We start from the raw sequence: 227,421 nt of genomic DNA on the forward strand, positions 1-227,421 counted from the left end.
GCGGAAGCGGGAACCCAGCGACGTTTGCAGCGACAGCAAAGACACTGGATTCCCGCTTCCGCGGGAATGACGGCAAACACTCCCACGCACAAAACTCCATGGCCACCATCGACCTGCGCAACGTGCGCAAATCCTACGACCAGCACGAAGTCATCCACGGTGTGGACGTGCGCATCGCCGACGGCGAGTTCATCGTCATCGTCGGCCCGTCCGGCTGCGGCAAGTCCACGCTGCTGCGCATGGTGGCGGGGCTGGAGGAGATCAGCGCCGGCGAGATCGCCATCGACGGCCGCGTGGTGAACGACATCGAGCCCGCGCATCGCGACATTGCCATGGTGTTCCAGAACTACGCGCTGTATCCGCACATGAGCGTGTTCGACAACATGGCCTACGGCCTGAAGATCCGCGGCACGCCGAAGGACGAGATCCGCCGCCGCGTGGACGAGGCCGCGGCGATGCTGGAACTTGGCCACCTGCTGGAACGCCGCCCGCGCCAGCTCTCCGGCGGACAGCGTCAGCGCGTGGCGATGGGCCGCGCGCTGGTGCGTGCGCCCAAGGCCTTCCTGTTCGACGAGCCGCTGTCCAACCTCGACGCCAAGCTGCGCGTGCAGATGCGCCTGGAGATCCAGAAGCTGCATCGCCGCCTGTCCACCACCAGCCTGTTCGTCACCCACGACCAGGTGGAGGCGATGACCCTGGCGCAGCGCATGATCGTCATGAACGCCGGCCGCGTGGAGCAGGTGGGCACGCCGCACGAGGTGTACCAGCGCCCGGCCACGACCTTCGTCGCCGGTTTCATCGGCTCGCCACCGATGAACCTCGTGGAAGGTAGGCTGGAGGCGGACGGCCTGCGCTTCCGTTCGACTGCTGGCGAGTTCATCGAGCTGCCCCAGCCGCGTGTGGATCTCGCAGGCCGCGCGCTGGTGCTGGGCATCCGCCCCGAACACCTGCTGCCGGCCGACGACGGGCTGGTGCTGACGGTGCAACTCGTCGAATCGCTGGGTGCGGAATCCCTCATCCACGCCCGCCTGGGCGAGGCCGGCCCGGAGTTCATCGTGCGTGCCGGCGGCCTGGCCGCACTGTCCTTCGGCGAACTGGTGAGCTACCGCATGCCGGCGGATGCGTTGCACTGGTTCGATGCCGCCAGCGGCTTGCGGGTCGACTGAGGGATCGACCCAGACATCGACCGAGGCATCGCCGGAAGCGCCGAGCAGGCGCGCCGCACCTCCGTACGCGTGGTCGCCCGTGTCGCCGCAGCCCATAATGCGGTGAGGAGACATCGACGGGAAAAACCATGGCCACCACAGGCAACACGGGCAAGGCAGTCTTGATCGCGGGCGCCAGTCGCGGCCTCGGCCTAGAACTGGCGGTGCAGTACGCCGCCGACGGTTGGGAGGTGCTGGCTGCCTGCCGCGACCCGGAAGAGGCGCACAAGTGGCTGCCGCCCAGCGTCACGGTGCTGAAGCTGGACCTGACCTCCGCCACCTCCATCGGCGCGCTGGCCTGGGAACTGGACGAAGCACCGCTGGACCTGCTGATCTGCTGCGGTGGCGTGTACGGCGCCGACACCGAGTCCTTCCTCGCGCCCGGTGATGAAGAGTTTGACCGCGTGATGCACACCAATGTGCTGGGCCATGCTCGCGTCATCCAGGCGTTCGCGCCCTGCGTCGTCGCGGCGCGCGGCATGATCGTCACGCTGACCTCGAAGATGGGCTCGATCAGCGAAACTACCGGCAGCGGTGCGCTGGCCTACCGCGCCTCCAAGGCCGCGCTCAACATCATCGCCAAGGCGGCCGCCAACGAGTTCGGCCCGCAGGGTGCCACCATCGTCACCATGCACCCCGGCTGGGTGCGCACCGACATGGGCGGCACCGAGGCGCCGCTGACGGTGACCGATGCGGTGGAGCAGATCCGCGGCACGCTGGCCGGTCTGGGTCACGGCGACAACGGGCGCTTCATCGATTTTTCGGGGCGCAGCATCGACTGGTAGCGAGCAGATGGGCACCGAGCTGACGGGTTGGGAAATGGAGCTCTATCGCCGTGTTGATGAGGTGCTGCATTACATATGGGATCCCGCCGGCATTGCCGGCATCCCACAGGCTCGCAACGAGTACTACGGCTACCTTCCCACCGTGTATGGGCTCGTCAAGGCCGGTGCGGCGGCCGAGGACATTGCGCGTCATCTCGAGGAAGTAGCTGACGACCGGATGGGGGTTCGATCGCCCGCGGGGCGCTGCGCCGAGATAGCGCACATGCTTCTCGAATGGCGTGAGGTGCTTCGCAATCCCGATTGATCGATGCAAAAAAAGCCCGTCAGCTGACGGGCTTTTTTTGCTGGAGCGATCAGACGCCGTTCGCCTTCAACCACGCCAGCAGACGCTTCCAGCCGTCGTCCGCCGGCTCCTTGCGATAGCTGGGGCGGTAGTCGGCGTGGAAGGCGTGCGGCGCTTCCTTGTAGGTGACGATCTCCGATTTCGTGTTGCCGGCGGTCTTCAGCACCTCACGGGCGGCCTCCACGTCCTTCATGGGGATGCCGCTGTCGGCCTCGCCGTACAGGCCCAGCACCGGCACCTTCAGCTCCGGCAGCACGTCGACGACGCGCTTGGGCTGGTTGGCCGAGGGGTTGCCCATGAAGTTGCCGTACCACGCGACGCCAGCCTTCAGGTTCGGGTTGTGGGCGGCGTACAGCCAGGTGATGCGGCCGCCCCAGCAGAAGCCGGTGATGGCGGCGCGCTGCGTGTTGCCCTTGTTCTTGCCGGCCCAGGCCAGCGTGTGGTCGAGGTCGCGCAGCACTTGCGTGTCGCTCACCTTGGAGACGATCTCGCTGAGGATCTGCTGCACGTTGGCGATCTGCGAGGCGTCGCCCTGGCGTGCGTGCAGCGCCGGCGCGACAGCCAGGTAACCCTGCTTGGCCAGGCGACGACAGACGTCCTGGATGTAGGCGTGCACGCCGAAGATCTCCTGGATCACCAGCACCACCGGGAAGTTCTCGCCGGTCTTCGGGCGCGCGAAGTAGGCGGGCAGCTTGAAGCCGTCGGACTCGATCTCGACGATGCCGGTGTCCAGCCCTTCGCTGTCGGTGGTGATCGTCGTCTGCGCGACCACCGGGTGGGTGGCCAGCGCAAAGCCGCCGGCCACCATGCTGGCAATGAAGCTGCGACGGTCGAAGGTGATGGGCGGGAGCAGGCTGTCGAATTCGGCGCGGTGATTCATCGGGTCTCTCCTGGGGTTATGGGCGTGAGGCATCACGCGGGGGGCGTCGCACGGTCGCGCGACCTTGCTCTGACCCTAGCGCATCGCGGGCGGTTTCAGTCTCCGTACGACTACTGAGAATCGACGTCCGAAGCGGAATCGGGAGGGCTCCCCGGTCGCTGCGCCGCGGGGCTGCCGTACGTATGCGGATGGACCGCTGACATTGCACCAAGATGCATCGGGGAAGTCCGTGGCTGGGTTGCCTGCACCACGGGCGGGCACATCCGGCACCTCCTGGCGAGGCGTGAAAACGGTTGTTTTCGTAGTCATATCAACGAGATGACTAAGGGCGTGCAAGCGCCCATGCCGTGGCACGACGCTTGCGTATGCAATCTTGTATACAACAAGCCGCCGACAGCCATGAATGCCGTTTCCCAGTCCGCCTGTCCCGACCTCGCCATCGACCGCCTGCGCGAAGCCTATGCGCAGGGGAAGTCGTCCCCCGTGGCGACGGTGGAGGCGGTCTACGCGCGCATTGCGGCGCTGGGCGAAACCCACGCCTGGATCGCCCTGCTGCCACGCGAGCAGGCACTGGCCCGCGCCGCTGCCCTGCAGGCGGAAGGCTCCGCCGGCAAACCGCTGTGGGGCATCCCTTTCGCGGTGAAGGACAACATCGACGTCGCGGGCATGCCGACCACCGCGGCCTGTCCGGCCTTCGCCTACACGCCGCAGACAACCGCCACCGTCGTGCAGCGCCTGCTGGATGCCGGTGCGATCCTCATCGGCAAGACCAATCTCGACCAGTTCGCCACCGGGCTTGTCGGCACCCGTTCGCCCTATGGTGCGCCGAGCTCGGTGTTCAGCGACGCCCACGTCTCCGGCGGCTCCAGTTCCGGTTCGGCAGTGGTGGTCGCCAACGGCTCGGTGAGCTTCGCGCTGGGCACGGACACCGCCGGCTCCGGCCGCGTGCCGGCGATGTTCAACAACATCGTCGGCCACAAGCCCACCAAGGGCTGGCTGCCCACCACCGGCGTGGTGCCGGCCTGTCGTTCCATCGACTGCGTGTCGGTGCTGGCCCTGTCATCCACCGAGTGCTGGCAGGTGCTCAGTGTCGCCGGTGGCGTGGATGCCGCCGACCCTTGGTCGCGCGCGCCGGAACCGGCAGGTCTGCCGGCGCGTCCGCGTATCGGCGTACTGCGCGCGGACCAGCGTGAGTTCTACGGCGATGCGCAGTCTGCCGCCGCCTATGACAAGGCAATCCTGGCGCTGGCCGAGTTCGGAGACATCGTCGAGTTCGATTTCGCACCACTGCGCGAAGCCGCGCTGATGCTCTACGAGGGCGCCCCCGTTGCCGAGCGGCTGGAGGCGGCGGGCGACATGCTGGCAAACAACCCCGGGGCCATGGACCCGACGGTCGCGGCCGTCGTCGCCAAGGGCAAGCAGTTCAGCGCGCAGGACGCGTGGGCGGCGCGCAGCCGGCTGGAAGCGCTGCGCAAGCAGGCGATCGGGATCTTCGAGGCTGCCGACGTGCTGGCCCTGCCGACTTCGCCGACGCACAACACGCATGCCGCCGTGAAGGCCGATCCGGTGGCGCGCAACAGCCAGCACGGCCACTACACCAACTTCGCCAACCTGCTGGACATGGCCTGCATCGCCATTCCCACCGGCTTCAAGCCGGACGGCCTGCCGGTGGGCATCACGCTGTTCGGCCCCGCCTGGAGCGACGCCGCGCTGGCGGCGCTGGGCGAGCGCCTGCATCGCGCCTCCGGCCTCACCGGCGGCGCCACCGGGCACGCACCGGTCGCACCGACCACGCGCTTCGACTGGCCGGCGCAGGCCGACGAAGTGCACGTCGTGGTGGTCGGCGCCCACCTCAGCGGCATGCCGCTGAACCGCGAGCTGACCGAACGCGCCGCCCGCTTCGTGTGCGCCACCCACACCGCGCCCCACTACCGCCTGTACGCCTTGCCCAACACCACGCCGCCCAAACCGGGGCTCGTGCGTGTCGCGGACGGCGGCACCGGCATCGCCGTGGAGGTGTGGGCGATGAGTCGTGCCGCCTATGGCGACTTCGTGTCGCGCATCCCGCCGCCGATGGGCATCGGCAACGTGGTGCTGGCCGATGGCAGCACCGTGCAGGGCTTCTGGTGCGAGCCCATCGCCCTGCAGGGTGCGCAGGACATCTCGGAATTCGGCGGCTGGCGCGCCTACATCGCCAGCCTGAAGAAATAGCAGCAAGAGCCCCAACGCATTCAACGCAAACCCGTGCAGACAACCGCGCTCGCCAGACACCTCATGGACGGACGCGAATCAAGGAGAAGAGTCATGTCGATGTGGAAGCACGCCCTGCTCGGCGCCCTCGCGGCGCTGGGCATCGTCACTGCGCAGGCGCAGGACGCCCGCAAGGAAACCCTGCTGGTGGTGAACGAAACCGGCCCCAACAGCCTGGACATCCATGCGGTGGGCGCCAACCGTCCGTCATACGGCGTGGCCTGGCTGGCCTACGACCGCCTGATGAGCTTCGGCCGCAAGACGGTGAACGGCGTGGCCTACTACGACTACACCAGGCTCACCCCGGAGCTGGCCGAGAGCTGGGAGATCGCCAAGGACGGCATGTCCGTCACCTTCAAGCTGCGCCGCGACGCGAAGTTCCACGACGGTACGCCGGTGACGGCTGCCGACGTGAAGTGGAGCTACGACCGCGCGCTGGCCATGGGCGGCTTCCCGCAGTTCCAGATGATGGCCGGCTCGCTGGAGAAGCCCGAGCAGTTCGAGGCGGTCGACACCCATACCTTCCGCGTCAAGTTCCTGAAGAAGGACAAGCTGTCCATGCCCGACATGGCGGTGCCGGTGCCCAGCATCTACAACGCCACGCTCGCCAAGAAGAACGCCACCGCGCAGGACCCCTGGGCCGCGGCCTGGCTGAAGAACAACACCGCTGGCGGTGGCGCCTTCAAGGTGGCGAGCTGGAAGCCGGGCCAGGAGATCGTCTACGAGCGCTTCGACGACTGGAAGAGCGGCCCGCTGCCCAAGCTCAAGCGCGTGATCCAGCGTGAAGTGCCGTCTGCCGGCACGCGTCGCGCGCTGATCGAGCGGGGCGATGCCGACATGAGCTTCGAGATGCCGCCCAAGGACTTCGCCCTGCTGTCGCAGGAGAAGACCGGCAACCTGCTGGTGAAGAGCACGCCGGTGGAGAACGCGCTCTGGTACATCGGCATGAATGTGAACAACCCGCCGTTCAACAACGTGAAGGTGCGCCAGGCCATCGCCTACGCGGTGCCCTACGAGAAGATGTTCACCCGTGCCTTCTACGGCCGTGCCATCAAGCTGTGGGGTGGCAAGCCCGGCCCGGTGGCGACCGCCGCCTGGCCAGCCACGCATGGCTACAGCACCGACATGGCCAAGGCCAAGGCACTGCTCGCCGAGGCCGGCTATCCCAACGGCTTCGAAACCACGCTGTCCTTCGACCTCGGCCAGGGCACCGTGTCCGAGCCGATGGCCGTGCTGCTGCAGGAGTCGCTCGCCGAGCTGGGCATCAAGGCCACCATCAACAAGGTGCCCGGCGCCAACTGGCGCGCGCAGATGCTCAAGAAGGACATGCCGATCTTCATCAACCGCTTCGGCGGCTGGCTGAACTACCCCGAGTATTTCTTCTTCTGGAACTTCCACAGTTCCGACCCGGTGTTCAACACCAGCAGTTACAAGAACCCGAAGATGGACGCGCTGATCGAGAAGGCCCGCTACGAGACCGACCCGAAGAAGTACGAGGCCGAGGTGAAGGGCTTCATCGACCTGCTGCACGCCGACCTGCCGCGCATCCCGGTGGCGCAGCCGGTGATGGACGTGGTGATGGGCAAGCACATCAGTGGCTACCAGTACTGGTTCCACATTCAACCGGACTACCGTCTGATCGAGAAGCAGTGATGTGGCATAGGCCTGCTGCGGAACCCGATCTTGCAGCTGTGGTGCTCGCCGTACTCACGTACGACTCCGCTCCGCGCTTCAACCTCGGGCTCCTCGCTACGGCCTCTGCCACATCACTACGCGCAGTGAGATGAATCTGCGAGGAAGGGCTCGCCATGTCCTTCCAGCCCACACACAAAAGAGGCTGCGATGAAACTCATCCTGAAACGCCTGCTGCTCGCCTTGCCCAACCTCGTCGGCGTCATCGTCGTCACCTTCGTGCTGACGCGCGCGCTGCCGGGCGACCCGGCAGCGTATTTCGCCGGCGCGGCGGCGACGCCGGAGGCGGTGGCGCAGGTGCGCACGCAACTCGGGCTGGACCGGCCGATGATCGAGCAGTTCGTCAGCTACGTCAGCGATCTGGCGAAGGGCGACTGGGGCGTGTCGCTGGCGACCGGGCAGTCGGTGATCAGCGAGTTGAAAGGTCGCCTGCCGGCCTCGCTGGAGCTCACGCTGTTCGGCCTGGTGCTGGCGGTTAGTGTCGCGGTGCCGCTCGGGGTGCTGGCGGCAACGAAGCCCAACTCGGCCTGGGACCACGCGGTGCGTGCCATCACCACCGCCGGCGTGTCGCTGCCCACCTTCTTCACCGGCCTGCTGCTGGTGTACGTCTTCTACTACAAGCTGGGCTGGGCGCCGTCGCCGAGCGGGCGCATCGACGCCTTCGTGTCTTCGCCGCCAACGGTCACCGGTTTCTACATCATCGATAGTCTGATCGCCAGGGACTTCACCGCGCTGTGGGCCAGCATCACGCAGCTCATCCTGCCGGCCGGCACGCTGGCGCTGTTCGTGCTGGCACCGCTGGCGCGCATGACGCGGGCGTCGATGCTGGGCGTGCTGTCGTCGGATTTCATCCGCACCGCGCGCGCCTCCGGCCTCACGCCGGTGACGGTGCTCTACACCTACGCGCTGCGCAATGCGCTGCTGCCGGTGCTCACTACGCTGGGCATGGTGTTCTCCTTCCTGCTCGGTTCCAACGTGCTGGTGGAGAAGGTGTTCGCCTGGCCGGGTATCGGCTCCTTCGCCATCGAGTCGCTGGTCGCTTCCGACTACGCGCCGGTGCAGGGCTTCGTGTTGTCGATGGCGCTGCTCTACGTGCTGCTCAACCTGCTGATCGACCTGGCCTACACCTGGCTCGATCCGCGCATCGCGCTGGAGGGCTGAGATGAACCTGAAGCACTTCAAGTACGTGCTGAAGGAGAACCCGGTCACCGGCTTCGCCTTCGTGCTGTTCGGCCTCTTCGTGCTGCTGGCGATCTTCGGCCCGCTGATTGCTCCCTTCGATCCGCTGGACTCCAACGCCGGCGAGCCGCTGACGCCGCCCTCGGCGCAGAACTGGTTCGGCACCGACTCCTTCGGCCGCGACATCTTCTCGCGCGTCATCATCGCCACGCGGCTGGACTTCGGCATCGCGCTGTCGGCGGTGCTCATCTCCTTCATCATCGGCTCCAGCATCGGTTGCGCCGCGGGCTTCTGGGGCGGCTGGCTGGACCGGGTGTCCAGCCGCGTGGCCGACACCATCATGGCCTTTCCGCTCTTCGTGCTGGCGATGGGCATCGTCGCCGCGCTGGGCAACACCGTCGGCAACGTCATCTACGCCACCGCCATCATCAACCTGCCGTTCTACATGCGGGTGGCGCGGGCCGAGGCCAACGTGCGGCGCAATGCCGGCTTCATCGAGGCCGCGCGCCTGGCCGGCAATGCCGACGTGCGCATCCTGGCGGTGCACATCTTCCCCAACATCCTGCCGCCGATGATGGTGCAGGTCTCGCTCAACATGGGCTGGGCCATCCTCAACGCGGCCGGCCTGTCCTTCATCGGCCTCGGCGTGCGGCCGCCGGAAGCGGAGTGGGGAATCATGGTCGCGGAGGGCGCGACCTACATCATCTCCGGCGAGTGGTGGGTCGCGCTGTTTCCCGGCGCGGTGCTGATGCTGGCGGTGTTCTGCTTCAACCTGATGGGCGACGGTCTGCGCGACCTCATCGACCCGCGGAGGCGCACATGAGTCCCGAGACCATCATCCACACCGATCCCCGCGCGGCGGCCAACGTTCCGCCGCCCTTGCTGGGGGTCGATGGCCTGTCGCTGGAGTTCCGCACCCGCAGCGGCGTGGTGCGCGCGCTGGAGGACGTGTCGCTCAGCCTGCAGAAAGGCGAGCTGCTCGGCGTGGTGGGCGAGAGCGGTTCCGGCAAATCGGTGTTTGCCTACGCGATGCTGGGCATCTCGGATGCGGCGGCGAAGATCACCCGGGGCACCGCGGTGTTCGACGGCATGGACCTGCTGGGCGCCACCGAGCGCGAGCTGCGCGAGATCCGCGGCCGCGAGGTCTCGATGATCTTCCAGAGCCCGCGCACCTCGCTGAACCCGATCCGCAAGGTCGGCCACCAGATCGAGGACGTGTTGCGTCGTCACGCCGCCGTGCGTGGGCAGGACCTGCGCGAGCGCGCCATCGACTGCCTCAAGCGGGTGCGCATCCCCGACCCGGCGCGTCGCTACGAGGCCTATCCCTTCGAGCTGTCCGGCGGCATGTGCCAGCGCATCCTCATCGCCTTGGCGCTGGCCTGCCAGCCCTCGCTGCTGATCGCCGACGAACCGACGACGGGGCTCGACGTGACCACGCAGGCGGCGATCATGGATCTCATCGTGGAGCTGGCGCACGAGCGCCAGATGGCCACCTTGCTGATCACCCACGACCTCGCGATGGCCGCACAGTACTGCGACCGCATCGCGGTGATGCACGCCGGCCACGTGGTGGAAGTGGGGTCCGCGCAGGTCGTGCTGCATCAGCCGCAGCATCCCTACACGGCGCGGCTCATCGCCTCCACGCCGCATACCGCCGACAGCATTGCCGCCATGCAGCCCATCCCCGGCTCGCTGCCGGACCTGCGTGCGGCCAGGCTGCCGCCCTGTCGCTACAGCGCGCGCTGCGAATACCGCACCGAACGCTGCGACACCGAAGCGCTGCCGGCGGTGCCGATCGACGCCACGCACAGCGTGCGCTGCTGGAGGGCCGCAGCATGAATGCGCCGGACCGCAACATCCCGCTGCTGCGCGTGCAACGCCTGCAGAAGCACTTCAAGGTGGGTCGCAACGCGATGCTGCACGCGGTCGACGACATCAGCTTCGACATCGCGCCGGGCGAGAGCGTCGGCCTGGTGGGCGAGTCCGGCTGCGGCAAGAGCACGCTGTCGCGGGTCATCGCAAGACTGGCGGACCCCACGGGCGGTGCGCTGCAGTTCGAGGACGTGGACCTCGCTGCGCACCCTGCCGCGAAATTCGCCCGCGACGCACGCCGCGGCGTCATCCAGATGGTGTTCCAGGACGCCAACGACAGCCTGAACCCGCGCTACACCGCCTTCGACACCATCGCCGAATCATTGCGCCTGTTGGTGGGAATGAAGGATGCCGCGCAGATCAAGGCACGCGTCGAGGAACTGGCGACCTGGGTGGGCCTGCCGGTGGACCTGCTGTCGCGCTATCCGCACCAGCTTTCCGGCGGGCAGAAGGCGCGCGTCGGCATCGCCCGCGCGCTGGCGCCGTCGCCGCGCCTGCTGATCCTCGACGAGCCGACCGCCGCGCTGGACGTGTCGGTTCAGGCCACCGTGTTGCAGTTGCTGGCGGAGTTGCGCGACAGGCTGGGCGTGGCCTACCTGTTCGTGTCGCACGACCTCAACGTGGTGCGCCTGCTGTGCGACCGCGTGGTGGTGATGTATCTCGGCAAGGTCGTGGAGGAGGGGCCGGCGGCAGAGGTCTTCCGTGCGCCGCGCCACCCTTACACGCAGGCGCTGGTGGCCGCGATTCCGGACCCGGATGCGCGTGGCCGCAAGAGCGCCCGCGCCGAAGGCGAACCGCGCAGCCCGATCAACCCGGACCCGCGCGCCTGCCGCTTCCACGGCCGTTGCCCCAGGGGCGAGCCGAAGTGCGAGCTGACCCTGCTGGACCTGAAAGAAGTCGCGCCGGCGCACCGGGTGGCCTGCCACTTCGCCTGAACGCGAGCGTTCGTCAAAGGGCAGGCGCCGATGGCCGGCGCGCAGTGATGCGTGCCTGCGGCTGCGGTGCGGTTCAGGCGGCGTCGCTGCTGGTGTCGCTGCCGTGGCTGCGCTTCTCCAGCCATTGCGCGACCTGGTGGCGGTAGTTCATACCGACCACCACCGCGCCGACGCCGACGGCGAAACCGATGAGAATCCAGTTGGTGACTTCTGCCATGTTGACCATGATGCGTTCCTCTTGTCGGGTGGGTTCAGGGTGTGTTCCGGCTACGGCTGCATTACATTGCAGCGCCACAAACGCGGCAATCCGGCGGGCTACCGATTTCGACGTAAGAATGGTGCTGACTCGGGTTGACCCGAGTGTGCCGTGAGCCGCTTGCCAGAAGGGTTCACGGCAGGTGTCTGCCGGCAAGTGAGGTGTCGCCCGCGGGCGAACGTGACGGAATGCCGGGCAGGCTTGCGCAGCGCGGACTACGCATGAGGGGCTGGCTGGGGAGCTGGGGAGCTGGGGAGCTGAAGTGGGGCGCTCAGTCGCGCAGGCTCATCAACGAGGCGTTGCCGCCGCTGGCGGCGAGGTTGCGGGTCACCGCGCGTTCGCGGGGGAAGGGGTTGGCAGCGGCGTCGGTCGCGTCGCGTGGCGTGAAGTACAGCCTGTTGTCCTCGCCGGCCGGGCCGGGCAGTGACCACTGGTCCGGCGCCAGTGCTTCCGCGCCCACCACTGCGGGCAGATCGCTGGGGCCATTGCGCAGGCGGTGCAGGATCAGCGGCCCGCCCGCCTTCGGCCCGGTGCCGGAACGGCCCTCGCCACCGAAGGGTTGCACGCCCACCACCGCGCCGATCATGTTGCGGTTGACGTAGAGGTTGCCGACCTGCGCGCGGCGACGCACGTATTCCACCGTCTCGTCGATGCGGCTGTGCACGCCCATGGTCAGGCCGTAGCCGGTGGCGTTGATGTCGCCGATCAGCGCGGCGAGGCTGCCGCGCTGCCAGCGCAGTACGTGCAGCACCGGGCCGAACACCTCGCCTGGCAACTGGCGGATGCGCTCGATCTCGATCACCGTGGGCGGGAAGAATGTGCCCTGTGCGCAATGCGCCGGCAGGGGCAGCTGGGTCATCGGGTAACCCGCCGCGCGCATGCTTTCCGCATACGCATGGAGTTTCCGCCGCGCCCGCTCGTCGATCACCGGGCCCACGTCCGTGGCCAGCCGGGCCGGGTTGCCGATGGACAGCTCGCGCAAGGCGCCCAGCAGCAGCGGCAACATGCGCGGTGCGATGTCTTCCTGCAGGCACAGCACGCGCAGGGCGCTGCAGCGCTGGCCGGCGCTGTCGAAGGCCGAGCTCAAGGCATCCGCCACGGCCTGTTCCGGCAGGGCGGAGCTGTCGACGATCATGGCGTTCACGCCGCCGGTCTCGGCGATCAGCATGCGCGTGCCGGGCAATTTCTTCTGCGCGCGGCGGATGCTGTCGGCGACCTCGCTGGAGCCGGTGAACATCACGCCGGCCACCCGCTCGTCGCCCACCAGGGTCGCACCCACCACGTCGCCTTCGCCGGGCAGCAGGGCCAGCACCGCCTGCGGTACGCCGGCGTCATGCAGCAGGCTGACCATACGCGCGGCCACCAGCGGCGTCTGCTCGGCGGGCTTGGCGATCACCACGTTGCCGGCCGCCAGCGCGGCGGCCACCTGGCCGGTGAAGATGGCGAGCGGGAAGTTCCATGGACTGATGCAGGCGATGAGCCCGCGTGGCGTACCGCGCAGGGACATGCGCCGCACCTGCGCGGCGTAGTAGCGCAGGAAGTCCACCGCCTCGCGGATCTCGCCCTGGGCGTTGGGCAGCGTCTTGCCGGCCTCGCGTACCAGCAGGGCGATGAACTCGGCGTGGGCGGCCTCCAGGCGGTCGGCGGCGCGCTCCAGCAGATCCGCCCGCAAGGCCGACGGCACCCGGGCCCAATCGGCCATCGCGGCAGTGGTCTGGCGCAGGGCGGTTTCCACCGCAGCCGGCGTGGCGGGGCAGACCTCGCCGACCAGGTCGCCGTGATCGGCCGGGTTCACCACGAAGGCCGGCTTGCCGGCGAGGCCGACGCTGGGCGCGGCGAACCACTGGCGGGAGCCGGAGGGCCGCAGGGCTTCGTGGAGCTGGCGCAGGCTGTCCTCGTCGGCGAAATCCAGGCCCTGGCTGTTCCGCCGCAGCGGCGCGTACAGGTCGGCCGGCGGCGGGATGCGCGGATGCGGGATGCCGAGCTGGCGGCGGATCTGCACGGCCGGCTGTTCCAGCAGGCTGTCGACGGGCGTCGCGCTGTCGACCAGGCGGTTCACGAAGGAACTGTTGGCGCCGTTCTCCAGCAGGCGGCGCACCAGGTAGGCGAGCAGGCTGTCGTGCGGGCCGACGGGGTCATAGACCCGGCAGGGGTGGCGGGTGCCGTGGTCGCCGGGCGCGGTTTCCACGATCTGGTCGTACAGGCCTTCACCCATGCCGTGCAGGCACTGGAACTCCCAGGCCGGCGTGCCGTTTGCCGGGTGCGGGGCCAGGGCGCTGCCCATCTCGATAAGGGTGGCGACGGTCAGCGCGTTGTGGGTGGCGAACTGCGGGTACAGCCGCCCATCCCCGGCGGCGTGGCCGAAGAGGCGCGCTGCGCAGGCGAGGTAGGACAGGTCGGTGTGCGGCTTGCGGGTGAACACCGGGTAGCTCGCCAGGCCGGCCGCCTGCGCGCGGTGGATCTCGCTGTCCCAGTAGGCCCCCTTCACCAGCCGCACCATCAGGCGGCGACGATTCCGCCGCGCCAGGTCGGCCAGCCAGTTCACCACGCGGGTGGCGCGGCGCTGGTAGGCCTGCACCACGAAGCCGAGGCCGGTGTAGCCGCTGGTGCTGCCGTCCTGCGCCAGCGCTTCGAACAGGTCCAGCGACAGCTCCAGGCGGTCGGCCTCCTCGGCATCGATGTTGAGCCCGATGTCGTGCTGCGCGGCTTTCTGCACCAGTTGCTGCAGGCGTGGCAGCAGCTCGGCCATGACGCGACCGCGCTGGCTGCGCGAGAAGCGCGGATGCAGCGCGGACAGCTTGATCGACACGCCGGGGCCGGCTTCCACGCCGCGGCCGGCGCTGGCCCTGCCCACCGCGTCGATGGCATCGGCATAGGCACGGAAGTAACGCTCGGCATCCTCCGCGCACAGCGCCGCCTCTCCCAGCATGTCGTAGGAGTGGCGGTAGCCGCGCGACTCGCTGGCCTGCGCACGCAGCAGCGCCTCGTCGATGCTGCGGCCGGCGATGAACTGCTCGCCCAGCATGCGCATCGCCAGGTCCATGCCGCGACGGATCAGGCCCTCGCCACTGCGCAGCACCGCGCCGCGCAGGGCGGACGCGAGGCCGTGCTCGCCCACCGGGCTTATCAGCTTGCCGGTGATGACCAGGCCCCAGGCGGCGGCGTTCACGAAGGTGGAAGGACTGTGGCCGAGGTGCGCCTGCCAGTCGCCGTGGCCCAGCTTGTCGCGGATCAGCGCGTCGCGGGTGGCGGTGTCGGGAATGCGCAGCAGGGCTTCGGCCAGGCACATCAGCGCCACGCCTTCCTGCGAATCGAGGGAGAACTCGTGCATCAGCGCGTCCACGCCGGCGGCGTGCTGGCGTTGCTCGCGCAGGGTGTGGATCAGCCCGCGGGCGCGGGCCTCGATGCGGCGCTCGGCAGGGGCATCGAGCGCTACGGCGGCCAGCAGTTCGGCCACGCAGGCCGCCTCGTCGCGCAGCGTCGCCGCCGTGATGGCCGCGCGCAATGCCGCAGCCGGGAGCAGCACCTCGGCATGCAGCGATGCAAATGGATCGTGTGCCAGAGGCGCCGGCATTCATCCCCCGTCGGGAGCGGTTATGCGATCAGTTCCTGTTATCAGTATGGTTGCAACATAAATGGTTGCAAAGGCCGGTCAGGCGGCGCCTGCCGGCGAACGGACGGCAGCCGGCGGCCTGCCTGCCGGTCGTCGTCACGACCCGGTGCGGCCGGACGGGCGAGACGACCGGGCCTAGCCGGCCGCGATGGTCTGGCGCGCGGCCTGCAGGCGGTGGATGGTGATCTTGCGCACCTCCGCCTTGCTTTCCTCGATGTGGGTCTTCAGCAGCAGGCAGGCCTGGTCGGCGCGATGGCGCAGCACCGCCTGCAGGATCTTGCCGTGCTCGGCGTAGGTGCGTTCCACCCGGTAGTTCTGCGTGAAGTCCAGGCGCCGGATGATGCGGATGCGCTCGATCACGTCGCCGTGCACCCGCGCCACCTCCGGGTTGTCGGCGGCGTCCACCAGCGCGGTGTGGAAGGCCTCGTCCAGCTGGGCCACGCTCTGGCCGTCCATCTCGCGCGACTCCTCCGGCCCCAGCCAGATCTGGCGCAGCGGCTCCAGGCTTTCCAGCTCGGTCTTGTGCTCGCACAGGCTGCGCACGGCGGCGGCTTCGAGGATGTAGCGCAGCTCGTAGAGGTTCTCGAACATCTCGAAATCGAAGGGCCGCACGCTCCAGCCGTTGCGGAAATGCACGTACAGGTAGCCCTCCCGCTCCAGCCGGTACAGCGCCTCGCGCACCGGCGTGCGCGACACGCCCAGGCGGTCGGCGATCTGCGTCTCGGTGAAGCGGTCGCCCGGCAGCAGGCGGAAGTCGAAGATGTCCTCCTTCACGCGGCGGTAGACGTGGTCGACGCGGGAGCCGGCGATGTCGGGGGTGGCCGCTTCGGGCGATGAGCGTTCAGGCATGGTGCGGATGCAGGGTGGGTTTTCCGGCCGAGGGGATGATCACCGGCCGAACATGACAAAAGTCAGCCTTTGGCGCGAGTGTGCCGCAGCGGTCCGGCGCGTGCTGCCTATACTCGCGCGCCGGCGGGAGGAGCCGGCGTGTTTCAAGTCTCTCAACTTTGCACGTCAAGGAGCTGTAATGCAAAACAACATGCGCCCGGCAAAGGGCGCCCTGCTGTGGATCGGGGCCATCGCACTGGGTTTGCTGTCCGGTTGTGCCATCAACATGAAGGTGCCGCTGAAGGATCCGGCGCCCACCACCGCGCCGTACGCGAAGCAGGCGCCGGTGGCGCCGACCAGCCTGTCCTTCAAGGACGAGCGTCCCGCCACCGAGCGCGGCAAGCTGATGACCGGCTTCGTGCCGATGCAGCTGATGTACAAGGACCAGCCTTTCGATCCGATTCCCTACGTCGCCGACAACACCGTCAAGGAACTGGCCGCGCGCGGCATTCCGGTCCAGCTGGCTGCCGATGGCAAGGGTGCGCAGACCGTCGGCGTGAAGTACATGCACATCGAGTTGCACCGCGCCAGCGGCTTCTCGCCCTTCGTGACCTTCACCAGCCTGCGTGCCGACGTGGACACGCCTCAGGGCCCGCAGCGCGTGACGGCCTACGTCAAGCGCGGCAAGGTGCCGGTGTGGACCTTCGAGGAGATCATCGACCCGACCTTCAACGAGCCGATGTCCATCCTCACCAAGGAGCTGGCGGCCAAGATCAACCAGCGCGTGTATGGCCAGAAGGCAACGGACGAGCAGGTCGACGCGTGGATCGCCAACATCGGCAAGAACGGTGCGACGCAGGAGGCGGCGTACCACGACGTCTACCAGCTGGGCTTCAGCAACAACCCGAAGGCCGTGCCGGAACTGGTGAAGCTGACCAGGCACTCCGCCGAGTACATCCGCCTGGCGGCGATCTCGTCCCTGGGCATCCTGCGTGCCAACGACCAGTTCGGCCTGCTGAAGGGCCTGTTCGAGGACAAGACGGTGATCTGGCAGGACCGCGCGATGGCGCTCAAGGCCATCGGCGATCTGGGTTCGGCCGAATCGCGCGACTACCTGCAGAAGGAGTGGAAGCGCGTCGAGAACCTGAGCGACAAGGAGTCCGCCTGGAACAAGGAAATCATCGGCCTGTACCTCTGAGCCGGATGACGCCGGTGTCGCGCCACTGAACGGGCGCGCCCGTTCCTGCAGCCCCGCCCGGTACGCGCAGTACCCGGCGGGGCTTTTTCTTTGTTGGGGCGTCCGGCTATGCATGGCGCTCAGCCGTGCCTGAAGCACAGCCCCGTGTTTTCCAGCACGCCGGCAGCGGCCAGCGCGAGGTCTTCGCGGCCCGGCGCGGCGATGATCTGCACGGCGATCGGCAGGCCTTCCGGGGTGGGCATCGGCACCGCCACCACCGGCAGGCCGACGCTGGAGATTGGCTGGGTCAGCAGGCCGATGGAGGGACGGGCGGGCACGCGGCCGGTGGGCAGGTTGAGCCATTCCGCACCGACGCGGGTGGCGACGCAGGGCGTGGCGGGGGCGATCAGCAGGTCGGCCTGCTCGAAGAGCTTCAGCGCGGCTTCGCGGGCCACGCGGCGGGCGCGTTGGGCGTGCGCCAGCCAGGCGGCGGGCAGCAGGCTGCCGGCGAGCAGGCGGTCACGGTTGGCGGGTTCCATCTGCGCGTAGTGCTCGCGCAATTCGTCGCGGTACAGCTCGCCGGCCGTGCTGGCGGTGATGATGAAGGCGACGGCGCGGGCGAGTGCGGCCTCCTTGAACTCGACTTCACGGGTCCCACCCAGGGCCTGCGTGGCAGCGGTGGCGACGGCGCGCGCCTCGGGCATCGCCCAGTCGTCGAACCAGCCGGTGAGGCGCGCCACGCGCAGGCCGCCCAGGCCTTCGGTCTGCGCGTGCAGCAGGGCCGCTTCGGTGGGCTGTGCCGGGGCGGGACGGCAGGCGGCGTCCAGCGGATCGCGGCCGGCCAGCGCGTCGAAGATGCGGGCGAGGTCGCGCGCGCTGCGTGCGAAGGGGCCGACATGGTCGATGTCGTGCACGAAGGGTCGCGAGCCGCCGCGCGACAGTCCGCCGAAGGTCGGCTTCAGGCCGAAGGTGCCGCAGAAGGAAGACGGCACCCGGATGGAGCCATTGGTGTCGCTGCCCAGCGAATACGCGCACAGGCCGGCAGCCACCGCCGCCGCGCTGCCGCCGGACGAACCGCCGGCCACGCGGCTGTCGTCCAGCGGGTTGCGGGTGGTGCCGTGGAAGCTGTTCTCGGTGGTGAAGCCGTAGGCGTAGGCGTCCATGTTCAGCGCGCCCAGCAGCACGCTGCCGGCGGCGGCGCAGCGCTGCACCAGGGTGGCATCGGCCTGCGCGGGCGGGCCGGCACGGTCGCGGTGGCCGCCTGCCAGCGTGGGCATGCCGGCGATGTCGAACAGGTTCTTCACCGCGTAGGGCACGCCGGCGAGTGGCGGCAGCGTCTCGCCGTTCCTGCGGCGGATGTCGATGGCATCGGCCTCGGCAAGAGCGCGTTCGCTGGTGAGATCGGTGTAGGCGCGCAACTGGACGTCGCGGGAGGCGATGGCCTGCAGGGAGGCTTCGGCGAGTGCGCGGGCGGTCACTTCGCCGTTGGCGATGGCATCGGCCTGACGCCAGGCGGGCAGGTTGAGGTAGCTGCTGCTCATGGCGACCTCAGGCGCGGTAGACCGAGGCGGGTTCGATCCGGTCGGACAGGTCGGCGGCCATCAGCGGGGCCGCATTGCGGGCGATCAGCACGAGTTGCTGGGCTACCCGGCCGACCTGTTCGGCGTCCAGTGCATAGCCCTGCAGGGCGGCGGTCTGGCGCACGTAGGCGGCCCAGTCGAAGTCATCCGGCAGCGAAGTCAAACGAAGCTCCTCGTCATTGAGTGTTGCTTGCATACATGCGTGTGGACAAGCAAGGAGCGTTCCCCGGAGAGCCGTGCATCCATCGTCGAATGCCCTTGCCGGATGGCTGCGGCAGGCGGGCGGGCGCGGGTGCCGATGGTGGCCCGCGGCGACGCAGAGGCAGGCGCTGCCGCGTCGCTCCCCGCCATGGTGCGGGGATGCACGGCCGCGGTGCCGCGGGCCGCGGCGTGCAACGCCAGCGCGTGGGCGCGGCGGGCGGGGGCGGCCCTGCAGCATCGCTACGCGCCTCGCGGCACAAGGCTTGCAGCGCATCCGGGCGGGCAGGGCGGCCCTGTGGCGGAGGCGTGGCACAGGCGTTGCTTATCTTGTATGCAAGATCGTGCACAAAACTGGCCGGGCGTGCCGATCAGGTTTCCGGGCGTCCGCGCACGCGGCACATCGCAGTCCGTACAACTTTCATCCAGGGGTGGGGAACACATGAGCAACAGCCGTTTCGACCGTCGCAATTTCCTCAAGGCCGGCGCCGCCGCCGGCAGCGTCTTCGTGCTGCCGGGCATCGTCTCGGCGCAAGGCAAGCCGATCACCGTGGGCGTCATCTACGTCGGCCCGCGTGACGACTTCGGCTACAACCAGGCGCAGGCGCAAGCCGCCGCCGCAGCCAAGAAGATGGCCGGCGTGAAGGTGCTGGAAGAGGAGAAGGTGCCCGAGACGGTGGCGGTGCAGAAGAGCATGGAAGCGATGATCGAGCAGGACGGCGCCAGCCTGATCTTCGCCACCTCCTTCGGCTACTTCGACCCGCACATGCTGAAGGTGGCCGCGAAGTATCCCAAGGTGTTCTTCGCCCACTGCGGTGGCATGTGGACCCAGGGCAAGCACCCGGCCAACACCGGCAGTTACTTCGGCTACATCGACGAATGCCAGTACCTGTCCGGCGTGGTCGCCGCGCACGTGTCGAAGAGCAAGAAGCTGGGCTTCGTCGCCGCCAAGCCGATCCCGCAGGTGCTGCGCAACATCAACGCCTTCACGATGGGCGCCAAGTCGGTGGACCCGGCCTTCACCACCCGCGTGATCTTCACCGGTGACTGGAGCCAGCCGGTGAAGGAGGCGGAAGCCACCAACAGCCTGCTCGACCAGGGCTGCGATGTGTTCACCTGTCACGTCGACGGCCCCAAGGTCGTGGTGGAGACCGCCGAGAAGCGCGGTGCCTTCACCTGCGGCTATCACGCCAGCCAGGCCGCGCTGGCGCCCAAGGGCTACCTCACCGGTGCGGAGTGGGACTGGTCGACGCCGTACGCGACGTTGATCGACGCGGTGAAGGCCGGCAAGCAGCCGCCCAACTTCCTGCGCGGTGGCCTCAAGGAAGGCTTCGTGAAGATGTCCGCCTACGGCCCGGCGGTGCCGGACAAGGCGAAGAAGGCGGCGGACGACATCAAGGCGAAGATGGTCAAGGGCGAGTTCCAGATCTTCAAGGGCCCGCTGAAGGACAACAAGGGTGCGGTGGTGATTCCCGCGGGCACCACGCTGAGCCAGCAGGACCCGAAGCTGGAAGCGATGAACTACCTGGTCGAAGGCGTCATCGGTCAGATCTGACCGGACGAGTGACCAGATCCGGGCACCGGCGCGGGAGCTTGCCTTGCGGCGCATGCGCTGCACGCAGCTCCCGCCCCGGCGCACCAGGCAAGGCAGGGCGTCCCGGTGTGGGCTGGACAATGGGAGGCCCGCTGCTGCCGCAGAGCAGTGTCCGTACGCATGGACCCGTGAAACAGGGACGGGGCACGTCTTGGGTCCGGCGGCTGGGCGAGCGGATGGCGGGAACATGGTGTTCAACCCACACCGGGGCGCCTTGCAGTTCCCGTCGGCGCATGGCGCGTCGGCGGCTGCCGGTCTCGTGCCTTCCGGCGTGACCCTGCGCCGATGACCGTGTTTTCCTGATCGTGATGAGATGAGCACACCACGTACCTTCGAATGGCTTGAACGCATCCTCATCCCGGTCGGCGCCGTGCTGGCCGCGATGCTGCTCTTCGCACTCTTCGTCGGCCTCGCCGGCTACCCGCCGCTGGAAGTCTTCGAGCTGCTCTACAAGGGTGGCTTCGGCAGCAGCTTCTCGTGGAACAACACCCTGCAGCGCGCGGCCCCGCTGATCCTCACCGGGTTGGCCGTCGCCATTCCCGCGCGGGCTGGCCTGGTCATCATCGGCGGCGAAGGCGCCCTGGTGCTGGGTGGGCTCGCCGCGGCAGTAGTGGGCGCGTGGGGCATGGGCGGCGCGGCGCTGCCGGTGCAACTCATGATGCTGCTCGCCGCCACCGCCACCGGCGCGCTGTGGATCGGCCTGTGCGGCTGGCTGCGCCACGCGCGTGGCGTCAACGAGACGATCAGCAGCCTGCTGCTGGCCTACATCGGCATCGCTTTGCTGAACCACTTCGTCGAAGGCCCGCTGAAGGACCCGGCGAGCCTCAACAAACCCTCCACCGCACCGATCGGCGACGCGCTGATGCTGGGCATGACGCCGGGCTTCGACGTGCATCTGGGGCTGGGCATCGGCGTGGTCGTCGCGCTGCTGGCCTGGGTGGTCACGCGTTTCACCACCATCGGCTTCGCGCTACAGGTGGTGGGCGGCAATCCGCGCGCCGCACAGCTCGCTGGCCTGCGCACCGGCGCCTGGCTGATCGGCGCCTGTGCGGCCGGTGGCGCGGCGGCCGGCCTTGCTGGCGGCATCGAGGTGGCGGCGGTGCACGGCGCCGCCAATGCCTCGCTGATCGTCGGCTATGGCTATGCCGGCATCCTGGTGGCTTTCATGGCGCGCCACAACCCGCTGGCGGTCATTCCGGTGGCGATCCTCATCGGCGGCATCAACGCGGCCGGCGGCATGCTGCAGCGTCGCCTCGACATGCCCGACGCTGCGGTGCTGGTGCTGCAGGGCCTGGCCTTCGTGCTGATCCTCGCCAGCGAGACGCTGTACGGGCGCATCAGGTTCAAGCGCGCGGCGAAGGCCGCGCCGGCCGCCGCGACGGCGCCCATCGTCGTGGCCGCCACCGGAGAGAAAGCATGAACGAAACCGCGCAGACCCTCGGCCTGTGGAGCATCCCGCTGGCCGTCATCGGCGGCGCCATCCGCGTGTCCACACCCTTCCTGCTGGTGAGCCTCGGCGAGTGCATCACCGAGAAATCCGGCCGCATCAACCTCGGGCTGGAAGGCATCCTCGTCATGGGCGCGATGTCGGCCTACGGCACCTCGCTGGCCACCGGCTCGCCGTGGATCGGCCTGTGGGTGGCGGCGCTCGTCGGTGCCGCCTTCGGCCTGCTGCACGCCGGCCTGTGCAGCCTCAAGAAGGTCAATGACATCGCCATCGGCATCGCCATCATGATGTTCGGCACCGGTCTGGCCTTCTTCCTCGGCAAACCCTACATCCAGCCCAAGGCGCCCAACCTGCCGGCCATCGAGTTGGGCGCGTGGAGCGATTCGCCGCCGGTGCAGGCGGCGCTCGCCATCAACCCGCTGTTCCCCGCCGGCATCGCGCTCGCCATCTTCCTGCACTGGGCGTTCCGCAACACCGCCTGGGGGCTGAAGCTGCGCGTGGTGGGCGACAGCGGCGACGCTGCGCTGGCGCTGGGCATCCGCGTGCTGCGCATGCGCGTGGTGGCCACCATGCTGGGCGGCGCGCTGTCCGGCCTCGGCGGTGCCTTCCTGTCGCTGTACTACCCCGGCAGCTGGAACGAGGCGCTGTCCTCCGGGCAGGGCCTGATGGCGGTGGCGCTGGTGATCTTCGCGCGCTGGGAGCCGATCCGCTGCCTGTGGGCCGCGCTGCTGTTCGGCGGTGCCGGCGCACTCGGCCCGGCGCTGCAGGCGGCCGGCATCTCCAGCGGCTATCACCTCTTCAACGCGGCACCGTACGTGTTGACGCTGGTGATCCTCATCGCCAGTTGCTCGCCGAAACGCAGCCTGCAGGGCGCGCCGGGTGAACTCTCTCTGACACGTTGAATGGAAGCAGCATGAGCGGACTGGGTGGACTCAACAAATCGCCGCACGGCATCGTCGTCGGCCTGGTGCAGATCCAGAACCCCTGGATCGTCACGCCGGACGACGTGACGCGGCAGGCCGCGCGCATCGTCGAGCTGGTCGGCAAGGCACGTCGCAACAACCCCGGCATGGACCTCGTGGTGTTTCCCGAGTACAGCCTGCATGGCCTGTCGATGGACATCAACCCCGCCATCCTGTGCACGCTGGACGGCCCCGAGATCGCGGCCTTCAAGGCCGCCTGCGTCGAGCACCGCATCTGGGGCTGCTTCTCCATCATGGAGCTGAACCCCGGCGGCAATCCCTACAACAGCGGGATCATCATCGACGACAGCGGCGAGATCCGCCTGTACTACCGCAAGCTGCACCCCTGGGTGCCGGTCGAGCCCTGGGAGCCGGGCAACCTCGGCATCCCGGTGTGCGACGGGCCGAAGGGCAGCAAGCTGTCGCTGATCATCTGCCACGACGGCATGTTCCCCGAGATGGCGCGCGAGGCCGCCTACAAGGGTGCGGAGATCATCCTCCGCACCGCTGGCTACACCGCACCCATCCGGCATACCTGGAAGATCACCAACCAGACCAACGCCTTCCACAACCTCGCGCAGACCGCCAGCGTGTGCCTATGCGGCAGCAACGGCACGTTCGACTCGATGGGCGAGGGCATGTTCTGCAACTTCGACGGCACCGTGATGGTGGAAGGCAGCCACCGGCCGGACGAGATCATCACCTGCGAGCTGCGCCCGGACCTCGTGCGCGAGGCGCGCCTGCACTGGGGCGTGGAGAACAACATCTACCAGCTTGGCCATCGCGGCTACGTCGCGGTGAAGGGCGGCGCCCAGGACTGCCCCTACACCTTCATGCACGACATGGTGGCCGGCCAGTACAAGCTGCCCTGGGAGGCGGAGGTCGTGCACAAGGACGGCAGCTCCTGCGGCTTCGACGTGCCGGAACGCCGCTACAAAGGCCCGGGGGCCTGACCCCCGCATCCACAGAGCCATCATCATGAGCACACTGAACTCCACGCCCTACGCCTGGCCCTTCGACGGTGACCTGCGCCCGGACAACACCGCGCTGGTCATCATCGACATGCAGACCGACTTCTGCGGCATCGGCGGCTACGTCGACCGCATGGGCTACGACATCTCGCTGACCCGCGCGCCCATAGGCCCCATCGGCCGCCTGCTCGCCACCATGCGCGACAAGGGCTACTGGATCATCCACACCCGCGAAGGCCATCGGCCGGACCTCTCCGACCTGCCCGCCAACAAGCTGTGGCGTTCGCGCCAGATCGGCGAGGGCGGCGTCGGCATCGGTGACGACGGCCCCTGCGGCCGCATCCTTGTGCGCGGCGAACCGGGTTGGGAAATCATCCCGGAACTCGCGCCGCTGCCGAATGAAATCATCATCGACAAGCCGGGCAAGGGCAGCTTCTGCGCCACCGATCTTGAACTCATCCTGCGCGCGCGCGGCATCCGCAACATCATCCTCACCGGCATCACTACCGACGTGTGCGTGCACACCACCATGCGCGAAGCCAACGACCGCGGCTTCGAATGCCTGCTGGTGGAAGACGGCTGCGCCGCGACCGACGCTGGCAACCATGCAGCGGCGATCAAGATGGTGCACATGCAGGGCGGCGTATTCGGCGCCACCGCGTCGAGCGATGCGGTGATCGAGGGCTTGGCGTGACGGCCAACCCCTACCTTCGTCATTCCCGCGGAAGCGGGAATCCAGTGACTCTGGGGTGCGTTCAACCACGCTGGACTCCCGCCGCCGCGGGAATGACGGTACCGAGAGTGTTCATGAGGGACCACGCATGCTGAACATCGAAGCCGTCCAACCCAAAACCGGCGCCATGGCGCTGGAGGCCAGCGGCATGTGCAAGCGCTTCGGCCAGCTCGCCGCGCTGGACCAAGTGTCGGTGAACATTCCGGCGGGCAGTTTCCACGCGCTGCTCGGCGAGAACGGTGCCGGCAAAAGCACGCTGGTGAAATGCCTGGTCGGCTTCTACAAGCAGGATGCAGGTGTCATCCAGGTGGATGGTCGCGAGACGGAAATTCCGTCGCCGGTGATCGCCTCGCAACTGGGCATCGGCATGGTGTACCAGCACTTCACGCTGGTGCCGTCGATGACGGTGGCGGAGAACCTCGTCACCGCGCGCGGCAGGCTGCCCTGGCGCATCGACTGGAAGCGCGAGCGCGAAGAACTCGCCGCCTTCATGGACACCATGCCGTTCAAGGTGGCGCTCGACAAGACGGCGGCCTCGCTGGCGGCGGGCGAGAAGCAGAAGGTGGAGATCGTGAAGCAGCTCTACCTGAAGCGCCGTTTCCTGATCCTCGACGAGCCCACGTCGGTACTGACGCCGGACGAGGCCGACGAGGTGCTGGGCCTGGTGCGACAGCTCACCCGCGACGGCACGCTCACCGCGATGATGATCACCCACAAGTTCCGCGAGGTGACGGCGTTCGCCGATGCGGTCACCGTGTTGCGCCGTGGCCGGCTGGCAGGCGGCGGGATGGTCGCCGACCTCGATGCCGAGCGCATGGCGGCGATGATGGTCGGTAGCGATGCGGGAGCGTCCCATGCCGTACGCGAGAAGCGCGCCCCGCGCGTGGCGGTGCCCGAAGCTGCGCCGCGGCTGCGCATCGAAGCGCTGGAGGCGCTCAACGACACCGGCCTGCCGGCCGTGCAGCAACTGAGCCTGTCGATCCGCCCCGGCGAGATCCTCGGCATCGCCGGCGTGTCCGGCAATGGCCAGAAGGAACTGGCTGAAGTGCTCAACGGCCAGCGCGAGCGCGAGGCCGGCAGTGTGTTCATCGGTGATGCCGCGTTCACCGGCAGCCGACCGCAGCGTGCGGCGCTGAAGGTGTTCAGCCTGCCGGAAGAACCGCTGAAGAATGGCTGCGTCGGCACGCTGTCGGTGGCCGACAACATGGCCCTCCGCAACTTCGACCAGGTGCCGCTGGCACGGGGCGGCTTCGTCAACCGCCGTGCCTTGCGCGCGCAGGCCGCCGGCTACGTGGAGAAATTCCGCGTCAAGACCGAGGGCGTGGACGCCCCCATCGCGTCGCTGTCCGGCGGTAACGTGCAACGCGCGGTGCTGGCGCGCGAGCTGTCGCGGCCGGTGGATGTGCTGATCGTCGCCAACCCGGTGTTCGGCCTGGACTTCGCGGCGGTGGCGGAGACGCATGCACGCCTGCTTGCCGCGCGCGAGGCCGGCGCGGCGATCCTGCTGATCTCGGAAGACCTCGACGAATTGCTGGCGCTCGCCGACCGCATCGCGGTGATGAGCGAAGGCCGCCTCGTCTACGAAACGCCAGCGGAATCCGCCGACGTGCGCACCCTCGGCCACTACATGGGCGGCGGTGCACACTGACCATGACGTTGTCTAGCTTCATCGCCGGGCAGGCATGAAAATCATGCCGTGCGCGCCGCGTCCGCGGCGGGCCTGACCTGCATCAATGCCGCTGCCTGCGGCAGCCCCGACACTTCGACTCCGTACTTTCAATGTGGCAGGGAGAAGCAGGTCATGGCAACGGTGCAGTGGAGCGAGACGCTCAGCGTGGGCAACGCACAGATCGACGATGACCACCGGCAGCTGTTCAGGCTGCTGGACCGCCTGCAACTCGCCATGAAGCAGGGCAAGGCCAACACGGTGATGGGCGGCATCCTCGACGAGCTGGTGGGATACACGGTGACGCACTTCCAGCGCGAGGAGCAGTTCATGCGCCGCATCGGCTACGCCGATTTCGCCGCCCACAAGTCCGAGCACGACAAGCTGATCGCCCAGGTGCAGGACCTGCAGGCCCGCTTCAAGAGCGGCGCCATCACCCTGTCGATCAGCACCCACCAGTTCCTGGGCGACTGGCTCAACAGCCACATCATGCAGAGCGACATGAAGCTGGCGCGGGCCCTGGCCTCCGCAGCCTGAGGTCTGCCGGTGAGGCCGTGGCGGACGGCGCCGCCTCAGGCGTCCTTCGCCAGTGCCTGCGTCACGATCTCCATCAGCGTGTCCCACTCCACCGGCTTGGTGAGGTGGCGGGCGAAGCCGGCCGCAAAGGCGCGTTCCTGGTCGGTGCGCTGGCCGTAGCCGGTCAATGCCACCAGCACGCAGCCGCGGGCGCGCGGATGCGCCTTGATGGCGCCGGCGAGCTGGTAGCCATCCATGTCGGGCAGGCCGATGTCGAGGATCGCCAGGTCCGGCTGGAACTCGTCCAGCAGGCTGATGGCGGAGCCCGCATCGTAGGCCGTGCGCACTGCGTGCCCGTTCATGCCGAGCGCGGTGGCCAGCGTGTCGGCGGCATCCACGTTGTCGTCCACCACCAGGATGTTGCCGACCGGGCCGTCGGCCTGGGCGCGCTCTTCCTCGGCGATCTGCTGCGCGATGTCGGACACCAGCGGCAGGGTGACGGTGAAGGTGCTGCCCATGCCCGGCCCGGCACTGCTGGCCGAGACCGTTCCGCGATGCATCTCCACCAGGTTCTTCACGATGGCCAGCCCGAGACCCAGGCCGCCGGAGCGCCGCGCGAGCTGCTGGTCGCCCTGGGAGAACAGCTCGAACACCCTGGGCAGCAGGTCGGACGCGATGCCCGAACCGCCGTCCTCGACCAGGATGCGCACGCTGTCCTCGCGACGCTCCACGCTGACGTCCAGCGGCTGGTCGGGCGGGGTGAACTTCAGTGCATTGGTCAGCAGGTTGGTGACGACCTGCACCAGCCGCTCGCCGTCGCCGATCACCCAGGTGGGCTCGCCGGCCAGGCGCACGCCGATCTTGCGGCTGCGCTTGTCGGCCAGCGGCGATACGGCCTCCAGCGCGCGCTCCACCACCTTGTCGATGTCCACCGGTTCCGCGTTCAGCTCCAGGCGGCCGGCGGTGATGCGTGACACGTCGAGCAGGTCCTCGACCAGCCGCGTCATGTGCGACACCTGGCGGCGGATGACCTGCAGCTGCGGCTCCAGGCTGCGCTCGCCGCGCAGGCGCAATACTTCCAGCGTGGTGATGATGGGCGCCAGCGGGTTGCGTAGTTCGTGGCCGAGCATGGCGAGGAATTCGTCCTTGGCGCGCGAGGCCTGCTGGGCCTGCGTCAGAGCCTCGTGCTCGGCTGCGCGCAATTCCTCGCGCTCGTGGTTGGCGCGTCGCCGTTCCCGCGACGCGACGCTCAGCGCGAGGCCCAGGTCGTCCAGTTCGCGGATGCCGGAGCTCAAGGGCATGACGCGCTCGTCGCGGCCCAGCGCCATGGCGGATTCGCGCAGTTGCTCGATGGGCCGGCTGATGCGCCGCGCGGCCAGCAGCATCAACCCCGCGCACAGCAGGAACGAGGTGGCGATGCCGAAACCGAAGGCCGTGAGCGACCGCCAGGTGCTGCGCTGTACTTCGTTGGACGGTATGCCGACGGCAACCCGCCAGCCGGTGCCGGCCAGGCGCGTCATGCCGATGATGACCGACTGGCCCTCCAGCGTCAGCGTCACGTCGACGCCTTCCTCGGGATAGCGCTCCAGCAACTGGTACAGCTCGGTATGCGGTCGCGTGCCGATGTACCGTTCGTTGCTGCGGCTGCGGGCGACGATGTTCTTCTCGTCGTCGAGGACGCTGACCACCCAGCTTTCCGGCACGCGCTGCGCCGACAGGATGTGGCGGATGACATCCGGGTCGAGGAAGGCGGTGAGGGTGTAGCGCAACTTGCCGTCGCGGATGACCGGCATGCGCACCGGTACCGAGCTCACCTTCGGCGCGGTCCTGACGATGTGGCCCACCACCGGCGCGGCGGTGGCGAGCACCTGCCGGAGGCTGGACGGGTCGGCCATGGGGGCGCCACGGCTCTCCGGCCCCAGGTCGGTCTGGAACAGCGTGGTGCCGGCCGCGTCGGTCAGCGCGAGGCTGCGCCAGCCGGCGCGGGCATTCGTACTGCGCAGCGCGGTGCGGAAGAATTCGGTGACGCTGTCGTTGTCCAGCTTCTCGGACAGGCTCAGCGTCTCCAGTGCGGCCTGGGTGCTGCGCAGCTCGGCATCCACCGCGCTGGCCAGCGCGCGCGACAGTTCCAGGGCGGCCCGTTCGGCCTCGCTGCGGCGATCGGCAGCCAGGTTGACCATGGCCAGCGCGGCCAGGATGGCCAGCGGAAAGATGCCGGTGGCGGCCAGCAGGAAAAGGCGGTACCCCAGCGGTCGTTTGACGCGGGCCCCATCCATGTGAGAAACCATGTAAGAACGTCGTCCCGTACGGTAGCGGCGCGGGCAAGATAACACGCCGATGATCATGCCCGTCGGCACGCCCGCCAACGCGCGCCCGTGAGCAGGGCGCCGGGTCGTGGCAGAGACAGGACGGTGGCCGATCCGCGATACTTGCCGCCTTGCCCCATCCGACAATCCTTCACCCGGAGCCCGCACATGACCACCACCCTGGATGCCATCGAGCTGGAGAGTGCTGCCGATCCGCGCTTCGCCGTCATATGGCTGCACGGCCTGGGCGCCGACGGCAGCGACTTCGTGCCGGTGGTGCCGGAGCTGGGCCTGCCGCCGTCGCCGGGCGTGCGCTTCGTCTTTCCGCATGCCCCCGCCATTCCGGTGACCTGCAACGGCGGCTACGTGATGCGCGCCTGGTACGACATCCTCAGCCTGGGCGGCCTCAGCCGCGAGGTGGACGAATTCGGCGTGGTACGCAGTTGCGACGCGGTGCGCGCGCTGATCGCCCGTGAGAATGCGCGTGGCATTCCCTGCGAGCGCATCGTGCTGGCCGGTTTTTCGCAGGGTGGGGCGATTGCCTACACCACCGGCCTGACCCACCCGGAGAAGCTGGCCGGCATCATCGCGCTGTCCACCTACATCCCTTCGCTGAAGCTGCTCGACGACAGCTTCAGCGAGGCCAACCGCAGCACCCCGGTGTTCGCCGCCCACGGCAACTTCGACGACGTGGTGGCGCCGCAGCTCGGCCTGCGTGCCCGCGACGCACTGGTCGAGCGGCAGGTGCCGGTGGCCTGGCACAGCTACGACATGCTGCATTCCGTATGCATGGAAGAGATCGGCCACATCGGCACCTGGCTGCGTGCCCGCATGTCGGCCTGAACTGCCATGCTGAGCACGCTGGCGGTTGCCAACTACCGTTCGCTGCGCGACCTGGTGTTGCCGCTGAGGCAGCTGAATGTCGTGACCGGCGCCAACGGCAGCGGCAAGTCCAGCGTCTACCGCTCGCTGCGCCTGCTGGCCGAGACGGCGCAGGGCGGCCTGATTGCCTCACTGGCGCGCGAGGGCGGGCTGGACTCCACGCTGTGGGCCGGGCCGGAGAACCACTCCCGCGCCATGCAGCGTGGCGAGCAGCCGGTACAGGGCACGCGGCGCAACGAGCCGGTGCACCTCAAGCTGGGCTTCGCCGGCGAGGACTTCGGCTACTCGGTGGAGCTGGGCCTGCCGGTGCCCGTGCCGGGCTCGGTGTTCGGTGGCGACCCGGAGATCAAGCGCGAATGCGTGTGGGCTGGCGCGGTGATGCGCCCGGCCGCGGCGCTGGTGGATCGCCGCGGCCCGCTGGTACTGGTGCGCGAGGGGCGTGGCGACTGGCGCAACCTGCAGCCGGCGGTCGCCACCTTCGACAGCATGATGACCCAGTGCGCCAGCGCCGACACGCCGGAGCTGCTGGGCCTGCGCGAGACCATCCGCGGCTGGCGCTTCTACGACCACTTCCGCACCGACGCCGCTGCGCCCGCGCGCCTGCCGCAGATCGGCACGCGCACCACGGTGCTGGGTCACGACGGGGCGGACCTGGCCGCAGCGCTGCAGACCATCCGCGAGATCGGCGACGAGGCGGGGCTGGATGAAGCCGTCGACGACGCCTTTCCCGGCGCGCGCGTGGAGATCAGGGTGGAGGGCGGCCGCTTCGAGGTGGCGATGTACCAGCATGGCCTGCTGCGCCCGCTCAGCGCCGCGGAGCTGTCGGACGGCACCCTGCGATACCTGTTGTGGATTGCCGCGCTGCTGACGCCGCGCCCGCCACCGCTGCTGGTGCTGAACGAACCCGAGACCAGCCTGCACCCCGACCTGCTGCCCGCGCTGGGCCGGCTGATCGCGCGCGCCGCGTCGCACACCCAGGTCATCGTGGTGTCGCACGCCTCGCGCCTGATCGCCACGCTGGAAGGCGAGCGCGACTGCAATTCACTGCACCTGGAGAAGGAGCTGGGCGCCACCGGCGTGCAGGGCATGGGCCGGCTGGAGCGGCCGGCCTGGCACTGGCCGGCACGCTGAACACGTAAAGGCGCCCGCCTCGACAGGAAAAGGTGGCACAACCCGGGCCGTCGCCGAACGCGGAAGCCAATTCAACGCTGCGCCAACAGCAACGCCCCCCGGATGACGACCTGCGGCCTTATCCAGGCTGCGCGCTCGAGGAGCCACGGTGCGCCCCCCGCTCCGGATAGGTTGGGTTGAGCGCAGCGAAGCCCAACATCAAGGTCCGCAGCCGGCACACCGGCGCACAATTTCGGATGTGGTCGTGTTGGGCTTCGCTGTGCTCAACCCAACCTACGCCATAGCGCCAGATGACCCGCTGCGTTACTCGGTTGCTCAGCCCGCCCCCGGCAAACTGATCGCCGTGCCGAACTTCGCCCGCTTCACCGAGAAGAAGCTGCGCACCGTGCGGACGTTGGCGTCGCTGTTCAGCACCTCGTTGGCGAAGCGGTGATAGGCCTCCATGTCGCGCACCTGCACCACCAGCACGAAATCCGGCCCGCCGCTGACGCGGTAGCACTGCTGCACGGCCGGCACGCTGCTGGCACGTGCCTCGAACTTCGCCAGCATCTCGGCCGCCTGGTGGTCCAGCGTCACCTCCACGATGGCGGTGAGGCCGGCACCGAGCGCGTCGGGGGACAGGATGGCGACCCGTCGTTCGATGATGCCTGCCTCTTCCAGCCGCTTGACCCGGCGCAGGCAGGTGGCCGGCGACACATGCACCCGCTCGGCGAGGCTCTGGTTGGACAGGGATGCGTCGTCCTGCAGCAGCTCCAGGATGCGCAGGTCGGTGGCGTCCGGCGTCTGCTCGCCCGGAAGGCTGGGGGAAACTGGTAGATCGGCAGGCATGATGATTTCACGTTAGACGACGTAAAGAAATAATATTGCATGTCGGGGTTGGCGTGAAATTACATTGCGAATCGGCGGAAATTTTGCACGCCTCGTTCGCGGTCGCCGGACTACCATCGCCGGCATCTCATCCTTTCCGGGAGTCCGGTCATGTGTGGCATCGTCGGCGCCGTCGCCCAACGCAACATCGTCCCCATCCTCGTCGAGGGCCTGAAGCGCCTCGAATACCGTGGCTATGACTCCTGCGGCGTGGCCGTGCACCAGGACGGCGCCCTGCGCCGCGCCCGCAGCGTGTCGCGCGTGGTGGAACTGGATGCCCAGGTGCGCGACGAGACGATCACCGGCTTCACCGGCATCGCCCACACCCGCTGGGCCACCCACGGCGTACCCGCGGTGCATAACGCTCACCCGCATTTCTCGCGCGACAGCATCGCCCTGGTGCACAACGGCATCATCGAGAACCACGACGAGCTGCGCGCCGAACTGAAAGGCCGTGGCTACGAATTCCTCAGCCAGACCGACACCGAAGTCATCGCCCACCTCGTGCATCACTACTACGAGGGCGACCTCTTCGCTGCCGTGAAGCGCGCCGTGCTGCGCCTCAAGGGCGCCTACGCCATCGCCGTGTTCTGCCGCGACGAGCCGCACCGCGTGGTGGGCGCGCGCGAAGGCTCGCCGCTGATCATGGGCGTCGGCCAGGGCGAGAACTTCATCGCCTCCGACGCCATGGCGCTGGCCGGCGTCACCGACCAGATCATCTACCTGGAAGAGGGCGACGTCGTCGACCTGCAACTCGGCAAGTACTGGATCGAGGCACGCGTCAGTGCCGGCGACGCGCAGGGCTTCGAGCGCGTGCAGCGCCCGGTGCGCACCGTGCATGCCCACACCGGCGCGGCCGAGCTGGGCCCGTACCGTCACTTCATGCAGAAGGAGATCTTCGAGCAGCCGCGCGCCATCGCCGACACCCTGGAAGGTGTGGAAGGCATCAGCGCCAGCCTGTTCGGCGACCAGGCCGAGCAGGTCTTCAACAGCATCGACTCGGTGCTGATCCTCGCCTGCGGCACCAGCTCCTATGCCGGCATGACGGCCAAGTACTGGCTGGAGTCCATCGCGCGCATCCCGTGCAACGTCGAGATCGCCAGCGAGTACCGCTACCGCGACAGCGTGCCCAACCCGCGCCAGCTCATCGTCACCATCTCGCAGAGCGGCGAGACGGCGGACACCATGTCAGCACTGAAGCACGCGCGCAGCCTGGGCATGGAGCAGACGCTGACCATCTGCAACGTCGCCACCAGTGCCATGGTGCGCGAGTGCAAGCTGGCCTACATCACCCGCGCCGGCGTCGAGATCGGCGTCGCCTCCACCAAGGCCTTCACCACCCAGCTCGCCGGCCTGTTCCTGCTGACGTTGACGCTGGCCAAGCTGCGCGGTCATCTCGATGCCGGACAGGAAGCGCAGCACCTCAAGGCCATGCGCCATCTGCCGGTCGCCCTGCAGGCCGTGCTCGCGCTGGAGCCGCAGATCATCGCCTGGAGCGAAGACTTCGCCCGCAAGCAGAACGCTCTCTTCCTCGGCCGCGGCCTGCACTACCCCATCGCCCTGGAGGGCGCGCTGAAGCTCAAGGAGATCAGCTACATCCACGCCGAGGCCTACCCCGCCGGCGAACTGAAGCACGGCCCGCTGGCGCTGGTGGATGCCAGCATGCCGGTCGTCACCGTCGCGCCCAACGATACGCTGGTCGACAAGCTCAAGAGCAACATGCAGGAAGTGCGCGCCCGCGGCGGCGAGCTGTACGTGTTCGCGGATGCCGACAGCCGCATCGAAAGCGACGCCGGCCTGCACGTCATCCGCCTGCCAGAACACTACGGCCCGCTGTCCCCCATCCTCCACGTCGTGCCGCTGCAACTGCTGGCGTACCACACGGCGTGCTCGCGCGGGACGGACGTGGACAAGCCGCGCAACCTGGCGAAGTCGGTGACGGTGGAGTGAGGACGGAGCGGTCTTCGGGACTACTGCTGCGCCAGGCCTGAATCTCGCCCCCGGCTGACTGCCAGTGTCCAGCCTTGTCGAGGCGGCGCACGGCTATGACGTGCCACGCCTCGCAGGCCGCAGCCGTGCCTTCGCCAGTTCGATGAACTCGCGCGTCTTCGTCGGTGGTTCGCCACGCCCGGGCCACGCGGCGTAGAGCCATACCTGCGGCAGCTTCACGCCGGGCAGCAGGCGGACGAGCCGGCCTGCAGCCACTTCCGGCTCGAGTGTGAATTCCGGTGCGGCGAAGATGCCGGCGTCGGCCAGGGCGAGTGCCCGTCCGCCGGCGGTGCTGGAGGTGCTTACGCTGCGCCGCAAGCGCACCGACTGACTGCCGTCGCGCGTGCGCAAGGTCCAGGGGTGCGAGATCGGCGTGAACGCGATCCAGCCGTGCGCGGCGAGATCCGCCAGCCGGCGCGGCGTGCCACGCTCGGCGAGATACTGCGGCGAGGCCACGCACCAGATGTCGAACTGCGCGAGATTCGCGGCGCGCAGTGCCGAATCCCGCCTGCCCGTGGTGCGCAGGCTCAGGTCGATCCCTTCGGCCGCGAGATCGAGCAGGTGATCGCTCGGTCGGTAGTCCACCTGCATGTCGGGGTGGCGGCGCAGGTATTCGGCGATCAGCGGCGCTGCCCAGCTGGCCGTGTCTTCCGCCGACGTGAGACGCAGCACACCGGTGAGCTGCGCCGCCTGCCCGCGCGTGCGCTCGACCAGGCGCTGCGCTTCCTGCAGCAGCGCCTGTCCCTCCACGAGCAGGCCGTTTCCCGCATCGGTCAGCGTGAGCCGGCGGGTGCTGCGATGTAGCAGCTGCACCCCCAGCTCCCGCTCCAGCGTGGCCACGTGCTGGCTCACGGCGGACTTCGTCATGGCCAGGCCTTCGGCCGCGCGCGTGAAACTGCCGGTGTTGCACACCGCCACGAAGACTTCGAGTCGAACCAGGTTCATCTGTGCAGAATTACTGAACAACGGATTCCAGGAAGGATACTTTTTCTGGACAGCATGCGGGGCCACCATGCACTCACATCAACCGTGTGTGAAAGGCGTTCATCATGTATGTCCTTCTCGGATCCAGCGGGCAGATCACCTCGCAACTCGCCCGCATCCTGCTCGACGGCGGCCACCCGGTACGCGTGATCGGCCGCAACAGGGAGGCCCTAGCCGGCCTCGAAGCCGCCGGCGCCCGTATCGCCGTGGGCGACCCGGCGGATGCTGCATTCCTCGCCAGCGCCTTCGCGGATGCGACCGCTGTCTACACCATGCTGCCCCCGTGCTACCAGGAGCCGGACATGCGCGTGGCGCAGCACCGCATCGGCGAGGCGATCGCGGAAGCGCTGCGCCGGGCGACGGGCCGCCGCCTCGTGAATCTCTCCAGCGTCGGGGCGGAGCTGCCGCACGGCACCGGCCCCATCGAAGCCCTGCACGCCCAGGAGCAGCGGCTAGACGCGATCGGCACCGTCGATCTGCTGCACCTGCGCGCCGGGTACTTCATGGAGAACCTGCTTGCCGCGATCCCCGAAATCGCAGCGGCCGGCGTGATCTCCGGCATGGAATCGCCCGATGCCCCCATCCCGATGGTGGCGACCGCAGACATCGCGCAAACCGTCGCACACGAACTCGTCACGCCACGGCATCGCGGCGTGCTGCGGCTCCAGGCGCCGCGACCCGTCACGCTGCGCGAAGCGGCGCGCGTCATTGGTTCCGCCATCGGCAAGCCGGATCTGCAGTACCTGCAGGCCGCGCCGGAAGAGACCAAGCGCATGTTGCGCGCGCACGGCATGTCGGCCGATGCGGCGGATCAGCTGGAGGCCCTGTCGCGCTGGTTGTCCAGCATGTCCGTGGAATCAGCTACGGCTGCTCCCGTGGCTGTGCAGGCCACGACCATCGAGGCGTTTGCACGGGAGCGGTTTGCGCCGGCGTATGCGCGAGGCGTGACGGAGGGCGCCTGAGCGAAAGCCGGGCGACGCGCGTCTCGTGAATGGGGTCTGTCCAGCCCCCGTCGAAGGGGAACCGCCGGCGAGGCACGCACGGTATTGCGCCTGTGCAGGCGCTGGTGCCGGCTGACCGTTGGGTCGACCTACTCCCCGTCGCTATCCTGCGGCTGCACTTCCACGAAGCGGTTGTGCGCATCGAAACTGCAGACGAAGGTTTTCGTACCTTCGCTGCCTTTGTCGGCCGTGCCTTTGACGGTGTAGCCGCCGGCTGCCTTCGCAGGCTTGCCGGTCGTGATGTAGGCGGGGCGGGTGCCGTACAGGCTGGAGGCTTCGCCACGGCAGAAGGCCGGCATGTTGCCGGTGGAAACCGGAGCGCCCTCGCCTTGCGGGCCGTGCGCGGAAGGGGTGGCAGCGTGCGCGTGCGCTGGTTCGTTGCCGGGCGTCGCGTCGGGCGTGATCGTGCAGATGCCGTTGGCCTTGCCACGCGTATAGGTGACGCCAGGCGAGCCGTCGGGGTTGATGCTGAGCGACACGATGGCGTTGCCCTGGCGTGCTTCGTAGTAGTTCTCGTTGAAGCGCTTGAGCTTAGCCTCCTTGCCATTGAGGTAGACCGGGCCGCCCTGGTCGACATGGACGCTGATGTCCGTCGGGCAGGTGGCGTTGAGGAGGGGCAGCCCGGCGAATGCGGAACTGGAGGCTGCCAGTACGACGGCAGCGATGAAGAATTTCGTCATGATCGGACTCCGGGAAATACCGTGGCGCAGGGGCATGCAGACATTCAAGGGCTGTGCCGGATCGCCCCTCGTGGCCCGGCACCCACGGGTGCTTTTTTACTCCTCGTGCAGCAAAAATCGGGTCGGAACAGGGCTTTTGTTTGGACCTGCAAACATTCACGGAGATGATTTCTGGGAGCGCGGCAGACGGCCGTTTGATCCAGGACAGACCGGCAAGCCGGATTGGCGCGAACCAAACTCCCGACCGGCTGCCAAATTCTTCATCCGGATGTTCATGGACCAGCTGCCATGGTCGTGTTGCCGCCATCGCCTCCCGTCGTCTCTGCCGCAGTCGAAAACGTCGCGCGTGTCGCGCCGCTTGCGCCTGCGAGTGGCGCGCGCAGCACCGGCGCGGCACTGCCGGTCAGCCCGGAGTCCACCAGCGTCTTTCTGTCCGGCATCGCCCAGCGCTTGCTGTCCGAACTGCAGCGCGACCCGTCGCTGGACATCGATGCCGCGTTCACCAGGAGCCTCAGCGATCCCGTGCTGACCGAGGCGGATGACGGCGGGCTGTTCTCGCCTGCCGGGCTCCTGCAGCCCTTCGTGCCGTCGCCCTTGCTGCCGCAACCGGCCGATGCGTCCGCCAGCATCGTGGATCCGCAGGCGCCGCTCGACACGCTGATCGAACCGCCGCAGCCGGACCGGGCCGGGGTGCTGAACCTGGTCGACCTGACCGGCAACGAAACTGACGATGGCCTGACCGTCACCAACGACAACGAAGCGCCCCTGCGTGGCACCACCGCTGTTCCCTTCAACAGCACCGGCACGCTGGCGCAGCCTGTTGCTGCCAACGTGGCCAGCACGCTTACCGTGACGCCGCCGGAGCCGGTCAGCGTGGCCCCTGTGGCGCTGCCCGAAACCCCTGCAGTAACACCGGTGACGAACCCGATTGACGTCGCGGACAACCCGGCACTGCTGAACGCGTCGGCCGTCGCCGCGCAACCGCTGGCGACGGCCCGCGTACTCGACCCCTACCAGCAGGCAGCCCTGATCGCCGGACTGACCTCGTTCGGCAAGGATCAGGCGGTCTTCCGGGCCGGGGCGCCTGATGACGGCGGAAGCATCCCGGGCGTGGCGACCGTTGCGCCGGTGCGCGGCAGGAGCGATGAATCCACCGAGGCCTGGCTGGACGCACGACGGTAAGCAAGGGCAGGGCGGTGACGGCCGGGTAGTGGGGATCAGCCACCAGCGCGATCAGGCACGCGCGCCGGTACGTGATGCCCGAGCTGCGTGAGCGCGGCGCGCCTGCGGGCGCTACCATCCGCCCGTGCCGGAAGAGCCGGCGCGTCACGCACGGTGTCAGACCATGAGCACACAACCCCGGCACGACCTCCGCCTGGCCTGGCAGTGGCTGCCCTTCGATGCCCTCACCGTCCCCCGCTTGCATGCGCTGCTGCGCCTGCGGCAGGACGTCTTCATCATCGAGCAGGAATGCCGCTTCCATGACATCGACGGACTGGACCCGGTGTGCTGGCACGGACTCGGCACTTCGCCGGCTGGCGAGCTGGTGGCCTGCGCACGCATCGTGCCGCCGGCGGCGACGGATTCACCGGTGCCGAAGATCGGCCGCGTGGCGGTGGCGCCGGGCTGGCGAGGGCAGGGACATGCACGGGTGCTGATGATGTCGGCGATCGATTTCACGCGCGGGCAATACCCGGCCACGCCGATCTTCCTCAGCGCGCAGATCCATCTCGAAGACTTCTACTCGAGCCTCGGCTTCCGGCGTAGCGGGGCCGACTACGAGGATGCCGGCATCATGCATTGCGACATGCTGCTGCCTGCCGGGGCGTAGCGCAGGCGGCCTGCCTCTCGCCGTCGATGATTGCATCGACGCGTGTTGAGCCAGATCGTCATGGCCATGCCCGCTTCGGGCTAGGCTGGGGCTCCCTCTTCATGGCGTCCCGCATGTCTGGCCCCTGCCTTCCGCACATTCCTCCCCACTTCGGCGCGCGGCGCTATTACGCGTGGAACGACTGGGTACGGCAGGCGCATGGCGGGCGCCTGCAGAAGGTGTCGGTCGATGCCGGCTTCACCTGCCCCAATCGCGACGGCAGCGCCGGGCGAGGGGGCTGCAGTTTCTGCAACAACCTCGCCTTCACGCCGGCCTACCTGCGCGAACAACGCGACATCCTGGCGCAGCTCGACACGGGCATCGGCTTCATGCGCCGGCGCTACCCCGACACACGGGGCTACCTGGCCTACTTCCAGGCCTACTCCAACACCTATGGCGGCGTGGCGCAGTTGCGCGAGCTGTACGAGCGGGCGCTGTCGCATCCGCAGGTCGTCGGCCTCGCCATCGGTACGCGGCCCGACTGCCTGCCGGACGAGGTGCTGGACTACCTCGCGGAACTCGCACAGCGCTGCGTGCTGGAACTGGAGATCGGCATCGAGTCCTGCGACGACGCGGTGTTGCAGGCCTGCGGGCGTGGCCACGACTTCGCGTGCACCGTCGATGCGCTGCAGCGCGCGGCCGCCCGCCATCTGCCGGTGACCGGCCACCTGCTGCTGGGCCTGCCCGGCGAGAGCCGCGACAGCATCCGCAAGGGCGCCAGCGCACTGGCGCAGCTCCCCCTGGCGGCGCTCAAGTTCCACCAGTTGCAGGTGGTGCGCGGGTCGCGCCTGGCGCTGTACCGCAAGCGTGATCCCGCCGCCGTGCCCTTGCTGGAGCTCGAAACCTACCTGGACTGGGTGGCGGACGTGCTGGAGCGCATGCCGCCCACGCTGCGGGTGCAGCGCCTGGGCAGCGAAGTGCCGCCCGCCCTGCGCGCCGCGCCCGGCTGGGACCTGCGCCTGTCCGCCTTGCCGGGGCTGCTCGACGCCCACATGCGGGCCCGCGACACCTGGCAGGGGCGCCTGCATGGCGGTGCCGGCGGGGCGTCGTAGGCGGGGTCGCCCAACGCGTCCGCGGCGGTCGGCACAGGGCAGATGGCCGGCCTTCCGTTTCCCGGATTAGCGGCGTTTTTCCGACGCATAGCGGCAGCGCCGTTCAAAGTGGGAGGTCGCAGAATGTGCCGTTACGCAGGCTGCCGGAATTGTGGCCACGACCTGCGCCCGGCCGGGGAAGACGGAAAGACGGAAAGACAGGAAGAACAGGGAGACGCATGGACATGGAACACAACGGGACGATCGCCACGCTGCCGGCGGAGGAGATTTCGGGCTACCCCTACAGCGGCACGCTGATCGAGCAGATCCTCTTCCTGCTCAACTCGGACATCGTCTTCAGCGACCTGATCATCCACCAGAACAGCCCCATCATGCTGCGCCAGCCCAAGCGGCTGGCGGCGGTGTGCGACTCGCCGATCTCGGGCGAAGACCTCAAGGAGTTCTTCGAGGTCATCGAGCCGGCCTGGGAGGAGCGCATCGCCGACCGCGCCTTCGATCGCGCCAAGGATCTCTACAGCGCGCGCATCCGCGTCAACTGCTTCACCTTCCAGGGCAAGAAGCGGCTGGGTTGCGTGATCCGCCGCTTCCCGGCCGAGCCGATCCCGCTGGAAGACCTGGGCGTGCGGCCGTGCATCCAGGACTTCGCAAAACTCACCAGTGGGCTCGTGCTGTTCGTGGGCGACACCTGCCAGGGCAAGTCGACCACCATCGCTTCGCTGCTGGATGAAATCAACAAGACGCGCTCGGGCCACATCATCACCATCGAGGACCCGGTGGAGACGGTGATCCCGCAGCGCCGCTGCATCATCACCCAGCGCGAGGTGGGGGCCGACGGCGACGTCGAGAGCTACTACCACGGCGCGCTGGATGCGCTGCGCGAGCGGCCGGACGTCATCGTCATCGGCGAGATCCGCGACGCGCAGACGGCGCAGGAGGCGCTGGCGCTGGCCGAGGCCGGTCCGCTGGTGTTCGCCACCCTGCATGCGCGCTCCACCGAGCTGGGCCTGCAGAAGCTGCTGCGCCTGCTTGGCAACAGCGAAGCGCAGGCGCAGACGCTGGCCAGCACGCTGCGCGGCGTCATCTGCCAGGCCCTGCTGCCGTCGAGGGCCGGCGACTCGTACTACCTCGCGACCGAGTGCCTGACCATGAACCCCGAGGCCGCGCGCCTCATCGAGACGCGCAACCTCGGCGGCATCCGCCCGCTGATCGAGAAGCTCAGCGCGGTGCCGGACTCCGGCTCGCACACCATGAACGACGACCTCGCGGTGCTCATCAAGGCGAAGCGTGTGGACCTGGAGCATGCGCGTCGCGGCACGACCGACCCGCTGAAGTTCATCAGCCTGTTCGAGCGCGACAAGGCGCCGGCCTGAACCCTGCGCGGCGGGCGCGGCTCAGCGCGGCGCGTCCGTCGTCGGCTGGTAGGTGACGTGGATGGTGGAACGTGCGGTGCCCGCCACGCAGCTCATGCTGACCTGGGTCTGGCCGCCCGGCAGCAGCCACTCGGCCTGGGTGTGATCGGCCACGGCCGTCATCCACATGTCGTGGCTGGCAGGCTCGCCGTGCCGCTCGACCAGCTGCCGGAAGGTGAGATGGCAGCCCGCCAGCGCGCGGGCCTTGTCCTGCTGCGTCGGGTTGTGGATGAGGCTTACCCGCATCAGCCCCTGCGTCTCGGCGGATAGCCAGAAGGCCGCGTTGAAGCGCAGGTCGCCGATGCGGTATCCGCGCAGCACATAGCCCTGGCAGTCGACCTTCCACTTGGCGTACAGGCTGGCCGGGTCGTTGCAGCCGATGAAGCGTTCGCGCGTGGCGGCGGGGAAGCGCGACAGCAGGTCCAGCTTGCCGGCGCCCCAGGCCAGGCCGTCGAAGTCACCGTTCGCGGCGGCGGGCGACACGGCACCGGCCGCGGCCAGCAGCGCAAGCGCGAGTTTCGGGACAAGTTTCGGGAGGTATGTCTGCAGGCTGGCCTGCGCGTCTGTCAGCACGTTCGGAGTTGGGCCGGCGTGGCCCGGTGGATGGCACGAACGCCATGGTACGCGAGCCGGCGTGCTGGTCCCGTGGCACCCGGGCAGCCAGGCCGTTCGCGAGACTGCCGTCACCGTGGTGGCGGGCGCCCCGCGGTGAAGCAATATATGCAGTCTGGATGAATTGGGACTAGGATAGCCGAAGGGCCGACAGATCGATCCTGTCAGGGGAAACCGGTATGCCCCGGACATCAACCGTCGCACAGGTGCTGAATGCAAGGTTCCTACGATGCCGTGCTGGTGCTGCTGTCGGTCCTCACGGCCGTGATCGCCTCGTTCGTGGCGCTGGACATGGCGTCCCGCGTCGCCTCGGCGGTGGGCAGGGCGCGCCGCGCAAACTTCTGGCTCGCCTGCGGTGCCCTGGCGATGGGCTCCGGCATCTGGGGCATGCACTTCGTGGGCATGCTGGCGTTCTCGCTGCCGGTGCCGCTGGCCTACGAGATCTTCGTGACCGTCGCCTCCTGGCTGGTTGCCGTGTTGTCGTCCGCGCTGGCGCTGCACACCGTCAGCCGGCCCTCGATGGGCTGGCGGCGTCTCATCGGTGCCGGCGTGTTGATGGGCCTTGGCATCGCGGCCATGCACTACCTGGGCATGGAGGCCATGCGGATGTATCCGCGCATTGCCTACGACCCCTGGTTGTTCGCGCTGTCCGTCGTCATCGCCATCGCAGCGTCCACCGTCGCCCTGCTGATCTCCTTCCGCCTGCGCCACGAAGGCGTGGTCACCGGCTTGCGCAAGCGCCTGCTGGCGGCGCTGGTGATGGGCCTGGCCATCGTCGGCATGCACTACACCGGCATGGCCGCTGCCGGCTTCGCGGCAGACAGCATCTGCCGCGCAGACCTGCCCGACGCATTCAGCGTCGGTGGGGCCTGGCTGGGCATCATCATCGCGGGCATGGCCGTGGTGGTGCTGGCAGCCATCCTGCTCACCTCCGTCTATGGCGCCATTCCGCCCACCGTGCGCTCACGGCTGGTGTTCCTGGTGGTGGCGGCGGTCCTTCCGGTATCGGTCATGGCCATTGTCGCCATGCTCTATGGCTATCAGCGCGAGCATGGCCAGCAAGGGGAGAGTCTGGTCGTCACCGCGCGCACGCTGGTCACGAGCATCGACAAGGAGCTCGGTGGCATCGAGTCGGGCCTGCGTGTGCTGGCGACCTCCCGCCCGCTGGCCAGCGGTGATCTGGCTGCCTTCCGTGTGCAGGCGCGCGAGGTCAGCCGCCACCTGCGGGTGGACGCCATTACCCTGGAGAACGCTCATGGCGATGTGCTCGCCAGTACCTATGCCCTGCCGGAGGACTCGCTGCCACCCGACCGTGTCACCCGTCACCGTCGCAGCGTGGCCGTGCCGGTCAAGCTGCCGGCCGCCCTGGCCGCGACGATGGGTTCGCAGGGTCTGCTGCGAGCCGAGTTGCGCGCAGGCGGCATGCTGGATTTGCTGGGGCGCCAGCAGCTTTCCAGCGACTGGATCGTGGCGGTTTACGACCGGCAGGACGCCATCGTGGCGCGCAGCCGCGACAATGCCCGCTTCGTCGGCCTCAAGGGCCCCCTGCTGTTGCAGCAGCGGGCGCAGGAGGTGCGCGAAGACGTGCTGGATGCCGTGTCGCTGGAAGGCATTCCCGTCCTGTCGGCCTTCAGCCGGTCACCGGAGACCGGCTGGTCGGTGTCCATCAGCATTCCACGCAAGTCGATCAGCGCGCCGCTGACGCGCTCGCTCAGCTGGTTGCTGGCCGGATTGCTGTTGACGCTGGTGATCAGCACCCTGCTGGCATGGCGCATCGGCGGCGGCATCGCCAAGGCGGTGGAGGCGCTGACCGTACCCGCGCTGGCGCTGGGCAGTGGCACGCCGGTGTCGGTACGCGCGCTGGGGCTTACGGAAGCCGACAAGGTCGGCGCTGCGCTCACCCGGGCCTCGCAGCTTCTGGACACGGCCCAGCACGAAGCCAACCACGACGGCTTGACCGGCCTCGCCAACCGTTCCCTGTTCCGTCAGATGGTCCAGCAGCAACTGGCCCTGGCCCAGCGCAGTGGCACCGCCCTGTCCGTGCTGTACATAGACCTCGATGGCTTCAAGCCCATCAACGACCTGTACGGGCACGCCATGGGTGACGCCTTGCTGCAGCAGGTGGCGCAACGCCTGCTGCAGGGCGTGCGCGCCGGCGACCTGGTGGCGCGGCTGGGGGGTGACGAGTTTGCCGTCGCATTGGTGAACTCGGGGCCACAGGGGCTGGCCAAGGTGGCAGGAAAACTGGTGGACAGCCTGTCCCAGCCGTTCGTGATCGCCGAAGTGAAGCTGGACATTTCCGCCAGCATTGGCGCTGCCAGCTACGGGCCGGATAGCGCCACCGTCGCGTCGACCTGCGAGGCGCTGCTCGAGCAGGCAGACGCCGCGATGTACCAGGCCAAGCAGGCCGGCAAGCGTCGATTCGTGCTGGCCACGCCGCAGACGGACTTCTGAGCGACGCAGCCTGCACGGGCGTGCGCTGCCCGGTCCGGGCGCCTTCCGGTTTCAGTCGGGAAAGCGCTCCACGTGGCTCTCGCCGCGGCGGCCGTAGTAGGTGACGTGGCGGCCGGCCAGCCACACCGTGTAGCCGATGCAGCCCGCCGCCATCGACAGCCGTTTGAACTCCGGGTACTTCACCTCGCCACGCTGCGAACCGCGTACCGCCGCCTGTACCGCCGTCGCATCGAACTGCTGGCCGATGGGCGTGTCCGGCACCGGCAGTGCGATGTCCAGCGTGGCGCCGTCCGGCAGGTAGTAGGTGGTGAGGCGGCTGCGGTAGTCGGCGTGATACGACTCCACGCCGGCAGCCAGCAGCGCCTGCACGATCTCGCCGAAGTGCGCGGTGCCGTCGCTCGATGCCTGCGCGCAGCGTTCGATGGTGTCGCGGGTCTGCGTGTCCATGTTGGGGTCTCCAGTGAGGTCCGTGGGGCTGTGAGCGTTGTGGCCGGCCTCAATCCACCGGCAGGTCCTTCAGCTGGTGCCGCTGCACCAGGTCCTGCAACAGGGCTACCAGCGCCTTGCGCTCAGTGGCATCCAGGTGGCCGAAGAAATGCGCGTCGTTGGCGTCCGCCAGTGACGCCAGCCGGGGCACCAGCGCGCGGCCCGCGGCGGTGAGCGCCAGCACCTGGGCCTTCGCGCTGTCCTCGCCGTAGTGGCGCTGCGCCAGCCCCTTTTCCTCCAGCCGGGTGAGCACCTTGGAGGCGGCGCCCTTGGTCATGCCCAGCGCGTCGATCAGGGCGGCATGGGTGGTCACCTCGCCGTCGTACAGCGTGCGTAGCGCCACCCACTCGGTGACCGACACGCCGGCTTCCTCCACCGATCTGCGGAAGCGGCCCGACACATGATTGGAAACGAAGCGCATCCAGAAGCCGACATGGGCCTCCAGCGGCTGGGGCAGGGCAGGGTTGCGTGATCGCGCCATGTTGGTATCCGTGGAAACCATGCCAACATAGTTTCTCCGGAAACCATCGTCAAGCACTGCTGGACAGGTGGCAAACCCTTGCGTGGCGCGGGCTGCCACGGGAAAGCCAGGGGGATTGAATTTCCCGCATCCGCCTGCATCTAAGAGGACCCGGCGGCACCATCCAGCCAAGGAGCCCAGCATGTCCCAGTACCGCAAGACCGACGACGCCATCGCCCGCCTGACGCCCGAGCAGTTCCGCGTCACCCAGCAGAACGGCACCGAGTACCCCGGCACCGGCGAGTACCTGCACAACAAGCAGCCCGGCATCTACGTCGACATCGTGTCCGGCGAACCGCTGTTCGCCTCCAGCGACAAGTACGAGTCCGGCTGCGGCTGGCCCAGTTTCGTGAAGCCGCTGGAGCCTGCCAACGTCGCCGAACTGCGCGACACCACCCACGGCATGGTCCGTACCGAAGTGCGCTCCGCCAACGGCGACAGCCACCTCGGCCATGTCTTCGAGGACGGCCCGCGCGATCGCGGTGGGCTGCGCTACTGCATCAACTCGGCCTCGCTGCGCTTCGTCCATCGCGACGACATGGCGACACAGGGCTATGGCGATTACCTGGACCAGGTGGAGGACGTGAAATGAGTGCGATCACCACGGCAGCACAACATGCGTCGGCACGCGAGACGCCGGGCACCGAACGCGCGGTGCTGGCCGGCGGTTGCTTCTGGGGCGTGCAGGAGCTGGTGCGCCAGTTGCCCGGCGTCATCTCCACGCGTGTCGGCTACACCGGCGGCGACGTGCCGAATGCGACCTACCGCAACCACGGCACGCATGCCGAAGGCATCGAGATCGTCTTCGACCCGGCGCGCATCAGCTACCGCACGCTGCTGGAGTTCTTCTTCCAGATCCATGACCCCAGCACGCTGAACCGCCAGGGCAACGACCGCGGCGCCAGCTACCGTTCCGGCATCTACTACACCAGCGAGGAGCAGGAGGCGATTGCCGAGGACACCATCGCCGACGTGAACGCCTCCGGTCTGTGGCCGGGCAGGGTGGTCACCGAGGTGGCGCCGGCCGGCCCGTTCTGGGATGCCGAGGCTGAGCACCAGGACTACCTGCAGCACTACCCCACCGGCTACACCTGCCACTTCATCCGGCCGGGCTGGCGCTTGCCCCGGCGCGGTTGAGGCAGACGGGGCGGCAACTCAGCCTGGGCGGGCCTGCTCCAGCGCCAGCAGATGTGACTTCGCCGCCAGGCCACCAGCGAACCCTGTCAGCGCGCCATTGCTGCCAATGACGCGGTGGCAGGGGGCGATGATGGAGATCGGGTTCCTGCCGTTTGCCGCACCCACGGCACGCACCGCTTTCGGCCGCCCGATCTGCAGGGCAATCTCGCTGTAGGAGCGGGTCTCGCCGAAGGGGATGCCCAGCAGCGCCTGCCACACTTCCCGCTGGAAAGCCGTGCCCGCGAAGTCCAGCTTCAGGTCGAAGCGCGTGCGCAGGCCTGCGAAGTACTCATCCAGCTGGGTGCGTGCTGCCAGCAGCACCGGATGACGATCGTCGCGACCTGCGATGGCCAGGCGCACCCGCAGCGGATCGTCGTTTTCCCACAGGACGGCGACCAGCGCATCGTGGCTGGCCACGAGTTTCAGCTCGCCGACTGGCGAAGGGGCCAGCGTGTAGTGGCAGGTGCGGGCCGATGGACTGTCGTATCGCTTCATCACGAGCCTCAGCGTGAGTATCCGGGTGCAAGGGGACGGGGCCGTGCAAGCATAATCCGTCGGGCATCCTGTTCATCAAGTCATTGTCGCAAGGAGTCTCATGGATAGCCGGACCGCTGACCGCCACATTGCGCCGGTCGAACTGGGCAAGGCCTACCGCCTCATCAACCACGGCCCCACCGTGCTGGTGTCTGCCCGCCATGACGGTGTCGACGACGTGATGGCCGCGTCCTGGTGCTGCGCGCTGGACTACGCGCCGGCGAAGCTCACCGTCGTGCTCGACAAGGCCACCGCGACGCGCGCGCTGGTCGAGCGCAGTGGTCGCTTCGTCATCCAGGTGCCGACGGTCGTACAGGCGACCATGACCCACGCGGTCGGCAACCGCAGCCTGCGCGACGAACCGCACAAGCTGCGGGACTGCGGGGTGGAGCTGTTCGATATCGAAGGCCACGACCAGCCCTTCGTCGCCGGCTGTTCCGCCTGGCTGGCCTGCAGGCTGGTGGCGGAGCCGCACAACCAGCAGGCCTACGACCTGTTCATCGGCGAGGTGGTGGGCGCGTGGGCGGACGACCGCGTGTTCCGCGACGGTCACTGGCACTTCGAGGCGGCCGACCCGGCGCTGCGCAGCCTGCACTACATCGCGGGCGGCCACTTCTACGCGATCGGCGACGCCGTGGTGGTGAAGACGGGCGAGGCCTGATCGGACGGCCGTCCTCCGTCAGGCCGGGCAGGCTTCAGTCCGCAGCCTTGCGCGCGACGGCGAGGCGGATCAGCCGCTGGTTGTCCGATCCGCGCCAGGGCTTGCTGGTCGGCTGGTCCTGCAGGTAGCGGCCGTCGATCAGCACATCCACGTCCCGCAGCAGTTCGAGCTGGCACACCTCCTCGTAGAGGTAGCCGGTCCACATCCAGATGTCCTTGTCCGGGTAGCGCTGCTTGAAGCGCCGGCACAGGTCGGCGACGGCCTCGCGATTGGCCGGCATCAGCGGGTCGCCGCCGGACAGGCTCAGGCCGTCGTGGTCCGCGCACAGGTCGAGCAAGCGCTCGCGCACCTCATCCGTGAAAGGCTGTCCGCTCAGGCGGTTCCAGGTGGAACGGTTGTAGCAGCCGGGGCAGGCATGCGCGCAGCCGCTGACGAACAGCGTGACGCGCAGGCCTTCTCCATTTACGACATCCTGGCTGTAGTACCTGTCGTAGTTCATGCGGCCTGCGTCATGCCACCTGCGGCTCGGGCTCCGTGCTGCGGTCCGGGTGAGTCGATGCGGCGGCGGGAGCGGCCTCCGGCGCCTGCGCGGCAAGGTGCTTCACCCGGCGGATCACTTCCTTCTGCTTGCCAGCGTTGAACGGGCGCGCGTTCGGGCTGCCGAGGTAGCCGCACACGCGGCGCGTCACCGACAGGCTGGCGCCGTCATGGTTGCCGCAGTCGGGGCAGGTGAAGCCTTCGGCAGTGGCCAGCGCTTCGCCCATGAAACCGCACTTGCCGCAGGAGTCCACCGGCGTGTTGGTGCCGAAGTAGGGCACGCGATCGATGGCGTAGTCCCAGATCCGTTCCAGCGCCTTCAGGTTGTGGCGCATGTTGGGCAACTCGACGTAGGTGATGTGGCCGCCGGAGGCCGCGTCGGCGAAGCCCTTCTCGTACTGGATCTTCTCGAAGGGATTGACCTTGCGCGCCACGTCCAGGTGGAAGGAGTTGGTGTAGTAACCCTTGTCGGTCACGCCGGCGATGTCGCCGTAGCGCGCGGCGTCCAGCTTGCAGAAGCGGTGGCACAGCGACTCGCTGGGCGTGGAATACAGCGAGAAGCCCCAGCCGGATTCGATCTTCCATTGCTTCGTGGTCATTGCCAGGTGCGACACCACCTTGCGCAGGAAGGCCTGCAGCGCCTCGTTCTCGAACGGATGCTCGCCGTCGGACATCAGCAGCGCCACTTCGTGCAGGCCGATGTAGCCCAGCGAGATGGAGGCGCGACCGTCGCGGAACAGCGTCAGGATCTCCTCGTCCGGATTCAGGCGCACGCCGAACGCACCTTCCGTGTAGAGGATGGGCGCGATGTTGGCCTTGACGCCCTCCAGCCGCTCGATGCGCGTCATCAGCGCCTTGCGCGCAAGCACCAGGCGTTCGTCGAGGATCTCGAAGAAACGCTTCTGGTCCTGCCGTGCCTCGATGGCGATGCGCGGCAGGTTGATGCTGACCACGCCCAGGTTGTTGCGTCCGTCCAGCACTTCGCGCCCGTCCTCGTCGCGCCACACCGACAGGAAGCTGCGGCAGCCCATCGGCGACACCGGTGTCGAAGAACCGGTCAGCTGGCGGTTGAGCTTGGCGGAAATGATGTCCGGGTACATCCGCTTGGACGCGCACTCCAGCGCCAGTTGCTTGATGTCGTAGTTCGGGTCGCCGGGCTGCAGGTTCAGGCCTTCCTCGATGAAGAACACCAGCTTGGGGAACACCGGTGTGATGCCCTCCTTGCCCATGCCCTTGATGCGCACCTGCAGGATCGCGCGTTGCACCGCACGTTCCTGCCAGCTCGTGCCCATGCCGAAGGAGAAGGTCACGAAAGGCTGCTGGCCGTTGGAGCTGAACAGCGTGTTGATCTCGTACTCGCAGGCCTGGATGCCGTCGTAGGTCTCCTTCTCGGTACGCTCGCGCGCGTAACGCTCGGGCTCGGCGATACCGTACTGGCGTGCCACCTCCATGTTCTTCTCGTAGGTCTTCTGCACGTACGGCGCCAGCGTCTGGTCGATGTTCGGGATGGTGGTGCCGCCGTACTGGTGGCTGGCCACCTGCGCAATGATCTGCGCGGTGACCGCGCAGGCCACGCCGACCGACCTGGGGCTCTCGATACCGGCGTTGCCCAGGTGGAAGCCCTGCTCCAGCATCCCCTCCAGGTCCACCAGGCAGCAGTTGGTGAAAGGCAGGAAGGGCGAGTAGTCCATGTCGTGGAAGTGCAGGTCGCCGCTGTTGTGGGCGTGCAGCACCTCCTTCGGAATGAAGTTGCTGGCGAACTGCTTGGACACGATGCCCGCCATCAGGTCGCGCATCACCGGGAAGACGTTGGCGTCCTTGTTGGCGTTCTCCGTCACCGCCTCCTCGTCGGTCTTGTCCACCAGGCCCATCAGCTGGGCGTGCAGGTTCGACCCCTTCACGCGGATGTTGTCGCGGTCGTGGCGGTACTCGATGTAGATCCGCGCCACCTCCGGGTGCAGGCGCATCAGCGCGTCTTCCACGTACTGCTGGATGGTGGGGATGTCGAGCACATCACCGCTGTTGCGGCGGCAACGCTCCTCGACTTCGGCCGCCACGTTCAGGGCGACGGAGCTGGGGTTCTCTGCGCCTGCCGCCGTCGCCGCCTTCTGGCAGGCGACCGCGACTTTCAGGATGTCGAACTGTGCGGCCGTGCCATCGCGTTTGAGGACCTGAAGCATGGATACGTCTCCCTGGAGAATGCCGGCTGGCGTGGACGATCGGCCCCTGCGGGAGCCGCGAAACAGCCGGTGGATACTATATGTAGTAGGTGTCGCCACTTCGGCGACTACATATAGGGTTTGAGCCAGGTCAACTTCTGCTGCGGAGGGGCTTGGCAGCGACCGATCCAGGGTCTGGACTGTGGGGGCCGTCCGCCGGGCGCTGGTCTCGTGGCCGGGCGTCCCCGAAGGGGCGGCGGCGCCAGCGGGGCGACCGCAGGGATGCCTAGCCGCCTTGCGCCCGGCGTGACGACTCCAGCGCGCTGATGAAGCGCACCGCCGGCCACAGCAGCGCCAGGTAGATCGCCGCCGCCAGCACCAGTGGCGTGGGATTGAACAGCACCGACTGGGCGGACTGCGCGCTGTACAGCAGCTCCGACATGCCCAGCACGCTGGCCAGCGAGGTGCCCTTGAAGATCTCGATGCTGTTGCCCAGCAGGTCCGGCAGCACGTTGCGGAAGGCCTGGGGCAGCACCACGTGGCGCAGGGTCTGCGCTGCGCTCATGCCGGTGGAGCGCGCGGCTTCGGTCTGGCCGGGCGGAATGGCGGTGATGCCGGCGCGCAGGATCTCGCAGTAGTACGCGGAGGTCGACAGCATGAAGCTGATGGCCAGCGCGACCACGGGTGACAGCTCGATGCCGATGAAGGGTGTCGCGAAGGACACGAAGATCACCAGCACCAGCTGAGGGAACGAGCGGAAGAAATCGACGTAGAGGTTGATCGCGATGCGCAGCTTGCGCGAGCGCGTCTGGGTGTGGGCGAGGGCCAGTGCCAGTCCGCCGAGCAGGCCCAGCGGGATGATCAGCGCGGCCAGCTTCACGGTCATCCACAGGCCGCTGAGCAGCATCGGCAGGACCTGGGCCGCGACGGCCGGGTTGAAGAAGGTGTCGAGGATTTCCTGCATTACCGGATTCCTGCCCGATGTTCGAGGTAGCGCGACGCCAGCACCAGCGGATAGATGAGGCCGATGTAGAGGATGGCGCACAGCGTCAGCGGCGTCGGGTTGGCGTAGTCGCTGCTGGCGGCCTGGGCGGATCCGAGGATTTCGGCGAAGCCGATGACGGAGCCCAGCGCGGTGTTCTTGATGGCGGCGATGCAGCGGTTGGTGATCTGCGGCAGCGACAGGCGCAGCGCTTGCGGCAGGATCACGTGGCGCATGCTCTGCCACCAGCTCATGCCGGTGGAGCGTGCCGCTTCCATCTGGCCTTTCGGCAGGGTCATGATGCCCGACCACACGCATTCCTCGATGAAGGCGGAGAGGATCACGCTCAGGCACAGGAAGGTGGCGAGCACCGACCCGATGGAGATGTTCACGTAGGGCAGGGCGAAGTACACCAGGATCAGGATGACCAGCGGCGGCATCGCGCGCAGCACGTCGACATAGCCGACGATCAGCGCCCGGAGCACCCGGCTTTGCGTATGGAAACGCCAGGTCGCCAGCGCGGTGCCGAGCAGGATGCCGGCGACGATCACCAGCACGCCGACCACGATGGTCTGACCGACGGCCTCCAGGACCATCGGCGTCGTCTGGCGGACGATGTCGGCGTTGAAGAAGGTGTGGATCAATCCACTGTCGGCGGCCTGGCTCATGTCAGCGCTCGTTCAGGAACCGCGACAGGAAGCTGCGCATGCGCTCGTTGCCCTGCGACGAGAAGATGACGTCGGGCGTGTCGTTCGCCGCCACCACACCGCCGTCCATGAAGATCACGCGGTCGGACAGGTCGCGCGCGAAGCCCATCTCGTGCGTCACCACCAGCATGGTCATGCCGCGTTCGCGCAGGCTCTTCATCACGGCGAGCACGCTGGACACCAGTTCCGGGTCGAGCGCGCTGGTCGGCTCGTCGAAGAGGATGATCTTCGGGTTCAGCGCCACCGCGCGGGCGATGCCCACGCGTTGCTGCTGACCGCCGGAGAGCTGGCCGGGAAACGCGTCGCGCTTGTGCGCCATGTCTACCTGGGTGAGCGCTTCCATGGCCACCGCGTTGGCCTCCGCCTTGCCGAGTTTGCCGACGCAGCGCAAGGCAAGGCTCACGTTGGCCAGCACGTTCAGGTGCGGGTACAGGTTGAACTGCTGGAACACCATGCCCATGTTCTGGCGCACGCGGTTGATGTTCACGGTGTCGCGCGTGATGTCCTCGCCATCGAAGATGATCTGGCCGGCGGTCGGGCGCTCCAGCAGGTTGCAGCAGCGCAGCAGGCTGCTCTTGCCGGAGCCCGAGGGGCCGATGATGGACACCAGTTCGCCCTCGCGGACCCGGATGTCGACGCCGTTGAGCACGCGCAGGTCGCCATAGTCTTTCCTGATGTCGACGGCTTCCAGGATGATCTTCTTCTGCATGGTCAAGGCAACTTCACAGGTTTCATGAGGGCCGGGGGGCGGGTGGCTTACTTGCAGACCGGCTTGGGCGCGTCGGGCTTGTAGCCCTCGAAGCCCTTCACGCCGATGCCTTCATACACGACGACCGTCGGCGAGGTCGGGGCCAGCTTGCTGCCGGTCCACTTCTCGTAGATGGCGGGCAGCACGCCGTTCATCTTCAGGCACTTGAGTGCGTTCGATACGCGCAGTTGCAGCTCCGGGTTGTTCTTCGGGAATGCAATGGCGGCGACCGCACCGGTGCGCACGCGATAGCTCGTCTTCAACTGCGGGTTGTTGGCACCGATCCACTCGGCCGCCTGCAGGCTGGACAGCGTGGCGAAGGCGCGGCCGGACTGCACGGCCTGGATGGCGTCGGCGCCCGAGCCATAGGTGTCCACCTTCAGGTCCAGCTCTTCAGCCTTGCTCTTCACCCAGGCTTCGAAGGACGAGCCCTTGTTCACCGCGATGGTCTTGCCCTTGAAGCCGACCGGATCGGCGATGGCCGGTGCGTCCTTCTTCACCAGGAACAGGAAATCGTTCTCGAGGTAGGGCTCGCTGAACAGCAGCATCGCTGCGCGTTCCGGCGTCACGTTGACCGGCGCCAGCAGCAGGTCGTACTTGCCCGAAGCCAGGCCCGGCAGCGCGGCACTCCACGAGGCCGGGTCGATATTGAGTTTCTGGCCGATCTGCTTGGACAGCTCGGCGGCCAGGTCGATGGTCAGGCCCTTCATGCCACCGCCGAGGTCGGACATCGAGAACGGCGGCAATGCGGAGTCGGCTGGGGATAACAGGTTGTCGGGCGTGGCCTGCGCGATGGCGCTGGCCAGCATGGCGGCGACGGCAAGAGAGGACAGTTTCAGGACGGAACGGCTACGCATGATGCTTCCTTTACGAAGAGAGGTCGGCAGAGGGACTGAGGGTGCTGCGCGCCTTGTTGATGGCCGCAAGCAGGGGCTGGATGACGGTGATGTCCGTGGACTGGTCCAGCGACTTTGCTGCGGCGGCGACGGGGCCGCCGCCGATGACCAGGACCTTCGACCCATCCTCGTGGATGGCACGGGTGATGGAGGCGGCGACGCGGGCGACCAGCGTTTCGTGGCTGCGCGCCGTCTCGGTGGCGTCATCGGCGGTGATGACGAGGGTGTTGAAGTGAGCCTCGCAGCCGTAGCGACGGAGCTGCGCCAGCGTCGATTCGCGCAGGCGTGGCGTGATGGTGAGGACGGAGAAGGGCAGGCCCAGTGCGTCGGCCTCGCGCATCGCGCACTCGCCGATGCCGAACACCGGGATGTCGAGCGACTCGCGCAGGGTCTGCATGCCGGGGTCGCCGAAGGCGGCGACGATGACCGCGTCCGGCTGCAGGGCGCGGATGCGTGCCTCCATCGCCACCACCTCGGCGGCGGCGACGTTCAGCGCTTCCGGGTTGTCGATCAGCATGGCGCCACGCTCGGCCGTCAGCGCCTCCCATTCCCAGTCGGCGGGTGCCATCGAGCGCGCGAGCTCCAGCATCATGCGGGTGGTCGCGGCGTTCGTATTGGGATTGATCAGCAGCAGCTTCATGGCCTGACTCCCGGTGGTCTCCGTGGGCGGCTCAGCAAGCCGGCCACAGGTCCTTCCACTCGTGGTGCTGTTCGTACTGGCTGGCGAGGTCCAGCAGGCGTTCGTCGGCACCGAAGTCCGCCACCAGCTGGAAGCCGATCGGCATGCCGGACGCCGTGGGCGCGGCGGGCAGGGTGAGGCCGGGATGGCTGCAGGCGTTCACCCAGTTGGTGAACACCGCGTGGCCGCGTGGGCCGGCAGTCTGGCCGTCGATGACTGGCGGAAAAGGCTCGTTCTTCGGCCAGGGGTTGGCGGCCGAGGACGGCGTCATGATGATGTCGTACTGCTCGAAGGCGAGGCCGACGGCGGAGCGCAGCTGGTACAGGATCTCGATGACGCCCTGGTACTCGCCGCCGGAGATGCCGTCGCCGGTGATCGCGCGGTCGCGGTACTCCGGCGTCACCAGGTCCTTGAAGCCGGCGTTGTTACGCGCCATCAGCGACATGCACACGTTGCCGATCTTGGCCCAGTTGTCGCTCACCGGCTTGATGTCGAAAGGCAGCTCGCCTTCGGTGACCTCGTGGCCCATGGCGCGGAAACGCTCGGCGGCCTCCGCACAGCTGCGGCTGATCTCCGGGTCCACCGGGCTGTCGCCGAAGCGCGGCACGTAGAGGATGCGCAGCGTGCCGGGTGCGCCGGTGAACTCGGTCATCGGTGCGAAGCCGCGCGAACGCTGGTCGCGACGATGCGGACGGGCGATCGCCGACATCATCAGGCGCACGTCGTCGACCGTGCGGCCGATGGGGCCGACCACTTCGCAGTCGTACAGCACGGAGGAGAAACCATCCGCACGCGGGATGCGCGACAGCGTGGGCTTGAGTCCGACCAGGCCGGTATAGCCGGCGGGGCGGCGGATCGAGCCGCCGCCATCGGTGCCCAGCGACAGCGGCACCATGCCGGCCGCCACCGAGGCCACCGAACCACCGCTGGAACCGCCGGTGGTCAGCTCGGTGTTCCACGGGTTCGACGTGACACCGAACACCGGGTTGTAGGTCGATGCACGGCTGGCGAATTCCGGCAGGTTGGTCTTGCCGATGATGATCGCGCCGGCCTCGCGCAGCAGCTCGATGGGCAGCTCGTCGTGCGGGGCGATGTTGTCCTTGAACAGCGGCGAGCCGAACACGAAGGGCATGCCGGCCACGTAGATGTTGTCCTTGATCGACACCGGGATGCCTTCCAGCCAGCTGCGCGGCTCGTCCTTCGCGAACAGCGCGTCGCTGTGCTTCGCCGCGGCACGGGCGCCTGCCACGTCGACATGGATGAAGGCGTTCAGCGTGGGCTGCAGCGTCGCGATGCGGGCGAGGAAATGCTCGACGACCTGCGTGGCGGTCAGTTGCTTCGTGCGCAGACGCTCACCGATTTCGCGGACGCTCAGCTTGTGGATCTCGACGGTCATGGAAGGCTCTCTTCAGGAAAACGTAAGACGGGGGCGATGTAGCTCACGCGATGGCGTAGGTGCCGCGATGGGACAGTGACAGGCCGACGCGCTCCACCGTGGCTTCCAGCTCGCGCATCGTGATCGGGTCCATGCGCATGCCGGGCGAGCGGATCACGTCGCAGGCGATCACGCCACGGCGCATGTAGGTGGCCTTGCGCAGCGCGAGGCCGACCTTGGGCTGGAATTCGTAGCGGATCAGCGGGCAGTAGCGGTCGAAGGTCGCGGCGGCGGCGGCGAAGTTGCCGGCAGCGTGGTGCTCGTAGATGCGCACCAGGATCTCGGGGAAGGCGAAGCCGGTCATGGTGCCGACGGCACCGCGCTGCAGTTCTTCCAGGAAGTACACACCACCCAGGCCACCGAAAATCTTCGTGCTGCCCTGCGCGAGTTCGAGGATGCGCGAGATCTTCTGGCCCACCGGCGGCTCTTCCATCTTGATCATGCCGACGCCGCCTTCGCGGCCGAGGCGCGCCACCAGGTCGGCGCCGATCTCGGTGCCGAAGGAATCCGGGAAGTCGTGGATGACCACCGGGATCTTCACGGCCTGCGCGACGCTGCGGTAGTAGTCGAACTGCACCGCGTCGGCGGTGGTATCCAGCGGCGCGACGAAGACTGCTTCGGCGCCGAGCGCTTCCGCTTCGCGGGCCTGTTCGATGGCACCGGCCACGCCGAGTGCGCGCACGCCGACCCATACCGGCACGCGGCTACGGGTGTGCTTGATGAATGTGCGGATGACCTGGCTGCGTTCGTCCTGCGACAGCTTGTGCGACTCGCCGAGGAAGCCGAGGATGGCCAGGCCGTTGACGCCGGCTTCGATCTGGAAATCCACCAGCGAGGCGATGCTGGCGAGGTCCAGTGCGCCATCGGTGGCGAAGGGCGTCGGGCAGATCGTGAAGACGCCTTTCGCGTTGGCGAGGCGGTCGGAGAGAGGGGCTTGCGTGCTCATGTTTGAATGGCCGTGTGGTGTTGCGTTGAGGCCATTATTCGAAACCGCCCCGCACGGTGTCGCGTGCTTTTATGAGCGACACCCTTAACATCCGCTCATGCCTTATCCCTGCGCAGACGCCTGCACCATAGCGGGGTCCGGGCGGAATCCTTCGCTTTGCATGAGCTGCTGGAGCACCGCGATGAAAGTCTGGGCGATCTGCGACAGCGGTTCGAAGCGGGTATGCACCAGGTTGGCGCGCACGCTCGGTGCGTTTTCGATCGGACGCACCGCCAACTGGCTGCTCGGCCAGCTGCGTACCGAGAATTCATCGACGATGGCGATGCCCGCGCCGGCCATCACCAGCGCGCAGGCGTTCTGCGGCGAGCCCACTTCGATGGCGGTGCGGTAGGTGGCGCCTTCCGCCTCGAACATGCCGCTCACCAGTACACCGAAGGGTGAGGCGCGGTCGTAGGCGATCAACGGATAGGACAGCAGGTCGGTGGCGACCAGCGAGGTCTGCAGCGCCAGCGGGTGGTTGACCGGGCAGATGCACACCAGGCGGCCGCTGCCCAGCGGCGTGGATTCGATGTTGGGATGCTCCACCGGCAGGATGGTCACGCCGAGGTCGGCCTGGCGGTTGAGCAGGCGCTCCACCAGCGGCGCGAAGCCGAGGAACTGGAAGCCCAGCTTCACCTGCGGGTGTGTCTCGCGGAAGGCCGCCATCGCCAGCGGAATCACCATCTGGCCCACGCTGGGGCTGGACACGACGTTGAGGATGCCTTCCTGGTGCTCGCTCAGCTCGCGCGCCAGCGTGTTCACGCGCTGCACGCCGGCATAGACATGCTCCACTTCGAGGAACAGTTTCTTGGCCTCGGGCGTGGCGTAGAGCCGGCCCTTGATGCGCTCAAACAGGGCGAAGCCGACGCGCGACTCGGTGTGCGACAGCAGGCGGCTGACCGCCGGCTGCGACACGAACAGCAGTTGCGACGCGCCACTGATGGAGCCGGTGATCATGACGGCCCGGAAGACTTCGATCTGGCGCAGGTTCAGCGACATGGCGGACGCGGTGACGGGCAGCAGTGCCCATAACCGGATGTTAATGACGACTACGACTAGCAATCGCTGTGCCGAAGTCGCGTCGATCGACCCATGTCGATGTGTCGGCATGTGTCCCCGTGTGCCGACGGTTCGCGACGCGGCGCATAACGGCGCGTTAAGAGCGGCCCACAAAAAGGCAAGCGACGCGCCGTGGGCGAGCGCCGAGAATGGCGGCACAGGGCGGTGTCTCGCGTCGTGCGTGCCTCGTGTCGTGCGTCGCGATCCGTCTCTCCCCACCCACCAACCGGAACACACGCGATGGATCTCGGAATCTCTGGCCGCAACGCGCTCGTCTGCGCCTCCAGCAAGGGCCTCGGCCGCGCCTGCGCCCTCTCGCTCGCCCGCGACGGCGTCAATCTCACGCTGGTGGCCCGCGGTGCCGAAGCGCTGGAACGCACCGCCGAGGAAATCCGCCAGAGTACCGGCGTCAAGGTCGTCACCGTTGCCGCCGATGTCACCACGGAAGCCGGTCGCGCCGCGGTGCTGGAAGCCTGCCCGCAGCCGGACATCCTCGTCACCAACGCCGGCGGCCCCAAGCCCGGCGACTTCCGCGACTGGGACCGCGACGCGTGGATCGCCGCGCTGGACGCCAACATGCTGACGCCGATCGCGCTCATCAAGGCGACGGTGGACGGCATGATCGAACGCCGCTTCGGCCGCATCGTGAACATCACCTCCGGCGCGGTGAAGGCGCCCATCGACATCCTGGGTCTATCGAACGGCGCGCGCTCGGGCCTCACCGGATTCGTCGCCGGACTGGCGCGTGTTACCGTGGCCCACAACGTGACGATCAACAACCTGCTGCCCGGCCCCTTCGACACCGACCGCCTGCGCGAGACCGCTGCGCAAGGTGCCGCGAAGAGCGGCAAGACGGTGGAGGCGGTGATCGCCGAGCGTGGCGCGGCCAACCCGGCACGTCGCCTGGGCGACCCGGCGGAGTTCGGCGATGCCTGCGCCTTCCTGTGCAGCGCGCAGGCCGGCTTCATCACCGGGCAGAACCTGCTGCTCGACGGCGGCCACTATCCCGGCACCTTCTGAGTCCGCGCAGTTCCAATCCTCTTTCGTACCAGTCCTTCTCGTCGCACGGAATCCGCAGCATGGACACGCAGTTCGACCTCACCATCCGCAATGGCCGCATCAGCAATGCGGACGCGACATTCCATGCCGACATCGGCATCTGCGATGGCGTGATCGTCGCCGTCGAACCCGGCCTGCCGCCGGGGCTCGAGAACGTGGACGCGACAGGTCGCTGGGTGCTGCCCGGTGGCGTGGACAGTCACTGCCACATCGAGCAACTGTCCGGCATGGGCGTGATGTGCGCGGACGACTTCTACAGCGGCACCGTGTCCGCCGCTTTCGGTGGCACCACGACGATCCTGTCCTTCGCCGCGCAGCACCGCAACGACCGCATCCCCGACGTGCTGGCCGACTACCATCGCCGCGCGGCGGAGAAGGCGGTCATCGACTACGGCTTCCACCTGATCCTCACCAACCCGGACGAGACCGCGCTGCGCGAGCATCTGCCGCAGGCGGTGCGCGACGGCATCAGCTCGCTCAAGGTCTACATGACCTACGACAAGCTGAAGCTGGACGACTACCAGTTGCTCGAGGTGATGGACACCGCCGGTGAGCTGGGCGCGCTGGTGATGATGCATGCCGAGAACCACGACATGATCCGCTGGATCGCCCACCGCCTGCTGGAGCGCGGCCACACCGCGCCGAAGTTCCACGCGGTGGCGCACGACCCGCTGGTCGAGACCGAAGCGACCAATCGCGCCATCACGCTCGCGCGCCTGGTGGATGTGCCGGTGCTGATCGTGCACGTGTCCGGGGGCGAGACCATCGAGGTCATCCGCAAGGCGCAGCAGATGGGTGCGCCGGTGCTGGCCGAGAGCTGCCCGCAATACCTGTTCCTCGAAGCCAGCGACAGCGATGTCGACGGCATGGAAGGCGCCAAGTACTGCTGCAGTCCGCCACCGCGCGACGTGGCCTCGCAGGAGGCGGTGTGGGCCGGCCTGCTCGACGGCACGCTGGGTGTGTATTCGTCGGACCACGCACCGTATCGCTTTGATGCGTCAGGCAAGCTGCCGAAGGGCGACAAGACCACCTTCAAGGAGATGGCCAACGGCGTGCCCGGCATCGAGCTGCGCCTGCCGCTGCTGTTCTCGGAGGGCGTGCTGAAGGGCCGCATGACGATCGAACAGTTCGTCGCACTCACTGCTACCAACCACGCCCGCATCTACGGCATGGCGGGGCGCAAGGGCGTGATCGCGGTGGGCGCGGATGCCGACATCGCGCTGTGGGATCCGACGCGCAAGGTCGATGTCAGTGCGGCCATGCTGCACGACAACGTCGGCTACACGCCCTACGAAGGCCGCCACATCACCGGCTGGCCGACCGATGTTTTCAGCCGCGGCCGCAGCGTGGTGCGCGATGGTGAACTGCGGGCCGAACGGGGTAGCGGCCGCTTCGTGGCACGCGGTCGGCCAGACCTGCCACAGAACCCCGCGGCGAGCGACGCGCGCAGCGGCTTCAAGGCGCTGCTCGGGCTGGACCACGCGCCTCGCTATCGCCGCTGAGCGGCCCGGCCGGTCGTTGCGGGGACGAGGCCCCCGCAACCGCTGGCCTCAGATGCGGTACTGACGCACCGCCTTGCTCATGCGGTCGACGTTGTCGTCCAGGCGATGGGCGAGGGCCTGCGTGGCGCGGGCCACCTCCACGTTCTCCTCGGTTTCGCGGGCAATCCGCTCCAGGCCGCGGGCCATATGCTCCATGGCCGTGGTCTGTTCGTTGGCGGTGTGCGAGATCTCGCCGACGCGTGACTGCAGGCCGCGCGCCTGGGCCTGGATCTCGTCCAGCGCGACGCGTGCGTCGCGCACCAGCGCCACGCTGCCCTCGACCTGCTGCGCGCTCTGGCGCATGCCCTGCACGGCGGCCTCGGTGTCGTTCTGGATGCGCGCGATCACGTCGTCGATCTCGCGCGTCGCAGTCGTCGTACGCTCGGCCAGCTTGCGCACTTCATCGGCCACCACCGCGAAGCCGCGGCCCTGTTCGCCGGCGCGGGCGGCCTCGATGGCGGCGTTGAGCGCCAGCAGGTTGGTTTGCTCGGCGATCTCCTTGATGACGCGGGCGATCTGCCCCACCTCCTGGGTGCCGTCGCCGAGCTTCTCCACCGTTTCGGCGGAGCTGCCCACGGTGTGCGACAGCGCCTCGATGGCGGCACGCGCCTGTTCCGACAGACTGGCCCCGCGCTCCGCGCAGGCTTCCACGTCCCGCGAGATGCCGTGCGTGTCGCGCACATGGGCGGCCACCTCGCTGATCGACACCGTCATCTCCTCGATGCCGGCGGCGGCGGTCGAGGTCTCGTTGCTCTGCGCGTCGGAGGTGCCGACCAGCCGACCCATGTCGTCGTTGAGGTTGACGGTGGAGGTGGACACCTCGCGGGTGGCGTCGCCAATGATCTGCAGCGTGGCGCGGGTGGCGGCCAGCAGGCTGTCGAGGCGGGTGCCGATGCGGCCGATGATGTCGCTGCGCGGCGTCGCCATCGACGTCGCCAGGTCGCCGCGGGACAGCACACCAGCCAGCGTCTCCTCGATGTCGTGCAGGTGCCGGAAGCTCCGCGGCACCAGCCAGCCGCCGGTCAGCAGGCAGGCGAGCAGCAGCACGATGCCCAGCCCCTGGCCGATGCCGGCGGGCACTGCGTCGCCGGCCAGCAACAGGCCGGCAGCAAGGGCGGCGAGGAGGACCAGCGTGTAGAGCTGGAAGGAAAGATCGCGCGCACGCAGGGACAGCGCGCCGTGGCGCTGGCGCACGCGGCCGTTGTCGACCTCGATGCTGCGGTCACCTTCGCGCAGGCGCCGGTAGGCCTCCGTCGCACCGTCGATCTGCTCGCGGCTCGGGCGCGAACGCACCGACTGGAAACCCACCACGTTGCCGTTCTCGCGCACCGGCGAGACGTTGGCCTCGACCCAGTAGTAGCCCCCGTCCTTGCGGCGGTTCTTGACGATGCCCTTCCACGGGCGGCCGGACTTGAGGGTGCGCCACATGTCGTCGAAGGCCTCGGGCGGCATGTCGGGGTGGCGCACGATGTTGTGCGGCTGGCCCAGCATCTCCTCGCGCTGGAAGCCGCTGATCTCGGCGAAGGCTGCATTGGCCTCGGTGATCAGGCCCTTGAGGTCGGTGCGGGAATAGATGAAGACGTCGGGGGGGATCGGCGTCTCGACGTCGATCACGGGAAGATTGGTGCGCATGCGGTCTGACTGGGTCAAGGCCGCGTGCCCTTGGGGGTCTATCGCGTGCCGGTTAGCTCCTTTCGACAATCATCGCCATGACACTGCGAAGACTTGATGGCCCAGAACATGAACATACGTAAAAAGACATAGGTCACCTGCCGGTCGATGGCCCGGGAAGCCGCCTCCTGCCTGGGTTCCCGGCCGGGTGTGCGCATGATGGCGCGGGCGGCCCGGCGTTGGCGGCGGCTGTGCATTCCGTCACGCTTGCGTGGTTGCGTCGTCGTCTGCCGCATCCGCCAGCAGCCCTTGCGCATGGGTGCGCAGGGCCGCGCGCAGGGGCGCCGGCTCCAGCACCGTGAAGGAGAAAGGCAGGCGCGCGAGCTGGCGGGCAAACCAGTTGAGGCTGTCGGTGCGTGCCTCCAGCAGGATGCCGTCCCGGTGGGGCAGCAACAGGCCGATCTGCGTGCCCAGTTCAGCGACGGCCCGGGCTGCGTCCGTGCGCAGCAGCACCCTCACGGCGATCGGCCGTGGCAGTGTCGCGATGCTGTGGTCCAGGTGCGCCGCTGCGTCGAAGTCGTCCGGCCGCAGAAAGCTGTGTGGCAACGGCAGCACGTCGCGCAGGCGGTCCAGCCGGAACGACCGCAAGCCGTTGCGCAGGTGGCAGTGGCCGCTGACGTACCAGTGGCCACGGCGGAACACCAGGCCGTAGGGATCGATGTCGCGCGTGCTGGCCGCGCCGGCGTCGTCGCTGTAGGCCATCCGCACACGTTGCTGCGCCTGGATGGCGAGCGCCAGCGCCATCAGGTCGGCGTCGCGGCCGGTCGGTCGCGCACCCGCCTCCGCACTGGCGGGTGCCACCTGCGTCAGCGTGGCGTGGTCGGCCAGTGCGCGCAGGCGCTTGCGCAGGGCCTGCGGCATCACCCGTTCCAGCTTGGCCTGCGCACCTTCGATGGCGGGGGCCGCCTGTTCCATGCCGAGTCGTCGCGCCGCCAGCAGGCCGAGTGCGACCGCCAGCGTCTCGTCCTGCGTGAACATCAGCGGCGGCATGCGGAAGCCCGGCACCAGGCTGTAGCCGCCGAAGCGCCCGCGTTGCGTGGTGATGGGAATGCCCAGTTCTTCCAGCGTGGCGACGTAGCGACGCAGCGTGCGCACGTCCACCTCCAGCCGCCCGGCCAGTTCGGTGCCGCTGATCTGGCGATGCGTCTGCAGCAGTTCCAGCAGGGCGAGTACGCGTGTCGTGGGCTTCGCCATCGGTTCCTCCCGCTTTTCCGCCCGGGGCAGGGTGTGCTCTATACAGGGCGGAATCTAACCTGTTTCGGGCGCAGGCTGGGCCCTCCACGACCCCCAAGGAGGATCGACATCATGAATGCCCCTGTCCTGTTCTATGGCGTGCCGCAAGGCTGCTCCTTCGGCTCCATCGTCGCACTGGAGTGGCTGGGCGAGCCCTACCAGCTGTGCCGCATCGAGATGCTGGAGCAGCCCTGGCCAGCGCTGTACGCGAAGATCAACCCGCGCAATCTGACGCCCGGCTACCTGGATGCCGACGACCAGCCGCTCAGCGAAAGCGCCGCCATCCTGTCGCACATCGCGGCGCGCGCGCCGCAGCGTGGGCTGGGCTTCGCGCCCGGTACGCGCGGCCATGACGAGCTCAACCAGATGCTCAGCTTCCTGACCACCGACTTCTTCGCGGCCTTCGCGTCGCTATGGGCTGCATACGAAATGGCGGACGCCGACGAAACCACGCGTGCGGTTCTCACGCGACTCGGCCGCGTGGAGGTGGCGAAGAGCTTCGCCACGCTGGATGCGATGCTGGCGTCGCGCGAATGGCTGGTGGGCGGGCAGCGCACGGTGGCGGACGCGTACCTGCCGGGCATCGCGCGCTGGGCGGACCATCACCGCCTGTTCGACATCGCGACGGACTACCCGCAGGTGGCGCGTTATCTCGCGCGCATGCGCCAGGACCCGGCCTGGCAGTTCGCGGCCGCCATCGAGCGCAAGGCGGTGGCGAGCAGCCTGGGTGGCTACGAGGGCCACGTGACGCTGGAGGCGCTGCGTCCGCGCCTGGAGCAGATCCCCTAGCGCGGAAGGTGTTGCCGGATCAGCGCATCCAGCTCGTTCGGATCGGCCGGCTTCACCAGGTGGGCGACGAAGCCGGCGGCGGCGACGCGTTCGCGCACGTCGTCGCCGTATCCGGTGACGGCGAACACCGGGCAGTGCGCCGTGCGTGCGTCCTCGCGCAGGCGCGCGATCACTTCGTAGCCGTCCCAGTCCGGCAGGCCGATGTCGCAGATGACGACGTCGGGCCGCCAGCGCTGCGCAAGGGCGACGCCGCTGCGACCGTCGCCGGCGATCTCCGTCGCGTGGCCGCACAGGCCGAGGAACATCTGCATGCTCGTGGCGGCGTCGTGGTTGTCCTCGATGATCAGCACGCGGGCCTGGCCGGTGGCCGGCTGTGTGTCATCGATGTCATCGCCGCCCTTGGCGTCACTGTCGCCATCGACCGGCGGGGTGGCGTGAGCGGCGGCGCGCGCGCCATCGTGTGTGCCGTGCGCGTCGGCCGCGAGCGGCAGCCACAGCGTGAAGCTGCTGCCCTGGCCGATGCCGGAGCTGCTGGCGGAGATGCCGCCACCGTGCAGGGCGATCAGTCCCCGTGCCACCGTGAGGCCGAGCCCGATGCCGCCCGCCGTGCGCGACAGGGAGGTGTCGACCTGCGAGAAGGGTTCGAAAATCGACTCCAGGTGATCCGTCGCGATGCCGCAGCCGGTGTCGCTGATCCGCAGCGTGGCACGGTCGCCATCGGCGTGCAGCTGCGCGGTGACCCGGCCCTGCCGGGTGTACTTGATGGCGTTCTCCAGCAGGTTGACCACCGCCTGCTCGATCCGCGACGGATCGGCGACGACCCAGGTCGACCGCTGCGGCAGTTCGAGCCCGAGTGCGAGGCCGGCCGCGTCGGCCAGGTAGCGGCGGTCGTCCAGCACGCCGGCCACCAGCGCGTTCAGTTCGACGCGGACAGGGGCCAGTTCCACCTGCCCGTTGGCGATGCGGGAGGCGTCGAGCAAGCCGTTCACCAGCCGCCCCATCTGCGCGGCCTGACGTTCGATGACGGCGGTGGCCTGCTGGATGTCCGGACGGTCGGCCGACAGCCGCGAGATGGTCTGCCCCGCGTTGCGGATCGGGCCCAGTGGCGAACGCAGTTCGTGCGCCAGCATGGACAGGAAGCGGTCCTTGCGCGTGCTCTCCTCGGACAGGCGCGAGATGAGTTGCACGTTCTCGATGGCGAGCGCGGCAGAGTCCGCCAGCGTCTGCAGTGCCAGCACTTCGTCCGCGCTGGCGACGTGGCCCTTGGCCCAGTACGCCCCCACCGCGCCGATCGGGTCGGCCGCGCGGATCGGCACCAGCGCCAGGCTCTTCACGAAAGTGGGCCGGTAGGCGTCGTGCGGCACGCGGCTGTCGGCGTAGATGTCCTCGATGCAGATCGGCGAGCTGTCGATCATGCACATGCCGGACACGCAGTCGCCCATCGGGAAGCGGCGCCCTTTCCACAGCGGGCTGATGGCGTCCTCCTCGATGTAGTGGCAGAGGTCGCCATCCCGCAACACCACCGAAATGCCGTCCGCCCCTGACGCAGCACGCGCGGCATGCGACAGCACGTCGACGATCTCGCTCATCGTGCGGGCGTAGGACAGGCGCTGTGCGGCGTGAACCAGCGATAGGTCGAGACTCATGGGCGATCCATGGGCAGGCCGGGCGGGCGGTTGGTCGGGCCCGGAAACTCTAGCAGACCCTTGCGGTTTTCAATCGCCCCGGGCCAGCGGGCGCATGGTGTGAGGGGCGTGTATCGTGGCGTGCAGCGGCGCCGTTGCACGTCCGCGGCATGCCATGCCCATGTCGTAAAAATGTGTGAGCTGGCGCGTGCATGCCGCGGCGGAGCCATTCAGGCCGGTCCGGCCTGCGGCGATGTCGTCAGCCCTGCCGCGGGCTGGCGCCGCGCCTCGCTGGGCGAATGGCCGATGATGCGCTTGAAGGCCCGGCTGAACGAGGCCTCGGAGTCGTAGCCCAGGCGGTTGGCGGCCACCGTGATGCGCATGCCTTCCTGCGCGATCCAGCGGCGCGCCTGGAACATCTTCACGCGCGCCACGTACTTCGCGGGCGTTTCGCCCACCGAGCTGGTGAAGGCTTCGGCGAAGCGCGAGCGGGAGGCGCCCATCACGCCGGCCAGCATCGGCACCGTCCAGTCGCGTTCCGGTTCGCGGTGGATGGCCGCCAGCACGCGGCCGATCTGCGGGCAGCGCACCGCGGCGATCCAGCCGGTGGGGTCGGCGCAGCCGCATTCCACCCACGCACGGATGATGCTCGCCGCCAGCACGTCGGCCAGTCGCGCCAGGATGCCGCAGGCGCCGATGCGGTCCAGCGCCACCTCGCGTTCCATCGCCTCCAGCAAGGCGGGCACGGCCGGGTCGCGCCGCGCCAGCTCACCGGCACGCATGGCGTCCGGCATCATCGCCACCAGCGGATGCAGCGGGTCGAGGTTGAAGCGCATGCTGCCGCAGAACATGGTGTGCGACGGCGGCGTCACCGTCGGCGTGGCGCTGTCGCTGACCAGATAGATGTCATCCGACACCGAGGCGCGCGGCAGGCTGCAGATCGTCACCGGTGCCACGTCCGGGTCGCTGGCCAGCACGTGCGCGGTGCCGCGCGGCAGCAGCACGGCATCGCCGGGGTTCATGCGCACCCAGTCCTGCTCGCCGGTGCGCAGCCAGCAGGCGCCACGGGCCACGAAGTGGAAGCGCGGCGTGGCCTGGGCCGGGAAGGCGATGGCCCAGGGGCCGTGCAGTTCGCAGCGGCCGTACTCGACGCCGTCCAGGCGTAGGCCGCGAAGCATCTCGGTGAGGGCATCGCCGGCCTCGGGCTGGGGGCGTCGCGGCGGTTTTCTGGAGGGGCTGGACGAATGAGCAAGCATTCCGGCTGTTCCGGCATGGAAACGCCGGAATCATACCCCTAAGCTGCGCCTACCCACTCCTGCCCACAGAAGGCGTCCTCCCCCATGCACACCCCCACCCGTCCCGAGGCCGCGGCCGCCGCCGAACCGGCCGTTGCGCAAACCGCGACCTCCGCCCCTGCTCCGGCAACTCCCGCCGCCCCCGCCAACTGGCCCGGCATCGCCGCGCTGTCGCTGGGGGTGTTCGGCCTGGTCACCGCGGAGTTCCTGCCCGCCAGCCTGCTGACTGCCATGGCGACCGATCTCGGCGTCACCGTCGGCGCGGCCGGCCAGGCAGTCACCGCCACGGCGCTGATCGCGGCCGTCGCCGCGCCGGCCATTCCGTTGCTCACGCGCCGCCTCGACCGCAAGCGGGTGCTGGTCGCCCTCACCTTACTCCTGGTGCTGTCCAACATCCTGTCGGCCACCGCTTCCGGTTTCGGCGTGCTGCTGGCGGCGCGCCTGATGCTGGGCGTGGCGCTGGGCGGCTTCTGGTCGATGGCCGCTGCGCTGTCGATGCGCCTGGTGCCGGACGCCCTGTTCGCGCGCGCCCTGTCGGTGGTGTTCACCGGCGTATCGATCGCCACCGTGTGCGCGGCGCCCATCGGCGCCTACATGGGTGAGCTGTGGGGCTGGCGCAGTGCCTTCGTGGCGGCCGGCGTGGTCAGCGTGGCGACCTTGCTGGCGCAGCTCGTCACCATCCCGCGCCTGCCACCGCGCGACAACCCCAGCCTGCGGGTGCTCTTCGAGCTGATGGGCCGCAACGACGTGCGCGTGGCCTTGCTGGCGGTATTGCTGGTGATCTCCGGCCACTTTGCCGGCTTCACCTACATCCGTCCGCTGATGGAGGAAGTCACCCACCTGTCGGTCGCCGCCATTTCCGCCGTGCTGCTCGGCTACGGCATCGGCGGCTTCTTCGGCAACTTCGCCGGCGGCTTCATCGCCGAGCGCAGCGAGCGCCATGCCATCGTCTTCGGGGGCGTGGTGGTGGTCGCGGCGGCCGTCGCCCTGCTGCTGGCCGGTGCGTCCGCCGGCGTCACCGCCGTATCCATCGCCGTGTGGGGCTTCGCCTTCGGTGCCTTCCCGGTCGGCTTCCAGACCTGGATCGTGCGCGCCGCGCCGGACCACGCGGAAGGCGTGGGTGGCCTGCTGGTCGCAGCCTTCCAGATCGCGATCGCCAGCGGCGCCATCGGCGGTGGTTTGCTCGTCGAGCACATCGGCGCGCTGGGCGGGCCGGTCTTCGCCGCCGTCGCGCTGACGCTGGGTACCTTGCTGGTGTTCGCCTTCGGCCCACGCACCGGCAGCGCCGTGCGCGTGCAGGCCGCCCACTGACAACCGCAGTTACAACCGCAGTACAACCGGAGCCACCCATGCCGCAAACCGCAGAAGTGAACCGCCGCATCCTGCTTGCCGCACGTCCGCAGGGGCGGCCGGTGCCGCAGGACTTCCGCCTCGATCAGCAGCCAGTGCCGACACCGCAGGACGGGCAGGTGCTGTTGCGCACCGAGTACCTGTCGCTGGACCCGTACATGCGCAACCTGATGGAGGAAATCGGCCCCGCCTACGCACCATCCGTGGCGCTCGGCGCGCCCATGGTGGGCGGCACGGTGAGCCGCGTCGTCGCCTCACGCCACGCCGGCTTCCATGAAGGCGAACTGGTGCTCGCGAACGGTGGCTGGCAGGACTACGCGCTGTCCGATGGCAGCGACCTGCTGCCGCTGGGCGACCTGGCGCAACCCTCGCTGGCACTGGGCGGGCTGGGCATGCCGGGCTTCACCGCGTGGGTGGGCCTGGACGACATCGGCCAGGTGCAGGCCGGCGAGACGCTGGTGGTCGCGGCGGCCACCGGCGCGGTGGGCTCGGTGGTGGGACAGCTCGCGAAGCTGCGCGGCGCGCGCGTGGTGGGCATCGCCAGCGGCGCCGACAAGTGCCGCCACGCGGTGGACGTGCTGGGCTTCGACGTGTGCCTGGACCGGCGCGTGCCGCAGCTGGCGGAACGACTGGCCGCCGCCTGTCCCGACGGCATCGACGTGTATTTCGAGAACGTCGGCGGCGAGGTGCTCGACGCCGTGCTGCCGCTGCTGAACATCGGCGCACGCATTCCGCTGTGCGGCTTCATCGCGCACTACAACGACGGCGCATCGGCGGGTCCCGACCGTACACCGCAACTGCTGGCGGCCGTGCTGCAGAAGCGCGTGCGCATGCAGGGCTTCATCATCCTCGACCACTACGGCGAGCGCTTCGAGCGCTTCCGGCGGGAGATGGGCGAGTGGGTGGCCGCCGGCCAGGTGAAGCTGCGCGAGACCGTCGTGGACGGTCTGGAGAATGCGCCAGCGGCATTCACCGGCCTGCTGGAGGGCGACAACTTCGGCAAGCTGGTGGTGAAGCTGTGAGCGCTGCTCAGAGCTGGTCCAGGCCGGGATTGAACACGACTTCCCAGAGGTGGCCGTCCGGATCGCGGAAGTAACCGGCATGGCCGCCGTAGAAGGTGGGTGCGGCGGCCTTCACGATCTCGCCGCCGGCGCGTTTCGCCTGGCCCATCACCGCCTCCACCTCTTCCACCGAGCCCACGTTGTGGCCGAGCGACATGTCCGGCCACGACGATTTGCTCACCGCGATGCCGCTGTCGGCGGACAGGCTCGTGCGTGGCCACAGCGCCAGCTTCAACCCGGCCTGCAGTTCGAAGAACGCCACCGCGCCGTTCTCGAATTCAGTGCCGATGATGCCCTTGGTGGCGAGCCCCAGACCGTCGCGGTAGAACGCCACGGCGCGTTCCAGTTCATCGACGCCGAGGGTGATGACGGTGACGTGCGGTTTCATGATGCGTCCTTTCCTGAAGATGCGTGTGTCGGGTGTCGCGTGCTGCGATGTGGATGAGGGCTCGGCGTGAGCCCGCGCAGGCTCACAGCGGTTTCTTCATGAACAACGCCACCTCCCCATCCGGGAAGTCGTCGTTGGAGTACAACGACAGGTCGATGCCATCGACGGTGAAGCCCTGGCGTCGGTAGAAGTCGATGGCAGGCACGTTGGTGTTCTGCGTTTCGCACACCAGCGTACGCAGCCCGGCCGCGCGGCCGGCGTCTTCCACGGCTTCCAGCAGACGCGCGCCGATGCCCTGGCGGTGGCAGTGCGGGGCCAAGTGCAGCTCCAGCACATGCAGGCTGCGGTTCCAGTCCTGCGGCTCTGCCAGCGCGAGGGCGACGCAGTTGCCATCCGCATACGCGCCAAAGCAGAAGCCGCCGGCGGGCAGCCCGTGGTAGTGAGCAAGGTCCTCCTCTTCGAGGGGCGCGTAGCGTTTGACGTAAGGCTGTTGCAGCGGCACGCGTGTCAGCGTCAGGGAGAGCAATGCCGGCGATTGCGCATCCGCTGGTGTCCTGTCGACCTAGTAGCGATGCTGTGAGGTGTAGCCGACGATCAGGCTTCTCAGGTCGTCGTCGGCAAGCTGTGTCAGCGGTCGGATGTCGGTCATGCGCGGCAGCGTAGTGTCAATGGCGACTGCGCAGCAAGCCGTGCGTGGCGAGTGTGTCCGGCGCCATCAACGCAGCGCGCCTTCCAGGAAGCTACGCACGCGCGGCAAGGCGTGTTCGAAGTGCGTCTCCAGCAGCCAGTGTCCGGCGTCGGGCAGCAGGTGCAGCTCGGCATCCGGCAGGTCGCGCAGGTAGGCCCGCGCGGCCGGCTCCGGCATGTAGCCATCCTTCGGCCCCCACACGATCAGCGTCGGCGGCCGGTGTTCGCGCAGGTAGGCCTGGTAGCGCGGAAACCACGCCAGGTTGTCCTTCAGTTTCTCCATCAGGCGCACCGATGCCTCGCGCCGCACCGGGTGGTCCATCAGCGGCCAGTGCAGCTTCCACAGGTCGGGCGGCACGCGCGCGGCAACGTCCTCGTCCACCTCGCCGATGAACTCGTCGCGGAAGCCATGCTCGCTCACCGCCTCTTCCAGCGTGCTGCGCTTCGCCTGCGTCGGTGCGGCCCAGTAGGCCTGGATGGTCTGGTACTTCGGCCCCAGCGCGTCCTCGTAGATGTCGCCGTTCTGGATGATCAGCGCGGTGATCCGCTGCGGATGCGCGATGGCGTGCCGCAGTCCGATCTGCGAGCCGTAGTCGTGCAGCCACAGCGCGTAGCGGTCCAGTTGCAGGGCGTCGGCGAAGCGGCCCAGGAAGCGGGCGTAGGCATCGAAGTCGTAGCCGAAGGCGTCCAGCGCCGGCGTGTCGCTGTAGCCGAAGCCGGGAAAGTCCGGCGCGACGGTACGCCAGCGGTCGCCCAGCCCCGCCATCAGCTTGCGGTACTGGTAGGACGAGCAGGGGTAGCCGTGCGGCAACAGCAGCACCGGTGCATCCCGCGGTCCGGCTTCGCGATAGAAGATGGCCAGCCCGTCGAGATTCAGCGTGGCATGGCGCGCGGTGGCACTGGATCGATCCTTCTGCATCGGAGGCTCTCCTGCTTTCTGGCTGGTGCGGGATCGACAGGGCGGCGCAGGCCGGCGTTCCTTGGCGTTCAGAAGTGCAAGCCCGCCCGCCGCTGCCATTCGCAGCGCGCATCACGCGGCGTCGATGATGACAATCTGCTGACAGAAGATGTCAGCAGTCACGGCGTACAGTGGGCCGGCCTCACCCCAACACCTCGACCCACTCGTCAGGTCCCACACAACGCCGGAGAGAAGCCATGTCCCTCATCGCCAGCTGCCATTGCGGTGGCACGAAGATCGAACTGCCCGACACGCCCACCCACGCCAAGGAATGCAACTGCAGCTTCTGCTTCCGCACCGGTGCAATCTGGGCCTACTACCCCGCCGGCGCGCTGAAGCTGCTGTCGACCGAGTCGCAGGGCATGTACTCGCAGAGCGGCATGAACCTCCACTACCTGTGCAGCCGCTGCGGCATGCAGACCTGGGGCGACTCGCCGGACTGGGCGTCGATGTACAACGCCGACGGCACGCCGAAGGAGGGGGATGGAAACGACGATGGCAACAAGGATGGCAATGGCATGCCGACGCAGCGCATCCACGCTGTGAACCTGCGCCTGGTCGACGGTCTCGATCTCGCCACCGTGACGATCGAGCAGATGGACGGCCGCAACAACTGGTAGCGCGCGTGGCTCGGGCCGGTGCTTCTCGCACCGGCGTTCCGCCTAAGTTCCGGCGCGTGCCGCGTACTTGCGTGCCAGCACCGCGCACACCAGCAACTGCAGCTGGTGATAGAACATGATCGGCAGCACGATGACGCCGATGGCCGGGTGGCTGCCGAACAGCAGCTTGGCCATCGGCACGCCGGAAGCCAGCGTCTTCTTGCTGCCGCAGAACACCGCGGTGATCTCGTCCTCCACGTCGAAGCCGGCGCGCTGGGCGGCGAACTTCGTCAGCTTCAGCACGATGAAGAGGATCAGCGCCGCGCCGATCAGCGTCTGCACGATGAGGCCGACGCCGTACTTGCTCCACAGGCCGTCCGCCACCGAGTCGCTGAAGGCGGAGAACACCAGCAGCAGGATCACCGCGCGGTCGATGACATTGGTGTACTTCTTGTAGCGCGCGAACCATGCGCCCCACAGCGGGCGCAGCAGCTGCCCGATCACGAAGGGCAGCAGCAACAGCTTCGCGATCTTCAGCATCGCGTCGGCGAGATCGAGCTGGCCACTCTGGCCCATCAGCAGGCTGACCAGCAGCGGCGTCAGGAAGATGCCCAGCAGGGTGGACAGGGTGGCGTTGAAGATGGCCGCCGGCACGTTGCCGCGCGCCAGGCTGGTCATCGCCACCGAGGAAGAGATCGTCGAGGGCAGGGCGCACAGGTAGAAGAAGCCGAACATCAGGTCCTGCGGCAGCCAGCGGCCCACCGCCAGGTTCAGCACCCACCACAGCGCAGGGAACACCACGAAGGTGAACAGCTGCACCAGCACGTGCAGGCGCCAGCGCGACAGGCCGCTCAGCAACGCGCCGGTGGACAGGCCGATGCCGTGCAGGAAGAAGATCAGGAAGATGCCGTAGTCGGACAGCACGTCGGCATGCAGCAGGCCGCCGCTGCGGCCGATGTCGGGCGCGAAGGACGCGACGATCACCGCCAGCAGCATGCCGAGCAGGAACCAGTCGCGGCCGAGTTTCTTCAGGGTGTCCAGCATGGTCGTTCCGCGCCGGGGGGCGCGGCAGGGTGAGGATGACTGTCGCCGATTGTCGCGCCTGGCCGGCCTGCCGGCTGTCGCTACAATGACAGGATATGCCGCAAAACAGACATCGCAAGGCGGGTGGTCCGCGTCCTGCGCCGGGTGTCGCCGCCGTAGGCGCCGCCGACTTCGCCATCACCGCTGCGACGAACCGGGCCACCCGCTCCGCCACCAGGGTCGCCACGGAGGGCACCATCTCTGTCGCCCCCGCGGTGGAGCGCAGCATCCCGCGCCTCGCGCGCCTGCCGCGCCCGGTCTATGCGCGCATGGAGTCCCTGCCCGCCGGCTCGCTCGCGCGGCCGCACACCCACGCCTGGGTGCAGCTGTCGTACGCCATTTCCGGCGTGCTGGAGATCCGCACCGCGACGGCCAGCTTCGTCGCCCCGCCGCAGCGCGCGATCTGGATTCCCGCCGGCATCGAGCACGAGGTGCGCACCTCCGCGCGCACCGAGATGCGCAGCCTCTACCTCGACAGCGCAGCCACCGCGTGGGCGCCGGCGGACTGCCACGTGCTGGCGGTGAGTCCGCTGGTGCGCGAGCTGATCCTCGCAGTCGGCGCCTTGTCGGTGGAATACGACGAGGCGGGGCCGGCCGGCCGCCTGGTCGCCACCCTGTTCGACCAGCTCGCCGCCCTGCCGCAGGTCGCCTTCAACCTGCCACTGCCGCGCGACGCGCGCCTGCTGAAAGTGTGCAGTGCCCTGCAGGCAGCGCCGGACGACACGCGCAGCCTCGCTACCTGGGGCGAGGTGGCGGGTCTTGGCGAACGGTCGCTGGCGCGCCTGTTCCGCGCCGAGACGGGACTGTCCTTCGGCGACTGGCGGCTGCGTCTGCGCCTGTTGCTCGCGCTCGGCGCGCTGGAGCGTGGCGAACGCGTCACCCGCGTCGCGCTGGACTGCGGCTATGCGTCCACCTCCGCCTTCATCGCCGCCTTCCGACGCGCCTTCGGCAGCACGCCGCTGGCCATGTTCGGGCGCGGTGCAGGCTAATGCGTGCAGCGTGCCACGGCGCTGTCGCGGGCCCGCCTCACGCTTCGCCACGGAACGCGCCGTTTCGTTCATCATCCGGCCCTGAAGGACTTTCCCGCCGCCCACGGCAACTGCCATGCAACTCTCCGTTTCCAGCATCGTGCTGGCTGCCAAGCAGCACGAGATCGAAGAACTCCGCCGCCTGGGCGCACGCAGCGAGCTGGTGGCCGTCATCGGCCACATGGTTCACGTGCTGCAGCTCGAACGCGGCGCGACCAGCATCTTCCTCGCTTCGCAGGGCGGGCACTTCGCCGATACGCGACAGGCCGCGCTGACGGAGTCGCAGGCGGTCGAGCAGCGGCTGCGTACCGGCCTTGCCGCGCAACTGCAGAGCGCGGCCCACAGCGCCCGCTTCCTGTCGCTGATGGCCTGGGCGCTGCTCGGGCTGGACGGCCTGCCGGCGCTGCGTGCCAGCATCGACCGGCGCGCCATTCCTGCCCGTGAGGCCATCGACAGCTACGGCCGCATCATCGCCGGCCTGGTCGCACTGGTGTTCGAGGTGGCCGACAGCGCGGTGGACCCCGGCATCTCGCGCCTGCTGGTGGCGCTGTTCAACCTCGTGCAGGGCAAGGAGCAGGCCGGGCAGGAGCGCGCGCTGGGTGGCCTGTGCTTCGCCTCCGGCCAGGTCGACGCGGCAGACCGTGACCGCATGACCGACCTCATCGAATCGCAGGAGCGCAGCTTCCAGCTGTTCGCCGAGTTCGCCGACGAGGCGCTGGCGGCGCGCTGGCAGGCCGCGCAGGATGCGCCCTTCGCGGCGCAGCTGGAACGCCTGCGCCGCGTGCTGCACAGCACGCGCGCCACCACGCTGGACGCCGCGCACAACGAGAAGTGGTTCGACGTCTGCAGTGCCCGCCTGGTCGAGGTGTGGTCGCTGCAATGCCTGCTGGTCGAGGCGCTGCAGGGCCGCTGTGCGGCGCTGGTGGCGCAGGCGCAACAGGCGCTGACCGACGCCGAGGGCCTGCTGCGCACGCTGCGCGACAACCCGCCGGCGGCGCGCCTGGATGACAACGCGATGACGGGCGCGGAGGGCTCGCAGGCATTGGTGCAGGTGCTGAAGGCGCAGGCCGAGCGGCTTGCCGGCATGGAGGCCGACCTCGACACCGCGCGTCGCGTGCTGGACGAGCGCAAGCTCATCGAGCGCGCCAAGGGCATCCTCATGGAGCGCTTCCAGATCAGCGAGGACGAGGCCCACGTGATGATGCGCAAGGCCTCCATGGACCAGAACCGCAAGCTGGTGGAGGTGGCGCAGGCGGCGCTTTCGCTGCCGGCTTTTCTGGTGCCGCCGCGCCCGGGCAAGTGATGCCGGTCTGACCAGCGGCCGCACCAAAGGCGGTCAGTGCTGCGGCGCAAGGGCACCAGCGCGGGGCGATCCGCCGGGCTGCCATGAAGCCGCAAGCCGCCCGCCGATACCCCGCAACGCCAGGGCTGGCGCCGGTTGCGGCGATATCCCGGCGCCGCGCGCGCAAATGGCACAGAACCTGCTGACGCTTACCCCGCGTCGGGCTAATGAAGGCCCGGCAACGGGCAGCGAGACAACGCACGGCCCGTCGGTTTCACCTGGATGATGGCGTCCATTCCTGTTCCCTCCCTTTTTCCGGGGTGGGATCAGGAATGGGCGCCATTTTGTTTTCTGGTCGGCCGCGGCCACCACACGACACAACGGGACAACAACATGGCCTACCTGGCACCCTCGGAATTCGTCACCAAGATGATCGACGCCGGCGAATCGAAGATCTTCATGTCGACGCGCGACACCATCATCCGTGCCTACATGGCCGGCGCCATCCTCGCGCTGGCCGCCTGGTTCGCGGTCACCATCAACGTGCAGACCGGCCAGCCGCTGCTGGGCGCCGTGCTGTTCCCGGTGGGCTTCTGCATGCTCTACCTGCTGGGCTTCGACCTGCTCACCGGCGTGTTCGTGCTGGCGCCGCTGGCCCTCATCGACAAGCGCCCCGGCGTCACCATCGGCGGCGTGCTGCGCAACTGGGGCCTGGTGTTCACCGGCAACTTCCTGGGCGCCTTCACGGTGGCGATCATGATGGCCATCTACACCACCAACGGCTTCTCCACCGAACCGAGCGCGGTCGGCAAGGCCATCGGCATCGTCGGCGAGAGCCGCACCCTGGGCTACAAGGAATACGGCGCGGCCGGCATGCTCACCCTGTTCGTGCGCGGCATGCTGTGCAACTGGATGGTGTCGGCCGGCGTGGTCGGCGCGATGATCTCCACCCACGTCAGTGGCAAGGTCATCGCCATGTGGATGCCGATCATGCTGTTCTTCTACATGGTGTTCGAGCACTCCATCGTCAACATGTTCCTGTTCCCGTCCGGCCTGCTGCTGGGCGCGCACTTCACGATCATGGACTACCTGATCTGGAACGAAATCCCCACCGTGCTGGGCAACCTCGTCGGCGGCCTGGCCTTCACCGGCCTCACCCTGTACGCCACGCACGCCCGCACGGCGCCGCGCCGCGCCGCCTGAGCAGGCGCGCCAGGCAAGTGAACATGGCCCGGGGCAGTGGATGCCCGGGCCACAACGAGAAGAGCGTGCAACCGGCTCCGGGAAGATGGGGATCCGACCGGCTACGGGAAACGCCAGGCCGTACAATTCTTCAGGGCTCCGGTTTCCTGCGAAACCGGGGCTTTTTTCTTGTGTGGTTTCTTGTGTGATCGGGGAGCAGCGAATCCATGTCCGGCGAACTGCGTGTCAGCATCGGCCAGCATTCCGACAAGGGGCGCAAGCCGCTCAACCAGGACTTCCACGGCGCCTGCGTGCCCACCGGTGCCCAGCTCGTCAGCAAGGGTGTCGCGCTGGCGCTGGCCGATGGCATCAGCAGCAGCGAGGTGAGCCAGGTCGCCAGCGAATTCGCCGTGCGCGGCTTCCTCGACGACTACTACTGCACCTCGGACGCCTGGTCGGTGAAGACCGCCGCGCAGCGCGTGCTGGCCGCCACCAACTCCTGGCTGTTCGCGCAGACCCAGCGCAGCGAGTACCGCTTCGACCGCGACCGCGGCTACGTGTGCACCTTCAGCGCGGTGGTGGTGAAGGGCAGCAGCGCGCATCTGCTGCACGTCGGAGACACGCGCATCTACCGCGTGCATGAGCAGTCGCTGGAACAGCTCACCGACGACCACCGCGTGCATGCCGGTGGCGGGCAGAGCTACCTGGGCCGCGCGCTGGGCGCCAGCCGCGAACTGGAGATCGACTACCGCACGCTGACGCTGGACGAAGGCGACGTGCTGCTGCTGGCCACCGACGGCGTGTACGAGCACGTCGACCCACGCACCGCGGCGCGCATCATCCGCGAAAACGCCGGCGATCTCGACCACGCCGCGCGCCTGATCGTGGCGGAGGCGTTCGCCCGCGACAGCACCGACAACCTCAGCGTGCAGATCCTGCGCGTGGACAGCCTGCCCGGCCACTCCGCCGACGCGCTCTACCACCACCTCGCCGGCCTGCCGTTTCCGCCGCTGCTGCAGGCGCGCATGCACTTCGACGGCTACCGCATCGAACGCGAGCTGCACCACAGCCACCGCAGCCACCTGTACCTCGCCACCGACGAAGAGAGCGGCGAGCGCGTCGTCATCAAGACGCTGGCCACCGAGCTGCAGGCCGACCCCGGCAGCGTGGAGCGCTTCCTGCTCGAAGAATGGGTGGCGCGCCGCATCGACAACGCACACGTGCTGAAGCCGCGCGGCCAGGCGCGCAAGCGCGGCTACCTCTACGTCGTCATGGAGTACGTGGACGGCCACAGCCTGGCGCAATGGATGACCGACCATCCGCGTCCCTCGCTGAATGCCGTGCGGGACATCGTCGACCAGATCGCCGCCGGCCTGCAGGCCTTCCACCGCATGGAGATGGTGCATCGCGACCTGCGCCCGCCCAACGTGATGGTGGACGCCGCCGGCACGCTGAAGATCATCGACTTCGGCTCCACCCGCGTGGCCGGCATCATGGAAGCGGCTGCGCCGAAGCAGGCCGGCGCCATGCTGGCTACTGCGCAGTACGCCGCGCCGGAACTCTTCCTCGGCGAGGAAGGCGACGCCCGCAGCGACGTCTTCTCGCTGGCGGTCGTCGCCTACCAGCTGCTGACCGGCCGCCTGCCCTACGGTACGCGCGTGGCGGCGGCGCGCACCCGCGCCGAGCAGGCACGCCTGCGTTATGACAGCGCGCTGTCCGACGAGCGCGACATCCCCGCCTGGGTGGACGAGGTGCTGCGCAAGGCCCTGCACCCGGACCCGCGCAAGCGCTACGGCGAGCTCTCCGAATTCACCTACGACCTGCGCCACCCCGGCGCCACCGCGCTGGGTCCGCGCCACACCCCGCTGATCGAACGCAACCCGCTGCTGTTCTGGAAGCTGCTGTCGCTGCTGCTGGCTGTGGCGCTGGTGCTCGCGCTGTGCCTGCCACGCATGCGGTGATGAGCGTGCCCGTGGCCGTGGTGAGGTCCGTCGGGCGTGGTGCGGCCGGCTAGCGGCGCACTTCGCGGAGCTGCAGCACGTTGCCCTCGGGATCGAAGCCGTCCAGGTGACGCTGGCCGCGCCATTCCCAGGCGGTGTCGGGCGGTTGCGTGCCACCACCGGCCGCGATGACGCGCTCGCGCGTCGCCGCGAGGTCCGCGACAAGGAAGCTGTGTTTCAGCGGTGTGTCCTCGCGCAGCACCGGCGGCGTGGCGATCAGGATCGTTGCGGCGATCTCCTCCGGAATGCGCACGATCGCGATCTCCGCTCCTTCGCCGCCCAGCAGCACGAAGCCGGCGTCCTGCTCCAGCACCTGCAGCCCCAGCACCTGCGCGTAGAAGTCCGCCATCCTTGCGAGGTCCTTGGCGTAGATGACGAGGCCGATTGCTGCGGGATGAGCGGTGTTCGTCGGGGCGATGTTCATGTGTGCGGTGACCGGCAGGGAGTCGAGTCAGTGGCCGAAGGCGGCCCGGCAATCGTAGCCGAGCTGCGGTGCAATAGGCTCGCGTGACCGGGCTCGCGTGACCGGGCTCGCGCGACCGCGAGTGCGGCGCGCGGCGCGAGGACACCGCACAGCCCGACAGACCCCCGCGATGGCGTTCATCCACGCAGCGACGGCCACGGCGTGCGCCAACGGCATACACTGCGCGGGAGTCCTGTCCGAGGCCCGTCATGGCGCACCACGCCCACCTCCTGATCATCGATCCGCAGAACGACTTCTGCGACCTGCCTGCCGACTACCTGCCCGAGATCGCGGGGCACCGGCTGGCGCCGGCGTTGCCGGTGCCGGGGGCGCATGCCGACATGCTGCGCGTGGCCGGCTTCATCCGGCAGGCTGCGCCCGCGCTGGCGGCGATCAGCGTGACGCTGGACTCGCACCAGCACATCGACATCGGCCACCCGACTTTCTGGCGCCTGGCGGACGGCAATCCGCCGGAGGGTTTCACACCGGTCACGCTGGCGGACTTCGACGCCGGCCGCATCACGCCGCGCGACCCTGCCGCGCGCGACCGGGTGCGGGGCTACCTGCACGCGCTCGAAGCCACCGGCCGCTACACGCACATGGTCTGGCCGCTGCATTGCGAGATCGGCAGCTGGGGACACAACATCCACGCGGCGGTGCTGGCCGCCTGCAACGCCTGGGAGGATGCGCGTGGCCTGCCGGTGGCGCGCGTCATGAAGGGCAGCAATCCGTGGACCGAGCACTACAGCGCCATCAAGGCCGAGGTGCCCGATCCGGCCGACCCCGCCACCCAGGGCAACCCCGTGCTGATCGCCGCGCTGGCGCAGGCGGACACGGTGTTCATCGCTGGCGAGGCGGCCAGCCATTGCGTGAAGGCCACCACCGAGCACATCGTCGAGGCGCTGGGCGCCAGCCAGCTGCGCAAGCTGGTGCTGCTCACCGACTGCATGAGCCCGGTGGCCGGCTTCGAAGCCGCGGCGCAGGGCTTCCTGGCCGACATGCAGGGACGCGGGCTGCGCATGGCCACGGCGGCCGAAGCGCTCGGCATGCTGCCGGCCCGCCGCTGACCTGCCGCTGTGGAGCGGCCACGCCTTGCCAGCACCGCGTCGCTTCGCGCCACGTCATCCCGTTAGCCACTCGTTAGCCGCTCTTGTCACACCCGACCCGACCCACCGCAGACACCTCGCATGAACGCCACCGACAAGCCCGTCGTCCGCAGCCTGCTCGAGAACGACCTGTACAAGTTCACGATGTGGCAGGCCCTGTTGCACAGCCATCCCGGCGCGCAGGCCGAATACCACTTCGTGTGCCGCAACACGCCGGCCTTTCCGCTGGCGCAGCTGAAGCCGGCGGTGGAGGCGGAGCTGGAGCAGTTGTGCGCGCTGTCCTTCACGCAGGACGAGCTGGACTACCTGCGCACGCTGCGCTTCATGAAGAGCGACTTCGTCGACTTCCTGTCGGTGTTCCACTTCCAGCGCCGCTTCGTGGACATCACCGCCGAAGGCGACACGCTGCGCATCGTGGCGAAGGGCCCGCTGGTGCACGTGATGGGCTTCGAGATCTTCATGCTCTACATCGTCAACGAGCTGTACTTCCGTCGGCTCGGCGGCGGCGAGCAGATCCTCGACGAAGCGCGGCTGCGGTTGCGGCGCAAGGTCGACCTGCTGCGCAGCCAGCAGGCGGAACTGGCCAGCCACCCGGACCATCCCTTCGTGTTCTTCGACTTCGGCCTGCGCCGCCGCTATTCGGCGGACTGGCAGGAGGAGGTCGTGCGCACGCTGGCGCAGGAACTGCCGGGCCACTTCCGCGGCACGTCGAACGTGCACCTCGCGCGCACGCTGGGCGTCACGCCCATCGGCACCATGGCGCACGAATACCTGCAGGCCTACCAGGCCTTCGGCATCCGCCTGCGCGACTTCCAGAAGGCGGCGCTGGAGAGCTGGGTGCAGGAGTACCGCGGCGACCTCGGCGTCGCGCTGACCGACGTGATCGGCATGGACGCCTTCCTCGCCGACTTCGACCTCTACTTCGCCAAGCTCTTCGACGGCCTGCGCCATGACTCGGGCGACCCGGTCGTGTGGGGCGAGAAGGCCATCGCGCACTACCAGGCGCTGCGCATCGATCCGCGCAGCAAGCGCCTGGTGTTCTCCGACGGACTGGACCTGCCGCGTGCGATGGCGCTGTACCGCCACTTCATCGGCCGCATCACCACCACCTTCGGCATCGGCACCAACCTGACCAACGACACGCCGCACAAGGCGCTCAGCATCGTCATGAAGATGGTGTCCTGCAACGGGCAGTCGGTGGCCAAGCTGTCCGACGCGCCGGGCAAGACGCTGTGCGAGGACGAGACCTTCCTCGCCTACCTGCGCCAGGTGTTCAACCACCCGGCCCGCTGAGCCACCGCCGGGCAGGTGCTGCGCCGGCGGCGGGCTGCAAGCTCACACCAGCGGCGGATTCAGGCGCGCGAAAGCGTCCTGCCGGTAGTACGGGAAGTGAGGGTAGGGGGCCTCGACACGGCTGGCGGCATCCAGCCGCGCCACTTGCTCCGCGTCCAGGGACCAGCCGACCGCGCCGAGGTTCTGCCGCAACTGCGCCTCGTTGCGCGCACCGATGATGACGCTGGACACCGTGGGTCGCTGCAGCAGCCAGTTGATGGCCACCTGCGGCACCGTCCTGCCGGTTTCTTCGGCGATGGCATCCAGCACGTCGATCACGCGGTACATGCGCTCGTCATCTACCGGCGGTCCGAACTCCGCAGTGGCGTGCAGGCGGCTGCCTTCCGGCAACGGCTGGCCGCGGCGGATTTTGCCGGTGAGGCGGCCCCAGCCCAGCGGGCTCCACACCAGTGCGCCGACGCCCTGGTCCTGCGCCAGCGGCATCAGGTCCCATTTCGTAGTCGCGGCCCAGCAGCGAGTAATACACCTGGTGCGCGACATAACGCGACCAGCCGTGGCGTTCGGATGCCGCCAGCGATTTCATGATCTGCCAGCCGGCGAAGTTGGACACGCCGATGTAGCGCAGCTTGCCCGCGCGCACCAGCGCGTCGAGCGTGCCCAGCACTTCCTCCACCGGCGTGGCGGCGTCGAAGGCATGCAGTTGCAGCAGGTCGATGTAGTCGGTGCCCAGGCGGCGCAGCGCGTCGTCCACCGCGCGCAGCAGGCGCGGCCGCGACGAGCCGGCGTCGTTGGGCCCGTGGCCCGTGGGCAGGGTGGTCTTGGTGGAGATCAGAACGCTGTCGCGGCGACCCTTGATGGCCGCGCCCAGCACTTCTTCCGAGGCACCGGCCGAGTACACGTCGGCGGTGTCGAAGAGGTTCACGCCGGCGTCCAGGCAGATGTCCACCAGGCGCCGCGCCTCCTGCGCGTCGGTGGTGCCCCAGTTGCTGAACAGCGGTCCGCTGCCGCCGAAAGTACCGGTGCCAAGGCTCAACGCCGGCACCTTGAGGCCCGAGCTGCCCAGTCTTCGATATTCCATGTCCATGATGCCTGTCCTCGATGAAGCGTGATGTCCGCGATGGCGGACGGGCAGGTCATGATGAGCGCGCAGCGCGCCGGGAAACAGGCAGGGCGAGGTCACATCAGCTGTGACGCCAATTCATGAATCCGGATGCGGAGCAGCGCGTGAGCGGGCGGCAGCTCGCGATGCGAAAAATCGTTCGCGCGTTGCACACGACACGAAGCGGCGAGGCGGCGTCACCGGCGGCACAGGCACCACCGGGCGCCATGAACAACTAGTGAGGCCGCGATGGCGCCTGCGGCGTGGTGGACAACACCTGTTGCAGCATGGCATGCACCTGCTCGGGATCGGCAGGCTTCACGATGTGGGCGGAGAAGCCGGCCTCCAGCGTGCGGCGGCGGTCGGCCTCGGCGCCGTAGCCGCTGAGCGCGACCACCGGCACCGTCTTGGACAGTGCGCGGCCGATCTCCACGCCGCTGCCGTCCGGCAGGCCGAGGTCGGTCAGCACGATGTCGAAGTCGCTCTCCTGGAAGGCCAGCATCGCCTCCGCCACGGTCGCGGCATGCACCACCGCGTAGTCGTAGGACTCCAGGCACATCTGCAGTGCCCAGGCGGCGCTGACGTTGTCTTCCACCAGCAGCACGCGGAAGCTGCCGTGACCGTTGCCACCGCCGTGGCTGCCGTCGGCCTGCACCGGGCTGGTGGCGGCATCCGCCGCCCTGGTGGTGCAGGGCATGCGCAGCGTGAAGGTGGCGCCCTTGCCCGGGCCATCGCTGGCCGCGTCCAGTTCGCCACCGTGCATGGCCACCAGGTGGCTGGCGATCGCCAGCCCCAGGCCCAGCCCGCCGCGTTTCTGGGCGCCGTCGCCGTCGCTGGCGGCGCCTTGCTCGAAGGGCCGGAAGATGCGCTCGATGTCCTGCGCGGCGATGCCCACGCCCTCGTCGCGGCAGCTCAGCGTGAACTGCTGGCCGCGCACTTCCGTGCGCAGGGTGATGTGCCCGCCGGGGTTGCTGAACTTCACCGCGTTGCGCAGCAGGTTGGAGATCACCTGCTGCATGCGCACGCGATCCGCGTTGACGACGGCGGGCGCGTCGGCGATCTGCAGCGACAGCGTGAGCTGCCGCTCGATGATCTGGTCGTCGAAGAGATCCACCGTCTCCTGCAGCAGCTCGTGCATGTCCACCAGGTCCGGCTTCAGGTTCAGCTTGCCGTTGGAGATGGCGGACACGTCCAGCAGGTCGTCGATCAGCCGCGCCTCGATGGCGATGTTGCGACGGACCATCGGCAGCAGGTGCTCGTACTTGTCCGGCACGGTCGCCACCTTTTCCAGCAGGTGGGCCGCGAAGGAGATGGACGACAGCGGGGTGCGCAGCTCGTGCGACAGCACGGCGATGAAGCGGTCGCGCGCATGGATGGCGCGCTGCGCTTCGTCGCGCGCCGCCTCGGCCTGCAGGCGGGCGTTGCGCATGTTCTCCTCGGCCACGAACTCGGCCGTGGTGTCGCGCAGGATGCAGAAGAAGCCATGCGATTCGCCCTGCTCGGAGGGCAGCGTGGACAGCGAGCCCACCGCCCACAGCGGGGCACTGTCGCGCCTCACCATCCAGCGCGCGGTGCGCAGCCGGCCCATCTTGCGGGTGGCGGCGAGGTCGCGCTGCAGGCCGCGGGAGGCCACATCGATGGAGGACATCAGCAGCTCCAGCGACTGGCCCAGCATCTCGTCGCGGCCGTAGCCGAAGGTGGCCTGCGCGCCGGCGTTCCAGCCTTCGATGCGGCCCTCGTCGTCCACCAGGATCACCGCGTAGTCGGTCAGCGATTCGACCAGCCGGCCATAGGTGGCGTCGGCCTCGCGCAGCTTGCGCTCGGCGTCGGCACGGCCGCGCCGGGTGGATGACTCCTTGAGGGCACGGTCCAGCACCAGCGGCAGGCGCGCCAGGCGCGACTTGCTGACGTAGTCGGTGGCGCCCATCTTCATGAGCTCCACCGCGTTGTCCTCGCCGATCACCCCGGACACGAAGATGAAGGGCGTGTCGATGCCGCTGTGGCGCACGATCTCCAGCGCCTGCGCACCGCCGAAGCCGGGAATCTCGAAGTCGGACAGGATGGCGTCGTAGCGTTGCAGGCGCAGCGCGTCGAGGAAGCCCTGTTCGGAGTTGACGTGCTTCGTCTGCACGTCGGGGAGGTAGCTCTTCAGCGTCTCGGTGATGAGGTCGACGTCGAAGGCGGAATCCTCCAGCAACAGGATCGATGTTCCGGCTCGCTTCGCCGTTGCTGGTGTGTCTGCCCGCGCGTCCATGTCCTGTGCCTTGTCTCCGTCTGTTCCGTTTGTTCGCTCAGCGCTGTCTCAGTGCTTGCGTCAATGCTGCGGGGGCTTCACTCGTAGCGGCGGTGCGCCTTGGTCGATCCGGGCGGCGGCTCGTTCAGCACCGCCCAGAACACGCCCAGGTCGGCAATGGCCGCCACGAACTGCTTGAAGTCCACCGGCTTCACCACGTAGGCGTTCACGCCCAGCTCGTAGCTCTTCAGCACGTCGGACTCCTGCTGCGAGGAGGTCAGCATCACCACCGGGATGCTGCGCAACAGCGGGTTGTTGCGCACGGTTTCCAGCACTTCCAGGCCGGTCACCTTCGGCAGCTTCAGATCCAGCAGGATGACCGCCGGGTTGCCCTCGGCACGCTCGGCGTACTCGCCTTCGCGGCGCAGGTAGTCCAGCGCCTGGGCGCCGTCACGCAGGATGACCACGTCATTGGCGAGCTGGCTGCGCTCCAGCGCAACCAGGGTCAGTTCAAGATCGCGCTTGTCGTCCTCGACGAGCAGGATGGGTTTAAGCATCGGGTACTCCGGGTGGTGCCTGGCTGGCAGTCGCCTGCTTGGGTACGGTGAAGCCGAAGCGGGCGCCCTTGCCCGCCTCGCCGTAAGCCCAGACGCGGCCGCCATGGCGTTCGATGATTCGTTTGGTGTTGGCCAGTCCGATGCCCGTGCCCTCGAACTCCTCGGACTTGTGCAGGCGCTGGAAGACACCGAACAGCTTGTCGACGTACTTCATGTCGAAACCGACGCCATTGTCGTGCACTTCCAGCCCGTCGCCATCCTCATTTGACACAGCGGTCACCGCGATGTGGCTGCGGTCTTCGCTGCGGCTGTACTTCACCGCGTTGGACACCAGGTTGCGCACCGCCATCTGCAGCAGCAGCGGGTCGGCATCGATGTCCGGCAGGTTGCGGTCGACCGCCCATTCGATGTCCTGGCCGCGCTCCTGGCGGGTGATTTCCTTCACCAGGTCGTCCACCAGCAACTGGGTGTTCACGTTGCGTCGCTTGAGTGCGGCACGCCCCATGCGCGAGAAGTCCAGCAGCGCATCCACCAGCTGGCCGGCGTACAGCGCCGCGTCCTTCACGTGGCCCAGGTAGCGCAGCGAGCGTTCGCTCAGCGCGGCCTCGTCGGTGTCCAGCACCAGGTCCACGTAGCCGGTGATGTGGCGCATCGGCGCGCGCAGGTCGTGCGACACGGTGTAGGAGAAGGCTTCCAGCTCCTTGTTGAGCCGGCCCAGTTCCTGCGCGACCACCGCCATCTCCTCGGCGCGGCGCAGCACGATGCCGATCAGCGCCTCGCGCAGCTCGCGGGCGGTGGCGATCTCCGCCGCGCTCCACGGCTCGCTGCGGCCCTTGATCTGCTCGGCCCAGCTGTCGAAGCTGCGGCGGGGCTGGATGCGGCCGTTCTCGATGATCTTGGCGCGCGGGTCGCCGGCCCAGCGCACCGTCTGCACGATCTCCGGGCGGAACCACAGGATGGCGTGGCGGTGCACCTGGGAGATGGACAGCGCCAGCACGCCGGCGACGTTGTGGCCGGACGACGCGCGGTCGAACTGCGCCGCCGGCGAGAAACGGGCCGTCAGCTCGTGGCTCTCGTACACGTCCTGGCCGAGGCCGACGATCCAGCCCGCCAGTTCCTCGATCTGTTCGCGCGCCGGCACGTCGCCCACCGACCACACCTGGTCGTCCAGCACGATGGCCGCGCCGCTGGCGCGCGCCAGCCGCAGCAGGGGGGCCGGCTCGGCAAGGATGCGTTGCAAGGTGGCGTCGCTGTCGCCCAGGCGCGAGACGATCTCCAGCGTCAGCTTGCGCAGCTCCAGCCGCTCGGCCACGTCGGCGTTGGCTTCCTTGGCGGCGATCTGCAGCGACACCAGCTGGCCCAGGTGGTCGCAGGCGTTGCGGCATTCCGGCGTCAGGCTGCGCGGCTGGTGGTCGTGGCAGGAGATCAGCCCCCACAGCTTGCCGTCGACCACGATGGACACCGACATCGAGGCCAGCGTGCCCATGTTGCGCATGTATTCCAGGTGCACCGGCGACACTCTGCGCAGGAAGGCTTGCGACAGGTCGATGTCGGTGGGCCCCAGCGCCGGGTCCAGCGACATCAGCGGGACCGGTTCGTAGTGCGCGTCGGGAATCAGGCGGAAGCGGTTCAGCAGGTACAGCGCGCGCGCCTGCTGCGGAATGTCCGGCGCCGGGAAGCGATGGCCGAGGTAACGGTCGTAGCCTTCGTCGGCACGCTCGGCCAGCACCTCGCCGTGGCCTTCGTCGTCGAAGCGGTACAGCAGGCAGCGGCCGAAACCGGTGAGGCGCTTCAGTTCCAGCGTCGCCAGTTGCGCCAGCTCCAGCACCGTGCCGGTGTTCTGCAGCTCCGGCAGGAAGCTGCGGGCCAGCGAATAGATGGGCGCGAGGTTGCCGGTCTCGCTGACGGCCGGTTCCAGCTCCACGATGAGATGGCGCGGCGTGCGGTGGGCGGAGGCATCCCACAGGCCGTCCACCATCGCCAGGCGGCCGATGGACACTGAGGCGCCACCCACCGGCAGCCCGTCCGGAACGCGCACCGCGGCGGCCATCTCCTGCGCCTGCGTCAGCGACTGGCTGCCGCCGTAGGCCACCAGCCGGCCGGTGGCGCCATCCAGCACGAGCAGGTGCCCGTGCGGCTGCACGGCACCGGGGGTGCGGATCGGCTCCTGGTCGCAGGTCGTCAGGTCCACGGACATGGCGCAGTTCTTGGGGTGGGCAAACAACAACGGTCGGCGGTCGAGTCTGCCCGAATTTTTTCGTCGTTTTTGTAGGACAACGCCTCGCCGTGCATGCTGCAGTGCGCTGAAGAGTGGCGCCGTTGCTGGGCCTGCGCACTACTGCTCCCCGGCTTCTGTCGCTTTGTGCCAACACGACTGATGGGTCTGGCGGCCCTCTCTATCTGCGTCTGTCTACGCATGCGTCGCGCAGGCGGCCGCAGGTGCGGCGTAGGAGGCAGCAACGTCCCGCTGTCGGCGCCGTCCTTTTCGGGCCGGGGCATGCAACCCGACCGGGTGCCGTCGCTCCCAGACGCGTGCGCACGCTCGCTGTGCCCATGGCGCACCGGCATCCAGGACGAGATCCCCCGGGCAATCGCCCCGCGGCACCTGCTCACCACCCTGCGACGGCCGGTCAGGGCGCGCACGCCTTCTTCCTTCGCCACGCACCGGCCGGTGCGGTGGCGGTCCGTTCGCGGGCGGTAGTGACGAGCCGCAGACGCTGCAGCGCGGCCGCTAGAGGTTAACCCCAGCCACCCGGCTCTCCCCGCCGCACGGAGCCGGGAGTGACACCGAATGACACGGAGTAGGGGGTCAAGCCCCGCGGCGCGGATGCCGTGAACACCTCACCGCCTCTGCCGAGAAGTGTCGTCATGTTCAATACCCAGTTGAAGAACGAAATTGCCAGCCTGCGCGAGGAGCTGTCCTCCATCGAGCAGATCCGCGCCAGCCTCGACCAGGAAATGATCTTCGTCGAGCTCGACATGCAAGGTCGCATCGAACGGGTGAATGCCAACTTCGAGAAGGAGATGCTGCACCGTGGCGACCAGCTTTCCGGCCGCAGCCTGCTGGACCTCATTCCCGAACACGTGCGCGGCTCGGACTTCCACCTGCGGGTGAAGCGCGCGCTGGAACGCGGCGAGCACCTGGCCGGCGTCATCCGCCTGCTGCGGGGCGACGGCGAGGAAGCCTGGCTGCGCAGCATCCTGCAACCGGTGCTCAACAGTGCCGGCAAGCTGCTGCGCTTCACGCTGTACGCCAGCGACCTCACCCGCACCATCGAGAATTCGCGCGAGCACGAGAACCTCATCCAGGCGCTGCAGCGCTCCATGGCCGTCATCGAGTTCAACCTCGATGGCGAGGTGCTGACCGCCAACGACCGCTTCCTCGACGGCATGGGCTACAGCCTGGCGCAGATCCAGGGCAAGCATCACCGCATGTTCTGCGAGCCGCAGGAATACAACTCGCCGCAATACGAGGCCTTCTGGGGCAAGCTGCGGCGCGGCGAGTTCGTCACCGACCGCTTCAAGCGTGTCGACAGCCACGGCAAGGTGGTGTGGCTGGAGGCGTCCTACAACCCCATCATCGACGCGCACGACCGCCTGTACAAAGTGGTCAAGTTCGCCACCGTGGTCACCGAGCAGGTGGAGCGCGAAGCCGCCGTCGCCACCGCCGCCAGCATCGCCTACGACACCTCGCGCGCCACCGACGCCAGCGCCAAGCAGGGCGCCGCCGTGCTGCAGCAGACGGTGGACGTCATGCACGAACTGGCCCGCCACATGCAGGAGGCGGTGCAGGGCATCCAGGCGCTGGACCAGCAGTCGCAGGCCATCGGCTCCATCGTCAGCGCCATCCGCGGCATCGCCGACCAGACCAACCTGCTGGCGCTCAACGCCGCCATCGAGGCCGCCCGCGCCGGCGAGCAGGGCCGTGGCTTCGCCGTGGTGGCCGACGAGGTGCGCCAGCTCGCCGCACGTACCAGCTCCGCGACCGAGGAAATCACCCAGGTGGTGCTGAAGAACCAGCAACTCGCGGGGGACGCGGTGGCCACCATCGACCGCGGCAAGCAACAGACCGAACGCAGCCTCGAACTCTCCCGCCAGGCCAGCACCAAGATCGTCGAGATCCAGGACGGCGCCCAGCGCGTGGTGGATGCCGTGGGGCAGTTTGCCAACCAGTTGTCCACCTGAGCGCAGCCCGCCTCGCGGTTTGCACGCGAGGCGCACCGCATGACGAAGAAGGCCGCGCAATCACTTTGCGCGGCCTTCGCATTCCGGCTCGTCCTTCTTCGCTTACGGTGTGCGTTCCGCGCGCGCCCTGCGCGGCATCACCCTTCGACGGCCGGGCGCTCCACAAGCCGCTGTGCCAGCACCATCGCGCCGCAGATGCCGGCATCGTCCCCCTGCGTCGGCGGCACGATGTAGTCGTCGATGCCGCCACTTCCCTTGCCCGTCAAAGCCGCCGACGCCACGTAGCCGTTCAGGCTGCGCTGCAACTCGCGACGCAGCCCCGCGAAGAACGCTGCCTCACCCAGCGCCCCTGCCTTGCGCACACTGCCACCCAGGATGATCCGCCGCGGCGACAACGCGCACACGATGTTGCCGATCGCATACGCGGTGTAGCGCAACAAGTAGTCCCAGGCCGGGTCATCCGCCGCCAGCGCACTGGCCGCCTTGCCGGTACGCGCCTGCAAGGCCGGCCCCGAACACAGCCCTTCCCAGCAATCCCCATGGAAAGGGCACACGCCCGCGAAGTCATCCCCCGCGATGCGCGGCACCCGCATGTGGCCCATCTCCGGATGCAGCAGCCCATGCACCAGCCGCCCGCCCACCATCGCGCCACCACCGATGCCGGTGCCCATCGTCAGGTACACGAAGTCATCCAGCCCCTGCGCCGCACCCCACTGCCACTCCCCCAGCGCCGCGCCATTCACGTCCGTGTCTATCGCCACCGGCACCTGCGGCAAGGCCCGCGCAAACGCCCCCAGCCAGTCCGTATCCCGCCAGCCCGGCTTGGGCGTGGAGGTGATGGAACCGTAGCTGGGCGAAGCCGGGTCCAGGTCCAGCGGCCCGAAAGACGCGATGCCGATGGCCTGCAGCGGCTCGCGCGCATGCTGCGCGGCGAACCACTCGGTGATGCGTGAGAGCACCTGCTGTGGCCCGGCATCGCTGGGTACTTCCAGGCGGTTGGCGGGCAGGCGCAGCTCGACTGGTGTGCGACCCACCGCACAGATGCACTTGGTGCCGCCGACTTCGAGGGCGGCGATGCGCGGGCGTGTCTGATCTGGAGCCATGTTCTTTCCGCTGGGGGATTGAGCGGGCAATCGTAGCGACAACGGCCTGGAACGGAACGAGCGTGGCTGCAACTTGTGACGTGGCTGGAAGGCCTGTGCGTCCGGCAATGCCGTACCTTCGCTCCGGAAAGCTGCTCTGTCGAATGCAAGTATTGGAATAAAAACGGTTTTCCGTATAAATTGAAATTTATGGAAGATGTACCGAAAAACCTCCCTTGGGTCGAACTGGGCGACAACGCACGGCGGCAATACATCGATGCCATCACCGCGTTCGACGCCTGGCGCGAAGCCGTGAAAGCAGCGCTCGCCGTGCGCGGGGGGATGTACTGGAAAGCCGCTGGAAAGACGGATTACCTGATCAGGACCTCCGTCGCCAACGCACAGAAAAGCCTCGGGCCGCGTTCGGAAGAGACCGAGGCCATGTACGCCAGCTTCATCAACCGCAAGCGCGGGGCGGAAGAGCGCGAAACCTCACTGCGCGCCGCCGTGCAGGAACACCAGCGCATGAACCGCGCGCTCCGCGTGGGACGCGTGCCGGCCATCGTGGTCGATGTGCTCAACGCAATCGACGCGGCCGGCCTGTCCGAGTACTTCACGGTGGTCGGCACGCATTCCCTGTACGCCTACGAAGCCGAGGCCGGTGTCAGGTTCCTCGATGCGGGGGCACTCGCCACGCAGGACATCGACCTGCTGTGGGACACGCGAAAGCGCATCCGCTTCGTCACGACCATGAAGCAACGTGGCGCATCGATGATCAACGTGCTGCGCAAGGTCGACCCCTCATTCACCATCGTCGAAGGCCAGACCTACACGGCGATGAACAAGAACGGCTTCGAGGTGGACATCATCCGTCGCGAGCAGGCGGAAGACGACGCTCACCCCATCCAGCTGACCGATGCCGCCGACGACTTCTGGGTCGTCCAGGCACGCAATGCCACCGTGCTGCTGAATGCGCCGCCCTTCTCCAGCGTCGTCGTCTCCGCAACCGGCAGGATGGCGCGGATGAGCACCGTGTCCCCCGTTGTGTTTGCGAGCTTCAAGCACTGGCTTGCCGAGCAGGCCTCACGCGATCCGCTCAAGCGACCGCGGGACATCGCGCAGGCGAAGTTGGTTGAGCGACTGACGGAAGAGTACTTCCCGCACCTGGCCAGATAGCGCTGCGCCGATGACGCCGTCCTATAGCTCTGCAGTTGCTCGTTTCGTGAGAGGTTGCCGTCCTTGGCGAAAAATGAAAACTTGTCCCCTTCTCGGTTACAAGGTTGTTCTCGAATGTGGTCCACTACACGGCCGCGTCGTTGCGTAGCTTTTCTGGCCGTGCTGTTATGGGAGCGGCAGTGTGTATGGCGTTAGCGGTAGCAACGGATGGCTCTGCCAACTGGAGGCATAGTGACTAGCGAAGTTCTTATCCTAAACAAGCGCGCTGTGGTAATTGGCGCGGATAGTGCTGTCACCACTTCAGGTGGCGATCACCCGCGATACTCTAAATCGGCGAACAAAATCTTCGAGCTCACCAAGAATGGCTCCGTAGCGGCGGCTATATATGGAAGCGCTCTAATTGATATGGTTCCATGGGAGTTAGTTATAAAGCTCTTCCGGTCTCAGCTTGGAGCGGTTTCGTTCGGAAGAATAAATGAATACGGATCGGTTTTAATTTCATTCTTGAATGCCAATGAGAAGCTGTTTCCCAAAGCACTGAGAAACGAATGGGTTGAGCAGCAATTTGATTTGGCACTTAAGAATATTTTTATAGAAGTGAAGCGAGCGAATCCTACCTTCTTTGATCAGGACACTCTGCAGGACGAGCGTGCCGCCACCTGGAAGGTTGAGGCCCAGCGCTTGCGTCAGCTTTTTCTCGACGAGGGCGTTGCGCAGCCCCTTACGCAGAACGCACTAGATGAGCTTCTTCAAAATTCTATCCCTTGGGTCGCCCGTGCTCAATCACAGATTGATGCCGTTGGATTTCTAGGCGGAATCGATGCCACGGATTTGGCGGAGCTGGGCCATCGAATGCGTTACTCTTATCCCGAATTGGTCCTTCAAAGCACTGGCCTGGTTGTTGCGGGGTATGGTGAAGAGCAAATTTTCCCGGCTTACGAGCAAGTGGATATATTTGGGCACATCGGCGATGAACTCTATTTCAAGAGTGCTGGGAACTATGAAGTTACCCATACTGGCATCGCAATGATTAAGCCATTGGCGCAGACGTCTATGATTGACATGTTTACAGATGGATTTGGCAGGTCGTTGGAGCAGATCATAGAAATACAAAGCAACAAAGCTCTCGCCAGTGCCTTTGATAAGCTCGAACAAGAGGGTGTTCGGGTTGCTCCCGATACATCAGAAAAGATCAGAGCTGCATGCCACAAAGAATTTATGATTGAATGGAAGAGGGCTAATTGGAAACAAAATTTCAACCCTTTGATTGATGTGTTACAAACACTGAACGTGCAGGAAATGGCGCATCTGGCTGAGTCTCTCCTAAACTTAGAGTCGCTTAAGGAGCGTGTCACATCTGCCTCCGAGTCTGTTGGTGGTCCAATTGACGTCGCGGCGATTACAAAAAGCGAAGGCTTGGTGTGGATAAAAAGAAAGCACTATTTTGATGCGGGGCTGAATGTGCGATACATGGCGCGCTTGCAGCGCTCTCTAAACTAATCAAGTAAAGAGGCTGTGCTTTGGAAAAAATTGAAATACTGCTTTCGATTGCGTCGAGTGGGTCCGACTCTATATTCGATACTGCAGAAGTCGGCTCCGAGAGTAGTCGCGACCAGATTTATGCTGGGTTCGCACATGATGAAAAGGAGAAGGGCTCCCAAGCTTCCTGCAGCCCGCTGGTGCGTTGGGTGCAAGAGAATGCCAAGCGTTGATTCTCGGTACTACCAATAAACACTCAGCTTTTGGAAACTCGCTAGATAATAATTAGCGCCGCGCAACGCGCCTACTGCGCAAATGCCCGCCCCGTGAATCCTGCCCACCGCGCTCACCATGCTTCCCACCTCGCTGCGGTCCACGATGATGTCCCCCCGCCTTCCCACCATTCGCCGCCGCCAGCATCCGGTCCACGCGTTCTGACGTCTCCCGCGCAATCTCCACCGCCGCTTCCGCGTCCGGGAAGAAGTCGGGCAGGCGGTAGCCGAGCCAGGCGTAGGCGGAGTATTTCTTGCACGCGTCTTCGGCGGTCTGTAGCGGGTACTTAGTGCGTTCGAAGGATTCGATGTCTTCGCTGAGGTAGCAGGCGCGCTGGTTGGCCACCTTCTGCGCCCAGCTGCGCCAAGCGGATTCCAGGCTGGCGACGCGGGTGGAGATGGGCACCAGGGAGAAGGTGAAGCGCTGCGCCAGCGTGAGGCGCAGGGTGTCGAGGTATTGCGCGCGTTCGATCTGTTCGTCGAGATTGCCGGGCAGGAAGAAGTCGTCGCTGAGGTCGATGTTGCGGGTGAACAGGTTGAGCAGTTTCGCCAGCGACTGTTCTCGCGTGGCCTGCGCGATGCTCTCCAGTTGATGCAGTGAGGGCGTGACGAAGAAGCCGCGTTTCGGCAGGTCGTCGGCGTGGGTCTTCATCAGCCGCGCGATCTGCCGATGGGTGTGGTCGTCGAAGCCGGCGACGTGGCCGGCCTCGTGGATGCCGTAGCGGCCGGCGCGGCCGGCGATCTGGTGGGCGAGCCAGGCGGGCAGGATGTCTTCCGAGATGCCGTCGTACTTCTTGGCGGTGGTGAACACGACGCGGCGGATCGGCATGTTGAGGCCCATGCCGATGGCGTCGGTGGCGACCACCACGTCGGCGTCGCCTTCGCGGAAGCGCTGGGCCTGGGCGCGGCGCACCTCGGGCGACAGGTTGCCGTAAATAGCAGCGACCTTGAGGCCGGCCTTGGCGGCCTGCGCGGACCAGTCCAGCACGTCGCGCCGCGAGAAGGCGATGAGCGCGTCACCGCGCTTCAGCTTGCCGAGGTTGCCCACCGCGTTGGGCTCCATTTCCAGCGGCGACTTGCGTTGCAGCGTAGTGACCTGCAGCGGGCAGCCCAGGCGTTTGGCCAGCGCCTCGATGGCGGGCCGTGCGGCGAGTGCGCCCAGCAGGTACACGGTGTGCGCCGGCACGCCGCACACGGCAGCGGTCCACGCGGCGCCGCGGTCCAGGTCTTCCAGCATCTGGATTTCGTCGATGACGGCGATGTCCACCTCGCGCGTGGTGTCCAGCATCTCGATGGTGCTGGCGACGTGGGTGGCGCCTTCGGTGAGGCGGCGCTCCTCGCCGGTCACGAGGCTGACGGGTACGTCGCGTTCCACGAGGCGCTCGTAGTTCTCCAGCGCCAGTAGACGCAGCGGTGCCAGGTACACACCACTGTCGGCCAGCGCCAGCGCTTCCATGGCCTGGTGGGTCTTGCCGGAGTTGGTGGGGCCCAGGATGGCGATGAACTTGCGCCGCATGCCGGCGGCCAGCTCGAAGGATTCCGGGTAGCGCGCCAGCGGCACGCTGCGCAGCGCGGCCTCGGCATGCGTGGTCTGCTGTTTGCGGTGGATGGCTTCGGCCAGCCGGTCCTCCGCGACGCGGAAGCGCCGGCTGGCGAGTTCGCGCCCGACGGTGAGCGCGCCGAGGAAGTCGTCCGCATCCAGCCCCGCTGCCTTCGCACGGTTCTCGATGTCGCTGACGAAAGCGCCGATGCCGGCGACCAGCTCCGCCAGCGTGTCGTCGTTGAGCCGCTCGCGCACCAGCTCCAGGCGCTGCGCCGGCTTGAGTTTTCGCCACTTGCCGATGCGCGCCAGCACGCCGCGATCCGGCACCAGGCGGAAGGGATGCCGCGTGCCAGCGTGGCCAGCGACCTCGCCACTCACCTCGATGGCGACGCTCTCGTAGGAATGCAGCAGGCGCGCGTTGAAGCCGGCGAGGTAGCGGTCGATACGCGCGGCGATCTGCTCGTCGATGTCGTCGAGGATGGCGCCGTCATCGGGGGCGTCCGCGGACAGTGCTTCGTCGGCGGGGGAGGAGTCGAGGTCGTCGGTGGGGTGGGGAGGGCGGGGCACGGTGGTCAATGGTGGCTTTGCGGGGGCGCAGGGTGTCTGGCGAAGGTTGTACCACGACGGTGATGCCGTTGCCGCGGCGCATGCAGCGGGTTGCCCGCAGGCGTTTGCGCGGCATGCATACAGGGGCATGATCCGCCGCGTCGGTGCATGTTTCCGGGCCACGCCGGAGCACACCCATGGATGTCGTCTTGTTGCTGCTCGCTGCATGTGCCATTCCGCCGGGATTCAACATCCGGGCCTGCGTGCTGATCCACCGGGATGACCTGTCGGAGAGGTCGCAGAAGCTGTTCCAGCTTCTGCTCGTGTGGCTGGTGCCCTTGTTCGGCGCAATCATCGTCCTGTGGGTGCATCGGGCAGACGAAGAGCCGTCCGGTACGTAGCCGGAGGACAAGGATGCGGGAGAGGATTTCGGCTCGTCGGCATCCGCGCTTCGATCGGTCCGCGGAGCCATTGACGGGGACTGACTGGTCCTGTGACCAGCGCGTGGGCGGTAGGTTGGGTTGACGCGAAGCGAAGCCCAACACTCAGTCGATGTAGCCAGCGGATGCCATCGTTCTGTTGGGCTTCGCGTAGCTCAACCCAACCTACCCCTTCATGTAGGTGTGTCGCCCAAGCGAACAGGGATGCCGGAGCGCATCGGCGTTCGACATACAGTGACTAGCTACCAGACGATCTCATACCCCGCACTGCGTCCGCGCCCGTCGAGTGGCTGCAGGCAGCCCTTGTCCACCAGATCGCTCAGCTCGCGGAATGCCGTGGCGCGGCTGCTGCGGGTGAGGCTGACGTACTTGCGGGTGGTGATGCCGCCCTCGAAGCGGTCCGGGCCGGCATCGAGCAGGCGGTTGAGCACTTTGCGCTGGCGCTCGTTCAGCGGCACCTGGGCGTGACGCAGCCAGAAGCGTGCTTTCGCCAGCGTCCGGGCGATGGTCTGGCCGGCGGCGTCGGCGGCCAGTTGCAGTTGCTGCAGGAACCACACCAGCCAGTCGGTGACGTCCAGCCCGCCACGCTGCGTGCGTTCCAGCATGGTGTAGTAGGCCTCGCGCTCGCGCAGCAGTTGCGCGCTGAGGCTGAACAGGCGCATCGGTTGCTGCTCGTCCTGCGCGATGGCCATATCGGTGATGGCGCGCGTGAGGCGGCCGTTGCCGTCCTCGAAGGGGTGGAGCGTGACGAACCACAGGTGTGCCAGCCCGGCGCGCACCAGGCCGTCCATGTAAGGCGCGGCGGCGAACCATGCGAGGAAGTTGTCCAGCTGCGCGTCCAGGCCTTCGCGGGGCGGGGCGGTGAAGTGGGTGCGCTCGCGGCCCGCGCCGCCGGAGATGACCTGCATCGGTGCGTCGCCCCGCAGCTCAGCCGTGCGGATGCGCTGCAGGCCGGAGTAGCCGGACGGGAACAGCGCGGCCTGCCAGCCGTACAGGCGCTCAGGTGTGAGGGGCGCAGCGTAGTGGCGTGTTGCGTCCAGCAGGAGCTGCGTCAGCCCTTCCACGCTGCGATCCGGCACCGGCAGGCCGGCATGCGGCAGGCCGAGGTGCCGTGCGACGGAGGAGCGCACCGCATCCACCGGCAGGCGCTCGCCTTCGATGGCGCTGGTGGTGACGCTGTCCTCGATGAGGATGTCGGCCATGGCTTCGGCCGACAGCGTGCCGTCGAGTACCGCCGTCATGCCGAGCACCCGACTCTGCGCCTGGCGAGCAGCGGCCAGTGCGGGCGCAACCACGTCCTCGCGCCAGGTCAGCGCGGGCCAGCCGGCGTGTTGCCAGAGCCAGTCGGGAGAGGGAGAGACTTGGTTAGGAGCATCACTGCTCCTGTGAGGCGTTTGCATGGGATAATCGCTTCAGAATGTGAAGCGATTATGGTCGATAATCGCTTCAGCCTCAACCCGCCCCCGGCGTCAGCTCGCCGCTGTGGTCCGGGAACACCGCCTTGCGGATCACCGCGTGCACGCCGAGGTTGCCGTCCACCACCTGGGTGATGCCGAAGTCCACAGCCACGGAGATGAGCGAGATGGCTTCGTCCTCGCTGAGCTGGTGGGCCTTCATCAGGAAGTGGCGGGCCTTGTGGAAGGCGTCGCGCATGGCGGCTTCCAGCGAGGACTTCTTGTACACCTGCGTCTGTGCGTGCGGGCCGAGTTCGGCGAGGTAGTCGGGGTAGCTGAGGCCTTGCAGCACCCATTCGTCCGGGGTGTCGAGGAAGGGGTAGTCCAGCTCGGACAGGAAGCTGTCGGCGAGCGCGGCCTTCTTGTGCAGCACCAGCTGGAACACGCCGGTGAGCGAGCATTCGATGGCGGTGCCGCAGGCCTCGGCGTCGCCTTGCGAGGCGTGGGGGTCGCCCACCGAGAACAGCGCGCCGTCCACCGCCACCGGCAGGAACAGGCGGGCGCCCTTGGTGGCGCGCCAGTTGTCCAGGTTGCCACCGAAGTAGCTCGGCGGAATGGAGTCCACCATGCCTTTCTCGCGCGGTGCCACGGCCAGCACGCCGAAGTGCGGGCGCACCGGCACCACGGCTTTCTCCAGCACGCCGAACTGCTTGTCGATGGTGGCGTGGTCCACCGGTACGCCGGGGTAGTCGATGGTGTCGTGGCGGATGCCGAAGGGGTCGGTCTGCGGCGTCCAGCGGTAGTTGTAGACGGCCTTGGCGTGCGGGTGCGCGTGGCCGTGGTGGATCTCGTACACGGTGATGACCTCGCGCTTCTTCGGCTCGGTCAGCAGGTCGTTGTACTGGAAGCCCCACCACGCGGCGGCGTTGCTGCCGTACAGCCGGCCTTCGTGCTCGGGGTGGCGGCTGGGGCGGGGCTGGATGTCGAGGATGCGCACCTCCAGCACGTCGCCGGGCTCCGCGCCCTGCACGTACACCGGGCCGGTGCAGATGTGCACGCCGAAGCCCTCGCCGGCACCACGGCCGTAGATGGAGGCATCCATCGGCCCGGCGCCGCGCCGGTCCACCGCCTTCTTGTCGGCGGTCCAGTGGAACACGCTCTCGGCACCGGGGTCGCCGGCGATCATGCGCTCGCAGTCGTCGGTGGCGTGCTGGGTCAGCGTTTCGATGGTGACGATGTCGCCGGAATGCACCGTCAGCACCGGCTTGATGCTGCGGCTGAAGTAGCCCCAGTGCACCGTCTTCGCCGACACCGGCAGGTAGTAGTGGCCGGGTGGTGGCTGGTGTTCGTCCGTGGGCGGATGGTGTGGATGCTGTGCGTCGTGCGACGTTGGCGTGGCGCGCTTGGGCGACAGCGCCAGCGCGATGGCATAGCGGGCGTGGTCGCTCAGCAGGTTCTGGAACTGGCGGCGGGTGTCGTCGCCCGCGGGGGCCGATCTGTCCACCGGCGGGGCGACGGGGCCGGCAGTCTGCGCCGGACGGCCGCGGCGCAACTGCTCCTCGATGTCCTTCGGCGGTGCGGCGCGATAGGCCTTGGGCGACTGGCCGAAGCGCGCCGAGAAGGCGCGGCTGAAGTTGGCGGCGTCGCTGAAGCCCCAGCGGTAGCACAGCTCGGAGATGCTGAAGTGCGCCAGCGCCGGGTTGCCGAGGTCCAGCCGGCAGCGCTCCAGGCGGCGCGACTTGAGGTACTCGGTGAAGCTGGTGGCGCCCGCCTTGAACAGCTTCTGGATGTAGCGGGTGGACAACCCCTCCAGCCGCGCGATGTCGTCGATCTGCAGTTCGGCGTCGCCCAGGCGCGACTCCAGCGTGCGGCACACGCGGCGCAGGTGGGCGAGCTGCACGGAGGTGGTGTCCGGGTTGGTGTCCTCAGGCTCGGCCCGTTCCTGCGCGTCCTGGCTCCTGTGCGACAGGCAGGTGACCAGCAGTTCGATCAGCGTGGCCTCGATGGGCGGCAGTTCGTCGCGGCCGATGTAGGCCAGCTCGTCGGCCACCGACTGGATGAGGCCGAGGCACACCGCGCCGACGCCGACGCGGGTGGAGATGCGATTGAGCTCCTGAGCGCCGGTACGCACCAGGCGCAGCACGAAGCTGGCGGACTCCAGCTTGACCAGCATGGCGCGGAAGTCGGTGTGCAGCTCGATCCGCCAGGCCTGCGCCGGGTCCAGCAGCATGATGTCGCCGGCGTGGATGCCCACCGGGCTGGCGTCCGCCTGCTGGGTGTCGGTCAGGGTGCCGTGGCCGGCCTGCAGCGCCAGCACCAGGACCGTGCCGGCGTGCTTGCCGCGTGCATGACCGTGTGCGCCGTCGGCCAGCGGCAGCAGCACCTGCGGCGACGAGGCGAGTTGTGCGAACACCGAGTCGAAGGCGGAGCTGCACGCCGAGATGTGGCCACTAAGATGACCATTCAGCGCCGGCTGGCCGCGTGGTGCCGGCTCGTTGGCGAGCAGCAGCCGCGCCAGCACCTCGGACCACGCGGACTGGCGCAGTTCTTCCGGATAGGCGCTGGTGGAAAAGCGGCGGATGTCGTTGAGGATCATGGCGTGAGACAAGCCAGTGCCGTGCCAGGAGGGCGGGCGCACGGGCCGCACGGCGACCCATGCACCCGTCGCTCCGATCAGGTGCCCCGCGCCGGGAAGATGCTCTTCTTCACTACGGCGTGCACGCCCCAGTTGCCATCCACCACCTGGGTGATGCCGAAGTCCACCGCGATGGACATCAGCGAGATCGCCTCGTCCTCGCTCAGGCCCTGGGTGGTCATCAGGAAGTGGCGCATCTTGTGGTAGGCGTCGCGCAGCGCCTTGTCGACCGAGGACTTGCTGTAGATCTCGCTCTGCGCCTTGGGGCCCAGCTCGGCCAGGTAGTTGGCGTAGCTGAAGCCGTGCAGCAGCCATTCGTCCTGCGTTTCCAGCAACGGGTATTGCAGGTCGGCCAGCGGCGTGCCGGGCAGGCTGTTCTTCTTGTGAAGGATGAGCTGGAAGGTGCCGGTCAGCGAGCACTCGATGGCCGTGCCGCAAAGCTCGGAGTCGCCCTGCGAGGCGTGCGGGTCACCCACCGAGAACATCGCGCCCTTCACCGCCACCGGGTAGTACAGCGTGGCGCCCTTGCCGATGCGCCAGTTGTCGATGTTGCCGCCGGTGTAGTTGGGCGGGATGGAGGTGACGAACTCGGCTTCCGCCGGGGCCACGCCCATGGTGCCGAAGTGCGGCCGCACGGGGATGCGGATGTTGCGCAGCACGTTCTCGTTCTTGGTGATGGTCTTGTGGTCCACCGGCACGCCGGGATAGTCGATGGTGGGGTGCACGATGCCGAAGGGGTCGGTCTGCGGCGTCCAGCGGTAGTTGTACAAGGCGCGTGCCCAGTTGCGCTCGCCGGTGGCGTCCACCTCGTAGATGGTGATGACCTCGCGCTTCTTCGGCTCGGTCAGCGTGTCGCCGTAGTGGAAGCCCCAGTTGGCGGCGGCGTTGCTGCCGAAGGACTTGCCCTTGTACGCCGGGTTGCCGCTGGGGCGCGGCACCACGTCGATGATGCGCACCTCCAGGATGTCGCCGGGCTCTGCGCCCTTGATGAACACCGGGCCGGTGCACACGTGCACCCCCTCGCCACCGCCGGCGCCCACCTTGGCATCCATCGGGCCGGCGCCGCGGCGGTTCACGTTCTTCTTCTGCTTGTCCCAGTAGAAGACGCTCTCGGCACCGGCGTCGCCCTTCACCATGCGCTCGGCGTCGTCGTTGGCGTGGTGGGTCAGGGTCTCGATGGTGACGTAGTCGCCGGAGTCCACCTCCACCACCGGCTTGGCCGATTTGCTGAAGTAGCCCCACAGCACGGTGTTGGCATGCGCCGGAATGTAGAAGTGCCTGGTCATGCCGCCGCCGGGCTGCGCGCTCTGCGCGAAAGCCGCGGGCGACATCGACACGCCCAGCGCGCCGATGGACATGGCGCTGCCACCCATCACCATGGCGTCGCGCAGGAAGCTGCGCCGCGCGGTGTGGAACTCCTCCTTGATCTCGCCTTCGTTTTCCTTGGTCACGCCGTGCGTGCAGCCCGGTCCGCAGATATGTCCGTCCATGTCGCTTCCTCTCGCTCGTCAGGGGAGGCCCGGCTGTGGCGCAAACGGCCTGCCGGGCACGGGCCCAGTATTGGCGACGGCCCGGGCGGGACGCTTGTCGTGGCACGCACGAATACTTGTCGGCGCACGTGCACGGCGGTAATTTGCGGCAGGGCACCTGCACCCCGCGTGCCCCCGATGGACCCCATCCACCCATGAGCGCGGAGGATTGCGATGCGTACCGGACTGTTCCTGCTGGCGGGCTTCCTCCTGCTGGCCGCGCTGTTGATCCTGGCGCGGCTGTTCTCCACCGAGTACCCCGCGGCCTCGCGCGTGGCGACCATCGGCTTCGTGGCGCTGTGGCTGTTCGCCGCCGGTTTCAACATGTGGGTGGGCGTGGCGAAGGCCGGTTACCCGGTGGCGGAGGAGCTGCCGATCTTCCTGCTGGTCTTCGGCCTGCCGGCGGTGGCGGCGGTGCTGCTGAAGTGGAAGCTCGTCTGAGCGTGCCGGCACGCACTTTCTGGTGCATGCTGCGGGCCCGACCCGTCATGACGCCTGCCCGCCGATGAAGAAGAAAGGCCCCTCCAAAGCCGACACCGCCCTGCTGGACCCGTTTCCGGCGCTGGCGCTGGCGCAGATACACGTGCCGCGCACGGCGCAGGAATTCGCTGCCGCTGCGGCGGAGCTGCTGGCGGCGGGTGCGGCCGGCTTCGACACCGAGGCGCGGCCGACCTTCAAGGTGGGTGAAGTGAGCGACGGGCCGCATGTCGTGCAGTTCGCGACGGCGGACCGCACGGGGGCGGGCAAGGCCTTCATCTTCCAGGTGCATCGTCCCGAAGGCCGTGACGCGCTGGTGGAACTGCTGCGGTCGCCGGCCTTGCTGAAGGCCGGCTTCGGCCTGAAGTCGGATCGCGGGCAGATCAAGGCGCGGCTGGGCGTGGAGCCGGCCGCGCTGCTGGACCTCGACCTGGTGTTCCGCAAGGACGGCTACAGCGGCGACATGGGGGTGCGGGCCGCGGTGGGGCTGGTGCTCAGCCAGCGCTTCCACAAGTCCAAGCACGTGACGACGTCCAACTGGTCGCTGCGTGAACTGAACGGGCAACAACTGCTGTACGCCGCCAACGATGCCTACGCGGCGTTCAGGGTGCTGCAGGGCCTGGGCGAAACGCGGCCGGAGCTGCTGGCCGCATCACGCGCCTGAACCGGAAACGCAACTGTAACGTCTGTAACGCCTGTCCTGCTGGTGTCGTCGTACGCCAGCGCCGACAATGCGCGCATGCCTGCCCGCCCGGCGCCGCGCGCGCCACTGATCTCCATCGACCTGTGCAGCGACGGTTTCGTCGTCGACGGCGAGCGCCTGCCCCGGCGCCTGCTGTCACGCCTGCTTGCCGCCCTGCTGCAAGCCCACGCAGAGGGCCTGGCCCGCGATACGACGCCGTGCACGCGCGCGGCCTTGCGTGACCGCATCGTCGGCTTGCCGGAGTTGCATCGCACGCAGCTGTGGCGCGCCTTGCAGGGCCTCGACGATTCGCCACTGCGCGGGCTGGTGTGCTGCGCCGGCCGCAGCGCCGGGCCGTTCTGGCTGGACGACGCATTGCTGCGCCGCTGTCGCATCACGGTGCAGGGCAAGCGGCTGACCACGGCATCGCTCGCCGCCTTCCTCGGCCAGCAGCGTGACGCCGCGGATGTCGTGCCGGTGCTGTCGCTGCCACCACGGCGAACCGCGCGCAGCACGGCGGGCAGCCTGCCCTCGCTCGGCTACGTCGCGGCGCTGGCGCGTGCCGACCTGCTGATCGATCGCGGCGAACTGTACCCGGCGCGGCAGGCACTGCAGGACGCGCAACTGCATCTGCGTGCCGACGACGCGCTGGAAGCGGCGGCATTGTCGATGCGGCGCGCGCGGGTGGCGCGTCGTCTCGGCGACTGGGCGGGCGTGCAGGTGGAGCTGCGCGAACTGGCGGTGATCGCGCAGCGCGCGCGCCTGTCGCCGGCCGCCCGCCGGCAACTGGATGCGCGCCAGCACCTGCTGGCGGCCTGGCACCTGTACGGCAGTCTCGGCAACACCGCCGCCGCACTCGCCCGCCTGCTGCAGGTGGATGCTGCTGCACAGGCGGCGGACCTCCACCTGTGCAGCGACTGCTGCAACCTGCGCGGCATCCTGCTGCGCGAACTGGCCTTGTCGGAAGCGGATGCGACGCGCGCGGCGCAGGCCATGGCCTGTCTGGGCGAGGCGGTGCGCAGCGCGGCGCTGGCCGGCCTGCCGGACGCTTTGCAGATCGCCGCGGCGAATCTCGCCAACAGCCTGTCGGCCCTGCACGAGGCCGGGTTGCTGCCGCAACAGCAGGCCGGCACCGCGGTGGACTGGCTGCTGCTCAGCGAATCGGTGTGCGCGCAGTGGTCCATCGGTCGCAGCTCGCTGCTGAACATGGTGTTCCTGCTGCGCCTGGCCGTCGCGCACGATCTCGACTTCGCCCGCGTGAGTGCCGCCGCGCGTGCGCAGGGGCAGACGCTGCACGCGCGTAGCTTCGCGGCGCTGGCCGCCGACACCTGGACGGCGCGTGAGCGGGTTCATTCGCAGATCCCCGTGGAGCAGCGCTGCGCCTTCTTCCTGATGTGGGCGACCCATGCCACGCGCGAGCAGGACCGGGTGAGTGCGCTCGAACTCTGCGGCCGCGTGCTGCGCGAGAAGCGCAAGTTGCGCGACGCGGTGGCACGCAGCCGCTACGAGGAGGAGGTGCAGCGCCTGCGCGCCATGCTGACCGCCGTCCCGTCACCCGCGCGTGAGGCATCGACAACGCGCAAGGCGGTGCGCGTGGCGAAGCCGCGTTGAGGCGGCGCTGCCGTTGCGGCCAGGCGAAACGCCTGTAACGCGCATTCGCGACGCGTCGCTCGCCGCGGCTGCCGATACTGCCGGCATGGCATCACCGCGCGGTCCATGTCGGGCCGCGCGGCGATGCCGCAGCCAAGGAGAAACTTCCACGATGTTCAGCTCACCGATGTTCCGCACCCCGACGCTCCACACCTTTGTCGTCGCCGCCTTCCTGGCGACGTCCGGTGCCTGCCTCGCGACGGCTCCGTCCATCGCGTCCGCCGATGCCGGCACCGCGCGCAGCGAGTCCTGGCAGGACCAGCCCGCGCTGCTGAAGCGCTTCGAGGAGCGCGGCATGCGCGGCACCTTCGTCGTGCTGGACAGCCAGGACCGGCGCTGGATCGCGGCGGATTCGAAGCGCGCCTTCCAGCGCTTCCGCCCGGCGTCCACCTTCAAGATTCCGAACACGCTGATCGCGCTGGAAACCGGCGTGGCGCGCGACGACAAGCAGGCGTTCAAGTGGGACGGGCAGAAGCGCTGGGTGGAGGACTGGAACCGCGACCTCGACCTGACCGAGGCCTTCCGCGTGTCGGCGGTGTGGGCGTACCAGGAGATCGCGCGTGGCGTCGGCAGCACGCGCATGCAGCAGGCGCTGCGCGATTTCCGCTACGGCAATGCGGCCATCACGCCGAAGGTGGACAACTTCTGGCTGGACGGGGACCTGCGCATCTCCCCGGTGGAGCAGGTGGAGTTCCTGCGCCGTCTCGACGAGGGCCGCCTGCCGCTGTCGGCACGCACGCTGGAGATCGGCCGGCGCGTGATGCTGCGCGAGGAGAAGAACGGCTACCGCCTGTACGCCAAGACCGGCTGGGACAACAACAAGCCGGCCATCGGCTGGTATGTCGGCTGGGTGGAACGTGGCGAGCGGCGCACCTGGTTCGCGCTCAACGTCGACATGACGTCGGTGGACGTCGCGCCGAAGCGCGAGTTGCTGGTGCGCCAGTTGCTGAAGGAACTGGGTTACCTGCCGGATTGAGGCAACTGAGGCTTGAGGTCCAGGCGACGGGCCAGCTTGTGCAGGTTGCTGGCATCCACGCCGAGCGCTCGCGCCGCCTGTGCCCAGTTGCCGCCGTGTTCGGCCAGCGCGCGCTGGATGGCGGCGCGCTGGCAGGCGTCCACCGCTTCGCGCAGCGTGGCACCTGCGAGCGATGCGTTGATGCCGTCCATGCCGGAGACGCGGGCATGGGGGGCCGCGTCGTCGTCGAGGTCCGCGGAGGGCGAGAGCGATGAGGGCAGGCGTTCGTCGTCGAGATCCAGCAGCGCGGCCTGCAGGGTGACGATGTCGCTGCGGTCCACGCCGTGGCTCAGCGCCTTCAGCGCAGCGCGGCTGATGACGTGCTCCAGCTCGCGCACGTTGCCCGGCCAGGGGTAGCGGCGCAGGGCTTCCTGCGCGTCCGGCGACAGGCGCAGCGCGCGCAGGCCCAGGCGCGCGCGGTTGAGTTCGAGGAAGCGGCCGGCGAGCAGCAGCACGTCGTTGCCACGCTCGCGCAGCGGCGGGATGGGCACCGGGTACACCGACAGGCGATGGAACAGGTCGGCGCGGAAGCTGCCCTCGCGGACGAGCTCGCGCAACTGGCGGTTGGTAGCGGCGATGATGCGCACGTCCACATGGCGCGGGCGGTCGGCGCCCAGCCGCTGCACCTCGCCGTTCTGCAGCGTGCGCAGCAGCTTGGCCTGCACCGACAGCGGCAGCTCGCCCACTTCGTCGAGAAACAGGGTGCCGCCCTCCGCTGCCTCGATGCGGCCGGCGCGGTCGGTGGTGGCGCCGGAGAAGGCGCCGCGGGTGTGGCCGAAGAGTTCGCTCTCGGCCAGTGACTCAGGCAGCGCCGCGCAATTCACGTGCACCAGCGGCTTGTCGCGTCGCCGCGAATGGCGATGCAGGCGGTGCGCGAACAGCTCCTTGCCGACGCCGGTCTCGCCGAGCAGCAGCACCGGCAGGCCGGAGTCCGCCACTACATCGAGCTCGTTGAGCAGGCCGGCGATGGCTTCGCTGTGGCCGACGATCTCGTCGTCCATCCGCGCCGGCATGGCGTCGCTGGCGGACGGGGCGGCGCGCGCCAGGCGCAGCGCCTGCAGCTCCTGTTCCAGCAGGCTGACGCGCACGCTGGCGGCCACCGCCACGGTGCCGCGGCGCAGGGCGTCCAGCACCTCGGGCCCGAAGGTGCCGGGCTCCAGCGCGTCCAGCGTCAACACGCCCCAGGGGCGTCCCTCGATCTCCAGCCGGATGCCCACGCAGTCGTGCACCGGCAGGGCCTCGTGGCCCAGGGTTTCGACCAGGCCGTCATAGGGGTCGGGCAGGGCGCTGTCGTGTTCGAAGCGGGTGATGCCGCGCGCGGCGAGGATGGCGGCCAGACGGGGATGCTGGCTCACCACGAAGCGCCGCCCCAGCGCCTCGCGCACCAGCCCGTCCACTGCCAGCGGTCGCAACACCGGGTCGTGGCCGGCGTCCTCCAGGCGCAACAGGGCCACTGCGCCGCAGCCGAAGTGGCCGCGCAGCGTGGCGACCAGGCGCTGCAGGCGGGTGCGTTGTGGCAGGTCGGCCACGAGGTCGGGCAGCAGCAGGTTTTCGATCATGGTGGTGAGGTAATAAAAACCCTGTGTGGTTGATATGACCATAGACGGATGCGGTTAATTCTACCTTGATCCGTCGCAAGTCCTTGATATCCGGTGCCGTCGGCGGTGGTGCGCCTCTTGCGAAAGAGAGGGTGTCCTTCCCTTTCACTCCGCAGGAGCCGGCCATGACGATCACCGCCACCCTTCCCGATATCGACCAGTCGCTGGGCGCGCTGGCGCGCAGCATCCCGGGCGCGACCCGCATCTTCAACGAGTACGCGCTGGACTTCTGCTGCGGCGGCAAGCACAGCCTGCGCGCCGCTGCCGCCGAGCGCGGCCTGGATGCGCAGGCCATCGCCGAGCGCCTGGCCGCGCTGCAGCCGCAAGCGGACGAGCAGGACTGGCAGCAGGCCAGCGACGAGCAGCTGATCGACCACATCCTGACCCGCTACCACGCGGTGCATCGCATGCAGCTGCCGGAGCTGATCCGCCTCGCGCGCCGCGTGGAGACGGTGCACGGCGAAGACCGCGCCGAATGCCCGGTGGGTCTCGCCGATCACCTGGAACACATGCTGCAGGAGATGGAGAGCCACATGCAGAAGGAGGAACAGGTGCTGTTCCCCATGCTGCTGCGGGGCCTGCGCCCGATGGCCGGCGGACCGATCGCGGTGATGCGCCATGAACACGACGAGCACGGCGTGGCGCTGCAACGGCTGGCCGACCTCACCGACGACATCACGCTGCCGCGTGGCGCCTGCAACACCTGGCGCGCGCTCTACGTCGGCCTGCGTGCCTTCCGCCAGGACCTGATGGAACACATCCATCTGGAGAACAACGTGCTGTTCGAGCGCGCCGCCTGAGCCGCGCGGACACCACACCGCAAGACACGACGCAACGACAAAGCAACAGGGAGACTTTGCAATGGGACCTTATCGCAAGCTGTGGTTCACGCTGATCGGCGTGTGCGCAGTGATGTTCGGGCTGCTCGGCTTCTACGGGCGCGAGGTGTATCGCCAGGCGCCGCCGATCCCGGACCTGGTGCAACTGCAGGACGGCACAAAGCTGTTCACCGAGACCGACATCCTCGACGGCCAGACCGCCTGGCAATCGGTGGGTGGCATGCAGCTCGGCTCGATCTGGGGGCACGGTGCCTACCAGGCGCCGGACTGGACAGCCGACTGGCTGCACCGCGAACTCACCGCCTGGCTGGACATCGCCGCGCAGGAGGCCCAGGGCAAGCCCTATGCGCAACTCGACGTCGGCCAGCAGGCCACGCTGCGCGCGCGACTGAAGGCCGAGTACCGCGCCAACAACACCGATGCCAATGACGTACTGGTGCTGTCGCCGCGCCGTGCGCAGGCCATCGCGCAGACCGCTGCCTACTACGACGCATTGTTCTCCGACGCGCCGGAGCTGGTGCAGAGCCGCGAGCACTTCGCGATGAAGGAGAACACGCTGCCCAGCGCGGAACGCCGCCAGCAGATGACCCGCTTCTTCTTCTGGACCTCGTGGGCCGCCGCCACCCAGCGCCCCGGCCACGACGTGACCTACACCAACAACTGGCCGCACGAGCCGCTGATCGACAACGTGCCCAGCGCGGAGAACATCATCTGGTCGATCGCCAGCGTGGTGCTGCTGCTCGCCGGCGTCGGCTTCCTGGTGTGGGCCTGGGCTTTCCTGCGTGACGAGGAGGAAGAGGCGCCGCATCCCGGCGCCGTCGACCCGCTGACCACCTTCGCGCTGACGCCGTCACAACATGCGCTCGGCAAGTACCTGTTCCTGGTCGTCGCGCTGTTCGGCTTCCAGGTGCTGGTCGGCGGCTTCACCGCGCACTACACGGTGGAGCGTTCGTTCTACGGCCTCGACCTGTCGCAGTGGCTGCCGTATTCGCTGGTGCGCACCTGGCACATCCAGGCGGCCCTGTTCTGGATCGCCACCGGCTTCCTCGCCGCCGGCCTGTTCCTGGCGCCGTTGATCCACGGCGGCAAGGACCCGAAGTACCAGAAGCTCGGCGTCGACGTGCTGTTCTGGGCGCTGGTGCTGGTGGTGGTCGGCTCGTTCGTCGGCAACTACCTGGCCATCGCGCAGATCATGCCCAAGGGCCTCAACTTCTGGCTGGGTCACCAGGGCTACGAATACGTGGACCTCGGCCGCATCTGGCAGATCGGCAAGTTCGTCGGCATCCTGCTGTGGCTGGTGCTGATGCTGCGTGGCATCGTGCCGGCGCTGCGCACGCCGGGCAGCGACCGCAACCTGCTGGCGCTGCTCACCGCCTCGGTGGTCGCCATCGGCCTGTTCTATGGTGCCGGCTTCTTCTACGGCGAGCGCACCAGCCTGTCGGTGATGGAGTACTGGCGCTGGTGGATCGTCCACCTGTGGGTGGAAGGCTTCTTCGAGGTGTTCGCCACCACCGCGCTGGCCTTCATCTTCTCGACCCTGGGCCTGGTGTCGCGCCGCATGGCCACCACCGCCAGCCTCGCCTCGGCATCGCTGTTCATGCTGGGCGGCATTCCCGGCACCTTCCACCACCTGTACTTCGCCGGCACCACCACGCCGGTGATGGCGGTGGGCGCCAGCTTCTCGGCGCTGGAGGTGGTGCCGCTGATCGTGCTGGGCCACGAGGCCTGGGAGAACTGGAGCCTGCGCCAGCGTACGCCGTGGATGGAGTCACTGCGCTGGCCGCTGATGTGCTTCGTCGCCGTCGCGTTCTGGAACATGCTGGGCGCCGGGGTGTTCGGCTTCATGATCAACCCGCCGGTCGCGCTGTACTACATCCAGGGCCTCAACACCACGCCGGTGCATGCCCATGCCGCGCTGTTCGGCGTGTATGGTTTCCTGGCGCTGGGCTTCACGCTGATGGTGCTGCGCTACGTGCGGCCGGATCGCGAGGTGGATGCGGCGACCATGCGTTTCGCATTCTGGTCGCTGAACGCCGGCCTGGTGCTGATGATCGCCACCAGCCTGCTGCCGATCGGCATCATCCAGTTCCACGCCAGCGTGAGCCAGGGCCTGTGGTACGCGCGCAGCGAGGCCTTCATGCAGCAGCCGCTGCTGGTGACGCTGCGCTGGGTGCGCACATTCGGTGACCTGGTGTTCATCGCCGGCGCGCTGACCATGGCGTGGGAAGTGGTGCGTACGCTATGGTTGCGGACCCCGCGCGCGGCAGACGTGAGGCCTGTCGCAGGGCACGCGTGAATCTTTGAAGGAGCAGTAACATGGCGCTGATGCAGATCGAGGAAGCGGCTGGAGGAGGAGGGCGGCCGAGCTGGAACGCCTTCCTCGAGATGGGCTTCCGCCCGCTGTACCTGGCGGGCTGCGGCTGGGCCGCCATCGCGGTGCTGGTGTGGATCTTCGCGCCGCAATGGCTGGTGGGCACGCTGGGCGGCGTGGCCTGGCACGCACACGAAATGCTGTGGGGTTTCGTCGCCACCATCGCGGTGGGCTTCCTGCTCACCGCCAGCGCCAGCTGGACCAACCGCAACCCGCTGCACGGCCCGGCGCTCGGCGGCCTGCTGGTCGTGTGGCTGGTGGCGCGCGTGGCCTTCCTGCTACCGGGGCCCAAGGCCTTCGGCTTCGGCGTGCTGGCCGAGCTGCTGTTCTTCGCCGTGTCGGTGGTGGCGGTGGCGCGGGTGATCATCCTCGCGCGTAGCCGCCGCAACTACTTCGTGCCGGTGCTGATGGCGGCGCTCGGCGTCGCCGACCTGCTGTTCCTGCTGGCCGTGGCGGGTGGCGACTACCTGGCGCTGATGCGCCACGTCGGCACCGGCATGCTGGTCATGAGCGTGCTCACCCTGCTGATCGCCCGCCGGGTGATTCCCTTCTTCGCCAGCCGTGCCGTGCAGGGGCTGCAGATTCCGCTGCACGAGCGCTCGGGGCACTGGCAACTGGTGGCGGCCAGTATCGCGGTGGTGTGCGCGCTGCTGCAATGGCGCTGGCCGCAGGCGGCGGCGCTGACCGTCGCGGGCGTCATCGGGCTGGTGCAGGTGCGGGCCTGGCAGCCGCGCGCGGTGCTGGGGCGGCCGCTGCTGTGGGTGCTGTACCTCGGCTACACGTTGCTCGCGGTCGGGCTGATCGTCGCCGCGGTGCAGGCGCTGGGTGTCGGCCGCGCAGCGCTGCCGCTGCACCTGATCGGCATCGGCGGCTTCTCGATGCTGATCATCGGCATGGTGACGCGCACCGCGCTGGGCCACTCCGGCCGCGCCCTGCAGACCGACCGCAGCATGGTGGCGAGCTACGTCTGCGTGGTCGTCGCGCTGGTGCTGCGGCTGGCTGCGCTGTGGCCGTCGGTGTGGGTCGCCGAGCTGTGGCGTGCCTCGGCCCTGGCGTGGGGCCTGGCCTTCGGACTGTACCTGTGGCGCTTCGCCCCGTGGCTGGTGAGCCCGCGTGCGGATGCCGCATCGCGTGTCATCCCGGTGCGCGCGGCCGGTCCGGCAAAGGGCGCCTGAGATGCTGGCCGAACACTACCTGACCATCAAGTCGGCCCACGTCGGGCTGGTGATGCTCAGTGGCAGCCTGTTCTTCCTGCGCGGCATCGCCGTGCTGTGCGGCCTGCGCTGGGCCATGCACGCCAGCGTGCGCTACACCAGCTACCTGATCGACACCGGGCTGCTCACCGCCGCGCTGATGCTGCTGGGCATCCTGCGCCTCAACCCCTTCACCCAGCCCTGGCTGCTGGTGAAGCTGGGCCTGCTGGTGGCCTACATCGTGTGCGGCAGCTACGCGCTGAAGCGTGCGCCCACGCCCGTGGGCAAAGCCGTCGCGTTCACGGCGGCGCTGGCCTGTTTCGTCACGATCTACCTGGTGGCGCGCGGTGCCTGGGGTGTGCGCGCCTGGTAGGTGGCGCCGCGCGGCTCAGGCGCTGAAGCGCTGCTGGGACGCGGAGCCGATGCGGTAGGCCTCCTCAAACTGCTCGGACGGCAGCGGACGGTTGAACAGGTAGCCTTGGGCTTCCTCACAGCCGGCCGCCTGCAGCGCCTGGCGCTGTTCCTCCGTCTCCACGCCCTCGGCAATCGTCTCCAGGTCGAATGCGCGTGACATGTCGAGCACCGCGCGGATCACCGAGGCGTCGCGCTCCGACTCCAGCATGCCCTGCACGAAGGAGCGGTCCATCTTGATGCGGGTCAGCGGATAGCGCTTCAGCAGGCTGAGCGACGCGTAGCCGGTGCCGAAGTCGTCGAAGGCCACGCCGACGCCGTAGTCGCGCAGGCGCTGGAAAGCCTCGACCACCAGCTCGTCATGATCCAGCGCGATGTTCTCGGTGATCTCCAGTTCCAGCGCCTGCGGTGGCAGGCCGTGGCGATCCAGCGCGGCGATGACTTCGTCGGCCAGCCGGCTGACGCGGAACTGCGCGCCGAAAAGATTCACGCCCATGCGGAAATCCGGCGCGCCGGCACGCCGCCAGCGCGCGGCCTGTGCACAGGCCTCGTCGAGGATCCAGGCGCCCACCGTGGCGGCCAGCGGGCCACCATCCAGCGCGGGCAGGAAGGCCGCCGGGGACAGCAGGCCACGCAGCGGGTGGCGCCAGCGGATCAGCGCCTCGGCACCGACCAGCGCACCGTCGTCGAGGCGGATCTGTGGCTGGTAGAACAGCACGAATTCGCCATCGGCCACCGCGCGATGCAGCTCCATGTTGTACAGGCGTCGTGCGGCGGCTTCCATGCGCAGGGCGGTGACGAAGGCGAAGGCCTGTCCGCCGCCGAGGCGCTTGGCCTGGAACAGCGCAAGGTCGGCGTTGCCGATCAGTTCCAGCGCCTCCTGTGCGTGCAGCGGGGCGACCGAGACGCCGCAGCTTGCAGCGACGTGCACCTCGTGGCCGTCGATGACGATGGGCCGGGCGATGTCCTGGATGACTTCCCGCGCCAGCGCCATGGCCTCGTCCGGCTCGGCCGCGGCGGTGAGCAGCAGCGCGAACTCGTCGCCACCGATGCGCGCCGCGATCCCCAGGTTGGCGACGAGCGCCTGCAGGCGATGCCCCACTTCGCTGAGGATGCCGTCGCCGACCACATGGCCGAGGGTGTCGTTGAGATCCTTGAAGCCGTCGAGGTCGATCATCACCACCGCGGCGGGTTGCGAGCTGGTCAGCGCGCGCTCGGTGCGGCGGTAGAAGCGGGCGCGGTTGGCCAGGCCGGTCAGCAGGTCGGTGCTGGCCATGCGGTGCAGCTCGCTTTCCTCCAGCCGGCGGGCGGTGACGTCCTGCAGGTGCGCGTTGAAGGTGAGGCGGCCATTCTCGCGCCAGCAGAACAGCGACAGGCCGAGCTGGAACTCCGTGCCGTCCTTGCGCACGCCGTGGGCCTCCACCGGCATCTCGATGCCGTCCACCGAGCCGGCGGCGACCGCGTGGGCCACCAGGTCGCGGAAGGCCTGGCGCTCGCGTTCCACCAGCAGGGTGTCGGCGCTGCGGCCCTGGCTCTCCTCCATGCCATGGCCATACATGCGGGCGGCGGCCTCGTTCCAGGCCACGATCCTGAGTTCCTCGTCGAACCACACGACGGCGGTCGGCGAGTTCTTCGCGAACTCCTCGAAGGGCTGGCGTGCCTGTTCGGTGGACAGCTCCACGCGGCGCAGCTCCAGGCGGTCGGAGGCCATCTTCGCCAGCTCGCGCAGGCGCTGTCGGTCCTCGGCGGAGAAATCATCGTGCGGCTTGCCGTCGATGATGCACAGCGCGCCCAGCGCATGGCCGTCCGGCGACAGCAGCGGCACCCCGGCATAGAAGCGCAGGTTGGCGTCGCCGGTGACCAGCGGGTTGTCGTGGAAGCGTTCGTCCAGGCGGGCGTCCGGCACCACCATGACGCCGTCCTGCGTGATGGCGTGGGCGCAGAAGGACACGTCGCGGCCCATGTCCACCTCGCCGACGCCGACGCTGGCGGCGAAGAAGACGTGGTCGTTGCCGATCATGTTCACCGCCGCGACCGGCATGTTGAACATGCGCGCGGCGATCTGTACCACCGGGTCCAGGCTGGGCAGGGGTCTGTCCGGGCCGAGGCCGTAACGCGATAGTGCGACGAGCCGCTCCTTCTCGGTCGCCATGGCGGGGGGACACTTCATTGCGATCCTCCGGGGTCTTGTTTTCCTGCCTCCTGAGCGTCGGGCATGAAGCAGCCCGCCGAAGTTCCCGCGGGGCGCGAGTGCGCCCGGTGCGGAGTCACGCCCTTCCGGCATGTGAAATCTACGGCGAGCAGCGCGCGACTCTGCATGGTGATGACGCGGGCATCGCTTCTGCCGATCCGCTGGAAGTCCCGCGCCACGGGGCTTGCGAGGCCGCACTTCCCTTATGGGCAGGTTGGCTGCCCGCGCAGCCATTTATGCCGGTCATGGCAACGGCGAGGACAGCGTCGCGCGGCCTGCGGGCGGTCCCGGGCTGCCGGTGTGCGCGTCGCCGTGTAGGACGGACTTACCTGCCCCGGTCAGCACTGTCTCTTGTTGCGCCTGGGGCGAAACCCTCGCGCATCGGCCTTCTCCAACCAACGTGTGCGCCGACCCGTGAGGCTGGCCCCGCCCCTCACCGGGGCTCCCCTGCACGGGCTCGTGCGCACAACCACACCGACAATCGAGAATCAGGAGACCGTCATGCGTAACAGGCTTCTCAGCAAACAGTTCGGGGCTGCGATCATTGCGTCGTCCGCCATTTTCATCGGCGCCTGCGCCACGCCCACCGGCCCGGCAGTGGCCGCCAGCCCGGGTAGCGGCACGGTGCAGTCCATCGAGATGGTGCAGGAGGATGCCCGCAACGGCGTCGGCCTCGGCACCGTGGCCGGCGCCGTCATCGGCGGCGTGCTCGGCAACCAGATCGGCGAGGGCAGTGGCAACACCGCCGCCACCATCGCGGGTGCGGCCGGTGGCGCCTACGCGGGCAACCGCATCGAGAACAGCCGTCGCCAGCCGTCGGACGCCTACAAGATCACCGTGCGCATGGACGGCGGTGGCTACCAGTCCGTCGTGCAACGCTCCGCCACCGGCCTCAGCGTCGGCGACCGCGTGCGCGTCGGCAACAACAGCGTGACCGAGTACTGATCCTCCCGGATCGGCTACCCGGCGCCGCGATACGCGGCATCGCTGAAGAAGGGCGGCCTGCCACGCAGGTCGCCCTTCTTTCTGCTCTTCTCTTCCCGTGCCTCCTCGCTTCGCGCAGGGGCGCTTGCCGTTATCCGCCCGCACGGTGAAAGCAGCGCGCCGCGTGATGCTGGCGGAAGAGGCCCTGCGCCATCACCTGCACGCCAGGACTGGTTGGAATGTCGGATGAGTGAAGTCGATGGATCAGGCGCAGCAGGGCGGAAAGACCTCGCGTGGCAAGGCGCAGCGCGTCTGCTTCGCGCCCGGTATCGACATCCACGCGCTGGACGACGCGTCACGCCGCATGGGGGTGTCCGGCGCGCCCACGCGTGGCCATCAGGCCTGTTGCTGGCGGTAATACCAACATGAATGACGGCCCCCGGCGGCGCTTGATCCGTATCAACACGGGGGCAGAGGCGGGCGCCTAGGCTACGTACATGGAAAACGAGCACAAAGAGGAGGCTCACCATGTACAAGCATCTGTTGGTGCCCACAGACGGATCTGAATTGTCCCACGCGGGCGTACTCGAGGCGGCGCAACTTGCCGCCAACATCGGCGCACGCGTTTCCCTGCTCTACGTCCAGCCGGCCCCGCCCAAGCTGCCGCGTGGCGAAGCGGTGATGGTCGACATCTACAAGCAGGACTTCCTGCGCAAGACTGCCGCCGAAGCCAACGTCATCCTGAGCGAGGCACGTGCGGCCGTCGAGGACGCCGGTGTCGAATGCGACGTGTGCACCGCGATCAGCGACGAGCCCTGGCAGGACATCATTGCCACCGCCCGTCACGAGTCCTGCGACCTGATCGCCATGGCCTCGCACGGTCGCAGCGGCATTGCCGGCCTGCTGTACGGCTCGCAGGCGCAGAAGGTGCTGACGCACTGCGCCACGCCGGTTCTGGTACTGCGGCCGCAAGCGGCCATCCACTGAGGACGCGCCGTGAGAACCAGGGCGGATGTCCCCGTGACGGCGTCCGCCCCGGTGGCGGAGCTTCCACTGTCGCTGTTGCGGCAGTTCGATGTGCCGGGGCCGCGCTACACGTCTTACCCGACGGCTGACCGTTTCATCGAGGCCTTCGACAGCGAGGCGCTGGAGAGCTGGCTGCATGCACGCCGCCTCGGCACGCCGTCGCCGCCGGCCGGGGTGTACGTGCATGTGCCGTTCTGCGCGTCGCTGTGCCACTACTGCGCGTGCAACAAGATCATCACGCGTGACTACAGCAAGGGCGTCGCCTACCTGGACGACCTGCGTCGCGAACTGGACATCTACCGTCGCCTGCTCGGCAATCACCTGCCGGTGTCGCGCCTGCACCTGGGTGGCGGCTCGCCGACCTTCCTGGACGACGAATCCCTGCAGCGGTTGATGACGATGCTGGGCGAGCACTTCCGCCTGGACCCGGACGGCGAGCACTCCATCGAGGTGGACCCGCGCACCGTGGATCGCGACCGCGTGCATGCGCTGGCGAAGATGGGGTTCAACCGCATCAGCTTCGGCGTGCAGGATTTCGATGCCGACGTGCAGCAGGCGGTGCATCGCGTGCAGTCCACCGAGCAGGTGTTCGCCGTGGTGCATGCCGCCCGCGAGGCCGGCTTCCGCTCGGTGAATGTCGACCTCATCTACGGCCTGCCGCGGCAGACGCTCGCCTCCTTCGCCAAGACCCTGGAGACCCTGCGCACGCTGCGCCCGGACCGCGTCGCGCTGTATGGCTACGCCCACCTGCCGGCGCGCTTCAAGCCGCAACGCCGTATCGACGCGGCCGAGCTGCCCGACGGCGAGAACAAGCTGAAGATGCTGCACCAGGCCATCCTGCTGCTGCAGGACGCTGGTTACGAGTACATCGGTATGGACCACTTTGCGCTGCCGGAGGACTCGCTGACGCTGGCGAAGCGCCAGGGCCGCCTGAAGCGCAACTTCCAGGGCTACACCGACCAGCCGGACGGCGACCTCATCGGCCTGGGCGTATCAGCGATCGGAAAGATCGGCCCCACCTACAGCCAGAACGCCCGCACGCTGAGCGAGTACCGCGAGCTGCTGACCCAGGGACGCCTGCCGGTGATGAAGGGTATCGAGCTGAACGCCGAGGACCTGATGCGCCGCGCCATCATCATGGCGCTGATGTGCCAGGGCTGCCTGTCCTTCGAGGCCATCGAGGTGGCCCACCTCGTCGACTTCCACCGTCACTTCGCGCACGAGATGGCCGAGCTGCGCGCCTACCGCGACATGGGGCTGGTGGAGATCGATGACGAATGGATCAGCGTGACGCCGCAAGGCTGGTATGTGGTGCGTGCCATCGCCATGGTGTTCGACCGTCATCTGCAGCATGCACAGGACAGGGTGAAGTTCTCGCGCGTGCTGTAGGGCTGCGTATTGGCGCCGCGGGTGACGATGCCCGCTGCAAGGAATCCGTAACGACTGAAGGAAGATGATGCAGTTTGCTGCCAACGAAGCGACAATGAAGTCGCCCTATACAGAAGCCCACGACATTGCCCATGCCCGCGCACTTGCCGGAACCACCAGCGCTGCCCGCGACGCCGCCAACGATCCGGACCTGCCCGGCTACATGAACGAGGTCTACGACTGGGCCTACGTCAGCCCGCGCAACGTCCGCTGGCTGGACCGCAACATCGTGGTGAAGACCCTGCTGTTCGGCAACGACCAGCGGCTCATGCGTGCCTACCTGGAGCGCATCCGCCCCGGCATGCGCGTGTGGCAGGTGGCCCACGTCTACGGCGACCTGGTGCGCCGCGCCGCGCAACGGGTCGGCCCCGATGGCGACTTCGTGCTGACCGACGTGACGCCGGTGCAGCTGCGCCATGCGCGCCGCAAGCTCGACGACCTGCCCTGGGCGCAGACCGAGTGGGCCGACGCCGCCAGCTTCCGCACACCCGGTAAATGCGACCTGATTTGCAGCTTCTTCCTGCTGCACGAAGTGCCGGACGCCTGGAAGCAGCGCATCGTCGACAACATGCTGGCGCAACTGCCGGAGGACGGCGAAGCCCTGTTCGTGGATTACCACAAGCCGGCCTGGTGGCATCCGCTCAAGCCGGTGCTCGCGGTGGTGAACCGCCTGCTGGAGCCCTTCGCCCACGCCGTGTGGAAGAACGAGCTGTCCTATTACGCCACCTACCCGCAGGACTACGTGTGGGAGAAGCGCACGGTCTTCGGTGGGGTGTACCAGATCCTCAGCGTACGTCGTCGCAAGGTCTGAGGTAGGCCGTCGGCAGCAGCGCATCGCTGCCGGTCGGCCGTCTCTGCCTTAGGGAACAGGCGGGCCTGCCTCCTGCGGCAGGTGGGGCGCTAGGCCGGGTGCGTGTTGGCGGACGCGGCGCAAGTCGCTAGCCTTGCGAGGCCAGGACCCTGCACGGCGCGGTTGCGCTGCGTACATCGCGATGACGTGCAGGGCGCTACAGGAGCCCTCATGCCCGCCTCCGCAGGTCCCGCCACCGGCGCGACGAGTGATCTCGTCGCGCGCCTCGACCGCCTGCCCCTCACCCGCATGCACCTGCTGGTCATGGTGGTGTGTGCGGCCGGCTTCGCCTTCGACCTGATGGAGATCGCGCTCGGCAGCGTGATGTCCGCGGTGTTCTCCGCGCCGCCCCACGCGGTGGGCGCGACACAGCTGTCCTGGCTGCTGGCGGCGGTGTACATCGGTGCCGTGGCGGGTGCGCCCCTGCTGGGTCGCCTCGCCGATCGCGTCGGCCGGCGCGTCTGCCTCAGCGGCGTGCTGCTGTTGCTTGCGGTGTCGTCCTTCGCCGCCGCGGCCAGCCCGGACGTGTTCTGGCTGACGGTCTGCCGCGTCATATCCGGCATCGCGCTCGGCGCCTTTCCGCCGCTGATGATCGCCTACCTCACCGACCTGCTGCCGCCGCTGAACCGCGGCAGGCTCATCTTCGTGGTCGTCGCTTTCGCTTCGCTGGGGCCGCCGCTGGGCGTGCTGATGGTGCGTGCGCTGATGCCGGTGCAGCCGCTGGGCATCGACGCCTGGCGCTGGGGCCTGTTCGTCGGCGGCGTGGGCGCCCTGGTCGTCGCCGCACTGTTCCGCCGCCTGCCCGAGTCGCCCCGCTGGCTCATCGCGCAGGGGCGCGAGCAGGAGGCGCTGGCCGCGGGCGGGTGGTTCCTGCGCTCACGCCCCTTGCGCGCTGCGGGCGCCTTCACCCGGCTGGTGCCGCCGCCTACGGAAATGGCGACAGGGCGTGGCCGCCTGTCGCTGGTGGCGGCGCTGTTCTTCCTCAGCCCGTGGTCCACGGTGGCCTTTCCCCTGCTCAGCGGCGCGCTGCTGGTGGGCAAGGGCTTCCGCCTGCAGGATTCGCTGCTCTACGTCGCCTTCTCCTCCTTCGGCCCGGTCGTCGGCACGCTGGCGGCGGCGCTGGTGGTGGACCGCATGGAGCGGCGTGTCGCGATGGCGCTCTGCGCAGTGGCCATGCTGGCGTCCGGCTGGCTCTTCATCACCTGGGACAGCCCGGGCGGGCTGGTGGCGGCGAGCATCCTGTTCTCGCTGTTCGGCGCGCTGTACGTGCCCTCGATCAACGTCTACGGCGCCGAGCTGGTGCCCACCCGCGGGCGCGCCGCGGCGATTGCCGGCTGCTGGGCGCTGAACCGCCTGGGGGCCGCCATCGCACCCTTGCTGCTGGTGCCGCTGCTGCGCAACAGCGGGCCGCAGACGATGTTCGTGGTGATCGCGGCCTCGCTCATCGCCACCCTGGCCTTGCTGAGCATCGCCCCGCGCGGCGCCGCCCGCCAGGCCGTGGCCTGATCTCCCGCACTCCGCGTGCGTTCGGCACGCGTCCTGCGCGGGGCGTCGTCGCTGCCGCGGGCGGCGGCCGTCAGGGCGCCAGCATGGTGAGCAGCGTCTTCGCGCGCTGCAGGTCCTCGGTGTCGAAGCCTTCAGTGAAGCCTGCCAGCACCGGGGCCAGCAGGGCGGCGCCTTCCGCGTTGCGGTCCTGCCGCTGCCTGAGCCGCGCCTGGCTCATCGCGGTGCGCAGCATCCAGCTGCGGGCGGATTGTTCAGTTGCCATCGTCATCGAGCGCCGGAACCAGGTCTCGGCGGTGGCTTCCGCGTCCGCCGTGGCGAGGATGCCGTGCTCGTTGTCCAGCACCGCCTCGCCATGCAGGCGCATGGCCTCCGGCCCGCACCAGGCCACCAGCCCGTCTTCCACCCGGCACAGGGTCTCGGCGCCGGGGTAGGTCTCGCTCAGCGTGAACATCATGTCCTGCTGGATGCCCGTGGCGGCGGACAGACTGTCCGCGCGCCCCTGGCGCAGGTCCAGCACCTCGGCGTAGCGGTGCCCCCAGCTCAGCCAGTAGGCCTGCTGGTGTTCGGTGCAGTGGGCGATCAGCCACTGCACGTGGCGGGCTGCCCCTTCATCGTCGCCGCTCCACATCGCCACCGGGATGACGCCCAGTGCCAGCACCTGGCACAGCGCGGCGTTGCGGTCCTGCAGGGCGTACTCGATGCTCTCCTCCGCGGTCTGCCGCGCCTGTTCCGGGAAGCCCTCCATCCACTGCGTGCGCGCCAGCAGGATGCGCATCGAGCAGCGCACGTCGATGGGGCCGGGCAACATGCTGAGCGGGTACTTCACGCGCGGGTGCGCCAGCACCGCCGCCACCATCGAGCGACAGGTGGCGTGGTGGGCCAGGAAGTGGTGCGCCTGCGCCAGGCTGCGCAGGCCGACGAAGCTCACCAGCGGATCGTCCAGCTTGCCGCCGCACTCGCACAGGCGGGTGCCCAGCCGCAACGCGGTCGGGTAGTCGCCACCGACCATGGCGACGACCCAGTTGCCCAGCAGGGGCAGCACGAGGTGGCGCGGATCACCCACCTGGTAGGCCAGCTCCAGCGCATGGCGGGTCCAGCCGATGGCGATCCTGGGGTCGCCGTTGCTCTGCTGCGTGAAGTCGCCCAGCAGGCTGCTCAGGCGCAGTTCCAGCACCGGCGAGCGCGGCACCAGGCTCGCCTCCACCTCGACGGCCTTCTCCAGCCGGCCGCGGAATTCCGCGACCAGCGAAAACTGTTCGACGATGGGCGCGGCGTCGGCGCTGATCTCCACGCCGAGGCGTGCGTCGCCGTCCGGCGAGAAGCACCAGTCCAGCGCCGCGCGGATCTCGTCGAGCAGCAATCCGTAGCTGGCACGCCAGGATGCGGGTGTCATGCCGGCCCAGTCCGGCTCGGCGTTCAGCACGCGGCGATGCACGTGGCGGGCATGGCGGCGCAGGGTCTCGTCGTGGTCTGCCTCGTCGGCCAGCTTGGCGAAGGCGTACTCGCGCGTGGTCTCGAACAGGTGGTAGTGGATCAGTTCGTCGAGGACCTCGATGGCCAGCAGGGATTTCGCCGCCAGGCTTACCACCAGCGCATCCGTCTCCGCCCTGCCCATCGCGGGCAGGCCCGCCACCGTGGCGGCCGCCTCCAGCGTGAAGCGGCCGCGGAATGCGGCCAGCCGGTGCAGCATCGCCTGCTCGTCGGTGCTCAGCAGGCGGTAGCTCCAGTCCAGCGCGGCGCTCAGTGCCTGGTGGCGTCCCAGGCTGTAGCGCGTGCGGCGGGTCACCTGCAGCAGGTGGGCGCGAATCTGCTCGAGCAGTCCATTGACACCCAGGTGCTCGATGCGCGCCGCGGCCAGTTCGATGGCCAGTGGAATGCCGTCCAGGCGACGGCAGATGTCGACGACCGCGGCGGTCTCGGCGTCCGTCAGGGCGAAGCTGCCGACGCTGCCGCTGGCACGCTCGACGAACAGGCGGACCGCGGGGTACTGCATGGCCTCCGCGGCGGTGAGCGTCGACTCGGCGGGGGGCAGCGCCATCGGCCCGATGGCGTGCAGGTATTCACCCTTGATGCGCAGGGGCGCGCGGCTGGTGGCCAGCAGGTGCAGCCCCTCCACCGCGCGCAGCAGGAAGGCGGCGGCGCTTGCCGCTGCGCCCAGCAGGTGTTCGCAGTTGTCCAGCACGACCAGGACGCGCTTGCCCCCCAGGAAGTCCACCAGGCTGTCGAGCGGATTGTCCTTCACCGCGTTGACGCCCAGCACCTGGGCAATGGCGCTGGGCAACAGGTCCGCGCTGGCCAGCGGGGCGAGGTCCACGAAGCCGATGCCATCGGCAAAGCAGGGCGCCGCCCGGCGGGCCACCGCGATCGCGATGGAGGTCTTGCCGATGCCGGCCGGCCCGGTGACGGTGATCAGGCGCTGGTCCATGGTCCGCAGCGTCAGCGTCGCGATGGCCTCTTCGCTGCCGATCAGCGGGTAGGGGCGCTGCAGGGGAAAGCCGCGGAAGACCACCCCGTCCGTGGTGGTGACATCACCGGTCTCCACGCGCGCGGTGAAGCGGTAGCTGCCGTCGGCCAGGGTCTCGATGCACGGAGCGGGAGGCGTCGGGGCCGTCGACACCGCCTCGCGCAGGCAGTCGTTCAGCGCCGCCACGTGATCGGCGATGGTGAGCTGTTCCGCCGGCAGGTCCGGCCAGACCTCCGCGAGGATGGTTGCGCCCGCCACCGGCCGGCCGGCGTGGCGCACCAGCAGGACCAGCAGGTCGATGGTGCGGCGGCTCAGGTGCAAAGGCCGCTGTTCATCGAGCAGCAGGCGTTGCGACGGAAACAGCCGGAAGCGCCGGAACCTGATCGGCCGGTCGCTCGCCTCGCCGTGCGCCGGCGCGTTGCGCGAGTTGCTCGTGTTGTTCAGGGCGCCGCGGTCCGGCTCACCGGTGCTCATGCGCAGCGGCCCGTGGCGGCAGGAGACGGGGAGGAGTCATCCGGCAATGAACGAGCCGGAGAGGAACGAGCCGGGAAGGAACGGGGACGAACAGGGCGCATGGAGGTCGGCGGCGTGAGCACGCGGGGCATCAGGCGGCCAGCGTGGCGAGCAGCGCCCGCGCGGCCTGCACGTCGGGGCCGCCCTGGCCATCCTCGCAGCCGGCCAGCAGTGCCGACAGGCTTGCACGGGCTTCGCCGGCCTGGCCCTGCGCGGCCTGCAGGCGCGCCAGGCTGCAGGCCGCACGCAGGCTCCAGGTGTTGGCCGACTGCCGGGAAGCGAGCGCGAGCGCCCGCCTGAACCACTGCGCCGCCACGGCCTGCGGGTCCCCTTGCCGGTCGTCGCCGGAGCGCAGCACCGCCTCGCCTTGCAGGCGGAATGCCTCCGGCGCGCACCAGCCCACCTTGCCGCGCTCGATGCGTGCCAACGTCTCGGGCGACGGGGTGTGACCGCAGTAGGTGAAGAAGGCGTCGCGCAGGAACGGGTGCGTCGGCTCCTCGTAGGGAATCTCGCCGGCGCGCGTGCGCAGCGCCGCCTGCAGGGTCTGCCCCCAGGAGATCCAGTAGGCGAGCTGGAAGCGCGTGGCGTGCGCGACGAGGTGGTCGGTCAGGTGGCGGGCCGTGGCGTCGTCGTCGTTCCAGATCAGGATCGGGATCAGGGCCAGGCCGAGCACCTGGCACAGGGCGTAGGCGCGATCGTCGCTGGCGAAGCCGGCGGCCTCCTCGGCAAGGTGCAGCGCGCGCTCGGGAAAGCCCTGCATCCATGCCGAGCGGGCCTGGATGATGCCCATCGCGCAGCGGATATCCACCGGTGCGGAAAGCTGGTCCAGCCCCTTCGTCTCGCGCATCGCGAGTGCCCAGCCGGCCAGGCGTTGCGCTGCGAAGTGCTCGCCGAGGAAGTGGCGGCACTGGGCTTCGATGCGCTTGGCGAACACCACCGTCGGGTCATGCTGCGCGCTGCGGCCGAAGGCGTACATGCGTTGCGAGGTGTGCAGTGCGGTCAGGTAGTCCGCGCTGCTGAAGGATGCGACCCAGCGCGACAGCAGCGGCTCGAAGAAATGGCCCGCCTGTCCCAGCTTGCTGGCGAGCAGGCAGGCCCGGTCGACGGCGGCATCCAGGTCTTCGGCGCGGCCGAGCTGCTGGGCGGCGGTGGCCAGCATGCTGGCGAGCTGCAGCTCCATCACCGGCTCCGGCGGGTCGAGCTGCACCACGGCCTCCAGGGCCGCCTCCATGCGCTCCAGGAACTCGGCGTGCAGCGCGAGGCGCTGGGCCAGCAGGCGCGCGGCGATGGTCAGCGCCACCGCGTCGTGCCGGTTGCCGGTGGGGGACAGGCCCCAGTCCAGCGCACTGCGCACGTCGTCCATCAGCGGCAGGTAGCGCTTGCGCCAGTCGGGCAGGCTGCAGCTGCCGGCGTCGCGGTCCGCCACTGCCAGCCGCTGGCGGCAGTAGTCCATGTGGCGCTGGAAGACCTGCCGGCAGTCGTTGTCCTCCAGCAGCTTGGCGTAGGCATACGCGCGGGTGGCCTCGAACAGACGGTAGTGTGCGACGTCGTCGCGCAGCGCGACGCTGAGCAGGGACTTGGCGGCGAGGCTGGCCACCAGGCCGTGCGCCGTGCCGCTGTCGAACCTGTCGTCGCCCGCCACGGTGGCGGCGGCGTCCAGCGTGAAGCGCCCACGAAACACCGCCAGCCGGCTGAGCATGGTCTGCTCGTCCGCCGACAGCAGCCGGTAGCTCCAGTCGAGTGCGGCGCTCAGCGCCTGCTGCCGGTCCGAGCGCGCACCGGTACTGCGCGCCAGCCGCAGCACGCGCTCACGGATCTCCCGCAGCAGGCCCTGGATGCCGAACTCCTGCAGGCGGGCGGCGGCCAGTTCGATGGCGAGCGGGATGCCGTCGAGCCGCAGGCAGGTCTCGGCCACGGCGGGGGCGTCCGCATCGACGAGGGTCTGCAGGCCGGTGTCCCGTGCCCGTTCCATGAACAGGCGCACGGCGTCGTAGCGCAGCGCGCTGGCCGCACTCAGGTCGGCCACTTCCGCCGGCAGCGCCAGCGGCGGCACGCGGAACAGCTGCTCGCCGTGGATGCGCAGCGGCTCGCGGCTGGTGGCCAGCACGGTCAGGCCGGGCGCCGCCTGTACCAGCAGCTCGGCGAGATGCGCCGCTTCGCTGATGAGGTGCTCGCAGTTGTCGAGCACGATCAGCAGGGACTTGTCGCGCAGGAAGGACACCAGGCTGTGCTGCGCATCGCCGCTGGCATACGGCACGCCCAGGGTGGCGAGCAGGGCGCTGGCCATCCGCTCCGGTTTCTCCAGCGGTGCCAGATCGACCAGGCAGGCGCCGTGGGGCAGCGCCGGGCCGCGTGCGTGCGCCGCGGCCAGCGCCAGCGAGGTCTTGCCGATGCCGGCCGGCCCCACCAGCGTGAGCAGCCGGTGCTGCGCCAGCCGGGCGGACAGCGACGCCAGCACCTCGTCGCGACCGATGAGTTCCCTGGCCGGTGCCGCGGGAAGCTGGGCGTGCCACGGCGGCGGCTGGTCGCCGGCTTCGAAGCGGACCGGGCCGGTGTAGCGGGCGCTGTCCGCCGTGGTCTCGATCCACGATATGCCGTCGTGCTGGCGCAGGCAGGCATGCAGCGCCAGCAGGTGGCCGTCGAGCACCTGGTCGGTGACGGAGCGGGCGCCGTCGTTCCAGACGCGTGTCAGCAGTTGCTGGCGCGGCACCGCCTGGCCGGCGCTCTCTACCAGCACCAGCAGCAGGTCGATGGCGCGGCCGTTGAGCGGCTGGCGCTGCCCGTCCTTGTGAAGCGCGCGCAGGTTGGGGAACAGGCGGAAGGCGCCCAGTTCGACGTGGCCACCGAAACTGCCGCTCCCCAGCTTTGCTTGCCCGGCCTCCACCTGCTCACTCCTGCGGTGGACCGCTGCGCGCCATCAGTTCGGCCAGCTCGGCGTCGGCCTTGCGGACGGCCGAGATCTGCCCGCGCGGTGCCGCAGCGTTGGCGCGGTCCAGCCACTGGCGGTACTCGCCGAGCAGGGCGTGGTGGCTGGCGAGGCGCAGGGCCATGACGGTGAGGTGCACCGCGAGGGCCGGCTGGCCGGCGGGCGAATGGGCCCACTCCAGCGCGGCGCGCACGTCGTCGATGTTGCAGCAGGCCGCGGCCGCATCGGTGTCGCCGGCAATGCTCAGCTGGTCGCACAGATGCTCGGCGTAGCGACGCATCACGCGGTCGCGCTCCGGGCGCTCGGCCAGCTTGTAGGCGGCGTAGGTGCGGGTGATGTCGAGCAGGTAGTAGCGTGCCTCCGGGCCGCTGGTCTCGGCGATCAGCAGGGACTTGTCGGCCAGGCCCATCAGGCAGCCGAGGATGTCGTGGATGCCGTCGCGCGGCCCGGCCGCGACGGCCTCGGCCGCCTGGATGTTGAAGTCGCCGCGGAACACCGACAGACGCAGCAGCACCAGCTGCTCCTGCGCGGTGAGCAAGTCGTAGCTCCAGTCGAGCAGGCCCTGCAGGGTGCGGTGGCGCGACTGGGCGGTGCGGCCGCTGGGGGTCGTCAGCAGCAGGCGGTTGGTCAGCTTGGCCACCAGTTCGTGCACGCCGAAGACATCGACGCGTGCGGCCACCAGTTCTATCGCCAGTGGCACGCCGCCGAGGCGACGGCACAGCTCGCCGACCGCCGGTGCGTTGCCATCGGTGAGCTGGAAATTCCCGAGCACCGCCTCGGCCCGTTCGACGAACAGCTGCACCGCCGGGTAGGCCATGGCGCGGCTGGCGGTCAGGAAGGGCAGGTCGGGTGGCATTTCCATGGACGGCAGGCGGCGCACCCGTTCGCCGTCCGCGTGCAGCGGCTCGCGGCTGGTGGCCAGCACCGTGACATCGGGGGCCTGCCGCAGCACTGCCTCCACCACCAGCACGGCGGCCTCGACGACGTGCTCGCAGTTGTCGACCACCAGCAGGACCTGCCGCTCGCGCAGGAAGGCCAGCACGGCGTCCAGCGTCCGCGCCTGCATCGATTCCTGCGCTGGTTCCTGCACCCGCTCCTGCGCCGACGCTGCCAGGCCCGGCAGGCCGAGGGCGGTCTGCAGGGCCACCACGACCTGCGAGGCTTCGTCGATGGTGCTGAGGTCCACGAAGCACACGCCGTCGCGCTGCGCGGCGACCAGCGATTCCGCCACCGCCAGCGCGACCGTGGTCTTGCCGATGCCGCCCGGTCCGACCACCGTCACCAGCCGGGCGCGTGGCAGCTCCGCACGGATAGCGGACACGATGGCGTCGCGCCCGATCATGCGGGTCAGGCGCAGCGGCAGGTGACGCATCGCACTGCGCATGGCCGGCACCGGCAGGGGCGGCGGCGCGGGCATGCGCTGGCTCTGCCGCAACACCGGGGCCACGAAGCAGTAGCCGCGGCCCGCCACGTTGGCGATGTAGCGGGCGCCCTGCTGGCCGTCGCCGAGGATCTTGCGCAGCGTCGAGATGTGGACCCGCAGGGCGTTGTCTTCCACCACCGTGGTGGGCCAGACGGCGGCCATCAGGCTGCGCTGGTCGACGATCTCGCCGGGCTGTTCCAGCAGGGTGACGAGGATGTCCAGCGCCCGCGCGCCGACGCGCAAGGGCTGGCCGTCGCGCACGAGCTCGCGCTGCGTGCGCCGCAGCTCGAACGGCCCGAAGATGAGGATGTCATCGTCGTCACGCACGGCGCTGGCCTTTCACGGCGGCAATGCCGTGGCGCAGGCGGCGCTTCTCTGGCGCAAGACTGTGCCTGCCTTCAGGGCTTGCGTCCGGAAGTGCGCGAAGAACCGTGCGAGCGACTGCGCAAATAACTGTGCGAAGGACTGCGCCAACCTGTGCCATGCCTGCCGCCGGAGGAGTGACCTTGCGGTGGATTGTGCAGCCGGTGGCGCCGTCGCGCACCAGCGCGTGGGACGGCCGTCCGCGACGGGCACGCCCGGCCGTCGCCCTGTCGCCACGGCGACGGACACCGGCCGTTGCAGGGAACGGCGTGCAGGGATGCAGCAGGCGTCTCGCGTCGGCGGGCGTGGCGGAGGTGGCGGGCGTGTTGCGGCCGCGGCTCACGAAGGCATCCCGCGCGACGGACTTGATCGTCGGGCGGGCCATGCTTGGCGGTTCATGTCGGTGGGCTGATGTTGTTGTTATGGTTTCAGGGGGAAGCGGCCCGCATCTTATGCCGCGATGGCGGGCAGCCCGAATCCGCGTGAAGCCGCTGGCGCGCGCGCGGCCCCCGCGGCGGTCTCGTCCAGCGTCTGCGTTCCCGCCAGCATGCCGCGCTTGACGGCGATGGAGGCGGCTTCCGTGCGCGAGCTGGCCTGCAGCTTTTCCAGGATCGCCCGCACATGCGACTTCACCGTGCCGACGGCGATGCCGAACTCCTTGGCGATCGACTTGTTGCACAGGCCCTGCGTGATGAGGCGCAGCACGTCCGCCTCGCGCGAGGTGAGCGCCCCATAGATCAGGCTGTCGGCCAGTCGTTGCGCGATGGCCGGGCTGATGTAGCGGGCACCGCGGCTGACCGTGCGGACCGCGTCGGTCAGCTCCGCGGGCCGGCAGTCCTGCAGCAGGTAGCCGTGCACGCCGCGTTCGACGGCGAGGCGGATCTCGTACTCGGTCTGGCGGCTGCTGATGATGACCACGCGCATGCCTGCCTGATCCTGGCGTCGGCCTTCGCGGGGCCGCGCCAGGTATTCCAAGGCGGAGCTGTAGTCGGTGAGCAGCAGGTCCGCGTGCGGCCGGGCGGTGGCCTCGGCCATCGACCCCGGCGTGGTGGCGACGTGAAGGTCGATCCCCGTCTGATCCGTCAGCAGGTAGGCGAGACCTGCATTCATGACCGGATCGCGATGGGAAACCAGCGCCGTTGTCTTGGCAGAGGACGGCATGGCAACTCCTTGTTCTGTGTGGGGTAGAGCGCTTCGGTTGCTGGGCGGATCGCTACGGCGGCGATGAATATATTTTCGGGAACAGAACGATTACCCGCCAGTTAATCGATGCTAAGCCTCGGGTGTGCGGAAAGGCCGTCTGTAAGTGTCTTGTAAGACACAACCTACAAATCGCAGCCGTCGGACCAGCGTCGATTCCGATGCAGGAATCCGCGCAAGCATTTGTTCGACATGGTGAAATGGCGGGGCGGCCGTGGCCGATGGCGGGTCCCGTCCGGGTGCCGTCCTGTAACAATCCGGCGGGGTGGTCGTACGACCGGCTGGCGTGTATGACCACCCTCCCGGACGCGTGCCGGGGCAAGCGCTTAATCGGCTGGCTGGCGACTCGTCCGTCGCCGACTCACGCCTGGCCGGACCCGTGACGCGTGTCGTCCGGCAGCGCAGGCAGCCATCGAAGCACCAGCACCGCCAGGAAGATGATCGACGCCGTCATGGCCGCGAGGGGTACCAGGCCCGCGGTGATGAAGGGTGCCACCAGCGCGGTGCCTGTCGAGGCGGTGAACAGCACCGCGAGCACCACCAGCGCGGAGCCGCGCGAATCGTCGCCATGCGCGGCCACCACGGCACGGTGGAAGCCGGTGGGGCCACGCAGGCCCAGCCCGATGTTGAGCACCGCCGAGGGCGCGATGATGACAAGCGGATTGCGCCCGCCGAGCAGCGCGTACAGCAGGATCAGCGCCGCGCCGCAGGCCGCCAGCAGGGTGCCCGTCCAGATCAGCCGCTCCGCGCCGAGACGCGGCAACAGGCGGCCGGACAGGTTGGCGGCGAGGATGAAGAAGCTGATGCCGCAGATCTGCAGCACGATGAAATCACCCAGTCCGCCGCCCAGCGCCACCACGATGACCGCCGGCGCGCCGAACACGAAGACCAGCAGGCCGCCGAGCACGAAAGCCTGGCTCAGCGCGTAGCGCAGGAACACCGGGTCGCGCAGCAGCACCGCATAGCCACCGGCGCGACGGGCTGCGCTGCCGGCCGGCAACAGCGGGTGGCAGACCGCGATGGCCAGCGCCAGCAGTACGGCCAGCACGGTCACCAGGTGGAAGGAAGCCTGCCAGCCGAAGTGCAGCAACAACCATGCGCCGAAGATGGGCGCGAGCGCCGGGGCCAGTGCCTCGATGCTGCCGAGCAGCCCCAGTGCGCTGACCGCCTTGTCATGCGTGAACAGCCGGTTGATGAAGCCCGGCGCGAACACCGCGCCGGCGGCGCAGCCCAGGCCCTGCACGAAGCGCAGGCCGATCAGGACTTCCATCGTCGACGCCCGCGCGGCGAGTTCCGAGCACAGCGCGTAGACCAGCAGCGATGCGACCAGCAGCCGGCGTGGATCGAAGCGCGCCCCCAGTTCGCCGAGCAGCAGCAGGCCGCAGGCCGTGCCGGCCACGTAGGCCGCGATGACGAGCTGCGCCAGCGCGGGCGTGCCGCCCAGCACACGCGGCAGACTGGGCACGGCCGGCAGCACCAGGTCGATGCCGGCAATGCCCAGCATGGTGGCGCTGACGATCAGCAGGAAGGCGAGGGTATTACGGCGCGAGGCGAAGCCTGCGGGGGAGCTGCTCGGAGACATGGGTGGTGCAGGTGTGGTGCAGGTCTGGCGTTTTTTCCGCTTGTGGCGAAGGACGCTGACCGTCTGATCGTGTCGGGGCCGCGCATGGTAGCAGAGCGTTCCGCCACGCCGTCGCGGGAGCCGTTCGCGTCTGCCGCGAGGATCAGTCCAGGCGCCCGAACAGCGCCACCGCCCAGTCGATGAATGCGCGCAGCCTCGCGCTCAGGTGGCGGTTGGGCGGGTACAGCAGGTGCACCTCGTGGGGCGCGTGCTGCCAGTCCTGCAGGATGGGCACCAGCGCGCCGCTGGCGATGTGCGGCGCGGCGAGGAAACGGAAGGTCTGCCCGACGCCCAGTCCGGCGAGGATGGCCGCGAGGTGCGCGTTGCTTTCGTTCACGCTCAGCACGGCCGGGCCGTCCAGCTCGAAGTGATCGTCGCCGCGGCTGAAGTGCATGGGCAGCACGCGGCCGCTGCGCGCCGAGAAGTAGTTGATCAACCGGTGGTCCTCCTGCAGCTGGCGCGGATCGTCCGGCGTGCCGAAGCGTTCGAGGTAGGCCGGCGTCGCGCAGGTGACCCAGGCCAGCCGGGCGAGGCGGCGCGCCACCAGCGACTGGTCGTTCAGTGCGCCACCGCGGATCACGCAGTCCACGCTCTCGCCGATGAGGTCCACGCGGCGATCACTGACGCCCAGGCTGAGCTGGATGTCCGGGTAGCGGGCATGGAAGTCCGGCAGTGCCGGAACCAGCAGCACGCTGGCCAGCGAGGAGCCGATGTCCACGCGCAGCCTGCCGCGTGGCCGTGTCTGCGCGCGGGTCAGGCCGGCGTCGATGTCGTCCAGTTCGCCGAGCAGGCGCGCGGTGTGCTCGTAGTAGGCGGCGCCTTCCGGCGTCACCGTCACGCGGCGCGTCGTGCGTTGCAGGAGCCGGGCGTGCAGGTGCGACTCCAGGCCCTGGACCAGCTTGGTGACGGTGGCCTTGGGCATCTGCAGCGAATCCGCCGCGCGCGTGAAGCTGCCCGTCTCGACCACGCGGGCAAAGACGCGGATGGCCTGCAGTTGGTCCATGTGCGGTTTCCTTTCCGGGGGCGTGACGGTGTCGCGGCCTTCGGTCGTCGCCGTGGTGATTGGCGCGGGCGGCTGGTCGCGATTATTCCCGTATGGAAACAATGAAGCCACCGCCAGCGGATTTATCGCCCGCGGCCCGCTCCCTACAGTGCCCTCACGCCGCAAGCAGGCGGATGAACGGATGCACGGACCAAGGAGCGGATCATGAGCAAGAGACTGGCAGGCAAGGTGGCACTGGTGACGGGCGGGTCGCGCGGGATCGGCGCGGCCATCGCGCGGCGTCTGGCGCAGGAGGGCGCGCAGGTGGCGATCAGCTACGCCGCCTCGGCGGACAAGGCGCAACTGCTGGCGAGCGAACTGGAGCGCCACGGCGTGCGCGCCGCGGCCTACCAGGCCGACCAGGCGGACGCCACGCAGGTGAAGCAACTGGTGGACGGCGTGAAGCGCCGCTTCGGCCGCCTGGACATCCTGGTGAACAGCGCAGGAGTGTTCGCGATGGGCCCGGTGGGCGAGCCGGTGGCCGACCCGGCTGCGCTGGAGCGCCAGTTCGCCGTCAATGTCGGTGGCGTGGCGGCGGCCGTGCGCGCTGCTGCGCCGCTGATGGCCGATGGCGGCCGCATCGTCACCATCGGCTCCGGCCTGGCGAGCGCGACACCCTGGGCCGGCATCGCCGACTATTCCGCCACCAAGGCCGCGGTGGCGGCGTACGGCCGGGGCTGGGCGCGCGACCTGGGGCCGCGCGGCATCACGGTGAACACCATCCAGCCCGGCCCGGTGGACACCGACATGAACCCGGACAGTGGCGACTTCGCCGAGCTGCAGAAGCGCACCACCGCGCTGGGCCGCTACGGCCGGCCGGAAGAGATCGCGGCCGCGGTGGCCTTTCTGGCCAGCGACGAGGCCGCCTTCATCACCGGCGCGACGATCGACGTCGATGGCGGCTTCAACGCCTGAGCGGGCAAGCCGCGGACCGCTGCAGGAATGCCGGTGGTCTAACTCTTCCGGCAGGTGACGAGGGGGGCGATCCCGGCGCATAGTCGCCGGCGGTTGCCCTGTCAGCCGTACCCGGACGGCATGTTCCGCACTGCCGGCCCGGCCCTCCGCCAGATTCACTCCAGTCGGGAGAACGCCATGAAAGCCATGAAGACCCTTTACACCGCCCGTGCGAAATCGACCGGTGGCCGCGAAGGCAAGTCCGCCACCGATGACGGCAAGCTGTCGCTGAACCTGTCCGTGCCGAAGGGGCTGGGCGGTGACGACGGCCCGGGCACCAACCCGGAGCAGTTGTTCGCCTGTGGCTATTCGGCCTGCTTCCTCGGTGCCCTGCGCTTCGTGGCCGGCAAGGCCGGCGTGGCGGTGCCGCCGGAGGCCAGCGTCGCCGCGGCGGTGAGCATCGGCGCGCGCGACGACGGCAGCGGCTTCAGCATCGAGGCGGCGCTGACCATCACCGTGCCGGGCGTGGAGCGCGCCACGGTGGAGAAGCTGGTGGAGCAGGCGCACATCGTGTGCCCGTACTCGGATGCCACGCGCGGCAACATCAAGGTGACGCTGACGGTGGCCTGACGCCGTCGGAGGGTTGATCGGGGCGATCGTCAAAACCGATCGGTGGATGCGGTAGGCTCGCGCCATCCCTGCCTGATCCCTGCCCAACCGCCGCTCACGCCCCGCTGCCATGGATGCCCTGATCCGCCTCTTCGACCAGCACGGCCCGCTGCTCGTCTTCCTCAACGTCTTCGTCGAGCAGCTGGGCGCGCCGGTGCCGGCCGTGCCGACGCTGATGGTGGCCGGTGCGCTGTCGGTGGACGGGCGGGTCGCCTGGCAGTCGGTGCTGATCCTCGCGGTGCTGGGTTCCAGCCTCGCCAACTTCGGCTGGTACCTTGCCGGCAAGCGTTACGGCACCCGCGTGCTGGGCGTGATGTGCCGCATCAGCCTGTCGCCGGATGCCTGCGTGCGCCGCACCTCCAACGCCTTCACCAGGTGGGGCGTCATGGCGCTGCTGGTCGCCCGCTTCGTGCCGGGCCTGTCCGCGATCTCCTCGCCGATGGCGGGCGCGCTGGGTTTCAAGGCGGGACGCTTCATCTTCTTCGACACCCTGGGCACCACGCTGTGGGCCGGCAGTGCCATTGCCGCCGGCGCGCTGCTGCACCGGCAGGTGGACGCGGTCATCACCGCGCTGTCGGACATCGGCGGCTGGGCGCTGATCATCCTGCTGGCGGTATTCGTGCTGTACATCGCCTATCGCTGGATCGAGCGCCAGCGGCTGCTGCGCTTCGTGCGCGCGCACCGCATCGGGGTGGAGGAACTGCATGACATGGTGGAGCAGGGCCATGCGCCGGTGATCGTCGACGTGCGCTCCGCCGCCACGCGGGCGGGTGACGCCCGCCGCATTCCCGGCGCGCTGGAGGCCGAGCTGGACGAGGTGCAGACCCTGCTGGCGCACGTGCCGCCGGATCGCGACATCGTGTTCTACTGCAACTGCCCCAACGAGGCCTCCGCCGCGAATGCCGCATTGCGCCTGCAGCGCATGGGCTACACGCGGGTGCGCCCGCTGCTGGGCGGGCTGGATGCCTGGGACCTGCTCGTGGAGCGGCGCCGTGCGCCGCGGCGGGCGGACGACCTGGCAGGCCCGGCGGCGACGCTCACCCCGGAGGGCTGAGCCCCGTCGCCGGTGAGCCGCCTGGTGCGGGTCGGGCGTGCCTAGTGCGGGCCGGGCGTGTACAGGTCGGTATCGCCGCCGGCATTCGGCGTGCTGCCACCCGCCGGTTCAGCCTCGCTGGCTTCTTCCTGCAGGGTCTTCAGCATGTCCCAGGCGAACTCAACGCTCGCCCCCGCGCTGATCAGGCGACCGCCGCTGGCCTGGCCGGCCATCACGTTGTCCATCTCGTCGACGTAAGCCTGGACGGCGATCTTCCACAGGTCGTACTGCTGGCGCAGGCGCGCATTGTGCTGTTCGTTCATGGTGTGTCTCCCGGATGAGATGGCCCGCTTCACGCTAAGGCGCTGGCGATGCGCCGCCTAGCCCCGGGTGGCGGAAAGCGGCGTGGGATTCTGCCTACGCCTGCCGGGGCGGTTTTTCAGTAAGCTCACGCCTTGTGCCGCCGAGGCAGGGCGGCGAGCACGACGGCCGGTGTGAGCATCCGCCGTTCCCCATCCCCCACCTACCCCTGCCGCGATCCCCAAGCCCGGAGAACCGAAGTCCATGAAGACCCTGACCGTCCGCATCACCGCCGAGCTGCAGATTCCCGATGACTGGGAGCTGGTCGAGCACGCCTCCGGCATGACCGTGCTGAAGATCGGCGATCAGTTCGTCGACTTCGACATCACGCCGCTGGCCACCACGCAGGACGACCCGGACGCCGAGTGGAGCGACGACGACCAGGGCCTGGTGGGCGAAGTGCTGGACTGCGTGACCGGCCTGGATGCCGACCTGGATCTCGCGTATCACCAGTAATCACCACCCGTAAGCCACCGGGGGCGCATCCACTCGCCCCGCTTCCATGGATTCCGTTTCCCAGTTCGCGCTAGGCGCGGCCGTCGGCGTCGCCACCATGGGGCGCCGCACCGCGCCGTGGAAGGCCGCGCTCGTCGGTGCGGTGTGCGGCACCCTGCCGGACCTCGATGCCTTCATCGATCACGGCGACCCGGTCAGCAACATGACGCTGCACCGGACCGAGAGCCACGCGCTGTTCTACCTCACCCTCCTGGCCCCCGCGCTGGCGTGGCTGGCCGACCGCGTGTGGCGCGGCCCGGCCGGTGAATCCCTGTTCCGCCGCTGGTGGCTGGCGGTGTGGCTGGCGCTGATCACCCATCCGCTGCTGGACCTGATGACGGTGTACGGCACCCAGCTCGGCCTGCCGTTCACCGACCATCCGTACGCGGTGGGCAGCATGTTCATCATCGACCCGCTGTACACGCTGCCGCTGCTGGTGGGCCTCGTCGCGGTGCTGTCCTGGCGCGACGCGCGCGGCCTGCGCTGGAACGCGGCCGGTCTCGCGCTCAGCACCCTGTACCTCGCGTGGAGCGCGCTCGCCCAGCATCACGTGCGCGGCGTGGCGGAGGAATCCCTGCGCGCGCAGGGGCTGGACGCCGGCCATGTGCTGGTGACGCCCACCGCCTTCAACACCGTGCTGTGGCGGGTGGTGGCCATGGGCGGCGACACCTATCGCGAAGGCTTCTATTCCCTGCTCGACGGCGGGCGGGCCATCCGCTTCGACAGCTTCCCGCAACACGACGCGCTGCGCGCCAGCCTGGCCGACAGCCCCTACCTGCGCCGCGTGGTGTGGTTCAGCCACGGCTTCTACGCCATGCGTGAAGACGACGGCCGCGTGCTGGTGAGCGACCTGCGGATGGGGCAGGAACCGCATTACAGCTTTAACTTCGTGGTGGCACAGCGGCAGGGCGACAACCTGCAGCCGGTGACGCCCGAATGGATCAGCCGCCGACCCGACATCCGTAGCGGGCTGGCGTGGATCTGGCAGCGGGCGCGCGGTGACGCCGTGCCACCGCCCCGGCAATGAAGGCGGGGCCGCACACAAGAAGAACCACAAGCAAGAACAACAAGAACAGCGCCACAAGAAATGATGCGACAGAGACAACTACAACTTCCTCTACCACATCGCAGAACAGGCAACCCACGATGCACAGAACCTTCACCGGGGCAGACACCGACGCCCGCTTCCCCCGTATCACGCCCGATTCCACGCATGACTCCACCCGCTGCGCCCGACCCTGGCGCAGTGCGCTGCTGGTCGCCGCCATCGCCGTGCTGGCGGCCTGCGACAGGCCCGCACCCAGCGCCCCCACGCTGACGGCCGAGGGCTTCGAGAAAGCCCGTTTCGGTGCCAGCGCCACCGAGGTGGCCGCCGCACTGGGCGAGGCGCTGCCGGCAAACGCGGCGACGGCCGCCTGCACGCAGGTCCGCTTCAAGGCCTACCCCGGCCTGCTGTTCATGGTGGAGAAGGGCCGCATCACCCGCGCCGACGCCGATGCCGGCGTGAAGAACAGCGCTGCCGTGGACCACGGCATGCTGCAGGCCGACGTGATCACCAAGCACCCGCGCATCGAGGTCTGGCCGCACAAGTACGACGAGAAGGCGCATGTGCTGGTGCTCGCCGAAGAGCACGGCGTGTTCGTCTTCGAAGAGAAGGAAGGCCGCATCAGCGCCGTGCGCGCGGGCGTGCGTCCGGCGGTGGAATACGTCGAGGGGTGCTCCTGACATGCGTTTCGACGGGCAGGGCCGCCGCTTCGCGCTGGCCTGCATCGCAGCGGCCGGCTTCGTCGCCCTCACGACGCCGGACCTGCCCGCAACCGTGGCCACCCACTTCCGCATGGACGGCACGCCCGACGGCTACCTGTCGCGGCGCGCCTACGCCATCGGCGCCCTGCTGCTGGTGGCGCTGTTGCCGGCCCTGCTGGCCGTGCTGGCGGGCCTGCTCGGCCGCCTGCCCGACGCGCTGATCAACCTGCCGCACCGGCAACACTGGCTGCACCCGGAGCGCCGCGAAGCGTCCATCGGCTTCCTGGCCGGCCTGTGCCGCTACTTCGCCGCGACGCTGCTGCTCTTCCTGTGCTTCGTGCATGGGCTTATCGTGATGGCGCACCGGCAACAGCCGCCCCTGCTGGACACGGGCAGCCTGCTCATCGCCGCCGGCGTGCTGCTGCTGGCGATCGCCGCCGGTGTCATGCTCATGCTGAGGCGCTTCCGGCATCCGGCCTGAGGCCCGCCCCGCCAACCCAGGAGGTCCGCGCCATGAAGATCACCACGTTCCTGATGTTCCAGGGGCAGGCGGAAGCCGCCATGGTGTTCTACCTGTCGCTGTTCGAGCGCTCGCGCATCGCCTCCATCCGTCGTTACGGCCCCGGCGAGGCCGGCAAGGAAGGCAGCGTGCAGGTCGCCATCTTCGAGCTGAACGGCGAGCCGCTGATGTGCATCGACAGCCCGGTCGCCCAGCCCTTCACCTTCACGCCGGCCATCTCGCTGTTCGTGTCCTGCGACGACGAAGGCGAGGTCGACCGCCTGTTCGCCGCGCTGGCCGAAGGCGGCCAGATCAAGATGCCGCTGCAGGAATACCCCTTCGCCCGCCGTTTCGCCTGGGTGCAGGACAGGTTCGGCGTGTCCTGGCAACTCAACCTGCGCTGACCGCGTCGGCGCCGCCAGCAGCCAGCGTGCCCGGCCAACGTGATAAGGTTGGCCGCAGGTTTTTGTGAAACCTTAGTAAGCCAACTTAGCAAGCCAACATCGGGGCCTGGGACAACGACGTCCGCCACGCGGTTGATCGTTCGTCATATTCGTTCCGGGGGCTACATGGCAGTCATTCATCTGGTGGGTGGTGAAAAGGGTGGGGTCGGCAAATCGGTCGTGGCGCGCCTGCTGGCGCAGTACATGATCGACCACGAGATCCCGTTCATCGGCTTCGACACCGACCGTTCGCACGGCTCGCTGCTGCGCTACTACAGCGACTACGCGTCGCCCACGGTGATCGACAGCTACGAGAGCCTGGACACCATCATCGAGGCCGCCACCGAGCATCCCGAGCATCGCATCCTGGTGGACCTGGCGGCGCAGACGCACCACCCGCTGGCGAAATGGATGGAAGAATCCGGCGTGCTGGAGCTGGCGGCGGAACTCGGCATCCCCGTCATCTACTGGAACGTGATGGACTCCGGCAAGGACTCCGTCGACCTGCTGAACCGCCTGCTGGACCAGTTCGGCACGCGCATCCACTACGTCATCGTGCAGAACCAGCTGCGCGACGACGACTTCTCCATCCTCGAGGAGTCCGGCGCCAAGGCCCGTGCCGAGGCCGTCAGCGCACGCAGCTTCACGCTCAAGCGCCTGCACCCGCCGATCATGACCAAGATCGACCGCAACAGTCACAGCTTCTGGGCGGCCCGCCACAAGGCTGCGGACCCCGGCGGCCTGGGCCTGCTCGAACGGCAGCGCCTCAAGGTATGGCTGGCCCACGCCTACGAAGAGCTGGGCAAGATGCCGGTGTGAGCCTGTGCCGCACCGGGGCGGACCCGGGGCGCGCCGGCCCTGTCCTGCGGTGCTAGCATCGCCCCCCTCATGTCGCTCACCCGCATCGAATACCTCCGCCAGCGCCTGCGCGCACTCGGGGCCAAGCCGGCCCATGAGCAGCGCGTGCTGCGCGCCTGGGTGCAGGGCCACGCCCTGGACCACGGACCGCGCGCGGCGGAACACTCCCTGCCACTGGCCCTGCGCAACGCCCTGCCGGCCTTGAGCGCGGAGCTGGACGGCCTGGTGCGCCTGCGCTCCGAGCACCCCGGCGAGGACGGCTCCGCCCGCCTGCTGGTGGAACTGGGCGACGGCCAGACGGTGGAGAGCGTGCAGTTGCTGCGCGATGGCCTGTGCGTGTCTTCGCAGGTCGGCTGCGCGGTCGGCTGCGTGTTCTGCATGACCGGCCGTGACGGCCTGCTGCGCCAGGTCGGCAGTGCGGAGATCATCGCGCAGGTGGTGCTGGCGCGTCGACGCCGACCGGTGAAGAAGGTGGTGTTCATGGGCATGGGCGAACCCGCCCACAACCTCGACAACGTGATGGAAGCCATCGAGCTGCTGGGCCTCTACGGCAACATCGGCCACAAGAACCTGGTGTTCTCGACGGTGGGCGACCCGCGCGTGTTCGAGCGCCTCCCGCGCGGCCCGGTGAAGCCGGCGCTGGCCCTGTCGCTGCACACCACGGACGCTGCGCTGCGCGAGAAGCTGCTGCCGCGCGCACCGCGCATCACCCCCGACGAACTGGTCGAACTCGGCGAGCGCTACGCGCGCGACACCGGCTATCCCATCCAGTACCAGTGGACGCTGCTGGAAGGCATCAACGACAGCGAGGCGGAAATCGACGGCATCGTTCGGCTGCTGGCCGGCAAGTACGCCATCATGAACATGATTCCGTACAACACGAACGAAGGCCTCGACTTCAAGCGCCCGGACGCGGAGCGCGCGGCGGAAATCGCCCGCAGCCTGCACCGCCGCGGCGTGCTCACCAAGCTGCGCAACTCCGCCGGGCAGGACGTGGAAGGCGGCTGCGGGCAGTTGCGTGCCCGCCATGATCCGTCCGTGGTGAAGCTTGTGCCGCGCACGCGGCGCGCGGCAGCGTCGCCGCTGGCCGGCAGCCAGTGAAAACGGGACGGCTCAGTACCAGAGGCCGCCCCACACGGCGCCGATCACCGCCGCCAGCACGCGATTGAAGATGCCGAAGGACTTCACCCCGCCCCGGTAGCGGTAATAGATGTCGCCGAAGATGACGAGGCAGACCGCGAACGGCGTCAGCAGCAGGAAGCTCAGCCAGAAGAACCACTGCCGCCGGTGCGTCGGCACATCGGCGTAGTCGCGATACTCCATCTGGCGGTACGTTCAGCGCGCAGCGTGGATGCAGGTGGGCTTGGCGATCTGCAGCGCACTACCGCTGATGATGCGTTTGCACAGGTCGTCGCTCTCCGCGACGCTCACGCCCCATACGATGAAGCGCATCTCGCGCAGTTCCGGCTGCGTGCGGGCGAGGCTCACGTAGCTCACATGCGTCGGCTCGTTGTCGAACAGCCGTGCGTTGCGGGCCGTCAGTTCCGGTTTGCATTCGGATGACACGATCTTGCAGTTCACCTTCTCGCAGCTCGACTTGTCGATGATGCCGGTGAACTTTCCATTGTTGCTCCGGCATTCGGCCTCACTGACGTTCCTGACGAACATCACCCCTTCGAACTCCCGGCCACCGATACCCAGCTTCACGCGCGTTTCGCCGTAGACCGGATTCTCGATGACGACGGGATTCTCCTTCTTCCTGTAGCCCTCCCAGCCGAACTTGGCGACGACGGCAATCACGAGCAGCAGCAGGATCTTCTTCATTTTCTTGTCTCTTGTTTTGTCCGATAGGAAATCGCTGCGCCCCACGCAGCGGCGGCACGCTAGCACGCGTGCATGGGCGGACTGGCTGGCTGTTCGGGCAGAAGAAGGGGGCGGAGTGTGGCGCGATGTGACGTGACATGACGTGACGTGAGACGCCACGTGAAGGGCCACCGCAATCGACGCGCATCGATCACGGAATGGTGTGCCACCAGCGCCTTGCACGCCGGCGACATCAGCAACGCGCTACGGCGCCTTCCTGCAGCGCATCGCCGGCTTGCCGTAGCCCCACACCACGCTCAGCACCCCATCGTCGCCGCGCATGCTCTCGTTGCGGCCCTGGTAGAGCGTGCCGTTGGCATCGCGCTTCAGCACCATCAGCGAGGAACTGGTACCGCGCTCGGCGAGCAGCGCGGGCGGGTCGGTCTGGAAGTAGGTGGCCCACAGTTCGTTGTTCCCGCCGCCATCGCAGGTGAAGCGCACCGGGCCGGTGGACGGCACCAGCCAGTAGCCGGCCTGCAGTTCGACGATGCGTTGCTGGTAGGCGTCGCGCACGCAGGCGCGCCTGTCGCCCTGCTTCCAGCAGTCGTTGCGGCCCTTCACCCAGCCGCTCTGTTCGGCACGCAGGCGTGGCGGCTGCTCGTTGACGGCCTTCTTCGTCGCGCCCGCATAGGCATCGGCCAGCCTGCGGTCCAGCGCGGACAGCTCGGCGTCACTGCAGACCAGCGCTTCGATGCTGTCGGGCGCCACGCGCGTGCACGAGAAGGACGGCCCGCTGCCGGCGACCGGCGCCACCGGTGGCGTGGCGACGCGGGCGCGCACCAGCTGGTCGACGCGGCGGCACCAGGTGTCGCTGCCGCGAGGCGTCACCGTGGCGGTGCCGCGGATTCCCAGTTTCGATTCCAGCGCCGCACGCCATTCATCCGAACCGATGTCGGGCCCGTGGCCCTTGCCGTCGCTGGTGACCAGCAGCCGGTCGACGCTGCGGTTCCAGGCCTCGGAACAGGGCGGCGAGGGCAGCGGGTCGGTGGTCGTGCCGTTGGCGGTGCCGGCCGGCTGGGCGCCGGCGGTGGTGGCGAGCAGCAGGGCCGGGAGCAGCAGGGCAGTCAATGGTTTCATGTGCGGTCTCCTTTCCATGACGAGGAGGTATGCAGCTGTGACCGGGGCGCCCATCCATCGTTCATCACGGGCAGGCCCCGGCGGCGCGATCCGGCGTTTGACGTATGGGCGCCGCCCGCTTGCCGCGCCATGCTGTGGGCCCGGTGTCCGCCATGAGAGTACGCCCATGTACGCCCTGCAACAGCTCTACCGCTACCCGGTGAAGGGCCTGTCGCCCGAGCCCTTGCCCGCCCTCACGCTCACGCCTGGCGAAGCCGTGCCGGGCGATCGCATCTACGCGCTGACCAACGGCAACTGGCGCTTCGACCCCATCGACCCGCAGCCGCAGCCCAAGACGCAGTTCCTCATGCTGATGAAGTACGAGAAGCTGGCGAAGCTGCGTACGCAGTTCGACGACGCGACGCAGGCGCTGCGTATCGATGCGCCGGACGGCACGCAGATCGTCGCCGACCTCACCGGCGAGGCGGGCCGGCAGCAGGTGGAACACTTCTTCGCCGACTACATGGGCAGCCTCATCGACGGCCCGCCGCAGCTGGTCGCTTCACCCGGCCATCACTTCACCGACGTCAGCGTGGTGTCGCCGCAGATGATGCGCGCAGTGTCGCTGGTGAACCTCGCCTCGGTGCGCGCCCTGGGCGAGCGGCTGGGCGCGGAGGTCGACCCGCTGCGCTTCCGCGCCAACCTCTACATCGACGGGCCGGCGGCCTGGGCCGAGTTCGACTGGATCGACCGCGAGTTCAGCATCGGCGACGTGCGCGTGAAGGGCGTGCTGCGCACCGTGCGCTGCCTGGCGGTCAACGTGAACCCCGCCACCGCCGAGCGCGACATGGAACTGCCCAAGGCGCTGAAGCGCGAGTTCGGCCACGCCGACATGGGCATCTATCTGGAGGTGCTGGACGGAGGCGTGCTGCAGCCGGGGGCCGTGCTCACGCCGCCATGAGGGTGGCGCGCGCCCGCGTAGCCGCGCGGTGTTTCATCTCGCGTCCGCAGGCTGCGGCTTGTTGCCGAACAGCGTGAGCAGCGGCCCGGTCATGGCGGTGGTCACCAGCGCCATGATGACCAGCATGGTGAAGATGCGCGGCGACAGGATGCCCAGGTCGTAGCCGATGTTCAGCGCGATCAGCTCCATGAGGCCACGCGTGTTCATCAGCGCGCCGAGCTGCAACGACTCGCGCCAGGACATGCCGGTCATGCGCGCGGCGATGGCGCTGCCGCCCAGCTTGCCCAGCGTCGCCACCGCGATGACCAGCGCGCACAGCAGCCAGCCATCCAGGTCGTTCAGCAGGTTGATCTGCGTGCGCAGGCCGGTGAAGGCGAAGAACAGCGGCAACAGCAGCACCGAGCTGAAGTGCTCCACCCGCACATGGATTTTCTGCCGGAAGTTGTTGGCCTCCGGCATGATCGCGCCGGCCAGGAAGGCGCCGAACAACGCGTGTATGCCGATCACTTCCGTGCACAGCGCCGCGGCCACCACCACGCACAGCACGGTCGCCAGCGTGCCCCGGGACGGCTCCTCGCTCGCCAGCCGGTCCACCCCCAGCCAGCGCGGCAACGCGCGGCGCACGCCGAACACCATCACACCCACGAAGCCCAGCACCAGCACCAGGTTGAGCGCCGACGCGGCCAGGCTGCTCGCCTGCGTGATCGCCACCACGAAGGCCAGGATGCTCCACGCCGTGACGTCATCCACCGCCGCGCAGGTAATCGCCGTGCTGCCCAGGAAGGTCCGGGAGATGCCGCGCTCCTGCAGGATGCGGGCCAGCACCGGAAAGGCCGTGATGCTCATCGCGATGCCCATGAACAGTGCGAAGGCCGTGAAGCTCGCGCCGGTCGCCGCCAGATCGCTGAACAGGAAGTAGGCCAGCAGCACGCCCAGCATGTAGGGCAGCACGATGCTCGCGTGGCTGACCGCCACCGCCGAATGCGCCTTGTTGCGCACATGCGACGCGTTGAAGTCCATGCCCACCGCGAACATGAACAGGCACACGCCCACCTGGCTCATCAGCCGCAGCGTGCCCAGCGAATCCCTGGGGAATACGAAGCCGAACGCCTCCGGCGCCAGCCAGCCGAACAGCGACGGCCCGAGCAGGATGCCCGCCACCATCTCGCCGACGACCGCGGGTTGTCCGAGGCGCGTGAACAGCATGCCCATCAGGCGTGCCGCGCTGATGACGACCAGCAACTGCACGAACAGGTGGCTCAGCGGGTGATTCAGGTTGGCCTGCAGGTTCGTCGTCATCGCCGACAGGGCTGAGTCGTCGGCCGGTGCCGCCGCCGTGTGCGCGGCCGCTGCAGTCACGCTCTTGCCACTGCCGGTATCGGTCGGTGCCGGCAGCGTCGCGCCAAAATGCAGCACCGCCGCGATGACCAGGCCGGTCACCAGCAGCATGAGGAAATAGGAGAGGGAGGCCTTCTTCATGGAGGCTTTGATGTTTGTGAACCGAAGAGGCGGGATGGTAATCCGCTTTATGGGGGAGTGCGGTCGGGAGCCTTTGTTGCGGGCGTTCGCAAGTGCGCATTACTTCCGCGCCACCCCCAACCCTCGTCATTCCCGCGAAGTGGGGTAAGCAGGCATTTCGGCAAAAGCCGAAAGCTCGCAAAGCGGGAATCCAGCGTCGTTGGTTTTCGTCTTTGTCTCTTACCGGCTCACGCCGCAGGACCGCGGCCCATCGTCACGCCCAGCCGGGAGTTCGCCCCGGCGGGCGAGGTACTTTCTTTGTGCGGACAAAGAAAGTACCCAAAGAAAACCGCCCCGCTTCCGCCGTCGCGCTTCGCACGGTTCGCGGACGGCTGGAAAGTGCCAAAGCCGAAGTGGCGCCCCTTCTAAAGCGGTCGTCTCTCTTTCGGCGACCTGCCCGAATCAAGCCGTGTCTGCAGCGCATCCAGAAAGACTTTCACCCGGGCCGGCGTGTATCTTCGGGTCGGTGTGATCGCCCAGATCGACAAGTCTTCCATGACAGCGTCCTGCAACTCGATAGGTTCCAGCGATCCGGTTGCGAACTGAGGCAACACGTCCCAGTAAGTCAGCATCGCAATCCCGAGGCCCTGGACAGCCGCAGCACGCACTGCATCGACGCTGGTGGTGCTGACGCGAGCAGCAACCCGCTGCCGCTTCAGTTCCCCCTGGACCACCACGGGCCACCTGGGAACCGCCTGGAGAACGATGCAGTCATGCGCCTGCAGATCGGCCAGCGTGCTTGGTCGGCCATGACGGCGCAGGTAGCTCGGCGCGGCAAAGATCACCCGGGGATTCGCCGCCATCCTGCGGGCCACCAGTTCGGAGTCGGCCAGCGGCGCCACGCGCAGCGCAAGGTCCAGCCCCTGACCCACGATGTCGACCACGCGGTCCGACAGGTCCAGGTCCACACGAAGGTCCGGGTGGCTTTGTAGAAGGTCGGCCAACAGCGGCACTACTACGAACTGTCCGAACACGCTTGGAGCTGTCATGCGCAGCACGCCAGACGCCGCAGCCCCAGACGAACTCAGCGCGCCCCTGGCGCTTTCCTCCGCCTCGGTCATGGTGGTGGCATAGGGCACCAGCGTCTCGCCCTCGGCAGTCAATGAGACCGACCGGGTGGTCCTGTGGAACAGCCGAACTCCCAGTTCATCTTCAAGCGCAGCGAGGCGGCGGGACACCTGCATGGGCGGAAGATCCAGAAGCCGGCCAGCGGCCGACAAGCTGCCCGCCGTGACCACGGCCAAGAACATTCGCAGATCGGAAGTCAGCACTTTTTTATAACGATTTCCGTTAAGCCGGCTTCACGGGGTGACGTCTTGGTTTGAGCCTGCTTGATCCCTAATACTCACTCATGAGCGTGCTATTGGCAACGATCAAAAACAGGAAAAGAAAGAGCATCATGGAAAACCAAGCGACCAGCCGATCGGCTGCAATTTTATCAACCCAGGATATTAAGGGGGCCAGGCTTCGCAATCGGCTTGCTGTGGCCCCGATGACCCGCGTGACCGCCACAGAGCAAGGTGTGGCGACCCAGGCCATGCACGACTACTACCTGCGCTTCGCCAAAGGCGGCTTCGGTTTGATCGTGACCGAGGGCCTCTACACCGACAAGGCGTTCTCGCAGGGCTATCTCTTCCAGCCCGGTCTGGCGGACGATGAACAGACCCAAGCCTGGGCCGGCATCACCAAAGCCATCCATCAGCACGGCGCCAAGATGTTCGCGCAGATCATGCACGCGGGCGCCCTCAGCCAAGGCAACCGCTTCCGCACGCACAACGTGGCCCCCTCGGCGATCCGCCCCAAGGGCAAGCAGATGACCTTCTACTACGGTCAGGGCGAGTACCCCGTGCCCGTGGAAATCAGCCAGGAGCAGATCGACGAGGCCGTTCAGGGCTTTGTGGATACCGCCGTTCGCGCCGTCACGGCCGGCTTTGACGGCATCGAGGTTCACGGAGCCAACGGCTACCTGCTGGACCAGTTCCTGACAGCCGAGACGAATCAGCGTACCGACCGCTGGGGCGGCGACGCGAAGAACCGCGTAGCCCTGCTGGTCGAGGTCGTCAAGGCCGTGAAGGCGGCGGTGGGTGACGCTGTCCCCGTGGGCATCCGCCTCTCGCAAGGCAAGGTCAACGACTTCACCAGCAAGTGGGGCGGCAGGGATGAGGACGCCAAGATCATCTTCGGCGAGGTCGCAGCGGCCGGCGTGGACTTCATCCACGTCACCGAGTTCGAAGCGTGGAAGCCAGCCTTCGAGGGCGGCCAGGACAGCCTGCTTGTCCTGGCACGTTGCTTCGCGCCAGGAGTAACCATCATCGCCAACGGCGGCTTGCATGGTGCGGGTCGTCCGGAAGAAGCGCTGGCCGCCGGCGCCAACGTGATCGCGTTGGGCCGTGGTGCCCTGGCGAACCCCGACTTCCCTGGGCTTCTTGAGGCTCAACGTGAGCCACGAGCTTTCGATAGCTCGGTCCTGGGACCGATTGCGAACATCAAGGACGTTGAGCTGGCCTTTGACAGCCAAGCGTGACCGATACGCACGGATGGCCCCTTGGACAAATTCATCGCCTGCACAGGCTCACCTCGTGAAACTGTTCAGTGCAGAAATCCAGGAAGGTCTTTAGCTTCGCGGTCATGCGCCTGTCTTTAGCTTAGAGAAGGCTCAGAGGCGGGCCGTGTGGAACGTAGGTAGGAAGTACCTCGACCAGCCTTCCTTGTCGCAGCGCTTCCCTGACCAGCACGCGTTGGGCGCAATAACCGAAGGGCATTGCGCCGGATGCTATTGGGTACGGCCGGTAAACTTGGCACGGCCCCATCTCCCCTCTGTAGCCGCCGAGCAATACAGCCGTGACGAGGGATCGCGCGTAGCGCGACGGCGAGGATGTTTGAGCGCGCAGCGCGAGTTCCGCAGCCGCTCGTCATGGCGCGCAGCGCAGGGGACCACGCGAAGCGTGGCGGCGGAAGCGGGGCGGCTTTCTTTGGGTACTTTCTTTGTCCGCACAAAGAAAGTACCTCGCCCGCCGGGGCGAACTCCCGGCTCGGCTTCGCGATGAACCACCGTCCCACGGCGTGAGCCGGTAGAAAAACAAGTCAAAGACAACGTCGCTGGATTCCCGCCTGCGCGGGAATGACGGGTGCGTGAGGCTGAGCCGGGATGGAGGTGCTTCAGCCTGCGCGGGAGGACGAGGTTCCGGGGCTGCGACAGTGCGGCGGGCTGCGGGCCTCAGCGAGCGCCGATCACCTCGTCCGTCAGCCGATCCAGATTCTGCTCATTGGCGGATTCCACGAAGTGCGCAACCCGTGCCTTCTCTTCCGCCGTGTCGAAGCACTGATGCCACACCACACGCGTGCGGCCATCGTCGTCATGCAGCCCCACCGTCAGCACGAAGTGATGCGTAGCTGAAGGGTGGTCGATCACCACACGCTCAACACCCAGTTCGAGGAACACATACTCATTCGGATAGTCACTGCCATCCGGCCCGTGCAAGGTGACCTGCCAGCGACCACCCGGACGCGCATCGAAGTGTTGGGTGCTGCTGCGGAAACCCGCCGGCCCCCACCATCGTTCGAGGCGCGCAGCGTCGGTAAAGGCGGCGAGCACCTGCTCGCGTGGTGCGTCGATGACGCGGGTATGCGTGAAGCTGCGGTCGGCGTCCTGCGTGTCTGCGGTCATGCCAGGGCCCTGTGCGTGAGGCGTGTCAGAACACGCTCTCGGCGATGTTGTGCTGTTCGATCAGCGAGCGCAGCGTATGCCCGCTGGGTTTCCCCGCGAACTCGCAGACGGCGTTGGCGTCCATCGTGCAGCCGCTGAGCAGCGGGCATTGCTGGAAGAGTTCGGCCACCCAGTCCACGAACACGCGCACCTTCGGCGACAGGTGCCGGTTGTGCAGGTACACGGCGGAGATGGGCATGGGCGAGGGGCTCCATTGCGGCAGCACTTCCACCAGTTCGCCGGACGCGAGTTGGTCGGCGACCATGTAGCGCGGCGGCTGGATGAGGCCGAAGCCTTTGACGCCGCAGGTGATGTAGGCGTCGCCGTCGTTCACCGACACCACGCCCTGCATCTTCACCTCGACGATCTCGCCGTCGATGACGAAATCCCAGTCGATGTTGCGGCCGGTGCGGCTGGAGAAGTAGTGCACCGCCTTGTGCTGCTGCAGGTCTTCTATGGTCTTCGGTGCGCCGTGGCGGGCGATGTAGCTGGGGGAGGCGCAGGTGACGCCCTGGAAGGTGCCGATGCGGCGCGCGACCATCGACGAGTCCTGCAGCTCGCCGACGCGGATCACGCAGTCCACGGCCTCGCGCACCATGTCCACCGGGCGGTCGCTCATGCCGATGACGAGTTCCAGGTCCGGGTATCTGGTGTGGAACTCGCACAGGTAGGGAATCAGGATCTGCCGGCCGATGGTGGGCGGCACGTCCACGCGCAGGCGGCCGCGCGGGCCGCGTGTCACGTCGAGGAAGCTGGATTCCGTGTCTTCCAGGTCGGCCAGGATGCGCACGCAGCGGTCGTAGTAGGCGGCGCCGTCCGGCGTGAGGCTGAGGCGTCGCGTGGTGCGGTTGAGCAGGCGCACGTTGAGGCGCTTTTCCAGCCCCTGGATGGTGGTGGTCACCGTGGTGCGCGGCAGGCCGAGGCTGTCGGCGGCGGCGGTGAAGCTGTTGGCGTCCACCACCCGGGTGAACACCTGCATGGCCTGGAAGCGATCCATCTGCGAACTCCTCGTGCCTGCCTGACGGGGCGGCGGTCTGCGGCGTGCCCGCCCAGCCGGGGCGCGCCGTGTACACGCGGAATCCGTCGTCCCCACGGACAGAGGCCGGAACGGCGTGTGCGGCCGACTATACGCCGATTGTTCGACAGGGGCGAATAGTGTTGTTCAATTTACGATGTTTATTCCGCGTGGCCGTTCAACCAAGATTCAATCCGTCGCGGATCGCAGTGCACAAATCCGCCGCCAGAAGAATCGCTCCCACGGAAGGTGCCGCTGGGAGCCCCACAGAACGAACCCCCCGGAGCCGAACATGCCGTCGCCCACTCCCCAGTTGCCTACTCCCGACCCCATCGGTCGCCCGGCCGATCCCGGCCTTGCCCGCCGTCCCCTGCTGAAGACCCGCCTCGGACTGGCCGCCACCATCGCCGGCGTCATCGCCTTGGCGGCGGCCGGTGGTCTGTTCCAGGTGCATGAAGCCGAGGCGCAGACGCCCGCCACGCCGCAGGCCACGCCGGTGGAAGTCGCCGCCGTGCTCAACCGGCAGATCACCGACTGGCAGAGCTACTCCGGCCGCATCGAGGCGGTGGATCGCGTGGAGATCCGCCCGCTGGTATCCGGCACGTTGACCGCGGTGCACTTCCGCGACGGCAGCCTGGTGCGCAAGGGTGATGTGCTGTTCACCATCGACCCGCGCCCCTTCGAGGCCGAGCTGGACCGCGCCCAGGCCAACGTCGCAGCGGCCGAGGCGCGCGTCGCCTACACCGCGTCCGACCTCGCGCGCAGCCAGCGCCTGCTGGCCGACAACGCGATTGCGCGACGCGACCATGACAGCAAGGACAACGCCGCGCGCGAAGCCCAGGCCAACCTGCAGGCCGCCCGCGCCGCGGTGGAAACGGCGCGCCTGAACCTCGCCTACACCCGCATCACCGCGCCGGTCGCCGGCCAGGTGTCGCGCGCCGAGGTGACGGTGGGCAACGTGGTGGCCGCGGGCGCGCAGTCGCAGCCGCTCACCACGCTGGTGTCGGTGTCGAAGATGTACGCGTCCTTCGACGTGGATGAGCAGAGCTTCCTGAAGCACATCAACGCCGCACGCGCCGGCAAGGCTGCGCCGGTGCCGGTGTTCATGGGGCTGGCCAACGAGGACGGCTTTCCGCGCGAGGGCCGCGTCAGTTCGGTGGACAACCGCCTCGACACCTCGTCCGGCACCATCCGCGTGCGTGCCGAGTTCGCCAACCCGGACGGCCTGCTGCTGCCCGGCCTGTATGCACGGGTGCGGCTCGGTGGCAGCAGCCAGCGTGACGCGGTCCTGATCGACGAGAAGGCCGTCGGCACCGACCAGGACAAGCGCTTCGTGCTGGTGGTGGCGCAGGACAACCGCACCGCCTACCGCGAAGTGAAGCTGGGCGCCGCGCAGGACGGCCTGCGCATCGTCGACAGCGGCCTGAAGCCGGGCGAGCGCATCGTGGTGAACGGTCTGCAGCGCACGCGGCCGGGTGACGTGGTCGCGCCGCAGGTGGTGCCGATGGCGGGCAACGCCGCGCCGCCGCCGGCGACCAAGTCCGGCGCGGTAAAGCGCGACACCACCAAGACCTGAACCTCTCTCGCACCGTCATTCCCGCGAAAGCGGGAATCCAGTGACGTTGGAAGCGTAACGACACTGGATTCCCGTCACGGCGAAGCCGCGCCACGCGCTCTTCCTGAGCAGGACGGCACTGGCGGGGCAGGGCGCGGGCACGTACTGAAATCAAAAAGCACGACGCTGGATTCCCGCTTTCGCGGGAATGACGGCGAGGGTGTGTCCGCCTGGAATGCCATAGGCATTCACCGGCCGCCCGCCAGAACAACAAGGGGCCTCCCATGAACATCTCGAAATTCTTCATCGACCGCCCGATCTTCGCGGGTGTGTTGTCGGTGATCATCCTGCTGGCCGGCTTGCTGGCCATGTTCAACCTGCCGGTGTCCGAGTACCCGGAAGTGGTGCCGCCCTCCGTGGTGGTGCGCGCGCAGTACCCGGGCGCCAACCCCAAGGTCATCGCCGAGACGGTAGCCTCGCCGCTGGAGGAATCCATCAACGGCGTGGAGAACATGCTGTACATGCAGTCGCAGGCCAACAGCGACGGCAACCTCGCGGTGACGGTGCACTTCAACCTGGGCATGGACCCGGACAAGGCGCAGCAACTGGTGCAGAACCGCGTGGCGCAGGCCATGCCGCGTTTGCCGGAAGACGTGCAGCGCCTGGGCGTGACGACGACCAAGAGCTCGCCGACGCTGACCATGGTGGTGCACCTGCTGTCGCCGGACGACCGCTACGACCTGACCTACCTGCGCAACTACTCGCTCATCAACGTGAAGGATCGCCTCGCGCGCATTCCCGGCGTGGGCGAGGTGGTGATGTGGGGCGGCGGAAACTATGCCATGCGCGTGTGGCTGGACCCGCAGAAGGTGGCGCAACGCGGCCTCACCGCCAGCGACGTGGTGGCGGCCATCCGCGAGCAGAACGTGCAGGTTGCGGCCGGCGTCATCGGCGCGTCGCCGACGCTGTCCGACGTGCCGCTGCAGCTCTCCGTCAACGCGCAGGGCCGCCTGCAGACCGAGGAAGAGTTCGGCGACATCATCCTGAAGACCTCCGCCGACGGTGGCGTGACGCGCCTGTCCGACGTGGCGCGCGTGGAGCTGGACGCTTCCGAGTACGGCCTGCGCTCGCTGCTCGACAACAAGCCGGCCATCGGCATCGGCATCATGCAGTCGCCGGGTGCCAACGCGCTGCAGATCTCCGACGACGTGCGCGCGGTGATGGCCGAGCTGGAGAAGGATTTCCCGCCCTCGGTGGAGCAGCGCATCGTCTACGACCCCACGCAGTTCGTGCGCGCCAGCATCAAGGCCGTGGTGACGACGCTGCTGGAGGCGGTGGCCCTGGTGGTCATCGTGGTCATCGTGTTCCTGCAGACCTGGCGCGCGTCCATCATCCCGCTGCTGGCGGTGCCGGTGTCCATCATCGGCACCTTCTCGCTGCTGCTGGCCTTCGGCTATTCCATCAACGCGCTCTCGCTGTTCGGCATGGTGCTGGCCATCGGCATCGTGGTGGATGACGCCATCGTCGTGGTGGAGAACGTGGAGCGCAACATCGCCGCTGGTCTGTCGCCGCGCGAGGCGACCTACCGGGCGATGCAGGAGGTCAGCGGGCCGATCATCGCCATCGCGCTGACCCTCGTCGCGGTGTTCGTACCGCTGGCCTTCATGACCGGCCTGACCGGCCAGTTCTACAAGCAGTTCGCGGTCACCATCGCGATTTCCACGGTGATCTCCGCCTTCAACTCGCTGACGCTGTCGCCGGCCTTGTCCGCGCTGCTGCTGAAGGGCCATGACGAGAAACCGGATGCGCTGACACGCGTGATGAACACTGTGTTCGGCCGCTTCTTCGCCGCCTTCAACCGCTTCTTCAACCGCGCCTCCGACAGCTATGGTCGCGGCGTCAGCGGTGCCATCCAGCGCAAGGCGGCGTCGATGGGCGTGTATGCGGTGCTGCTCGCGCTGACTGCCGGTATCTACTACCTGGTGCCCGGCGGCTTCGTACCGGCGCAGGACAAGCAGTACCTCATCAGCTTCGCGCAGTTGCCCAACGGTGCTTCGCTGGACCGGACCGAGGCGGTCATCCGCCGCATGGGCGAGATCGCCATGGCGCAGCCCGGCGTGGAGGCCGCGGTGTCCTTCCCGGGCCTGTCGATCAACGGCTTCACCAACAGCTCCAGCGCGGGCATCGTGTTCGCTACGCTGAAGCCGCACTCGGAGCGCAAGGACCTGTCGGCCGACGCCATCGCGGCCGCGCTGAACCAGAAGTTCGCCGGCATCCAGGACGCCTTCACCGCCGTGTTTCCGCCGCCGCCGGTGATGGGCCTCGGCACGCTGGGTGGCTTCAAGATGCAGATCGAGGACCGCGGCGCGCTGGGCTATGCCGAACTCGACAAGGCGACCAAGGCCTTCGTGGCGGAGGCGGCGAAGACGCCGGAACTGGGGCCGACCTTCTCCAGCTACCAGATCAACGTGCCGCAGCTGAACGTGGACCTCGACCGCGTGAAGGCCAAGCAGCTCGGTGTGCCGGTGACCGACGTGTTCGACACCATGCAGATCTACCTCGGCTCGCTGTACGTGAACGACTTCAACCGCTTCGGCCGCGTGTACCAGGTGCGCGCCCAGGCCGACGCGCAGTACCGCGCACGCGCCGAGGACATCCTGCAACTGAAGACGCGCAACCGCGATGGCGACATGGTGCCGCTGTCCTCGCTGGTGAAGGTGAGCCCCACCTACGGCCCGGAGATGGTGGTGCGCTACAACGGTTACACCGCCGCCGACATCAACGGCGGCCCGGCGCCCGGCTTCTCGTCCGACCAGGCACAGCAGGCGGCGGAACGTGTGGCGGCCAAGACGCTGCCGCGCGGCATCAAGTTCGAATGGACCGACCTGACCTACCAGAAGATCCTCGCCGGCAACGCAGGCATGTGGGTCTTCCCGATCAGCGTGCTGCTGGTGTTCCTGGTGCTGGCCGCGCAGTACGAAAGCCTCACCCTGCCGCTGGCGGTGATCATGATCGTTCCGATGAGCATCCTCGCCGCCCTCACCGGCGTGTGGATGACCGGTGGCGACAACAACATCTTCACGCAGATCGGCCTGATGGTGCTGGTGGGGCTGTCGGCGAAGAACGCCATCCTCATCGTGGAGTTCGCCCGCGAGCTGGAACTGCAGGGCGCCACGCCGCTGCAGGCCGCCATCGACGCCAGCCGCCTGCGCCTGCGCCCCATCCTGATGACCTCCATCGCTTTCATCATGGGCGTGGTGCCGCTGTTGCTGTCTTTCGGTCCGGGCGCCGAGATGCGTTATGCCATGGGCGTGGCCGTGTTCTTCGGCATGCTGGGCGTGACCCTCTTCGGCCTGTTCCTCACGCCGGTGTTCTACGTGGTGCTGCGCACCCTGAGCGGCGCGCACGCGCTGCACACCGCCCGCCCGCACGCCGCGCCCCTGGTGGCGCAGCCGCAGCACTGAAATCGAAGGACCATGAACATGACTGATGTACGCAACTTATTCCAACTCCGTCATTCCCGCGAAGGCGGGAATCCAGTGTCGCTGGATTCCCTTGACGCAACGCGAGAGGGTTCCCGCGCCACGCCCGAGCTTCGTTCCCTGAGCCTGTCGAAGGGAGCGAAGCGGTCGAAGGGCAGCAACGACGGCGCGACAGGTCGTGCCACGAAGCGCTGGCCCCACCTCCTCACCGCGATGGCCACTGCCCTCATCCTCGCCGGCTGCTCGCTGGCGCCGACGTACGAGCGCCCCGCCGTGTCGACGCCGGCCGCCTTCAAGGAGGCCGCTGTCGACAACACACAGTGGAAGACCGCGACACCCGCCGAAGCCCAGGCGCGCGGCGAATGGTGGAAGCTGTTCGGCGACGCCACGCTGGACGCCCTGCAGGCGCAGGCCGCCGAGGCCAACCAGGACCTCAAGGCCGCCACCGCGCGCCTCGTCCAGTCCCGCACGCTGACGCGAACCGCGCGTTCCGAGCAGATGCCGCAGGTCGGTGTCGGCTTCGGCCCCACGCGGCAGAAGCCGTCACCCGCGTCGCAGGGCCTGCCGGCGGACGCCGACACGCCGATCACCACCGTGTGGCGCGCCCAGGCCGGCGTGTCCTACGAGGTGGACCTGTTCGGCCGCGTCGCCTCCTCGGTAGACGCCGCCCAGGCCACCGCCGCGCAGAACGAAGCGCTGTTCCGCTCCGTGCAGCTCGCGCTGCAGGCCGACGTGGCGCAGGCATACTTTCTGATCCGAGAGCTGGATGCCGAGCAGGCGCTGCTGACCCGCACCGTCACGTTGCGTGAGGACGCGCTACGCCTGGTGCAGAAGCGCTTCGATGCCGGCGACATCGGCGAGCTGGACGTCGCCCGCGCCCGCACCGAACTCGCCGCCGCGCAATCGCAGTCGCAAGGTGTCGCCCGCCGCCGCGCCAATGCCGAGCACGCACTGGCCCTGCTGCTGGGCAAGGCACCCGCCGAGTTCGCGCTGGCGCCCGATCCGCTGACGCGCCTCGCGGTGGCCGACGCCGTCGCCATTCCCGCCGGCCTGCCGTCCGCGCTGCTGGAGCGCCGCCCCGACATCGCCGCCGCCGAACGCGCGATGGCCGCCGCCAACGCCCGCATCGGCGTCGCGCGCGCCGCCTTCTTCCCCAACCTCACGCTGACCGGCGCCGCCGGCTTCGAGTCCAACGATCTCGGCGACCTCTTCAACTGGTCCAGCCGCAGCTTCCTGCTCGGCCCCATCGCCGGCACCATCCTGTCGCTGCCCATCTTCGACGGCGGCCGCCGCCAGGCCAGCCTGGACCGCAGCCGCGCCGCCTACGAGGAGGACGTAGCGAGCTACCGCCAGACCGTGCTCAACGCCTTCCGTGAAGTCGAGGACAACCTCGCCGGCCTGCGCATCCTCGCCGAGCAGACTCGCACCCAGGACCAGGCCGTCACCGCCGCCGCCCGCGCCGCGCAACTCTCGCAGGTGCAGTACCGCGAAGGCTCGGTGAGCTACCTCGACGTCATCGAGTCCGACCGCAGCGTGCTGACCCACCAGCGTGTCGCCGTGTTGCTGGACGGCGAGCGCGCACGTGCTGCCGTCGCACTGGTGCGCGCTCTTGGTGGTGGTTGGGATGCGCCGGTGGTGGCGGATGCCTCCGCGCCCATGCGTCTCCCCGCGCGTCTTGCTGCCGCGGAAGGCAAGCACTGAGTCAGCCTCACACCGTAGTGCCTCCTTCGGTGTGTTCCTTCGGCGCCTGCGGGCGCCGTTTTTTTGGTGGGGCGGATTTTGCTCCGACTTAAGCACCGTCATTCCCGCGAACGCGGGAATCCAGTGACTTTGGTTTGCGTCTTTTATGTTCTACCGGCTCACGCCGCAGGACAGTGGTTCATAAACACGCCGAGCCGGGAGTTCGCCCCGGCGGGCGAGGTACTTTCTTTGTGCGGACAAAGAAAGTACCCAAAGAAAGCCGCCCCGCTTCCGCCGCCACGCTTCGCGTGGTCCCCTGCGCTGCGCGCCATGACGAGCGGCTGCGGAACTCGCGCATCGCGCTCAGACATCCTCGCCGTCGCGCTACGCGCGATCCCTCGTCACGGCTGTGCTGCTCGGCGTCTGCAGAGTGGGAACTTGCGCCGCGAGGCAACACGCGACTAGATTGCGCCACCTCATCGCTACGCTTCTGCCACTTCGCCCACAAGCTGCACTGAACGCCCTTTGTGGCCCCCGCCCTGTGTCGATCCTCACGTGTCAGGCGTCGAGAGCGCACGCTGTTGTACCCTTGTATCCTATTTCACCTTGCGACTCAGGTACTTCATGTACTCAAAATCCGAAGCGACCATGTGGGCCATCCCACCCAAAGATCGAATGGGGTCACCGAGCGTCACTCAGATCAACGAGAAGTACGAGCGTGGCGAGCAACGCATCGTGACCGAGATGAACAGAGAGAAGCTTCCGAACTTCGTCGAGGCGCTTGCTCGAAATGAGTACATGGAGGTACGACCGTTCTATCAACGCCGATCACGGTGGGATGATGAGCGGCAATCTAAACTCATCGAGTCCTTCATTATCAACATTCCCGTGCCCCCAATATTTCTATACGAAAGGGCTTATAACTCGTATGAAGTGATGGACGGTCAGCAGCGAATCACAGCAGTCTCCGATTTTTATAAGAATCGCTTCAAGCTTAAAGGTCTCGACCTCTGGCCCGAGTTAAATGGTCTGACCTACACCGAGTTGCCGAACAAGATCCGTGCTGGCCTCGATCGTCGATCTATCTCATCTATCGTTCTGCTCAAAGAGTCAGCGCCCGACGAAGAGGAGGCGATACTCCTAAGGCAACTTGTGTTCGAGCGTCTCAATACCGGCGGAATCAAGCTGGAGCGGCAGGAGATCAGAAATTCGCTCAGCCATGGCCCCTTCAATGAGATGCTCTATGAACTAGCCCGCGGTACCCTGTTTCGCGAGATATGGGGTCTTCCTCCCTTCGTCGAGGAGGAGCTAACGAACCATCGCTTGCCCATCTTCCGGTCGTCTTTTTTTAAGACGATGGAAGACATTGAAGTAGTACTCCGCTTCTTCGCCCTTCGGCACATGGCGCACTATAAGTATGGAATCCAAGGGTTCCTTGACCTGTATATGGTACGAAGTAAGGTCTTCGACGAAGAAGATTTGGCCGTACTCAAGCCGCTCTTTGAGCGCACGCTTGCTTGCGCGCACGAGATATTTGGCAACCATGTTTTTCGCGTCTACGAGGCCGGTAAGTGGTCCGACAAGCCCGTTAAGGGAATGTATGACGCGGTCATGGTGCCTCTTTCCGAGTTTATTGATCATTCCGAGAAGCTGCAGGCAAAGCGAGAGATCATCCTCGCTAGGACTGTCGATCTCATCCAAAAGGAAGGTGTATCAGCGATTACTGGCCGGGCGAGCACTAAAGGTGACCTAGAGAATCGCATCAGCCTATTTCGGACACTCTTCCGGACGGCGCTTGAGGAATGATCCATGTTTGGTGGACTTCAAGCTAACGCTCTCGGTCAGATTGACGTTGCTCGCTTACTCATTGGCAGTCACGAAGAGATTCTGAAAGCTCAACCGTCTGAGCGCAGAGGCTCCATAAAGATCTATGCCGTAGCTTCTTGCGTCACTCGTCTGTATGCAATCTACGAGCACTTTGTTGAGTCGCTACTATCTGATTTCCTCGACGCAATTCCTGAGTTACTTCCGTACTCCAGCCTATCTGAAGGACTGAAGAAGGAATATCGGTTTGGTATCTCCCACATACTCGGAAAAATAGACGGCGAGCGCTACAGCCATTTGACGCATGAGAACATCATTCTCTGGTATCACGAGGCAATCTCAAATGCGCCCAAGTATCGATTCGTCACTGAGGCACTAACGCGCCATGACCACAACCTCCGACTTAATATAGTCGAGAATCTGGTTTCTCGACTTGACCTCCGCGACCTGCGTGGTTGGCTGAGCAGCAATGACCGTGTTGTTGCGCTGTATGAGGAGAAAAGCGCGGTTGCTGAACAACTCGATGCGGAGCTTGGCGGCTTCGTCCAATTGCGCAACGATGCTGCGCACGGAACTCTGCAGACACTCGAAGGCCGCGACAATCTTGAGCGCTACTGCGACCTAATCTCCGCGTTAATAGCTGCTTTAGCCGAGTACCTTGCTAAATGCCTTCTGGAGCATCGCGTCAAAGCCGGCAAATCCAAGAAGGTGGGCGTGGTGACAGAAGTCTTTGCGAGAGCAAACGCGTTCATTGTTCAACTCGACTCCGGTTCGGTACTTGCCCGCGGATTGTCGATACATATGGTGTCATCCAACCAGTACCGATCCGACGCGATACTGTCGATGCAGGTTCTTGGTCAAGAAGTAGATCAGGTAACGGCGGACGGCCAAGCGTTCGAGGTGGGACTGCAATGCACCTCCAATCCAAGGAGAAACGTTGAACTCTACGTTGACGCCTAACAGAGTTGAGGGAGTCGACCTGCTACGGCGGCCTGCGCAGGCCGAACTCTGGGGTGTTTGCACTAGTGTGCTCAGCAGTGGGGCGCCTTAGCGAAGCGTAATGCGCCGGATGTTTGCCGAGAGCACGGCTGCACAAATCAGCACGGCCTCAAGTCCCCTCTACAGCCGCCGAGCAGCACAGCCGTGACGAGGGATCGCGCGTAGCGCGACGGCGAGGATGTCTGAGCACCGAGCCTAGCTAGGGCGAGTTCCGCAGCCGCTCGTCATGGCGCGCAGCGCAGGGAACCACGCGAAGCGTGGCGGCGGAAGCGGGGCGGTTCTCTTTGGGTTCTTTCTTTGTCCGCACAAAGAAAGAACCTCGCCCGCCGGGGCGAGTCCCGGCACAGCCTCACGATGAACCGCCACCCTACGGCGTGAGCCGGTAGACAACGCCGCAACACAAATCAAAGTCGCTGGATTCCCGCTTTGCGAGCTTCCGGCATTCGCCGGAATGCCTGCGAAACCCACTACGCGGGAATGACGATGCAACAGTGGGTATGTGATCGATCCGCCAGGAAGCCGGCAGCCCGTCGCTGCCGTCCCGGCTTCACGGTGCGAACACCGGCCTCACGCAGGCCACCCGCCCACCATGTGGCTTGCCGTAGTTGATGCTCCAGTAGCAATTGCGGGCACCGCGCTTGCTGCACTCCGCGTGGATCCACGAGCCGAGGTGCTGCTCCGAGCCACGGATGTCGCTGTTCGTCTCGGCGTAGTCGCAGCGCAGGTCGGTCTTCTCCGGCGTCTGGAAGAAGTCGGTGATGGAGGAGCGCTGGAACAGCGGCGGTTGCCAGCCCATCACTTCCTTGCAGTAGGTCTGGCAGTACGCGTCACGCTCGGCCACCGGTGCGTTGGCCAGGCGGTCGATGGCCTGGTCGCGTTGCGCTGCATAGCTGGGGAAGTTGGGGTGGGCGTTGGGGCCGGGCGTGCCGCTGGGCGGGACGAAGTTGCCGTCGTCGCTGCAGGCGGCCAGCAAGGTGAGCAGCAGGACGCCGAGGCCCGCGCGGGCGCTGCGGGGCTGGTGCGGCTTCGGGATGCGGACTTGCATGGTGCGGCCTCCTTGTTGATGGCTGATGCAGCTGGGCATGCGCAGGACGCGTGATTGTGGCGCGGGCGTGCGGCGCGCAGCGTGGCGCCGCGACGAGCGCGCTACCATCGGCGGCCCTGCGGTGCGTCGTGCCGTCGCCGTGTGTCGCCCTCCACCATGTCCAGCCTCGCTGCCTCCGTTTTCTCCGTGCTCGCGCTCGCGGGCTTCGCTTTCCAGGTCGCCCTGGTGGCTGGCGCGCCCTGGGGCGAGCTGACGCTGGGCGGCCGCTGGCATGGGCGGCTGCCGCCGGTCGGTCGTGCCATCGCGGCCGGGTCGGCGGTGCTGATCCTGCTGTTTGCCGCCATCGTGCTGGCCCGCGCCGGGCTGGCCTTCGACGATAGCTGGCTTGCCCGGCGCCCTCTGGCGTGGGGCGTGGTCGCGTACTGCGGGCTGGGTGTGCTGGCCAATGCCGCGACGCGCAGTCGCCGCGAGCGGGCGCTATGGCTGCCGGTCGTTGCGGTGATGCTGCTGTCCAGCCTGCTGGTCGCGCTGGCCTGAGCGGCGGGGGAGGCGCGGATGCGCGGGACTTGAGCCCACCCGTCGTCCGACCGGCGCCGGAAAGGGCGCCCCGACCCCTGCGGTATCATCACCCGCCCGTTTTGCGGCGCTCTTTGCGGAGTTTTTCTTCCCGTGTCCACGCGCATGTCCAGCTTCATCCGCGCCCTCGGCTTCCTGTCGGGTGGGGTGGTCACGACCTTTGCGGCAGTGATCCTGGTGCTGTGGGCCGGCTTCGACGGCCGCAAGCTGCGTACCGACTTGGTCGAGCATGTGCGCACGCACTACCAGCGCACGCTGCGGCTGGACGGGCCGGTGCGGCTGTCCATCTGGCCGCGGCCGGCGCTGGTCACCGGGCGCATGTCGCTGTCCGAGCCGGGCCGGGAGGACGTCTTCGCCGCGGTGCAGTCGGCGCGTTTCCCCATCGCGCTGTGGCCGCCGCTCAGCGAGCAGCACAGCATCGTCGGCGCCAACCTGGAAGGGCTGGAGCTGCGCCTGCGCCGGCAGGCTGCCGGGGACTGGAACTTCAAGGATCTGCTGGACACCACGGATGCGCCGCTCGGCTGGGGGCTGGAGCGCGTGCGCGTGGCGCGCGGCCGCATCGTGCTGCGCGACGAGGCCAGCAAGCGGCAGATCGAGTTCGGTGACCTGCGTTTGCTCACCGATGCCCTGCTGCCCGGCAGTGGCGGCCGTATCAATGCCAGCGGGCAGGTGTTCGAGGAGAGCAGCGCGACCCAGGCGCAACTGCAGATCAGCGCCGGCTACCAGTTCGGCAATGCGCTGAGCGAGGCGCGCAGCACGGCCGTGTCGCTACGCATCACCGGCCAGGTGCTGGGGCTGGAAGGTGCCGAGGGGCTGCTGTCGCTGGACAGCCTGGCCTGGCAGGCGCAGGGGGACACCGGTGACCTGGCCAACGCGCGCGGCAGCCTGCGCGGCGCGCTGGGCACGCGCAGCGCGGATTTCCGCATAGCGCTGCCGAAGCTCAGCTGGAGCACCGCCGGGCCGACGCTGGAAAAGCTGGAGGGCACGCTGGCCCTGCGTGCGGCGCGCGAGGACAGCCAGTACACCGTCAAGCTCGCACGCCTCGCGCCCTGGGTCAGCACCGGCGGCGGCCTGCTGCGCGGCGAGCCTTTGCAGGTGGAATGGCGCAGCCGCGTGGCCGACGTCGGCTACCAGGGCCGCCTGCAGGCGCCGCTGAACATCGAGTACGGGCAGGGGCGCGCCCGCCTGTGGCCCATCGCCGGCGAGCTGATGCTGATCCACCCGGCGCTCAACCAGGCGAATGCGCGCGCGGAGCTGAGCGGTGAGGCGTTCTGGAACTACGACATGGTGCTGGCCGCGCCGCCTCCGCCGGCCAAGGGCAGCAAGGCGGCGGCTGCGGCAATGGCGGCATTGGCAGCCGTACCGGCGGCGGGCGGGCAGCTGGAGGCGCGTTTCGGCGAGGACCGCATCGCCTTGCAGACCCGCCTCACCAGCCTCAGCCCGCTGGTCGGCAGTTTCAGCCTGGACAGTGCGCGGCTGGACATGGATCGCCTGCTGGCCGGCAGCGCCTCGGCGCGTGCCGCAGGCACCACCGCGCCGGCCGCGGCGCAGCCCGATGCGGCCGCCTGGTTGCCGGCGAATGCCGCCGTGCTGGACGGCAAGCTGCGGCTGCGCGAACTGCGCGTGCGCGGCCTGCGCATCGACGAGCTGCAGTCCGCCGCCAGGCTGGCCGACAGCCGCCTTGAACTGGGGCCGCACACGATGTCGCTGTACGGTGGCCAACTGGCTGGCAACGCGGTGGTGCAGCCGGACGGCAAGCTGCAATGGCGCGCGGCGGCCAGGGACGTGCAACTGGCGCCGCTGCTGGCGGACAGCGGCAGCGCCTTCCCGCTGGAAGGACTGCTCGCCCTGCAGGCCGACCTGGCCGCGGCGCCGGGCGACTGGACGCAGGCAGCCGGCAACCTGCGCTTCAGCCTGAAGGAGGCCGCCTGGCGTGGCGTGGACATGGCGCAGAGCCTGCGCGAGTTCCGCGACGACGTGAAGGACAAGCGCGACGCTGCGCGCACGCCGGTCGATGGCGAGCGCACGGTACTGATGCAGGCGCAGGGTGTCGTCAGCCTGCAGGGCGGGCGCGGCAAGTTGCAGGGCTTCAGCGCCAGCAACCCCTGGTTGAACCTCAGCGGTGGCGGAGAACTGAACCCGGCCGACGACACCCTGGACCTGAACCTGCGCGCGAGCATCGGTTCGCCCGGTCCGCGGTCGTCCGCGCACGACCTCGGCGAGCTGCGCGGCAAGGTGCTGCCGCTGCAACTGAAGGGCCGCATCGAGCGGCCGGACGTGCGCCTCACGCTGAGTGCACCGCCGCCACGGGTGGCGACCCGGCCCGCCGCCCGGCCGGCACCCGCGGGCAGCGCGCCGCTGGCTGCGAAGGCACCGGCTGCGGCCCCCCTTCCTGCCGCGGCCCCGGCGGAGGCGACGCCGTGAGCGGTTTCAAGGCCTACGTGGTTGGCGGCGCGGTGCGCGACCGCCTGCTCGGCCTGCCGGTGGAGGACCACGACTGGGTGGTGGTGGGCGCCACGCCGGACGACATGGTGGCAGCCGGCTACCGCCCGGTCGGCCGCGACTTCCCGGTGTTCCTGCACCCGCAGACGCAGGAGGAACACGCGCTGGCACGCACCGAGCGCAAGACGGCGCCGGGCTACGCCGGCTTCGTGTTCCACACCAGTGCCGACGTGACGCTGGAGGAAGACCTCGCGCGTCGCGACCTCACCATCAACGCGATGGCGCAGGATGACGATGGCAACATCGTCGATCCCTACGGCGGCCAGCGCGACGTCGAGGCGCGCGTGTTCCGCCACGTCAGCCCGGCCTTCGTGGAGGACCCGGTGCGCATCCTGCGCGTCGCCCGTTTCGCGGCACGCTTCCCGGACTTCACGGTGGCGCCGGAGACGCTGGCGCTGATGCGCGAGATGGTGGCCAACGGCGAGGTGGATCACCTCGTCGCCGAGCGCGTGTGGCAGGAGCTGTCGCGCGGCCTGATGGCGCAGCGGCCCTCGCGCATGATCGAGGTGCTGCGCGATTGCGGCGCACTCGTGCGCATCCTGCCGGAAATCGACGCGCTGTTCGGCGTGCCGCAACCCTTGCAGCACCATCCGGAAGGCGACACCGGTGCGCACCTGCTGCTGGTGATCGATCGCGCCGCGCAGCGTGACGAACCCCTGCCGGTGCGGGTGGCGGCGCTGCTGCACGACCTGGGCAAGGGCATCACGCCGGCCGACATCCTGCCGCATCACTACGGCCATGAAGGTCGGGGCGTCGCGCTGGTGGAAGCAGTGTGCGAACGCCTGCGCATCCCCGTGGAATGCCGCGAACTCGCCGTGCTGGATGCGCGCGAACACGGGCTGGTGCATAGCGCCATGAGCCTGCGTGCGGTGACGCTGGTCAAGCTGCTGGAGCGTTGCGATGTGCTGCGCAAGCCGGCGCGTTTCGAACAGTTGCTGGCGGCCTGTGCCTGCGACGCGCAGGGGCGCACCGGCTTCGAGGAACGCCCCTACCCGCAGGCGGATTTCCTGCGCGGCGTGGCGGCCGCATTCGCCAGCGTGGATGCCGGTGCCATTGCCCGTGCGCAGACCGACAAGGCGAGGATTCCGCAACGCGTGCACGAGGCGCGCGTCGCGGCCGTCAAGCAGGTGCTGAAGCCGGAGCAGCAGGGCGACGAGGACTGAGTTGGGCGGCACCGTGGCACCTCTGGCAATAGCGGAAGTCCCCGCACTTCCGGCGACTCCAGCACCGCCGGCAAGCTCCGCAATCCGCGGCCGCTTGCTGGCGCTGGTCCTGCAGGCCTGCCTGGCCTGCGTGCTGGGCTGGGGCGGGCCGGTGGCCCAGGCCGCCGACAGCCTGCCGCCTTTCGAGCTGGTGCGTACCACCCATCTGCCCAGCGTCGCGCTGCTGCGCGACCGCCAGGGCGAGCTGCTGACGCTGCGCCAGTTTGCCGGCCAGTCGCAGCGGCTGGACTGGATCACCCTGCGCGAACTGGCGCCCGCCATGCGCGAGGCCCTGCTGGTCGCCGAGGATCGCCGCTTCTTCGAGCATGCCGGCGTGGACTGGCGCGCCATCGTCGGGGCGGCCTGGCACAACCTGTGGCATCGCAATGCACGCGGCGCCTCCACGCTCACCATGCAGCTCGCCGGCCTGCTCGACCCCGCGCTGCGCCTGCCGGCCAATGCACGTCGCAGCTATTCGCAGAAGTGGGACCAGTCGGTGGCGGCGCGCCAGCTCGAACAGCGCTGGAGCAAGCCGCAGATCCTCGAAGCCTATGTGAACCTCGCACCCTTCCGCGGGCGCATCGAGGGCCTGGCGGCGGCCAGCGAGCTGATCTTCGACCTGCCGGCCCACGCGCTGACCCGCAAGGAGGCGGTGATCCTCGCGGCCCTGCTGCGCGGCCCCAATGCGGCGCCGGAGGTCGTGGCGCGGCGGGCCTGCCGGCTCGCCGAGTCGCTGGGCAGCGGCGATCTCTGCGAGCCCATCCTGCGGCTATGCCGCGAGCGCCTGCGCCCCCTGCCGGCAGCGGCGCGTTCCACCCTTGCGCAGGCCGTCCTGACGCAACCCGGCCAGCGCCTGCGCACGACGCTGGATGCGGAGCTGCAAGGCGAACTGCAGGAGGCCGTGGCACGCATCGGCCAGTCGGCCGCCGCCGTGGTGCTGGACACCGCCAGCGGCGAGGTGCGGGCCTGGAGCAGCACCACGCCGGAAGGCTACGCACAGCGCTACTCCTTGGGCGACGCGGCCTGGCCCTACCTGGCCGCCGAGGCGCTGGCGCAACGCCGCCTCACCGCTGCCAGCCTGCTCGACGACCTGGCCGACGGCGGCCCGCCGCAGGCCAGCCTGCGTACCGCCCTGGCGCAGGGGCGCAGTTCGGTGCTGCTGCAGGTCTGGCACGAGCTCGGCCCGGCGTCCGCCAGCCACCGGCTGGAGGCACTGGGTTTCGAGCTGATGAGCCTGTCGGATGGCGGCGAACAGCCCCTGCAGGCCGGCCTGCTGCAACTCGCGGCCGCCTGGCGCGCGCTCCATGACGGCCGCCACTACCTGCCGCCGCGCTGGCAGCAGGGCGAGGTGCCGCCCGCGCCACGCACGGTGCTGGATTCCGACGCCAGTTTCATCGTGGCCGACATGCTGCAGCCGCTGTCGCGTCCCGGCTGGCCGCTGGTGTGGCGGATGGGCCCGGCGCGACCGGGCGAGCCGGCCTTGCTGCTGGCCGCCAATGCCCGCTACGTGGTGGCCCTGGCGGTAGCGCCGTCGGGCGGGATGCGGCCGGCGCCGGAGGCGGGTGTGCTGGACATGCTGGCGGCCACGGAGGGCGAGGGGGGCGAAGGGGGCCGGCCGCGCGCCGTGCCCGCTGGCGTGGTGGGGCGGCTGGTGTACTTCGAGCCGCCGGTGGAGACGCCGCGCCGCGAGTGGTTCCTGCGCGGCACGGAGCCCGCCAACAGCCTGCCGGGCGCACCGGCCGCAGCGGGGCGCACGTCCGCCTCGCGGACACCCCGGCTGTCCCAGGCCGGGCCTATGCCGCGACCCTGACGAACGCCGGCAACCGTACAGGTTCGGAAAGAAAACGATTTACTGTACGACGACAAAACGAATTTGCCGAATGTGTCATTTTTCTCAATATAAGGACTTTCAATTATTTCATAAGTATTGTTAAGCGATTACCTTGAGTTCACGGGCAGGCAGCCACGCCAGGCATGCATGCCCCGGGAAGCGGCAGTGGCAGGGGGCCACGCCGATCCCGCCAGAACAACAGGAGAAACAACAATGAAGGTGTTTCGTCGCAGCATGCACGCCCTGGCCATCGCCGGCCTGCTGGCTTCCGCCTCCGCCCACGCCGTCACCGTGGACTTCCGCCTGAAGAGCTCGTCGTCCGGCAGCTACACGACCGACGTGTTCATCACCAACGACAGTGGCGCGGCCATCAACGGCTGGAGCCTGAGCTTCCGCCTCGGCACCACGGTCAAGAGTTCCTACAGCAGCACCTACAGCGGCAGTGACCCCTACACCTTCGTCAATGCCAGCCACAACGGCAGCATCGCGGTCGGCGACAACAAGAGTTTCGGCTTCACCGCCAACGGCAGCTTCAACGCCGCCGGCCTCGCCGGCTGCAGCATCAACGGGCAGGCCTGCAGCTTCCTCGTGAATGGCCAGCCGGTGGGCGGCGGTTCATCGTCGAGCAGCAGCTCCAGTTCGTCCTCGTCCAGCTCCTCGTCGTCTTCGTCGTCATCCTCGTCGAGCAGTTCCAGCTCCTCCTCGTCGAGTTCTTCCAGCTCCTCGTCCAGCAGCAGCTCGTCCTCCGGCGGTTCCTCCAGCGGCGCCCCGGTGTACTCGGAGACATTCGAGAGCCTGTCCGGCAAGTGAGCATGGTGCCGATCCCCTCCGGCAAGGAGTACTCGTTCAGCTACGACCTGATGTTCGAGAACGGCTGGGAGTGGGTGCGCGGCGGCAAGCTGCCGGGCCTGGCCGCCACCGTGCATGACAGCGGCTGCAGCCAGAGCCCGGGCACCGACAAGTGGAGCGCGCGCATCATGTGGCGGGCCGACGCGGACAACGAGACCTACGTCTACCGCCAGGGCCGTGCGCCCGGTGTGTGCGGCGACCGCACCGCCAGCAACCGCAAGTTCGTGGTCGGCAGCTACCAGGCGGTCACGGTGTACGTGAAGGTGAACAGCACCGCCAGCACGTCCGACGGCATCGTTCGCCTGTACATCAACGGCGCACTGGCGGCAGAGCAGAGCGGCGTGAAATTCCGCGCCGTCGGCACCACCGCGTCGGAAGTATCGAACATCATGTTCAGCACCTTCTTCGGTGGCACCAACAAGGCTGGCGACGCCACCTGGTCGCCCAGCAAGACGGTGTATGCACGCTTCGACAACCTGGTGGTGACGCCGGGGCTGCGCGTGCGGGCCGCGCCGGGGATGTGACGACGAAAACTGCGCAGACAGTCGATGCAGTACGGAAAAAAGCCCGGCCAGTGCCGGGCTTTTCATCGGGCTTGTGGTGGAACGAGGGCAGGCGGGCCAACCGGCCTATCCCGTTCGGGCACGTGATTGCCTTGGCCGTTCCCGGGAGGCAATCTGCACGGACTTGTCTCCGGGGCCCGCAGCATGTCGATCCTCTACCACTACACCAGCGTCGAGGCTTTCCTGGGCATCGTGCAATCCAGGTCGCTCTGGCTGAGCGGGCACACCTCGATGAACGATACCCACGAGGGAAAGTGGGTGGACGATCTGCTGCAGGAGGCGCTATCCGCATCGAGCGAACTGGACGAAGAGGAGAAGGCCGAAATTTCGGCGTGCTACCACCGGGCCAAGGCGGAATTGCTGCTGTTCTCCATGTCGGACCAGCCGGATGTGCTCAGCCAGTGGCGTGCCTACGGCAACGATGGTCGCGGCGTGGCGATGGGGATCAATCGCGATGTGGTGGAGAGAGCGGAGGGGCCACGGGATGTTCCTCCGTCGGTACTGGCGGACACGTGGCTGGGCAAAGTGATCTACGACCGTGATGAACAGATCAGGCAGATCCGGCGGTGGATCGATCCGCCCGACAAGCGATACCGCTTGATGCCCAAGGCGTTCCTGCTGCCCGACATCAACGGTCGCATGCTGGCGCACCTGAACGCGCTCTTCAAGAATCCAGCCTTCGACGAGGAGGCTGAACACAGACTGGTGCTGCCATTGCACGCGGGCCGGGCTTACGAGCTGGTCGATGACATGCCGCAGTTCAACTACCCGCTCCGGCAGCGGGCCGCACGCGGCAGGATCATCACCTTCGTCGAGTATCCCCTGTTGCGCGATCGACGCGACGTGTTCGGCGAAATCTGGCTTGGCCCGAAATGCGAGATCGATGAAGATGAGGTGGCGCTCGCCTTGCACCTGAACGGCTACGAGGTGCCCGAGATCAGACGATCTTCCGCCACGTATCGTTAAAGCCGGTTGGCCTGCGCTATCTCGTCGAGCTGCGACGTCGGGAAGCCGCTTTCCCGCAGGATGTCCAGGAGCATGTCCGTCTTGCCCGCAACATAGGCATCGATGTCGTGCGGGAAAGCATCGGCCAGTTGCATCTTCAGGCGGCCGTACCTTTCGGCAGTCGCCGGATGCGCGCGCAGGTAGTCGCGCACGGCCAGGTGGTTGGCGAGTGCCACGCCATCGACCACGCAGGCGTACAGGTGATGGGCCGGCAGCCCGGGTGGATGCTGGAAGGCCTCGCGGCCGTCGATGCCCAGGTTGCCGCGGTGCTGGTAGCCCAGGTGGCCGAGTCGCTCGATCACTTGCGCCATCGCTGCAGGCCCCGGCACGACGATGTCCATGTCGATGACCGGCTTCGCTGCGAGCCCCGGAACCGAGGTGCTGCCGACGTGCTCGATCGCCGATGCGAGGTCGCGCAGTGCCGGCCAGAGGCCGGCGCACAGCTGTTCGAACAACGCTGGCCATGCCGGGTCGTAGGCCACAACCACGATGGGGCTCGATCGCATGACGGAAAGGCGCTGGCCGCGCTCAGAAGTACCAGGCCACCACCGCGCGCAGGCGGCCGTTGCTGTTGACCGGCAGGGCGACGGCCTGGGCCAGCTTCGCCTGCGCGGCCGAGCGGCCCACCACGGTGTCGCTGGCAGCGATGTCCTCGCTCAGTGCCGGCAGGCCGCTCATCCACACCTGGCCGGGCAGGGCTTCGCCCCGCTTGAGCTGTACGCCGTCGTAGTCCAGTGCGAGATCCGGCGTGCTGTCGCAGCGGCCGGCCTGGAACACCAGCGCGTCGCGTGTCGCGGTGGGCACCCAGATCTCGAAGCGCCGCGCGATCGGCGACGAGGCAGCCGACAGCAGCGTCATGACGTAGGTATGGCCGGGATCATCCATGAAGGGGATGCCGAGGCCGTGGTCGATGCCGTTGTAGCGGGCGATCTCGCTGCGCAGGAAGCCGGGCGTGCTGCCCAAGTCTTCCATGATCAGCGGCATGTTGCTGTGCCAGACCGCGCCAGGGATGCCGAAGCCGCAGCGGAATTTTGTGTGGCGGGCGATCCACGCGAAGGAGTCGGCGGTGCCGAAGTAGCCTTCGACGAGGCTGAGGTCGGGGCCTTCCTCGGCGTCGTTGTGCCACAGCTCGATGGCGCCGATGTGCGCCTCGCTGTCGCCGCAGAAGAAGCACAGCACGGCCAGCAGGTAGTCGCCTGCGAACACCGGCACGGCCACGCCGCAGGTGAGGCCGGCTTCGCGCGCGGCGTCGCCGCGGCCGAACCAGGGTTGGTCCAGGTCCCTCAGGATCATCGGGTGGCGGGCGGCCCAGGCACGCCCGGCCAGGCCTTCGTCGTAGCCGAAGCGCAGGCCGGCGCTGAATTCGCGGAAGGCATCGAGGCGGCCGTAGAGGCCGGCCGACAGCTCCAGTTGCGTGCGGTCGCGTGAGGGCAACCAGATTTCGATGACGCGGATGAAAGTCTTCATGACAGGGCGAAGCGCTGCGACGGTCAGGCGCTCCGGCAGGGATCCCGGAGCAGCGGGGTCATCCGCTCCGGCCTTGCTCTGGCAGGCGCCATCGCGCATCCTACGCGCGGCCCGGAACGGCTCCAAGCATCGTTGTCGTATCCCGGGTATCCATTGTTTCTCTGGAGTTGCAGCCATGACCCTTGAAGAAGAAATCAGCCGCGTTGCCTTGCAGGAGAAGACCCTGCAGTTCGAGCGCTTCAACACCACTGTCGCCTGGGAACTGGGCAGCCTGGTGAAGGCCAAGGCCGAGGCGCGCGGCGTGGCGGTTGCCATCGACATCACCCTGGCCGGTGCGCCGCTGTTCTTCTACGCGATGGCCGGCACCAATCCCGGCAATGCCGACTGGATACGCCGCAAGCGCAACACCGTGATGCGCTTCCACAAGAGCTCCTACCTCGTCGGCATCGAGACCGAGAAGGCCGGCACCACGCTGGAGGCGCGCACCGGCTCCACGCCGTCGGAATACGTTGCCGTCGGCGGCAGCTTCCCGATCCGCCTGCTGGGCAGCGGGGCCGTGATCGGCACCGTGTCGGTGTCCGGCCTGCCGGCGCGCGACGACCACAACCTGCTGGTCATCGCCCTGGCCGACTACCTCAAGGCCGACCTCGCCAGCATCGCGCTGGACCACTGAGTGTCTGTGTTCCCTGCGCCGGCAACGATTGCCGAGGCGCTCGCGCTGGCGCAGGGGCGGGTGGCCCGTACGGACGCCCGCATCCTGCTGCGCGAGGCAGCGGGTGTCAGCGACGTCACCATCGCCGCCTATGCCGAGCGCGTCCTGCCGGTGGAGCACGCCGCGCGTTATGCCGCATGGCTGGCGCGTCGCGAGGCCGGCGAACCGGTGGCCTACATCCTCGGCTGGCGCGAGTTCTACGGCCGCCGCTTCGCGCTGTCGCCGGCCACGCTGATCCCGCGGCCGGACACCGAGGTGCTGGTGGACACCGCGCTGGCCTGCCTGCAGGCGGTCGCCGCGCCCCGCATCGCGGACCTCGGCACCGGCAGCGGCGCCATCGCGGTGACGCTGGCGCTGGAGCGCGCCGACGCGGAGGTGTGGGCGACCGACTTCTCGCCCGCCGCGCTGGCCGTGGCGGCGCGCAACGCGCAGACGCTGGGCGCGCGCCTCACCACTCGCGAGGGCAGCTGGTTCGCGCCGCTGGCCGGCGAGCGTTTCCACCTGGTCGCCAGCAATCCGCCCTACATCGCGGCGGCCGACCCGCACCTGGCGCAGGGCGACCTGCGCTTCGAGCCGGCGACCGCGCTGGCGGCGGGCGCCGACGGGCTGGACGATATCCGCCAGATCGTCGCTGCCGCGCCGGACCACCTGCACACCGCTGGCTGGCTGCTGATGGAGCACGGCTACGACCAGGCTGCCGCCGTGCGCAGCCTGCTGGCCGCACGCGGCTTCGATGAAGTGCAGTCCTGGCGCGACCTCCCCGGCATCGAGCGGGTGAGCGGTGGGCGCTTGCCGGGCCGGCGACCTGCCTGAGAAAAACCATGGATTACACCTGCCCCTTGTGCACGGCCGACCTGAAGGGCCAGCGCCTACGCAAGGTTCCTCGCGAAGGAGAGTTCCGCTTCCTCGCCTTGCGCTGGCATCTCGAATGCCCGTTCTGCGACGGGGCCTTGATGCTGAATCAACATCCGTCCGAGAAAGCCGCTTTCCCGCTGGTGATGCTGGTCGTCGTCGCGATCAATGGTGTCGCATGGCTTGCCGGTTCCCGGGCATCCGGCTCCGTGCTGCTCGTCGTGCTTGCTGCCATGATCGTCGTGCCGTACGTGATCATCCGCTTCGCCACGCCTGAAACATGGCTGCGCTATGTGCCGTGGCGGGAAGTGCTCGTTTGAAGGCCGGCAGGCGCAGCACGAATTCCGCGCCGGGCCGGTTGCGCTGCTCCGTACGAAACTTCTCTAGCAGAGACGCGCTCCAGTTCGTTCTCCGGGATGCCGGGGCCTTCGTCGATGACGCGCAGTCCTGGCGCGACCTCCCCGGCATCGAGCAGGTGAGCGGTGGGCGCTGGCCACATGGCTGAGCGGCCCGCCGGGCTGCGTATGGTTTTGTAAAGCCGGCAAGGAATTCTCCCGCGGCCAGGGTTCACGGGCTAGAATCGCAAACGCAAATGGTTCTCAGTTTCGAGGCCCCGCCCGCGCGCATCGCATCCTGCGCGCCATCGGGGCCTTCCTGTCTCTCCCTCTGTCCAAACAATGGAGTTTTCATGAGCAACAAGCTTCCTTCGGCGCGTTCCGCGGTACTGGCCGCGTCCGTGGCGCTGGCCCTGTCCGCCTGCGCAAGTGCACCGCAATTCGGCGCCAGCGACGTTGATTTCAACGGCCGCGTCAGCGTGGTGGACACGCCCGTGGTGCTGGCCGGCAAGCCGGTCACCCTGCAAGGCCAGAGCTTCAAGCCCGGCCAGCAGGTCACGCTGAGCTACGGCGGCGCCAGGCTGGGCGACACCGTCACCGTCGACAAGGATGGCAAGTTCCGCTCGCAGTTCGTGCTGCCCGCCGCGGCCGAATCCGGCCGCTACTCGCTGGTCGCCAGCGCCGCCAACCCGGCCGCTTCGCTGCTGGTGCCGCTGAAGATCTCGCCGGCCGTGCCGCTGTCCGGCGCCGACAAGTTCAGCGTGGATGCCAAGCCGCTGGTGCCGGGCCTCTACCAGGTGGCCTACTCCGCCAAGAGCGACCGCCTGTTCGTGACCTCGTCCGGCCGTGAAGGCAGCTCGCTGGTGAAGGTGAACCCGCAGACCCTGGCCATCGAAGGCCGCGCCACGCCGCCCGCCGCGCCGGCACCCACGCCGCGCCCCGGCGCCGCACCCGCACCGGCAAACGCAACCCCGGCCCCGGCTCCGGTCTTCGCCGTGTTCGGCGTCGGCGTGGATGACGCCAACGGCAACGTGTGGGCCACCAACACCCGCCAGAACACCGTCGCCGTGTATCGCCAGTCCGACATGTCGCTGGTCAAGCAGTACCCGCTGGGTGCCGTGCCGCACGCCCGCGACGTGGTGATCGACCAGAAGGTCGGCAAGGCCTACTCGTCCGCCACCGGCAACCCCTTCATCGTCGTCTTCGACGCCAAGACCCTCGGCGAGCCGAAGCGCATCGCGCTGACCAGCAGCGTGCGCGGCCGTGACGCCAAGGAGTTCTCGCCGATGAGCCTGGCGCTGGACGAAGCAGGCGGCCGCCTGTTCACGGTGAGCATGACCACCAACGAAATCGCGATCATCGACACCAAGACCGACACCGTCACCAAGACCTTCGTGGTGGATGGCGCCGTGACGGCTTCCGGCGTGGCCTACGACTCCAAGAACGACCGCATCCTCGTGGCCTCGCAGGGTTCGGACAACCTGGTGATCGTCGACGCCAAGACCGGCAAGGTGGTGCATGACGTGCCCGTCGGTGCCGGTTCGCTGAACGTGACCTACGAGCCGGTCCGCGGCCTGGCCTACGTGTCCAACCGTGCTGCCGGTACCGTCACGGTGGTGGATGCCAATGGCAAGATCGTCGGCAACCTGAGCGGTGGCACCCTGCCGCAGCACCTGGATGTCGACGGCAAGGGCGCCGTGTTCGCGGTGAACAAGTCGCGTGGCGAGAACGACGAGAGCGGCGACCGCATTGCCCGCATCGCCTCGCGCTGATAGCGCCTGACGCTACCCCGACGCGCGCCGCTGGTCAGTGACCGGGGCGCGCGTTTTCTTTTGTCGCGGCGGTGCTGCTTCTTGCCCTGGCTGCGTACAGGCCTGCCTGTCTTTTTCCTCCAGGTCGCCAACCATGCACACCCCATCAGTCCCGTCGTGCCCCGTGTCCCGTCGCCGCTTCCTGTTCGCTGCCGCCGCGCTGGGCGTGCAGGGCTGCGTGGCACCCGCTGTGCCGGCACGCGACGTATCGACCGGCTCATCGGCCAACGCATCGGCCCACCCGTCGGCCTATCGCTTCGAACGCTTCGAGCTCGACTCGCGGGACGGCAAACGCCACAACCGGGTGGAACTGGCGATCCCGGGCGTCGCCGCGCCGGCAGGCGGTTTTCCCCTGCTGGTGATGCTCGATGGCAATGCGGCGTTCGCCGCGCTGGACCGCGCGGAGCTGGGCCGGCTGGCGGAGGCCGGTCGCCCGCTGGCGGTGGCGACGCTGGGTTACCGCACGGAGGGGGACGTCGACCTGGTGGCGCGGGCCTACGACTACACGCCGCCGGTGCCGGGCCAGGACCCGACCTGGGAGAGCGCGCGCCACAAGCGCCTGGGTGGTGGTGCCGACGTGTTCCTCGACCTGTATGCGGATCGCATCCGCGGCGAGATCGCGCGCCGGGTGCCCACGGATGCCGCGCGCAGCACCCTGTGGGGGCACTCCTACGGCGGGCTGCTGGCGCTGCATGCCCTGTTCACGCGGCCCCAGCTGTTTGCCCGCTACGCCACCGCCGATGCATCACTGTGGTGGCATGACGGCTACATCCTGCAGGCGGCGCAGCGCGCCGTGGCGCTACCCGCCGGTCGCGAAACCGGCTTGCTGATGATGGTGGGGTCGTCCTGGCTGGAAGCGCCGTCGGCCGGCGCGGCATCCCGTCGCAGCGAGGACCCGCGCCTGGCCGTGCCGCCGGACAGCGCGCAGCGTCTCGCCGACGAACTGGCGCGTCGGCCCGGCCTGAGTGTGAGCTGGCGGACGTTCCCGGGCGTCGGCCATGGACCGCTGCGGGCGCAGTCCATCGCGCCCACCCTGCAGTTCGCCACCCGCTAGGGCGTCGCGACAAGACGGTTCTGGCGTCGTTGCATCGTCTGGCCGTACTGCCCGTACTGTCTGCGTCGATGCGCCTGGCCACCTGATTGCCTGAACCGGCGTCGCGCCATTCTGGCGCGGCTTCCAGCGCTGGCAGGCAGCAGCGGGGTCAGCGCACCCGGCCGATCATCCGCTGCGGCACGTCGTCGCGCCACAGCCAGCGGTGCAGCACCACCATCAGCACATGGCCGACGATCAACGCCAGCAGCGTCCACGCCAGCAGGCCATGGGCCGCGTTGGCCGGCGCCATCAGCGCTTCCTGCTTCGGGCCGGCGTCGAACAGCGGCAGGGTGTTGAACCACGCGAAGGGGCGGCCCGAACCGTACAGCCGCACCAGCGCCAGGCTGGGGATCACCAGCATCAGCAGGTACAGCAGCCCGTGCCCCAGCGCCGCGGCCTTGCCCAGCCAGCCAGTGCCGTGCGCCGGCCGGCGTGAGCGCTGGCTCAGCCCCCAGGCGCCGCGAAGCAGCACGAGGATCAGCAGCAGCAGGCCGACGCTGGCGTGCAGGCCGACGAAGAAGGACACCAGCGGCGTCTTGCCCAGCGCCAGGCGCAGGCCCATGCCGACGAACTGCCAGAGGAGCAGGAACGCCATGCCCCAGTGCAGCCAGCGGCTGATGCGGCCGTAGCGTTGCGGGCTGTCCAGCCAAGGGGACGGGGAGAGTGTGTTGAGGTTTGCGGACATCGACTCGAAAGCTCGGGGCAGGGAGTGGGTGGGATGTGAGAGCGTGCGAATGTGGGAGCGTGCGAATGTGCGAACGGAAGGCACGGACGGCGCATGCCGGGCACCGCTGGCGCGCGCGAAACTCGACCGCAACAGTGACTGCCCCGGCCCCGGCCGGGTTCCGCGCACGGCCCGCACTGTACGCCAGCGGCCCTTGCCGGAAGCTGCGGAAGGGCGTGCGCGACCCCGCCAGAACGCCGCGCATCCCTTGCCCGGCATGGGCCGTGCTGCATATGCAAAAACGGGTAAAGACCGGCGAAAACGCCGCCGGGCAGGCGGCCATGCCGACGCGATTCTGAGACAATTCAACCCGTTCTGAAACAAATGAGAATCAGACGCATCTGCTATCCTGTCTACCTGTGTCCATCCGCGCAGGTGTTCCGGATGGCCTGATGTGCGACGGAAGCGCTCCCGCAGAGGAGCGCCGCAACAGCCGGCCTGCCTCGTCATGGCCGACCGTTCACCCGTCAAGGATTCTCCCTCCGGCAGTACAAGCATGCATTCCCGTCCTACCGTTCAAGCGCTGCCCATCCTGTTGTTCACGGCCCTGTCCGGGACGATGGCGATGATGGCCTTCGTCGCCGTGATCGGCCCGGTGGCGCGCATCCTCGGCCTGGCCGAATGGCATGCCGGCCTGTCGGTGACCGCCGCGGGCCTGTTGTGGATGCTGGCGGCGCCGCGCTGGGGCGCGCTCAGCGACCGCATCGGGCGCAAGCGCGTGCTGCTGGTGGCCCTGGCGGCCTACGCGCTGATCTATCTGGCCATGGCGCTGTTCGTCGGCTTCGCGCTGGCCAGCCCGCCGGCGGTGCTGGTGTCAGTGCTCGCGCTGGTCGGCGCGCGTGCCCTGGTCGGGCTCTTCTATTCCGGCATTCCCTCGACGGTCGCTGCGGTGGTGGCCGACCAGATGCCGCCGGGCGAGCGTGGCGGCGTGATGGCGCGGCTGGGTACGGCCAACGCCGTGGGCCTGGTGATCGGCCCTGCCGCGGCAGGCTGGCTGGCCGTGCAGGACCTGTCCCTGGCGCTGCATGCCGCCGCGGTACTGCCCCTGCTGTCCTTGCTGATGGTGTGGTGGCGCCTGCCGGACGCGCCCCCCGCAGCCGGTGGCCGACCCGGCAAGCGTGCCGGCATGGCGTGGACCGACCGCCGCCTGCGGTTGCCGCTCTACGCGGTGTTCGCGGCGATGGTCGCCGTGGCGGTGGCGCAGGTCGCGGTCGGCTTCTTCGCCATCGACCGCCTGCAACTGTCGCCTGCCGACGGCGCACGCATGGCCGGCATGGCGCTCACCGCGGTGGGCTTCGGGCTGATGGTGTCGCAGGCGCTGGTGATGCGCCTGCGCCGTGTGCGGCCGGCGCGCTGGATCGCCGTGGGGGCCTGGATCGGTGCGGTGGGCTTCGCCTCGGTCGCGCTGGTGCAGCAGCCTTGGCAACTGCTGGCGGCCTACGCCACGGCGGCTTTCGGCATGGGCTTCGTATTCCCGTCTTTCCAGGCACTGGCGGCCGACTCGGTGGAGGCGCACGAGCAGGGCGCCGCGGCCGGTACGGTCGCCTCGGTGCAGGGGCTGGGCATGGTGCTGGGCCCGCTGGCTGGCACCCTGGTCTATCGCTGGGCGCCGGGCGCCCCGTACCTGATGATCGGTGCGCTGCTGGTGGTGCTGGGTTGCGCCGCCACGCTGCATGCCGCCGGGGACACGCAATGACGAACCTGCGGACAACAATGGAAATGCTCGACGACACCCTCCCGGATGCCGGCCCGCATGCAGCACCGCATGCTTCACTGTTCCTGCTGCGTGCCCCCTTGCGCGGGTTGGAAACCACCGGCTGCCTGACTCGCCTCCCGTCCGGCCCCACCGATACGCTGGGGGAGCGGGTGCGTGCGTTCTTCGCGCAACGCAGCGCCGGCCCGACCCTGCTGGTCGGCGCGCTGCCCTTCGATCCGCATGCGCAGGACGCGCTGTTCCAGCCGGCCGCCTTCGCGGAAGCCGCCATCCCGGCGGCCATGGCCTTGCCGCCCGTTCAGCGCCTGGCTGCCGAGCCGACCGCCGCCGCCTATGCCGACGCCGTGTCGAGCGCGCTGCAACACCTGCGTGCAGACGGCGATGCCCTGCGCAAGACGGTGCTGGCGCGCAGCCTGCACGCGGAACTGGCGGGCGAGATCGACCCGCGCGCGCTGGCCTCGCGGCTGGCGCTGGATCCGAACGTGGCCACCTACGTGGCGCCGCTGCCGGTGGCGGACGGAGAGTCCCCCTCCTGGCTGGTGGGCGCCACGCCCGAGCTGCTGGTGTCGCGCCGCGGCCTGGAGGTCACGTCCTACCCGCTGGCGGGCTCCGCGCGCCGCAGCGCCGACCCGGATGAGGACGCCCGCATCGCGCAGGGCCTGCTGGCCTCCACCAAGGATCTGGACGAACACGGCTACGTGGTGGACGCCATCGTCGCCGCGCTGTCGCCGCTATGCGGATCGGTGGACGCACCGGAGCGCCCGACCCTGACGGCCACCGCCACCATGTGGCACCTCGGCACGCGCATCAGCGGCAGGCTGAAGGACCCGTCCGTGTCCGCCGCGGCGCTGGCCGGCCTGTTGCACCCCACGCCGGCCGTGTGCGGCACGCCGCGCGAACTCGCCCTGCAGACCATCCGCGAGCTGGAGCCGGTGGATCGCGGCTTCTACGCCGGCGCCGTCGGCTGGGTGGACGCCGAAGGGGATGGCGACTGGTACGTGGCGATCCGCTGCGCGCGCGCGCAGGGCAATGCGCTGCGCTTGTTCGCCGGTGCGGGTATCGTGCGGGACTCCCAGCCGCAGCTCGAAGTGGAAGAAACCGCCGCCAAGTTCGGCGCGCTGCTCAATGCGCTGGGGATCGATCCTGCGCAAGCCCTCTGATGACTGACGAAAAATCCCTGACCCCGACCCGGGACGCCGCCGGGCTGCTGCCGCTGCGGCAGGTCTGGCCCGACGAACTGGTGGCCCGCTACCGCGCTGCCGGCTACTGGCGTGGCGAGACCATGCCCGCCTTCCTGCGCGACCGCGCGCAGCGCTACGCGGACAAGACTGCCGTAGTCGGTGGCGACATCCGTTTGACTTACGACCAGCTCTGGCAGGAAGCCGGCCGCATCGGCGCCGGCCTGCTCGCACAGGGGCTGGTGCCCGGCGAGCGCGTGGTGGTGCAACTGGCCAACGTGCCGGCCTTCATCGCCGTCGTGTGCGGCCTGTTCCGCGCCGGCCTGATCCCGGTGTACGCGCTGCCGGCGCATCGCATCACCGAGATCGCCCACTTCGCGCGCAAGGCGCAGGCCAGTGCCTACGTGACGCACGCGTTGCAGGACGGCTTCGACTACCGCACGCTGGCCCGCGCGCTGCGCGACGAGCTGCCGGCGGTGAGGCAGGTGATCATCGCGGGTGAAGCGGGTGACGGAAATGAAGAATTCCTCTCGCTGGACGCACTGCAGGGTGACGAAACCACGTTGCCGGCCGACCCCGATCCGCAGTCCGTGGCCTTCCTGCAGATATCCGGCGGCAGCACCGGCCTGTCCAAGCTGATCCCGCGCACCCATGACGATTACATCTACTCGTTCCGCGCCAGCAACGAGATCTGCGGCATCGACGAGCACAGCGTGTACATGGTGGCCCTGCCGGCCGCGCACAATTTCCCGATGAGTTCTTCCGGCTGGCTGGGCGCGCTGCACGCGGGCGCCACCACCGTGCTGAGCCCGGGCGCCGGTCCGGATGCGGCCTTCCCGCTGATCGCCCGCGAGCGCGTCACCTGCGTCGGCCTGGTGCCGCCGCTGGCCCTGCTGTGGTCGGACGCGGCCACGAAGACCACGCATGACCTGTCCAGCCTGCAGGTGATGCAGGTCGGCGGCGCCAAGCTGGTGCCGGAGGCCGCACGCCGCGTGGTCAGCGGCATGGGCTGCACGCTGCAGCAGGTGTTCGGCATGGCCGAAGGCCTGGTGAACTACACGCGGCTCGATGATGCCGACGACATCGTCCTGAACACCCAGGGCCGGCCGATCAGCCCCGACGACGAAGTGCTGGTGGTGGACGACCACGGCAACCCGGTGGCGGACGGCACGACCGGCCACCTGCTGACGCGCGGGCCGTACACCATCCGCGGCTACCACAACGACGACGCGGCCAACGCCCGCAGCTTCACCAGTGACGGCTACTACCGCACCGGCGATATGGTGCAGCGCCTGGCCGGTGGCTACCTGGTGGTGCAGGGCCGCGCGACCGACCACATCAATCGCGCCGGCGAGAAGATCTCCGCCGAGGAGATCGAGGATCACCTGCTGGCCCACCCCGCGGTGTTCGATGCCGCCGTGGTGTCGATCCCCGACGACTACCTCGGCGAGCGCAGCTGCGCCTTCGTTATCGCCCAGGGCGACGTGCCGCGCGCCGCGCAGCTCAAGGCCTGGGTGCGCGGGCGGGGGCTGGCGGCCTTCAAGGTGCCGGACCAGATCGTCTTCGTCGACGCCTTCGGCACCACCGCGGTCGGCAAGATCAGCCGCCGCGAACTGCGCGCCCAGTTGCGCGAGAAGTACCTGTCTGACCTGTCCGAACAGAAGGATTTGTAATGGGATTGCCCAGGATTGCCCCCTATGCGCTGCCGACCGCGGCGGAACTCCCCGCCCCGCGCGGCCCCTGGCAGCCCGAGATCCGCCGTCTCGCCCTGCTGGTGCACGACATGCAGCGCTACTTCCTGGCGGCGTACGCGGCTGACGACGCGCCGCTGAAGCCGGCCATCGCCAACATCCGTCGCCTGCTGGCGCATTGCCGCACGCGTGGTATTCCGGTGTTCTACACCGCCCAGCACGGCAACCAGGACCGTCGCGACCGTGGCCTGCAGGCCGACCTGTGGGGGCCGGGCATGCGTGCCCTCGACGAGCACGTCACCATCATCGACGAGCTGGCCCCGGCGGAAGGCGAGCACGTGCTGGTGAAGCACCGCTACAGCGCCTTCCAGCGCAGCAACCTGGAAACCATGATGCGCGCGCGAGGCCGCGACCAGCTGCTGGTCACTGGCGTGTACGCCCACATCGGCTGCACCGCCACGGTGGTGGAAGCCTTCCAGCGCGACATCGAGGCCTTCATCGCTGCTGACGCGGTGGCCGACTTCTCGCGCGAGGACCATGACATGGCGATGCGCTGGATCGCCCGCACCAGTGGCGTGCCGATGACCACCGACAGCTTGCTGGAAGTACTGAAATGACGAACGTGACGAATGCCATGCCGCTGACCCTGGAGCGCATGCGCGCCGACATCGCCAAGGCGCTGGACGAGTCGCCCGAGATCGTCACCGACGACGAGAACCTGATCGACCTAGGCCTCGACTCCATGCGCGTGCTGGTGCTCACCACGCAGTGGGCCGAGACGGGCATTCCGCTGCAGTTCTCCGACCTCGCCGCGCACGTGACGCTGGCGGGCTGGTGGCAGGTCGTGCAACGCCTGCAGGCCGGGAGCGCCGCACCGAAATGAGCGAGGTGAGCACTGGCGCGGACAGCGGATCGGCCGGCAGCGTACAGGCGCGGCCCCTGACCGAAGCCCAGGCGGGCATCTGGTACGCGCAGCGGCTGGCGCCGGAGAACCCGGCCTACAACACCGCCCACATCCTGTGGATCGACGGCGAGCTGGACGTCGCCGCCTTCGTGACGGCGGCCGACCGCGCCGCAGGCGAAGCGCCGGCGCTCAGCCTGCGCATCCGCGACGAAGAGGGCGGCCCGCAGCAGTGGGGGGACGCCGACTACCGTCCCGCCATCGAGGTTGTCGATCTCGCTGGCGAAGCCGATCCTGCTGCAAGCGCGCGCGCGCAGATGCGTGCCGACTACCTCTCGCCGGTCGACCCCGGTCGCGACCGCCTGGCCCAGCAGCGCCTGTTCGTGCTCGGGCCGCAGCGCTTCGCGTGGTACCTGCGGGTGCATCACCTCGTCACCGACGGCTACGGCATGGCGCTGTTCAGCGAACGCGTATGCGCGCTGTACGGTGCGGCCGATGCCGGTTCGCCGCTGGGGCCGCTGGCCCCGGTGTTCGACGAGGACACGGCGTATCGCGCCTCCGACAAGCGCGTGCGCGATGCGGCCTACTGGCGCGAGCATCTCGCCGGCGTGCCGGCTGCATCCGGCCTCGGCCCCGGCTTTGCGCCGCCCGCTGCCGAGGCGCTGCGCCTGGTGCGGCCGCTGGACGCCAGCCTGCGCGAGCGCCTGCTCGCCACCGCCGCGCGGCTCGGCCAGCCCTGGCCCGACCTCGTCACCGCGCTGACCGCCGACTATTGCCGTCGTCATGCCGGCGTGGCCGAAGCGGTACTGGGCGTGCCCGCGATGGGCCGGCTGGGCAGCGCCTCGGCCAGCGTGCCGGCGATGGTGATGAACGTACTGCCGCTGCGCGTGGCGCAGTCTGCCGCACCCGTCGAAGAATTCGTGCGCAGTGTCGGCGGCGCGATGACGCGCGCGCGTCGTCACGGCCGCTATCGCAGCGAGCAGCTGCGCCGCGACCTCGGGCTGGTCGGTGCGCAGCGCCGCCTGTACGGCCCGCTGATCAACGTGCAGCCCTTCTACCAGCCACTGCTGTTGCGTGGCGTCACGTTGCGCACGGAGATCCTCAGCACCGGCCCGGTCGACGACGTAACCCTCGGTTTCCGTGGTGACGCGAAGACCCTGCTCGATCTGGAGATCGAAGCCAACCCCTCGCTGTACACGCCAGCCCAACTGGAAGCGCATGGCGCACGCCTGCCCGCCTTCCTGCATGCCGCGCTGGCCGCCTGCGACGCCGGCCGCAGCCTGGACGAAGTGCCGCTGGCAACGCCGGCCGAGACCGAGCATTTCCTGTACGCGGTGAACGACACCGCACACGCGGTGCCGGACACCACGCTTGTGGCGCTGTACGAAGCGCAGATGGCTGCCACGCCGGACGCACCCGCACTGGAGTTCGAAGGCGAGGTGCTGAGCTATGCGCAACTGGAGCAGCGCAGTCGTGCACTGGCGCTGCAACTGCGCGCACAGGGCGTTGGCCGCGAATCGGTGGTGGCGGTGGCGCTGCCGCGTTCGCTGGAACTGGTCATCGCCCTGCTGGCAGTACAGCGCGCTGGCGGCGCCTACCTGCCGCTGGACCTGGCGCATCCCGACGCCCGCCTCGCGCGCATCCTCGACTCGGCACAGCCGGACTGCGTGCTGGCCTTCGATGAGGCGGCGGCGCGTTTCCCGGGGCGTGAGGTGCTGACGCCCGCGCAGTGGTCGCCGGCCAGCCAGGCAACGCTGATCGCCGACGTACGTCCGCAGGACGCCGCCTATGTCATCTACACCTCCGGCTCCACCGGCGAACCCAAGGGCGTGCTGATCGAGCACCGCGCCATCGTCAATCGCCTGGAGTGGATGCGCACGCACTACGCCATCGGTGCCGGCGACCGCATCCTGCAGAAGACGCCGGCGACCTTCGACGTGTCGGTGTGGGAGTTCTTCCTGCCCTACCTGTGTGGCGCGACCCTGGTGGTGGCGCCGCCGGATGCGCACCGCGATCCGCGCGCCATCGCGCAGCTGATCCGCCAGCGCAACATCACCACGCTGCACTTCGTGCCGTCCATGTTGTCGGCATTCCTCGCGGCGCCCGATGGGCAGGGGCTGTCGGTGCAGCGCGTGTTCGTCAGCGGCGAGGAGCTGGGCGCCGAGCTGCGCGACCGCTTCCACGCCACCGTGCGCGGCGAGCTGCACAACCTCTACGGTCCCACCGAAGCGGCGGTCGACGTCAGCTACTGGCCGGCCGGCCCGGACGACCGCTCGCGCCCGGTGCCGATAGGCTTCCCGGTGTGGAACACCCGCCTGTACGTGCTGGACGGCCGCATGCGGCCGCTGCCGCCGGGCGTGGTCGGTGACCTCTACCTCGGTGGCGTGCAACTGGCGCGGGGCTATCTCGGCCGCGCCGACCTCACCGCCGAGCGTTTCCTCGACGACCCCTTTGTACCCGGTGCGCGCATCTACCGCAGCGGTGACGTGGCGCGCTGGCGCGAGGACGGCGCGGTGGAGTTCCTCGGCCGTAGCGATCACCAGATCAAGCTGCGCGGCCTGCGCATCGAACTCGGCGAGATCGAAGCCGCAGTACGTTCGGCGCCCGGCGTCGCGCGCGCCGAGGTGATGCTGCGCGACGAGCGCCTCGTCGCCTACCTGCAGGCCGAGGGCGGCAGCGGGGTGGATGAACAGGCGCTGCGCAACCACGTGGCCGCCCGCGTGCCGGACTACATGGTGCCGTCCGCCTTCGTGGCGCTGGCCGACTGGCCACTGACCGCCAATGGCAAGCTGGACCGCGGCGCCTTGCCGGCACCCGCGGTGCACACCGGCGAGAGCGCGCCGCGCACGCCGACCGAGCGCGAGCTGGCGGCGCTGTACGCGCAGGTGCTGGAGCTGGATGTGCCGATCGGCGCGGAGGCGGATTTCTTCGGCCTCGGCGGCGACTCACTGTCCGCCGTGCGCCTGCTGATGGAGATCCAGAAGCGCTGGCGCTGCGACCCCGGCCTGGGTGCGCTGTTCGCCACGCCGACGGTGACGGCACTCGCCGCCCTGATCGACGCCCAGCCGGCGCAGGCCGACCACGGCCTCGCACCGCTGATCCGCCTTGCGCCGGAAGTGTCCGGCCCTGCGCCGCTGTTCGCGGTGCACCCGGCGGGTGGCATCGCCTGGAACTACCGCGACCTGGCCCGCGCCCTGTCGCCGGCCCGCACGGTGTATGGCCTGCAGTCGCCGGCGCTGGACCTGGCCGAGCCGCTGCCGGAGAGCATCGACATCCTCGCCGCCGACTATGCGGATCGCATCGCCAGCGTGCATCCGGCCGGGCCGGTGCATCTGGTGGGCTGGTCGGTGGGCGGCATCATTGCGCAGGCGATGGCGGTGGAGCTGGAAGGGCGCGGCCGCGAGGTCGGCGTGCTGGCCCTGCTGGACGCCTACCCGGCGGAATGCTGGCGGGCCGAGCCGGAGCCCACGCCGGTGGCGGCGCTACGCGCGTTGCTGGCGATCGCCGGCTACGACCCGGAGGCGCATCCTGAACTGGACACGCGCGAGCGCGTCATCGCCTTCCTGCGTCGCGGCGACAGCGCGCTGGGCAACCTGCCGGAGCCGGTGCTGGATGGCGTGGTGCGTGCCGTGACCGGCACCAACCGGCTGGTGCGCGGGCATCATCACGTCGCCTGCGAGGCGACCGTGCTGCACTTGCGCGCCGGCCGCGACCACGCGACCCGGCCGCACCTGCAATCGGCGTTGTGGGCACCGTACGCGGCGAAGGTGGAAGCGGTGGAGCTGCCCTTCCTGCACGCCGAGATGACCGGCCGCGACGCGGTGGCGCGCATCGCGCCGCTGCTGTCGCAACAGATGTCGCGCCACGATGGCCTCAGCGGAGAGAACACATGAAACTGACTGGATTCGAAGGCACGGTGGCGCTGGTGACCGGTGCGGGCGGCGGCATCGGCGCGGCGCTGGTGCGCCTGTTGCAGGACAGCGGCAGCATCGTGGTGGCGACCGACATCGCCGCGCCCACGCAGCAGGGGGTCACCCGCCATGCCGAGGCGCTGGACGTGACCGATGCCGCCGCGGTGGATGCGCTGGTGGCGCGGGTGGAGCGCGACATCGGCCCCATCGGCTTCGGCATCAATGTCGCCGGCGTGCTGCAGACCGGCACGGTGGACAGCATTAGCGACGCCGAATGGCGCCGCGTGTTCGCGGTGAATGCCGACGGGGTGTTCCACGTGTCGCGCGCCTTGTCCCGAGTGATGGGGCCGCGCAGGCGCGGGGCCATCGTCACGGTGAGTTCCAACGCGGCCGGCGTGCCGCGCCACGGCATGGCGGCCTACGCGGCGTCCAAGGCCGCTTCCACGATGTTCATGCGCTGCCTCGGCCTGGAACTGGCGCCGCTGGGCATCCGCTGCAACATCGTGGCACCGGGTTCCACGCTGACGCCGATGCAGACCGGCATGTGGGCCGACGACAGCGGGGCCGCGAAAGTCATCGCCGGCCTGCCGGAGATCTACAAGGCCGGCATCCCGCTGGGCAAGCTGGCGACACCGGAAGACGTGGCCAGTGCCGTGATGTTCCTGCTGTCCGACCAGGCCGGCCACATCGCGATGACCGACCTGTATGTTGATGGCGGTGCAACTTTGCGCGCCTGAACCGTCGCGGGTGTCGCCGACGCCCGCGTTGCCGTGGCACCATCGCGGGTTTGCGCGATCCGTCGCTCCCAGGGGTTTTCCGAGGATTTTCATGAACATGTGCCCGACAAAGCGCACGACCCGTCTTGCTGCCCTGTGCGGCCTGCTGCTGTCCTTCGCGGCCGCCCTGCTGCCAGCGAACGCGGCCGAGATCACCGACCTGCGCGGTCGCAAGGTCACCGTGCCCGACCAGGTGCGCAAGATTTCCATCGACGACGGCCGCTACCTGGTGGCGCTGTCGCTGGTGCAGGCCGATCCGGTGAAGCCGCTGGCCGCCTGGCCGCGCGACATCCACCGCATCGGTGACGCCACCTATGCGCAGTTCGTCGAGAAGTTCCCGGCCCTGCGCAACCTGCCGCAGGTGGCGAGCTCCGCCGGCGCCTTCAGCCTGGAGTCCGTGCTGTCGGCCGCGCCGGATGTGGCGGTGGTGTCGCTGGGCGGCGGCCCGACCGATGCCCAGGTGGCACAGTTGCAGGCCGCCGGCATCGCGGTGGTGTTCATCGATTTCTTCAACCAGCCCTTCGAGAACCAGGAGCGCAGCCTGCGCATCCTCGGCCAGCTGACCGGGGGCTCGGCGAAGGCGGAGAGCTTCATCGAGTTCCGTCGCCAGCACCTGGAGAAGATCTCGCAGCGCGTCGCCAAGCTGCCCGCCAGTGCGCGCCCGACGGTGTTCCTCGAAGCGCACGCCGGCCTCACCGGCGACTGCTGCAATTCGGTCGGTCCGGGCAACGTCGGCGACTACATCGAGTTCGTCGGCGGTCACAACATCGGTGCCGACGTGCTCAAGGTGCCGGCCGGCAAGCTGAACCTCGAATACGTGATGTCGCGCGACCCGAAGCTGTACATCGCCACCGGCGGCGTGCATCTGGAAAAGGCCGGCGGCCTGGTGCTGGGCGCCGGCTATGACGCCGCCCGCGCCCGCGCCGCGCTGCAGAAGATCAGCAAGCGCCAGGGCATTGCGCAGCTGAGTGCGGTGAAGAGCGGCAACACCTTTGGCCTCGCGCACCAGCTCGTCAACTCGCCGATCGACATCGTGGTGATCGAAGCCTTCGCGACCTGGGTGCATCCCGAGCTGTTCAAGGATGTCGACCCGGCGAAGACGCTGGACGAGATCAACAAGCGCTTCCTCGCCGTGCCCTACGTGGGCACCGGCTGGATCGGCCTGAAGTAGGCGCATGGACTCCGGAACGCACGCCCGGCCCTCGGCAGGGGCACAGACGGCATTGAATGCCGACGCGGTACTGGCGCAGTACCGACGTCTGGTGGCGCGACGCATGGCCATCGTGGCCGGGCTGGCCCTGGCCTGCATCGCCGCCTTCGCGCTGGACCTGGTGACCGGCCCGTCCGCGCTGACAGCGCTGCAGGTGCTGGGCGGGGTGGTCTCGCCCGACAGCCTGACGCCGCCGCAGGCCGCCATCGTCTGGCAGGTGCGCCTGCCTTACGCCTTGATGGCCGTGCTGGTCGGTGCCTCGCTGTCGCTGGCGGGCGCCGAGATGCAGACCATCCTCAACAACCCGCTGGCCAGTCCCTTCACGCTGGGCGTGTCGTCCGCCGCGTCTTTCGGCGCGGCGTTGGCCATCGTGTCCGGCATCAGCCTGCCGTTCATCCCGGCTGACTGGATGGTGCCGCTCAACGCCTTCGCCTTCGCCTTCGGCTCGGTGTTGCTGCTGCAGCTGATGGCGAGTCGGCGCGGCGCTGGTGTCGAGACGGTGGTGCTGCTGGGCATCGCGCTGGTATTCGCCTTCAACGCACTGGTCGCGCTGATGCAGTTCGTGTCCTCGCAGGAGGCGCTGCAACAGCTGGTGTTCTGGAGCATGGGCTCGCTGTCGCGCGCGACCTGGGGCAACGTGTGGGTGCTGGGGCTGGTGGTGCTGGTGGTGATGCCGTTCTCGATGCTGGCGGCTGGCCGCCTCACCTCGCTACGGCTCGGCGAGGACCGCGCGCGCAGCTTCGGCGTCGATGTCGGCCGCCTGCGCTTCATGGCCCTGCTGCGGGTCAGCCTGCTGGCCGCCACCTCGGTCGCCTTCGTCGGCACCATCGGCTTCATCGGCCTGGTGGGGCCGCACATGGCCCGCCTGCTGCTGGGCGAGGACCACCGCTTCCTGCTGCCCGCCAGCGTGCTGTGCGGCGCGCTCATCATGTCGCTGGCTTCCGCTGCCAGCAAGGCGATCGTCCCCGGCGTGCTGATGCCGGTGGGCATCGTCACGGCGATTGTCGGCGTGCCGGTGTTCCTGTTCCTGATCTTCCGCCGCCCGGAGCGTTCCTGATGGAGGCCACCGCCGTGCGTGAAGACAGCTTGCAGGTCAGCCACCTCTCCACCGGCTACCGCGACCGCAAGGTCATCCAGGACCTGAGCCTGCCGGTGTTCCGCGCCGGCGAGGTGCATTCGCTGGTCGGCCCCAATGCAGCGGGCAAGAGCACCCTGATGCGCGCACTGGCCGGCCTGCAGAAGGCCACCGGCTCGGTGCGCCTCGGCGGGCAGGAGCTGATCGGCCTGAGCCTCGCCGAGCACGCCCGCCGCGTCACCTACATGCCGCAGACCCTGCCGCAAGGTGTCGCACTGTCTGTGCTGGAGAGTCTCGTCGCCGCGCTGCGCGCGTCGGCCATCGGTGATCGCAGCGAGAGCCACGACGCCGCCGAGCGCCGCGCGGTGGCGGTGCTGGAGCGTGTCGGCATCCTGCACCTGGCGCTCGAAGGCCTCGATCATCTTTCCGGCGGCCAGCGCCAGCTGGTGTCGCTGGCGCAGGCGCTGGCGCGCGAGCCGCGCGTGCTGCTGCTGGACGAACCCATTTCCGCGCTGGACCTGCACCACCAGCTGCGCGTGATGCGCCTGGTGCATGACCTCGCCCGCGAACGCGGCATGATCGTGCTGATGGTGCTGCACGACCTGCAGATCGCGGCACGCTGGTCCGATGGCATCGTCATGCTGTCGCGCGGCGCCGTATCCGCCACCGGTCGCCCGGCCGAAGCGATCACGCCGGCCGCGCTGGCAAGCGTGTATGGCGTGCAGGCCCGCGTGGAGCACTGCTCGCGCGGCGGCCTGCAGATCATGGTCGATGACGTCGTGACCGCGGACGCGATGTGATGAGCACATTGCCGGACTGGGAACCCGTCGTCCTGCCGCAGGCGCGCAGCCGCCTGTGGCGCGCGGGCTCCAACGGCCAGCAGTACCGCGTCAGCCTGTGGCTGCCCGCCGGCACGCCACCGCCCGGTGGCTTCCCGGTGGTGTGCGTGCTGGACGCCAACGCGATGTTCGCCAGCTTCACCGAAGCGGTGGCACGCATGTCACGGCGCACCGATGCCACCGGCATCCTGCCGACCGCGGTGATCGGCATCGCCCACGACGAGGCCGACCTGTACGTCGACGCGCTACGCCGCCGCGACTACACCAACGGACCGCAAGGAGGCGGCGTCGCCCACGGTGGTGCGGACGCCTTCCTGTCCTTCATCGTCGATGAGCTGCTGCCCGCACTGGAGGCCGAGGCGCCGCTGTCGCCGTCGCGGCGGACCCTGTTCGGCCATTCGCTGGGCGGCTTCTTCGCGCTGCATGCGCTGGCGTCACGGCCGGCGGATTTCGGACTGTTCGCCGCCATCAGCCCCTCCGTGTGGTGGGACGAGGCGAGCGTGCATGAACGCCTGTCGCGGCTGGACCATCCCACGGTGCGCAGCTTCCTGTGCGTGGGCGAGTGGGAAGGCGAGGTGCCGCCCTGGCAGCGTAGCGCGCCGGGTCACGCGGAGCTGGTCGAGCGGCGCGCGCAGCGACGCATGCTCGCCAACACCGAGTCGGTCGCCGCCTTGTTGCGCGAGAGGCTGGGCGAAGCTCGCGCGGCCTTCCATCTCTTCCCCGGCGAGGATCACGCCTCGGTGGTGATGATCGCGACCCAGCGCGTGCTGCGCTTCGCCTCCGCTCCCGGCCTGACGGCCTGAGCATCCACCGTCCTGCGGCGGCTCAGTGGTTCTCGCGCAGGCTGGCCAGGGCTTCCGGTGTCGCGGCAGGCAGGCGCAGCACGAACTCCGCACCCGGCCCGGTCGCGCGGTTGCGCGCGAAGATGATGCCGCCGTGCAACTGCACGATCTCCCGGCAGATCGCCAGGCCCAGCCCTGTGCCGCCCGCCTGCGTGGCGGTGACGCTGCTCTGGACGAACTTCTCGAACACGCGTTCCAGCTCGTTTTCCGGAATGCCCGGACCCTCGTCGATGACGCGCAGTTCGATGGCGGGAACCATCGGCCCGTGGCCGGTGTGCGGCGGCAGGGTGCCGGCCGCCATGGTCACCCCGATGCTGCTGCGCTCCGGCGAGAACTTGGCGGCATTCGACAGCAGGTTGCGCAACACCTGCGCCACCATGGCGGGGTCTCCCTGCACCCAGGGCTCCTCGTGCTCGACGATGTCCGCCGTCAGTCCGCGGCCGTCGAGGACTGCCGCCTGCTCGGCCAGCACTTCGTCCAGTGCGTTGCGCAGGTTGAAGGGCTGCACCTTGATGTCCACGCGGCCGGCTTCCAGCTTGGACAGGTCCAGCAGGTCGTTGAGCAGGCGCAGCAGGTTCTCGCCGCTCTGCACGATGCGCGCGAAGTAGCCGTGCAGTTTGTCGCTGCCTTCCACGTCGCGGGTGCGGCCTTCGCCGAGGCGGGCAAAACTCAATACGGCATGCATCGGCGTGCGCAGCTCGTGCGAGATGTTGGCGAGGAAGCGTGACTTGGCCTCGTTGGCGCGTTCCGCCGCTTCCTTGGCGCGCATCCAGCGCGCTTCCGCCTGCCGCCAGCCGGTGACGTCCACGATGGCGCAGACGATGACCGGCCGGCCTTCCGCGTCCGCGCAGCTGCCCTTGGCCACCACGCGGTAGCGGTCCTGCCCGGTGAAGGGGTGCGGGCGATGCTCTTCCTTCAGCACGAACTTGCCGGCCAGCACGGCCATGTCCTCGTCGCGTACGGTCTCGTTGAAGCTCGGGTCCTGGCGCGGGCTCAGCGAGGTCTGCCCGACCAGCTCCTCCTTCGGCTGGCCGCGGTCGCGGGCGTAGGCGTCGTTGACGATGGCATAGTTGCTGTCGGCATCCTTGACGTACACCGGGTGCGGAATGACGTCGATGAGACGCTGGATGAACTGCTGGACCTGTTGGCGGCGTTCCACCTCGCGTTCCAGCGAGGCTTTCAGTTCGCGCTCGGCCTGGCGCCAGCCGGTCACGTCGAAGATCGCGCAGACGATCACCGGCTGGCCGTCCGGATCCAGGCAGCTACCCTTGGCGACGACGCGGAAGCGCTCGCGACCGGTGTAGGGATGGGGCCGGTGCTCTTCCTTCAGCACCACTTCGCCGGCCAGCACGTCGACGTCCTCCTGGTGCACGACGCGACGGAATTCGATGTCGCGCGGCTCGCCCGCCGGCTGGCCGACCAGCGCCTCGCGCGGCTTGCCGCGATCCTTCACGAAGGCCTCGTTGACCATGAGGTAGCGGTTGTCCGGTGCCTTGACGTACACCGGATGCGGGATCACGTCGATCATGCGCTGCACGTACTGCGCGATGCGCTCGCGGCGATCCACCTCGCGTGCCAGCGCTTCGCGCACCGCGCGTTCCGCCTGCCGCCAGGGCGTGACGTCGAAGTTGGCGCCGACGATCACCGGGCGACCTTCCCTGTCCAGGCAGGCCGCCTTGGAGATGAGGCGGAAGCGTTCCTGTCCGCTGTACATGTGCGGCAGGCTCTCCTCCTTGAACACCGGTGTGCCGGCCAGCACGCTGGCATCCTCGGCGCGGATGCTGTCGGCCAGCGTCTGGTCCTTGGCCAGTGCCCAGGACACCTGGCCCACCAGCTCGGCGGCGCTGCGGCCGCGCTCCTTGCAGAAGGCCTGGTTGACCGCCAGGTAACGGCTGTCCGCGTCCTTGATGTAGACCGGCTGCGGAATGACGTCGATGAGCCGCTGCACGAAGGCGTCGACCTGGGTGACGACGTGGGGCTGGGCGGCCAGTGCCCGCGCGTGGCGGTTCATGTAGCGCAGCAGCGCCCAGGTGGGAAAGGCGAAGGCCGCGACGGCGCTCGTTGCCACCGCGGCCCACTGCGGCCACGGCAGGATGGCGCTCGCCAGTGCGAGCAATGCGGCGGCACCGAGCGAGAGCCCGAGTGCACGCTTCAGTTCGACGTCCATACCGCTACTGCGCATATGTCTCCTTGCAGCCTCTTGGCGGGCTGATGACGGACGGAAATTCCGGCGACGCTGCGGGCCTGTTCACCCTCTGTTGTCCTGCGGCCTTTGCAGCAGGCCCTGCGGGACCGTGGTCGCTTCGATCCGTGCTCCGGTCCGGCATGTCCTGATGCCGGGTGTCCTCCCCGGGATGATGCCGGAATGCCACCGCCACGACCACGGCGGACTCCCCGCATGCGACCGGTGGCGCCGGCCGGGTTGAAGGTGATGCGGCCGGAGTATGCTTGCCGCCATGTTGCGCACACCAATGCTGGTTGCGCTGTTTGTCTGTTGCATTGCAGCGGGCGCCAGCGCGCAGACATCCGCCCCCGCCGTCATACCTGCGCCCGCGTCCATGCCCGTTGCCGTTTCCCTGCCGCCGTCTGCGCCGGGTCAGCCGGCGCTTGGCGCCTTCCTGTGGCTGCCCGCCGATGCTCGCTCCGGCCCGGCCATCGTCATGGCGCACGGTTGTGGTGGCATCGGCAAGGGAGGCAAACCCTCGGCTCGCTTCAGCGACTGGGCGCTGCGTTTCCGTGATGCCGGCTTCCGGGTGCTGCTGGTGGACAGTTTCGGCGCGCGCGGCATCCAGGAGTTATGCACGGTGAAGTTCGCCGACCGCAAGCTGAAGCAGCGCCAACGCGTGTCCGACGTGCTGGGCGCGGCGGACTGGCTGCGCGCGCGGGGCGATGTCACCGGTGTCGTGCTGGCGGGCTGGTCGCATGGCGGCGGGACGGTGCTGGACACCTTGCAGGACAAGGGGGCCACCCGCTTCGACGCGATGCTGGCGTTCTATCCCGGCTGCACGCGATTTGCCGCGAAGGGTGGGCGCTTCCGCGCGCCGGTGCCGCTGGTGATCCACATCGGCGAGGCCGACGACTGGACCCCGGCCGCGCCCTGCGTGCAGTTGCGGGACGCCGCGCAGGCCAGGGGGCTGGACGTCACCGTCCACACTTACGCAGGCGCGTACCATGACTTTGATTCGGCGACCGGCAAGCTGCATCACCGCGCCGAAGTGCCGAACGGTGTGAATCCCGGTCAGGGCGTGATGGTGGGACCGAACCCGAAGGCCCGCGCGCTGGCGCGCGAGCGGGTGATGAACTGGCTGGAGGCTTACCGACCCGGCAAGCCCGGTGCCGGTGGCGAACCTGCCTCGCCGTCGGCAGGGCAGGACGGGCTGCCACTACCGCGATCCGCTTGATGCGGCGCGGTGTGTGGCGCTGTCCATGACTGCGGGTTCAGAAGGATTTCTTGATGATCGGCACCGGCTCGGTGCCGCCGTCCAGCCGCGTCGGCGAACCCTGGGGATCGCTGCGCAGCAATTGCTCGTAGTAGGCCTGGCGATCCATGCGGCGCTGCGCCGTGGCGTTCGGCGGCACCTGCAGTACCGGCGCCGTGTCGCTGGCGGGGGCCGAGCTGCCGCCGGGTGCGACGCCGGCGGGCAGGCTCATGGCGCGATCCATCGCCCGCTGCCAGGCGGCGTCGACTTCGGCCAGGGTCATGGCGCCGTCGCGGTTGGTGTCGATGTCGTCCCAGTAGCGGCCGATGTTCGGGAAGGCCTTGAGCGCCTGGTCGCGGCTCAGCGCGCCCTTGCCGGCCTTGTCCGCGCTCTTGAAGCGACGGCTGAACTCTTCATGGCTGATCTGCGGCGGTGCCTTGGCGGCGGGGGTGCTGGCCGTCTGTGCAGCGCAGGGACCGGCCAGCAGGATGCCGGCGGCGAAGCCGGCGAGCAGGATGTTTTGCTTCATGGAGAGTCTCCCGACAATGACGGCCGATTGTAGCCGGGCGCCGGGGCGGCGCTGCGGCGATGTGCTGCAGGGTGGGGGCAGCATGACCGCGCCGCCGGCAGGCCGGACGTCAGCGCGCCAGCCACAGCATGGCCAGTTCGCCGGCGGCGATGGCTGACACCGCCAGCATCAGCCACAACATGCGGCGGTTGCTGGCGCGCTGGCGGGCTTCGATCTGGTCCAGCCGCGTCAGCCACTGTTCGCGGGCACTGTCGCCCAGGGCGCGATGCAGCAGGCGCGGCAACTGCGGCAGGGTGGCGGCCCAGCCGGGGGCCTCCTCCTGGACGTGGCGCATCAGTGCGCGCCAGCCGACCTGCTCGTTCATCCAGCGTTCGAGGAAGGGTTTGGCGGTTTTCCAGAGGTCCAGTTCGGGGTCCAGTTCGCGGCCCAGGCCCTCGATGTTGAGCAGGGTCTTCTGCAACAGCACCAGTTGCGGCTGGACTTCCATCTCGAAGCGGCGCGCGGTCTGGAACAGCCGCAGCAGGGTCTTGCCGAAGGAGATGTCCTTCAGCGGTTTGTCGAAGATCGGCTCGCACACCGCGCGGATGGCGCTCTCGAACTCGTCGACGCGGGTGTGCGGCGGCACCCAGCCGGCATCCACGTGGGCCTGCGCGACACGCTTGTAGTCACGCTGGAAGAAGGCCAGGAAGTTCTGCGCCAGATAGGATTTGTCGCGGTCGTTCAGCGTCCCCATGATGCCGAAGTCCAGCGCGATGTACTGGCCACGGTTGGGGCCACCGGTGGCGACGAAGATGTTGCCCGGGTGCATGTCGGCGTGGAAGAAGCCGTCGCGGAACACCTGGGTGAAGAAGATCTCGACCCCGGCACGCGACAGCGCCGACAGGTCCACCCCCTGTTCGCGCAGGCGCGCAGTCTGCGAGATGGGTGTGCCATGCATGCGCTGCATGACCATGACATTCGAAGAGCAGTAGTCCCAATGCACCTCGGGGACGGTGAGCAGCGGCGAGTCCTTGAAGTTGCGCCGCAACTGGGAGCAGTTCGCGGCCTCGCGCATCAGGTCCAGCTCGTCACGCAGGTGCTTGGCGAATTCCGCGACGACCTCGCGCGGTTTCAGGCGCCGGCCCTCGGCCCAGAGCTTCTCGACCAGCACGGCGGCCACTTCCAGCAGGCCGAGGTCGTGCCCGATGATGCGGTCGATACCCGGCCGCAGCACCTTCACCGCCACTTCGGTGCCGTCCGGCAGCTCGGCGAAGTGCACCTGGGCGATCGATGCGGAGGCGACCGGCGTGCGCTCGAAGCGCGTGAACACCTGGTCCACCGGCATGCCGTACTCGGCCTCCAGCCGCGCCAGCGCCTGCTCGGTGGGGAAGGGCGGGACGCGGTCCTGCAGCTTCGCCAGCTCGTCGGCGAGGTCCGGCGCCAGCAGGTCGCGGCGGGTGGACAACATCTGCCCGAACTTCACGAAGATCGGGCCCAGCGACTCCAGCGCCTGGCGCACGCGTACCGCGCGCGGGTCGGCAAAGCGGCGGCTGGGGATCAGGCGACGCAGCCATTCGCCCACCGGTGTGGTGGAGGCCCGGTCGAGGATGATCTGGTCCAGACCGAAGCGCAGGGAAACCGAAGCGATCTTGGCAAGACGTAGCAGGCGCACGCGGCGGGCCTTTGTGGGGGAAAAACCCCGCAATCTTAGCCCGGATGCACGACGGCCGTTGTGGGACTGCGCGCCGTCCTGATCTGTGTCGTGCCGCCGCCAGTGCGGCGGTTTACCAGCTGGCGCGCAGCGAGTCGGCGTTGAAGTGCGGGTGTTGCGTCACGCTGCGTATGTCCACGAACTCGAAATGGCGGCTGGTGAAGCTGCGCAGCTGGGCCATCGTGTCGTTGCTCCAGCGCACGCTGGGCTCGCCCGGCACCTGGAAGTCATCGCCGATGTCGGCGACCAGCAGGCCGTACTGCTGCATGGCGCGGGCGACCACCTTCGCCTGCGGCGTCCATTCCGGCGGAATGGCGATGTCGCTGCGCAGGCGCAGGCGCGCACCGAAGGGAATGCCGCCCGGTGTCGGGCCGCCGTCATGGTGGCGGGCCGGCCACACATGGGCGTCGTCCAGCACGCTGTCGCGGAAGCTGACGCGCAGTGCATGGCGGATCTCGCCGAGCTCGGCCTCTTCCGCGCGCAACAGCAGGGGCAGCACCGGCAGGCCGCCGGCGTCGCCGGTGCTCCAGCCGTCCGGCCGCATGCCGTGGCTGTTGAGATCCCAGGCAGCGGTGGCGCGTGCATGCCACTGGTTGCCCACCTTCTCGCTGGCACTGGCTTCCCACAGCCTGCAGGCGCCGGATTCCAGCACCACCCTCCGCCGCTCGCCGCAGCCTTGCGGCCCGCAGGCACCCTTGCTGGCCACCGCCGCATCGGTCGGGAAAGGGAAGCGCTGCTGTTGCTGCGGTGCGCGGATGCATTGCTGCACGGCCAGCCCGCTGTCCGGCGTGAACACCGCGCAGTCGCTCTGCTCCATGGCGGGCTGTGGGTCGTCGGTGGCGGCGTAGGGCTGGCGGAAGGAAACGGTGGCCCAGTCCGGCGAGCTGCCGACGAGATGCCAGGGCACGCCGCGGTAAGCCTCCGAGTCCGGCCCGCTCTCGGTATTGGCCCAGGCGGTGCGCAGGTTGGTGTCGCCGATCATGCCGATCCAGTGATCGCTCATGGCGTGCGCGGGAAAACGCGCCGCGTCGTCGATGCGCTGGTTGAATACCGCGTCGCCGGGGAACATCTGGCAGCCCGCGAGGAGGGGGCCGTCCACCGCGTCGGTGGGCACGTCGCTACTGGCGATGCGGGCGCGCGCCGTCAGCGCGTCATTGCGCTGTACCGCTGCCGCTGTCGTCGCCGCGCTCGCCGCCTTGTCGCCACCCGCCGAGGGATCGCCCATCCCGCAGGCCGTCATCGTCGTCATCACTGCAGAACATGCTGCCCACCGCACTACACCTTGCCACGTCGATACCACTTGCTTGCCCCTTGCCAGACCGTTGCCCACTACATCGGCGCCAATGCCCGGTGCGACATGCCGGCGGCGGCGCGGCTCGTGTCAGCGGAGGGCAAAGCGGGACCAGCGTGGCCTGCAGCGGTACGAACGGCGGATGGCGGCCGCCGGTCCGCGCGAAACCCGAAAATAGAAGGGTGAACAGGTCTGGCGGAAGCGATATGTCTCGGTGGCGTACGCAGGGGTAGTACCCAAGTCCGTGCGGGCCTGACTCTTCACGCAAGCCGGACCTGCGAGCGATCGCCCGGGCCATCTGCTGTGAGTGCCGCTCTCGATGACCGCGAGCAATGCCCTGGCGTCGCGGGTGTCCGTCGGCGCTCCGCTCCGCGCGTGCCCCGGCAACTTGCCCCCGGCCCGTGGCGGTCCTGCAACGGTCCTCCTTCCAGGTCGCCGTTTGCTTTCCGGTGCCGCCGCGGGGCAGGGGTAGAATCTCGGTCCCCCGTCTGTCCGCCAGAGCCATGACCCGTCCCGTCAACGACACCCTGCTGCGTGCACTGCTGCGCCAGCCCACTGATTACACGCCGGTGTGGCTGATGCGTCAGGCCGGGCGTTACCTGCCGGAGTACCGCGAGACGCGCAAGCGTGCCGGCGACTTCATGAGCCTGTGCCGCGACGCCAGCCTGGCCTGCGAGGTGACGCTGCAGCCGCTGGCCCGCTTCCCGCTGGACGCGGCCATCCTGTTCTCCGACATCCTGACCGTGCCGGACGCGATGGGCCTGGGCCTGTACTTTGCCGAGGGCGAGGGCCCGCGCTTCGAGCGTCCGCTGCGTGACGAAGCCGCCATCCGCGCGCTGCAGGTGCCGGACATGGCGAAGCTGCGCTACGTCTTCGACGCGGTGGCCGAGATCCGCCGCGGCCTGAAGAACAGCGTGCCGCTGATCGGCTTCTCCGGCAGCCCCTTCACGCTGGCCTGCTACATGATCGAAGGCAGCGGCTCGGACGACTTCCGCAACGTCAAGGCGCTGGCCTACTCGCGGCCGGAACTGCTGCACCACATCCTGGCGGTGAATGCCGAGACGGTCGTGGAGTACCTCAACACCCAGATCGCCCACGGCGCGCAGGCCGTGATGATCTTCGACACCTGGGGCGGCATGCTCAACGGTGCCGCCTACCGCGAGTTCTCGCTGGCCTACATGCAGCGCATCGTCGATGGCCTGCAGCGCCGCGTCGATGGCGAGGACATCCCGGTGGTGCTGTTCACCAAGAATGGTGGCCACTGGCTGGAAGACATGGCGGCCACCGGCTGCGACGCGCTGGGCCTGGACTGGACTGTCGACATCGGCGTGGCCCGCGCCCGCGTCGGCCACGAGGTGGCCTTGCAGGGCAACCTGGACCCCGGCGTGCTGATGGGTTCGCCCGAGGCCGTGGCCCGTGAGTGCGAGCGCATCCTGGACGCCTACGGTCCTTTCCCCGGGCATGTGTTCAACCTGGGTCACGGCATCTGGCAACACACGCCGCACGACAATGTGCGGGTGCTGGTGGACACCGTTCACCGCCATAGCCGGGCCGTCCGCGCGGCGGCGAGATTGCCGGAAGCCTGATCTGGCCTGGCTTTGGCGGGACGCAAACGGGGAAAATCGATTCTGCCGGCCGTTTCCTTACCCATGGCTTACCGAAACCCCCGCCGGAAGGGCCTCTGCGGCCTATGCCGATGGGGTGATGCAGTGCACGCGGCGCGCGCCGGGCGCTTGACTTATGCACAACAATGGGCGCTGCGGCGCAGCATCCGCTGTCAGACATTGCTGACACGCGAGCTGAATTCAAGTTGTTGAAATAAAAGGGGTATTTGTGTAATGGATGGCTTAGCACGGTTTTTTGTGGCCGCGCAAGCCCCCCATAAGCCTCTTCGCGCGGGTGTCTATTCACATTTTTATCCACAGAATCTGTGCACAAACAGCCGCGGTAACGTTCCTGCAATGTGTTGCGCGAAAAACCCGTCAAAACACTTCATGAGTCGCGCATAACCTGATGATTGAAAAAGAAAAACATTCATCGTCAGGGGGCGCTCTGAAGCGCGTCGTGCGGGTGGCATTGCCCCTGCCGAAACCGCAACTGTTTGATTACACGGCAGAAGATGCGGATCTGGGGCCCGGCCATTGCGTTCGCGTCCCTTTCGGCCAGAGCGAAAAAACCGGGGTCGTGATTGCTGTAAACCCCGAGGATTCACACCCTTCGCCGCGGCTCAAGGCTGTCCTCGAAGTGCTCCGCGAAGCGCCGCCCCTGCCTTCGCAATGGCTGGCGCTCGCCGACTTCGCGGCACGCTATTACCAGCATCCGCTGGGCGAAGTCGTGAGCACCGCACTGCCGCCGGGCCTGCGTCGCGCGGTACGCCTGCCACGCGACGACGACCCGCTGCTGGCGGCAACGCCGGAGGGCCAGTCCGCCCTCACGGCGGCCAGGAAGCTGACCCGCGCCCTCGCTGCCGTGCTGGCGGTGCAAAGCGCGGGGCCGCAGCGACGCTCCGTCTTGCTCGACCGCCTGGACGGCGACGGCAGCGCGGCCATCCGCGACGCGCGCGCACGCGGCTGGCTGGTGCCCACGGTCGCCAGCTTCGATGCCACCGCCAGCGGCGCGCTGACCCTCAACGCGGAACAGGGGGCGGCGGTGGAGCGCATCGCCGCCACGCTGGGCCGCTTCGAAGCGCTCCTGCTGTTCGGCGTCACCGGCAGCGGCAAGACCGAGGTGTACCTGCAGGCCATCGCCCACGCACTGTCCGCCGGCAAGCAGGCCCTGCTGCTGGTGCCCGAAATCGGCCTCACGCCGCAACTGCTTGAACGGGTGGCCGAGCGTTTCCCGGCTGCGCGCTGGCTGGCCCTGCACAGCGGCGTGCCGGACGGCGAGCGCTCGCGCGGCTTCCTCGCCGCCCTGCGCGGCGAGGTGGACATCCTCATCGGCACGCGGCTGTCGGTGTTCGTGCCGTTGCCGCGCCTGGGCCTGATCGTCGTCGACGAGGAGCATGACGCCTCCTTCAAGCAGCAGGACGGCCTGCGCTATTCCGCGCGTGACCTCGCCGTGTGGCGCGCCCACAACGAAGGCCTGCCGATCGTGCTGGGCTCCGCCACGCCCTCGCTGGAAAGCTGGCAACGCGCACAGGCCGGCCGCTACACCCGGCTTGACCTGCCGCGCCCGGCGCTGGCGCCGCAGCCGCCCACCATGCGGCTCATCGACACCCGTCGCTGCAAGCTCGACAACGGCCTGTCCCCGCCCTTGGTGGAAGCCCTGCGCCAGCGCATCGAGCGCAACGAGCAGAGCCTGGTCTTCCTCAACCGCCGCGGCTACGCACCGGTGGTCACCTGCACCTCATGTGGCTGGGTCAGCGCCTGCGAGCACTGCTCGGCCAACATGGTCTTCCATGCTGCCGATGGCCGCTTGCGTTGCCATCACTGCGGTGCCGAAGAGCGCGTGCCGCGCGCCTGCCCGCAATGCGGCAACCAGGATATCCAGGCACACGGGCGTGGCACCCAGCGCCTGGAGGAGCGGCTCGGCGAGTTGCTGCCCGGCGCGCGCATCCTGCGCGTGGACCGCGATGCCATCCGTAGCCCGGCCGAGTGGGCGGCCACCCGCATGCAGATTGCGGAAGGTGACGTGGACATCCTCGTCGGCACGCAGATGCTCGCCAAGGGCCACGACTTTCCCCGCCTCACGCTGGTGGGCGTGGTGGGGGCGGACGCCGGTCTCTTCGCCGCCGACTACCGCGCGCCGGAGCGGCTGTTCCAGCAGTTGATGCAGGTTGCTGGCCGCAGCGGCCGGGCCGAGTTGCCGGGCGAAGTGCTGATCCAGACGGAGTTCGGCGAGCATCCGCTCTACCAGCACCTGATGCGCCGCGACTACACCGGCTTCGCTGCGCGCGAGCTCGGCGAGCGCAAGCAGGCCAGCTTCCCGCCCTGGACCTACCACGCCACATTGCGCGCCGAGGCCCCGCAGCTGAATGACGCGCTGGAGTTCCTGTCGCGGGCGCGCACCGCCGCCGAAAGCCTGCAGGCGAGTGTTCACCTGTTCGACCCGGTGCCGATGCGCCTGGTGCGGCGCGCCCGCCTGGAGCGCGCCCAGTTCGTCATCGAGTCCGACCAGCGCGGTGTGCTGCAGGCCTTCCTCACCGCATGGACGCCGCTGCTCTACGCGCTGAAGATGCCACGGGAATTACGCTGGCATCTGGACGTGGACCCCGCCGAACTCTAGCGCCGCACCTGTTCCGGCCAGTGGATCGTCTGCGCCGCTCATGCATCCCGCATGCCCATGTCGGCCACTCCACGGCCCCGTCCGCGCCACGTACGATGGCGGGGCCGCACAAGACGGCATCACAGGGAGAAACAACAATGTTTGAACGATCAGTCATGCAGGGGCTGCGTGCTTGTACGCGCGCTGCATTGTGCGCAATCCTGAGCTGCGTCACGCCAGCGGCTATTGCTGCCGACCCGTCGCCACAGCAGGCCGAGGTGCAGGCGGCGATAGAGGCGGCGCGCAATGCGGCACAGGACGGACCGCGCGACGTGCCGCTCGGCCAGCAGGCCGTACTGAAACTGCCGGAGGGCTTTGCCTACATCCCGGTCGCGGAGGCGCGCCGTTTCATGACCGCAATGGGTAACCCCACCGGCGACGATTTTCTCGGGCTGGTCGTGGGCGAGGGATTGAACGGTTTCGTCTCCGTCCGTTTCGAAGCTTCGGGCTACGTGAAGGACGACGACGCCCGGAGCTGGGACGCCGCCGAACTCCTGAAGAACCTGCAGGAGGGAACGGAGGCCGGCAACGAGGAGCGTCGCCGCCGCGGCATCCCGGAATTCGTCGTCAGCGGCTGGGTGGAAAAGCCTGCCTACGACGCCGCCACGCACCGTCTGGTGTGGTCGGCCTCGCTGCGCAACAAGCAACAGCAGCCGGGCGAGGACCAGGGCGTCAACTACAACACCTACGTGCTGGGGCGCGAAGGCTACCTGTCGCTGAACCTGGTGACCGACATGGGCGCCGTGGAAGCCGAGAAGCCACTCGCCAGGGACCTGCTGGCGGCGGTCAGCTTCAACGACGGCAAGCGCTATGCCGACTTCAACGCCAGTACCGACAAGGTGGCCGAGTACGGACTGGCCGCGCTGGTCGGCGGCATCGCCGCCAAGAAGCTGGGCCTGCTGGCGGCCATCGGCGTGGCGCTGGCAAAGTTCTGGAAGCTGATCGCCATCGCTGCCATCGCGCTGGGTGCAGGCGCGCGCAAGTATCTTGGAAGGAAGAACGCGCAGGCGGATAACCAGGCGCAGACGGACAGCCAGGCGTGAAGCTGCTGTTGCTGCTGCTCTCCGGCGCAAAGCTCGGCAAGCTCCTCACCACCGGCGGCACGATGTTGCTGTCGGTGGCGGCCTACGCCCTGGTCTATGGCTGGCGGTATGCGCTGGGTTTCGTCGCGCTGCTGTTCTGCCACGAGATGGGGCATTACGTCGCGGCGCGGCAGCGGGGGATGAATGTCGGCGCGCCGACTTTCATCCCCTTCGTCGGGGCATGGATCGAGCTGAAGGAAATGCCGCACGACGCCGAGACCGAGGCCTATGTCGGCATGGCGGGGCCCCTGGCCGGCACGCTCGCCGCGGTGGCCTGCTACTTCTGGGCGCGCTGGCAGGACAGCGAACTGCTGCTGGCCATCAGCTATGCCGGGTTCTTCCTGAACCTGTTCAACCTGATTCCGCTGCACCCCTTCGATGGTGGGCGCATCACGGCCGTCATCTTGCAGCGCGTGTGGCTGATCGGCGTGCCGGTGCTGGTCGGCCTGTTCGTGTGGCGGCCCAGCCCCATCCTCATCCTGATGGCATTGCTGGCAGCGCCGCATGTCTGGCAGTCGGTCACCGGGCGTATCAATCCTGGCAGCTACTACCAGGTTGCCGGCGCCAGGCGGCTGGAATACGCGGTGCTGTACCTAGGCCTGCTCGCCTACCTGGCGATGATGAGCTTCCAGGTGCACGAAATGCTGCCGAGGCGCGAGCTCTTCGAGTGAGCGCCGACATGGCCATGCCGCACCGGCTGGCGTGCCCATGTCACTTCACACGCGATACCGCGCCATCTCCTTCTTCATGCTGTCGGTCAGCAGGTCGAGGCGGTGAGCGGCGTCTGCCGTGCTGGACGCGGCGGCGTTGTTTTCCTCCGAGATCTGCGCGATGCGCTCGACCTGCTGCGAGATGGCATTGCTGGCCTGGGCCTGCTCGCTGATCGCCTGGGCGATCTCGGAGACCATGTGCAGTGCCTCGTTGGTGCGGTCGCGGATGCGTGTGATGGTCTCGCCCGCGACCTGCGCGCCTTCGGCGCTCTCGCGCACACGCTCGGCGACGCCACCCATGTGGTCGACCACGGTCAGCGCGCCGTTCTGCACGCCGCCGATCATGCCCTCGATTTCCAGCGTGGCCTTGGTGGTGCGCTCGGCCAGCTTGCGGACCTCGTCGGCCACCACCGCGAAGCCACGGCCCAGCTCGCCGGCGCGAGCGGCCTCGATGGCGGCATTCAGCGCCAGCAGGTTGGTCTGGTCGGCAATCTCCTTGATGACCCGCACCACGCCACCGATGGCGTCGGCCTGTTGACGCAAGTCCTCGACGCCACTGGCAGCACTGCGTACCGTCTCCACCGCGGCGTTGATGCGGGCCACGGTGTCGAGGATGACGCGTTCGCCGTCGCTGGCCATCTGGCCGGCATCGCGTGACATGCTGCTGGCATCCTGCGCGCGGTCGCCCACGTGATTGATGCTGACGGTGAGTTCCTCGATGGTCGCCGCGATGGACGAGGCGGACTCGGCGGCCAGGGCTGCGCTCCTCGACACTTCGTCGGCGGTGTGGCTCATGCTGCGGCTGGAGTCCACCACGCCATCGACGGTGTTGCCGATGCCGCGGAAGCTCTTCTGCAGCGTGCCGAGCAGGCCGTCGAGGGCGCGTGCCGTGTCGGCGATCTCGTCCTGCTGCTGGCTGTTCACGCGCAGGGTGAAATCCAGCTGCGTCGAGGCGTTGGCGGTGGCGTCGCGAGCGGCTGCCAGCGGGCGGGTCACCGAGCGCTGCAGCCAGACTCCCAGGCCCAGCACCAGCGCGCTGGCGATGACGATCAGCGTGATCATCGTCGTGCGGGTGCGTGAGTACGCGGCCTCCGCGGCTTCGCGCGCGGCAGCGGCGCTTTCCTGGCTGCGCTGGACGATGCCGTCGATGGTGTCGTTGACCAGCCTGGCCGTGGCGACGGCGCGCGGGTCGGACACCGGCGGCGGGTTGTTCGGGTCGAGTGCCCGCGATACGTCGAGGATGGGCTTCACCACCTCCATGTATTCCGCGGTGGCCTTGCTCAGTACCTCGGCCTGCTTCAGGTCGTCGGCCGCCAGCGGCAGCTTGCCGTAGGTGGCCAGCAGTGCCTGGATGCGCGCCACGCGATCCTGCATGGCTTTCTCGGCGGTCAGCTTGGGGGCGACGTCCTTGGCGGCGATGTGGCGCAGCACCTCCATGCGGATGCTGACCATCTGGGTATTGAGGTCGCGTGCGATGTCCACCGCCTGCAGCGTCACGTCGCTGATCTGGCGGAGGTTGTCCTGCGTGGCGGCCAGGCGGTTTACCGCCATGGTGCCCAGCATGACGAGGGCGACGACGGACACGGCAATCATGCCGGCGATGCGCCGGCCTACGGTCAAACGGATCATTTGTGGGCTCCCGCGCGCCTCGGTGGGCGCTGCAAGACGGGAATAGCGACCGTTCGTGATGATTCCTGAAGCGTCTATTCCGAGTATTTATGCTCAGACGGCCGGGCGCGCCGGCGCCGCCCGCGCCGGAACAAGGCGGCTCAGCCCAGGAACAGGCGGTAGGCGGGGTTGGCCGTCTCGTCGACGTATTCGTAGCCGAGCCGGTCGAGGAAGGCCTGGAAGCGCGCCTGGTCGGCGGCCGGCACCTGCATGCCCACCAGCACGCGGCCGAAGTCGGCGCCGTGGTTGCGGTAGTGGAACAGGCTGATGTTCCATTCACCGTGGAGTGTGTCGAGGAAGCGCATCAGGGCGCCCGGCCGCTCGGGGAAGATGAAGCGCAGCACGCGTTCGTCCTGCGCCAGCGGCGAATGGCCGCCCACCATGTAGCGCACATGGCTCTTGGCCAGTTCGTCGTCGGTGAGGTCCAGCGCGGCGCAGCCCTGGGTGTTGAGCCGGCTGAGCAGATCGCAGGACTCCGCGCGGTTGCGTACCGAGACGCCGACGAAGACGTGGGCGGCGCTGTGGTCGGCGAAGCGGTAGTTGAACTCGGTGATGTTGCGCGCACCCAGCTGTGCGCAGAACTGGCGGAAGCTGCCGGGCTGCTCGGGAATCGTCACCGCCAGCACGGCTTCGCGCTGCTCGCCCAGCTCGGCGCGTTCCGCCACGAAGCGCAGGCGGTCGAAATTCATGTTGGCGCCGGAGGCCACGGCAACCAGCGTCTTGCCCTGCGCGCCTTCGCGCGCGGCCCAGGCCTTGGCGCCGGCGACTGCCAGTGCACCGGCCGGTTCCAGGATGGAGCGGGTGTCCTCGAATACGTCCTTGATCGCGGCGCAGATGGCGTCGTTGTCGACGCGGATCACTTCATCCACGTACTGCGCGCAGAGGCGGAAGGTCTCGTCGCCGACGCGCTTCACCGCGGCGCCATCGGCAAACAGGCCCACGTGCTCCAGCGTCACCACGCGACCGGCCGCCAGCGACTGCGCCATGCCGTCGGCATCGTCGGCCTCGACGCCGATGATGCGGGTGTCCGGCTTGAGGCGCTTGATGTAGGCGGCGACGCCGGCGATCAGGCCGCCACCGCCGATACAGCAGAACACCGCGTCGATGGGGCGGGGGTGCTGGCGCAGGATCTCCATTCCCACCGTGCCCTGTCCGGCAATGACATCCGGGTCGTCAAAGGGGTGCACGAAGCTGAAGCCTTCGCGTGCTTCCAGTTCGCGGGCGTGTGCGTAGGCTTCGTCGAAGGACTCGCCGTGCAGCACCACCTCGCCGCCGCGACCGCGCACGGCGTCGATCTTGATGGCCGGCGTGGTCACCGGCATCACGATGACGGCCCGGCAGCCGAACTTCTGTGCCGCCAGTGCGACGCCCTGCGCGTGATTGCCGGCGGATGCGCAGATGACGCCACGCGACCGCGCCTGCGGCGACAGCTGCGCCAGCTTGTTGTACGCGCCGCGCAGCTTGAACGAGAAGACGGGTTGCAGATCCTCGCGCTTGAGCAGCACGCGGTTGCCGGTGCGCCGGGACAGGCCCGGCGCTTCGTCCAGCGGTGACTCGATGGCGATGTCGTAGACCTGTGCGTTGAGGATGCGCTCCAGGTAATCGTTGTTGCTGGCGACGTCGCTCAAGGCAGCTCCGCAGTTTTCACTTCACGCACGCCGATGACGTAATAGCGCGTCTCGGCAAAACAGTTGGTGGGCACGCCGACGTGCTCCTCGTAGCTCAGCGAGACGCGCTTGCCGATCAGTGCATTGATCTGCGCGGCCACTTCGTCGTCACGCACCGAGAAGGCGAAGATCTCCGCCGGTTGGCCGGGCAGGTTCACCAGCGCGAGGTCGCCCTCCCAGGTCTTGCAGATCCAGCCCTTGCGGGAAATCTTCTGGATGTAGCCCGCGCGCTCGCCGTCCGAGTAGTTGTAGCTGAGGGTGATCCAGGTGTAGAGCAGCGCCAGTCCGAAGAGGACGACCAGCAGGAGGAGGAAGATCCTGAGCGCCTTGCCGGCTTGCCCGGCACGATGGAAGTGCGTGGTGTGCAGCATGGAGGCCCCTGTATTTTTGTACTGCGCGCGTGTCGCGTGCCCGATCTTAACCGCCTTTGGCGGCCCGCTTTCCATCTTTATTGCGCTGCGTCACCGGGCAGCGCGCGGCGGTATTGCAGGGCTTCGGCGACATGGACGCTGGCGACGTCTTCGGCCCCGGCGAGGTCCGCCACGGTGCGGGCCACCTTCAGTACACGGTGATAGGCGCGCGCCGACAGGCCCAGCCGTTCGATGGCCTTGCGCAACAGCGCCAGCCCGGCATCGTCCGGTGTGCAATGCGTGTCGATCTCGCCGGCGCCCAGTGCCGCATTCGGCTTGCCCTGGCGGGCGAGCTGGCGGTCGCGGGCGCGCTGCACGCGCTCGCGCACGACAGCCGTGGTCTCGCCGGGCGGCAGGCTCTGCAGGTCGTCGGCACTGAGGTTGCCGACTTCGATGGACAGGTCGATGCGGTCCAGCAGCGGGCCGGAGATCTTGCCGCGATAGCGCGCCACCTGGTCCGGCGTGCAGCGGCACTGGCGTTGCTTCGAGCCCTGGTAACCGCAGGGGCAGGGGTTCATCGCCGCGACCAGCTGGAAGCGTGCCGGGAAGTCCGCGCGCTGGGCTGCGCGCGAGATGGTGATGTGGCCGGTTTCCAGCGGTTCGCGCAGGGCCTCCAGCACGCGGCGGTCGAACTCCGGCAGCTCGTCGAGGAACAGCACGCCGTTGTGGGCCAGCGATATTTCGCCGGGGCGCGGCGATGCGCCACCTCCGACGAGCGCCGCGGCAGACGCGGAGTGATGCGGGGCGCGGAACGGCCGTTGGCCGAAGCAGGCCGGATCGAAGCGCCCCTCCAGCGATTGCACGGCGGCGCTTTCCAGTGCCTCGGCCTGTGGCAAGGCCGGCAGCAGCCCCGGCAGGCGGCTTGCCAGCATGGACTTGCCGACCCCGGGCGAGCCGTAGAGCAGCGCGGAGTGTTCGCCGGCGGCGGCCACTTCCAGCATGCGGCGCGCCGGCCCTTGCCCGCGTACGTCGGCGAGGTCGGGGTAGTGCGGCGTCGCCGGCAGGGCCGCGTGGTCGACCAGCGGCAGTTCGCCATGCCCGTTGAAGTGCGCCACGACTGCCAGCAGGCTGTCGGCGGCCAGGATGCGCAGCCCCGGCACCAGCGCGGCTTCGGCCGCGTTGTCGCGTGGCAGGATAAGCGTGCGCCCGGTACTCGCGGCACGCCAGGCCATGGCGAGTGCGCCGCGTACCGGCCGCAGTTCGCCGGAAAGCGACAGTTCGCCGACCACCTCGTACCCGGCCAGCGTGGTGGCCTTCATCTGGTCGGATGCGGCCAGGATGCCCAGCGCGATGGCCAGGTCGAAGCGGCCGCTTTCCTTGGGCAGATCGGCAGGGGCGAGGTTGGCCGTGATGCGGCGCTGGGGGAATTCGAACTGGCAGGTCTGCAGCGCCGCGCGTACGCGGTCGCGGGCCTCTTTCACCTCGGTGTCTGGCAGGCCTACCAGCGAGAAGCTGGGCAGGCCGTTGGCGAGATGCACTTCGACGACGACTTCCGGTGCATCCAGGCCGGCGAGGGCGCGGCTTTTGACGAGGGCGAGCGACATGGCAGCGAGTCTAGCTCAGCGGTCCGCGCCGTCAGGAGCGCTTGCCCTCAGGTCGTGCAGCGGGTCTATAGCAATCCATCCAGTCGCAATCCATCCAGTCCGAGCAAGGCGGCGATGCCCAGCAGCGCGAACACCACGGCCGCCACCTTGTGCACCACGCCGATGGGTACGCGCTTCATCAGTGCGTCGCCGGCGAAAACCGCCGGCGCGTTGGCCACCATCATGCCCAGCGTCGTGCCGGCGACGACGGCCACAAAGGCCTGGTACTGCGCGGCCAGCGCCACCGTGGCGACCTGTGTCTTGTCACCCATCTCGGCCATGAAGAAGGCGGCGGTCGTGGTCAGGAACACGCCGAGGCGGCGCGGCGTGGCGCTGTCCTCGTCGTCGAGCTTGTCGGGAATCAGGATCCATACCGCCATGGCGAGGAAGGACAGGCCGAGGATCCAGCGCAGGACATCCGGCCCCAGCACCGTGGTGACCCAGGCGCCGACGGCGGCGGCGAAAGCGTGGTTGGCGAGGGTGGCCGCGAGAATGCCCAGGCAGATGGTCCAGGGCTTGCGGAAACGGGCGGCGAGAACGAGGGACAGAAGCTGGGTCTTGTCGCCCATTTCTGCCAGGGCGACGACCCCGGTCGATATCAGGAAGGCTTCCAAAATGACTCCATGAACCGGCGTGAACGCACCAATGACCGCAGCGCGCGCCGGTTCATCGACGTGCCGCGGTCAAAGGTCTCGCCAATCCAGTGAAGTCGCCTGTGCCATGTCCCGGCGGACAAGTCTGTTGACACAGGCCCCGTGCAGTTCCGGCGAACGACGGGCGGCTACTCCCCAATGACGGCGGCGATTTTAGCGTTTTGCGCCAAAACGCGCCACGGGCATTTATCGAACGGAGGTTGTCCGATAAAATTACTCGGGTATTGCCGGCAGGAGCGTTCCGCGGCCGGCCCATCGAACCACGGAGCAAACCATGAGCGTGCAGGACACCATCCGCGAAACCGTCACCAACAATCCCGTCGTGCTGTACATGAAGGGCACGCCGAGCTTCCCGCAGTGCGGCTTTTCCGCCACCGTCGCGCAGATCCTCAAGCTGTCCGGCGTAACCGAGTACGCCTCGGTGAACGTGCTGGCCGACGACGACATCCGCCAGGGCATCAAGGAATACGCCAACTGGCCGACCATTCCGCAGCTCTACATCAAGGGCGAGTTCGTCGGCGGCTGTGACATCGTCAAGGAGATGTACCAGGCCGGCGAATTGCAGACCCTGCTGAAGGATGCGGGCGTCACGGCTGCCTGAGTGCCGCCAGCCCCATGAAAAAGCCGCCTGCGGGCGGCTTTTTCATGGGCATCGCCCGCTGGCGCTGCTCAGGGCTGTTCGGCCTGAAGCGGCTCGCCCGCGTCGCTGACGCGCATCCAGGCCTTGCGCGCGAGATGCTGCGCCAGCAGCCCGGGCGGCATGCGCAGCCAGTGCGCGCGGATGTACAGGGCTTCGCGCGCTAGGGGGGTCAGCAGGTCTTTCGTCGAGCTGTGCAGCGGGGTGAAGATGCGGCCGTACATCTGGTCGCGCAGCAGGCGGCGGGCCATGTTGCCGGCATAGGGCGACAGGGCGTGCGTCACGGCTGCAGGGACGGCCACCCCCAGCACGCGGTCGAGATAGCGCAGCGCCAGTGCCAGCACTTCGCACAGGTGGTGGCGATGCGCCTGTTCCACCAGGCGATGCCAGAAATCCGCATCGCCGGCGAGGAACTCGGCGATCAGGCTGCGCAGGTCCACCAGGTCGCGCAATGCGTTGTCGCCTTCGCCTTCGTGGAAAAGGTGGGCGGCGGAATGCAGCACCATGTCCGCGGATGACAGCACCGCCAGCCCCGGCCAGCCTTGCAGTGCCCGGGCGTTGGCGACCAGGGCGGCGGGGTCGGGGTGGGCGCGCGAGGTGGGCGGCAGGATGGTGTGATGCACGTCCACCACGCTGCCGCGCTGCAGATGCTGCATCGGCGGCAGTTCGTGCATCCACTCGCGGTAGTAGCGCTGGTTGTAGGCATCGGCCTCACCGCTGACCCAGCCGGCCAGCATCAGGGCGGCCTCGGCCTGGGGTAGTTGCCCGTGGGGCACCAGCAGGTCGACGTCCGCGAAGACACGCCCGCGCGCCGCGTTGAGGTCGGCCAGCACATAGGCCGCCCCCTTGAGCAGCACCGGGCGGATGCCAACGGCATTGAGCGCGGCGGCCAGCTCCTGCGCCTCGTGGCGTACCGACTGCTGCTGCCGCTCGGCCAGTCGTGCGCCGGCCAGCAGGTGCGCGCGCGCGACTTCCGGCACTGACGTGGCGTTCTCCAGCAGATCGTGCAGATGCCCCAGCAGGTTGGCGTGGCGGGCCTGGCGGATCAGCAGGTCCCACTGCGGGAGGCTCAGCGAGGCGGTCGTAGCAGGCTCACGCAGGGCCCGCAGCAACAGGACTTTCATGCGGCCTGCTCCGTGCGCCCGGCGAGTTCGTCGAAGCAGGCGATGGCCTCGTCGAGGTGCCCGTATTCGAAGCGCCAGGCCGGGGCGCCATCGAGCAGCGCGCACAGGCCGGCGAAGCCGTGGCGACCCTGGATGTGATAGTTGAACGCATTGTCGGCCAGTGCCAGCAGGGCCTCGGCTGGCTCCATCGGCGTCAGTCGTGCCGGGGCGTCCGCAACGTATTTCGGGAACACCACCCAGGCCGGCCGTCTCGGCCGGGCGGCTGCCGCGACGCTGCTGGCAGGCGGTCGCAGCAAGGCGACCGTGCCCTTGGTGGTGTCCAGGTACGGGCCGCATACCTCCACCCCCGGGGCAAAGCTGCGGATGACCGGGATCGACGCGTTCTTCAGGTTGATCGGCCGTGCCAGCCCGTGCAGCAGGCCGGTGGCCGGGTCGAGCAAGGCCAGCTCGTCGGACAGCAGGTCCCAGCCGCCCGATAGCGCCAGGGCTGCGCACAGCGTGCTCTTGCCGGAACCGGCCGGGGCCGGCATCACGATGGCGCGATCGCCACGGCCCAGCACGGCGGCGTGCAGCATGAGGAGGTGGTTGGCGTAGCCGGCGATGCACCAGTTGAGGCCCCACTCCAGCATCGGCATGGCCTGGTCGGCCGGCAGCGGCTTGAAGGGCTCCAGCCCGTCCACGACGAAACGGACCTGGGGCCGCAGGAGGCGACGCAGGCCACGACCGGGCCGGATGGCGACGTGGAAGTCGATGAAGTCGTCGTCGCCACGCAGGGGGTGGGCCGCATAGAGCCGGGCGATGCCCTCGGCCACGTCGCGTCGCGGGCTCTGCACGCGGAAGGCAAAAGGCCCGGCGGCGAAGCGCAGGCCGGCACCGGCGAGGCGTGCCCGCAGGGCAGAAGGCGACAGGTCGGCGACGATCATTCGCCGGATTGTGCCAGCAGCCGGGCTTGTAGCAGCGTGTCGAGTGCCGCGTCGAAGGCTTCGTCGGACAGGCCTTCGCTCAGGGCGTCGGCGCGCAGGGTATCGAGGGGGAGTCCGCTGGAAGGCGCCTGCTGCACAGTTTCATACAGCCAGCGTGCGGCGCCGTGGAGGACATGCGTACTGCCGGGGCCGGGCAGGAAGACCGTCAGTGCGTCGCCCAGCACATGGGCCAGCGGGGTCAGGCCGGCGGCTGTCTGTGCAGAAGGGGCGTGCAGGCGCACGCCACTCCCGTGATCAGAGCTCACCCGTGGTGTGCTTGAGATAGCTGAGCAGTTGCGAGGTGGTCCAGGTCACCCCGGCGGTCGGGCTGTAGTTGCCGGTACGGTACTGCCACATCTTGCGCACTTCGGTCGGGCTTGCCGGGGTGCGGTTGTTCAGCGAGTTCAGGTAGGCGGCGATGATGTACTTCTCGCATTCCGTACGCGCCGAGCCCGGTGCGATGCAGCTCAACAGGGTGGTGGTGGTATCGCTGCCGCTGGTGGCGCCGGACAGCGAAGACAGCTTGGTGCTGGTGCGGTCGCAGGGCCAGGTGCCGGTGGTGTACCACTCGCCCGGCTTCTTGCCCATCTTGCTGTCCTTGCAGCTGAACGCTTCAGGACGGCTGAGGTTGCCGGAAATGGAGAACCCCGACGGTTGCTTGCAGGTCGCGTAGGCAGGACGGCCTGCCAGGGTCAGCAGCAGCGGACCGGCAGACAGGCCGCCCTGGATCAGGCGGCGGCGGCCGGAAGCCGGCGGTTGCGGCGTGATGCTTTCTTGCGACGGGCTGTCGGACTCTGGCTTTTGCATGGCTTGTGACCCTGGAACGGTGGCATCCGGTGGCGCGCATGGTGCCGCAGGCAGTTTAAAGCTGCATGGCAAGGCATCACGTTTGCCCGTGAGGACGCATGACTGCCTAGCAGGAAGCAAGTTGGATGCCCATTGTAAGACTTGATGAAGGCCTTTGTTCCATATGGATTTTCGACCGCTGTGCACTGGGGGTCAGGGCGCCGGGTCCGGAAGTGTCAATTCCGTCGACGCGGCCGTGGAAAGGGACGGTCGGTCAGCGGGAGAGTTCCATGGCCAGCCGCTCGGCCATGCGTTCAGCCTGTGCCAGGTAGCCCCGGCCGAACAGGTTGAGGTGGTTGAGGACGTGGTACAGGTTGTACAGCGGCTTGCGGCGCTCGTAGTCGACATCCAGTGGCCAGGCTTCGCGATAGGCGGCATAGAAGGCTAGCGGGAAGCCGCCGAACAGCTCGGTCATCGCCAGGTCGGCCTCGCGGTCGCCGTAATGCACCGCCGGGTCGAACAGCGCCAGCCTGGGGCCGTCAGGCCCGTCGACGATGCCGGCGTTGCCGCTCCAGAGGTCGCCGTGCAGCAGGCTGGGGCGGGGGCGGTAGTCGAGGAACAGCGCATTGGCGCGTTCGGCGATCCGTTCGCCAAGCTGCTGCAGACGGCCGCCGTGACCCTGGCTGGCGGCCAGCGCGAGCTGCGGCTGGAGCCGGCGCTGCACGAAGAACAGCGCCCAGCTGTCGTGCGGTGCATTGGCCTGGGGCGTGGGGCCGATGAAGTTGTCGCGCGGCCAGCCGTAGTGCGGGCCTTCGTGACGGTGTAACGCGGCGAGGGCGGCGCCGGCCCGGCGCGCGACGTCGTCGCCGGCCAGTGGGCGCAGATCCAGCCATTCCAGCAGCAGGGCCGCCTGATCGGCGACCTGGCCAACGGCGAGTACCCCGGGTACGCGGATGGCCGGGCACTGGGCGAGCGCCGCAAGGCCGTCGGCTTCGGCGGTGAACATTGCGCTCCCCGCCGACGGACGCAGCTTGAGGAAATAGCTGTGATCCTCGCCGGTCACGCGCAGGCTGGTGTTGATGTCGCCGCCGCTGACCGGCGTGAGCTCGCGCAGGCGGAAGCCGCTGCCGGCCACCGAGCGGACCAGCGTTTCGATGTCGCCACGCAGGGCGGGGGTGATCACGGCCACTTACGGGTGGGTCAGGCGGACATTGGCCGCCGCCAGGCGCTCGGCCATGGTGTCCAGGAAGGCGCGGTAGAAACGCAGCTGGCAACCGCTGGAGGCACGCCCCAGCGCCTCGGCGCGCAGCTCGACGAAGGTGCAGTCGGAATCGGCGATCACGTCCGCGCTGCGGGTGCCGGGATGGGCGCCGAACAGCGACATCTCGCCGAAGCACTCTCCCACCGACAGCCGGTGCAGGCGCTGGCCCTGCGAGCAGACCGCCGCCTGGCCATGGGCCAGGATCGCCACGTAGTGGCCGGGTTCGCCTTCGCGCATCACCAGTGTGCCGGCCGCCACCTCGCGCCACTCGGCCAGGCGCAGCACTTCCCAGATCTGCACGTCGTCGAACTGGCGGAAGAAGGGCATGCCACGCAGGGTCTGGAAGCGGTGGGTCTCGGAATGCGGTTGCGACTGCGCCACGAGGCGCCGGTTGCGGGCGGCCTGGGCGAGGTCGTGGGAGAACTCCAGCCAGCTCTGGTAACGCGCCGACAGCGACTTGTGCATGGCACGGGCGCAGATCTCGTCCAGCGCGACCGGCACTTCCGGCCGCAGGCTGGAGGGCGCGGGCGCCTCCAGGTTGCTGATCTTCCAGGCCAGGCTCAGGTGGTTGTCGGTCTCGAACGGCAGGCGGCCGGTCAGCAGCTGGTACATCACCACGCCCAGCGAATAGATGTCGGTCTGGTGGTTCAGGCTGGCATCGCGCACCTGCTCCGGCGACATGTAGGCGGGCGAGCCCAGGCCCATGACCAGCGTGCGGTCGGAGTCGTGGAAGATGGCGGCGCCGAAGTCCGACACCTTCACCTCCGCGCCGTCCGGGTCGGTCAGCAGCAGGTTGCCGGGCTTGATGTCGCGGTGGGTCACGCCTTGCAGGAAGGCGTACTCCAGCGCGCGGGTGCACTTGAAGAGGATTTCGATCAGGCGATCGAAGGGCAGCAGGTTCTCCGGCCGGCAGAACTGCTCCAGCGTGCCGCCGGGCACGTACTCCATGGCGAGGTAGGCTTCGCGCTCGGTGACCGCCGCGTCATACACCTCCACGATGTGGGGATGCGACAGACGACTGGCGAGGGAGGCCTCGGTCAGCAATTGCTGGCGATGGGCCTGGGCGCGCTGCGGGTCGCGCAGCACTTCGGCGAACACCCGCTTGAGCGCGATCGCACGCTGCGCGAAGGGGTCGCGGGCGAGGTACACCGCGCTGGTGGCCCCTTCTCCGAGCAGGCTCTGGATCTCGTATTTGCCGATACGTTCGACCAGCTGCACCGTCATCTCAGCCCCCCGTTTACCAGCACCAGCGTCAGCGCGACGGCTGCCGGTGCCGCCTGGAACCACAGGATCTTGCGGCTCGCGGTAGCCGCGCCGTAGAGGCCGGCGACGAGCACGCAAGCCAGGAAGAACACCTCGACCGCGCGGCCGGCGCCGAGCAGCCCCCACAGCAGGCCCGCCGCGAGGAATCCGTTGTACAGCCCCTGGTTGGCGGCCAGCACCCGCGTGCTGGCGGCGTATTCCGGCGTATGCCGGAAGGTACGCAGGCCGAGCGGCTTGTCCCACAGGAACATCTCCAGCACCAGGAAATACAGGTGCAGGAGTGCCACCAGGGCCACGGCGATGTCGGCGAACGTGCTCATCCGGTCCATTCGCCGCGGGCCGGTATTACGCCAGCCGCTTGCGCGCGCGGGCGATGGCGGCGCGCACCTGCGCCGGTGCGGTGCCACCGATGTGGTTGCGCGAATCCAGCGAGCCTTCCACCGTCAGCACGGCAAACACATCGTCACCCAGCCGTTCGCCGGCGCCATTCACGTGTGCCATGCAGGTGCGCAGGTCGGCCAGCGCCATCTGTGGCAGGTCGACGCCGCGTTTCTCGGCCTCGCGCACGGCCAGCGCCACGGCCTCGTGGGCGTCGCGGAAGGGCAGGCCCTTCTTCACCAGATAGTCGGCAAGGTCGGTGGCGGTGGCGAAGCCCAGGCTCAATGCCGCCCGCATCGCGTCCGCCTTCACGCGGATGCCGGGGATCATGTCGGTGTAGATGCGCAGGGTGTCGATGAGCGTGTCGGCGGCGTCGAACAAGGGCTCCTTGTCCTCCTGGTTGTCCTTGTTGTAGGCCAGCGGCTGGCCTTTCATCAGGGTCAGCAGGGCCACCAGATGGCCGTTGACGCGGCCGGTCTTGCCGCGGACCAGTTCCGGCACGTCCGGGTTCTTCTTCTGCGGCATGATCGAGCTGCCGGTGCAGAAGCGGTCGGCCAGGTCGATGAAGCCGAAGCGCGGGCTCATCCACAGGATCAGCTCTTCCGACAGGCGCGACAGGTGGGTCATGGTCAGCGCGGCGGCAGCGCAGAATTCGATGGCGAAGTCGCGGTCGGACACGGCGTCCAGCGAGTTCTCGCAGACTTCGTCGAAACCCAGCTCCTTCGCCACGAACTCGCGGTCGATCGGGTAGCTGGTGCCGGCCAGCGCGGCGGCGCCTAGCGGCAGGCGGTTTACGCGGCGACGGCAGTCTGCAAGGCGCTCGGCGTCGCGGCGGGCCATTTCCACGTAGGCCATCAGGTGATGGCCGAAAGTGACCGGCTGGGCCACCTGCAGGTGGGTGTGGCCGGGCAGGGGGGTGGCGGCGTGCTGCTCGGCGGTGTCCAGCAGGGCGCGCTGGAAGTCGGCCAGCAGGACCACGGCCTGGTCGATGGCGTCACGCAGCCACAGGCGGATGTCGGTGGCCACCTGGTCGTTGCGGCTGCGGCCGGTGTGCAGGCGCTTGCCGGCGTCGCCGACCAGGGCGGTCAGGCGCTTCTCGATGTTGAGGTGAACGTCTTCATCATCAAGATTCCAGTTGAAACTGCCGTTGGCAATTTCGTCACGGATCTGCGCCATGCCGCGCTCGATGTCGGCCAGGTCCTGTGCGCCGATGATGCCCTGGCGCGCCAGCATCTTTGCGTGGGCGAGCGAGCCGCGTATATCCTGCGCGGCCATGCGATTGTCGAAGAACACCGATGCGGTGTAACGCTTGACGAGGTCGGAGACGGGTTCGGAGAAGCGGCCCGACCAGGCCTTGGTGGTCTGCTCGTCACCGGAACTGCCCGGTGCGATGCCATTGGGATGGGTCATGATCGAAGCGAAAACCGTTTGCAGCGCGGGCTCCGGGCGAGCTCCGGCGCGAGTGAAAAATAGATGGCAAGTATAAAGCAATCGCCCTCGCGCCCTGCGCCGGACCCCGCCCGTTGCGCGATTCCGGACTTCCGCAACGTCGGCGCGATCCTGCGCATGCTGTTGCTGGTGAACCTGCTGGCACTCGCCACTGCGCTGGTCCGCGCCAACCGCGCGGAGGACATCCTGCGCGATTTCATCGTCATGGCCGGCCGCCTGGAGTTGCCGCTGCTGCTGTGCGCGCTGCTCGTCTACCTGATCGCCCCCTGGCTGGCACGGCGCAGCTGGGAGGGTTTCGCCTACGTACTTGCCCTGATGGCGGTCGGCATGACGCTGCTCACCCATGCCTTCATCTCGGCCGAGAGTTCCGAGGCGGTGGCGCGGCGCGCGCTGTGGGCGGCCAGCGCAGCGCTGATCGTCACGATCTATTTCCGCTGGCGGCAGATCGAGCAGATCCCCGCGCTGGACGAGGCGCGCATCCTTGCGCTCACCGCGCGCATCCGGCCGCACTTCTTCTTCAACAGCCTCAACGGGGTGCTGGGCGTCATACGGTCCGACCCGAAGCGGGCGGAGCATGCGCTGGAGGCGCTGGCCGAACTGTTCCGCGAGCTGATGCGCGACTCGCGCGAACTGGTGACGCTGTGCGACGAGATCGACCTGTGCCATCGCTACCTCGACCTCGAGCGCCTGCGGCTGGGCGACCGCCTCAAAGTGGAATGGGACCTGAAGTACGCGCCGCTCAACGCCAAGGTGCCGCCGTTCATGCTGCAGCCCTTGCTGGAAAACGCCGTCTATCATGGGATCGAGCCCAATCCGGAGCCGGGGGTCATCACCGTGCGCATTGCGCGGCGCGGCAACGGCGTGAAATTCGAGATCAGCAACCCCGCGACGACGCATGCCCGGCGTGCCAGCGGCAACCGCATGGCATTGCAGAACATCCGCGAGCGCCTGATGCTGTTCTTCGACCTGGACGCCAACATGGTCACCGAGGAAGTGGAAGGCAAGTTCCGGGTTACGATCCGCATTCCCTTGCGGCGAGAGGAAAAATGAATGGACAACCAACCGCTCGATGTACTGATCGTCGACGACGAAGCGCCTGCGCGTGAGCGCCTGCGCGACCTGCTGGGCGACATCTCTGCCGAGCAGCCCACCCGCATCGTCGGCATGGCCGGCAATGGCGTGGAAGCGTTGCGCCTGCTGGAGACCGTGCAGGCCGACCTGCTGCTGGTGGACATCCGCATGCCGGCCATGGACGGCATCGAGTTCGCCCAGCATGCCACCCGGCTGGACCCGCCGCCGCGCATCATGTTCGTGACGGCCTATGACGAATACGCGGTTCAGGCCTTCGAGCTGAACGCCGTCGACTACCTGCTGAAGCCGGTGCGTGCCGATCGCCTGTCGCAGGCGCTGGACAAGGTGCGCCGCTCCGCGCCGATCACCCGCGAGGCGCTGGACCGGGTGGCCGAGCCGCGTGGCCACCTGACCTGCAGCGAGCGTGGCCGCATCCACCTCATTCCTATCGAGGAAGTCCTGTACCTGAAGGCCGAGCTGAAGTACGTCACCGCCCGGACTGCGGAACGCGAGTACCTGCTGGAAGAGTCGCTGGTCAAGCTGGAGGAGGAGTTTCCCGACCGCTTCGTGCGCATCCACCGCAATTGCCTGGTGTCCCGCGCCGCGGTGACCGGCTTCGAGCGGGTGTCGGCCGATGACGGTGGCGAAGGCCACTGGGCGGTGCGCCTGGCCAACGTGCCGGATGCGCTGCCGATCAGCCGCCGCCAGTGGGCCAGCGCGCGGGCTGCCCTGGGGGGCTGACCCGCCCGGACTGCCCCCACGGGCTGCCCGCCAATACCCGCTCCGGTTACACTGCGCTCTCGTCGCTCGTGGCAACCGGAGCAGCCCTCGTGTACACCCTCTATTACTGGCCGACGCCCAACGGGCAAAAGGTCTCCCTGATGCTGGAGGAACTCGGCGTCACCTACGAGGTGAAGCCGATCAATATCGGCCGTGGCGACCAGTTCGCCCCCGAGTTCCTGGCGCTCAACCCCAATCACAAGATCCCGGTGCTGGTCGACAGCAACGGCCCCGAGGGCAAGCCGATCACCCTCGTGGAGTCCGGCGCGATCCTGCTGTACCTGGCCGGCAAGTACGGCCGTTTCTTGGCCGATGACGTACGCGGCAAGTACGAGGCCCTGCAGTGGCTGATGTTCCAGATGGGCTCGGTCGGGCCGATGCTCGGGCAGGCCCACCACTTCCTGCGTGCTCCGCAGGTCGTGCCTTATGGCGTGGCCCGCTACGTCAGCGAAAGCCGGCGCATCTACGGCGTGCTGGAGTCCCGCCTGCAGGACGAGGAGTGGCTGGCCAGCGATGAATACTCGGTGGCCGACATCGCCACCTGGCCGTGGATCCACCGCCACGCCATGCACCAGGCCCGGCTGGCGGACTTTCCCGGCGTCAAGGACTGGTATGAGCGCATCTCCAAGCGTCCCGCCGTCCGGCGCATGCTGAAAGTGCAGGGCTGACGCGGAGTCTGCATGCTGTCTGGCGACCTGGAAGTCATCCACTGCCTGCCCAAGGCTCCGGCGCGGCCTACCCCCCTGCTGTTCGTGCATGGTGCCTACGCCGGTGCCTGGCAATGGGCCGACGATTTCCTGCCCTATTTCGCGCAGCAGGGCTGGTCGTCCTACGCGCTGTCCCTGTCCGGTCATGGCGCCAGCCGCGGGCGGGCGCACCTCGACATCCTGAGCATCGAGAACTACGTCGACGACGTGCGCGAGGTTGCCGCCGGCCTGGGCGCCCGCCCGGTACTCATCGGGCACTCCATGGGCGGCATGGTCGTGCAGAAATTCCTCGAGGTCGAAGACGTGCCGGCCGTCGTGCTGATGTCGTCGGTGCCGCCCACCGGCCTCATCAGCTCCACGCTGGGCATGTTCATGAACACGCCCAACGTCCTGCTGGACCTCAACCGCATCATGGGCGGCGGCCTGCCTCACCTCGCCACGGTGCGCGAGGCCCTGTTCCATCTGCCGGTGGACGGGGATCGCCTGCAGGAGCTGTTCCTGCGTTTCCAGCCGGAATCGATGCGCGCGGTATGGGACATGACGTTTTTCAACCTGCCCAACCGTGCGCGCATGTACCGCCCGCCGATGCTGGTGCTGGGCGCGCAGTACGACCGCATCATCCCGGCCGAGCAGGTGCGCCACACCGGTGAAAGCTACGGCGTGCCGGTGGAGATACTGCCGGACACGGGGCACGCCATGATGCTGGAATCCAACTGGGAAATCGGCGCAGCGCGCATCGCCGCCTGGCTGAACGAGCGCGGCCTGTAGCGAGACTGCGGCCCTGGGGCCGGACTCAGCTACCGCTGGCGGTCGTCGCACGCACCGCGTGGGCGCGGCGCTCGAACTCCTGCCGCAACTCCTTGCGCAGCTTTGCCGCCTCGAAACGGCGGATCTCATCCGGTGTGACAGGCGTGCGTGGCGGCACCGGTGTCGGCTTGAAGTCCTCGTCCACCGCCACCATCGTGAAGAAGCAGCTGTTGGCGTGACGCACCACGCGCTTCTGGATGTTCTCGGTGATGACTTTCACACCGATTTCCATCGAGGTGTTGCCGGTGAAGTTCACCGAGGCCAGGAAGGTCACCAGTTCGCCGACGTGGATAGGCTGGCGGAAGTTCACCTGGTCCACCGACAGCGTCACGACGTAGGTGCCGGCGTAGCGGCTGGCGCAGGCGTAGGCCACCTGGTCCAGCAGCTTCAGGACGGCGCCGCCGTGTACGTTGCCGGAGAAATTGGCCATGTCCGGCGTCATCAGCACGGTCATGGAGAGTTGGTGAGAGGGCAGGCCGTCTTCCATCTTCTTCCGGTCCTTTAGTCGAGTTCGCCGAGATAGGCGGCGCGTACGCGCGGGTCGTGCAGTAACTCGCTGCCGGTGCCGGTCAGCGTCATCAGGCCGCTTTCCATCACGTAGCCGCGCTGGGCGAACTCCAGCGCGAGGTTAGCGTTCTGCTCCACCAGCAGCACGGTGACGCCCTCGCGCATGACGGTGCGCACCACTTCGAAGATCTTCTCCACCACCAGCGGGGCGAGGCCCATCGAAGGCTCGTCCAGCAGCAGCAGCTTCGGGCGCGACAGCAGGGCGCGGCCGATGGCGACCATCTGCTGCTCGCCGCCGGAGAGCGTGCCGGCCACCTGGGCGAGGCGTTCCTTCACGCGCGGCAGCAGGGTGTAGACGCGTTCCAGATCCGTTTCCACACCGTCCTTGTCGCGACGGGTGTAGGCGCCCATGCGCAGGTTCTCTTCCACCGTCAGGCGGGTGAAGATGCCGCGCCCCTCCGGCACCAGCGCCAGGCCACGACGCAGGCGCTGGTGGGCGGGCAGCCCTTCGATGTGCTGGCCCTGGTAGAGGATGTTGCCGGTGGCGATCGGCAGCGTGCCGGCAATCGCGTTCAGCGTGGTGGTCTTGCCGGCGCCGTTGGCGCCGATCAGGCACACCAGCTCGCCGGTATGCAGTTCGAGGTCGATGCCCTTCACCGCGGCGATCTGGCCGTAGCTGATCCTGACGCCCTTCAACTGCAGGATCGGTTGCGTGGCAGTGGCTGCGGCGGTCGGGGTGCGGGGGGTGTCAATGAGCATGATGTGCTCCGCCCAGGTAAGCCTCGATCACCGCGGCATCGCGCTGCACCACGCCGGGCACGTCCTCGGCGATCTTCTTGCCGAAGTCCAGCACCGCCACGCGATCGCACAGGCCCATCACCAGCTTCACGTCGTGCTCGATCAGCAGCACGGTGACGCCGTCGCCGCGGATGGTCTCGATCAGCGTGCGCAACTGTCCCGTCTCGGTGGCGTTCATGCCGGCGGCGGGTTCGTCGAGTGCGAGCAACTGTGGCTCGGTGGCCAGCGCGCGGGCAATTTCCAGACGACGCTGGTCGCCGTACGACAGGTTCTTCGACGTGGTGTCGGCGTAGCGCTCGATGCCGACGTACTTCAGCAGCTCGTAGGCGCGCAGGGTGGCCAGGCGTTCCTCTTCGCGGGTGGCGCGGTTCTGCGTGAGGATGCCCCACACGTTGGCCTTCATGCGGATGTGATGGCCGGCCATCACGTTCTCCAGCGCGGTCATGTCGCGGAACAGGCGGATGTTCTGGAAGGTGCGGGCGATGCCGCGCGCCACCACCTCGTGAGGCTTGCCGCGCGGGAGCTCGGCGCCCGCGAAGATGAACTCGCCCTGATCGGCGACGTAGGCACCCGTCAGCACATTGAAGAAGGTGGTCTTGCCGGCGCCGTTGGGGCCGATCAGGCCGTAAATCTCGCCTTTGTTGATCGACAGCGACACATCCGACAGCGCCTGCACGCCACCGAAACGCTTGGCGATGCCGCGGGCCTCCAGCAGGCGGATCATGCGCGACCCTCCGCCGGCGTCGGCTCGGCCTTCAGGAGTTCGGGACGCGAGTAGCGCGAGTGGGCCGGGATCAGGCCGGCTGGCCGGAGGGCCATCATCAGGATGAGGGCCAGCGCGTAGATCAGCAGGCGCAGAACCTCCGGATCGAGGATGACGGTGCCGAACACCGCCTGCTGCAGCGGCACGGCGTGATGGCGCAGGATCTCGGGCAGGAAGGACAGGATCAGCGCGCCGACGATGACGCCGCCGAGGTTGCCCATGCCGCCGAACACCACCATCGCCAGCACCATGATGGATTCCATCAGCGAGAAGCTCTCCGGCGACACGAAGCCCTGGAAGGCACCGAACAGGCCGCCGGCCACGCCGCCGAAGGTGGCGCCCAGCGAGAAGGCCAGCAGCTTCACGTTGCGCACGTTGATGCCGATGGCCTTGGCGGCGAGGTCGTCGTCGCGGATCGCCGCCCAGGCACGGCCCATGCGCGACACCTGCATGCGCTGGATGAAGATCACCGAGCCGATCACGCAGGCGAGGAAGGCGTAGTAGTAGAAGAGCAGCGAGTTGACCGACAGGTTGTCGGTGACCTGCCAGTTGCGCGAGATGTCCCAGCCGAAAATGATGATCGGGTCCAGCGCGTTGATGCCCTGCGGCCCGTTGGTGATGTTCACCGGGTAGTTCAGGTTGTTCATGAAGATGCGCACGATCTCGCCGAAGCCTAGCGTCACGATGGCGAGGTAGTCGCCACGCAGGCGCAGCACCGGCGTGCCGAGGATCAGCCCGGCCAGCGCCGCGAAGGCCGCCCCTGCCGGCAGCACGATCCAGAACGGCAGGTGCAGGCCGAAGTGCGGCGAGGCGAGGAAGGCCCAGGTGTAGGCGCCCACCGCGTAGAAGGCGATGTAGCCGAGGTCCAGCAGGCCGGCGAAGCCGACCACCAGGTTGAGGCCCAGCGCGAGCATCACGTAGAGCAGCGCGAAGTCCAGCACGCGCATCCAGGTGCGGCCGAAAAAGGCGGCGATCAGCGGGGCGGTGATCATCAGTACGATGACCAGCCAGCGGGCGGCACGCGGATGGCGCGTGCCCAGCCAGGGAATGGCGGCAGCGAGTTCGTTCATGGTTGTGTGCGGTCCCTGAGGGCCTCAGGCCCGGTCGGCCACGCGTTCGCCCAGCAGCCCGGTGGGGCGGAAGATGAGCACGGCGCCAAGGATGATGAAGGCGAAGATGTCCTGGTAACTGGAGTTCAGGAAGCCGAAGCTCCAGGTCTCGATGTAGCCGGCGCCGATGGATTCCACCAGGCCCAGCACGATGCCGCCCAGCATGGCGCCACCGATGTTGCCGATGCCGCCGAGCACCGCTGCCGTGAAGGCCTTGAGCCCCGGCAGGAAGCCCATGGTGTAGTGCGCGATGCCGTAGTTGGACGCCACCATCACGCCGGCGATCGCGGCCAGCGCCGAGCCGATGATGAAGGTGATGGCGATGATCTTGTTGGTGTCCACGCCCATCAGGCTGGCCACGCGGTGGTTCTCCGCGGTGGCACGCATGGCGCGGCCCAGCGGCGTCCGGTTCACGATCAGCAGCAGGGCGGCCATCAGCGATGCCGACACCAGCAGCGTGGTGATCTGCACCGGCGTGACGAAGACGCCTTCGACGGGCTGCATCGGCACCGTGGAGATCAGCTGCGGGAAGCTGTGGTAGCCGCGCCCCCAGATGATCATCGCCAGCGTCTGCAGCAGGAAGGACACGCCGATGGCGGTGATCAGCGGGGCCAGGCGGGGCGCGTTGCGCAGGCGGCGATAGGCCGTGCGTTCCACCACGTAGCCCAGCAGCATGCAGGTGGGGATGGCGACCGCCAGGCCGATGCCGACCAGGGCCAGTGGGCCGAGCGAGGGCCACATCTTCTGGGCGAAGAGGATGGCCTGCAGTGCGACCAGCGCACCGATCATCATCACGTCGCCGTGGGCGAAATTGATGAGGCCGAGGATGCCGTACACCATGGTGTAGCCGAGCGCGACCAGCGAGTACACGCTGCCGACCACGAGGCCGTTCACGATCTGTTGCAGGAGGGTTTCCATGAGCGGGCCGGGATGTGTCTGGAGAGAGGTGCGTTGCAGGGCGATTCTGGCATGAGCGGCCCTGGCCGCTCACAACGAAACGGGGCGGCCGCCTGCGCAGTCGCCCCGTTCGTGGTCATGCCGTGAGCTGGATCAAGATCCGGCTTACTTCATCGGTTCCCATTTGCCGCCAGTGGCCTGGTACAGCGTGATGGCACCGCCCTTGATGTCGCCCTTGTCGTCGAAGCTGACCTTGCCGGTCACGCCGTCGAAGCTCACCTTCTTGAGCGCCGGCAGGTACTTGGCCGGCTCCACCGAATTGGCGGCCTTCATGGCTTCCACGATGGCGGAGGCAGCGTCGTAGGCATACGGCGCATACACCTGGATGTCGACGTTGAAGCGCTTCTTGAAGCGCTCGTTGAAGGTCTTGCCGCCGGGCATGCTGGCCAGCGGCACGCCGGGGTTGGAGCAATAGGCGTTGGCGCCGATGGCGTCGCCGGCGAGCTTGAACATCTCGGACGAGCAGCCACCGTCACCGGCCAGGAACTTGGCATTGATGCCCAGCTCCTTGATCTGCTTCAGCATCGGGCCGGCCTGCGTATCCATGCCGCCGTACATGATCACGTCCGGGTTCTGCGCCTTGATCTTGGTGAGCTGTGCCTTGAAGTCCACCGCCTTGTCGGTGGTGAATTCGCGGTTGGTCACGGTGCCACCGGAAGCCTTGACGGCCTTGTCCACCTGGTCGGCGAGGCCCTGGCCGTAGGCGGTGCGGTCGTCGATGATGGCGACCTTCTTGCCCAGCTTGGCCACCGCGAACTCGCCCAGCACCTTGCCCTGGTGCACGTCGTTGGCCATCACGCGGAACACGCCGGGGTAGCCCTGGTTGGTCAGCGTGGGGTTGGTGGCGGACGGCGAGATCTGCACCAGGCCGGCCTGGTGGTAGATGCGCGAGGCGGGGATCGAGGTGCCGGAGTTCAGGTGGCCGACGACGCCCTTCACGCCGGCGTCCACGATGCGCTGGGCAACCGTGGTGGCGGTCTTCGGATCGGCCTGGTCGTCCTCGCTCATGATCTCGAACTTGACCTTCTTGCCGCCGATGGTGAGGCCCTTGGCGTTGTATTCCTCCAGCGCCAGGCGGGCGCCGTTTTCGTTGTCCTTGCCCAGGTGGGACTGACCACCGGTGAGCGGAGAAACCTGGCCGATCTTGACGACTTGCTCCTGCGCGTTTGCAACACCGAAACCGAGCAGCGCGAGGGCGATCAAAGACTTCTTCATTGCTTCCTCCAGTCTGACGTGACAAGGAACCAACAGGGCAACGCGCCCCGACGGCCGACATACACGTGCAGTCTTATAAATAAAAAACGGTGGCGTAACAAGCGACGCCGGGCGGACCCGCTGCAAGTTGCGGGCCAGCGGCAACAGCTTCGGCGTCAAACAGCGACTATCATGCAAGTGCAATGATCACGCGCAACGAAGCGATATCGGCAGCGGTACGGCAAAGGCTTTTGCCGGTGGCTTCGCTGTGCCGGCCGACCGCGCGCATCGCCGGCCTCGCGCCAGATTCCGATGCCCGCTGCGCCGAAGCCGTGCATGCGCAAGCCGTGCGCCCCACGATGGGGTGGCATCGCGTGCAAGGAAGGGCGGACCGGGTGCATGCCGGTGCGCCGCCGGGGCTTCAGACCCGGGTGTGTGTCGCGGATCGTGCCGGTTTGCTGCGTCGACTGCCGGAGGCATTTCAAGGCGCCAGCCTTTCACGGGCTGCGCTCAGGCATGACAGGCGAATCCGTGCAGTGTCTGTCGTGCCGACCCGTCACTGCGAGCGCTTTCCCGCCGCGGTCGTGGGCGGTGCGACGGGCCTTCATGAACGGGTGATCGCGCCCGAGCATCGTTTCAACGCCCATTCCGGTGCCGACGGCACCGTGATGGACACCGGCGCGTCCGGGCGCCATCGTGGCCCCATCGCTTTCTAAGGAGGCAGGAACGTCATGCGTACCCGATCGCTTCTCCAGTCCGTCCTGATGTGCACTGCGCTGGCCATCGGCCTGACCGCCTGCGCATCCTTCATTCCTTTCACCATCGAGCAGGGCCAGACACGCGAGCATGTGGTGTCAAAGGCCGGCCGGCCGGCGCATGTCTGGAAGAACGCCGATGGCACCGAAACGCTGGAGTACCCCCAGCAACCCTACGGGACGGCCTGCTACATGGTCACCGTCGGGGCGGACGGCAAGGTGCTGCGGGTGGACAACGCGCTGCAGCCGGAAAACCTGGCGCGCGTCGCCGCCGGCATGAGCGAGGAGCAGGTGCTGCGCCTGCTGGGTTCGCCGCGCCAGACCAATACCTACAAGCTCAGCGGCGAGACCGTGCTGGACTGGAACGTACGCGACCCCGGAGTCATGTCCGGCATGCGCTTCAACGTCCACTTCAAGGACGGCAAAGTCGCGCGAACCAGTCAAAGCTACTATGATTCGCGCGACTTCTGGACGCTCACCGATTTCTAGGACTGACCATGCCTTACTTCAATGCCCGTTGCAGCCGCCGTTTCCGTAGTGCCTTGCCGGCGGTGATGGCCGCGTTGCTGCTGTCCGCTTGCGGTAGCTGGAGTACCGAGGGCGCCTTCATGGCCATCAAGCCGGGCATGTCGCTGGCAGAAGCCACCCAGCGCTTCGGCAAGCCCAAGCGCATTCTCGACAACGGCAACAAGACTCGCACGCTGGAGTTCTCCAACCAGCCCCTCAGCGACCTTTGCTACTTCGTGACCGTCGATGCCACCGACAAGGTGGTGTCCACGCTGGACGGATTCTCCGGAGAGAACCTGTCGAGCATCCAGAAGGCGATGACGAGGGACGAAGTGGAACGCAAGCTCTGCGCGAACCCGGAGAAAGTCCATTCGCGCATGACGGACGAGGACGTGTGGGACTGGACCATCCGCAATGTAGGTTCCCGCGATGGCCGCCATTTCGTTGTCTATTTCCGCAACGACCGGGTGACACGGACGGCTTACTACGACGTGCTTCAATCGATCAACTGATTGTTTTGATTGACAAACTTCGGCGCTTGGCGGCATATTCCCGCCTTCGCGCCGATTTGACGGATCAGGCTTCGTTCAGCTTGCGGGCGCGTAACAAATACGGCTAAAGCGAGCGAGGTTCCCGTCTGCTTCAATGAACCCGTTGCGCCCACTGGCCAACGGGTTTTTTGTTTTTCCGGCGCGGCTTCTTGCCGCGCCCTTCGTGAGTCCGCCATGCAACCAGACCGCACATCCGAAATCGCCGCCCTGCTCAAGCAACGCATCCTGATCCTGGATGGCGGCATGGGCACCATGATCCAGCAGTACAAGCTGGGCGAGGCGGACTATCGCGGCGCGCGTTTCGCGGACTACAACCGCGACATCAAGGGCAACAACGACCTGCTGGTGCTGACGAAGCCGGAGGTCATCAGCGAGATCCACCGCGAATACCTCGAAGCTGGCGCGGACATCATCGAGACCAACACCTTCAACGCCACCCGCGTGTCGCAGGCGGAGTACGGGCTGGAAGAGGTGGCGTACGAACTGAACGTCGAAGGCGCGCGTCTGGTGCGCGAGCTCTGCGACGAGTACACCGCGAGGAATCCGGCCAAGCCGCGCTACTGCGCTGGCGTCATCGGCCCGACCTCGCGCACGCTGTCCATCTCGCCGGATGTGAACGACCCCGGCTTCCGCAACGTCAGCTTCGACGAACTGGCGGAGGACTACTACCAGTCCGCCAAAGGCCTGATGGAAGGCGGCGCGGACCTGCTGCTGATCGAGACGGTGTTCGATACGCTGAACGCAAAGGTCGCGGTATATGCCGTGCAGAAGCTCTTCGAGGACATCGGCCGCACGCTGCCGATCATGATCTCCGGCACCATCACCGACGCCTCCGGCCGCACGCTGTCGGGCCAGACCGCGACCGCCTTCTGGTACTCGCTGGCGCATGCCAATCCGATCAGCATCGGCCTCAACTGCGCGCTGGGCGCCAAGGAGCTGCGCCAGTACGTCGCCGAGCTGTCCGGCGTGTGCAACACCTACGTGTCCGCCCACCCGAACGCCGGCCTGCCGAACCCACTGGCGCCCACCGGCTACGACGAGACGCCGGAACAACTCGCCGGCGACATCCGCGAGTGGGCCGCGTCCGGCTTCCTCAATATCGTCGGCGGCTGCTGCGGCACCACGCCCGCCCACATCAAGGCGGTGGCGGACGCTGTCGCCAGCATCGCGCCGCGCGCGGTGCCGAAGCTGGAACCGCGCCTCAACCTCTCCGGCCTGGAGCCCTTCTCGGTCGGCGCCGGCAGCCTGTTCGTGAACGTCGGCGAGCGCAACAACGTCACCGGCTCGCGCGCCTTCGCCAAGATGATCATCGAGGGCCGCTTCGATGACGCGCTGGCCGTCGCACGCCAGCAAGTGGAGAACGGCGCGCAGGTCATCGACATCAACATGGACGAGGCCATGCTGGACTCCAAGGCCGCGATGGAGCGCTTCCTCAAGCTCATCGCGTCCGAGCCGGACATCAGCAAGGTGCCGATCATGGTGGACTCCTCCAAGTGGGAGGTCATCGAGGTCGGCCTGCAGTGCATCCAGGGTAAGGGCATCGTCAATTCCATCTCGATGAAGGAGGGTGTCGAATCCTTCCTGCATCACGCACGCCTGTGCATGCGTTACGGCGCTGCGGCGGTGGTCATGGCCTTCGACGAGAAGGGCCAGGCCGATACCTATGCGCGC

Annotated in this window: 198 protein-coding genes, 1 pseudogene and 1 riboswitch (1 of these 200 running past the window's edge); of the genes and pseudogenes, 113 read left to right on the plus strand and 86 right to left on the minus strand. The window is 68.3% G+C overall.

Going from position 1 to position 227,421, the window contains the following annotated elements; genetic code table 11:
- The first annotated feature begins 98 nt into the window (after positions 1-98).
- From VVD47_RS13465 to VVD47_RS13475, 3 genes are all read left to right on the plus strand, one after another.
- Positions 99-1,166, plus strand: a complete 1,068-nt coding sequence (locus VVD47_RS13465; RefSeq protein ID WP_327603991.1) for a sn-glycerol-3-phosphate import ATP-binding protein UgpC — start codon at positions 99-101, stop codon at positions 1,164-1,166.
- A 128-nt stretch (positions 1,167-1,294) separates the two neighbouring features.
- Entirely contained in the window at positions 1,295-1,990 is a 696-nt protein-coding gene (locus VVD47_RS13470) for an SDR family NAD(P)-dependent oxidoreductase (RefSeq protein WP_327603992.1), read from the plus strand.
- Positions 1,991-1,997: 7 nt separating this feature from the next.
- Positions 1,998-2,294 carry a hypothetical protein gene (locus VVD47_RS13475; RefSeq protein WP_327603993.1) on the plus strand — a complete coding sequence of 99 codons (297 nt, stop codon included), beginning with the start codon at positions 1,998-2,000 and terminating at the stop codon, positions 2,292-2,294.
- Between the two features lie 49 nt (positions 2,295-2,343).
- Here VVD47_RS13475 and VVD47_RS13480 read toward each other — a convergent pair whose 3' ends face one another.
- A complete protein-coding gene (locus tag VVD47_RS13480; RefSeq protein ID WP_327603994.1) occupies positions 2,344-3,213 on the minus strand; it encodes a dienelactone hydrolase family protein in 870 nt (289 codons plus the stop codon).
- Positions 3,214-3,612: 399 nt separating this feature from the next.
- On the opposite strand from VVD47_RS13480, the gene atzF reads away from it, so the two are divergent.
- From atzF to VVD47_RS13510, 6 genes are all read left to right on the plus strand, one after another.
- The gene (gene atzF / locus VVD47_RS13485; RefSeq protein ID WP_327603995.1) at positions 3,613-5,424 is read left to right on the plus strand and encodes an allophanate hydrolase; all 1,812 of its coding nucleotides are present in this window, start codon (positions 3,613-3,615) and stop codon (positions 5,422-5,424) included.
- A 93-nt stretch (positions 5,425-5,517) separates the two neighbouring features.
- Positions 5,518-7,116 (plus strand): ABC transporter substrate-binding protein, encoded by a 1,599-nt coding sequence (locus tag VVD47_RS13490; protein WP_327603996.1) that lies wholly within the window; start codon positions 5,518-5,520, stop codon positions 7,114-7,116.
- Between the two features lie 189 nt (positions 7,117-7,305).
- Positions 7,306-8,316: an ABC transporter permease gene (locus tag VVD47_RS13495; protein WP_327603997.1), complete on the plus strand. Its 1,011-nt coding sequence runs from the start codon at positions 7,306-7,308 to the stop codon at positions 8,314-8,316.
- 1 nt (position 8,317) lies between these two features.
- Complete coding sequence (locus tag VVD47_RS13500) at positions 8,318-9,157, plus strand: ABC transporter permease (RefSeq protein ID WP_327603998.1); 840 nt, start codon at positions 8,318-8,320, stop codon at positions 9,155-9,157.
- Positions 9,154-10,173 (plus strand): ABC transporter ATP-binding protein, encoded by a 1,020-nt coding sequence (locus VVD47_RS13505; protein ID WP_327603999.1) that lies wholly within the window; start codon positions 9,154-9,156, stop codon positions 10,171-10,173. Before VVD47_RS13500 ends, VVD47_RS13505 begins: the two co-directional genes overlap by 4 nt.
- Positions 10,170-11,141, plus strand: coding sequence for an ABC transporter ATP-binding protein (locus tag VVD47_RS13510; protein ID WP_327604000.1), 972 nt, complete (start codon positions 10,170-10,172; stop codon positions 11,139-11,141). Before VVD47_RS13505 ends, VVD47_RS13510 begins: the two co-directional genes overlap by 4 nt.
- Before the next feature lie 73 nt (positions 11,142-11,214).
- Here the strand turns inward: VVD47_RS13510 and VVD47_RS13515 are convergent, their stop codons facing one another.
- The 3 genes from VVD47_RS13515 to VVD47_RS13525 form a co-directional block, all read right to left on the minus strand.
- Positions 11,215-11,367 carry a hypothetical protein gene (locus tag VVD47_RS13515; protein ID WP_327604001.1) on the minus strand — a complete coding sequence of 51 codons (153 nt, stop codon included), beginning with the start codon at positions 11,365-11,367 and terminating at the stop codon, positions 11,215-11,217.
- Between the two features lie 301 nt (positions 11,368-11,668).
- Entirely contained in the window at positions 11,669-14,971 is a 3,303-nt protein-coding gene (putA, locus tag VVD47_RS13520) for a bifunctional proline dehydrogenase/L-glutamate gamma-semialdehyde dehydrogenase PutA (RefSeq protein ID WP_327604002.1), read from the minus strand.
- Between the two features lie 174 nt (positions 14,972-15,145).
- Positions 15,146-15,859, minus strand: coding sequence for a GntR family transcriptional regulator (locus tag VVD47_RS13525; protein ID WP_327604003.1), 714 nt, complete (start codon positions 15,857-15,859; stop codon positions 15,146-15,148).
- A gap of 178 nt (positions 15,860-16,037) precedes the next feature.
- Here VVD47_RS13525 and VVD47_RS13530 point away from each other — a divergent pair, with 178 nt between their 5' ends.
- Positions 16,038-17,036 (plus strand): HEAT repeat domain-containing protein, encoded by a 999-nt coding sequence (locus tag VVD47_RS13530; RefSeq protein ID WP_327604004.1) that lies wholly within the window; start codon positions 16,038-16,040, stop codon positions 17,034-17,036.
- 119 nt (positions 17,037-17,155) lie between these two features.
- Here the strand turns inward: VVD47_RS13530 and VVD47_RS13535 are convergent, their stop codons facing one another.
- Together VVD47_RS13535 and VVD47_RS13540 are read right to left on the minus strand one after the other, a co-directional pair.
- Positions 17,156-18,556 (minus strand): AtzE family amidohydrolase, encoded by a 1,401-nt coding sequence (locus tag VVD47_RS13535; RefSeq protein WP_327604005.1) that lies wholly within the window; start codon positions 18,554-18,556, stop codon positions 17,156-17,158.
- Between the two features lie 7 nt (positions 18,557-18,563).
- Entirely contained in the window at positions 18,564-18,758 is a 195-nt protein-coding gene (locus tag VVD47_RS13540; RefSeq protein ID WP_327604006.1) for a DUF4089 domain-containing protein, read from the minus strand.
- A gap of 477 nt (positions 18,759-19,235) precedes the next feature.
- On the opposite strand from VVD47_RS13540, the gene VVD47_RS13545 reads away from it, so the two are divergent.
- The 7 genes from VVD47_RS13545 to VVD47_RS13575 all read left to right on the plus strand — a co-directional run bounded on the left by VVD47_RS13545 (position 19,236) and on the right by VVD47_RS13575 (position 26,703).
- Positions 19,236-20,348 (plus strand): BMP family ABC transporter substrate-binding protein, encoded by a 1,113-nt coding sequence (locus VVD47_RS13545; RefSeq protein ID WP_327604007.1) that lies wholly within the window; start codon positions 19,236-19,238, stop codon positions 20,346-20,348.
- Positions 20,349-20,700: 352 nt separating this feature from the next.
- Positions 20,701-21,807: an ABC transporter permease gene (locus VVD47_RS13550; protein ID WP_327604008.1), complete on the plus strand. Its 1,107-nt coding sequence runs from the start codon at positions 20,701-20,703 to the stop codon at positions 21,805-21,807.
- Complete coding sequence (locus VVD47_RS13555) at positions 21,804-22,736, plus strand: ABC transporter permease (protein ID WP_327604009.1); 933 nt, start codon at positions 21,804-21,806, stop codon at positions 22,734-22,736. The genes VVD47_RS13550 and VVD47_RS13555 overlap by 4 nt, the downstream gene beginning before the upstream one ends.
- 11 nt (positions 22,737-22,747) lie before the next feature.
- A complete protein-coding gene (locus tag VVD47_RS13560; RefSeq protein ID WP_327604010.1) occupies positions 22,748-23,749 on the plus strand; it encodes a formamidase in 1,002 nt (333 codons plus the stop codon).
- A 25-nt stretch (positions 23,750-23,774) separates the two neighbouring features.
- Positions 23,775-24,461, plus strand: coding sequence for a biuret amidohydrolase (biuH, locus tag VVD47_RS13565; RefSeq protein WP_327604011.1), 687 nt, complete (start codon positions 23,775-23,777; stop codon positions 24,459-24,461).
- 127 nt (positions 24,462-24,588) lie between these two features.
- Positions 24,589-26,148: an ABC transporter ATP-binding protein gene (locus tag VVD47_RS13570; protein WP_327604012.1), complete on the plus strand. Its 1,560-nt coding sequence runs from the start codon at positions 24,589-24,591 to the stop codon at positions 26,146-26,148.
- A 153-nt stretch (positions 26,149-26,301) separates the two neighbouring features.
- Complete coding sequence (locus VVD47_RS13575; RefSeq protein WP_327604013.1) at positions 26,302-26,703, plus strand: bacteriohemerythrin; 402 nt, start codon at positions 26,302-26,304, stop codon at positions 26,701-26,703.
- A gap of 35 nt (positions 26,704-26,738) precedes the next feature.
- Here the strand turns inward: VVD47_RS13575 and VVD47_RS13580 are convergent, their stop codons facing one another.
- Positions 26,739-28,958 (minus strand): ATP-binding protein, encoded by a 2,220-nt coding sequence (locus tag VVD47_RS13580; RefSeq protein ID WP_327604014.1) that lies wholly within the window; start codon positions 28,956-28,958, stop codon positions 26,739-26,741.
- Positions 28,959-29,156: 198 nt separating this feature from the next.
- Between VVD47_RS13580 and VVD47_RS13585 the strand changes: the two genes are divergently transcribed.
- On the plus strand, positions 29,157-29,831 hold the full coding sequence (locus VVD47_RS13585; RefSeq protein WP_327604015.1) for an alpha/beta hydrolase: 675 nt from the start codon (positions 29,157-29,159) through the stop codon (positions 29,829-29,831).
- A gap of 6 nt (positions 29,832-29,837) precedes the next feature.
- Positions 29,838-31,001 carry an AAA family ATPase gene (locus VVD47_RS13590; protein ID WP_327604016.1) on the plus strand — a complete coding sequence of 388 codons (1,164 nt, stop codon included), beginning with the start codon at positions 29,838-29,840 and terminating at the stop codon, positions 30,999-31,001.
- A 315-nt stretch (positions 31,002-31,316) separates the two neighbouring features.
- On the opposite strand, the gene VVD47_RS13595 is transcribed toward VVD47_RS13590, so the two are convergent.
- Positions 31,317-31,829, minus strand: a complete 513-nt coding sequence (locus VVD47_RS13595) for an Lrp/AsnC family transcriptional regulator (protein WP_327604017.1) — start codon at positions 31,827-31,829, stop codon at positions 31,317-31,319.
- 150 nt (positions 31,830-31,979) lie between these two features.
- Between VVD47_RS13595 and glmS the strand changes: the two genes are divergently transcribed.
- Positions 31,980-33,818, plus strand: coding sequence for a glutamine--fructose-6-phosphate transaminase (isomerizing) (glmS, locus tag VVD47_RS13600; protein ID WP_327604018.1), 1,839 nt, complete (start codon positions 31,980-31,982; stop codon positions 33,816-33,818).
- Between the two features lie 93 nt (positions 33,819-33,911).
- Here glmS and VVD47_RS13605 read toward each other — a convergent pair whose 3' ends face one another.
- On the minus strand, positions 33,912-34,802 hold the full coding sequence (locus VVD47_RS13605) for a LysR family transcriptional regulator (RefSeq protein WP_327604019.1): 891 nt from the start codon (positions 34,800-34,802) through the stop codon (positions 33,912-33,914).
- Positions 34,803-34,906: 104 nt separating this feature from the next.
- Between VVD47_RS13605 and VVD47_RS13610 the strand changes: the two genes are divergently transcribed.
- Positions 34,907-35,803: an NmrA family NAD(P)-binding protein gene (locus VVD47_RS13610; RefSeq protein ID WP_327604020.1), complete on the plus strand. Its 897-nt coding sequence runs from the start codon at positions 34,907-34,909 to the stop codon at positions 35,801-35,803.
- A 128-nt stretch (positions 35,804-35,931) separates the two neighbouring features.
- On the opposite strand, the gene VVD47_RS13615 is transcribed toward VVD47_RS13610, so the two are convergent.
- Positions 35,932-36,522: a YsaB family lipoprotein gene (locus VVD47_RS13615; RefSeq protein WP_327604021.1), complete on the minus strand. Its 591-nt coding sequence runs from the start codon at positions 36,520-36,522 to the stop codon at positions 35,932-35,934.
- Positions 36,523-36,810: 288 nt separating this feature from the next.
- On the opposite strand from VVD47_RS13615, the gene VVD47_RS13620 reads away from it, so the two are divergent.
- The 4 genes from VVD47_RS13620 (at position 36,811) to VVD47_RS13635 (ending at position 40,814) form a co-directional block, all read left to right on the plus strand.
- Complete coding sequence (locus VVD47_RS13620) at positions 36,811-37,704, plus strand: hypothetical protein (RefSeq protein ID WP_327604022.1); 894 nt, start codon at positions 36,811-36,813, stop codon at positions 37,702-37,704.
- 163 nt (positions 37,705-37,867) lie between these two features.
- Positions 37,868-38,353 (plus strand): GNAT family N-acetyltransferase, encoded by a 486-nt coding sequence (locus VVD47_RS13625; protein ID WP_327604023.1) that lies wholly within the window; start codon positions 37,868-37,870, stop codon positions 38,351-38,353.
- Positions 38,354-38,466: 113 nt separating this feature from the next.
- Complete coding sequence (locus tag VVD47_RS13630; RefSeq protein ID WP_327604024.1) at positions 38,467-39,444, plus strand: TIGR01212 family radical SAM protein; 978 nt, start codon at positions 38,467-38,469, stop codon at positions 39,442-39,444.
- 218 nt (positions 39,445-39,662) lie between these two features.
- On the plus strand, positions 39,663-40,814 hold the full coding sequence (locus VVD47_RS13635; RefSeq protein ID WP_327604025.1) for a type IV pilus twitching motility protein PilT: 1,152 nt from the start codon (positions 39,663-39,665) through the stop codon (positions 40,812-40,814).
- Between the two features lie 21 nt (positions 40,815-40,835).
- Here the strand turns inward: VVD47_RS13635 and VVD47_RS13640 are convergent, their stop codons facing one another.
- Positions 40,836-41,426 (minus strand): hypothetical protein, encoded by a 591-nt coding sequence (locus VVD47_RS13640; protein WP_327604026.1) that lies wholly within the window; start codon positions 41,424-41,426, stop codon positions 40,836-40,838.
- 252 nt (positions 41,427-41,678) lie between these two features.
- Between VVD47_RS13640 and VVD47_RS13645 the strand changes: the two genes are divergently transcribed.
- A complete protein-coding gene (locus VVD47_RS13645; RefSeq protein ID WP_327604027.1) occupies positions 41,679-43,919 on the plus strand; it encodes a sensor domain-containing diguanylate cyclase in 2,241 nt (746 codons plus the stop codon).
- A 51-nt stretch (positions 43,920-43,970) separates the two neighbouring features.
- Here the strand turns inward: VVD47_RS13645 and VVD47_RS13650 are convergent, their stop codons facing one another.
- Positions 43,971-44,366 (minus strand): DUF1398 domain-containing protein, encoded by a 396-nt coding sequence (locus VVD47_RS13650; RefSeq protein WP_327604028.1) that lies wholly within the window; start codon positions 44,364-44,366, stop codon positions 43,971-43,973.
- Between the two features lie 49 nt (positions 44,367-44,415).
- On the minus strand, positions 44,416-44,886 hold the full coding sequence (locus VVD47_RS13655; RefSeq protein ID WP_327604029.1) for a MarR family winged helix-turn-helix transcriptional regulator: 471 nt from the start codon (positions 44,884-44,886) through the stop codon (positions 44,416-44,418).
- A 181-nt stretch (positions 44,887-45,067) separates the two neighbouring features.
- Between VVD47_RS13655 and msrB the strand changes: the two genes are divergently transcribed.
- Complete coding sequence (gene msrB / locus VVD47_RS13660; RefSeq protein ID WP_327604030.1) at positions 45,068-45,517, plus strand: peptide-methionine (R)-S-oxide reductase MsrB; 450 nt, start codon at positions 45,068-45,070, stop codon at positions 45,515-45,517.
- Positions 45,514-46,062: a peptide-methionine (S)-S-oxide reductase MsrA gene (gene msrA, locus VVD47_RS13665; protein ID WP_327604031.1), complete on the plus strand. Its 549-nt coding sequence runs from the start codon at positions 45,514-45,516 to the stop codon at positions 46,060-46,062. Before msrB ends, msrA begins: the two co-directional genes overlap by 4 nt.
- 18 nt (positions 46,063-46,080) lie before the next feature.
- Here msrA and VVD47_RS13670 read toward each other — a convergent pair whose 3' ends face one another.
- Entirely contained in the window at positions 46,081-46,596 is a 516-nt protein-coding gene (locus VVD47_RS13670; protein WP_327604032.1) for a methylated-DNA--[protein]-cysteine S-methyltransferase, read from the minus strand.
- 100 nt (positions 46,597-46,696) lie between these two features.
- Between VVD47_RS13670 and VVD47_RS13675 the strand changes: the two genes are divergently transcribed.
- Positions 46,697-47,296: a flavin reductase family protein gene (locus tag VVD47_RS13675; RefSeq protein ID WP_327604033.1), complete on the plus strand. Its 600-nt coding sequence runs from the start codon at positions 46,697-46,699 to the stop codon at positions 47,294-47,296.
- A 34-nt stretch (positions 47,297-47,330) separates the two neighbouring features.
- Here VVD47_RS13675 and nrdG read toward each other — a convergent pair whose 3' ends face one another.
- From nrdG to VVD47_RS13725, 10 genes are all read right to left on the minus strand, one after another.
- Positions 47,331-47,795, minus strand: coding sequence for an anaerobic ribonucleoside-triphosphate reductase activating protein (gene nrdG / locus VVD47_RS13680; protein WP_327604034.1), 465 nt, complete (start codon positions 47,793-47,795; stop codon positions 47,331-47,333).
- A 10-nt stretch (positions 47,796-47,805) separates the two neighbouring features.
- The gene (gene nrdD / locus VVD47_RS13685; RefSeq protein ID WP_327604035.1) at positions 47,806-50,013 is read right to left on the minus strand and encodes an anaerobic ribonucleoside-triphosphate reductase; all 2,208 of its coding nucleotides are present in this window, start codon (positions 50,011-50,013) and stop codon (positions 47,806-47,808) included.
- A gap of 265 nt (positions 50,014-50,278) precedes the next feature.
- A complete protein-coding gene (locus VVD47_RS13690) occupies positions 50,279-50,956 on the minus strand; it encodes an amino acid ABC transporter permease (protein WP_327604036.1) in 678 nt (225 codons plus the stop codon).
- The gene (locus VVD47_RS13695) at positions 50,956-51,642 is read right to left on the minus strand and encodes an amino acid ABC transporter permease (RefSeq protein WP_327604037.1); all 687 of its coding nucleotides are present in this window, start codon (positions 51,640-51,642) and stop codon (positions 50,956-50,958) included. The genes VVD47_RS13690 and VVD47_RS13695 overlap by 1 nt, the downstream gene beginning before the upstream one ends.
- A gap of 1 nt (position 51,643) precedes the next feature.
- Positions 51,644-52,390 (minus strand): amino acid ABC transporter ATP-binding protein, encoded by a 747-nt coding sequence (locus VVD47_RS13700; protein ID WP_327604038.1) that lies wholly within the window; start codon positions 52,388-52,390, stop codon positions 51,644-51,646.
- Positions 52,391-52,437: 47 nt separating this feature from the next.
- Positions 52,438-53,286 carry a transporter substrate-binding domain-containing protein gene (locus tag VVD47_RS13705; RefSeq protein WP_327604039.1) on the minus strand — a complete coding sequence of 283 codons (849 nt, stop codon included), beginning with the start codon at positions 53,284-53,286 and terminating at the stop codon, positions 52,438-52,440.
- 10 nt (positions 53,287-53,296) lie between these two features.
- Entirely contained in the window at positions 53,297-53,965 is a 669-nt protein-coding gene (locus tag VVD47_RS13710; protein ID WP_327604040.1) for an aspartate/glutamate racemase family protein, read from the minus strand.
- A 31-nt stretch (positions 53,966-53,996) separates the two neighbouring features.
- Positions 53,997-55,400 (minus strand): amidase, encoded by a 1,404-nt coding sequence (locus VVD47_RS13715; RefSeq protein ID WP_327604041.1) that lies wholly within the window; start codon positions 55,398-55,400, stop codon positions 53,997-53,999.
- Between the two features lie 43 nt (positions 55,401-55,443).
- Positions 55,444-56,385, minus strand: coding sequence for a dihydrodipicolinate synthase family protein (locus VVD47_RS13720; RefSeq protein WP_327604042.1), 942 nt, complete (start codon positions 56,383-56,385; stop codon positions 55,444-55,446).
- Positions 56,386-56,487: 102 nt separating this feature from the next.
- Positions 56,488-57,423, minus strand: a complete 936-nt coding sequence (locus VVD47_RS13725) for a LysR family transcriptional regulator (protein WP_327604043.1) — start codon at positions 57,421-57,423, stop codon at positions 56,488-56,490.
- A 300-nt stretch (positions 57,424-57,723) separates the two neighbouring features.
- On the opposite strand from VVD47_RS13725, the gene VVD47_RS13730 reads away from it, so the two are divergent.
- Positions 57,724-58,503, plus strand: a complete 780-nt coding sequence (locus VVD47_RS13730) for an SDR family oxidoreductase (RefSeq protein ID WP_327604044.1) — start codon at positions 57,724-57,726, stop codon at positions 58,501-58,503.
- A 59-nt stretch (positions 58,504-58,562) separates the two neighbouring features.
- Complete coding sequence (gene hydA / locus VVD47_RS13735; protein ID WP_327604045.1) at positions 58,563-60,044, plus strand: dihydropyrimidinase; 1,482 nt, start codon at positions 58,563-58,565, stop codon at positions 60,042-60,044.
- Positions 60,045-60,092: 48 nt separating this feature from the next.
- Here the strand turns inward: hydA and VVD47_RS13740 are convergent, their stop codons facing one another.
- Positions 60,093-61,715 (minus strand): methyl-accepting chemotaxis protein, encoded by a 1,623-nt coding sequence (locus tag VVD47_RS13740; protein ID WP_327604046.1) that lies wholly within the window; start codon positions 61,713-61,715, stop codon positions 60,093-60,095.
- 240 nt (positions 61,716-61,955) lie between these two features.
- Complete coding sequence (locus VVD47_RS13745; protein WP_327604047.1) at positions 61,956-62,948, minus strand: helix-turn-helix transcriptional regulator; 993 nt, start codon at positions 62,946-62,948, stop codon at positions 61,956-61,958.
- Positions 62,949-63,059: 111 nt separating this feature from the next.
- On the opposite strand from VVD47_RS13745, the gene VVD47_RS13750 reads away from it, so the two are divergent.
- The gene (locus tag VVD47_RS13750) at positions 63,060-63,776 is read left to right on the plus strand and encodes a glutathione S-transferase family protein (protein ID WP_327604048.1); all 717 of its coding nucleotides are present in this window, start codon (positions 63,060-63,062) and stop codon (positions 63,774-63,776) included.
- Here VVD47_RS13750 and VVD47_RS13755 read toward each other — a convergent pair.
- Positions 63,773-65,422, minus strand: a complete 1,650-nt coding sequence (locus tag VVD47_RS13755; protein ID WP_327604049.1) for an ATP-binding protein — start codon at positions 65,420-65,422, stop codon at positions 63,773-63,775. The two genes, VVD47_RS13750 and VVD47_RS13755, sit on opposite strands and share 4 nt — an antisense overlap.
- 209 nt (positions 65,423-65,631) lie before the next feature.
- Positions 65,632-66,657, minus strand: coding sequence for an AraC family transcriptional regulator (locus tag VVD47_RS13760; protein ID WP_327604050.1), 1,026 nt, complete (start codon positions 66,655-66,657; stop codon positions 65,632-65,634).
- Positions 66,658-66,741: 84 nt separating this feature from the next.
- Here VVD47_RS13760 and VVD47_RS13765 point away from each other — a divergent pair, with 84 nt between their 5' ends.
- Both VVD47_RS13765 and VVD47_RS13770 read left to right on the plus strand, forming a co-directional pair.
- Positions 66,742-68,007 carry an MFS transporter gene (locus VVD47_RS13765; protein WP_327604051.1) on the plus strand — a complete coding sequence of 422 codons (1,266 nt, stop codon included), beginning with the start codon at positions 66,742-66,744 and terminating at the stop codon, positions 68,005-68,007.
- A gap of 38 nt (positions 68,008-68,045) precedes the next feature.
- Positions 68,046-69,068: an NADP-dependent oxidoreductase gene (locus tag VVD47_RS13770; RefSeq protein WP_327604052.1), complete on the plus strand. Its 1,023-nt coding sequence runs from the start codon at positions 68,046-68,048 to the stop codon at positions 69,066-69,068.
- A 7-nt stretch (positions 69,069-69,075) separates the two neighbouring features.
- On the opposite strand, the gene VVD47_RS13775 is transcribed toward VVD47_RS13770, so the two are convergent.
- The 3 genes from VVD47_RS13775 to VVD47_RS13785 all read right to left on the minus strand — a co-directional run bounded on the left by VVD47_RS13775 (position 69,076) and on the right by VVD47_RS13785 (position 71,101).
- Positions 69,076-69,495 (minus strand): VOC family protein, encoded by a 420-nt coding sequence (locus VVD47_RS13775; RefSeq protein WP_327604053.1) that lies wholly within the window; start codon positions 69,493-69,495, stop codon positions 69,076-69,078.
- An 82-nt stretch (positions 69,496-69,577) separates the two neighbouring features.
- A complete protein-coding gene (locus VVD47_RS13780; protein WP_327604054.1) occupies positions 69,578-70,021 on the minus strand; it encodes a GNAT family N-acetyltransferase in 444 nt (147 codons plus the stop codon).
- Positions 70,022-70,210: 189 nt separating this feature from the next.
- Positions 70,211-71,101, minus strand: a complete 891-nt coding sequence (locus VVD47_RS13785) for an alpha/beta fold hydrolase (protein ID WP_327604055.1) — start codon at positions 71,099-71,101, stop codon at positions 70,211-70,213.
- A 236-nt stretch (positions 71,102-71,337) separates the two neighbouring features.
- Between VVD47_RS13785 and VVD47_RS13790 the strand changes: the two genes are divergently transcribed.
- Complete coding sequence (locus VVD47_RS13790; RefSeq protein ID WP_327604056.1) at positions 71,338-71,760, plus strand: GFA family protein; 423 nt, start codon at positions 71,338-71,340, stop codon at positions 71,758-71,760.
- 42 nt (positions 71,761-71,802) lie between these two features.
- On the opposite strand, the gene VVD47_RS13795 is transcribed toward VVD47_RS13790, so the two are convergent.
- Entirely contained in the window at positions 71,803-72,783 is a 981-nt protein-coding gene (locus tag VVD47_RS13795) for a bile acid:sodium symporter family protein (RefSeq protein WP_327604057.1), read from the minus strand.
- 95 nt (positions 72,784-72,878) lie between these two features.
- Here VVD47_RS13795 and VVD47_RS13800 point away from each other — a divergent pair, with 95 nt between their 5' ends.
- The 4 genes from VVD47_RS13800 (at position 72,879) to VVD47_RS13815 (ending at position 78,275) form a co-directional block, all read left to right on the plus strand.
- Positions 72,879-73,811 (plus strand): AraC family transcriptional regulator, encoded by a 933-nt coding sequence (locus tag VVD47_RS13800; protein WP_327604058.1) that lies wholly within the window; start codon positions 72,879-72,881, stop codon positions 73,809-73,811.
- Positions 73,812-73,926: 115 nt separating this feature from the next.
- Entirely contained in the window at positions 73,927-75,153 is a 1,227-nt protein-coding gene (locus VVD47_RS13805) for a nitrate- and nitrite sensing domain-containing protein (RefSeq protein WP_327604059.1), read from the plus strand.
- A 372-nt stretch (positions 75,154-75,525) separates the two neighbouring features.
- Positions 75,526-76,335, plus strand: coding sequence for a formate/nitrite transporter family protein (locus tag VVD47_RS13810; RefSeq protein WP_327604060.1), 810 nt, complete (start codon positions 75,526-75,528; stop codon positions 76,333-76,335).
- A 206-nt stretch (positions 76,336-76,541) separates the two neighbouring features.
- Positions 76,542-78,275 (plus strand): bifunctional protein-serine/threonine kinase/phosphatase, encoded by a 1,734-nt coding sequence (locus tag VVD47_RS13815; RefSeq protein ID WP_327604061.1) that lies wholly within the window; start codon positions 76,542-76,544, stop codon positions 78,273-78,275.
- 49 nt (positions 78,276-78,324) lie between these two features.
- Here the strand turns inward: VVD47_RS13815 and VVD47_RS13820 are convergent, their stop codons facing one another.
- Positions 78,325-78,738 carry a VOC family protein gene (locus VVD47_RS13820; protein ID WP_327604062.1) on the minus strand — a complete coding sequence of 138 codons (414 nt, stop codon included), beginning with the start codon at positions 78,736-78,738 and terminating at the stop codon, positions 78,325-78,327.
- Positions 78,739-78,986: 248 nt separating this feature from the next.
- Here VVD47_RS13820 and VVD47_RS13825 point away from each other — a divergent pair, with 248 nt between their 5' ends.
- On the plus strand, positions 78,987-79,844 hold the full coding sequence (locus VVD47_RS13825; RefSeq protein WP_327604063.1) for a cysteine hydrolase: 858 nt from the start codon (positions 78,987-78,989) through the stop codon (positions 79,842-79,844).
- A 120-nt stretch (positions 79,845-79,964) separates the two neighbouring features.
- On the plus strand, positions 79,965-81,176 hold the full coding sequence (gene pncB, locus VVD47_RS13830; protein WP_327604064.1) for a nicotinate phosphoribosyltransferase: 1,212 nt from the start codon (positions 79,965-79,967) through the stop codon (positions 81,174-81,176).
- 42 nt (positions 81,177-81,218) lie between these two features.
- Here pncB and VVD47_RS13835 read toward each other — a convergent pair whose 3' ends face one another.
- The 5 genes from VVD47_RS13835 to VVD47_RS13855 all read right to left on the minus strand — a co-directional run bounded on the left by VVD47_RS13835 (position 81,219) and on the right by VVD47_RS13855 (position 87,262).
- On the minus strand, positions 81,219-81,623 hold the full coding sequence (locus VVD47_RS13835; RefSeq protein ID WP_327604065.1) for an aldo/keto reductase: 405 nt from the start codon (positions 81,621-81,623) through the stop codon (positions 81,219-81,221).
- Positions 81,511-82,260: an aldo/keto reductase gene (locus VVD47_RS13840; protein WP_327604066.1), complete on the minus strand. Its 750-nt coding sequence runs from the start codon at positions 82,258-82,260 to the stop codon at positions 81,511-81,513. The genes VVD47_RS13835 and VVD47_RS13840 overlap by 113 nt, the downstream gene beginning before the upstream one ends.
- Before the next feature lie 250 nt (positions 82,261-82,510).
- Positions 82,511-84,472 carry a hybrid sensor histidine kinase/response regulator gene (locus VVD47_RS13845; protein WP_327604067.1) on the minus strand — a complete coding sequence of 654 codons (1,962 nt, stop codon included), beginning with the start codon at positions 84,470-84,472 and terminating at the stop codon, positions 82,511-82,513.
- Between the two features lie 134 nt (positions 84,473-84,606).
- Positions 84,607-85,065, minus strand: coding sequence for a response regulator (locus VVD47_RS13850; RefSeq protein WP_327604068.1), 459 nt, complete (start codon positions 85,063-85,065; stop codon positions 84,607-84,609).
- Positions 85,058-87,262: an ATP-binding protein gene (locus VVD47_RS13855; protein ID WP_327604069.1), complete on the minus strand. Its 2,205-nt coding sequence runs from the start codon at positions 87,260-87,262 to the stop codon at positions 85,058-85,060. Before VVD47_RS13855 ends, VVD47_RS13850 begins: the two co-directional genes overlap by 8 nt.
- Before the next feature lie 770 nt (positions 87,263-88,032).
- Here VVD47_RS13855 and VVD47_RS13860 point away from each other — a divergent pair.
- A pseudogene (locus VVD47_RS13860) lies at positions 88,033-89,172 on the plus strand (methyl-accepting chemotaxis protein); the annotation flags it as partial.
- A 215-nt stretch (positions 89,173-89,387) separates the two neighbouring features.
- Here VVD47_RS13860 and VVD47_RS13865 read toward each other — a convergent pair.
- Positions 89,388-90,353 (minus strand): ROK family protein, encoded by a 966-nt coding sequence (locus VVD47_RS13865; protein ID WP_327604071.1) that lies wholly within the window; start codon positions 90,351-90,353, stop codon positions 89,388-89,390.
- A gap of 75 nt (positions 90,354-90,428) precedes the next feature.
- Here VVD47_RS13865 and VVD47_RS13870 point away from each other — a divergent pair, with 75 nt between their 5' ends.
- On the plus strand, positions 90,429-91,508 hold the full coding sequence (locus VVD47_RS13870) for a nucleotidyltransferase domain-containing protein (RefSeq protein WP_327604072.1): 1,080 nt from the start codon (positions 90,429-90,431) through the stop codon (positions 91,506-91,508).
- Between the two features lie 231 nt (positions 91,509-91,739).
- Positions 91,740-93,008, plus strand: a complete 1,269-nt coding sequence (locus tag VVD47_RS13875) for a hypothetical protein (RefSeq protein WP_327604073.1) — start codon at positions 91,740-91,742, stop codon at positions 93,006-93,008.
- 264 nt (positions 93,009-93,272) lie between these two features.
- Here the strand turns inward: VVD47_RS13875 and VVD47_RS13880 are convergent, their stop codons facing one another.
- The gene (locus VVD47_RS13880; RefSeq protein WP_327604074.1) at positions 93,273-95,369 is read right to left on the minus strand and encodes a helicase-related protein; all 2,097 of its coding nucleotides are present in this window, start codon (positions 95,367-95,369) and stop codon (positions 93,273-93,275) included.
- A 176-nt stretch (positions 95,370-95,545) separates the two neighbouring features.
- On the opposite strand from VVD47_RS13880, the gene VVD47_RS13885 reads away from it, so the two are divergent.
- Positions 95,546-95,749 carry a hypothetical protein gene (locus VVD47_RS13885; RefSeq protein WP_327604075.1) on the plus strand — a complete coding sequence of 68 codons (204 nt, stop codon included), beginning with the start codon at positions 95,546-95,548 and terminating at the stop codon, positions 95,747-95,749.
- A 281-nt stretch (positions 95,750-96,030) separates the two neighbouring features.
- Here the strand turns inward: VVD47_RS13885 and VVD47_RS13890 are convergent, their stop codons facing one another.
- The 3 genes from VVD47_RS13890 to VVD47_RS13900 form a co-directional block, all read right to left on the minus strand.
- Positions 96,031-97,188, minus strand: coding sequence for a Fic family protein (locus VVD47_RS13890; protein WP_327604076.1), 1,158 nt, complete (start codon positions 97,186-97,188; stop codon positions 96,031-96,033).
- A gap of 52 nt (positions 97,189-97,240) precedes the next feature.
- Positions 97,241-99,778 carry an acetamidase/formamidase family protein gene (locus VVD47_RS13895; RefSeq protein WP_327604077.1) on the minus strand — a complete coding sequence of 846 codons (2,538 nt, stop codon included), beginning with the start codon at positions 99,776-99,778 and terminating at the stop codon, positions 97,241-97,243.
- A 77-nt stretch (positions 99,779-99,855) separates the two neighbouring features.
- On the minus strand, positions 99,856-101,307 hold the full coding sequence (locus tag VVD47_RS13900; protein WP_327604078.1) for an acetamidase/formamidase family protein: 1,452 nt from the start codon (positions 101,305-101,307) through the stop codon (positions 99,856-99,858).
- Between the two features lie 213 nt (positions 101,308-101,520).
- On the opposite strand from VVD47_RS13900, the gene VVD47_RS13905 reads away from it, so the two are divergent.
- The 4 genes from VVD47_RS13905 (at position 101,521) to blaOXA (ending at position 105,131) form a co-directional block, all read left to right on the plus strand.
- Entirely contained in the window at positions 101,521-101,787 is a 267-nt protein-coding gene (locus tag VVD47_RS13905) for a hypothetical protein (RefSeq protein WP_327604079.1), read from the plus strand.
- Positions 101,788-101,851: 64 nt separating this feature from the next.
- On the plus strand, positions 101,852-102,487 hold the full coding sequence (locus tag VVD47_RS13910) for a 3'-5' exonuclease (protein ID WP_327604080.1): 636 nt from the start codon (positions 101,852-101,854) through the stop codon (positions 102,485-102,487).
- A 75-nt stretch (positions 102,488-102,562) separates the two neighbouring features.
- A complete protein-coding gene (locus VVD47_RS13915; RefSeq protein WP_327604081.1) occupies positions 102,563-104,116 on the plus strand; it encodes a hypothetical protein in 1,554 nt (517 codons plus the stop codon).
- 151 nt (positions 104,117-104,267) lie between these two features.
- A complete protein-coding gene (gene blaOXA, locus VVD47_RS13920) occupies positions 104,268-105,131 on the plus strand; it encodes a class D beta-lactamase (protein ID WP_327604082.1) in 864 nt (287 codons plus the stop codon).
- Here blaOXA and norR read toward each other — a convergent pair.
- Complete coding sequence (norR, locus tag VVD47_RS13925) at positions 105,116-106,771, minus strand: nitric oxide reductase transcriptional regulator NorR (protein WP_327604083.1); 1,656 nt, start codon at positions 106,769-106,771, stop codon at positions 105,116-105,118. The genes blaOXA and norR overlap by 16 nt on opposite strands.
- A gap of 122 nt (positions 106,772-106,893) precedes the next feature.
- On the opposite strand from norR, the gene ytfE reads away from it, so the two are divergent.
- The 4 genes from ytfE (at position 106,894) to VVD47_RS13945 (ending at position 111,544) form a co-directional block, all read left to right on the plus strand.
- Positions 106,894-107,568 carry an iron-sulfur cluster repair protein YtfE gene (gene ytfE, locus VVD47_RS13930; RefSeq protein WP_327604084.1) on the plus strand — a complete coding sequence of 225 codons (675 nt, stop codon included), beginning with the start codon at positions 106,894-106,896 and terminating at the stop codon, positions 107,566-107,568.
- A 61-nt stretch (positions 107,569-107,629) separates the two neighbouring features.
- Positions 107,630-109,903 (plus strand): nitric-oxide reductase large subunit, encoded by a 2,274-nt coding sequence (locus tag VVD47_RS13935; RefSeq protein WP_327604085.1) that lies wholly within the window; start codon positions 107,630-107,632, stop codon positions 109,901-109,903.
- A 20-nt stretch (positions 109,904-109,923) separates the two neighbouring features.
- Positions 109,924-111,153: an NnrS family protein gene (locus VVD47_RS13940; protein WP_327604086.1), complete on the plus strand. Its 1,230-nt coding sequence runs from the start codon at positions 109,924-109,926 to the stop codon at positions 111,151-111,153.
- Position 111,154: 1 nt separating this feature from the next.
- Entirely contained in the window at positions 111,155-111,544 is a 390-nt protein-coding gene (locus VVD47_RS13945; RefSeq protein ID WP_327604087.1) for a SirB2 family protein, read from the plus strand.
- Between the two features lie 15 nt (positions 111,545-111,559).
- On the opposite strand, the gene VVD47_RS13950 is transcribed toward VVD47_RS13945, so the two are convergent.
- Positions 111,560-113,752, minus strand: a complete 2,193-nt coding sequence (locus VVD47_RS13950) for a putative bifunctional diguanylate cyclase/phosphodiesterase (protein WP_327604088.1) — start codon at positions 113,750-113,752, stop codon at positions 111,560-111,562.
- 522 nt (positions 113,753-114,274) lie between these two features.
- Between VVD47_RS13950 and VVD47_RS13955 the strand changes: the two genes are divergently transcribed.
- From VVD47_RS13955 to VVD47_RS13980, 6 genes are all read left to right on the plus strand, one after another.
- Positions 114,275-114,718 (plus strand): glycine zipper 2TM domain-containing protein, encoded by a 444-nt coding sequence (locus VVD47_RS13955; RefSeq protein ID WP_327604089.1) that lies wholly within the window; start codon positions 114,275-114,277, stop codon positions 114,716-114,718.
- Positions 114,719-114,956: 238 nt separating this feature from the next.
- Positions 114,957-115,115, plus strand: a complete 159-nt coding sequence (locus VVD47_RS13960; protein WP_327604090.1) for a hypothetical protein — start codon at positions 114,957-114,959, stop codon at positions 115,113-115,115.
- Between the two features lie 110 nt (positions 115,116-115,225).
- Positions 115,226-115,684 carry a universal stress protein gene (locus tag VVD47_RS13965; RefSeq protein ID WP_327604091.1) on the plus strand — a complete coding sequence of 153 codons (459 nt, stop codon included), beginning with the start codon at positions 115,226-115,228 and terminating at the stop codon, positions 115,682-115,684.
- Between the two features lie 33 nt (positions 115,685-115,717).
- A complete protein-coding gene (hemN, locus tag VVD47_RS13970) occupies positions 115,718-117,112 on the plus strand; it encodes an oxygen-independent coproporphyrinogen III oxidase (protein ID WP_327604092.1) in 1,395 nt (464 codons plus the stop codon).
- Between the two features lie 94 nt (positions 117,113-117,206).
- On the plus strand, positions 117,207-117,962 hold the full coding sequence (gene rquA / locus VVD47_RS13975) for a rhodoquinone biosynthesis methyltransferase RquA (protein WP_327604093.1): 756 nt from the start codon (positions 117,207-117,209) through the stop codon (positions 117,960-117,962).
- 210 nt (positions 117,963-118,172) lie between these two features.
- Positions 118,173-119,507 carry an MFS transporter gene (locus VVD47_RS13980; RefSeq protein ID WP_327604094.1) on the plus strand — a complete coding sequence of 445 codons (1,335 nt, stop codon included), beginning with the start codon at positions 118,173-118,175 and terminating at the stop codon, positions 119,505-119,507.
- Between the two features lie 70 nt (positions 119,508-119,577).
- Here VVD47_RS13980 and VVD47_RS13985 read toward each other — a convergent pair whose 3' ends face one another.
- From VVD47_RS13985 to VVD47_RS14010, 6 genes are all read right to left on the minus strand, one after another.
- Positions 119,578-122,445, minus strand: a complete 2,868-nt coding sequence (locus VVD47_RS13985; protein ID WP_327604095.1) for an ATP-binding protein — start codon at positions 122,443-122,445, stop codon at positions 119,578-119,580.
- Positions 122,446-122,575: 130 nt separating this feature from the next.
- Positions 122,576-125,368 (minus strand): ATP-binding protein, encoded by a 2,793-nt coding sequence (locus VVD47_RS13990; RefSeq protein WP_327604096.1) that lies wholly within the window; start codon positions 125,366-125,368, stop codon positions 122,576-122,578.
- Between the two features lie 4 nt (positions 125,369-125,372).
- Entirely contained in the window at positions 125,373-127,160 is a 1,788-nt protein-coding gene (locus VVD47_RS13995; protein ID WP_327604097.1) for an ATP-binding protein, read from the minus strand.
- A gap of 486 nt (positions 127,161-127,646) precedes the next feature.
- The gene (locus tag VVD47_RS14000) at positions 127,647-128,357 is read right to left on the minus strand and encodes a response regulator transcription factor (RefSeq protein ID WP_327604098.1); all 711 of its coding nucleotides are present in this window, start codon (positions 128,355-128,357) and stop codon (positions 127,647-127,649) included.
- Positions 128,358-128,757: 400 nt separating this feature from the next.
- Positions 128,758-129,978, minus strand: a complete 1,221-nt coding sequence (locus tag VVD47_RS14005; RefSeq protein ID WP_327604099.1) for an MFS transporter — start codon at positions 129,976-129,978, stop codon at positions 128,758-128,760.
- Between the two features lie 142 nt (positions 129,979-130,120).
- Positions 130,121-131,020 carry a LysR family transcriptional regulator gene (locus VVD47_RS14010; protein WP_327604100.1) on the minus strand — a complete coding sequence of 300 codons (900 nt, stop codon included), beginning with the start codon at positions 131,018-131,020 and terminating at the stop codon, positions 130,121-130,123.
- A 204-nt stretch (positions 131,021-131,224) separates the two neighbouring features.
- Here VVD47_RS14010 and VVD47_RS14015 point away from each other — a divergent pair, with 204 nt between their 5' ends.
- The 3 genes from VVD47_RS14015 to VVD47_RS14025 all read left to right on the plus strand — a co-directional run bounded on the left by VVD47_RS14015 (position 131,225) and on the right by VVD47_RS14025 (position 133,676).
- A complete protein-coding gene (locus VVD47_RS14015) occupies positions 131,225-131,974 on the plus strand; it encodes an SDR family NAD(P)-dependent oxidoreductase (RefSeq protein WP_327604101.1) in 750 nt (249 codons plus the stop codon).
- Positions 131,975-132,151: 177 nt separating this feature from the next.
- On the plus strand, positions 132,152-132,583 hold the full coding sequence (locus tag VVD47_RS14020) for an organic hydroperoxide resistance protein (RefSeq protein WP_327604102.1): 432 nt from the start codon (positions 132,152-132,154) through the stop codon (positions 132,581-132,583).
- 109 nt (positions 132,584-132,692) lie between these two features.
- Complete coding sequence (locus VVD47_RS14025) at positions 132,693-133,676, plus strand: DedA family protein/thiosulfate sulfurtransferase GlpE (RefSeq protein WP_327604103.1); 984 nt, start codon at positions 132,693-132,695, stop codon at positions 133,674-133,676.
- Positions 133,677-133,717: 41 nt separating this feature from the next.
- On the opposite strand, the gene VVD47_RS14030 is transcribed toward VVD47_RS14025, so the two are convergent.
- A complete protein-coding gene (locus VVD47_RS14030) occupies positions 133,718-133,978 on the minus strand; it encodes a hypothetical protein (protein ID WP_327604104.1) in 261 nt (86 codons plus the stop codon).
- Between the two features lie 241 nt (positions 133,979-134,219).
- Here VVD47_RS14030 and VVD47_RS14035 point away from each other — a divergent pair, with 241 nt between their 5' ends.
- The 7 genes from VVD47_RS14035 to VVD47_RS14065 all read left to right on the plus strand — a co-directional run bounded on the left by VVD47_RS14035 (position 134,220) and on the right by VVD47_RS14065 (position 139,157).
- Positions 134,220-134,471, plus strand: coding sequence for a hypothetical protein (locus tag VVD47_RS14035; RefSeq protein WP_327604105.1), 252 nt, complete (start codon positions 134,220-134,222; stop codon positions 134,469-134,471).
- A gap of 46 nt (positions 134,472-134,517) precedes the next feature.
- Positions 134,518-135,537, plus strand: coding sequence for a metal-dependent hydrolase (locus VVD47_RS14040; RefSeq protein WP_327604106.1), 1,020 nt, complete (start codon positions 134,518-134,520; stop codon positions 135,535-135,537).
- A gap of 119 nt (positions 135,538-135,656) precedes the next feature.
- Complete coding sequence (locus tag VVD47_RS14045; RefSeq protein WP_327604107.1) at positions 135,657-136,235, plus strand: hypothetical protein; 579 nt, start codon at positions 135,657-135,659, stop codon at positions 136,233-136,235.
- 1 nt (position 136,236) lies between these two features.
- Positions 136,237-136,737, plus strand: a complete 501-nt coding sequence (locus VVD47_RS14050; protein ID WP_327604108.1) for a DUF1648 domain-containing protein — start codon at positions 136,237-136,239, stop codon at positions 136,735-136,737.
- Between the two features lie 32 nt (positions 136,738-136,769).
- The gene (locus VVD47_RS14055) at positions 136,770-137,159 is read left to right on the plus strand and encodes a VOC family protein (protein WP_327604109.1); all 390 of its coding nucleotides are present in this window, start codon (positions 136,770-136,772) and stop codon (positions 137,157-137,159) included.
- A gap of 165 nt (positions 137,160-137,324) precedes the next feature.
- Positions 137,325-138,017 (plus strand): mobilization protein, encoded by a 693-nt coding sequence (locus tag VVD47_RS14060; RefSeq protein WP_327604110.1) that lies wholly within the window; start codon positions 137,325-137,327, stop codon positions 138,015-138,017.
- A 69-nt stretch (positions 138,018-138,086) separates the two neighbouring features.
- Entirely contained in the window at positions 138,087-139,157 is a 1,071-nt protein-coding gene (locus tag VVD47_RS14065) for an RNA methyltransferase (RefSeq protein WP_327604111.1), read from the plus strand.
- A gap of 12 nt (positions 139,158-139,169) precedes the next feature.
- On the opposite strand, the gene VVD47_RS14070 is transcribed toward VVD47_RS14065, so the two are convergent.
- The 3 genes from VVD47_RS14070 to VVD47_RS14080 form a co-directional block, all read right to left on the minus strand.
- On the minus strand, positions 139,170-139,379 hold the full coding sequence (locus tag VVD47_RS14070) for a hypothetical protein (RefSeq protein ID WP_327604112.1): 210 nt from the start codon (positions 139,377-139,379) through the stop codon (positions 139,170-139,172).
- Positions 139,380-139,391: 12 nt separating this feature from the next.
- Positions 139,392-139,880 (minus strand): hypothetical protein, encoded by a 489-nt coding sequence (locus VVD47_RS14075; protein WP_327604113.1) that lies wholly within the window; start codon positions 139,878-139,880, stop codon positions 139,392-139,394.
- Positions 139,881-140,123: 243 nt separating this feature from the next.
- The gene (locus tag VVD47_RS14080; RefSeq protein WP_327604114.1) at positions 140,124-140,996 is read right to left on the minus strand and encodes a lysozyme inhibitor LprI family protein; all 873 of its coding nucleotides are present in this window, start codon (positions 140,994-140,996) and stop codon (positions 140,124-140,126) included.
- A 166-nt stretch (positions 140,997-141,162) separates the two neighbouring features.
- Here VVD47_RS14080 and VVD47_RS14085 point away from each other — a divergent pair, with 166 nt between their 5' ends.
- Positions 141,163-141,936, plus strand: a complete 774-nt coding sequence (locus VVD47_RS14085; protein WP_327604115.1) for an MOSC domain-containing protein — start codon at positions 141,163-141,165, stop codon at positions 141,934-141,936.
- 33 nt (positions 141,937-141,969) lie between these two features.
- Here the strand turns inward: VVD47_RS14085 and VVD47_RS14090 are convergent, their stop codons facing one another.
- The gene (locus VVD47_RS14090) at positions 141,970-143,415 is read right to left on the minus strand and encodes a cation:proton antiporter (protein ID WP_327604116.1); all 1,446 of its coding nucleotides are present in this window, start codon (positions 143,413-143,415) and stop codon (positions 141,970-141,972) included.
- 404 nt (positions 143,416-143,819) lie between these two features.
- Positions 143,820-144,704: a LysR family transcriptional regulator gene (locus tag VVD47_RS14095; protein WP_327604117.1), complete on the minus strand. Its 885-nt coding sequence runs from the start codon at positions 144,702-144,704 to the stop codon at positions 143,820-143,822.
- Positions 144,705-144,853: 149 nt separating this feature from the next.
- On the opposite strand from VVD47_RS14095, the gene VVD47_RS14100 reads away from it, so the two are divergent.
- Positions 144,854-145,978 carry an NADH:flavin oxidoreductase gene (locus VVD47_RS14100; protein WP_327604118.1) on the plus strand — a complete coding sequence of 375 codons (1,125 nt, stop codon included), beginning with the start codon at positions 144,854-144,856 and terminating at the stop codon, positions 145,976-145,978.
- A 693-nt stretch (positions 145,979-146,671) separates the two neighbouring features.
- On the opposite strand, the gene VVD47_RS14105 is transcribed toward VVD47_RS14100, so the two are convergent.
- Both VVD47_RS14105 and VVD47_RS14110 read right to left on the minus strand, forming a co-directional pair.
- On the minus strand, positions 146,672-147,121 hold the full coding sequence (locus VVD47_RS14105) for an SRPBCC domain-containing protein (protein WP_327604119.1): 450 nt from the start codon (positions 147,119-147,121) through the stop codon (positions 146,672-146,674).
- Positions 147,122-147,146: 25 nt separating this feature from the next.
- Positions 147,147-148,157 (minus strand): LysR family transcriptional regulator, encoded by a 1,011-nt coding sequence (locus VVD47_RS14110; protein ID WP_327604120.1) that lies wholly within the window; start codon positions 148,155-148,157, stop codon positions 147,147-147,149.
- A gap of 310 nt (positions 148,158-148,467) precedes the next feature.
- Here VVD47_RS14110 and VVD47_RS14115 point away from each other — a divergent pair, with 310 nt between their 5' ends.
- From VVD47_RS14115 to VVD47_RS14135, 5 genes are all read left to right on the plus strand, one after another.
- Positions 148,468-149,751, plus strand: a complete 1,284-nt coding sequence (locus VVD47_RS14115) for an efflux RND transporter periplasmic adaptor subunit (protein WP_327604121.1) — start codon at positions 148,468-148,470, stop codon at positions 149,749-149,751.
- A 263-nt stretch (positions 149,752-150,014) separates the two neighbouring features.
- On the plus strand, positions 150,015-153,194 hold the full coding sequence (locus tag VVD47_RS14120) for an efflux RND transporter permease subunit (protein ID WP_327604122.1): 3,180 nt from the start codon (positions 150,015-150,017) through the stop codon (positions 153,192-153,194).
- A gap of 231 nt (positions 153,195-153,425) precedes the next feature.
- Positions 153,426-154,913, plus strand: a complete 1,488-nt coding sequence (locus tag VVD47_RS14125) for an efflux transporter outer membrane subunit (protein WP_327604123.1) — start codon at positions 153,426-153,428, stop codon at positions 154,911-154,913.
- 603 nt (positions 154,914-155,516) lie between these two features.
- Positions 155,517-156,698 (plus strand): DUF262 domain-containing protein, encoded by a 1,182-nt coding sequence (locus VVD47_RS14130; RefSeq protein ID WP_327604124.1) that lies wholly within the window; start codon positions 155,517-155,519, stop codon positions 156,696-156,698.
- Positions 156,699-156,701: 3 nt separating this feature from the next.
- Positions 156,702-157,676, plus strand: a complete 975-nt coding sequence (locus VVD47_RS14135; RefSeq protein ID WP_327604125.1) for an MAE_28990/MAE_18760 family HEPN-like nuclease — start codon at positions 156,702-156,704, stop codon at positions 157,674-157,676.
- Positions 157,677-158,262: 586 nt separating this feature from the next.
- Here VVD47_RS14135 and VVD47_RS14140 read toward each other — a convergent pair.
- Positions 158,263-158,760 (minus strand): hypothetical protein, encoded by a 498-nt coding sequence (locus tag VVD47_RS14140; RefSeq protein WP_327604126.1) that lies wholly within the window; start codon positions 158,758-158,760, stop codon positions 158,263-158,265.
- A 156-nt stretch (positions 158,761-158,916) separates the two neighbouring features.
- Between VVD47_RS14140 and VVD47_RS14145 the strand changes: the two genes are divergently transcribed.
- The 7 genes from VVD47_RS14145 (at position 158,917) to VVD47_RS14175 (ending at position 167,249) form a co-directional block, all read left to right on the plus strand.
- Positions 158,917-159,297, plus strand: coding sequence for a hypothetical protein (locus tag VVD47_RS14145; protein WP_327604127.1), 381 nt, complete (start codon positions 158,917-158,919; stop codon positions 159,295-159,297).
- 132 nt (positions 159,298-159,429) lie between these two features.
- Positions 159,430-161,760, plus strand: a complete 2,331-nt coding sequence (locus VVD47_RS14150) for an AsmA family protein (RefSeq protein WP_327604128.1) — start codon at positions 159,430-159,432, stop codon at positions 161,758-161,760.
- A complete protein-coding gene (locus VVD47_RS14155; protein WP_327604129.1) occupies positions 161,757-163,001 on the plus strand; it encodes a multifunctional CCA addition/repair protein in 1,245 nt (414 codons plus the stop codon). The genes VVD47_RS14150 and VVD47_RS14155 overlap by 4 nt, the downstream gene beginning before the upstream one ends.
- A 94-nt stretch (positions 163,002-163,095) precedes the next feature.
- Positions 163,096-164,850: a transglycosylase domain-containing protein gene (locus VVD47_RS14160; RefSeq protein ID WP_327604130.1), complete on the plus strand. Its 1,755-nt coding sequence runs from the start codon at positions 163,096-163,098 to the stop codon at positions 164,848-164,850.
- A 234-nt stretch (positions 164,851-165,084) separates the two neighbouring features.
- Positions 165,085-165,681, plus strand: a complete 597-nt coding sequence (locus tag VVD47_RS14165; RefSeq protein ID WP_327604131.1) for a cellulose binding domain-containing protein — start codon at positions 165,085-165,087, stop codon at positions 165,679-165,681.
- A 2-nt stretch (positions 165,682-165,683) separates the two neighbouring features.
- On the plus strand, positions 165,684-166,244 hold the full coding sequence (locus tag VVD47_RS14170; protein ID WP_327604132.1) for a polysaccharide lyase: 561 nt from the start codon (positions 165,684-165,686) through the stop codon (positions 166,242-166,244).
- A 183-nt stretch (positions 166,245-166,427) separates the two neighbouring features.
- Complete coding sequence (locus VVD47_RS14175) at positions 166,428-167,249, plus strand: DUF2971 domain-containing protein (protein ID WP_327604133.1); 822 nt, start codon at positions 166,428-166,430, stop codon at positions 167,247-167,249.
- Here the strand turns inward: VVD47_RS14175 and VVD47_RS14180 are convergent.
- The gene (locus tag VVD47_RS14180; RefSeq protein WP_327604134.1) at positions 167,246-167,794 is read right to left on the minus strand and encodes a GrpB family protein; all 549 of its coding nucleotides are present in this window, start codon (positions 167,792-167,794) and stop codon (positions 167,246-167,248) included. The two genes, VVD47_RS14175 and VVD47_RS14180, sit on opposite strands and share 4 nt — an antisense overlap.
- A 22-nt stretch (positions 167,795-167,816) precedes the next feature.
- Positions 167,817-168,755 carry a GAF domain-containing protein gene (locus tag VVD47_RS14185; protein ID WP_327604135.1) on the minus strand — a complete coding sequence of 313 codons (939 nt, stop codon included), beginning with the start codon at positions 168,753-168,755 and terminating at the stop codon, positions 167,817-167,819.
- A gap of 175 nt (positions 168,756-168,930) precedes the next feature.
- Between VVD47_RS14185 and VVD47_RS14190 the strand changes: the two genes are divergently transcribed.
- The 5 genes from VVD47_RS14190 to VVD47_RS14210 all read left to right on the plus strand — a co-directional run bounded on the left by VVD47_RS14190 (position 168,931) and on the right by VVD47_RS14210 (position 173,519).
- On the plus strand, positions 168,931-169,428 hold the full coding sequence (locus tag VVD47_RS14190) for a heme-degrading domain-containing protein (RefSeq protein ID WP_327604136.1): 498 nt from the start codon (positions 168,931-168,933) through the stop codon (positions 169,426-169,428).
- The gene (gene prmC, locus VVD47_RS14195) at positions 169,429-170,280 is read left to right on the plus strand and encodes a peptide chain release factor N(5)-glutamine methyltransferase (protein ID WP_327604137.1); all 852 of its coding nucleotides are present in this window, start codon (positions 169,429-169,431) and stop codon (positions 170,278-170,280) included. It abuts the gene before it with no gap.
- A gap of 8 nt (positions 170,281-170,288) precedes the next feature.
- Positions 170,289-170,639, plus strand: a complete 351-nt coding sequence (locus VVD47_RS14200) for a hypothetical protein (RefSeq protein ID WP_327604138.1) — start codon at positions 170,289-170,291, stop codon at positions 170,637-170,639.
- A gap of 368 nt (positions 170,640-171,007) precedes the next feature.
- The gene (locus VVD47_RS14205) at positions 171,008-172,426 is read left to right on the plus strand and encodes a hypothetical protein (protein ID WP_327604139.1); all 1,419 of its coding nucleotides are present in this window, start codon (positions 171,008-171,010) and stop codon (positions 172,424-172,426) included.
- 163 nt (positions 172,427-172,589) lie between these two features.
- Positions 172,590-173,519, plus strand: coding sequence for an alpha/beta hydrolase (locus tag VVD47_RS14210; RefSeq protein ID WP_327604140.1), 930 nt, complete (start codon positions 172,590-172,592; stop codon positions 173,517-173,519).
- Between the two features lie 148 nt (positions 173,520-173,667).
- Here VVD47_RS14210 and VVD47_RS14215 read toward each other — a convergent pair whose 3' ends face one another.
- On the minus strand, positions 173,668-174,243 hold the full coding sequence (locus VVD47_RS14215; RefSeq protein WP_327604141.1) for a cytochrome b: 576 nt from the start codon (positions 174,241-174,243) through the stop codon (positions 173,668-173,670).
- 535 nt (positions 174,244-174,778) lie between these two features.
- Here VVD47_RS14215 and VVD47_RS14220 point away from each other — a divergent pair.
- The 11 genes from VVD47_RS14220 to VVD47_RS14270 all read left to right on the plus strand — a co-directional run bounded on the left by VVD47_RS14220 (position 174,779) and on the right by VVD47_RS14270 (position 188,380).
- Positions 174,779-175,978: an MFS transporter gene (locus tag VVD47_RS14220; RefSeq protein WP_327604142.1), complete on the plus strand. Its 1,200-nt coding sequence runs from the start codon at positions 174,779-174,781 to the stop codon at positions 175,976-175,978.
- 17 nt (positions 175,979-175,995) lie between these two features.
- Positions 175,996-177,156 (plus strand): isochorismate synthase, encoded by a 1,161-nt coding sequence (locus VVD47_RS14225; protein WP_327604143.1) that lies wholly within the window; start codon positions 175,996-175,998, stop codon positions 177,154-177,156.
- Positions 177,156-178,847 carry a (2,3-dihydroxybenzoyl)adenylate synthase gene (locus VVD47_RS14230; RefSeq protein ID WP_327604144.1) on the plus strand — a complete coding sequence of 564 codons (1,692 nt, stop codon included), beginning with the start codon at positions 177,156-177,158 and terminating at the stop codon, positions 178,845-178,847. Before VVD47_RS14225 ends, VVD47_RS14230 begins: the two co-directional genes overlap by 1 nt.
- On the plus strand, positions 178,847-179,482 hold the full coding sequence (locus tag VVD47_RS14235; RefSeq protein ID WP_327604145.1) for an isochorismatase family protein: 636 nt from the start codon (positions 178,847-178,849) through the stop codon (positions 179,480-179,482). The genes VVD47_RS14230 and VVD47_RS14235 overlap by 1 nt, the downstream gene beginning before the upstream one ends.
- On the plus strand, positions 179,479-179,748 hold the full coding sequence (locus VVD47_RS14240) for a phosphopantetheine-binding protein (protein WP_327604146.1): 270 nt from the start codon (positions 179,479-179,481) through the stop codon (positions 179,746-179,748). The genes VVD47_RS14235 and VVD47_RS14240 overlap by 4 nt, the downstream gene beginning before the upstream one ends.
- Positions 179,745-183,659, plus strand: a complete 3,915-nt coding sequence (locus VVD47_RS14245; protein WP_327604147.1) for an amino acid adenylation domain-containing protein — start codon at positions 179,745-179,747, stop codon at positions 183,657-183,659. The genes VVD47_RS14240 and VVD47_RS14245 overlap by 4 nt, the downstream gene beginning before the upstream one ends.
- Positions 183,656-184,414: a 2,3-dihydro-2,3-dihydroxybenzoate dehydrogenase gene (dhbA, locus tag VVD47_RS14250; RefSeq protein ID WP_327604148.1), complete on the plus strand. Its 759-nt coding sequence runs from the start codon at positions 183,656-183,658 to the stop codon at positions 184,412-184,414. The genes VVD47_RS14245 and dhbA overlap by 4 nt, the downstream gene beginning before the upstream one ends.
- A 97-nt stretch (positions 184,415-184,511) precedes the next feature.
- Complete coding sequence (locus VVD47_RS14255) at positions 184,512-185,624, plus strand: ABC transporter substrate-binding protein (protein ID WP_327604149.1); 1,113 nt, start codon at positions 184,512-184,514, stop codon at positions 185,622-185,624.
- 4 nt (positions 185,625-185,628) lie between these two features.
- Positions 185,629-186,720 (plus strand): FecCD family ABC transporter permease, encoded by a 1,092-nt coding sequence (locus tag VVD47_RS14260; RefSeq protein WP_327604150.1) that lies wholly within the window; start codon positions 185,629-185,631, stop codon positions 186,718-186,720.
- The gene (locus tag VVD47_RS14265) at positions 186,720-187,538 is read left to right on the plus strand and encodes an ABC transporter ATP-binding protein (RefSeq protein ID WP_327604151.1); all 819 of its coding nucleotides are present in this window, start codon (positions 186,720-186,722) and stop codon (positions 187,536-187,538) included. Before VVD47_RS14260 ends, VVD47_RS14265 begins: the two co-directional genes overlap by 1 nt.
- Positions 187,538-188,380, plus strand: a complete 843-nt coding sequence (locus VVD47_RS14270; protein WP_327604152.1) for an alpha/beta hydrolase — start codon at positions 187,538-187,540, stop codon at positions 188,378-188,380. Before VVD47_RS14265 ends, VVD47_RS14270 begins: the two co-directional genes overlap by 1 nt.
- 22 nt (positions 188,381-188,402) lie before the next feature.
- On the opposite strand, the gene VVD47_RS14275 is transcribed toward VVD47_RS14270, so the two are convergent.
- Complete coding sequence (locus VVD47_RS14275) at positions 188,403-190,586, minus strand: sensor histidine kinase (RefSeq protein ID WP_327604153.1); 2,184 nt, start codon at positions 190,584-190,586, stop codon at positions 188,403-188,405.
- A 391-nt stretch (positions 190,587-190,977) separates the two neighbouring features.
- Here VVD47_RS14275 and VVD47_RS14280 point away from each other — a divergent pair, with 391 nt between their 5' ends.
- On the plus strand, positions 190,978-191,820 hold the full coding sequence (locus tag VVD47_RS14280; RefSeq protein ID WP_327604154.1) for a dienelactone hydrolase family protein: 843 nt from the start codon (positions 190,978-190,980) through the stop codon (positions 191,818-191,820).
- A gap of 37 nt (positions 191,821-191,857) precedes the next feature.
- Here VVD47_RS14280 and VVD47_RS14285 read toward each other — a convergent pair whose 3' ends face one another.
- The 3 genes from VVD47_RS14285 to VVD47_RS14295 all read right to left on the minus strand — a co-directional run bounded on the left by VVD47_RS14285 (position 191,858) and on the right by VVD47_RS14295 (position 195,306).
- Positions 191,858-192,367, minus strand: coding sequence for a hypothetical protein (locus VVD47_RS14285; protein ID WP_327604155.1), 510 nt, complete (start codon positions 192,365-192,367; stop codon positions 191,858-191,860).
- Positions 192,368-192,476: 109 nt separating this feature from the next.
- Complete coding sequence (gene ubiB / locus VVD47_RS14290) at positions 192,477-194,018, minus strand: ubiquinone biosynthesis regulatory protein kinase UbiB (protein ID WP_327604156.1); 1,542 nt, start codon at positions 194,016-194,018, stop codon at positions 192,477-192,479.
- A 112-nt stretch (positions 194,019-194,130) separates the two neighbouring features.
- Positions 194,131-195,306, minus strand: a complete 1,176-nt coding sequence (locus VVD47_RS14295) for a hypothetical protein (RefSeq protein WP_327604157.1) — start codon at positions 195,304-195,306, stop codon at positions 194,131-194,133.
- A gap of 545 nt (positions 195,307-195,851) precedes the next feature.
- Between VVD47_RS14295 and hemE the strand changes: the two genes are divergently transcribed.
- From hemE to VVD47_RS14315, 4 genes are all read left to right on the plus strand, one after another.
- Positions 195,852-196,934: a uroporphyrinogen decarboxylase gene (gene hemE / locus VVD47_RS14300; RefSeq protein WP_327604158.1), complete on the plus strand. Its 1,083-nt coding sequence runs from the start codon at positions 195,852-195,854 to the stop codon at positions 196,932-196,934.
- 427 nt (positions 196,935-197,361) lie between these two features.
- A complete protein-coding gene (locus VVD47_RS14305) occupies positions 197,362-199,572 on the plus strand; it encodes a primosomal protein N' (protein ID WP_327604159.1) in 2,211 nt (736 codons plus the stop codon).
- Between the two features lie 137 nt (positions 199,573-199,709).
- A complete protein-coding gene (locus tag VVD47_RS14310) occupies positions 199,710-200,654 on the plus strand; it encodes a DUF2167 domain-containing protein (protein WP_327604160.1) in 945 nt (314 codons plus the stop codon).
- Positions 200,651-201,364, plus strand: coding sequence for a site-2 protease family protein (locus VVD47_RS14315; RefSeq protein ID WP_327604161.1), 714 nt, complete (start codon positions 200,651-200,653; stop codon positions 201,362-201,364). Before VVD47_RS14310 ends, VVD47_RS14315 begins: the two co-directional genes overlap by 4 nt.
- A 45-nt stretch (positions 201,365-201,409) precedes the next feature.
- Here VVD47_RS14315 and VVD47_RS14320 read toward each other — a convergent pair whose 3' ends face one another.
- The 5 genes from VVD47_RS14320 to VVD47_RS14340 all read right to left on the minus strand — a co-directional run bounded on the left by VVD47_RS14320 (position 201,410) and on the right by VVD47_RS14340 (position 207,345).
- Entirely contained in the window at positions 201,410-203,032 is a 1,623-nt protein-coding gene (locus tag VVD47_RS14320) for a methyl-accepting chemotaxis protein (protein WP_327604162.1), read from the minus strand.
- A gap of 140 nt (positions 203,033-203,172) precedes the next feature.
- A complete protein-coding gene (gene ilvA, locus VVD47_RS14325) occupies positions 203,173-204,699 on the minus strand; it encodes a threonine ammonia-lyase, biosynthetic (RefSeq protein WP_327604163.1) in 1,527 nt (508 codons plus the stop codon).
- Positions 204,696-205,109: a hypothetical protein gene (locus VVD47_RS14330; protein WP_327604164.1), complete on the minus strand. Its 414-nt coding sequence runs from the start codon at positions 205,107-205,109 to the stop codon at positions 204,696-204,698. The genes ilvA and VVD47_RS14330 overlap by 4 nt, the downstream gene beginning before the upstream one ends.
- A gap of 77 nt (positions 205,110-205,186) precedes the next feature.
- On the minus strand, positions 205,187-206,692 hold the full coding sequence (locus VVD47_RS14335) for a YifB family Mg chelatase-like AAA ATPase (RefSeq protein ID WP_327604165.1): 1,506 nt from the start codon (positions 206,690-206,692) through the stop codon (positions 205,187-205,189).
- A gap of 65 nt (positions 206,693-206,757) precedes the next feature.
- Complete coding sequence (locus VVD47_RS14340; RefSeq protein WP_327604166.1) at positions 206,758-207,345, minus strand: TMEM165/GDT1 family protein; 588 nt, start codon at positions 207,343-207,345, stop codon at positions 206,758-206,760.
- Positions 207,346-207,348: 3 nt separating this feature from the next.
- A riboswitch (yybP-ykoY riboswitch) is annotated at positions 207,349-207,533 on the minus strand.
- A gap of 125 nt (positions 207,534-207,658) precedes the next feature.
- Between VVD47_RS14340 and grxD the strand changes: the two genes are divergently transcribed.
- Entirely contained in the window at positions 207,659-207,985 is a 327-nt protein-coding gene (gene grxD / locus VVD47_RS14345; protein ID WP_327604167.1) for a Grx4 family monothiol glutaredoxin, read from the plus strand.
- Between the two features lie 68 nt (positions 207,986-208,053).
- On the opposite strand, the gene VVD47_RS14350 is transcribed toward grxD, so the two are convergent.
- The 8 genes from VVD47_RS14350 to argH form a co-directional block, all read right to left on the minus strand.
- Positions 208,054-209,145, minus strand: coding sequence for a nucleotidyltransferase domain-containing protein (locus tag VVD47_RS14350; RefSeq protein WP_327604168.1), 1,092 nt, complete (start codon positions 209,143-209,145; stop codon positions 208,054-208,056).
- A complete protein-coding gene (locus VVD47_RS14355; RefSeq protein WP_327604169.1) occupies positions 209,142-210,068 on the minus strand; it encodes an HprK-related kinase A in 927 nt (308 codons plus the stop codon). Before VVD47_RS14355 ends, VVD47_RS14350 begins: the two co-directional genes overlap by 4 nt.
- A complete protein-coding gene (locus VVD47_RS14360) occupies positions 210,065-210,373 on the minus strand; it encodes a hypothetical protein (RefSeq protein ID WP_327604170.1) in 309 nt (102 codons plus the stop codon). Before VVD47_RS14360 ends, VVD47_RS14355 begins: the two co-directional genes overlap by 4 nt.
- Positions 210,363-210,914, minus strand: a complete 552-nt coding sequence (locus VVD47_RS14365; RefSeq protein WP_327604171.1) for a hypothetical protein — start codon at positions 210,912-210,914, stop codon at positions 210,363-210,365. Before VVD47_RS14365 ends, VVD47_RS14360 begins: the two co-directional genes overlap by 11 nt.
- Before the next feature lie 253 nt (positions 210,915-211,167).
- A complete protein-coding gene (locus VVD47_RS14370; protein WP_327604172.1) occupies positions 211,168-212,076 on the minus strand; it encodes a fructosamine kinase family protein in 909 nt (302 codons plus the stop codon).
- 6 nt (positions 212,077-212,082) lie between these two features.
- Positions 212,083-213,378, minus strand: a complete 1,296-nt coding sequence (locus VVD47_RS14375; RefSeq protein WP_443080986.1) for a protein kinase domain-containing protein — start codon at positions 213,376-213,378, stop codon at positions 212,083-212,085.
- Positions 213,375-213,737 carry a DUF1304 domain-containing protein gene (locus tag VVD47_RS14380; protein ID WP_327604174.1) on the minus strand — a complete coding sequence of 121 codons (363 nt, stop codon included), beginning with the start codon at positions 213,735-213,737 and terminating at the stop codon, positions 213,375-213,377. The genes VVD47_RS14375 and VVD47_RS14380 overlap by 4 nt, the downstream gene beginning before the upstream one ends.
- Before the next feature lie 25 nt (positions 213,738-213,762).
- Positions 213,763-215,205, minus strand: a complete 1,443-nt coding sequence (gene argH, locus VVD47_RS14385) for an argininosuccinate lyase (RefSeq protein WP_327604175.1) — start codon at positions 215,203-215,205, stop codon at positions 213,763-213,765.
- A 63-nt stretch (positions 215,206-215,268) separates the two neighbouring features.
- On the opposite strand from argH, the gene VVD47_RS14390 reads away from it, so the two are divergent.
- The 4 genes from VVD47_RS14390 to VVD47_RS14405 all read left to right on the plus strand — a co-directional run bounded on the left by VVD47_RS14390 (position 215,269) and on the right by VVD47_RS14405 (position 218,570).
- On the plus strand, positions 215,269-216,294 hold the full coding sequence (locus VVD47_RS14390; protein WP_327604176.1) for a sensor histidine kinase: 1,026 nt from the start codon (positions 215,269-215,271) through the stop codon (positions 216,292-216,294).
- The gene (locus VVD47_RS14395) at positions 216,295-217,056 is read left to right on the plus strand and encodes a LytR/AlgR family response regulator transcription factor (protein ID WP_327604177.1); all 762 of its coding nucleotides are present in this window, start codon (positions 216,295-216,297) and stop codon (positions 217,054-217,056) included. It begins immediately after the preceding gene.
- An 89-nt stretch (positions 217,057-217,145) separates the two neighbouring features.
- Positions 217,146-217,763: a glutathione S-transferase family protein gene (locus VVD47_RS14400; RefSeq protein ID WP_327604178.1), complete on the plus strand. Its 618-nt coding sequence runs from the start codon at positions 217,146-217,148 to the stop codon at positions 217,761-217,763.
- A gap of 12 nt (positions 217,764-217,775) precedes the next feature.
- The gene (locus tag VVD47_RS14405; RefSeq protein ID WP_327604179.1) at positions 217,776-218,570 is read left to right on the plus strand and encodes an alpha/beta hydrolase; all 795 of its coding nucleotides are present in this window, start codon (positions 217,776-217,778) and stop codon (positions 218,568-218,570) included.
- A gap of 25 nt (positions 218,571-218,595) precedes the next feature.
- Here VVD47_RS14405 and VVD47_RS14410 read toward each other — a convergent pair whose 3' ends face one another.
- From VVD47_RS14410 to VVD47_RS14435, 6 genes are all read right to left on the minus strand, one after another.
- Positions 218,596-219,096 carry an acyl-CoA thioesterase gene (locus VVD47_RS14410; protein WP_327604180.1) on the minus strand — a complete coding sequence of 167 codons (501 nt, stop codon included), beginning with the start codon at positions 219,094-219,096 and terminating at the stop codon, positions 218,596-218,598.
- A 14-nt stretch (positions 219,097-219,110) separates the two neighbouring features.
- On the minus strand, positions 219,111-219,875 hold the full coding sequence (locus VVD47_RS14415) for an ABC transporter ATP-binding protein (protein WP_327604181.1): 765 nt from the start codon (positions 219,873-219,875) through the stop codon (positions 219,111-219,113).
- The gene (locus VVD47_RS14420; protein ID WP_327604182.1) at positions 219,865-220,638 is read right to left on the minus strand and encodes an ABC transporter ATP-binding protein; all 774 of its coding nucleotides are present in this window, start codon (positions 220,636-220,638) and stop codon (positions 219,865-219,867) included. Before VVD47_RS14420 ends, VVD47_RS14415 begins: the two co-directional genes overlap by 11 nt.
- Complete coding sequence (locus VVD47_RS14425) at positions 220,635-221,747, minus strand: ABC transporter permease subunit (protein WP_327604183.1); 1,113 nt, start codon at positions 221,745-221,747, stop codon at positions 220,635-220,637. The genes VVD47_RS14420 and VVD47_RS14425 overlap by 4 nt, the downstream gene beginning before the upstream one ends.
- A gap of 24 nt (positions 221,748-221,771) precedes the next feature.
- Positions 221,772-222,704, minus strand: a complete 933-nt coding sequence (locus tag VVD47_RS14430) for a branched-chain amino acid ABC transporter permease (protein WP_327604184.1) — start codon at positions 222,702-222,704, stop codon at positions 221,772-221,774.
- 144 nt (positions 222,705-222,848) lie between these two features.
- Entirely contained in the window at positions 222,849-223,958 is a 1,110-nt protein-coding gene (locus tag VVD47_RS14435; RefSeq protein WP_327604185.1) for a branched-chain amino acid ABC transporter substrate-binding protein, read from the minus strand.
- Positions 223,959-224,140: 182 nt separating this feature from the next.
- On the opposite strand from VVD47_RS14435, the gene VVD47_RS14440 reads away from it, so the two are divergent.
- The 4 genes from VVD47_RS14440 to metH form a co-directional block, all read left to right on the plus strand.
- Positions 224,141-224,653 carry a hypothetical protein gene (locus tag VVD47_RS14440; RefSeq protein WP_327604186.1) on the plus strand — a complete coding sequence of 171 codons (513 nt, stop codon included), beginning with the start codon at positions 224,141-224,143 and terminating at the stop codon, positions 224,651-224,653.
- Between the two features lie 15 nt (positions 224,654-224,668).
- A complete protein-coding gene (gene bamE, locus VVD47_RS14445; protein ID WP_327604187.1) occupies positions 224,669-225,181 on the plus strand; it encodes an outer membrane protein assembly factor BamE domain-containing protein in 513 nt (170 codons plus the stop codon).
- A gap of 8 nt (positions 225,182-225,189) precedes the next feature.
- A complete protein-coding gene (locus VVD47_RS14450) occupies positions 225,190-225,711 on the plus strand; it encodes a hypothetical protein (RefSeq protein ID WP_327604188.1) in 522 nt (173 codons plus the stop codon).
- Between the two features lie 213 nt (positions 225,712-225,924).
- On the plus strand, positions 225,925-227,421 hold the 5' portion of the coding sequence (gene metH, locus VVD47_RS14455; protein ID WP_327604189.1) for a methionine synthase. The gene runs 2,214 nt beyond the window's last position; 1,497 of the gene's 3,711 nt are visible here — the first part of the coding sequence; the start codon lies at positions 225,925-225,927; the stop codon falls past the right edge of the window.

This window comes from Uliginosibacterium sp. H1, assembly GCF_036017065.1.
GTDB lineage: Bacteria > Pseudomonadota > Gammaproteobacteria > Burkholderiales > Rhodocyclaceae > Uliginosibacterium.

What these genes read in the sequence shown, in the direction of transcription:
- VVD47_RS13465 (WP_327603991.1), top strand. Translation starts at nt 99, where the DNA reads ATGGCCACCATCGACCTGCGCAACGTGCGCAAATCCTACGACCAGCAC.
- VVD47_RS13470 (WP_327603992.1), top strand. Translation starts at nt 1,295, where the DNA reads ATGGCCACCACAGGCAACACGGGCAAGGCAGTCTTGATCGCGGGCGCC.
- VVD47_RS13475 (WP_327603993.1), top strand. Translation starts at nt 1,998, where the DNA reads ATGGGCACCGAGCTGACGGGTTGGGAAATGGAGCTCTATCGCCGTGTT.
- VVD47_RS13480 (WP_327603994.1), bottom strand. Translation starts at nt 3,213, where the DNA reads ATGAATCACCGCGCCGAATTCGACAGCCTGCTCCCGCCCATCACCTTC.
- atzF (WP_327603995.1), top strand. Translation starts at nt 3,613, where the DNA reads ATGAATGCCGTTTCCCAGTCCGCCTGTCCCGACCTCGCCATCGACCGC.
- VVD47_RS13490 (WP_327603996.1), top strand. Translation starts at nt 5,518, where the DNA reads ATGTCGATGTGGAAGCACGCCCTGCTCGGCGCCCTCGCGGCGCTGGGC.
- VVD47_RS13495 (WP_327603997.1), top strand. Translation starts at nt 7,306, where the DNA reads ATGAAACTCATCCTGAAACGCCTGCTGCTCGCCTTGCCCAACCTCGTC.
- VVD47_RS13500 (WP_327603998.1), top strand. Translation starts at nt 8,318, where the DNA reads ATGAACCTGAAGCACTTCAAGTACGTGCTGAAGGAGAACCCGGTCACC.
- VVD47_RS13505 (WP_327603999.1), top strand. Translation starts at nt 9,154, where the DNA reads ATGAGTCCCGAGACCATCATCCACACCGATCCCCGCGCGGCGGCCAAC.
- VVD47_RS13510 (WP_327604000.1), top strand. Translation starts at nt 10,170, where the DNA reads ATGAATGCGCCGGACCGCAACATCCCGCTGCTGCGCGTGCAACGCCTG.
- VVD47_RS13515 (WP_327604001.1), bottom strand. Translation starts at nt 11,367, where the DNA reads ATGGTCAACATGGCAGAAGTCACCAACTGGATTCTCATCGGTTTCGCC.
- putA (WP_327604002.1), bottom strand. Translation starts at nt 14,971, where the DNA reads ATGCCGGCGCCTCTGGCACACGATCCATTTGCATCGCTGCATGCCGAG.
- VVD47_RS13525 (WP_327604003.1), bottom strand. Translation starts at nt 15,859, where the DNA reads ATGCCTGAACGCTCATCGCCCGAAGCGGCCACCCCCGACATCGCCGGC.
- VVD47_RS13530 (WP_327604004.1), top strand. Translation starts at nt 16,038, where the DNA reads ATGCAAAACAACATGCGCCCGGCAAAGGGCGCCCTGCTGTGGATCGGG.
- VVD47_RS13535 (WP_327604005.1), bottom strand. Translation starts at nt 18,556, where the DNA reads ATGAGCAGCAGCTACCTCAACCTGCCCGCCTGGCGTCAGGCCGATGCC.
- VVD47_RS13545 (WP_327604007.1), top strand. Translation starts at nt 19,236, where the DNA reads ATGAGCAACAGCCGTTTCGACCGTCGCAATTTCCTCAAGGCCGGCGCC.
- VVD47_RS13550 (WP_327604008.1), top strand. Translation starts at nt 20,701, where the DNA reads ATGAGCACACCACGTACCTTCGAATGGCTTGAACGCATCCTCATCCCG.
- VVD47_RS13555 (WP_327604009.1), top strand. Translation starts at nt 21,804, where the DNA reads ATGAACGAAACCGCGCAGACCCTCGGCCTGTGGAGCATCCCGCTGGCC.
- VVD47_RS13560 (WP_327604010.1), top strand. Translation starts at nt 22,748, where the DNA reads ATGAGCGGACTGGGTGGACTCAACAAATCGCCGCACGGCATCGTCGTC.
- biuH (WP_327604011.1), top strand. Translation starts at nt 23,775, where the DNA reads ATGAGCACACTGAACTCCACGCCCTACGCCTGGCCCTTCGACGGTGAC.
- VVD47_RS13570 (WP_327604012.1), top strand. Translation starts at nt 24,589, where the DNA reads ATGCTGAACATCGAAGCCGTCCAACCCAAAACCGGCGCCATGGCGCTG.
- VVD47_RS13575 (WP_327604013.1), top strand. Translation starts at nt 26,302, where the DNA reads ATGGCAACGGTGCAGTGGAGCGAGACGCTCAGCGTGGGCAACGCACAG.
- VVD47_RS13580 (WP_327604014.1), bottom strand. Translation starts at nt 28,958, where the DNA reads ATGGATGGGGCCCGCGTCAAACGACCGCTGGGGTACCGCCTTTTCCTG.
- VVD47_RS13585 (WP_327604015.1), top strand. Translation starts at nt 29,157, where the DNA reads ATGACCACCACCCTGGATGCCATCGAGCTGGAGAGTGCTGCCGATCCG.
- VVD47_RS13590 (WP_327604016.1), top strand. Translation starts at nt 29,838, where the DNA reads ATGCTGAGCACGCTGGCGGTTGCCAACTACCGTTCGCTGCGCGACCTG.
- VVD47_RS13595 (WP_327604017.1), bottom strand. Translation starts at nt 31,829, where the DNA reads ATGCCTGCCGATCTACCAGTTTCCCCCAGCCTTCCGGGCGAGCAGACG.
- glmS (WP_327604018.1), top strand. Translation starts at nt 31,980, where the DNA reads ATGTGTGGCATCGTCGGCGCCGTCGCCCAACGCAACATCGTCCCCATC.
- VVD47_RS13605 (WP_327604019.1), bottom strand. Translation starts at nt 34,802, where the DNA reads ATGAACCTGGTTCGACTCGAAGTCTTCGTGGCGGTGTGCAACACCGGC.
- VVD47_RS13610 (WP_327604020.1), top strand. Translation starts at nt 34,907, where the DNA reads ATGTATGTCCTTCTCGGATCCAGCGGGCAGATCACCTCGCAACTCGCC.
- VVD47_RS13615 (WP_327604021.1), bottom strand. Translation starts at nt 36,522, where the DNA reads ATGACGAAATTCTTCATCGCTGCCGTCGTACTGGCAGCCTCCAGTTCC.
- VVD47_RS13620 (WP_327604022.1), top strand. Translation starts at nt 36,811, where the DNA reads ATGGTCGTGTTGCCGCCATCGCCTCCCGTCGTCTCTGCCGCAGTCGAA.
- VVD47_RS13625 (WP_327604023.1), top strand. Translation starts at nt 37,868, where the DNA reads ATGAGCACACAACCCCGGCACGACCTCCGCCTGGCCTGGCAGTGGCTG.
- VVD47_RS13630 (WP_327604024.1), top strand. Translation starts at nt 38,467, where the DNA reads ATGTCTGGCCCCTGCCTTCCGCACATTCCTCCCCACTTCGGCGCGCGG.
- VVD47_RS13635 (WP_327604025.1), top strand. Translation starts at nt 39,663, where the DNA reads ATGGACATGGAACACAACGGGACGATCGCCACGCTGCCGGCGGAGGAG.
- VVD47_RS13645 (WP_327604027.1), top strand. Translation starts at nt 41,679, where the DNA reads ATGCAAGGTTCCTACGATGCCGTGCTGGTGCTGCTGTCGGTCCTCACG.
- VVD47_RS13650 (WP_327604028.1), bottom strand. Translation starts at nt 44,366, where the DNA reads ATGGACACGCAGACCCGCGACACCATCGAACGCTGCGCGCAGGCATCG.
- VVD47_RS13655 (WP_327604029.1), bottom strand. Translation starts at nt 44,886, where the DNA reads ATGGCGCGATCACGCAACCCTGCCCTGCCCCAGCCGCTGGAGGCCCAT.
- msrB (WP_327604030.1), top strand. Translation starts at nt 45,068, where the DNA reads ATGTCCCAGTACCGCAAGACCGACGACGCCATCGCCCGCCTGACGCCC.
- msrA (WP_327604031.1), top strand. Translation starts at nt 45,514, where the DNA reads ATGAGTGCGATCACCACGGCAGCACAACATGCGTCGGCACGCGAGACG.
- VVD47_RS13670 (WP_327604032.1), bottom strand. Translation starts at nt 46,596, where the DNA reads ATGAAGCGATACGACAGTCCATCGGCCCGCACCTGCCACTACACGCTG.
- VVD47_RS13675 (WP_327604033.1), top strand. Translation starts at nt 46,697, where the DNA reads ATGGATAGCCGGACCGCTGACCGCCACATTGCGCCGGTCGAACTGGGC.
- nrdG (WP_327604034.1), bottom strand. Translation starts at nt 47,795, where the DNA reads ATGAACTACGACAGGTACTACAGCCAGGATGTCGTAAATGGAGAAGGC.
- nrdD (WP_327604035.1), bottom strand. Translation starts at nt 50,013, where the DNA reads ATGCTTCAGGTCCTCAAACGCGATGGCACGGCCGCACAGTTCGACATC.
- VVD47_RS13690 (WP_327604036.1), bottom strand. Translation starts at nt 50,956, where the DNA reads ATGCAGGAAATCCTCGACACCTTCTTCAACCCGGCCGTCGCGGCCCAG.
- VVD47_RS13695 (WP_327604037.1), bottom strand. Translation starts at nt 51,642, where the DNA reads ATGAGCCAGGCCGCCGACAGTGGATTGATCCACACCTTCTTCAACGCC.
- VVD47_RS13700 (WP_327604038.1), bottom strand. Translation starts at nt 52,390, where the DNA reads ATGCAGAAGAAGATCATCCTGGAAGCCGTCGACATCAGGAAAGACTAT.
- VVD47_RS13705 (WP_327604039.1), bottom strand. Translation starts at nt 53,286, where the DNA reads ATGCGTAGCCGTTCCGTCCTGAAACTGTCCTCTCTTGCCGTCGCCGCC.
- VVD47_RS13710 (WP_327604040.1), bottom strand. Translation starts at nt 53,965, where the DNA reads ATGAAGCTGCTGCTGATCAATCCCAATACGAACGCCGCGACCACCCGC.
- VVD47_RS13715 (WP_327604041.1), bottom strand. Translation starts at nt 55,400, where the DNA reads ATGACCGTCGAGATCCACAAGCTGAGCGTCCGCGAAATCGGTGAGCGT.
- VVD47_RS13720 (WP_327604042.1), bottom strand. Translation starts at nt 56,385, where the DNA reads ATGAGCACGCAAGCCCCTCTCTCCGACCGCCTCGCCAACGCGAAAGGC.
- VVD47_RS13725 (WP_327604043.1), bottom strand. Translation starts at nt 57,423, where the DNA reads ATGTCGCTGAACCTGCGCCAGATCGAAGTCTTCCGGGCCGTCATGATC.
- VVD47_RS13730 (WP_327604044.1), top strand. Translation starts at nt 57,724, where the DNA reads ATGGATCTCGGAATCTCTGGCCGCAACGCGCTCGTCTGCGCCTCCAGC.
- hydA (WP_327604045.1), top strand. Translation starts at nt 58,563, where the DNA reads ATGGACACGCAGTTCGACCTCACCATCCGCAATGGCCGCATCAGCAAT.
- VVD47_RS13740 (WP_327604046.1), bottom strand. Translation starts at nt 61,715, where the DNA reads ATGCGCACCAATCTTCCCGTGATCGACGTCGAGACGCCGATCCCCCCC.
- VVD47_RS13745 (WP_327604047.1), bottom strand. Translation starts at nt 62,948, where the DNA reads ATGGCGAAGCCCACGACACGCGTACTCGCCCTGCTGGAACTGCTGCAG.
- VVD47_RS13750 (WP_327604048.1), top strand. Translation starts at nt 63,060, where the DNA reads ATGAATGCCCCTGTCCTGTTCTATGGCGTGCCGCAAGGCTGCTCCTTC.
- VVD47_RS13755 (WP_327604049.1), bottom strand. Translation starts at nt 65,422, where the DNA reads ATGAGTCTCGACCTATCGCTGGTTCACGCCGCACAGCGCCTGTCCTAC.
- VVD47_RS13760 (WP_327604050.1), bottom strand. Translation starts at nt 66,657, where the DNA reads ATGCTTGCTCATTCGTCCAGCCCCTCCAGAAAACCGCCGCGACGCCCC.
- VVD47_RS13765 (WP_327604051.1), top strand. Translation starts at nt 66,742, where the DNA reads ATGCACACCCCCACCCGTCCCGAGGCCGCGGCCGCCGCCGAACCGGCC.
- VVD47_RS13770 (WP_327604052.1), top strand. Translation starts at nt 68,046, where the DNA reads ATGCCGCAAACCGCAGAAGTGAACCGCCGCATCCTGCTTGCCGCACGT.
- VVD47_RS13775 (WP_327604053.1), bottom strand. Translation starts at nt 69,495, where the DNA reads ATGAAACCGCACGTCACCGTCATCACCCTCGGCGTCGATGAACTGGAA.
- VVD47_RS13785 (WP_327604055.1), bottom strand. Translation starts at nt 71,101, where the DNA reads ATGCAGAAGGATCGATCCAGTGCCACCGCGCGCCATGCCACGCTGAAT.
- VVD47_RS13790 (WP_327604056.1), top strand. Translation starts at nt 71,338, where the DNA reads ATGTCCCTCATCGCCAGCTGCCATTGCGGTGGCACGAAGATCGAACTG.
- VVD47_RS13795 (WP_327604057.1), bottom strand. Translation starts at nt 72,783, where the DNA reads ATGCTGGACACCCTGAAGAAACTCGGCCGCGACTGGTTCCTGCTCGGC.
- VVD47_RS13800 (WP_327604058.1), top strand. Translation starts at nt 72,879, where the DNA reads ATGCCGCAAAACAGACATCGCAAGGCGGGTGGTCCGCGTCCTGCGCCG.
- VVD47_RS13805 (WP_327604059.1), top strand. Translation starts at nt 73,927, where the DNA reads ATGCAACTCTCCGTTTCCAGCATCGTGCTGGCTGCCAAGCAGCACGAG.
- VVD47_RS13810 (WP_327604060.1), top strand. Translation starts at nt 75,526, where the DNA reads ATGGCCTACCTGGCACCCTCGGAATTCGTCACCAAGATGATCGACGCC.
- VVD47_RS13815 (WP_327604061.1), top strand. Translation starts at nt 76,542, where the DNA reads ATGTCCGGCGAACTGCGTGTCAGCATCGGCCAGCATTCCGACAAGGGG.
- VVD47_RS13820 (WP_327604062.1), bottom strand. Translation starts at nt 78,738, where the DNA reads ATGAACATCGCCCCGACGAACACCGCTCATCCCGCAGCAATCGGCCTC.
- VVD47_RS13825 (WP_327604063.1), top strand. Translation starts at nt 78,987, where the DNA reads ATGGCGCACCACGCCCACCTCCTGATCATCGATCCGCAGAACGACTTC.
- pncB (WP_327604064.1), top strand. Translation starts at nt 79,965, where the DNA reads ATGAACGCCACCGACAAGCCCGTCGTCCGCAGCCTGCTCGAGAACGAC.
- VVD47_RS13840 (WP_327604066.1), bottom strand. Translation starts at nt 82,260, where the DNA reads ATGGACATGGAATATCGAAGACTGGGCAGCTCGGGCCTCAAGGTGCCG.
- VVD47_RS13850 (WP_327604068.1), bottom strand. Translation starts at nt 85,065, where the DNA reads ATGCTTAAACCCATCCTGCTCGTCGAGGACGACAAGCGCGATCTTGAA.
- VVD47_RS13855 (WP_327604069.1), bottom strand. Translation starts at nt 87,262, where the DNA reads ATGTCCGTGGACCTGACGACCTGCGACCAGGAGCCGATCCGCACCCCC.
- VVD47_RS13865 (WP_327604071.1), bottom strand. Translation starts at nt 90,353, where the DNA reads ATGGCTCCAGATCAGACACGCCCGCGCATCGCCGCCCTCGAAGTCGGC.
- VVD47_RS13885 (WP_327604075.1), top strand. Translation starts at nt 95,546, where the DNA reads ATGGATGTCGTCTTGTTGCTGCTCGCTGCATGTGCCATTCCGCCGGGA.
- VVD47_RS13890 (WP_327604076.1), bottom strand. Translation starts at nt 97,188, where the DNA reads ATGCAAACGCCTCACAGGAGCAGTGATGCTCCTAACCAAGTCTCTCCC.
- VVD47_RS13895 (WP_327604077.1), bottom strand. Translation starts at nt 99,778, where the DNA reads ATGATCCTCAACGACATCCGCCGCTTTTCCACCAGCGCCTATCCGGAA.
- VVD47_RS13900 (WP_327604078.1), bottom strand. Translation starts at nt 101,307, where the DNA reads ATGGACGGACATATCTGCGGACCGGGCTGCACGCACGGCGTGACCAAG.
- VVD47_RS13905 (WP_327604079.1), top strand. Translation starts at nt 101,521, where the DNA reads ATGCGTACCGGACTGTTCCTGCTGGCGGGCTTCCTCCTGCTGGCCGCG.
- VVD47_RS13910 (WP_327604080.1), top strand. Translation starts at nt 101,852, where the DNA reads ATGAAGAAGAAAGGCCCCTCCAAAGCCGACACCGCCCTGCTGGACCCG.
- VVD47_RS13915 (WP_327604081.1), top strand. Translation starts at nt 102,563, where the DNA reads ATGCCTGCCCGCCCGGCGCCGCGCGCGCCACTGATCTCCATCGACCTG.
- blaOXA (WP_327604082.1), top strand. Translation starts at nt 104,268, where the DNA reads ATGTTCAGCTCACCGATGTTCCGCACCCCGACGCTCCACACCTTTGTC.
- norR (WP_327604083.1), bottom strand. Translation starts at nt 106,771, where the DNA reads ATGGTCATATCAACCACACAGGGTTTTTATTACCTCACCACCATGATC.
- ytfE (WP_327604084.1), top strand. Translation starts at nt 106,894, where the DNA reads ATGACGATCACCGCCACCCTTCCCGATATCGACCAGTCGCTGGGCGCG.
- VVD47_RS13935 (WP_327604085.1), top strand. Translation starts at nt 107,630, where the DNA reads ATGGGACCTTATCGCAAGCTGTGGTTCACGCTGATCGGCGTGTGCGCA.
- VVD47_RS13940 (WP_327604086.1), top strand. Translation starts at nt 109,924, where the DNA reads ATGGCGCTGATGCAGATCGAGGAAGCGGCTGGAGGAGGAGGGCGGCCG.
- VVD47_RS13945 (WP_327604087.1), top strand. Translation starts at nt 111,155, where the DNA reads ATGCTGGCCGAACACTACCTGACCATCAAGTCGGCCCACGTCGGGCTG.
- VVD47_RS13950 (WP_327604088.1), bottom strand. Translation starts at nt 113,752, where the DNA reads ATGAAGTGTCCCCCCGCCATGGCGACCGAGAAGGAGCGGCTCGTCGCA.
- VVD47_RS13955 (WP_327604089.1), top strand. Translation starts at nt 114,275, where the DNA reads ATGCGTAACAGGCTTCTCAGCAAACAGTTCGGGGCTGCGATCATTGCG.
- VVD47_RS13960 (WP_327604090.1), top strand. Translation starts at nt 114,957, where the DNA reads ATGGATCAGGCGCAGCAGGGCGGAAAGACCTCGCGTGGCAAGGCGCAG.
- VVD47_RS13965 (WP_327604091.1), top strand. Translation starts at nt 115,226, where the DNA reads ATGTACAAGCATCTGTTGGTGCCCACAGACGGATCTGAATTGTCCCAC.
- rquA (WP_327604093.1), top strand. Translation starts at nt 117,207, where the DNA reads ATGAAGTCGCCCTATACAGAAGCCCACGACATTGCCCATGCCCGCGCA.
- VVD47_RS13980 (WP_327604094.1), top strand. Translation starts at nt 118,173, where the DNA reads ATGCCCGCCTCCGCAGGTCCCGCCACCGGCGCGACGAGTGATCTCGTC.
- VVD47_RS13985 (WP_327604095.1), bottom strand. Translation starts at nt 122,445, where the DNA reads ATGAGCACCGGTGAGCCGGACCGCGGCGCCCTGAACAACACGAGCAAC.
- VVD47_RS14000 (WP_327604098.1), bottom strand. Translation starts at nt 128,357, where the DNA reads ATGCCGTCCTCTGCCAAGACAACGGCGCTGGTTTCCCATCGCGATCCG.
- VVD47_RS14005 (WP_327604099.1), bottom strand. Translation starts at nt 129,978, where the DNA reads ATGTCTCCGAGCAGCTCCCCCGCAGGCTTCGCCTCGCGCCGTAATACC.
- VVD47_RS14010 (WP_327604100.1), bottom strand. Translation starts at nt 131,020, where the DNA reads ATGGACCAACTGCAGGCCATCCGCGTCTTTGCCCGCGTGGTCGAGACG.
- VVD47_RS14015 (WP_327604101.1), top strand. Translation starts at nt 131,225, where the DNA reads ATGAGCAAGAGACTGGCAGGCAAGGTGGCACTGGTGACGGGCGGGTCG.
- VVD47_RS14020 (WP_327604102.1), top strand. Translation starts at nt 132,152, where the DNA reads ATGAAAGCCATGAAGACCCTTTACACCGCCCGTGCGAAATCGACCGGT.
- VVD47_RS14025 (WP_327604103.1), top strand. Translation starts at nt 132,693, where the DNA reads ATGGATGCCCTGATCCGCCTCTTCGACCAGCACGGCCCGCTGCTCGTC.
- VVD47_RS14030 (WP_327604104.1), bottom strand. Translation starts at nt 133,978, where the DNA reads ATGAACGAACAGCACAATGCGCGCCTGCGCCAGCAGTACGACCTGTGG.
- VVD47_RS14035 (WP_327604105.1), top strand. Translation starts at nt 134,220, where the DNA reads ATGAAGACCCTGACCGTCCGCATCACCGCCGAGCTGCAGATTCCCGAT.
- VVD47_RS14040 (WP_327604106.1), top strand. Translation starts at nt 134,518, where the DNA reads ATGGATTCCGTTTCCCAGTTCGCGCTAGGCGCGGCCGTCGGCGTCGCC.
- VVD47_RS14045 (WP_327604107.1), top strand. Translation starts at nt 135,657, where the DNA reads ATGCACAGAACCTTCACCGGGGCAGACACCGACGCCCGCTTCCCCCGT.
- VVD47_RS14050 (WP_327604108.1), top strand. Translation starts at nt 136,237, where the DNA reads ATGCGTTTCGACGGGCAGGGCCGCCGCTTCGCGCTGGCCTGCATCGCA.
- VVD47_RS14055 (WP_327604109.1), top strand. Translation starts at nt 136,770, where the DNA reads ATGAAGATCACCACGTTCCTGATGTTCCAGGGGCAGGCGGAAGCCGCC.
- VVD47_RS14060 (WP_327604110.1), top strand. Translation starts at nt 137,325, where the DNA reads ATGGCAGTCATTCATCTGGTGGGTGGTGAAAAGGGTGGGGTCGGCAAA.
- VVD47_RS14065 (WP_327604111.1), top strand. Translation starts at nt 138,087, where the DNA reads ATGTCGCTCACCCGCATCGAATACCTCCGCCAGCGCCTGCGCGCACTC.
- VVD47_RS14070 (WP_327604112.1), bottom strand. Translation starts at nt 139,379, where the DNA reads ATGGAGTATCGCGACTACGCCGATGTGCCGACGCACCGGCGGCAGTGG.
- VVD47_RS14075 (WP_327604113.1), bottom strand. Translation starts at nt 139,880, where the DNA reads ATGAAGAAGATCCTGCTGCTGCTCGTGATTGCCGTCGTCGCCAAGTTC.
- VVD47_RS14080 (WP_327604114.1), bottom strand. Translation starts at nt 140,996, where the DNA reads ATGAAACCATTGACTGCCCTGCTGCTCCCGGCCCTGCTGCTCGCCACC.
- VVD47_RS14085 (WP_327604115.1), top strand. Translation starts at nt 141,163, where the DNA reads ATGTACGCCCTGCAACAGCTCTACCGCTACCCGGTGAAGGGCCTGTCG.
- VVD47_RS14090 (WP_327604116.1), bottom strand. Translation starts at nt 143,415, where the DNA reads ATGAAGAAGGCCTCCCTCTCCTATTTCCTCATGCTGCTGGTGACCGGC.
- VVD47_RS14095 (WP_327604117.1), bottom strand. Translation starts at nt 144,704, where the DNA reads ATGTTCTTGGCCGTGGTCACGGCGGGCAGCTTGTCGGCCGCTGGCCGG.
- VVD47_RS14100 (WP_327604118.1), top strand. Translation starts at nt 144,854, where the DNA reads ATGGAAAACCAAGCGACCAGCCGATCGGCTGCAATTTTATCAACCCAG.
- VVD47_RS14105 (WP_327604119.1), bottom strand. Translation starts at nt 147,121, where the DNA reads ATGACCGCAGACACGCAGGACGCCGACCGCAGCTTCACGCATACCCGC.
- VVD47_RS14110 (WP_327604120.1), bottom strand. Translation starts at nt 148,157, where the DNA reads ATGGATCGCTTCCAGGCCATGCAGGTGTTCACCCGGGTGGTGGACGCC.
- VVD47_RS14115 (WP_327604121.1), top strand. Translation starts at nt 148,468, where the DNA reads ATGCCGTCGCCCACTCCCCAGTTGCCTACTCCCGACCCCATCGGTCGC.
- VVD47_RS14120 (WP_327604122.1), top strand. Translation starts at nt 150,015, where the DNA reads ATGAACATCTCGAAATTCTTCATCGACCGCCCGATCTTCGCGGGTGTG.
- VVD47_RS14125 (WP_327604123.1), top strand. Translation starts at nt 153,426, where the DNA reads ATGGCCACTGCCCTCATCCTCGCCGGCTGCTCGCTGGCGCCGACGTAC.
- VVD47_RS14130 (WP_327604124.1), top strand. Translation starts at nt 155,517, where the DNA reads ATGTACTCAAAATCCGAAGCGACCATGTGGGCCATCCCACCCAAAGAT.
- VVD47_RS14135 (WP_327604125.1), top strand. Translation starts at nt 156,702, where the DNA reads ATGTTTGGTGGACTTCAAGCTAACGCTCTCGGTCAGATTGACGTTGCT.
- VVD47_RS14140 (WP_327604126.1), bottom strand. Translation starts at nt 158,760, where the DNA reads ATGCAAGTCCGCATCCCGAAGCCGCACCAGCCCCGCAGCGCCCGCGCG.
- VVD47_RS14145 (WP_327604127.1), top strand. Translation starts at nt 158,917, where the DNA reads ATGTCCAGCCTCGCTGCCTCCGTTTTCTCCGTGCTCGCGCTCGCGGGC.
- VVD47_RS14165 (WP_327604131.1), top strand. Translation starts at nt 165,085, where the DNA reads ATGAAGGTGTTTCGTCGCAGCATGCACGCCCTGGCCATCGCCGGCCTG.
- VVD47_RS14170 (WP_327604132.1), top strand. Translation starts at nt 165,684, where the DNA reads ATGGTGCCGATCCCCTCCGGCAAGGAGTACTCGTTCAGCTACGACCTG.
- VVD47_RS14175 (WP_327604133.1), top strand. Translation starts at nt 166,428, where the DNA reads ATGTCGATCCTCTACCACTACACCAGCGTCGAGGCTTTCCTGGGCATC.
- VVD47_RS14180 (WP_327604134.1), bottom strand. Translation starts at nt 167,794, where the DNA reads ATGCGATCGAGCCCCATCGTGGTTGTGGCCTACGACCCGGCATGGCCA.
- VVD47_RS14185 (WP_327604135.1), bottom strand. Translation starts at nt 168,755, where the DNA reads ATGAAGACTTTCATCCGCGTCATCGAAATCTGGTTGCCCTCACGCGAC.
- VVD47_RS14190 (WP_327604136.1), top strand. Translation starts at nt 168,931, where the DNA reads ATGACCCTTGAAGAAGAAATCAGCCGCGTTGCCTTGCAGGAGAAGACC.
- VVD47_RS14200 (WP_327604138.1), top strand. Translation starts at nt 170,289, where the DNA reads ATGGATTACACCTGCCCCTTGTGCACGGCCGACCTGAAGGGCCAGCGC.
- VVD47_RS14205 (WP_327604139.1), top strand. Translation starts at nt 171,008, where the DNA reads ATGAGCAACAAGCTTCCTTCGGCGCGTTCCGCGGTACTGGCCGCGTCC.
- VVD47_RS14215 (WP_327604141.1), bottom strand. Translation starts at nt 174,243, where the DNA reads ATGTCCGCAAACCTCAACACACTCTCCCCGTCCCCTTGGCTGGACAGC.
- VVD47_RS14220 (WP_327604142.1), top strand. Translation starts at nt 174,779, where the DNA reads ATGCATTCCCGTCCTACCGTTCAAGCGCTGCCCATCCTGTTGTTCACG.
- VVD47_RS14225 (WP_327604143.1), top strand. Translation starts at nt 175,996, where the DNA reads ATGGAAATGCTCGACGACACCCTCCCGGATGCCGGCCCGCATGCAGCA.
- VVD47_RS14230 (WP_327604144.1), top strand. Translation starts at nt 177,156, where the DNA reads ATGACTGACGAAAAATCCCTGACCCCGACCCGGGACGCCGCCGGGCTG.
- VVD47_RS14235 (WP_327604145.1), top strand. Translation starts at nt 178,847, where the DNA reads ATGGGATTGCCCAGGATTGCCCCCTATGCGCTGCCGACCGCGGCGGAA.
- VVD47_RS14240 (WP_327604146.1), top strand. Translation starts at nt 179,479, where the DNA reads ATGACGAACGTGACGAATGCCATGCCGCTGACCCTGGAGCGCATGCGC.
- VVD47_RS14245 (WP_327604147.1), top strand. Translation starts at nt 179,745, where the DNA reads ATGAGCGAGGTGAGCACTGGCGCGGACAGCGGATCGGCCGGCAGCGTA.
- dhbA (WP_327604148.1), top strand. Translation starts at nt 183,656, where the DNA reads ATGAAACTGACTGGATTCGAAGGCACGGTGGCGCTGGTGACCGGTGCG.
- VVD47_RS14255 (WP_327604149.1), top strand. Translation starts at nt 184,512, where the DNA reads ATGTGCCCGACAAAGCGCACGACCCGTCTTGCTGCCCTGTGCGGCCTG.
- VVD47_RS14260 (WP_327604150.1), top strand. Translation starts at nt 185,629, where the DNA reads ATGGACTCCGGAACGCACGCCCGGCCCTCGGCAGGGGCACAGACGGCA.
- VVD47_RS14265 (WP_327604151.1), top strand. Translation starts at nt 186,720, where the DNA reads ATGGAGGCCACCGCCGTGCGTGAAGACAGCTTGCAGGTCAGCCACCTC.
- VVD47_RS14270 (WP_327604152.1), top strand. Translation starts at nt 187,538, where the DNA reads ATGAGCACATTGCCGGACTGGGAACCCGTCGTCCTGCCGCAGGCGCGC.
- VVD47_RS14275 (WP_327604153.1), bottom strand. Translation starts at nt 190,586, where the DNA reads ATGGACGTCGAACTGAAGCGTGCACTCGGGCTCTCGCTCGGTGCCGCC.
- VVD47_RS14280 (WP_327604154.1), top strand. Translation starts at nt 190,978, where the DNA reads ATGCCCGTTGCCGTTTCCCTGCCGCCGTCTGCGCCGGGTCAGCCGGCG.
- VVD47_RS14285 (WP_327604155.1), bottom strand. Translation starts at nt 192,367, where the DNA reads ATGAAGCAAAACATCCTGCTCGCCGGCTTCGCCGCCGGCATCCTGCTG.
- VVD47_RS14295 (WP_327604157.1), bottom strand. Translation starts at nt 195,306, where the DNA reads ATGACGACGATGACGGCCTGCGGGATGGGCGATCCCTCGGCGGGTGGC.
- hemE (WP_327604158.1), top strand. Translation starts at nt 195,852, where the DNA reads ATGACCCGTCCCGTCAACGACACCCTGCTGCGTGCACTGCTGCGCCAG.
- VVD47_RS14305 (WP_327604159.1), top strand. Translation starts at nt 197,362, where the DNA reads ATGATTGAAAAAGAAAAACATTCATCGTCAGGGGGCGCTCTGAAGCGC.
- VVD47_RS14310 (WP_327604160.1), top strand. Translation starts at nt 199,710, where the DNA reads ATGTTTGAACGATCAGTCATGCAGGGGCTGCGTGCTTGTACGCGCGCT.
- VVD47_RS14320 (WP_327604162.1), bottom strand. Translation starts at nt 203,032, where the DNA reads ATGATCCGTTTGACCGTAGGCCGGCGCATCGCCGGCATGATTGCCGTG.
- VVD47_RS14330 (WP_327604164.1), bottom strand. Translation starts at nt 205,109, where the DNA reads ATGCTGCACACCACGCACTTCCATCGTGCCGGGCAAGCCGGCAAGGCG.
- VVD47_RS14335 (WP_327604165.1), bottom strand. Translation starts at nt 206,692, where the DNA reads ATGTCGCTCGCCCTCGTCAAAAGCCGCGCCCTCGCCGGCCTGGATGCA.
- grxD (WP_327604167.1), top strand. Translation starts at nt 207,659, where the DNA reads ATGAGCGTGCAGGACACCATCCGCGAAACCGTCACCAACAATCCCGTC.
- VVD47_RS14350 (WP_327604168.1), bottom strand. Translation starts at nt 209,145, where the DNA reads ATGAAAGTCCTGTTGCTGCGGGCCCTGCGTGAGCCTGCTACGACCGCC.
- VVD47_RS14355 (WP_327604169.1), bottom strand. Translation starts at nt 210,068, where the DNA reads ATGATCGTCGCCGACCTGTCGCCTTCTGCCCTGCGGGCACGCCTCGCC.
- VVD47_RS14365 (WP_327604171.1), bottom strand. Translation starts at nt 210,914, where the DNA reads ATGCAAAAGCCAGAGTCCGACAGCCCGTCGCAAGAAAGCATCACGCCG.
- VVD47_RS14375 (WP_443080986.1), bottom strand. Translation starts at nt 213,378, where the DNA reads ATGACGGTGCAGCTGGTCGAACGTATCGGCAAATACGAGATCCAGAGC.
- VVD47_RS14380 (WP_327604174.1), bottom strand. Translation starts at nt 213,737, where the DNA reads ATGAGCACGTTCGCCGACATCGCCGTGGCCCTGGTGGCACTCCTGCAC.
- argH (WP_327604175.1), bottom strand. Translation starts at nt 215,205, where the DNA reads ATGACCCATCCCAATGGCATCGCACCGGGCAGTTCCGGTGACGAGCAG.
- VVD47_RS14390 (WP_327604176.1), top strand. Translation starts at nt 215,269, where the DNA reads ATGGCAAGTATAAAGCAATCGCCCTCGCGCCCTGCGCCGGACCCCGCC.
- VVD47_RS14395 (WP_327604177.1), top strand. Translation starts at nt 216,295, where the DNA reads ATGGACAACCAACCGCTCGATGTACTGATCGTCGACGACGAAGCGCCT.
- VVD47_RS14405 (WP_327604179.1), top strand. Translation starts at nt 217,776, where the DNA reads ATGCTGTCTGGCGACCTGGAAGTCATCCACTGCCTGCCCAAGGCTCCG.
- VVD47_RS14410 (WP_327604180.1), bottom strand. Translation starts at nt 219,096, where the DNA reads ATGGAAGACGGCCTGCCCTCTCACCAACTCTCCATGACCGTGCTGATG.
- VVD47_RS14415 (WP_327604181.1), bottom strand. Translation starts at nt 219,875, where the DNA reads ATGCTCATTGACACCCCCCGCACCCCGACCGCCGCAGCCACTGCCACG.
- VVD47_RS14420 (WP_327604182.1), bottom strand. Translation starts at nt 220,638, where the DNA reads ATGATCCGCCTGCTGGAGGCCCGCGGCATCGCCAAGCGTTTCGGTGGC.
- VVD47_RS14425 (WP_327604183.1), bottom strand. Translation starts at nt 221,747, where the DNA reads ATGAACGAACTCGCTGCCGCCATTCCCTGGCTGGGCACGCGCCATCCG.
- VVD47_RS14430 (WP_327604184.1), bottom strand. Translation starts at nt 222,704, where the DNA reads ATGGAAACCCTCCTGCAACAGATCGTGAACGGCCTCGTGGTCGGCAGC.
- VVD47_RS14435 (WP_327604185.1), bottom strand. Translation starts at nt 223,958, where the DNA reads ATGAAGAAGTCTTTGATCGCCCTCGCGCTGCTCGGTTTCGGTGTTGCA.
- VVD47_RS14440 (WP_327604186.1), top strand. Translation starts at nt 224,141, where the DNA reads ATGATCACGCGCAACGAAGCGATATCGGCAGCGGTACGGCAAAGGCTT.
- bamE (WP_327604187.1), top strand. Translation starts at nt 224,669, where the DNA reads ATGCGTACCCGATCGCTTCTCCAGTCCGTCCTGATGTGCACTGCGCTG.
- VVD47_RS14450 (WP_327604188.1), top strand. Translation starts at nt 225,190, where the DNA reads ATGCCTTACTTCAATGCCCGTTGCAGCCGCCGTTTCCGTAGTGCCTTG.